At 67.1% G+C, this 223,739-nt stretch carries 213 protein-coding genes, 2 tRNA genes, 1 pseudogene and 2 riboswitches (2 of these 218 cut by a window edge); of the genes and pseudogenes, 86 read left to right on the top strand and 130 right to left on the bottom strand.

What is annotated here, in order from left to right; all coding sequences use genetic code 11:
• Positions 1–439, top strand: partial view of a hypothetical protein gene (locus RHOSA_RS0100970; RefSeq protein ID WP_027287217.1) — the 3' portion only. It extends 8 nt beyond the left edge of the window; the window shows 439 of its 447 coding nt (coding positions 9–447); the start codon falls outside the window, past its left edge; it ends in the stop codon at positions 437–439.
• A 185-nt stretch (positions 440–624) separates the two neighbouring features.
• The gene (locus RHOSA_RS0100975; protein WP_027287218.1) at positions 625–1,047 is read left to right on the top strand and encodes a hypothetical protein; all 423 of its coding nucleotides are present in this window, start codon (positions 625–627) and stop codon (positions 1,045–1,047) included.
• Positions 1,048–1,246: 199 nt separating this feature from the next.
• On the opposite strand, the gene RHOSA_RS0100980 is transcribed toward RHOSA_RS0100975, so the two are convergent.
• Positions 1,247–2,449, bottom strand: coding sequence for a phosphoglycerate kinase (locus RHOSA_RS0100980; RefSeq protein ID WP_027287219.1), 1,203 nt, complete (start codon positions 2,447–2,449; stop codon positions 1,247–1,249).
• Positions 2,450–2,721: 272 nt separating this feature from the next.
• On the opposite strand from RHOSA_RS0100980, the gene RHOSA_RS0100985 reads away from it, so the two are divergent.
• Positions 2,722–3,687, top strand: a complete 966-nt coding sequence (locus RHOSA_RS0100985) for an AMP-binding protein (protein ID WP_027287220.1) — start codon at positions 2,722–2,724, stop codon at positions 3,685–3,687.
• 22 nt (positions 3,688–3,709) lie between these two features.
• Here RHOSA_RS0100985 and RHOSA_RS0100990 read toward each other — a convergent pair whose 3' ends face one another.
• Positions 3,710–5,062: an NAD(P)H-dependent oxidoreductase gene (locus RHOSA_RS0100990; protein ID WP_027287221.1), complete on the bottom strand. Its 1,353-nt coding sequence runs from the start codon at positions 5,060–5,062 to the stop codon at positions 3,710–3,712.
• A 157-nt stretch (positions 5,063–5,219) separates the two neighbouring features.
• On the opposite strand from RHOSA_RS0100990, the gene RHOSA_RS0100995 reads away from it, so the two are divergent.
• Positions 5,220–5,426, top strand: coding sequence for a DUF6494 family protein (locus RHOSA_RS0100995; protein ID WP_027287222.1), 207 nt, complete (start codon positions 5,220–5,222; stop codon positions 5,424–5,426).
• A gap of 220 nt (positions 5,427–5,646) precedes the next feature.
• Here RHOSA_RS0100995 and RHOSA_RS19570 read toward each other — a convergent pair whose 3' ends face one another.
• The 3 genes from RHOSA_RS19570 to RHOSA_RS0101010 form a co-directional block, all read right to left on the bottom strand.
• On the bottom strand, positions 5,647–8,238 hold the full coding sequence (locus RHOSA_RS19570; protein ID WP_037255445.1) for an FtsK/SpoIIIE family DNA translocase: 2,592 nt from the start codon (positions 8,236–8,238) through the stop codon (positions 5,647–5,649).
• Between the two features lie 49 nt (positions 8,239–8,287).
• The gene (locus RHOSA_RS19575) at positions 8,288–9,550 is read right to left on the bottom strand and encodes an aminotransferase class I/II-fold pyridoxal phosphate-dependent enzyme (RefSeq protein WP_037255448.1); all 1,263 of its coding nucleotides are present in this window, start codon (positions 9,548–9,550) and stop codon (positions 8,288–8,290) included.
• 339 nt (positions 9,551–9,889) lie between these two features.
• Complete coding sequence (locus RHOSA_RS0101010) at positions 9,890–10,678, bottom strand: alpha/beta fold hydrolase (RefSeq protein WP_027287223.1); 789 nt, start codon at positions 10,676–10,678, stop codon at positions 9,890–9,892.
• Positions 10,679–10,764: 86 nt separating this feature from the next.
• Here RHOSA_RS0101010 and RHOSA_RS0101015 point away from each other — a divergent pair, with 86 nt between their 5' ends.
• Entirely contained in the window at positions 10,765–11,157 is a 393-nt protein-coding gene (locus RHOSA_RS0101015; RefSeq protein WP_027287224.1) for a MerR family transcriptional regulator, read from the top strand.
• Positions 11,158–11,443: 286 nt separating this feature from the next.
• On the opposite strand, the gene amt is transcribed toward RHOSA_RS0101015, so the two are convergent.
• Positions 11,444–12,796: an ammonium transporter gene (gene amt, locus RHOSA_RS0101020; protein WP_027287225.1), complete on the bottom strand. Its 1,353-nt coding sequence runs from the start codon at positions 12,794–12,796 to the stop codon at positions 11,444–11,446.
• 15 nt (positions 12,797–12,811) lie between these two features.
• Positions 12,812–13,150 (bottom strand): P-II family nitrogen regulator, encoded by a 339-nt coding sequence (locus RHOSA_RS0101025; protein WP_027287226.1) that lies wholly within the window; start codon positions 13,148–13,150, stop codon positions 12,812–12,814.
• A 401-nt stretch (positions 13,151–13,551) separates the two neighbouring features.
• Between RHOSA_RS0101025 and RHOSA_RS0101030 the strand changes: the two genes are divergently transcribed.
• On the top strand, positions 13,552–14,847 hold the full coding sequence (locus RHOSA_RS0101030; protein ID WP_037255451.1) for a UbiH/UbiF/VisC/COQ6 family ubiquinone biosynthesis hydroxylase: 1,296 nt from the start codon (positions 13,552–13,554) through the stop codon (positions 14,845–14,847).
• On the top strand, positions 14,844–15,548 hold the full coding sequence (locus tag RHOSA_RS0101035) for a hypothetical protein (protein ID WP_027287228.1): 705 nt from the start codon (positions 14,844–14,846) through the stop codon (positions 15,546–15,548). The genes RHOSA_RS0101030 and RHOSA_RS0101035 overlap by 4 nt, the downstream gene beginning before the upstream one ends.
• A 19-nt stretch (positions 15,549–15,567) precedes the next feature.
• Here the strand turns inward: RHOSA_RS0101035 and RHOSA_RS0101040 are convergent, their stop codons facing one another.
• Complete coding sequence (locus tag RHOSA_RS0101040; RefSeq protein WP_027287229.1) at positions 15,568–16,872, bottom strand: MFS transporter; 1,305 nt, start codon at positions 16,870–16,872, stop codon at positions 15,568–15,570.
• Between the two features lie 490 nt (positions 16,873–17,362).
• Here RHOSA_RS0101040 and ccmA point away from each other — a divergent pair, with 490 nt between their 5' ends.
• From ccmA to RHOSA_RS0101110, 14 genes are all read left to right on the top strand, one after another.
• The gene (gene ccmA, locus RHOSA_RS19580) at positions 17,363–18,061 is read left to right on the top strand and encodes a heme ABC exporter ATP-binding protein CcmA (protein ID WP_037255454.1); all 699 of its coding nucleotides are present in this window, start codon (positions 17,363–17,365) and stop codon (positions 18,059–18,061) included.
• 14 nt (positions 18,062–18,075) lie between these two features.
• The gene (gene ccmB / locus RHOSA_RS0101050) at positions 18,076–18,792 is read left to right on the top strand and encodes a heme exporter protein CcmB (protein ID WP_051431670.1); all 717 of its coding nucleotides are present in this window, start codon (positions 18,076–18,078) and stop codon (positions 18,790–18,792) included.
• A gap of 169 nt (positions 18,793–18,961) precedes the next feature.
• On the top strand, positions 18,962–19,729 hold the full coding sequence (locus tag RHOSA_RS19585; RefSeq protein ID WP_051432382.1) for a heme ABC transporter permease: 768 nt from the start codon (positions 18,962–18,964) through the stop codon (positions 19,727–19,729).
• A gap of 3 nt (positions 19,730–19,732) precedes the next feature.
• Entirely contained in the window at positions 19,733–19,939 is a 207-nt protein-coding gene (gene ccmD / locus RHOSA_RS19590) for a heme exporter protein CcmD (protein ID WP_037255457.1), read from the top strand.
• 6 nt (positions 19,940–19,945) lie between these two features.
• Positions 19,946–20,437, top strand: a complete 492-nt coding sequence (gene ccmE / locus RHOSA_RS19595) for a cytochrome c maturation protein CcmE (RefSeq protein ID WP_051431671.1) — start codon at positions 19,946–19,948, stop codon at positions 20,435–20,437.
• Entirely contained in the window at positions 20,438–21,043 is a 606-nt protein-coding gene (locus tag RHOSA_RS19600; protein ID WP_081728353.1) for a DsbE family thiol:disulfide interchange protein, read from the top strand.
• A 273-nt stretch (positions 21,044–21,316) separates the two neighbouring features.
• The gene (locus tag RHOSA_RS0101075; RefSeq protein ID WP_027287231.1) at positions 21,317–22,114 is read left to right on the top strand and encodes an ABC transporter ATP-binding protein; all 798 of its coding nucleotides are present in this window, start codon (positions 21,317–21,319) and stop codon (positions 22,112–22,114) included.
• Positions 22,115–22,176: 62 nt separating this feature from the next.
• Positions 22,177–22,968: a lysine/arginine/ornithine ABC transporter substrate-binding protein gene (locus RHOSA_RS0101080; protein ID WP_027287232.1), complete on the top strand. Its 792-nt coding sequence runs from the start codon at positions 22,177–22,179 to the stop codon at positions 22,966–22,968.
• 96 nt (positions 22,969–23,064) lie between these two features.
• Positions 23,065–23,754 (top strand): ABC transporter permease, encoded by a 690-nt coding sequence (locus RHOSA_RS0101085; RefSeq protein ID WP_027287233.1) that lies wholly within the window; start codon positions 23,065–23,067, stop codon positions 23,752–23,754.
• Between the two features lie 12 nt (positions 23,755–23,766).
• Positions 23,767–24,483, top strand: a complete 717-nt coding sequence (locus RHOSA_RS0101090) for an ABC transporter permease (RefSeq protein ID WP_027287234.1) — start codon at positions 23,767–23,769, stop codon at positions 24,481–24,483.
• Between the two features lie 21 nt (positions 24,484–24,504).
• A complete protein-coding gene (locus tag RHOSA_RS19605) occupies positions 24,505–25,281 on the top strand; it encodes a hypothetical protein (protein WP_051431672.1) in 777 nt (258 codons plus the stop codon).
• Between the two features lie 89 nt (positions 25,282–25,370).
• On the top strand, positions 25,371–25,754 hold the full coding sequence (locus RHOSA_RS19610) for a response regulator (protein ID WP_051431673.1): 384 nt from the start codon (positions 25,371–25,373) through the stop codon (positions 25,752–25,754).
• Positions 25,755–25,811: 57 nt separating this feature from the next.
• Positions 25,812–27,314, top strand: coding sequence for an RsmB/NOP family class I SAM-dependent RNA methyltransferase (locus RHOSA_RS23885; RefSeq protein ID WP_051431674.1), 1,503 nt, complete (start codon positions 25,812–25,814; stop codon positions 27,312–27,314).
• Positions 27,315–27,372: 58 nt separating this feature from the next.
• Positions 27,373–29,091 (top strand): ABC-ATPase domain-containing protein, encoded by a 1,719-nt coding sequence (locus tag RHOSA_RS0101110; RefSeq protein WP_037255460.1) that lies wholly within the window; start codon positions 27,373–27,375, stop codon positions 29,089–29,091.
• 30 nt (positions 29,092–29,121) lie between these two features.
• Here the strand turns inward: RHOSA_RS0101110 and RHOSA_RS23890 are convergent, their stop codons facing one another.
• On the bottom strand, positions 29,122–31,251 hold the full coding sequence (locus RHOSA_RS23890) for a PAS domain-containing sensor histidine kinase (RefSeq protein ID WP_169816580.1): 2,130 nt from the start codon (positions 31,249–31,251) through the stop codon (positions 29,122–29,124).
• Between the two features lie 290 nt (positions 31,252–31,541).
• On the opposite strand from RHOSA_RS23890, the gene RHOSA_RS19625 reads away from it, so the two are divergent.
• Complete coding sequence (locus RHOSA_RS19625; protein ID WP_051431676.1) at positions 31,542–32,852, top strand: tetratricopeptide repeat protein; 1,311 nt, start codon at positions 31,542–31,544, stop codon at positions 32,850–32,852.
• Between the two features lies 1 nt (position 32,853).
• On the opposite strand, the gene RHOSA_RS0101125 is transcribed toward RHOSA_RS19625, so the two are convergent.
• The 4 genes from RHOSA_RS0101125 to RHOSA_RS0101140 all read right to left on the bottom strand — a co-directional run bounded on the left by RHOSA_RS0101125 (position 32,854) and on the right by RHOSA_RS0101140 (position 36,518).
• Entirely contained in the window at positions 32,854–33,993 is a 1,140-nt protein-coding gene (locus RHOSA_RS0101125; RefSeq protein WP_051431677.1) for a lipid A deacylase LpxR family protein, read from the bottom strand.
• A gap of 153 nt (positions 33,994–34,146) precedes the next feature.
• A complete protein-coding gene (locus tag RHOSA_RS0101130) occupies positions 34,147–34,638 on the bottom strand; it encodes a hypothetical protein (protein WP_156092455.1) in 492 nt (163 codons plus the stop codon).
• A gap of 252 nt (positions 34,639–34,890) precedes the next feature.
• Entirely contained in the window at positions 34,891–35,499 is a 609-nt protein-coding gene (locus RHOSA_RS0101135; protein WP_027287238.1) for a TetR/AcrR family transcriptional regulator, read from the bottom strand.
• An 11-nt stretch (positions 35,500–35,510) separates the two neighbouring features.
• Positions 35,511–36,518, bottom strand: coding sequence for an aldo/keto reductase (locus RHOSA_RS0101140; RefSeq protein ID WP_027287239.1), 1,008 nt, complete (start codon positions 36,516–36,518; stop codon positions 35,511–35,513).
• Positions 36,519–36,989: 471 nt separating this feature from the next.
• On the opposite strand from RHOSA_RS0101140, the gene RHOSA_RS0101145 reads away from it, so the two are divergent.
• Both RHOSA_RS0101145 and RHOSA_RS0101150 read left to right on the top strand, forming a co-directional pair.
• Positions 36,990–37,238: a DUF1902 domain-containing protein gene (locus RHOSA_RS0101145; RefSeq protein WP_027287240.1), complete on the top strand. Its 249-nt coding sequence runs from the start codon at positions 36,990–36,992 to the stop codon at positions 37,236–37,238.
• Positions 37,238–37,432: a type II toxin-antitoxin system HicA family toxin gene (locus RHOSA_RS0101150; protein WP_027287241.1), complete on the top strand. Its 195-nt coding sequence runs from the start codon at positions 37,238–37,240 to the stop codon at positions 37,430–37,432. Before RHOSA_RS0101145 ends, RHOSA_RS0101150 begins: the two co-directional genes overlap by 1 nt.
• A gap of 230 nt (positions 37,433–37,662) precedes the next feature.
• Here the strand turns inward: RHOSA_RS0101150 and RHOSA_RS0101155 are convergent.
• A tRNA-Arg gene (locus tag RHOSA_RS0101155) sits at positions 37,663–37,739 on the bottom strand.
• A gap of 222 nt (positions 37,740–37,961) precedes the next feature.
• Positions 37,962–38,918 carry a prolyl aminopeptidase gene (gene pip / locus RHOSA_RS0101160; protein ID WP_027287242.1) on the bottom strand — a complete coding sequence of 319 codons (957 nt, stop codon included), beginning with the start codon at positions 38,916–38,918 and terminating at the stop codon, positions 37,962–37,964.
• 195 nt (positions 38,919–39,113) lie between these two features.
• On the opposite strand from pip, the gene RHOSA_RS0101165 reads away from it, so the two are divergent.
• Positions 39,114–39,878, top strand: coding sequence for a thermonuclease family protein (locus RHOSA_RS0101165; protein ID WP_027287243.1), 765 nt, complete (start codon positions 39,114–39,116; stop codon positions 39,876–39,878).
• A 4-nt stretch (positions 39,879–39,882) separates the two neighbouring features.
• Positions 39,883–41,400: a M48 family metalloprotease gene (locus RHOSA_RS0101170; protein ID WP_081728355.1), complete on the top strand. Its 1,518-nt coding sequence runs from the start codon at positions 39,883–39,885 to the stop codon at positions 41,398–41,400.
• 261 nt (positions 41,401–41,661) lie between these two features.
• On the opposite strand, the gene RHOSA_RS19630 is transcribed toward RHOSA_RS0101170, so the two are convergent.
• Entirely contained in the window at positions 41,662–41,919 is a 258-nt protein-coding gene (locus RHOSA_RS19630; protein ID WP_037255464.1) for a succinate dehydrogenase assembly factor 4, read from the bottom strand.
• Positions 41,920–42,050: 131 nt separating this feature from the next.
• Here RHOSA_RS19630 and htpX point away from each other — a divergent pair, with 131 nt between their 5' ends.
• The gene (gene htpX, locus RHOSA_RS19635) at positions 42,051–42,953 is read left to right on the top strand and encodes a zinc metalloprotease HtpX (RefSeq protein WP_200371987.1); all 903 of its coding nucleotides are present in this window, start codon (positions 42,051–42,053) and stop codon (positions 42,951–42,953) included.
• Between the two features lie 285 nt (positions 42,954–43,238).
• A complete protein-coding gene (rsmB, locus tag RHOSA_RS0101185) occupies positions 43,239–44,561 on the top strand; it encodes a 16S rRNA (cytosine(967)-C(5))-methyltransferase RsmB (RefSeq protein WP_027287245.1) in 1,323 nt (440 codons plus the stop codon).
• Here the strand turns inward: rsmB and RHOSA_RS0101190 are convergent.
• Positions 44,558–45,904 (bottom strand): DUF3422 family protein, encoded by a 1,347-nt coding sequence (locus RHOSA_RS0101190; RefSeq protein WP_215904970.1) that lies wholly within the window; start codon positions 45,902–45,904, stop codon positions 44,558–44,560. The genes rsmB and RHOSA_RS0101190 overlap by 4 nt on opposite strands.
• A 256-nt stretch (positions 45,905–46,160) precedes the next feature.
• Here RHOSA_RS0101190 and tldD point away from each other — a divergent pair, with 256 nt between their 5' ends.
• The gene (gene tldD / locus RHOSA_RS0101195; RefSeq protein ID WP_027287247.1) at positions 46,161–47,594 is read left to right on the top strand and encodes a metalloprotease TldD; all 1,434 of its coding nucleotides are present in this window, start codon (positions 46,161–46,163) and stop codon (positions 47,592–47,594) included.
• Between the two features lie 394 nt (positions 47,595–47,988).
• Here tldD and RHOSA_RS0101200 read toward each other — a convergent pair whose 3' ends face one another.
• On the bottom strand, positions 47,989–49,368 hold the full coding sequence (locus tag RHOSA_RS0101200) for a glutamate--cysteine ligase (RefSeq protein ID WP_027287248.1): 1,380 nt from the start codon (positions 49,366–49,368) through the stop codon (positions 47,989–47,991).
• A gap of 73 nt (positions 49,369–49,441) precedes the next feature.
• The gene (locus RHOSA_RS0101205) at positions 49,442–50,236 is read right to left on the bottom strand and encodes a 16S rRNA (uracil(1498)-N(3))-methyltransferase (protein ID WP_027287249.1); all 795 of its coding nucleotides are present in this window, start codon (positions 50,234–50,236) and stop codon (positions 49,442–49,444) included.
• Positions 50,237–50,368: 132 nt separating this feature from the next.
• Between RHOSA_RS0101205 and ubiA the strand changes: the two genes are divergently transcribed.
• Complete coding sequence (gene ubiA, locus RHOSA_RS0101210) at positions 50,369–51,364, top strand: 4-hydroxybenzoate octaprenyltransferase (protein WP_081728356.1); 996 nt, start codon at positions 50,369–50,371, stop codon at positions 51,362–51,364.
• The gene (locus tag RHOSA_RS0101215; protein WP_027287251.1) at positions 51,361–52,029 is read left to right on the top strand and encodes a class I SAM-dependent methyltransferase; all 669 of its coding nucleotides are present in this window, start codon (positions 51,361–51,363) and stop codon (positions 52,027–52,029) included. The genes ubiA and RHOSA_RS0101215 overlap by 4 nt, the downstream gene beginning before the upstream one ends.
• Positions 52,030–52,125: 96 nt before the next feature.
• Here the strand turns inward: RHOSA_RS0101215 and pnp are convergent, their stop codons facing one another.
• The 21 genes from pnp to tsaB form a co-directional block, all read right to left on the bottom strand.
• Entirely contained in the window at positions 52,126–54,246 is a 2,121-nt protein-coding gene (gene pnp, locus RHOSA_RS0101220; RefSeq protein ID WP_027287252.1) for a polyribonucleotide nucleotidyltransferase, read from the bottom strand.
• A 327-nt stretch (positions 54,247–54,573) separates the two neighbouring features.
• The gene (gene rpsO, locus RHOSA_RS0101230) at positions 54,574–54,843 is read right to left on the bottom strand and encodes a 30S ribosomal protein S15 (RefSeq protein WP_027287254.1); all 270 of its coding nucleotides are present in this window, start codon (positions 54,841–54,843) and stop codon (positions 54,574–54,576) included.
• An 87-nt stretch (positions 54,844–54,930) separates the two neighbouring features.
• The gene (gene truB / locus RHOSA_RS0101235) at positions 54,931–55,863 is read right to left on the bottom strand and encodes a tRNA pseudouridine(55) synthase TruB (RefSeq protein WP_027287255.1); all 933 of its coding nucleotides are present in this window, start codon (positions 55,861–55,863) and stop codon (positions 54,931–54,933) included.
• A 35-nt stretch (positions 55,864–55,898) separates the two neighbouring features.
• Positions 55,899–56,366, bottom strand: coding sequence for a 30S ribosome-binding factor RbfA (gene rbfA / locus RHOSA_RS0101240; RefSeq protein ID WP_027287256.1), 468 nt, complete (start codon positions 56,364–56,366; stop codon positions 55,899–55,901).
• Between the two features lie 158 nt (positions 56,367–56,524).
• Entirely contained in the window at positions 56,525–59,293 is a 2,769-nt protein-coding gene (gene infB / locus RHOSA_RS0101250; protein WP_027287257.1) for a translation initiation factor IF-2, read from the bottom strand.
• An 80-nt stretch (positions 59,294–59,373) separates the two neighbouring features.
• A complete protein-coding gene (locus RHOSA_RS19640; protein ID WP_081728358.1) occupies positions 59,374–60,153 on the bottom strand; it encodes an RNA-binding protein in 780 nt (259 codons plus the stop codon).
• A gap of 56 nt (positions 60,154–60,209) precedes the next feature.
• Positions 60,210–61,748 carry a transcription termination factor NusA gene (nusA, locus tag RHOSA_RS0101260; RefSeq protein WP_027287258.1) on the bottom strand — a complete coding sequence of 513 codons (1,539 nt, stop codon included), beginning with the start codon at positions 61,746–61,748 and terminating at the stop codon, positions 60,210–60,212.
• 87 nt (positions 61,749–61,835) lie between these two features.
• On the bottom strand, positions 61,836–62,462 hold the full coding sequence (gene rimP / locus RHOSA_RS19645) for a ribosome maturation factor RimP (RefSeq protein ID WP_081728359.1): 627 nt from the start codon (positions 62,460–62,462) through the stop codon (positions 61,836–61,838).
• Between the two features lie 334 nt (positions 62,463–62,796).
• Positions 62,797–63,516: a tRNA (guanosine(46)-N7)-methyltransferase TrmB gene (trmB, locus tag RHOSA_RS0101270; protein WP_027287259.1), complete on the bottom strand. Its 720-nt coding sequence runs from the start codon at positions 63,514–63,516 to the stop codon at positions 62,797–62,799.
• Positions 63,517–63,618: 102 nt separating this feature from the next.
• Positions 63,619–64,794 carry a methionine adenosyltransferase gene (metK, locus tag RHOSA_RS0101275; RefSeq protein ID WP_027287260.1) on the bottom strand — a complete coding sequence of 392 codons (1,176 nt, stop codon included), beginning with the start codon at positions 64,792–64,794 and terminating at the stop codon, positions 63,619–63,621.
• 214 nt (positions 64,795–65,008) lie between these two features.
• Positions 65,009–65,497 carry a helix-turn-helix domain-containing protein gene (locus RHOSA_RS0101280; RefSeq protein ID WP_037255470.1) on the bottom strand — a complete coding sequence of 163 codons (489 nt, stop codon included), beginning with the start codon at positions 65,495–65,497 and terminating at the stop codon, positions 65,009–65,011.
• Positions 65,498–65,704: 207 nt separating this feature from the next.
• On the bottom strand, positions 65,705–67,312 hold the full coding sequence (gene lnt / locus RHOSA_RS0101285; RefSeq protein WP_027287262.1) for an apolipoprotein N-acyltransferase: 1,608 nt from the start codon (positions 67,310–67,312) through the stop codon (positions 65,705–65,707).
• Between the two features lie 141 nt (positions 67,313–67,453).
• Positions 67,454–68,320, bottom strand: a complete 867-nt coding sequence (locus RHOSA_RS0101290; protein WP_051432387.1) for a hemolysin family protein — start codon at positions 68,318–68,320, stop codon at positions 67,454–67,456.
• 128 nt (positions 68,321–68,448) lie between these two features.
• Entirely contained in the window at positions 68,449–68,958 is a 510-nt protein-coding gene (gene ybeY / locus RHOSA_RS0101295; protein ID WP_051432388.1) for an rRNA maturation RNase YbeY, read from the bottom strand.
• Positions 68,959–69,200: 242 nt separating this feature from the next.
• On the bottom strand, positions 69,201–70,271 hold the full coding sequence (locus RHOSA_RS0101300; protein ID WP_037255476.1) for a PhoH family protein: 1,071 nt from the start codon (positions 70,269–70,271) through the stop codon (positions 69,201–69,203).
• Entirely contained in the window at positions 70,268–71,713 is a 1,446-nt protein-coding gene (miaB, locus tag RHOSA_RS0101305) for a tRNA (N6-isopentenyl adenosine(37)-C2)-methylthiotransferase MiaB (RefSeq protein ID WP_051431679.1), read from the bottom strand. Before miaB ends, RHOSA_RS0101300 begins: the two co-directional genes overlap by 4 nt.
• A 177-nt stretch (positions 71,714–71,890) precedes the next feature.
• Positions 71,891–72,775 (bottom strand): lysophospholipid acyltransferase family protein, encoded by an 885-nt coding sequence (locus tag RHOSA_RS19650; RefSeq protein ID WP_081728360.1) that lies wholly within the window; start codon positions 72,773–72,775, stop codon positions 71,891–71,893.
• Between the two features lie 31 nt (positions 72,776–72,806).
• On the bottom strand, positions 72,807–73,640 hold the full coding sequence (locus RHOSA_RS19655; protein WP_051431680.1) for a GNAT family N-acetyltransferase: 834 nt from the start codon (positions 73,638–73,640) through the stop codon (positions 72,807–72,809).
• Between the two features lie 366 nt (positions 73,641–74,006).
• Entirely contained in the window at positions 74,007–74,417 is a 411-nt protein-coding gene (locus RHOSA_RS0101320) for a Ros/MucR family transcriptional regulator (protein ID WP_027287267.1), read from the bottom strand.
• Positions 74,418–74,703: 286 nt separating this feature from the next.
• The gene (locus tag RHOSA_RS0101325) at positions 74,704–75,252 is read right to left on the bottom strand and encodes a GNAT family N-acetyltransferase (RefSeq protein ID WP_081728361.1); all 549 of its coding nucleotides are present in this window, start codon (positions 75,250–75,252) and stop codon (positions 74,704–74,706) included.
• Positions 75,249–75,965, bottom strand: a complete 717-nt coding sequence (gene tsaB, locus RHOSA_RS19660) for a tRNA (adenosine(37)-N6)-threonylcarbamoyltransferase complex dimerization subunit type 1 TsaB (RefSeq protein WP_051431681.1) — start codon at positions 75,963–75,965, stop codon at positions 75,249–75,251. Before tsaB ends, RHOSA_RS0101325 begins: the two co-directional genes overlap by 4 nt.
• A 110-nt stretch (positions 75,966–76,075) precedes the next feature.
• Here tsaB and ddpX point away from each other — a divergent pair, with 110 nt between their 5' ends.
• Positions 76,076–76,645 (top strand): D-alanyl-D-alanine dipeptidase, encoded by a 570-nt coding sequence (ddpX, locus tag RHOSA_RS0101335; protein ID WP_037255480.1) that lies wholly within the window; start codon positions 76,076–76,078, stop codon positions 76,643–76,645.
• A gap of 12 nt (positions 76,646–76,657) precedes the next feature.
• Here the strand turns inward: ddpX and RHOSA_RS0101340 are convergent, their stop codons facing one another.
• Positions 76,658–77,251: a malonic semialdehyde reductase gene (locus RHOSA_RS0101340; RefSeq protein WP_027287270.1), complete on the bottom strand. Its 594-nt coding sequence runs from the start codon at positions 77,249–77,251 to the stop codon at positions 76,658–76,660.
• Positions 77,252–77,475: 224 nt separating this feature from the next.
• Between RHOSA_RS0101340 and RHOSA_RS0101345 the strand changes: the two genes are divergently transcribed.
• Positions 77,476–78,552 (top strand): polysaccharide deacetylase family protein, encoded by a 1,077-nt coding sequence (locus RHOSA_RS0101345; RefSeq protein WP_051431682.1) that lies wholly within the window; start codon positions 77,476–77,478, stop codon positions 78,550–78,552.
• Positions 78,553–78,557: 5 nt separating this feature from the next.
• On the opposite strand, the gene RHOSA_RS19665 is transcribed toward RHOSA_RS0101345, so the two are convergent.
• The gene (locus RHOSA_RS19665) at positions 78,558–79,586 is read right to left on the bottom strand and encodes a L,D-transpeptidase family protein (protein ID WP_081728885.1); all 1,029 of its coding nucleotides are present in this window, start codon (positions 79,584–79,586) and stop codon (positions 78,558–78,560) included.
• 127 nt (positions 79,587–79,713) lie between these two features.
• Between RHOSA_RS19665 and RHOSA_RS19670 the strand changes: the two genes are divergently transcribed.
• The 5 genes from RHOSA_RS19670 to gcvP all read left to right on the top strand — a co-directional run bounded on the left by RHOSA_RS19670 (position 79,714) and on the right by gcvP (position 87,292).
• Positions 79,714–81,318 carry a L,D-transpeptidase family protein gene (locus tag RHOSA_RS19670; protein ID WP_169816581.1) on the top strand — a complete coding sequence of 535 codons (1,605 nt, stop codon included), beginning with the start codon at positions 79,714–79,716 and terminating at the stop codon, positions 81,316–81,318.
• 110 nt (positions 81,319–81,428) lie between these two features.
• Positions 81,429–82,058, top strand: a complete 630-nt coding sequence (mepK, locus tag RHOSA_RS0101360) for a peptidoglycan L,D-endopeptidase MepK (protein WP_081728363.1) — start codon at positions 81,429–81,431, stop codon at positions 82,056–82,058.
• 195 nt (positions 82,059–82,253) lie between these two features.
• Positions 82,254–82,377: riboswitch (glycine riboswitch) on the top strand.
• Positions 82,378–82,379: 2 nt separating this feature from the next.
• Positions 82,380–82,516, top strand: a riboswitch (glycine riboswitch).
• A gap of 112 nt (positions 82,517–82,628) precedes the next feature.
• Positions 82,629–83,828 (top strand): glycine cleavage system aminomethyltransferase GcvT, encoded by a 1,200-nt coding sequence (gene gcvT / locus RHOSA_RS19675; protein ID WP_081728364.1) that lies wholly within the window; start codon positions 82,629–82,631, stop codon positions 83,826–83,828.
• 108 nt (positions 83,829–83,936) lie between these two features.
• Positions 83,937–84,314, top strand: coding sequence for a glycine cleavage system protein GcvH (gene gcvH, locus RHOSA_RS0101370; RefSeq protein ID WP_027287273.1), 378 nt, complete (start codon positions 83,937–83,939; stop codon positions 84,312–84,314).
• Positions 84,315–84,379: 65 nt separating this feature from the next.
• A complete protein-coding gene (gene gcvP / locus RHOSA_RS0101375; RefSeq protein WP_037255483.1) occupies positions 84,380–87,292 on the top strand; it encodes an aminomethyl-transferring glycine dehydrogenase in 2,913 nt (970 codons plus the stop codon).
• Positions 87,293–87,567: 275 nt separating this feature from the next.
• Here gcvP and RHOSA_RS0101380 read toward each other — a convergent pair whose 3' ends face one another.
• The 6 genes from RHOSA_RS0101380 to RHOSA_RS0101405 all read right to left on the bottom strand — a co-directional run bounded on the left by RHOSA_RS0101380 (position 87,568) and on the right by RHOSA_RS0101405 (position 94,074).
• Complete coding sequence (locus RHOSA_RS0101380) at positions 87,568–87,990, bottom strand: hypothetical protein (protein WP_027287275.1); 423 nt, start codon at positions 87,988–87,990, stop codon at positions 87,568–87,570.
• 210 nt (positions 87,991–88,200) lie between these two features.
• Entirely contained in the window at positions 88,201–88,500 is a 300-nt protein-coding gene (locus RHOSA_RS0101385) for a hypothetical protein (protein WP_027287276.1), read from the bottom strand.
• A gap of 74 nt (positions 88,501–88,574) precedes the next feature.
• On the bottom strand, positions 88,575–90,548 hold the full coding sequence (locus tag RHOSA_RS0101390) for an acetoacetate--CoA ligase (protein WP_027287277.1): 1,974 nt from the start codon (positions 90,546–90,548) through the stop codon (positions 88,575–88,577).
• 45 nt (positions 90,549–90,593) lie between these two features.
• Positions 90,594–91,958: a TRAP transporter large permease gene (locus RHOSA_RS0101395; RefSeq protein WP_027287278.1), complete on the bottom strand. Its 1,365-nt coding sequence runs from the start codon at positions 91,956–91,958 to the stop codon at positions 90,594–90,596.
• An 80-nt stretch (positions 91,959–92,038) separates the two neighbouring features.
• On the bottom strand, positions 92,039–92,698 hold the full coding sequence (locus RHOSA_RS19680; RefSeq protein WP_081728886.1) for a TRAP transporter small permease subunit: 660 nt from the start codon (positions 92,696–92,698) through the stop codon (positions 92,039–92,041).
• A gap of 287 nt (positions 92,699–92,985) precedes the next feature.
• Positions 92,986–94,074 (bottom strand): TRAP transporter substrate-binding protein, encoded by a 1,089-nt coding sequence (locus RHOSA_RS0101405; protein WP_027287279.1) that lies wholly within the window; start codon positions 94,072–94,074, stop codon positions 92,986–92,988.
• A gap of 497 nt (positions 94,075–94,571) precedes the next feature.
• Here RHOSA_RS0101405 and RHOSA_RS0101410 point away from each other — a divergent pair, with 497 nt between their 5' ends.
• Both RHOSA_RS0101410 and RHOSA_RS0101415 read left to right on the top strand, forming a co-directional pair.
• The gene (locus RHOSA_RS0101410; protein WP_037256824.1) at positions 94,572–95,420 is read left to right on the top strand and encodes a DMT family transporter; all 849 of its coding nucleotides are present in this window, start codon (positions 94,572–94,574) and stop codon (positions 95,418–95,420) included.
• Positions 95,421–95,454: 34 nt separating this feature from the next.
• On the top strand, positions 95,455–96,096 hold the full coding sequence (locus RHOSA_RS0101415; protein WP_037255488.1) for a dimethylsulfonioproprionate lyase family protein: 642 nt from the start codon (positions 95,455–95,457) through the stop codon (positions 96,094–96,096).
• A 42-nt stretch (positions 96,097–96,138) separates the two neighbouring features.
• On the opposite strand, the gene metW is transcribed toward RHOSA_RS0101415, so the two are convergent.
• Positions 96,139–96,801 (bottom strand): methionine biosynthesis protein MetW, encoded by a 663-nt coding sequence (gene metW / locus RHOSA_RS0101420; RefSeq protein WP_051431686.1) that lies wholly within the window; start codon positions 96,799–96,801, stop codon positions 96,139–96,141.
• A 5-nt stretch (positions 96,802–96,806) separates the two neighbouring features.
• The gene (metX, locus tag RHOSA_RS0101425) at positions 96,807–97,976 is read right to left on the bottom strand and encodes a homoserine O-acetyltransferase MetX (protein ID WP_051432391.1); all 1,170 of its coding nucleotides are present in this window, start codon (positions 97,974–97,976) and stop codon (positions 96,807–96,809) included.
• A 439-nt stretch (positions 97,977–98,415) separates the two neighbouring features.
• On the opposite strand from metX, the gene RHOSA_RS0101430 reads away from it, so the two are divergent.
• From RHOSA_RS0101430 to RHOSA_RS0101440, 3 genes are all read left to right on the top strand, one after another.
• Positions 98,416–99,270 (top strand): chorismate mutase, encoded by an 855-nt coding sequence (locus RHOSA_RS0101430; RefSeq protein WP_027287284.1) that lies wholly within the window; start codon positions 98,416–98,418, stop codon positions 99,268–99,270.
• 93 nt (positions 99,271–99,363) lie between these two features.
• A complete protein-coding gene (gene hisC / locus RHOSA_RS19685) occupies positions 99,364–100,479 on the top strand; it encodes a histidinol-phosphate transaminase (protein WP_051431687.1) in 1,116 nt (371 codons plus the stop codon).
• Positions 100,476–101,468: a prephenate/arogenate dehydrogenase family protein gene (locus tag RHOSA_RS0101440; protein ID WP_027287285.1), complete on the top strand. Its 993-nt coding sequence runs from the start codon at positions 100,476–100,478 to the stop codon at positions 101,466–101,468. Before hisC ends, RHOSA_RS0101440 begins: the two co-directional genes overlap by 4 nt.
• On the opposite strand, the gene RHOSA_RS0101445 is transcribed toward RHOSA_RS0101440, so the two are convergent.
• Positions 101,392–102,417, bottom strand: a complete 1,026-nt coding sequence (locus tag RHOSA_RS0101445) for a DUF2125 domain-containing protein (protein WP_027287286.1) — start codon at positions 102,415–102,417, stop codon at positions 101,392–101,394. The two genes, RHOSA_RS0101440 and RHOSA_RS0101445, sit on opposite strands and share 77 nt — an antisense overlap.
• A 183-nt stretch (positions 102,418–102,600) precedes the next feature.
• Here RHOSA_RS0101445 and RHOSA_RS19690 point away from each other — a divergent pair, with 183 nt between their 5' ends.
• Positions 102,601–103,185 carry a gamma-glutamylcyclotransferase gene (locus RHOSA_RS19690; protein WP_051431688.1) on the top strand — a complete coding sequence of 195 codons (585 nt, stop codon included), beginning with the start codon at positions 102,601–102,603 and terminating at the stop codon, positions 103,183–103,185.
• A gap of 48 nt (positions 103,186–103,233) precedes the next feature.
• Here the strand turns inward: RHOSA_RS19690 and RHOSA_RS0101455 are convergent, their stop codons facing one another.
• Positions 103,234–103,422, bottom strand: coding sequence for a hypothetical protein (locus tag RHOSA_RS0101455; RefSeq protein WP_027287287.1), 189 nt, complete (start codon positions 103,420–103,422; stop codon positions 103,234–103,236).
• A 285-nt stretch (positions 103,423–103,707) separates the two neighbouring features.
• Between RHOSA_RS0101455 and def the strand changes: the two genes are divergently transcribed.
• The 3 genes from def (at position 103,708) to truA (ending at position 106,093) form a co-directional block, all read left to right on the top strand.
• On the top strand, positions 103,708–104,247 hold the full coding sequence (gene def, locus RHOSA_RS0101460; protein ID WP_027287288.1) for a peptide deformylase: 540 nt from the start codon (positions 103,708–103,710) through the stop codon (positions 104,245–104,247).
• A gap of 68 nt (positions 104,248–104,315) precedes the next feature.
• The gene (gene fmt / locus RHOSA_RS0101465) at positions 104,316–105,299 is read left to right on the top strand and encodes a methionyl-tRNA formyltransferase (RefSeq protein ID WP_027287289.1); all 984 of its coding nucleotides are present in this window, start codon (positions 104,316–104,318) and stop codon (positions 105,297–105,299) included.
• Between the two features lie 32 nt (positions 105,300–105,331).
• Positions 105,332–106,093, top strand: a complete 762-nt coding sequence (gene truA, locus RHOSA_RS0101470; protein ID WP_027287290.1) for a tRNA pseudouridine(38-40) synthase TruA — start codon at positions 105,332–105,334, stop codon at positions 106,091–106,093.
• 27 nt (positions 106,094–106,120) lie between these two features.
• On the opposite strand, the gene RHOSA_RS0101475 is transcribed toward truA, so the two are convergent.
• The 3 genes from RHOSA_RS0101475 to RHOSA_RS0101485 all read right to left on the bottom strand — a co-directional run bounded on the left by RHOSA_RS0101475 (position 106,121) and on the right by RHOSA_RS0101485 (position 111,451).
• Positions 106,121–106,966: an ion transporter gene (locus RHOSA_RS0101475; protein WP_051431689.1), complete on the bottom strand. Its 846-nt coding sequence runs from the start codon at positions 106,964–106,966 to the stop codon at positions 106,121–106,123.
• A gap of 151 nt (positions 106,967–107,117) precedes the next feature.
• Positions 107,118–109,637 (bottom strand): DUF3772 domain-containing protein, encoded by a 2,520-nt coding sequence (locus RHOSA_RS0101480; RefSeq protein ID WP_169816582.1) that lies wholly within the window; start codon positions 109,635–109,637, stop codon positions 107,118–107,120.
• 233 nt (positions 109,638–109,870) lie between these two features.
• Complete coding sequence (locus RHOSA_RS0101485; protein ID WP_437123660.1) at positions 109,871–111,451, bottom strand: YifB family Mg chelatase-like AAA ATPase; 1,581 nt, start codon at positions 111,449–111,451, stop codon at positions 109,871–109,873.
• 225 nt (positions 111,452–111,676) lie between these two features.
• Here RHOSA_RS0101485 and RHOSA_RS19695 point away from each other — a divergent pair, with 225 nt between their 5' ends.
• The gene (locus RHOSA_RS19695) at positions 111,677–112,396 is read left to right on the top strand and encodes a LolA family protein (protein ID WP_051431690.1); all 720 of its coding nucleotides are present in this window, start codon (positions 111,677–111,679) and stop codon (positions 112,394–112,396) included.
• Between the two features lie 51 nt (positions 112,397–112,447).
• Here RHOSA_RS19695 and RHOSA_RS0101495 read toward each other — a convergent pair whose 3' ends face one another.
• Genes RHOSA_RS0101495 through RHOSA_RS0101540 form a run of 10 tightly spaced genes read right to left on the bottom strand, consistent with a single transcriptional unit; the run spans position 112,448 to position 124,691 of the window.
• The gene (locus tag RHOSA_RS0101495) at positions 112,448–113,662 is read right to left on the bottom strand and encodes an ABC transporter permease (protein ID WP_051431691.1); all 1,215 of its coding nucleotides are present in this window, start codon (positions 113,660–113,662) and stop codon (positions 112,448–112,450) included.
• Positions 113,659–114,657 carry an ABC transporter permease gene (locus RHOSA_RS0101500; RefSeq protein WP_027287295.1) on the bottom strand — a complete coding sequence of 333 codons (999 nt, stop codon included), beginning with the start codon at positions 114,655–114,657 and terminating at the stop codon, positions 113,659–113,661. Before RHOSA_RS0101500 ends, RHOSA_RS0101495 begins: the two co-directional genes overlap by 4 nt.
• A gap of 11 nt (positions 114,658–114,668) precedes the next feature.
• A complete protein-coding gene (locus RHOSA_RS19700) occupies positions 114,669–116,663 on the bottom strand; it encodes an ABC transporter substrate-binding protein (protein WP_215904973.1) in 1,995 nt (664 codons plus the stop codon).
• Positions 116,660–118,579 (bottom strand): ABC transporter ATP-binding protein, encoded by a 1,920-nt coding sequence (locus tag RHOSA_RS0101510; protein WP_027287296.1) that lies wholly within the window; start codon positions 118,577–118,579, stop codon positions 116,660–116,662. The genes RHOSA_RS19700 and RHOSA_RS0101510 overlap by 4 nt, the downstream gene beginning before the upstream one ends.
• On the bottom strand, positions 118,576–119,175 hold the full coding sequence (locus tag RHOSA_RS0101515; RefSeq protein WP_027287297.1) for a hypothetical protein: 600 nt from the start codon (positions 119,173–119,175) through the stop codon (positions 118,576–118,578). Before RHOSA_RS0101515 ends, RHOSA_RS0101510 begins: the two co-directional genes overlap by 4 nt.
• Positions 119,172–120,371 carry a glycosyltransferase family protein gene (locus RHOSA_RS0101520; protein ID WP_027287298.1) on the bottom strand — a complete coding sequence of 400 codons (1,200 nt, stop codon included), beginning with the start codon at positions 120,369–120,371 and terminating at the stop codon, positions 119,172–119,174. Before RHOSA_RS0101520 ends, RHOSA_RS0101515 begins: the two co-directional genes overlap by 4 nt.
• 3 nt (positions 120,372–120,374) lie before the next feature.
• Entirely contained in the window at positions 120,375–120,980 is a 606-nt protein-coding gene (locus RHOSA_RS0101525; protein WP_037255491.1) for a histidine phosphatase family protein, read from the bottom strand.
• Entirely contained in the window at positions 120,977–122,107 is a 1,131-nt protein-coding gene (locus RHOSA_RS19705; protein WP_037256837.1) for a glycosyltransferase family 4 protein, read from the bottom strand. Before RHOSA_RS19705 ends, RHOSA_RS0101525 begins: the two co-directional genes overlap by 4 nt.
• Positions 122,108–122,123: 16 nt before the next feature.
• Positions 122,124–123,401, bottom strand: coding sequence for a glycosyltransferase family 4 protein (locus RHOSA_RS0101535; RefSeq protein WP_037255494.1), 1,278 nt, complete (start codon positions 123,399–123,401; stop codon positions 122,124–122,126).
• 42 nt (positions 123,402–123,443) lie between these two features.
• Positions 123,444–124,691 (bottom strand): glycosyltransferase family protein, encoded by a 1,248-nt coding sequence (locus RHOSA_RS0101540; protein WP_027287301.1) that lies wholly within the window; start codon positions 124,689–124,691, stop codon positions 123,444–123,446.
• A gap of 264 nt (positions 124,692–124,955) precedes the next feature.
• Here RHOSA_RS0101540 and RHOSA_RS0101545 point away from each other — a divergent pair, with 264 nt between their 5' ends.
• From RHOSA_RS0101545 to RHOSA_RS0101555, 3 genes are all read left to right on the top strand, one after another.
• Positions 124,956–127,673: an ATP-binding cassette domain-containing protein gene (locus RHOSA_RS0101545; RefSeq protein WP_027287302.1), complete on the top strand. Its 2,718-nt coding sequence runs from the start codon at positions 124,956–124,958 to the stop codon at positions 127,671–127,673.
• Positions 127,674–127,792: 119 nt separating this feature from the next.
• Complete coding sequence (locus tag RHOSA_RS0101550; protein WP_027287303.1) at positions 127,793–128,242, top strand: cyclic nucleotide-binding domain-containing protein; 450 nt, start codon at positions 127,793–127,795, stop codon at positions 128,240–128,242.
• Between the two features lie 38 nt (positions 128,243–128,280).
• The gene (locus RHOSA_RS0101555; protein WP_027287304.1) at positions 128,281–128,775 is read left to right on the top strand and encodes a class I SAM-dependent methyltransferase; all 495 of its coding nucleotides are present in this window, start codon (positions 128,281–128,283) and stop codon (positions 128,773–128,775) included.
• Between the two features lie 72 nt (positions 128,776–128,847).
• On the opposite strand, the gene RHOSA_RS0101560 is transcribed toward RHOSA_RS0101555, so the two are convergent.
• From RHOSA_RS0101560 to RHOSA_RS19725, 8 genes are all read right to left on the bottom strand, one after another.
• On the bottom strand, positions 128,848–130,233 hold the full coding sequence (locus RHOSA_RS0101560; RefSeq protein WP_081728369.1) for an adenylate/guanylate cyclase domain-containing protein: 1,386 nt from the start codon (positions 130,231–130,233) through the stop codon (positions 128,848–128,850).
• Positions 130,234–130,325: 92 nt separating this feature from the next.
• Positions 130,326–130,682, bottom strand: a complete 357-nt coding sequence (locus RHOSA_RS0101565; protein ID WP_027287306.1) for a hypothetical protein — start codon at positions 130,680–130,682, stop codon at positions 130,326–130,328.
• 89 nt (positions 130,683–130,771) lie between these two features.
• The gene (locus tag RHOSA_RS0101570) at positions 130,772–131,980 is read right to left on the bottom strand and encodes an argininosuccinate synthase (RefSeq protein ID WP_027287307.1); all 1,209 of its coding nucleotides are present in this window, start codon (positions 131,978–131,980) and stop codon (positions 130,772–130,774) included.
• A 140-nt stretch (positions 131,981–132,120) separates the two neighbouring features.
• The gene (locus RHOSA_RS19710; protein ID WP_037255497.1) at positions 132,121–132,342 is read right to left on the bottom strand and encodes a hypothetical protein; all 222 of its coding nucleotides are present in this window, start codon (positions 132,340–132,342) and stop codon (positions 132,121–132,123) included.
• 5 nt (positions 132,343–132,347) lie between these two features.
• A complete protein-coding gene (locus tag RHOSA_RS19715) occupies positions 132,348–132,653 on the bottom strand; it encodes a hypothetical protein (protein WP_037255500.1) in 306 nt (101 codons plus the stop codon).
• 9 nt (positions 132,654–132,662) lie between these two features.
• On the bottom strand, positions 132,663–133,847 hold the full coding sequence (gene rlmN / locus RHOSA_RS19720; protein WP_051432394.1) for a dual-specificity RNA methyltransferase RlmN: 1,185 nt from the start codon (positions 133,845–133,847) through the stop codon (positions 132,663–132,665).
• Between the two features lie 138 nt (positions 133,848–133,985).
• A complete protein-coding gene (locus RHOSA_RS0101590) occupies positions 133,986–134,525 on the bottom strand; it encodes an invasion associated locus B family protein (protein ID WP_027287308.1) in 540 nt (179 codons plus the stop codon).
• A 121-nt stretch (positions 134,526–134,646) separates the two neighbouring features.
• On the bottom strand, positions 134,647–135,297 hold the full coding sequence (locus RHOSA_RS19725) for an RNA methyltransferase (protein WP_081728889.1): 651 nt from the start codon (positions 135,295–135,297) through the stop codon (positions 134,647–134,649).
• 118 nt (positions 135,298–135,415) lie between these two features.
• Between RHOSA_RS19725 and RHOSA_RS19730 the strand changes: the two are divergent.
• From RHOSA_RS19730 to RHOSA_RS0101615, 4 genes and pseudogenes are all read left to right on the top strand, one after another.
• A pseudogene (locus RHOSA_RS19730) lies at positions 135,416–136,150 on the top strand (asparaginase); the annotation flags it as partial.
• Positions 136,151–136,241: 91 nt separating this feature from the next.
• A complete protein-coding gene (locus RHOSA_RS25855) occupies positions 136,242–136,472 on the top strand; it encodes an asparaginase (RefSeq protein ID WP_027287309.1) in 231 nt (76 codons plus the stop codon).
• 18 nt (positions 136,473–136,490) lie between these two features.
• Positions 136,491–137,477 carry an NADPH:quinone oxidoreductase family protein gene (locus RHOSA_RS0101610; RefSeq protein WP_027287310.1) on the top strand — a complete coding sequence of 329 codons (987 nt, stop codon included), beginning with the start codon at positions 136,491–136,493 and terminating at the stop codon, positions 137,475–137,477.
• A gap of 3 nt (positions 137,478–137,480) precedes the next feature.
• Entirely contained in the window at positions 137,481–138,737 is a 1,257-nt protein-coding gene (locus RHOSA_RS0101615; RefSeq protein ID WP_027287311.1) for a class I SAM-dependent methyltransferase, read from the top strand.
• A gap of 174 nt (positions 138,738–138,911) precedes the next feature.
• On the opposite strand, the gene RHOSA_RS0101620 is transcribed toward RHOSA_RS0101615, so the two are convergent.
• The 9 genes from RHOSA_RS0101620 to hisB all read right to left on the bottom strand — a co-directional run bounded on the left by RHOSA_RS0101620 (position 138,912) and on the right by hisB (position 144,975).
• On the bottom strand, positions 138,912–139,136 hold the full coding sequence (locus RHOSA_RS0101620) for a hypothetical protein (RefSeq protein ID WP_156092461.1): 225 nt from the start codon (positions 139,134–139,136) through the stop codon (positions 138,912–138,914).
• 252 nt (positions 139,137–139,388) lie between these two features.
• Positions 139,389–140,585 carry a pyridoxal phosphate-dependent aminotransferase gene (locus tag RHOSA_RS0101625; RefSeq protein WP_037255503.1) on the bottom strand — a complete coding sequence of 399 codons (1,197 nt, stop codon included), beginning with the start codon at positions 140,583–140,585 and terminating at the stop codon, positions 139,389–139,391.
• Positions 140,586–140,793: 208 nt separating this feature from the next.
• Positions 140,794–141,162, bottom strand: coding sequence for a histidine triad nucleotide-binding protein (locus RHOSA_RS0101630; RefSeq protein ID WP_027287314.1), 369 nt, complete (start codon positions 141,160–141,162; stop codon positions 140,794–140,796).
• A gap of 38 nt (positions 141,163–141,200) precedes the next feature.
• A complete protein-coding gene (locus tag RHOSA_RS0101635; RefSeq protein WP_027287315.1) occupies positions 141,201–141,539 on the bottom strand; it encodes a phosphoribosyl-ATP diphosphatase in 339 nt (112 codons plus the stop codon).
• Between the two features lie 35 nt (positions 141,540–141,574).
• Positions 141,575–142,357: an imidazole glycerol phosphate synthase subunit HisF gene (hisF, locus tag RHOSA_RS0101640; RefSeq protein ID WP_027287316.1), complete on the bottom strand. Its 783-nt coding sequence runs from the start codon at positions 142,355–142,357 to the stop codon at positions 141,575–141,577.
• 4 nt (positions 142,358–142,361) lie between these two features.
• Positions 142,362–143,096, bottom strand: a complete 735-nt coding sequence (gene hisA, locus RHOSA_RS0101645) for a 1-(5-phosphoribosyl)-5-[(5-phosphoribosylamino)methylideneamino]imidazole-4-carboxamide isomerase (protein ID WP_027287317.1) — start codon at positions 143,094–143,096, stop codon at positions 142,362–142,364.
• Complete coding sequence (locus RHOSA_RS0101650) at positions 143,096–143,671, bottom strand: GNAT family N-acetyltransferase (protein WP_027287318.1); 576 nt, start codon at positions 143,669–143,671, stop codon at positions 143,096–143,098. Before RHOSA_RS0101650 ends, hisA begins: the two co-directional genes overlap by 1 nt.
• Complete coding sequence (gene hisH / locus RHOSA_RS0101655; RefSeq protein WP_027287319.1) at positions 143,668–144,321, bottom strand: imidazole glycerol phosphate synthase subunit HisH; 654 nt, start codon at positions 144,319–144,321, stop codon at positions 143,668–143,670. The genes RHOSA_RS0101650 and hisH overlap by 4 nt, the downstream gene beginning before the upstream one ends.
• A gap of 66 nt (positions 144,322–144,387) precedes the next feature.
• Positions 144,388–144,975 carry an imidazoleglycerol-phosphate dehydratase HisB gene (gene hisB / locus RHOSA_RS0101660; RefSeq protein ID WP_027287320.1) on the bottom strand — a complete coding sequence of 196 codons (588 nt, stop codon included), beginning with the start codon at positions 144,973–144,975 and terminating at the stop codon, positions 144,388–144,390.
• A gap of 211 nt (positions 144,976–145,186) precedes the next feature.
• On the opposite strand from hisB, the gene hslV reads away from it, so the two are divergent.
• Entirely contained in the window at positions 145,187–145,756 is a 570-nt protein-coding gene (hslV, locus tag RHOSA_RS0101665) for an ATP-dependent protease subunit HslV (protein ID WP_027287321.1), read from the top strand.
• On the top strand, positions 145,746–147,152 hold the full coding sequence (hslU, locus tag RHOSA_RS0101670; protein ID WP_081728372.1) for an ATP-dependent protease ATPase subunit HslU: 1,407 nt from the start codon (positions 145,746–145,748) through the stop codon (positions 147,150–147,152). The genes hslV and hslU overlap by 11 nt, the downstream gene beginning before the upstream one ends.
• A 205-nt stretch (positions 147,153–147,357) precedes the next feature.
• On the opposite strand, the gene RHOSA_RS19735 is transcribed toward hslU, so the two are convergent.
• The 8 genes from RHOSA_RS19735 to RHOSA_RS0101710 all read right to left on the bottom strand — a co-directional run bounded on the left by RHOSA_RS19735 (position 147,358) and on the right by RHOSA_RS0101710 (position 154,376).
• The gene (locus RHOSA_RS19735; protein ID WP_081728373.1) at positions 147,358–147,783 is read right to left on the bottom strand and encodes a helix-turn-helix domain-containing protein; all 426 of its coding nucleotides are present in this window, start codon (positions 147,781–147,783) and stop codon (positions 147,358–147,360) included.
• Positions 147,784–148,010: 227 nt separating this feature from the next.
• Positions 148,011–148,502 carry a GFA family protein gene (locus tag RHOSA_RS0101680; protein ID WP_037255507.1) on the bottom strand — a complete coding sequence of 164 codons (492 nt, stop codon included), beginning with the start codon at positions 148,500–148,502 and terminating at the stop codon, positions 148,011–148,013.
• A 52-nt stretch (positions 148,503–148,554) separates the two neighbouring features.
• Positions 148,555–149,199, bottom strand: a complete 645-nt coding sequence (locus tag RHOSA_RS0101685) for a Smr/MutS family protein (protein ID WP_027287324.1) — start codon at positions 149,197–149,199, stop codon at positions 148,555–148,557.
• Positions 149,186–149,929: a LutC/YkgG family protein gene (locus tag RHOSA_RS0101690; RefSeq protein ID WP_027287325.1), complete on the bottom strand. Its 744-nt coding sequence runs from the start codon at positions 149,927–149,929 to the stop codon at positions 149,186–149,188. Before RHOSA_RS0101690 ends, RHOSA_RS0101685 begins: the two co-directional genes overlap by 14 nt.
• The gene (locus tag RHOSA_RS0101695; protein ID WP_027287326.1) at positions 149,926–151,386 is read right to left on the bottom strand and encodes a LutB/LldF family L-lactate oxidation iron-sulfur protein; all 1,461 of its coding nucleotides are present in this window, start codon (positions 151,384–151,386) and stop codon (positions 149,926–149,928) included. The genes RHOSA_RS0101690 and RHOSA_RS0101695 overlap by 4 nt, the downstream gene beginning before the upstream one ends.
• 3 nt (positions 151,387–151,389) lie before the next feature.
• Positions 151,390–152,238, bottom strand: a complete 849-nt coding sequence (locus tag RHOSA_RS19740; protein WP_051431693.1) for a (Fe-S)-binding protein — start codon at positions 152,236–152,238, stop codon at positions 151,390–151,392.
• Between the two features lie 155 nt (positions 152,239–152,393).
• Complete coding sequence (mltA, locus tag RHOSA_RS19745) at positions 152,394–153,611, bottom strand: murein transglycosylase A (RefSeq protein ID WP_037255510.1); 1,218 nt, start codon at positions 153,609–153,611, stop codon at positions 152,394–152,396.
• 45 nt (positions 153,612–153,656) lie between these two features.
• On the bottom strand, positions 153,657–154,376 hold the full coding sequence (locus RHOSA_RS0101710) for a Tim44/TimA family putative adaptor protein (RefSeq protein ID WP_027287327.1): 720 nt from the start codon (positions 154,374–154,376) through the stop codon (positions 153,657–153,659).
• 277 nt (positions 154,377–154,653) lie between these two features.
• Between RHOSA_RS0101710 and RHOSA_RS0101715 the strand changes: the two genes are divergently transcribed.
• The gene (locus RHOSA_RS0101715; RefSeq protein ID WP_027287328.1) at positions 154,654–155,187 is read left to right on the top strand and encodes an FxsA family protein; all 534 of its coding nucleotides are present in this window, start codon (positions 154,654–154,656) and stop codon (positions 155,185–155,187) included.
• Positions 155,188–155,441: 254 nt separating this feature from the next.
• A complete protein-coding gene (secB, locus tag RHOSA_RS0101720) occupies positions 155,442–155,951 on the top strand; it encodes a protein-export chaperone SecB (RefSeq protein ID WP_027287329.1) in 510 nt (169 codons plus the stop codon).
• Between the two features lie 82 nt (positions 155,952–156,033).
• Here the strand turns inward: secB and dnaQ are convergent, their stop codons facing one another.
• The 5 genes from dnaQ to RHOSA_RS0101745 form a co-directional block, all read right to left on the bottom strand.
• The gene (dnaQ, locus tag RHOSA_RS0101725) at positions 156,034–156,720 is read right to left on the bottom strand and encodes a DNA polymerase III subunit epsilon (RefSeq protein WP_027287330.1); all 687 of its coding nucleotides are present in this window, start codon (positions 156,718–156,720) and stop codon (positions 156,034–156,036) included.
• A complete protein-coding gene (gene coaE / locus RHOSA_RS0101730) occupies positions 156,713–157,357 on the bottom strand; it encodes a dephospho-CoA kinase (protein ID WP_027287331.1) in 645 nt (214 codons plus the stop codon). The genes dnaQ and coaE overlap by 8 nt, the downstream gene beginning before the upstream one ends.
• A 10-nt stretch (positions 157,358–157,367) precedes the next feature.
• Positions 157,368–158,204, bottom strand: coding sequence for a shikimate dehydrogenase (locus RHOSA_RS0101735; RefSeq protein WP_027287332.1), 837 nt, complete (start codon positions 158,202–158,204; stop codon positions 157,368–157,370).
• Positions 158,205–158,296: 92 nt separating this feature from the next.
• On the bottom strand, positions 158,297–158,908 hold the full coding sequence (locus RHOSA_RS0101740; protein WP_027287333.1) for a Maf family protein: 612 nt from the start codon (positions 158,906–158,908) through the stop codon (positions 158,297–158,299).
• Positions 158,905–159,729, bottom strand: coding sequence for a pyruvate, water dikinase regulatory protein (locus tag RHOSA_RS0101745; RefSeq protein ID WP_027287334.1), 825 nt, complete (start codon positions 159,727–159,729; stop codon positions 158,905–158,907). The genes RHOSA_RS0101740 and RHOSA_RS0101745 overlap by 4 nt, the downstream gene beginning before the upstream one ends.
• A 462-nt stretch (positions 159,730–160,191) precedes the next feature.
• Here RHOSA_RS0101745 and hemE point away from each other — a divergent pair, with 462 nt between their 5' ends.
• From hemE to rho, 3 genes are all read left to right on the top strand, one after another.
• Complete coding sequence (hemE, locus tag RHOSA_RS0101750) at positions 160,192–161,265, top strand: uroporphyrinogen decarboxylase (RefSeq protein WP_027287335.1); 1,074 nt, start codon at positions 160,192–160,194, stop codon at positions 161,263–161,265.
• Between the two features lie 118 nt (positions 161,266–161,383).
• Positions 161,384–161,827 carry a protoporphyrinogen oxidase HemJ gene (gene hemJ / locus RHOSA_RS0101755; RefSeq protein WP_037255514.1) on the top strand — a complete coding sequence of 148 codons (444 nt, stop codon included), beginning with the start codon at positions 161,384–161,386 and terminating at the stop codon, positions 161,825–161,827.
• Between the two features lie 467 nt (positions 161,828–162,294).
• Complete coding sequence (gene rho, locus RHOSA_RS0101760; protein ID WP_027287337.1) at positions 162,295–163,551, top strand: transcription termination factor Rho; 1,257 nt, start codon at positions 162,295–162,297, stop codon at positions 163,549–163,551.
• 126 nt (positions 163,552–163,677) lie between these two features.
• On the opposite strand, the gene RHOSA_RS0101765 is transcribed toward rho, so the two are convergent.
• Positions 163,678–164,658 (bottom strand): quinone oxidoreductase family protein, encoded by a 981-nt coding sequence (locus RHOSA_RS0101765; RefSeq protein WP_027287338.1) that lies wholly within the window; start codon positions 164,656–164,658, stop codon positions 163,678–163,680.
• 204 nt (positions 164,659–164,862) lie between these two features.
• On the opposite strand from RHOSA_RS0101765, the gene RHOSA_RS0101770 reads away from it, so the two are divergent.
• From RHOSA_RS0101770 to RHOSA_RS0101795, 6 genes are all read left to right on the top strand, one after another.
• Entirely contained in the window at positions 164,863–165,210 is a 348-nt protein-coding gene (locus RHOSA_RS0101770) for a (2Fe-2S) ferredoxin domain-containing protein (protein WP_027287339.1), read from the top strand.
• A gap of 43 nt (positions 165,211–165,253) precedes the next feature.
• Complete coding sequence (gene mnmE / locus RHOSA_RS0101775) at positions 165,254–166,591, top strand: tRNA uridine-5-carboxymethylaminomethyl(34) synthesis GTPase MnmE (RefSeq protein WP_027287340.1); 1,338 nt, start codon at positions 165,254–165,256, stop codon at positions 166,589–166,591.
• Positions 166,592–166,666: 75 nt separating this feature from the next.
• Positions 166,667–168,550 (top strand): tRNA uridine-5-carboxymethylaminomethyl(34) synthesis enzyme MnmG, encoded by a 1,884-nt coding sequence (gene mnmG, locus RHOSA_RS0101780; protein ID WP_027287341.1) that lies wholly within the window; start codon positions 166,667–166,669, stop codon positions 168,548–168,550.
• Positions 168,547–169,203, top strand: coding sequence for a 16S rRNA (guanine(527)-N(7))-methyltransferase RsmG (gene rsmG / locus RHOSA_RS0101785; protein ID WP_027287342.1), 657 nt, complete (start codon positions 168,547–168,549; stop codon positions 169,201–169,203). The genes mnmG and rsmG overlap by 4 nt, the downstream gene beginning before the upstream one ends.
• The gene (locus RHOSA_RS0101790) at positions 169,196–170,023 is read left to right on the top strand and encodes a ParA family protein (RefSeq protein ID WP_027287343.1); all 828 of its coding nucleotides are present in this window, start codon (positions 169,196–169,198) and stop codon (positions 170,021–170,023) included. Before rsmG ends, RHOSA_RS0101790 begins: the two co-directional genes overlap by 8 nt.
• 119 nt (positions 170,024–170,142) lie before the next feature.
• Entirely contained in the window at positions 170,143–171,054 is a 912-nt protein-coding gene (locus tag RHOSA_RS0101795) for a ParB/RepB/Spo0J family partition protein (RefSeq protein ID WP_027287344.1), read from the top strand.
• A gap of 65 nt (positions 171,055–171,119) precedes the next feature.
• On the opposite strand, the gene holA is transcribed toward RHOSA_RS0101795, so the two are convergent.
• The 5 genes from holA to RHOSA_RS0101820 all read right to left on the bottom strand — a co-directional run bounded on the left by holA (position 171,120) and on the right by RHOSA_RS0101820 (position 177,134).
• Positions 171,120–172,157, bottom strand: a complete 1,038-nt coding sequence (holA, locus tag RHOSA_RS0101800) for a DNA polymerase III subunit delta (protein ID WP_027287345.1) — start codon at positions 172,155–172,157, stop codon at positions 171,120–171,122.
• Positions 172,154–172,720 (bottom strand): LPS assembly lipoprotein LptE, encoded by a 567-nt coding sequence (gene lptE / locus RHOSA_RS23895; protein WP_051431694.1) that lies wholly within the window; start codon positions 172,718–172,720, stop codon positions 172,154–172,156. Before lptE ends, holA begins: the two co-directional genes overlap by 4 nt.
• Positions 172,707–175,277, bottom strand: coding sequence for a leucine--tRNA ligase (gene leuS / locus RHOSA_RS0101810; RefSeq protein WP_027287346.1), 2,571 nt, complete (start codon positions 175,275–175,277; stop codon positions 172,707–172,709). The genes lptE and leuS overlap by 14 nt, the downstream gene beginning before the upstream one ends.
• Before the next feature lie 92 nt (positions 175,278–175,369).
• Positions 175,370–175,918 carry a DUF3576 domain-containing protein gene (locus tag RHOSA_RS0101815; RefSeq protein ID WP_051431695.1) on the bottom strand — a complete coding sequence of 183 codons (549 nt, stop codon included), beginning with the start codon at positions 175,916–175,918 and terminating at the stop codon, positions 175,370–175,372.
• A 139-nt stretch (positions 175,919–176,057) separates the two neighbouring features.
• A complete protein-coding gene (locus RHOSA_RS0101820; RefSeq protein ID WP_027287348.1) occupies positions 176,058–177,134 on the bottom strand; it encodes a porin in 1,077 nt (358 codons plus the stop codon).
• 330 nt (positions 177,135–177,464) lie between these two features.
• On the opposite strand from RHOSA_RS0101820, the gene RHOSA_RS0101825 reads away from it, so the two are divergent.
• The gene (locus RHOSA_RS0101825) at positions 177,465–178,301 is read left to right on the top strand and encodes a sulfotransferase domain-containing protein (protein WP_027287349.1); all 837 of its coding nucleotides are present in this window, start codon (positions 177,465–177,467) and stop codon (positions 178,299–178,301) included.
• Between the two features lie 34 nt (positions 178,302–178,335).
• Positions 178,336–179,004, top strand: coding sequence for a YggS family pyridoxal phosphate-dependent enzyme (locus RHOSA_RS0101830; protein ID WP_027287350.1), 669 nt, complete (start codon positions 178,336–178,338; stop codon positions 179,002–179,004).
• Positions 179,005–179,019: 15 nt separating this feature from the next.
• Here the strand turns inward: RHOSA_RS0101830 and RHOSA_RS0101835 are convergent, their stop codons facing one another.
• The 4 genes from RHOSA_RS0101835 to ribA form a co-directional block, all read right to left on the bottom strand.
• Positions 179,020–179,598, bottom strand: a complete 579-nt coding sequence (locus tag RHOSA_RS0101835) for a hypothetical protein (RefSeq protein ID WP_027287351.1) — start codon at positions 179,596–179,598, stop codon at positions 179,020–179,022.
• Positions 179,599–179,620: 22 nt separating this feature from the next.
• Entirely contained in the window at positions 179,621–180,148 is a 528-nt protein-coding gene (locus RHOSA_RS0101840; protein ID WP_027287352.1) for a L,D-transpeptidase family protein, read from the bottom strand.
• Between the two features lie 56 nt (positions 180,149–180,204).
• Positions 180,205–181,305, bottom strand: a complete 1,101-nt coding sequence (locus RHOSA_RS23900; RefSeq protein WP_051431696.1) for a hypothetical protein — start codon at positions 181,303–181,305, stop codon at positions 180,205–180,207.
• Positions 181,306–181,490: 185 nt separating this feature from the next.
• A complete protein-coding gene (gene ribA, locus RHOSA_RS0101850; RefSeq protein ID WP_027287353.1) occupies positions 181,491–182,654 on the bottom strand; it encodes a GTP cyclohydrolase II in 1,164 nt (387 codons plus the stop codon).
• Between the two features lie 284 nt (positions 182,655–182,938).
• Here ribA and RHOSA_RS0101855 point away from each other — a divergent pair, with 284 nt between their 5' ends.
• Both RHOSA_RS0101855 and RHOSA_RS0101860 read left to right on the top strand, forming a co-directional pair.
• Positions 182,939–183,820, top strand: a complete 882-nt coding sequence (locus tag RHOSA_RS0101855; protein ID WP_027287354.1) for an alpha/beta hydrolase — start codon at positions 182,939–182,941, stop codon at positions 183,818–183,820.
• A 166-nt stretch (positions 183,821–183,986) separates the two neighbouring features.
• On the top strand, positions 183,987–184,679 hold the full coding sequence (locus tag RHOSA_RS0101860) for a response regulator transcription factor (protein ID WP_027287355.1): 693 nt from the start codon (positions 183,987–183,989) through the stop codon (positions 184,677–184,679).
• A gap of 42 nt (positions 184,680–184,721) precedes the next feature.
• Here the strand turns inward: RHOSA_RS0101860 and RHOSA_RS0101865 are convergent, their stop codons facing one another.
• The gene (locus RHOSA_RS0101865; protein ID WP_027287356.1) at positions 184,722–185,927 is read right to left on the bottom strand and encodes an MFS transporter; all 1,206 of its coding nucleotides are present in this window, start codon (positions 185,925–185,927) and stop codon (positions 184,722–184,724) included.
• Between the two features lie 146 nt (positions 185,928–186,073).
• Between RHOSA_RS0101865 and RHOSA_RS0101870 the strand changes: the two genes are divergently transcribed.
• Complete coding sequence (locus tag RHOSA_RS0101870) at positions 186,074–186,937, top strand: class I SAM-dependent methyltransferase (RefSeq protein WP_027287357.1); 864 nt, start codon at positions 186,074–186,076, stop codon at positions 186,935–186,937.
• Between the two features lie 11 nt (positions 186,938–186,948).
• Here the strand turns inward: RHOSA_RS0101870 and RHOSA_RS0101875 are convergent, their stop codons facing one another.
• A complete protein-coding gene (locus tag RHOSA_RS0101875; protein ID WP_027287358.1) occupies positions 186,949–187,656 on the bottom strand; it encodes an NnrU family protein in 708 nt (235 codons plus the stop codon).
• 151 nt (positions 187,657–187,807) lie between these two features.
• Here RHOSA_RS0101875 and RHOSA_RS19760 point away from each other — a divergent pair, with 151 nt between their 5' ends.
• Complete coding sequence (locus RHOSA_RS19760; protein WP_027287359.1) at positions 187,808–188,188, top strand: DUF3253 domain-containing protein; 381 nt, start codon at positions 187,808–187,810, stop codon at positions 188,186–188,188.
• 32 nt (positions 188,189–188,220) lie between these two features.
• Here the strand turns inward: RHOSA_RS19760 and folD are convergent, their stop codons facing one another.
• The 3 genes from folD to RHOSA_RS0101895 all read right to left on the bottom strand — a co-directional run bounded on the left by folD (position 188,221) and on the right by RHOSA_RS0101895 (position 189,949).
• Positions 188,221–189,159 carry a bifunctional methylenetetrahydrofolate dehydrogenase/methenyltetrahydrofolate cyclohydrolase FolD gene (gene folD / locus RHOSA_RS0101885; RefSeq protein WP_051431697.1) on the bottom strand — a complete coding sequence of 313 codons (939 nt, stop codon included), beginning with the start codon at positions 189,157–189,159 and terminating at the stop codon, positions 188,221–188,223.
• Positions 189,160–189,274: 115 nt separating this feature from the next.
• Entirely contained in the window at positions 189,275–189,610 is a 336-nt protein-coding gene (locus tag RHOSA_RS0101890) for a DUF167 family protein (protein ID WP_027287361.1), read from the bottom strand.
• Between the two features lie 18 nt (positions 189,611–189,628).
• Positions 189,629–189,949: a YggT family protein gene (locus RHOSA_RS0101895; protein ID WP_027287362.1), complete on the bottom strand. Its 321-nt coding sequence runs from the start codon at positions 189,947–189,949 to the stop codon at positions 189,629–189,631.
• A gap of 376 nt (positions 189,950–190,325) precedes the next feature.
• Between RHOSA_RS0101895 and RHOSA_RS0101900 the strand changes: the two genes are divergently transcribed.
• Positions 190,326–190,401: transfer RNA gene (locus RHOSA_RS0101900), tRNA-Ala, on the top strand.
• A 107-nt stretch (positions 190,402–190,508) separates the two neighbouring features.
• On the opposite strand, the gene RHOSA_RS0101905 is transcribed toward RHOSA_RS0101900, so the two are convergent.
• The 4 genes from RHOSA_RS0101905 to RHOSA_RS0101920 all read right to left on the bottom strand — a co-directional run bounded on the left by RHOSA_RS0101905 (position 190,509) and on the right by RHOSA_RS0101920 (position 195,759).
• Positions 190,509–191,033 (bottom strand): O-acetyl-ADP-ribose deacetylase, encoded by a 525-nt coding sequence (locus tag RHOSA_RS0101905; RefSeq protein ID WP_027287363.1) that lies wholly within the window; start codon positions 191,031–191,033, stop codon positions 190,509–190,511.
• Between the two features lie 48 nt (positions 191,034–191,081).
• Complete coding sequence (locus tag RHOSA_RS19765) at positions 191,082–192,509, bottom strand: AmpG family muropeptide MFS transporter (RefSeq protein ID WP_051431698.1); 1,428 nt, start codon at positions 192,507–192,509, stop codon at positions 191,082–191,084.
• Between the two features lie 295 nt (positions 192,510–192,804).
• On the bottom strand, positions 192,805–194,652 hold the full coding sequence (gene typA / locus RHOSA_RS0101915; protein WP_027287364.1) for a translational GTPase TypA: 1,848 nt from the start codon (positions 194,650–194,652) through the stop codon (positions 192,805–192,807).
• A gap of 111 nt (positions 194,653–194,763) precedes the next feature.
• Complete coding sequence (locus RHOSA_RS0101920; RefSeq protein ID WP_027287365.1) at positions 194,764–195,759, bottom strand: adenosine kinase; 996 nt, start codon at positions 195,757–195,759, stop codon at positions 194,764–194,766.
• Between the two features lie 268 nt (positions 195,760–196,027).
• On the opposite strand from RHOSA_RS0101920, the gene RHOSA_RS0101925 reads away from it, so the two are divergent.
• The 3 genes from RHOSA_RS0101925 to RHOSA_RS23910 all read left to right on the top strand — a co-directional run bounded on the left by RHOSA_RS0101925 (position 196,028) and on the right by RHOSA_RS23910 (position 198,311).
• Positions 196,028–196,762, top strand: a complete 735-nt coding sequence (locus tag RHOSA_RS0101925; RefSeq protein ID WP_027287366.1) for an EI24 domain-containing protein — start codon at positions 196,028–196,030, stop codon at positions 196,760–196,762.
• 158 nt (positions 196,763–196,920) lie between these two features.
• Positions 196,921–197,739 (top strand): bactofilin family protein, encoded by an 819-nt coding sequence (locus tag RHOSA_RS23905; protein WP_051431699.1) that lies wholly within the window; start codon positions 196,921–196,923, stop codon positions 197,737–197,739.
• Positions 197,740–197,762: 23 nt separating this feature from the next.
• Positions 197,763–198,311, top strand: a complete 549-nt coding sequence (locus RHOSA_RS23910) for a hypothetical protein (RefSeq protein ID WP_156092463.1) — start codon at positions 197,763–197,765, stop codon at positions 198,309–198,311.
• Positions 198,312–198,386: 75 nt separating this feature from the next.
• On the opposite strand, the gene nth is transcribed toward RHOSA_RS23910, so the two are convergent.
• Positions 198,387–199,046, bottom strand: a complete 660-nt coding sequence (gene nth, locus RHOSA_RS0101940; protein WP_037255525.1) for an endonuclease III — start codon at positions 199,044–199,046, stop codon at positions 198,387–198,389.
• Positions 199,047–199,146: 100 nt separating this feature from the next.
• On the opposite strand from nth, the gene RHOSA_RS19785 reads away from it, so the two are divergent.
• The 5 genes from RHOSA_RS19785 (at position 199,147) to RHOSA_RS0101965 (ending at position 203,704) form a co-directional block, all read left to right on the top strand.
• On the top strand, positions 199,147–199,737 hold the full coding sequence (locus RHOSA_RS19785) for a DUF2244 domain-containing protein (RefSeq protein ID WP_081728378.1): 591 nt from the start codon (positions 199,147–199,149) through the stop codon (positions 199,735–199,737).
• Positions 199,738–199,804: 67 nt separating this feature from the next.
• Positions 199,805–200,938: a PA0069 family radical SAM protein gene (locus tag RHOSA_RS19790; RefSeq protein WP_037255527.1), complete on the top strand. Its 1,134-nt coding sequence runs from the start codon at positions 199,805–199,807 to the stop codon at positions 200,936–200,938.
• An 87-nt stretch (positions 200,939–201,025) separates the two neighbouring features.
• On the top strand, positions 201,026–201,676 hold the full coding sequence (locus RHOSA_RS0101955; protein WP_051431701.1) for an SOUL family heme-binding protein: 651 nt from the start codon (positions 201,026–201,028) through the stop codon (positions 201,674–201,676).
• Between the two features lie 116 nt (positions 201,677–201,792).
• The gene (rnhB, locus tag RHOSA_RS0101960; RefSeq protein ID WP_027287369.1) at positions 201,793–202,434 is read left to right on the top strand and encodes a ribonuclease HII; all 642 of its coding nucleotides are present in this window, start codon (positions 201,793–201,795) and stop codon (positions 202,432–202,434) included.
• Between the two features lie 190 nt (positions 202,435–202,624).
• Positions 202,625–203,704, top strand: a complete 1,080-nt coding sequence (locus tag RHOSA_RS0101965) for a site-specific DNA-methyltransferase (RefSeq protein ID WP_027287370.1) — start codon at positions 202,625–202,627, stop codon at positions 203,702–203,704.
• A gap of 31 nt (positions 203,705–203,735) precedes the next feature.
• On the opposite strand, the gene RHOSA_RS0101970 is transcribed toward RHOSA_RS0101965, so the two are convergent.
• The gene (locus tag RHOSA_RS0101970; protein ID WP_027287371.1) at positions 203,736–204,329 is read right to left on the bottom strand and encodes a glutathione S-transferase family protein; all 594 of its coding nucleotides are present in this window, start codon (positions 204,327–204,329) and stop codon (positions 203,736–203,738) included.
• A gap of 16 nt (positions 204,330–204,345) precedes the next feature.
• Positions 204,346–205,557: a YbfB/YjiJ family MFS transporter gene (locus RHOSA_RS0101975; protein WP_051431702.1), complete on the bottom strand. Its 1,212-nt coding sequence runs from the start codon at positions 205,555–205,557 to the stop codon at positions 204,346–204,348.
• A gap of 243 nt (positions 205,558–205,800) precedes the next feature.
• Here RHOSA_RS0101975 and RHOSA_RS19795 point away from each other — a divergent pair, with 243 nt between their 5' ends.
• Entirely contained in the window at positions 205,801–206,751 is a 951-nt protein-coding gene (locus tag RHOSA_RS19795; protein ID WP_081728379.1) for a LysR substrate-binding domain-containing protein, read from the top strand.
• Between the two features lie 69 nt (positions 206,752–206,820).
• Positions 206,821–207,846 (top strand): protein-methionine-sulfoxide reductase catalytic subunit MsrP, encoded by a 1,026-nt coding sequence (msrP, locus tag RHOSA_RS0101985; RefSeq protein WP_027287373.1) that lies wholly within the window; start codon positions 206,821–206,823, stop codon positions 207,844–207,846.
• Positions 207,847–207,892: 46 nt separating this feature from the next.
• On the opposite strand, the gene xth is transcribed toward msrP, so the two are convergent.
• The 6 genes from xth to RHOSA_RS19800 all read right to left on the bottom strand — a co-directional run bounded on the left by xth (position 207,893) and on the right by RHOSA_RS19800 (position 214,870).
• Positions 207,893–208,681: an exodeoxyribonuclease III gene (gene xth, locus RHOSA_RS0101990; protein WP_027287374.1), complete on the bottom strand. Its 789-nt coding sequence runs from the start codon at positions 208,679–208,681 to the stop codon at positions 207,893–207,895.
• 324 nt (positions 208,682–209,005) lie between these two features.
• The gene (locus RHOSA_RS0101995; protein ID WP_027287375.1) at positions 209,006–209,791 is read right to left on the bottom strand and encodes a gamma-glutamyl-gamma-aminobutyrate hydrolase family protein; all 786 of its coding nucleotides are present in this window, start codon (positions 209,789–209,791) and stop codon (positions 209,006–209,008) included.
• A gap of 129 nt (positions 209,792–209,920) precedes the next feature.
• Positions 209,921–210,400 (bottom strand): RNA-binding S4 domain-containing protein, encoded by a 480-nt coding sequence (locus RHOSA_RS0102000; RefSeq protein ID WP_242468727.1) that lies wholly within the window; start codon positions 210,398–210,400, stop codon positions 209,921–209,923.
• Between the two features lie 62 nt (positions 210,401–210,462).
• Positions 210,463–213,423, bottom strand: a complete 2,961-nt coding sequence (locus RHOSA_RS0102005) for a helicase-related protein (protein WP_037255531.1) — start codon at positions 213,421–213,423, stop codon at positions 210,463–210,465.
• Positions 213,424–213,495: 72 nt separating this feature from the next.
• On the bottom strand, positions 213,496–213,912 hold the full coding sequence (locus tag RHOSA_RS25345; protein ID WP_027287378.1) for a PAS domain-containing protein: 417 nt from the start codon (positions 213,910–213,912) through the stop codon (positions 213,496–213,498).
• A gap of 187 nt (positions 213,913–214,099) precedes the next feature.
• Positions 214,100–214,870, bottom strand: coding sequence for a protein-L-isoaspartate(D-aspartate) O-methyltransferase (locus RHOSA_RS19800; RefSeq protein WP_081728381.1), 771 nt, complete (start codon positions 214,868–214,870; stop codon positions 214,100–214,102).
• Positions 214,871–215,103: 233 nt separating this feature from the next.
• On the opposite strand from RHOSA_RS19800, the gene htpG reads away from it, so the two are divergent.
• The gene (htpG, locus tag RHOSA_RS0102020; protein WP_027287379.1) at positions 215,104–217,029 is read left to right on the top strand and encodes a molecular chaperone HtpG; all 1,926 of its coding nucleotides are present in this window, start codon (positions 215,104–215,106) and stop codon (positions 217,027–217,029) included.
• Between the two features lie 120 nt (positions 217,030–217,149).
• Here htpG and RHOSA_RS19805 read toward each other — a convergent pair whose 3' ends face one another.
• The 7 genes from RHOSA_RS19805 to rdgB all read right to left on the bottom strand — a co-directional run.
• Entirely contained in the window at positions 217,150–217,887 is a 738-nt protein-coding gene (locus tag RHOSA_RS19805) for a phosphoadenylyl-sulfate reductase (protein ID WP_051431703.1), read from the bottom strand.
• 15 nt (positions 217,888–217,902) lie between these two features.
• Positions 217,903–218,406, bottom strand: coding sequence for a DUF934 domain-containing protein (locus RHOSA_RS0102030; protein WP_027287380.1), 504 nt, complete (start codon positions 218,404–218,406; stop codon positions 217,903–217,905).
• Entirely contained in the window at positions 218,393–220,048 is a 1,656-nt protein-coding gene (locus RHOSA_RS0102035) for a nitrite/sulfite reductase (protein ID WP_027287381.1), read from the bottom strand. Before RHOSA_RS0102035 ends, RHOSA_RS0102030 begins: the two co-directional genes overlap by 14 nt.
• 14 nt (positions 220,049–220,062) lie before the next feature.
• Positions 220,063–220,404, bottom strand: coding sequence for a DUF2849 domain-containing protein (locus RHOSA_RS0102040; protein ID WP_027287382.1), 342 nt, complete (start codon positions 220,402–220,404; stop codon positions 220,063–220,065).
• Between the two features lie 39 nt (positions 220,405–220,443).
• Entirely contained in the window at positions 220,444–221,871 is a 1,428-nt protein-coding gene (cysG, locus tag RHOSA_RS19810; protein WP_051432397.1) for a siroheme synthase CysG, read from the bottom strand.
• A gap of 250 nt (positions 221,872–222,121) precedes the next feature.
• Positions 222,122–223,315, bottom strand: a complete 1,194-nt coding sequence (gene hemW, locus RHOSA_RS0102050; protein ID WP_051431704.1) for a radical SAM family heme chaperone HemW — start codon at positions 223,313–223,315, stop codon at positions 222,122–222,124.
• Positions 223,312–223,739: the 3' portion of an RdgB/HAM1 family non-canonical purine NTP pyrophosphatase gene (rdgB, locus tag RHOSA_RS0102055; RefSeq protein WP_027287384.1), read on the bottom strand. Its footprint extends 181 nt past the window's final position; 428 of the gene's 609 nt are visible here — the last part of the coding sequence; its start codon lies off the right edge, out of view; it ends in the stop codon at positions 223,312–223,314. The genes hemW and rdgB overlap by 4 nt, the downstream gene beginning before the upstream one ends.

A 223,739-nucleotide genomic window follows, 5' to 3' on the forward strand; every position in this document is an offset into this window, starting at 1 on the left:
TCTCGGAAAATGGGCCGCAGGGATCATCGGCGGCGTCCTGGCGCTGGGCACTTTGTTCTACGCCGCCAACGCCACCTCCGCAGGCACCTACAACAGCGCCCTGTTCCTCTTCGTGGTGCTGATCATATTCGTCTTCCTGCAGATCAAGAGCGGCTTCGATCAGGCCTACAAGGCGCGCCACGACACCGCCGACACGACACATCAAGGCGGCGCCGGCGGCGGTCGCGGGGCAACGGCTGGCACCGCGGCGCAAGGAAACAAGGCCGCGCGCAGTGGCGGGAGCTCCCAAAAGGCCGGGATGAACGGTCAGAAGACGTCCAGCGGTGCCCCACAGAACGCCAGCGGATCCCAGCATACGCCGGGCGGAAACACAGCCACCGCCAGCCTGTCCGAGGCCACGCCGAGCGGTCCGACCAACGGTTCCGGCGCCACGCACTAGACCTCTAGGACTCGTACCCCTGCTCGCCTTTGGCCCTGCGCCGCTTTGCGCGGCCGTGCAGCGCGGTCTTCGGTCCCACCGCGCGACATCGTGTGGACTTGCTCAGGGCGGCGCGGCTGATAGGTTGGTAGCCGAAAACGGTATCCAACCTGATCGATCCAACGCGAACAAGTGAGCTCGTTTCCATGCAACCCGAGACCAAGCGCGCCCTGACGGCGCTGCTGATCGCGGTGATCGCCGTCTTCGGCCTGGCGATCGCGGCCAGCGGCGAAACCTGGCGCGGTTACTACGGTGGCCTGCTGCTGTTCATCGCAATGGCGCTGCTGGAGTTCCGGCTGATCAAGCAGCACTTCGACATCCAGGACGGCAAGCGCACCACGGTCCAGGTGCTGCCGCCGCTTGGCAAGCTGATCCCGACGCGCCCGATCGACCAATGGGTCACGGGGCTCGTCGCCGGCGGGATCGGCATCTATGCCCTGCGCATCGCCGCGCACAGCGACCCCACGGCGGCCGGCTACGACCTCGGCATTCTGGTGTTCGTGCTGTGCGTCCTCTACGTCTTCGCCCTGATCAAGAAGGGCTACGACCGGGTTTACGGCAAGCACTAGCCGCGCCAGGATCTGTCGCCTCTTGCCCTCCGCTATGGCGGGCAGACCACACGGCGGATTGCCGGTGGTGAGCCGTGGCCCCGCGGCTAGGTCTGCGCGCACCGCGATATTGTCGGGAACCGCTCACCATGCCGCCCCCCTCCCTGTCACGGCAAGGAGAGGGCCCGACAATTTACCGCCTTTCGCCAGATGACGGCGCTTAAGCGCTTTCCGCCAGCACCCGAACGCCGGGGAGGTCCTTGCCTTCCAGCCACTCCAGGAAGGCGCCCCCGGCCGCGGAGACGTAGGAGAAGTCGTCCAGCACGCCTGCGTTGGTGAGCGCGGAAACGGTGTCGCCGCCACCGGCCACCGACAACAGCTTGTTGGCGCGGGTCAGCTCGGCGGCCTTGGCGGCGACTTGATTGGTCGCCTGGTCGAACGGCGGCGTCTCGAAGGTGCCGAGCGGGCCGTTCCAGACGATCGTGGCGCAGTCTTCCAACCGGCGGCACAGGTGCTCGACTGTCTGCGGGCCCGCGTCCAGAATCATCTGGTCGCCCGGCACGCTCTTGACCGAGCAGATCTCGGTCTCGACGCCGGCCTTAAGCTCGCGCGCGACGACCGCATCGGTCGGCAGCACGATATCGCCGCCCTCATCGCGGGCCTTCTGCAGGATCGCGTTGGCGGTATCGGCCATCTCCTTCTCGCACAGCGACTTGCCGACGTCGTGGCCGAGGGCGTGCAGGAAGGTGTTGGCCATGCCACCGCCGATCACCAGCGCGTCGACCTTGGTTACCAGGTTCGACAGCAGGTCGATCTTGGTCGAGACCTTGGCCCCGCCAACCACGGCCATCATCGGCCGGCGCGGGTTTTCCAGCGCGGCTTCCAGGTGTTCCAGCTCTTCCTGCATCAGCCGGCCGGCGCCCGACGGCAGGCGCTTGGCAAGCGCGTGCACGCTGGCGTGCGCCCGGTGCGCGGCGGAGAAGGCGTCGTTCAGATAGAGATCGCCCAGCTTGGCCAGTTGGTCGGCGAAGGCGGGATCGTCCTTCTCCTCCTCCTTGTGGTAGCGCAGGTTTTCCAGCAACACGACCTGCCCGGGTTCGAGCCCGGCGACCGCCTGCTCGGCCGGCGCGCCGACGCAGTCATCGGCGAAGCCAACGGGCAGCCCGTCGAGCGCCTCCTGCAGGGGCGGTACCGTGGGCTTGAGCGACATCTCCGGGACCCGCTCGCCCTTGGGCCGGCCGAAGTGGGAGAGCAGCACCACCTTGGCCTTGCGGTCGGTCAGCTCGCGAATGGTGCGCGCGGCGCGCTGGATGCGGCTGGCATCGGTGACTTGGCCGTCCTTCATCGGCACGTTGAAGTCGACGCGCACCAGAACGGTCTTGCCGGCGACATCGAGCGTGTCCAGCGACTGGAACTGAGCCATGAGCGCGGTTCTCCCCTTGATTTGCGCACAACCGGCGACCGCCGCCGGTGCCGGGCTCCAGCGGGGCACGGCCGCAGGCCGCAGACGATCCCTGATGACGATCTCTCTAGCGTTGCGGTCCGGTCCACCAGCGTTATATCGCCGGCAGCCGACAACCTCCGGATGGCAAGTAACCCAATCCGGTTAACCGGGACAAGGGCGGCGCTATTCCTGCCCGCTACAGGACACCGCGCCTGCCCCGACCGTCCCGATTAAACGAGGACACACCGCACGTGACTTACCCCGACACACCAGCCCCGCTCACCGCCCGCATCCTGGATGCCGCGATCGCACGTGGCGACCAAACCGCGATCTCCAGCTTCGGGCGCAGTTGGAGCTACACCGACCTGACCGCGCGGGCCGGACGCATGACCGGGGCACTAGCACGCCTGGACGTCGGCCCGGACAAGCGTCTGGGCCTGATGCTGCCGCCCGTGCCCACGGCGGCGATGACCGCTCTGGCGGGCCTGCGCCTGGGCGCCACGCTCGTGCCGTGCGACCCACTGTCGCGCGGGGAAGCGCTGGCCGACCGGCTGTCGATGGTCGCGTCGGGCGTGCTGGTGTCCCTGGACCTGACCCGGCTGCAGCACCGCTGGCTGGAGCTGCTGGACGACAGCACGCTGGACGCCGTGCTGGTCGATAAGATGGCGGAGCTGCTGCCCTTCCCGCGCAACCTGCTGGCCCCGCTGCTGCGCGGCGGCGAGCTTGCGACCCTGCCGCGCCACCCGCGCACCAGCGCCCTGCCCGACTTGCTGAAGGCGGAGACCGAACGCCCGGCGGCGCTCGACGCCAGCGCGCAGGCGGGCGTGCTGCGCGCGGACGGCAGCCACGCCGATGCGCGCGCCCTGAGCGAGGCGATCGAGCGGCTGCTGGAGCTGGTCGGCGGCGCGGGCCGCTGGCTGATCGCCCAGCATCCGGAAGATGCCTGGGCAACCGCGGCCCTGCTGGCCCCGCTCACCGCTGGGCGGGAAGTCGTGCTGCTGCCGCGCCTGGACGCACGCACGGTCGCAACCGCCCTGGATCAGGCTGCACCTCGGGTCGCCGTGATCTCCCCGAAAGTGGCCGAAACTCTCGCGGACAGTCCGCCCCCCAAAGCGCAGCTCGACCTCGCCGTCGTGCCGCCGACGGTCGACGCGACGCTGCAGGACCGCTTGTCCCAAGCCGTCGGCGCGCGGGTCGCCGTGTGGGAGGGCCCTTAGCGGAGGAGACGCCTCGGCGTACCTACCGCGCGACCTGCTGCGGGGCGAAGGCCCGTTCCATTTCCGCGCGGGCGGCAACGGCGCAATCGGTCAGATCGAGCTGCACGGCCGCGCGCGGCACGGCGGTGCCCTGCGGTACATCCTGAGTCAGGGTCAGGCCGTGCGCCAGCCCGATCGGCAAAGCCCCGCTCGCCAAGCTGTCCTCCGCCGGCATCAGCCGGCCCCAGACACAATAACCGCCCTCGCCGTCCAGGCGCTCGCCCGCCTTGAGGTCGCGCTTGGCGACCGCGACGACGTCGCCGCGGAAGGTCTCGGGCGCGCCGGTCGGCTCCCCGCGCAGCGCGGCGCTCGCGACCGAGATGCCGAGTTCCAGCCCGATCAGGTGATAGGGCCGATAGAGCGCGCTGTAGGTGCCGGAAACGTCGGTCACCAGGCCATATTCGCGGAAACAGGCCCGGGTGTAGTTGCTGGGCGCGGCAAAGGTAACGTAGACGCCCCAGCGCAGGTCGCGGTCGATCGGCCGGCCGTCGCGTTCCAGCGAGGAAACCACCTCGACCTGTCCGGCATGATGCAGCCGACCGCCCACCTCCGGCGGGCGCAGCACGTGCGCGAGGTCGTCAACCGAACAGGGCGGGAAGGCAAGCCCGTCCGGCGGCACGCCCAGGTCGCAGGCGTTGGCGACCGCGGCCATCTCGATCCCGGACTTGGTGCCGTCGATGAAGGAGTTGAACATCTGCGCGTTCATGCCGGCGCGCTCGGCCGTCTCGCGCGCGATGCCATAGAGGTCCCAAACCGTGTCGGGCGTGGAGAGGTGGAAGGTCTCCAGATACTTCGTGCCCTTACCGGCCGCGATCACCGGCAGACCGCAGGCCCGCGCCCAGTCCACCAGTTCGCAGATGATCGCCGGCTGATCGCCGTAGGCCAGCGAGTACACCAAACCTGCTTGGCTGAACTCGCGCGCCAGCAGCGGCCCACACAACGCGTCGGCTTCGACGTTGACGTTGACCAGGTGCCGGCCGTGCGCCACGCAGGCGCGGGCGTGCCGAATCCCGGCTGCGGGGTTGCCGGTCGCCTCGACCACCACGTCCAGCCCGTCGGCGGCGATCAAACGGTCGGCGTCCTCGACCACCGCCGTGGTGCCGTCCCGCCGGGCGGCGTCAAAGCCATCGGCCAGCCGGTCGGGCGTAAAGCCGCCCTCGCTGAGCGCACCGTGGGCGCTTTTCGGATTCGTGTCGGCGACGCCGAGAACGTGCAGGCCCGGCGTCTGACGCGCCTGGGCCAGGAACATCGTGCCGAACTTGCCCGCCCCGATCAGGCCGACCGTCACCGGCCGGCCCGCCTGTGCGCGCTGACGCAGCATGCGATACAGATTCATCGCCGAGAGCCCTCCCCAGGGTCTGTCTTTTTTCCTTGGTGGAAGGCTAGACGGGCGTGGGAAGCGCAGCAAGCACGGGCCCTTTGACGAGGGGCGCGGGCGGGCGTACCTCCTAGCTCATTGGCAGTCATCTGGATGATCGGGAGGGCAAAGCCCCATGAACGAGGAAACCTTCAACATCGAGGTTCGGAAGTTCCTGAAGAAGGTTGGCGTGACCTCGCAGCGCGAGATCGAGAAGGCCGTGCGCGAAGCCATCGAGGACGGTCGCCTGACCGGCGACGAGACGATCAAGGCGAACGTCAAGCTGACGGTCGAGAAGCTGGACGTGGACGTCGACATCGACGGCGCGATCGAGCTGGAGTAGGCGCGCCCCTCTGACCTCTCAGCCGGGTGCAGGCCCCATTGGCATAAGTCGAGACGCGGCCCTTCGACACGCTCAGGGACCGCGTCTCGACATGCGACTGAAGTGTGCATGAAACCAAGGGTGTACGTGCCTGAAAAACACCCCAGAGAGCCCGCGATTTAGGCCGTACGCGTACACCCGTACCGGCTACGTGCCACGCCCTGGCGGGGCAGGGCGGCGGTTACACCCGCTCGCTGGCGTGTTCGTCCAGGATTTCGCGCTTGCCGACGTGGTTGGCGGGCGAAACGATGCCCTCGCTCTCCATCCGCTCGATCAGGCGGGCTGCGCGGTTGTAGCCGATCGCGAGCTGACGCTGGACGAACGAGGTCGATGCCTTCTTGTGGTGGCAGACCACCTGGACGGCCTGACGGTAGAGGTCGTTCTCGCCGCCGTCGCCGCCGGAGTCGCCGCTGCCCGGCAGCACCGACCCGCTACTCTCGTCCTCCTCCGTGACGTCCTCGACATAGTCCGGGGCGGCCTGCGCCTTCAGGTGGGCGACCACCTCCTCGACCTCGTTGTCGGCGACGAACGGCCCGTGCACGCGGGTGATCCGCCCGCCATGGGCCATGTAGAGCATGTCGCCCATGCCCAGTAGTTGCTCCGCGCCGGTTTCGCCCAGGATCGTCCGGCTGTCGATCTTGGAGGTGACGTGGAAGGATATCCGGGTTGGGAAGTTCGCCTTGATCGTGCCGGTGATCACGTCGACCGACGGGCGCTGGGTCGCCATGATGACGTGGATGCCGGCCGCACGCGCCATCTGTGCCAGGCGCTGCACGGTCTGCTCGATCTCCTTGCCGGCGACCAGCATCAGGTCTGCCATCTCGTCGACCACGACGACGATGTGCGGCAGCGGCTCCAGATCGAACGGCTGTTCCTCGTGGATCGGCTGGCCAGTGTCCGGGTCGAAACCGGTCTGCACCTTGCGGGTCAGGACCTCGCCGTTCTGGCGCGCCTGCTCGACCCGCTGGTTGTAGCCGGCGATGTTGCGCACCCCGAGCTTGGACATCGCCCGGTAGCGGTCCTCCATCTCGCGCACCGTCCACTTGAGCGCGACCACCGCCTTCTTCGGATCGGTCACCACCGGCGAGAGCAGATGCGGAATGTCATCGTAGACCGACAGCTCCAGCATCTTGGGATCGATCAGGATCATCCGGCAGCGCTCCGGCGGCAGCCGGTAGAGCAGGCTAAGCAGCATGGCGTTGACCGCCACCGACTTGCCCGAACCGGTCGTACCCGCGATCAGCAGGTGCGGCATCTTCGCCAGATCGACGATCGTGGGATTGCCGGAAATGTCCTTACCCAGCGTCAGCGGCAGCGAACCACCGTCCTTCTCGAACTCCTCGCTGGACAACAGCTCGCGCAGCCCAACCTTCTCGCGCTGCTTGTTCGGCAACTCGATGCCGATCACCGAGCTGCCGGGCACGACCGCCACGCGCACGCTGACCGCCGCCATCGAGCGGGCGATATCGTCGGCCAACCCGACCACGCGGCTGGTCTTGGTGCCGGGCGCGGGCTCCAGCTCGTAGCGGGTGACCACCGGGCCGGGGCGGACCTTCACGATCTCGCCCTTCACGCCGAAGTCCTGCAGCACCTGCTCCAGCAGACGCGCGTTCTTCTCCAGCGCGTCGCGCGACGGCCCGCCCTTGTCCTCCGGATCGACGTGACCGAGCAGCGACAGCGGCGGCAACTCGAAACCGTCCTCGCCGAAACGGAAGCGCTGCTGGTCGTCCTTCGCCGCCTTCTTGGACGGCTGCGCCTTGGGCGCGCGCGGCTCGACCTGGGTTTGCTTGCGCGGCGGCTCCGGCGCAGCGACCTCGTCATCCTCCGCGACGGGTGGCTCTGGGGTATCGTCGATCTGCGGCGCGCGACGGCCCCGCTTCGCCGGGGCCGGCTGCTCGGGTTCTGGCGCGGCCTCTGGCGCGCCGGCGCCGCCGGCGACCAGTTGCGGTTCGCGCCGGGCTGTCCGTGGGGCATCGGCCGGCGCCGCATCGTCCGATTTGAACTGGCTGATCAACGCGCTGACGCGCGCTGCCAAGCCCGGCTTGGGTTCGTCCGTTTCAGCCTCCGACTCGGCACCGGCCGCGCGGCTCGCTTTGCGCCGTTCGTTCATCGCCCGCCCGGATTGGATCGCGCCGGAAACCCGCTCGGCGCTGCGTCCGGTCAAACGGCCGAAAGCGGCGGCGACCGCCTGCCAGTCCGTCCGACGCAGGCCGCCGGTGTAATGCAGCGCCGCCAGCCCAACCAGCGCGCAAACCACCGCCGGGGTGGTCAGTCCCAGACCAGTCAGGTCGATCAGCGAGCGCATCGCGAGCACCCCCGCGAAGCCGCCGAGGCCACCCTCGACCGTCCAGCTAACGGGCGTGGGCAGCGCGGCCAGCACCGCCGCGAGCGCAAGCAGCGCCACCGGCAGCAAGGCGATACGCAGCCACCACTTGGGCAATTCGTGGTCCAGCATCAGCCGGCGCGACCAGCCGGCCAGCACCAGCACCAGTCCGAAACCGGCCAGCCCCAGCGTGCGCAGCACGACGTCCGAAACCGCCGCACCGGGCCAGCCGAGCAGGTTGGAGATCGGTCCATCTGCGGCAACGTTCGGGCTGGGATCGTTCGGGTTGTAGGTCACGAAGGCGACCAGCAGGACGAGCGCCAGGAGGCCCGGCGCAATCCGCAACAGGTCGGCGAGCCGGCGCTTCATGAAGCCGGCAACGCCGTCGCGGGCGCGCGCGGCCTGCTCGGCAGCGCTGGTCTGACGGCTGGTTCGGGTGCTCGTACTCACGCCTGTGTTCGCTTTCCCTGTCGTTGCCGCATTCGGCCCGCCGGGCTTGCTAGCCCAGACGCGCCGCCGGAGCGCCGCCCCAGATCACCTCACCAAGACGCGTGAGTGCACGTTCCGTGACCTCCGGCTCGTACACCAGAGCGACCCGGATGTAGGGCGCGCCCGGATTGTTCCCGTCCGCGTCGTCCACGGCCATGTAGGCCCCGGGCAGCACGCGCAGTCCCGCCTCTTGCCAAAGGCGCTTGGCAGCCGCCTCCCCATCGCCGACGTCGAGCCACAGGAAGAAGCCCGCCTGCGGCCGCACGTTGGCGCCGGTGGATGCCAGCGCCCGCTCCGCCGCGTCGAAGTTGGCGCGGTAGCGCGCGCGATTCGCCTCGACGTGATCGTCGTCCCGCCAAAGCGCGGCGCCGGCGCCCAGAATCGGCAGCGAGACGCCCGCCCCGCCGACGCGCAAGGTGGCATCCAGCTGATCAACCAGCCGCGGGTCGCCGACGGCGAATCCGCAGCGCAGCCCGGCTGCGCTCGAGCGCTTGGATAGCGAATGGAAGATGAGCAATTGGCTAAGATCGGGCGTGCCCGCGCTGCCTGCCAGCTTGGCAGCGGCTTCGAGCGCGCCCGGCGGCGGGGTGGTGTCGTAGATCTCCGTATAGCATTCGTCCAGCGCCAGCACGAAGCCGTGGGCCCGGGCGGTTCGAATCGCCGCGACCAGCTTGTCGGTATCCGCGACCGCGCCTTGCGGGTTCGACGGCGAATTCAGGAAGGCAAGCGCCGTGCGGTCGAGCGTGCCGGCGTCCAGGCTGGCGAAGTCGGGCATGAAGCCGGTTGCAGCCGTCGCCGGGACGAACACCGGGGTCGCCCCGGCGGCGAGCGCCGCCCCGGCATAGACGTGGTAGAAAGGATTCGCCAACAGCACGACATCGCGCCCACCGCCCACGGTGGAGAGCGCGGCGAAGAACAGGCCCTCGCGCGTTCCGGGCAGCGGCAGCGGCTGACGCGCGGGATCGACCGCCCGCCCCGGCCCGATCAGTCCGGCGGCGGCTGGGTAGCGGCGGGCCAACCAGTCGGTGCAGGCCTGCCGAAAGGCGTCGGTGCCGCGGGGCGGCGGGTACTTCTGCCACCCCTTGGCGTCCGTCAACGCCCGATCGATCAGCGCCGGCGGATCGTTCTGCGGCTCCCCCACCTGCAGGTTGATCGGCGCGCCGTCGGGCGCGGGCGAGCGCCCCGGCGCCACGCCGTCCAGCAGCCGGTTCAGCTTCAGGAAGGGGTGGAACGCCTGAACATCCCGCCGGGAACTGCTGACGGCGGCGACCATGCGCGCGTCCTCTCTCGTCAAACACTTAAAAGCCGGCGTTCACACACAGTGCCCGCCGGATTCACGGTTCGTTTCATCTGCGGCCAGTCTACCCGGGCCGGAGTCCGCCGGCAAGCTGGCCAGACACGCGACACACGCGCGTCACGTGCGCCCCCTGCCCTTTTCGCCGGTTCGCACGGAACGCCACAAAAAATACCATGCTGACGGCATAGCGCCTGAAGACTGCCAAGAAGACCTACTCGGCCGCGTTCTTCGAGCCGCAGGACAGGCGGGCAGCACTACGGACAAAGCGGCCGCCACCCTCAAGGTGCGAGGCGACAATAGCATGGCCTCAAGTGTTCAGGCAGCCAGATGAGGTCGCATGAGCTCCGCAACCGCACCTGGCTCCTCCATCAGTGCCAGGTGCGGGCCCTCGATCCAGGCGAGAGCCGCGTCGGCGATACCACTGGCGAGCACCGTTGATGCCACCGGATCGATCATCTGATCGTACCGGTTGCCGAGAACAAGCGTGGGGGCCCTGATCGCACTGAGGTCTTTGGAGACGTCGACCCTCAAATCCAACTCTGACTGTCGGGCGACACCCTCCCAATTGCTTCCCTTGACCATGTCAGAGACGACCTCCTCGATGTCTCCGATTCTGGACAGGAACTCGTGGCTGAACCCGGTCAGCAACATCATGCGGGCGAGCGCCTCTGGATCTCTGCGAGCCAAATCCGCCCAGTGCCGAAACTGCAGTTGCGAACGCGGGTCCCCACCGGTGACGAAGCCACCGATCAACACGAGCCTGTCCACCCTATGGGGGTGAAGGGCTGCAAGCCGGGTTGCAATGGCGGAGCCCAGCGAAAAGCCAGCAAGATCGAAGCGATCAAAGCCGGCATGGTCTGCCGCCGCAACCACCTGCCCGATGAGGCGGTCAAGCGTCAGTACTTCTGTCGGATCATCGGTGAGCCCAGACCCGGCATAGTCAGGCCGTAGCACGCGTCTGCCCGGCAGATGTGGCAGCAGACCCGCGAAATTGGCCTCGCCATCTCCTCCGGTCCCATGAACGAGTACGAGCGGTTGCCCGTCTCCGTCGTCCCGATAGCCAACTCGCGCGCCATCTTGCTGCAAATATTCGATTTTTGACATCGTTTCATTCTCCGACTTGATGTGTCGGCACGCTTCCTACGGCCTGACAGCGCTGTTAGGGTCAAGCCAAAACAAAGGTGCTCATCATGCGGATCGGCGAAATTTCGGATCGGAGTGGCATCAGCATCCGGATGCTGCGCTTCTATGAAGCAGAAGGGCTTCTCCGGCCGCACCGGACAGAAAAAGGCTACAGGGACTATTCCCAAGACGATCTAGAGGAGGCGCGCCTCATCCGGCAGCTGGCCGAGGCTGGGCTAACGGTCGAGGCGATGCATGATCTGTTGCCCTGCATCATCAGTCCGGAGCCGACTTTCCACCCCTGTGATCGGCTGCGCGCCCGGCTGGAGTCTGAGGTGGCTAAGCTCGACCGAAAGCTATCTGATATAGAGCGATCGCGGGCGCAGATCGCCGCCTACCTTGCCGGACTACCTCGCGGAGACCAGAGCGATACTGCGAGCCTCCAATCTGAAACCGCCTGAAGAGAATGTGGTCGAAAATCAACATGCGGCTCGCAGGTCAATGACTGGCAAGGGCTTGATACGGGCCTTTGCTGCCCATTGCACCTACGTCCGTCTAAGGCCGCATTTCCACCATTTAGGGGCGGATTGAGCCTTCGCTGCGTTGGCAGTCTCGCGTGACGGGCGCTCACAAAAAAGGCCCGGCCAGCCGGGATGGCTGAACCGGGCCCAAGTCGGGCGGAGGAAACGCCCAGGGGGATCCCGACCGGCGGCGTTGGACGCCGGCCGGGGATCGGGTGCGGCGCGGTTACACCGTCTGGGAACCGCGGCCGAACTCGGGATAGGCCTCCAGGCCAAGCTCGGCTTGGTCGAGGCCATTGACCTCGGCCTCTTCGTCGACCCGCAGTCCGATGGTGTACTTCAGCACCAGCCAGAGGATCGCGGAGGTCACGGTCATGAAGACGCCGATCGCGACGATGCCGATGATCTGAACCACCAGGTCCCCGCCGCCGAAGATGCCGACGGCCAGCGTGCCCCAGATACCGGCGACCAGGTGGGCCGAGATCGCGCCGACCACGTCGTCGATCTTGAGCTTGTCGAGCATCGGCACGGCCAGCACCACCAGAATGCCACCGATCGCCCCGACGATGATCGCCAGGAAGTGGTTCTGCAGGTCCGGGCCCGCGGTGATCGAGACCAGACCGGCGATCGCGCCGTTCAGCGCCATCGTCAGGTCGACCTTCTTGTAGAGGATCTGCGTCAGCAGCATCGCGGCGACCACGCCGGCGGCGGCAGCCAGGTTGGTGTTGACGTAGACGATCGCCATCGCGCTGGCGTCGAGCGCCGAGCCCAAGGCGAGCTGCGAGCCGCCGTTGAAACCGAACCAGCCGAGCCAGAGGATGAACGTGCCCAGCGTGGCGAGCGGCAGGTTGGCGCCCGGCATCGGGTGTACGGAACCGTCCGCGCCGTACTTACCCCGGCGCGCACCCAAGATCAGCGCCCCGGTCAACGCGGCCCAACCGCCCACGGAGTGAACGATCGTCGAACCGGCGAAGTCGGAGAAGCCCATCTCGGCGAGCCAGCCGCCGCCCCAGGTCCAGGAGCCCTGGATCGGGTACAGCACACCGGTCAGCACCACGACGAAGACCAGGAACGGCCAGAGCTTGATCCGCTCGGCGACCGTGCCGGAGACGATCGACGCGGCGGTGGCGACGAACACCATCTGGAAGAACCAGTCGGACATCACCGAGTAGCCGTTGTCGACGACCGACTGCAGCGTCTCCTCGCCGCCGGTGCCGTTGATCAGCGCCAGCTCAGCTTCCGAGGTGTTGTAGAACAGGCTGAACGAGCCGATGTACCCGGAAACGTCGACGTACATCAGCGCGTAGCCGATCAGGTAGTACATGATGCCGGCGATCGCGTAGAGCGCGATGTTCTTCAGGCAGATCGTCGCCGTGTTCTTGGAGCGCACCAGCCCCGATTCGAGCATGGCGAAGCCGGCGGCCATCCACATCACGAGGAAGCCGCTGACCAGGAAGCTGAAAGTGTTGAAGACGAATGCGGTCTCGCCGCTGACTTCTGCATGAGCCGGGACCGCGAGGCCGACGCCGCCGAGGGCGGCAAGGCCAAGCACGGCCGCGGATTTGCGCAGGACGCTCATTGCTTAGGCCCCCCTTTAAAGCGCGTCGCTATCGGTTTCGCCGGTGCGGATGCGCACGGCGTGAGACACGTCGAAAACGAAGATCTTGCCGTCCCCAATCCGGCCGGTGTTAGCGGCCTTGCTGACCGCCTCGACCGCGCTTTCCACCCGGTCATCGGGCAGCACCAGCTCGATCTTGACCTTGGGCAGGAAATTCACGGCGTACTCCGCACCGCGATAGATTTCCGTCTGGCCCTTCTGACGGCCGTAGCCCTTCACCTCGCTGACCGTCAGACCCTCGATGCCCAGACCGGTCAGGGCCTCACGGACCTCGTCGAGCTTGAAGGGCTTGATGATCGCCATAACCATTTTCATGGCGTCGTTCCCTCTATGGCGTTGGTTTCCCGGAACACGGGGCGCCGGTCCGCTGTCTTCGCCGGCAGGCCCCCTCGCGCCAGCACCGGCCACGGACCCGCGTCCGTCCCGCTCTCCCTCAATCAAGAACCGTGCCAAGCACCCCGGGACGGCTAAGACCCTCGTTCTTCAAGGAGTTATCGGGTCACGCACCCAAGACGTGCGCAGCGCTTGAGCAAAACTGCCTGCTTAATTTTTAAGCAAACCCTGGAAGCTGATCACCAAATGATCAGACTGACAGCAACCACCAGTCCTGCCGTCCAGGCCGACAGCGCAACCGCACCGAGACGCAGCACGCCACCAGCGTACAAACGCGGCGGCGCCCACTGGACAAGCCGGCCCACGCGCTAGATTTTACGGCCATGGTTCAGAGCACTTCCTCTTCGAGCACGCCCCCACGCGCGAACGAAACCGGCGCCGAGACACTGCACGCCGAGGTGCTGGTGGCCGGCGGCGGCCTGGTCGGCGCAACCCTGGCCAGCGCGCTCGCCTCCGCCGGCATCGAAACGGTCGTGGTCGACCAGGAGAGCCCGGACGACGTCCTCAAGATGGGTTTCGACGGCCGCGCCTCGGCGATCGCCGCGGGATCGCGCCACATGATGGAGGCGATCGGCCTGTGGGATCTGGTCGCCGAGCAGGCACAGCCGATCCTGGACATCATGGTGACCGACGGCCGAATCGGCCGTCCCAAATCGCCGCTGCACCTGCACTACGACCACCGCGAGGTCGGCGAGGCGATGGGCCACATCGTCGAGAACCGGGTGATGCGCCAGGGCCAGCAGCGCCTGCTGCCGAGTTTCGAGCGCCTGACCGTGCTCGCCCCGGTGGGCGTCGAGCGGGTCGTGCGCACCACCAGCCACGCCACCGCGACGCTGAGCGACGGACGCAAGGTGCGCGCGCGCTTGATCGCGGGCTGCGACGGCCGCGGCTCGCCGCTGCGCCAGTCGGCCGGCATCCGGACCGCGCGCTGGACCTACGACCAGGCAGGCATCGTCGCCACGCTGGAGCACGATGCCGATCACGCAGGCACCGCGCACGAGCACTTCCTGCCGTCTGGCCCGTTCGCCATGCTGCCGATGGTCGACGGCCCGGACGGCGCGCATCGTTCCTCCATCGTCTGGACCGAGAAGAAGCGCCTGGCCGACCACTTCTATGGCCTGGACACGGACGCGTTCGCCCGCGAAGTGCTGCGTCGCTTCGGCACCGACTACGGCGATGTCCGCGAGGCCGGCCCACGGTTCAAGTATCCGCTCTCCGGCCTGCACGCCGAACGCTACATCGACACCCGCCTGGCGCTGGTCGGCGACAGCGCGCACGCCATCCACCCGATCGCGGGCCAGGGCCTGAATCTCGGCCTGCGTGACGTGGCGGCACTGGCCGAGTGCATCGTCGACGCCCGGCGGCTGGGGCTGGATGTCGGCAATCCCGACGTGCTGCGCCGCTATCAGCGCTGGCGCCGGCCGGATAACCTGATCCTGGTCGCCGCCACGCACACGCTCGACCATCTGTTCTCCAACGACCTGGGACCGGTGCGCCTGGCCCGCGACCTGGGCCTGGCCGGGGTCAACCGGGTGGGCCCGATGAAGAAGCTGTTCATGCAGCACGCGATGGGAACCCTGGGCGACCTGCCGCGGCTAATCCGCGGCGAGCCACTGTGAGGCGGCTGACCACCCTCGCCCTGGCCCTGCTGCTGGCGGCCGGCCCGGCGCAGGCGCTGGAGCCGCTGGGCGACCGCGGGTTGGCGGTGGTGAACGGCGGCGGTGGAGAGTTTTTCCTGACCCCCGTGCCAATCACCTGGCAGATCGCCTACTCCTCGAACACCGGCCGGGTCGTGCACATGGCCTGGTTGCCGGAAGGACAGGAGACGGACAACTGGGCGGACAAGGTGTCAATCCAGCTGTTCCCAGGCGAAACCGGGATCACCGGCAAGCAACTGTTGGACCAGATCGCCCGGCGTTATGCCCAGGACTGCCGCAATCTGCTGGGCACCCAGACCGACGTGCAGCAGACGCGCGGGCGGACGGTGGCCTTCCGTCTGCTCGGCTGCACCAAGCATGCCCAGACGGGGCGCGGCGAGCTGGCGTTGTTCCGAGTCGTCGAGGGAACGGAATCGCTCTACCTGGTGCAGCGCGCCTGGCGCACCCCCACCTTCGACACCGAACACCTGCCGTTCTCCCGCGACATCCTGGGCAAGACCCGCCTGTGGCTGCAGGGCGGCCGGGTGTGCCAAGCGAACTCGCCCGAGGCCGAGTTCGCCTGCCCGCCGCGCCTGGCGGACGCGATCCAGACCACCTCGCTCGACAAGCCGGTCAACGTGATCAAGCTGGGTCAGCACGACGGCAAGGCGCAGCAGGAGTAGACGCTGCCCGACCAGAGCCCTACGCCGCCTCTCCCCGCGGCGCCGGCACACGCCAGAGCAAGGCGAAGCCGACCACGAAAAACGCCAGAATGGTCAGCATCCCCGCGCGCTGGCTGCCGGCCCAAAGGGTGATCCAGCCAACCAGCGCCGGGCCGATGAAGGCGGTCGCCTTGCCCGACAGGGCGTAGAGACCGAACATCTCGGTCTGCAGGTGCGCAGGCGCCATACGGGCCATCATCGAGCGGCTGGCCGACTGCGCCGGACCGATGAACAGGCCCAGTCCGCAGCCGGCGATGTAGAGCGCCGTCACCGACTGCACGGTCAGCGCGGCGACGCCGAAGCCGAGCAAACCGATCAGCGAGATCTGGATCGTCCGCTTGGGCCCGATCCAGTCGTCGACCCAAGCAAATGCCAACGCGCCCAGCCCGGCGGCGACGTTGAGCACGATCCCGAAAATCAGGATATCGCGGAATCCCATGCCGAAGGTGCCGGCGGCATAAACCCCGCCGAAGGTGAACAGCGTGTTCAGCCCGTCGGTGTAGATCATCCGCGCGATCAGGTAATGCGCGATCTCCCGGTGGTCCGGCCAGATGCGCCGCAACGAGGTGACCAACTGCGCCAGTCCCGCCCGCGCGGCCGCACGCAGCGACAGCCCACTGGCTGGTCTGTCGGGGACGAGCAGGAAGAACGGCACGCTGAACACGGCGAACCAGGCCGAAACGACCAGCGCGCTCGCCCGCACCGGCTCGGAGTCGCCGGCATCCAGACCGAACAGCGGCGGCTCGGGAAACACCAGCAGGACCAAGCAGCTGGTCAGGCAGGCCAATCCCCCAGCGTAGCCAAGCGCCCAGGCCCAACCCGACACGCGGCCCAGCTTCCCGGCCGGGGCGATGTCGCGCAGCATGGCGTTGTAGAACACCTGGCTCATCTCGAACGTGGCGGTGCCAAGCGCGATCAGCACGCCCGCGCGAACCAGCAGATCGGCTTCGGGCGCGATCGTCCAAAGCAAGGCCGAGACCAGCACGGTCATCGCCGTGAACACGCCGACCCATGGCTTGCGCCGGCCCGCGCGGTCCGCGATCGCGCCTAACAGCGGGCTGAGGAGCGCCACGACGATCCCAGCGATCGCCGTCGCCGTGCCCCACCAAGCCGTGCCCACCTCGGCGTTGGGCGCGACTTCGCGGGTGACGTAGGCGGCGAAGACGAAGCTGGAGACCACGGTCGGCCAGGCGTTGCTGGCCCAGTCATACAGGCACCAGGCGGCGATGACGCGGGCGCGGCGCGGCACGGCGACAGGGGACGAAGCGTCAGAAGGCTTGGACATGGGCGCAGCCTACGGCACACGCGCCCGCCGGGAAACGGACGCACGCGCATCAGCGGGCCGTCTCAGCGGGGCCGTCGGTGTGACGGTTTCCACATTTCCGCCGCATTGCCACCCAACTCCGGTCACACCAAGGCGCGAGCGTTAACCTTAACGGAGATTCCCCTCTCTGTGATGGAGGCGCCCAGCCGGCCTCCCAGGTGCCCCCACACCTTGCGAACGGCTGGCGGATCGGACGGCGGTTCTTCCCCCGGATCTGCCGTTCCTGGCGGACACCGCGTTTGCGAAGCGTGTGTGTTTCGGCCGCGGCACCCCTCCCCCAACGGTGCCGCGGCCGTTTTCGTTTCCGCGGCATGATGCTGCACGGCATCTAATAGGTCCGTGTCGGCGTGCGCGTTGACGCCAAGCGGCGGACCGTGCTTTTTCGACGGCGCGTCGTGGCCGCGCGCGACGCACTCGCCCGTTTTCACGCAGCGCTTCCCGCAGACCTGCCTTGGCCCGTTCCCATCCCAGCCCAAGTGCCGCCCCCGTCCGATTCGCCGGACGCGACCTCGGCTGCGTGCGCGGCGACCGGGCGATCTTCGCCGGGCTCGACTTCGATCTGGTAGCTGGCGGCGCGCTGGTCCTCAGCGGCCCGAACGGCAGCGGCAAGTCGTCGCTGCTGCGCGTGCTCGCCTCCCTGCTGCCCCCCGCGGCTGGCCGGTTGAGCTGGGATGGCGCCGATGTCGCCGAGGACCCGGAAGCTCACCGCGCGCGCCTGCACTATCAGGGACACCACGAGGCCCTGAAACCGGAACTCACGGCGGTGGAAAATCTGAGCTTCTGGGCCGGTCTGGAAGGCAAACTGGCCGACGCGGCGCCCCATGCCTTGGAACGCTTCGGCCTGGGCGACCTGGCGGACCAACCGGTGCGCCTGCTCTCCGCCGGGCAGCGCCGGCGCCTGTCGCTCAGCCGAATCCTGGCCTCCCCCGCGCCGCTGTGGCTGCTGGACGAACCGAGCGTCGGGCTGGACGCGCGCTCCGTGCGCACCCTGGAAGCGGAGATCGAGGCGCACCGTGCGGCGGGCGGAATGGTCGTCCTGGCGACCCACCAACCACTCGCCCTGAGCGCCGTGCAGGAACTCACCGTCGCCGACTTCCCGCCGGCCCCCGTCACCGCGGACGATGATCCCTGGGCGGGGGCACTGTGGTGAGTGGGGAGGCCCGCATGCACGAACACACGACCAGCTCCCCGGCGGCCGAGCCGGGACCCGGGCTGCTGCGCGGCTTCGTCCGTGTGGTCGCGCGCGATCTGCGCCTGGCGCTGCGCCAGCGCGGCGACGCCCTGCTGGCCGTGCTGTTTTTCGTCCTGACCGCAATGCTGTTCCCGTTCGGTATCGGGCAGGAGCCGAACCTCTTGCAGCGGATCGCCCCCGGCGTGGTCTGGGTGACCGCGCTGCTCGCCGTGCTGCTGTCGCTGGAACGGCTGTTCCTGCGCGATTACGAGGACGGCTCGCTGGAACTGATGGCGCTCTCGCCTCTGCCGCTGCCGGTGATCGTACTCGCCAAGGTCACGGCGCACTGGCTGACCACCGGCCTGCCGCTGCTGGCCGCCGCGCCGGTGATCGCGCTGATGTACGGCCTGCCAGCGGAAGGCTACGGCATCCTGTTGGCCGCGATGGCGCTTGGCACGCCGACGCTCAGCCTGATCGGCGCGGTCGGCGCGGCGTTGACGCTGGGCGCCCGGCGCGGCGGCGTGCTGATCCCGCTGCTAGTGCTGCCGCTCTATATCCCGGTGCTGATCTTCGGCGTTTCCGCCGTGGACGCCGAGATGGCGGGGATGACCGCACGTCCGCAACTCCTCTTGATGGGCGCGGGCCTGCTCGCGGCGATCGCGCTGGCGCCCTGGGCCGCAGCCGGCGCGGTGCGCCAAGCGGTCGAATAGGTCGGCACGAACGCCCGCCCGTCCACCGGTCGAGCGGTGCGCCCTTTTGTCCTAGACGCGTTTCAGCTATTGAGAAGAAAGGTCCGACCGGCCATCTCATGACACGATACGACGTAAAGGTGGATTGACGGTGAGTACCCAGGCGGCCGCCCAGCGGAAGACGCGCAGTCTGCACCGCTTCGCCAACCCGGGCCGTTTCCTGCGGCTGGCCGACATGGTTCTGCCGTGGCTATGGATCGCCTGCGCGGTGGCCCTGGCGGTCGGGCTGTTCGGCGCGTTCACGGCGCCCGTCGACTACCAGCAGGGTGCGAGCGTACGGATCATGTACGTGCACGTACCCACCGCTTGGCTTTCGATGTTCATCTACTCCACGATCGCGATCGCAAGCGCGGTTGCCCTGGTCTGGCGGCATCCGCTCGCGGATCTGGCGGCGCGCGCGGCTTCGCCGGTGGGGGCAGCATTTACCGCATTGTGCCTGGTCACGGGCTCCCTCTGGGGCAAGCCGATGTGGGGCACCTGGTGGGTCTGGGACGCGCGCCTGACCAGCGTGCTGGTGCTGTTCTTCCTCTACCTCGGCCACATGGCGATCGCCAACGCGTTCGACGATGTCGGGCGCGGCCGTCGGGCGGCGGCGATCCTGGCACTGGTCGGCTTCGTCAACGTGCCGATCATCAAGTTCTCGGTCGACTGGTGGAACACCCTGCATCAGAGCGCCAGCGTCAGCCGGATCGGCATGCCGGCCATCGCGCCCTCGATGCTCTGGCCGCTGATGGTCATGGCGCTCGGCTTCACGCTGTTCTTCGCCGCGCTGCTGCTGGTGCGGATGAAGAGCGAGCTGTACGAGCAGCGCCTGCGCAACCTGCGCGCCGCCAGCCTGCAGCGTAAGGGCACCCCGGGCGCGACCGGCACCGCCCACCCGGCGCCGGCGGAGGGCTAGGCGATGGATCTGCAGCTGGCCGGCGACTATGCAGCCTATATCTGGCCGGCCTATGGCCTGACGGTTCTGGTGATGCTCGCCTTGCTCGCGTTCAGCATCACCCGGCTGAAGCGCGTGAAGCGTGAATTGGGCGCGCTGGAGCAGGCCCAGGGTGGCCGGCGCCGCCGGCGGGGCGACGCTGCATCGGATGCCGAGGATGAGGAGACGTAAGACATCATGACGTCGCGCAAGAAAAAGCGGCTGTCCCTACTTGCCTGCGGCATGCTGGCGCTGGCCGGCGCCGCGGCGCTGACGCTCTCGGCGTTCGAGGACAACATCGTGTTCTTCTACGGCCCCAGCGAGGTGGCGCAGAAGGACATTCCGCTCGACCGCCGCTTCCGGCTGGGCGGGCTGGTTCAGTCGGGCTCCGTGCAGAAGGTCGCGGACGGCGCCACCACGACCTTCAAGGTGACCGACGGCAAGAACGCCGTGCCGGTGCGCTACCGCGGCCTCCTGCCCGACCTGTTCCGCGAGGGGCAGGGCGTGGTCACCCACGGCACGCTGAACCAGCAGGGGGTGTTCGTCGCCGACGAGGTGCTGGCCAAGCACGACGAGAACTACATGCCCCCCGAGGTCGCGCAGGCCCTGAAGGACTCCGGCCAGTGGGAGGGCGACGGCCCGATGCCCGAGGCCGCCAAATCCGGCATGGACACCAGCTACAACAACTAAATGACCAGCGACCCGGATACGCAAACCGCCCATGGTGGCGGAGAAACAGGCAGCCCGAAGGGCAAGCGCCTGCTGTTCCTGCTGCCCATGCTGATCTTCCTGGTGGTGGCAGGCTACTTCGCCTGGGGCCTGTTGTCCGACCGCGACCCGAGCGAGGTGCCTTCCGCGCTGATCGACAAGCCCGTGCCCCAATTCGACCTATCGCCGGTCGAGGGGCTGGACACGCCAGGTCTCAAGACCGCGGACCTGACCGATGCCAACGGGCCGGTGCTGCTCAACGTCTGGGCCAGTTGGTGCGTGCCCTGCCGGGCCGAGCACCCCGTCCTGATGCGCCTGGCCGAGCGGGACGACGTCACCCTCTACGGCGTCAACTACAAGGACGAGCCGGCGGATGCCCGGCAGTTCATCAACAATCTCGGCAACCCTTTCACGCGCATCGGCGCCGACCGATCCGGACGCACAGGCATCGAACTGGGCGTCTACGGTGTGCCGGAAACCTACGTGATCGGCCCGTCTGGCAAGATCCGCTACAAGCACACTGGCCCGATCGACGCCAAGGCGCTCAACGAGAATATTCTACCGCTCTTGCAGCGCCTGAGCGGGTAGAACGACGAACCTACCCTTGCCCGTTTCACGCGCGGATTATCGCAGTGGAGCCTCCCCTTTTGCGGGAGAGGAATGGGCGTAACAGCGCGGTTGTGCCGCACATTTATCGACCCGCGTTTAACGCATGCCACCCGTTTTCGCTTTGCATGGCTGGGTGTTGGGGACTAGCCTCCAACACGGATCAGGCGGGTATTTTAGGAAAGCCAAAGTTTGCAGAAGGCAGGGCGCACCGTGGCGCAGCAGCAGGCAGCCAATCCGGCAGACACGGGCGCGATGGCAGGGATGACGGTCGACGCCCCCACGGAGGCTGGCAGCGCGCTCGACATCCAAGACATTTACAAACGCTTCGGCTCGCTGGAGGTGCTCAAGGGCGTCTCCCTGACCGCGCGCAAGGGCGATGTGACCGCGCTGATCGGCTCCTCGGGCTCGGGCAAGAGCACCTTGCTGCGGTGCATCAACCTGCTCGAGGTCCCGGATTGGGGCCGGATCGTCGTCGGCCGCGAAGAGGTCAAGCTGACGACGGACAAGAAAGGCCATACGGTTCCGGCCGACTGGGCCCAGGTGAACCGCATTCGCACCCGTCTTGGCATGGTGTTCCAGAACTTCAACCTCTGGACCCACATGACCGTTCTGGAGAACCTGATCGAAGCGCCGGTCCACGTTCAGAAGCGCGATAAGGCCGAGGTAAGCGAACGCGCACACGCGCTGCTCGCCAAGGTGGGCATCCCGGAAAAAGCCAACCACTTCCCCGCCCACCTGTCCGGCGGCCAGCAGCAGCGCGCCGCGATCGCCCGCGCGCTCGCCATGGAACCGTCGGTAATGCTGTTCGACGAACCGACCAGCGCGCTCGACCCCGAACTGGTCGGGGAGGTGCTGCGCGTGATCCGTCAGCTCGCCGACGAGGGGCGGACGATGGTGATCGTCACCCACGAAATGAGCTTCGCACGAGAGGTCGCTTCCGAGGTGATCTTTCTGCACGAAGGGCGGGTCGAGGAACGGGGCCCGCCGAGCCAGGTGTTCGACGCGCCGCAGTCCGAGCGTTGTCGGCAGTTCCTGCAGTCGACCAGCTGACGCGACCACCGTTCCGCAAACCGACAGACACCCAACAAAAGCAAAGCCAGGGAGACTCACCCATGCGCACCAAGCTGACGGCGCTCGCGGCCGCTTGCGCCATGGCTTTCACCGCCGGCACCGCCAGTGCCGCGATCGAAGGCTGCCCGGATCAGATCACGATCGGGACCGAGGGCGCCTACCCCCCGTTCAACTACATCGACGAGAACGGCGAGCTGCAGGGCTTCGACATCGACATCTCCAAAGCCCTCTGCGAGGAGATCGGCGCGGAGTGCACCTTCAAGACGCAGGATTGGGCCGGCATTATCCCGGGCCTGCTGGCGAAAAAGTACGACGCCATCATCGCCTCCATGTCGATCACCGAAGAGCGCGAGAAGAAGGTCGACTTCACCGAAAAGTACTATCAGTCGCCCGTGCGTTTCGCCGGTCCGAAGGACATGGACGTCGAGATCTCCGCGGACGCTCTGGACGGCATGGTGGTCGGCGTGCAGCGCGCCACCGTCTCCGAGAACTTCCTGCGCGGTGAGTATGGCGACGTCGTCGACGTGCGCAGCTACGACACCCAGGAGGAAGCCACGCTCGACCTGACCAGCGGGCGAGTCGACCTGGTGGTCGCCGACGCGATCAAGCTGTCCGAGGGCTTCCTGTCGTCCGAGGCGGGCAGCGACTACGCCTTCAAGGGTCCATCGTTCACGCTGGAAAAGTACTTCGGCAAGGGCATCGGCATCGCCGTGCGCCCGGGCGAAGACACGCTGCGCCAGTGCTTCAACACGGCGATCGACAACATCCGCGAGAATGGCACCTACGACGAGATCAGCCAGGAAAACTTCGGCATGAATATCTACGGCGACTAAGGTCGTCCATGTTGGCCGGGCCGGCGGGGCAACATTCCGCCGGCCCGTTTTATTTTCCGAAACCTCGCACCCCACCGAAACGAAAACCGCCGCCCCGTGTTCGATCTGCAAGGCTACGGACCGCTGCTGCTGCAAGGCTTCAAGCTGACCGTGCTGGTCGGCGTGGCCGCTATGGCGCTTGCCATCCTGCTGGGGATCGGGGGCGCGTGGGCGAAAGTCACACCGCTGCGGACGGTCAACTGGCTGGCCGGGCTCTATACCACGGTCGTGCGCGGGGTGCCGGAGCTGGTCCTGATCCTGTTGGTTTATTACGGCGTTCCGACCCTGATTCAGGATGCCGCCAACGGGCTCGGCTATGACGTGCGGGTTAACCTCGACCCCTTCATCTCGGGCGTGCTGACGATCGGCTTCATCTATGGCGCGTTTGCCACCGAGGTGTTCCGCGGCGCCTACCTCGCCGTCCCGGCCGGGCAGATGGAGGCGGCACGCGCCTGCGGCATGACACAGGTGATGGCCGCCCGGCGAATCCTGCTGCCGCAGATGTGGCGCTACGCCATCCCCGGCCTCGGCAACGTCTGGATGGTGTTGATCAAGGCGACCGCACTGATCTCGGTGATCGAGCTGCAGGAACTGATGCGCGCTTCGCAAATTGCGGCGCAGGCCACCCGCTTGCCGTTCACCTTCTACGCCGGCGCCGCGGCGCTCTACCTGCTGCTCACGATCGTCTCCATGGTGCTGCAGCAGCGCCTGGAGACCTGGGCCAACCGCGGCGTCCAGCGGGCTTAAGGGGGCAGCGCGATGGATTGGCAGATCATCATCGACAGCCTGCCGGAGCTGATGGACGGCATGTGGCTGACCATCCAGATCACGGCGCTGTCGGTCATAATCGGGCTGGCGATCGCGGTGCCGCTCTCAATTCTGCGCCTGCACCCGAACCCGGCGATCTGGACGCCGGTCTATGCCTTCATCTTCTTCTTCCGCGGCACGCCGCTACTGGTTCAGCTGTTCCTGATCTACTACGGCAGCGGCCAGTTCTCCGGTGAACTCCGGTCGGTCGGCTTGTGGACCTTCTTTCGGGAAGCCTATTTCTGCGGTGTGCTGACACTGACGCTCAACACCGCCGCCTACACCGCCGAAATCCTGCGCGGTGCGATCCAGGGCGTTCCAAAGGGCGAGGTCGAAGCCGCGCGTGCCTGCGGCATGAGCGGACCGCTGCTCTACCGCCGGATCATCATGCCCAAGGCTTTCCGTCTTGCCTGGCCGGCCTACACCAACGAGGTGATCTTCCTGTTGCAGGCGACCTCGCTGGTTTCGGTGATCACGCTGATGGATATCACCGGAGTAGCCAGCAAGATCGCCGCCAGCTCCTTCGCATTCTACGAGCTGTACCTGACCGCGGCCGCACTCTACCTCGCGTTGGTGTATGGTCTGCTCGCGGTGTTCAAGCGCATCGAGTACCGCCTGTCCGGTCATCTGCGCGCCGCCAGGGACAGCCAGGGTCCGGCGTTGCGCTAGGCCAGGCCGCAGCACCCCGCCATGCCGGACACCCTGGTCATCCAGAGCCACGCGCCCAACCCGCCGGCGTGGCTGCGCGCGTGCCTGGGCAGCGTGGCGACCTGGGCCGCGACGGCTGGGTTCGCGCACCGGGTCGACGGCGATGACTTTCTGGCGCGCATCCCAGCAGAACTGCGCGCCCGTGCACACGGGCGCACCCAGGTGGTCGCGGACCTTGCCCGGCTGGACTGGATCGCCGAGTTGCTGGCCGCGGGCTGGCAGCGCGTGATCTGGCTGGACGCCGATGTGATCGTGTTCGCCCCGGACCGGCTGACGGCGGCGCTCACACTGCCGGACTCCGGCTACCTGTTCGGGCGGGAAGTCTGGATCCAGCCGGACGCGCGCGGACACCCGCGCGCGCGGCGTAACCTGCACAACGCCCTGCTCGCGTTTCAGCCTGACAATCCGGTGCTCGATTTCTACCGTCACGCAGCCCGGCGGGTACTGGCTCGACACGACGGTCCGCCGGTGCCGCAGCTGATCGGGCCAAAGCTGCTAACCGCCCTGGACAACATGATCCAACTGGACGGGACCTGGGCGGTCGGCATGGCGAGCCCCCTGGTCGTGCGCGACCTAGCCGCCGGCGGCGGACCGGCGTTGGCGTGCCTGCACGCCGCCACGCCGACACCTCCGGCAGCGATGAACCTGTGCGCCTCCTACGCCGGGCACACAGCCGACGACGTTACGCTGGCCCCGAACGTTTTGGAGGCAGCAATCGCTTTCCTACACCGAACGGGTGACCATTCCGTGGCAAAATAAGCCGAAATCGAGCCAGGAGCGCCGGTTGCCACAAGCTGTTCACGATCTCGCCTCTATTAGACCGAACTCATTCGTTTATACTTGAACTCATGAGCACACACGTCCTTCTGGTCGAAGATGACACCGACTTTTCCGAGTCGGTCTGTGCGAATCTGGAATACGCTGGCTACGGCGTTTCCGGAATCGCGCGCAGTGGACTCGAGGCGTTCCAGTTATGCGAGCAGCATAAGCCGGACGTCGCGCTGATCGACATCGGCCTGGAAGGCGCTTTCGATGGCATCTTCCTCGGCGAACAGCTGGCCGAGCGGGGAATCGCCGTGATCTACCTGACCGGTCGGTTCGACCGTGCCCTGCGCGAAGGGCGCGAACACGCGGCCGGGCTACTCGCGAAGCCATGCTCGCTCACGGACCTGACGGCGGCGATCGATGCCGCAATTCAGACCGGTTCACAAAAACAGCGCGCATCCAGCTGAACGCTTTCTGCTAGCCGCCCCTCGCATGGCGCCGGGGGCTTCGCTATAACCCGCGCCATGTCCGGCGCAGAGACGAAACACCCGAAGAATCCAGCCGCAATCAAGGCACGCGCAGAGGAATTGCTCGCGCGCTACAAACCTTTGATCAGCGACTGGGACACCTTCCTGGATGTCCTTGTCCGCCCGAAGCCGACGTGCATTGTCGCCAATGCCCCCCGGGTCAGCCGCGAGCGGCTTAGCGAGCTTCTAAGCGCGGACTCGCCGACCCTCACACCGGTGCCATGGGATTCGCAGGCCTTGCGGGTACCCAACGACGCCCGTCCGGGGACTTGGTGGGCCTTCCTGGCCGGCCTGTATCAGGTCCAGGAGGAGGCGTCACTGCTGCCCACCGCCCTGCTCGATCCGCAGCCGGGGGAGCGGATTCTCGACCTTTGTGCTGCGCCCGGCGGCAAGGCCGCACGGATCGCCATGGCGGTCGGACGCGACGGCACGGTGATCGCCAACGAGAAAGAACCGCGACGCCTGTCGGCCGTACGCGACAAGATGAAGCGCCTGGGCCTGGTCAACCTGACCTCGACCGTCCACGACGGCGGCGATTACCCGCTGGAAGCGGGCGTGTTCGACCGCGTGCTGGTCGATGCCCCCTGCACCAGCGAAGGCACCAAGTTCCGTCAGGGCGCCGGCTATCAGGGGTCGGCGCCGGCATTCCTGTCGTGGATCGCCGGTCAGCAAGCCGCCTTGCTGCGCCGCGCCGCCGAGCTGGTTAAGCCCGGCGGCCGGGTGGTCTACGCGACCTGCTCCTTCGCACCGGAAGAGAACGAGGCGGTGGTCGACCGCGTGCTGGCCGAACTGGACGGCATGCTCGTGCCCACGGCCGTGCGTCCGCCGGGGCTGCCCCCCTCCGCGCCAATCGGCAGTTGGGGCGGGCGCACGTTCGATCAGGGGGTGCAGGCTGGCATCCGTCTGTGGCCGCACACCCACGGCACCGGCGGCTTTTTCGCGATCGCCCTGGACAAGCCAGCCGACGCACCAGCGCCCACGACCGAAGCGACCCGGCACGCCGATCCCTGGTCCGGCGCCCCCGCGACCTGGATCTCACCGGTGCTGGAGAAGTTCGACCTCGCGGGCGACCCGCTGGCCGGGCTGCAGGTGATCGAACGCGGCGACGACCTGCAGCTGGTTGCGGAAACGCACAGTGCGCCCGCCCGCCCCGCACCGGTGTCCACCGGTGTGCCGGCGCGCCGGGCACGCAACCGAACACCGAAACCGTCAACCTCGCTCGCCCTGATGGTCGGCCAGCACGCCCGCCGGCGGGTCGTCGAGGTGACGGCCGAACAGCGCGACGCCTATCAACGCCGACAAGCGATCCAACCGTCGGACACGCAACTTGCAGCCTGCCGGAACGACGCCCACCTGTCGGACGGCATCGATCCCACGGGCGCCATCGAGCAGGGGTTCGTGCTGCTGCGCTACCGGGGCATCCCGCTCGGCGCCGGTTTCCTGCGCCCTGGCCCGCCCGCCGAGATCGAGAGCCAGTACCCGCGCGCCTGGAAACTCTGACGCGCGCGGCCCGACAGCCAAGACAGATACCGGCCAAGAGATAAGGACCGAGATTACGATGCGCGATCAGCGCACCTTCAAGCGTGGCGACCTGGACGCCGTGCTCAAGCGGATCGATGGGAAGGGCTACAAGGCCTACAAGGACATCGTCGGCCGCTACGCCTTCGACCGGTTTACCCTGTCGATCGATCACGTTCAGGGCGACCCGTTCGGCAGCCCCTCGCGCCTGCGCCTGTTCGTGCCCCCCGAGGTCGCCAGCTTTCCGGACGACTGTTTCGCAAGCGACAGCCGGATCGTCGCGCTACGCGACTACCTGTCCCGCGCGTTTGCCGCCCGCGCCAAGCAGTTGGCGAAGCCACGCGGCTCCGGTTCATCCGGCCTGCTGGCGATGGATTCGCCGGGCCAGGAGATCCTGGACCGCTCCGCCATATTCGCCAGTCGCGACGGCGGGATCGAGGCGCGTTTCATCGCCGGTCTACCGGCGCGCGGACGCAGCGTCCTCGGCCGCGAGGCGCAGCAGATGCTGCTCCAGGATATCCCGGAATTGGTGACGGACGCCCTGCTCGCGCGCGCGCACGATGAAAGCCAACTGCGCGACCACCTGACCTGCGCGGAAGATGCGGACGCCCTGCGTGGCCAACTGCGCAATCGCGGCCTGGTCGCCTTCGTCGCCGATGGCGCGATCCTGCCGCGGCGCTCCGGCGTTGACGACCGGCCGATGGCGAGCGGTGCCGTGCCGTTCGAGGCGCCGGATAGCCTGGCGGTCGAGCTCGACCGGCCGAACCGTGGCCCGATCCGCGGCCTGGGCGTGCCGCAAGGGATCACGCTGATCGTCGGCGGCGGCTACCACGGCAAGTCGACCCTGCTGCAGGCGATCGAGCGCGGCGTCTACAACCACCGGCCGCAGGACGGGCGCGAATGGGTGGTCGCGGACCCGGCGGCGGTCAAGGTCCGCGCCGAGGACGGCCGCGCGGTGACCGACGTCGACATCTCGCCGTTCATCCAGGGCCTGCCGGGCGGCAGCGACACACGGCACTTCGCCACGCCGAACGCCTCCGGCTCGACGTCCCAGGCGGCCAACATCGTCGAAGCGCTGGAGGCGGGCGCCAAGGTCATGATGATGGACGAGGACACCTCGGCCACCAACTTCATGATCCGCGACCGGCGGATGCAGGCGTTGATCGCCAAGGACCGCGAGCCGATCACGCCCTACATCGATAAGGTGCGCCAGCTGTACGACGACCTGGGCGTGTCGACCACGCTGGTGATCGGCGGCTCCGGCGACTACCTGGACAAGGCCGATACGGTAATCGCGATGGAGGCGTTCCGCGCCCACGACGTCACCGCGCGGGCACGCGACGTGGTGGAGGCCCATCGCACCGAGCGCGCGGAGGAAGGCGGCGAGCGCTTCGGTCAGCCGGGCGCGCGCACCTTCAAGGGCACCGGCATCACGGGCAAAGGCGACAAGCCCCCCAAGGTGAAGGTGCCGCACCGCAAGACAATTGGAATCGGCCAGGACGATCTGGACCTCGGCGCGATCGAGCAGTTGGTCGACGAAAGCCAGACCCGGGCGGTGGCGGAGGCGCTCCTGCGCCTGAGCGACGACCACCGCCTGCACGGCAAGACTCTGCCGGACATCCTGGACCAGCTTGAGCAGGACCTCGACACCCGCGGTCTCGACGCCCTGACGCGGACCCCGCGCGGCGACCTCGCCCGGCCACGCCGGTTCGAAATCGCCGCCGCGCTCAACCGCCTGCGGGCCCTCAAGACCAGCTAAGACAGGGCAAGCCGGGCAGGCGCTCTCCCCCTAAGCGCTCTTGGCAGTCGCTTGCGCCTGCTCGGCCGCGGCTTTCTCCAAGCGCTCGGCGGGTAGGGTGACACGTACACGGGTGCCCCTTTCGAGCTCGGACTCTAAATCCAACCTGCCGCCGTGCAGTTCGGCCAACTGCTTGCATAGCGCAAGCCCCAGACCGGTGCCTTCGTGCTGGCGGGTGAGCCAATTATTGGCCTGGCCGAACGGCGACATCGCCTTGTCGATGTCTTCCGAGGCGATCCCGATCCCCGTATCCGTCACCTCGATCCAGACGCCGTTACCACTGGCCTGGACGCCGACCGTGACCTCACCGCCTTCGGGGGTGAACTTGATGGCGTTGGTGAGCAGGTTCAGCAGGATCTGCTTAAGGCCCCGCTGATCGGCGAACACGCGCGGCAACTCGTCAGCCGGCAGCACATTCAGCGTCAGATTGCGGTCCACCGCCCGCTCGCGTACCAGCCGAACCGTACCTTTGATCAAGTCCGGCAGCAGCAGCCATTCCTCGTGAAGCTCCCGCCGGCCAGCCTCGATCTTGGCATGATCCAGGATGTCGTTAATCAGGTTTAACAGGTGTTGCCCGCTCTCCCGGATATCGCCGGCATAGGACTGGTACTTCGGGTTACCGAGCGGCCCCAGCAACTCCCCCTCGATCACCTCGGCAAACCCAATCACGGCGTTGAGCGGCGTGCGCAGTTCGTGGCTCATGTTCGCCAGGAACTCGGTCTTCGACTTATTGGCCAACTCCGCCCGCTCGCGGGCGGCGATCAGTTCGCGCTCCTGGCGCTTCAACTCGTCGATGTTAGACAGTATCCCGGCAATCCGAACGGCCTGGCCCTGGCCGTCACGCTCCGTCTCGGCGCGTAGCCGGAACCAGCGGAGCTCACATTTCCCCTCCGGCCAGGTGTCGGGCAGATCACCGACAGCAATCCTGACTTCGACGTCGTAGGGCGTGCCGGCCTTGATGTGCCCCCGGATCGTCTCGCGCAAGCGTTCACGGTCATGGGGATGGACCCGCTCGATGAACGTCGCGGTCTTGTCGCCCAGGACGTCTGGGGTGACGCCGAGCAACTCGTAGCAGCGCTCGGAGTAGTACAGCGTGTCGGTGCGCAGGTCGTAATCCCAGACGCCATCGCGCGAGGCCCGTACCGCCCGTTCGTAGCGGTCCTGTTGCTCGCGTAGCTTCGCCTCGGCCGTCTTCAGGCGGCTGATGTCGGTGAGCAAGCCGTTCCAGACCACCGAGCCCGACCGCTCGACGTGGGCGACCGCCTGAGCCCGGATCCACTTGACCTTACCGTCGACGACGATCCGGTACTCCAGATGGAAGTTCCGATGCGCGTGATACGCAGCCTCCATCTCCGCGCCCATCCTGTCGACATCGTCATGGTGGATATTGGCGATCAGCTTCTCAATATCGTACGCCTGCGCTTTGTCGACGCCGTACAAGCTCTCGATCCCAGCGGAGACAAAAAGTATCTGCAGGCCAGCTTCGTCGTGGCGAATCTGGACGACCGCCCCGGGAATGCTATCGGTCAGCTCGACCAGCTGGCTCTGGGCGGCGCGGGCAGCCTCCTCGGCCAGGAACTGGGCAGTGACGTCGCTGGCGACCCCGCGGTAGCCGTTAAACGCGCCACGTTCATCGACCACCGGCACGCCGCTCACGCGTACCCAAATCGGACGACCGTCAGCCCGGCGGCTCTGATAGGTGACGTCACGGAACGAATGTTGCGCGCGCAAGTCCGCCCTGTGTTGAGCGATCTCCCCGGGATCATTCTCCTCACTCATCAGAACATCGCACGTCTGGCCGATCACCCGACTGGGCGGGAAACCAAACGCGGCTTCGAACTTGGCCGAGAGATGGGTGAAGCGAAGCGCACGGTCCGTCGCCCAAGTCCAATCGGTCGAGGCAGCGGCGATATGCTCGAGCTGGGCGAGGCGGTCAGCCTGCTGACGGGCGTGCGATTGGGCGCGATAGGCAAAGGCAGCTGCCGTCCCGGCTGCGCCCAAGCATGCCAGCCCAGCTATAATCTGCCCGCTGCTGCGCGCCCCGGAAACGGCATAGACAGCCGCGAGGGCCGCGAGCGCGCTCAGGACCGGCGGCACGAATGCGCTCTGTAACGTCTTCAATGAGCCCGCTCTGAGACGATGGTGCGGCATCGGGCTTTATGTGACTCCCCCCCCTTTGGCAGCATGCCAGCTGCCGCGGGTCTTAGATAAATCGAATAGGATGAAAAACCGTTAACGAAACCGTTTCGCGCGATCCACGGCAGCCATCACCCGCTTTACGTGTTGGCCACACGGCCAGATCACACAGGACCGCCTCGCGACGGCCCCTGGCCCGCCCCAGCCTGGGCATCTAGGTTAAGGTGACCGCGCGTACCTTGGTCCCGCCCGACATCAGGAGCCCTTTGACACCCATGGCGATCACCGATCTCTGGAACCAGCCCGTCAGCACCGACAGTCCGGACGCCGTTCGGGCCTACGAGAGCGCGGTCCTGGCAACGCTGGAGTACCGGTCCAACGCCAACGATCACGTCAAGGCAACGCTCGCGGCCGATCCGGACTTCGCGCTCGGCCACTGCTTCAAGGGCTATCAGTACCTGCTGCTCGGCACCGAGGGGACGGTCGCCAAGGCTCTACAAGCGACCGAGGCCGCGAAGGCGCAGCACGACCGCTTGAACGACCGGGAACGCGGGCACGTCGCCGCGCTCGCCAGCTGGGCGGAGGGCGACGTTGCCGGCGCGGCCGCCCTGTGGCAGCGGATCGTGCGCGCCTATCCCCACGACCTGCTGGCCCTGCGGCTGCACCACCTGAACGCCTTCTGGCGCGGGCGCGACGACGAGCTGACGGAAGGTCCGGCGGAAAGCCTGCACGCCTGGACGCCGGACCTGCCGGGCTACGGCAGCGTCCTCGGCATGCTCGCCTTCGGGCTGGAGGAATCCGGCGAGCGCCGCCGGGCCGAAGACTACGCCCGGCAGGCGGTGCAGCACGCGCCCGACGACCTCTGGGCGCTGCACGCGATGGCGCACGTGCTGGAGATGGACGAACGCTTCCAGGAAGGCTGCGACCTGATCCCGCTCAACGAGCCGGCGTGGGACGACCGCAACCCGTTCAAGAACCACGTCTGGTGGCACCGTGCACTGTACGCCGTCGAGCTCGGCCGCGACGCCGAGGTGCTGCAGCTCTACGACGCCCACCTCGCGCCCGGCGCACGGCCGTTCTACCTGGATGTCCAGAACGCCGCCTCGCTGCTCACCCGGCTGCAGTTCCTTGGGATCGACGTGGGCGATCGCTGGCAGGCCCTGGTCGCCCCGGTGCAGGCGCTGGCGGACGATTTCAACGGTCCCTTCACCGAGCCGCACAAGGTGCTGGCCCTCGCCGCGGCGGGCGAGCTCGACGCGGCCGAGCGCCTGGCAGACGACGTGCTGACCCGAATGAAACGCGCCGGCCGGCGCGATCCAGCGCTGGCGCAGGTGCTGGACGGACTGTGCCGGGCGATCGTCGCCTACTACCGCAGCGACGGGGAGGACGCGCTCGAGCTGCTGAGCCCGATCCGCGGCGAGTTCTGGCGCCTGGGCGGCAGTTGGGCGCAGCGCGACCTGTTCGAGCAGCTGACCATCGAGGCCGCGCTCCAGGCCAATCCCAGCATCGACGGCCGGGCGCTATTGGCCCGGCGGGAGATCCTGCGCCCCCGCAGCCGGCTGGTGCAGCGCGCCCGCGGCGACTGATCTAGAATTTCACCGACAGGCTGACCGCGCCGAACTGCTGCGGACGCTCCTGCTCGTCGAACTGCCGGCTGCGGGTGACGAAGGTCCAGGCAAGCTGCAGGTTGTCGTACTGCATCACCAGGCCGTATTGCAGCTCGGCGACGAACGGTTTGCGCTCGACGCTGGCACTGTCCTTCCAGGTGTTGCCGTCCAGGAACAGGTTGCGCGCGACCGCCCGGCCCTCGGCGCCGACGAACAGATACCAGTTGAAGCTGGGGGTGGCCTCGAAATAGCCACTGCCGCCCATCGCGGGGCGAATCCGCGGCGGCCCGAAGTCACGCTTCAGATCGTCGCCGAAGCGCAAGGTCGCCCCCGCGCTCGCCTGCGTGCGCAGGGTGCCGAGCGCGACACCGACGTGCGGCACCACATCGAGCTGCAGCCCCAGGTACTCGCCGGCGATCAGGGCGCGCTCCTTGCGTTCATACATCAGCACGAACGCCGGCTCGTCCTCCAACTGGTTGTCCCAGCCGTTGGACTCGTCGGTGCCGATAGCTCTGTGGACGTTGTTCTGCACCCACTCGCCCCGGGCGCTTGGCCCGACCATGCCGGCCTGCAGACCGATCATGCGCAGGGAATCGTCGTCCTGGGCGTACACCGAGTACTCGCCGTAGGCCCAACCGGCGTAGGGGTGCTGGTCCGGCAGCGGCCGCCGGGCTTCGGTATTGCGCGGGGTGTACATGCTCTGCCCGATCGCCAGCCCCCAACGCACCCGATCCGCATCGTCGGCGAACAGGAGCGCACGGGCGATCGGTCCGTGCAACCCGCCCATGCCCGCCTCTGGCGAGACGTAGGATAAACGATTGCCGTTGGTGTAGTTGCGGTCGGTGCCGCCGAAGATGTCGTTTTCCCAGTTGAGGGTCCAGGTCCCGTCTTCAGAGCCCGACGGCTGCGGCGCGTCGTACAGTTCGACGCCGGCCTGCTCCTGCTGATCGGACGCCGAACGCTCCTGACCGTCACTTTCCTGCTGTGCCGCGGCTGGCGCGGCAACCGCGAGCGCGAGCCCGCCGGCCAGCAGCAGGGCGGCCGGGCGTGAGGCGGCGTACCGGAAATAGGCACGAGGAAGCACGGCCGTCGAGGCGGCGGCACGCAACGAATCAAGCATGACGGGACCAAAAGCTGTTGGTGAATAGCAATACGTGCCCCACGCCTAGCCGCCCTGGCGCGTCGGCACAAGCCCGCCCGCCGTTGCATCGCCGTGAACGTCTTTGGAACGACCGTGTCAGCCGTGACATCCGCACGGCGGCGTCGCAGATTCCTAAGCGGTCTGATCCAGCGGTGCGCGACGCATGCGGTTGGCGGCGCGTTGTTCGGAAAAGGCAACGTTGAGGTCGCGCCAGCGCTTCTCGCTCAACTGCCGCAGGGCATAGCGCTCGTCCCGGGTGAGCGCCCAGTAGACGACGTTGCGCCCGGGCTCGGAGAGGAAAAAATACTGCTCGGCCACACGCCAGGGATCGTCGGAGAACAGCTGACGCGAACGGGCCAGCCACTGCCGCCAGGCGGCCGGCGTGCGCGTGTCCTTGGCGAGCTGCTCGGCGCGCACGTCGGCGGCCGTAACCTCGTGACGGTAGACCCGGATCTCGTCGGTCTTGAGCACGTGGGTCAGCAGGTAGGTGCGCGCTTGCAGCGGCACGAGGCCCAGGAACTCGGCCACCTGGTCCAGATCGCCATAGGCCCGCACCGCCCGCAGCCGGTCGGATACCCGACGCCTGTCGTCATCGCTCAAGGGGGTCGTCGCTGGGGAGGTCATCGCACGTCGCTCGTCTCGGCCGTGAATCTCACCGTCACTCGTCAGTCGATCGGTGGTTGCCAGGGGACTCGCGACGCGGCGCCGCTGTTCCACCGGTGCAACCATCAATCTGTGAGCGATCGTTTCACGCGCCCGACGCAGCATTCCTGCGCACCGGCGACACGAACGCGACGCGTTGCGTCATGGGAGTCGGAAGACCCGGCGTGGCACCGCCGCAGCGCTAGGCGTTGGCCCCCGCGCCCGCCTTAGCCTTCACACGCGGCTGTCTGGACCGTCCGGACCGGCTCGAAGCCCGGCCAGCAGCAGCGCCACCACACTGTCGTACGCACGGTCGATGTCCGGATCGGCCCATTCGTCGCTGTGCGCCGGGTGGTGAAAGCGCTGGGTGGCATCGAACACGCCGCGCGCCGCCGCTTCGGCATCCCTGACATGGAAAACGCCCTCGCGCTGCCCGTCGGCGACGATCCGGGCCAGATCGCCCACCAGCTCGTCGACGTGCGCCCGCACCACCTCGCGCGACTCCTCGGCGATCGCGTGATAGGTGGCGAACAGTTCGGGATCGTCGCGCACCTTGTGCCGCTTCGCCTCGGCGAGCGCCCGCAGCCAGCGCTGCAGGCGCTCGGTCGCCGGACCGTCCGCTTCCGCGATCGCGCGCAGCGGCGCCGACACCCGCGCCAGCCAGCGCGACGCAACGGCGTCGCGCAACGCCGCCTTGGTCGGGAAGTGGCGGTAGACCGAGCCGTGCGAGACCCCGAGCGCACGGGCCACATCGACGACGTTCGCCTTGGCCGGGCCGTAGCGGCGCAGCACCTCCTCAGCGGCGTCGAGAATGCGTTCCGGTGTCAGGGTCTCGCTGCTCATCTCACCTCGTCTCAGCCGGACGTGCTGCGTTCGCTGTCCAGCATCGCCATCTGGTGCTCGTTGTAGCGGTTCCCGGCCACCGCGTCCGCCGGCAGCGCCGCCGCGATCGCCGCAAGGTCGCGGTCGTCGAGCGCGATGTCCAGTGCGCCAAGTGCCTCATCCAGCCGGCTGCGTCGGCGCGCGCCCACCAGCGGGATGATGTCGTCACCCTGCGCCAGCACCCAGGCGATGGCGATCTGCGCCACCGTCGCCTGCTTGGCCTCGGCGACCCGGCGCACCGCCTCCACCAGCTGGAGGTTGCGCTCCAGGTTGGCGCCCTGGAAACGCGGGCTATGGGCGCGGAAGTCGCCGGCGTTGCCGACACGTGCGCGCACCGGGCTGTCCGACAGCAGACCCCGGCTCAGCACGCCGTACGCCGTGACCGAGATGCCGAGCTCGCGGCAGGTCGGCAGAATTTCGCGCTCGATCCCGCGCGACATCAGCGAGTACTCGATCTGCAGCGCCTGGATCGGCTGTTCCGACGCGGCGCGGCGGATCGTGTCGGCGGCCATCTCGGACAGGCCGATATGGCGGACGTAGCCGGCCTGCACCATCTCGCCGATCGCGCCGACCGTCTCCTCGATCGGCACGTCGGGGTCGAGCCGGGCCGGCTGCATCAGGTCGATGTAGTCGGTGCCCAGCCGCTGCAGCGTGTAGGACAGGAAGTTCTTCACCGCCACCGGCCGCGCGTCGTAGCTGATGAACTGCCCGTCCGGCGCGCGCATGGCACCGAACTTGACGGCGATGAAAACGTCCTCGCGCCGCCGGTCTTGCAGCGCCTCGCGGAGCAGCAGCTCGTTGTGGCCGTGGCCGTAAAAGTCGCCGGTATCCAGCAGGGTGACACCGCGCGCCAGCGCGGCCTGGATCGTGGCGAGGCTCTCGTCCCGGTCGGCCGGGCCGTAGAAGTCCGACATGCCCATGCAGCCAAGGCCAAGGGCCGACAGCGCCGGACCGTTGCGTCCAAGTGTACGAGTCTCCATCGATCGCCTCCTTCGTGCAGCGCAGCAGGGTGCCGCGGGGATGCACGCCATTTTGGCGATGGGATGACAAACTTCAATATCTGTTATTCCATTTTAACAGAAACCCCATCATACCGACGCTACATGTGATCTGCGGCAACAGCATTCCGGTCACGCGCAACAGACAGACCCCGGCTTACGCACTTCGATGCGAACAGGAGAAACACCATCAGGTTAACTGCGAATGTCGCACCAGGGACCGCTTTGAAGCATGAATCCAACACATCTACGACGGCACCTGGCAGGCTCACACATATAGGAGACGCCTACGAGACACATGGTTTCGTATAATGCGACTGACAGCCAACCACAGCTGGTATGTTGCCTTTGCGGCACCCTGATGCCACTTTACAGACTGTCAATTAAGCGGGCGTAAGATCCGCTTATCCGACGAAGGCATGATACACATGCCATCTTAGCAAGGAGGGAGTCATGCCGCGCTCTGAGTTTATCGTCCGCGTTGAGTGGGACGATGAGGCAGGCGTTTGGTATGTCAGCGACAGTGATCTGCCCGGGCTTGTAGCAGAGGCAGAAACGGTGGACGCGCTACGCGAAAAGGTGATCGCGCGCGCCCCTGAATTGGCGGAGCTTAACCGCCACCTGATCGACTGGGAACCCGATGAGGATATCCCGGTGCACCTGATGGTCGAACGTCTCGATAGGATTCGCGTTCCGAGCTAATGGGCGACTACTCTAAGGAGCTCAAAAAGCTCCTAAACGACGCTGGTTGCTATTTTGTGCGCCAAGGAAAAGGCGATCACGAAATCTGGCATAGCCCACGTACGGATACCAACTTTCCTGTCGACCAGAACATCAAGTCCCGCCATACAGCCAACAAAACTCTGAAGGATGCTGGGCTGCGCAAGCAGTTCTAGCCAAAAACCCCGGCACATGTAGTGCCGGGGTTTTTGTTTTGCGCGTCGGGCACTCACGAACAATCCAAACAAATGACCCGAGGCATATGCCGTGGGTGAAAAGAAAAGGCAGAAAAGCCAGCAGCAGCCAGAAGAAATGCGCGGAAAATTTCGAATGTTCTGTGCACCATGCGACGGCGCACGAGCTCCCGCCGGAGCAAGGTCAAGTCACTGAACAGGCCGAATGAATTTGGCGTCCCCGGCAGGATTCGAACCTGCGACCTACAGCTTAGGAGGCTGTCGCTCTATCCAGCTGAGCTACGGGGACGCGGGGGCCGCTTCGGGCCGGCGCGGGTTATAGCACGGGTTTGGGCCGTGTTTCGAGACGTGTTGGCGCGGGCACGGCCTTTGCGGGCAGCACGGCCCTACACCCAAGCGAGGCGACCGCCTCGAAAGCCGTCCCAAGCCGCCGGCCGGCGGCTTCGTTGGCCCGTCGCAGCGGGGTTGCCGCCGTCAGGCGTGCTTCGACCCGATCCTTATCGGGACCGGACTACTTCACGCCCTCCATCCGTTGCGTCGCGGCGACCAGGGCGCGGCGGATGCCGGGTTCCATGGCGGAGTGGCCGGCGTCGGGCACGATGACGTGCTGGGCCTGCGGCCAGGCCTGCTTGAGTTCCCAGGCGCTTTGGGGCGGGCAGATGACGTCGTAGCGGCCCTGCACGATGGTGCCGGGGATGCCGTGCAGACGCCCGGCGTCACGCAGCAGCTGGCCTTCTTCCAGAAAGGCGTTGTGGGCGAAATAGTGCGCCTCCAGGCGCGCCAGGCCGAGGGCGGTGCGCGCGTCGCCGAAGGCGGCGACCGTTTCCGGGCTGGGCAGCAGGGTGGAGCAACTGCCCTCGTAGGTGCTCCAGGCGCGGGCGGCCGAGACGTGGATTTCCGGATCGGGATCGTCGAGGCGGGTGCAGTAGGCGCGCAGCAGGTCGCCGCGCTCGGCCTCCGGGATATAGCTGGCGAAGCGGTCCCAGGCTTCCGGGCAGAAGGCGCCCATGCCGGTCAGGAACCAGCGGATCTCGCTGCGGCGGCCGAGGAAGATGCCGCGCAGGACGAGCCCGGTGACACGTTCAGGATGCGCCTGGGCGTAGGCGAGCGCCAGCGTCGACCCCCAGGAGCCGCCGAACAGCAGCCAGCGCTCGATGCCGAGGTGCTGGCGCAGCGTTTCGATATCCTGGATCAGGTGCTGGGTGGTGTTGTCGCGCGTCTCGCCCAGCGGGGTGGAACGGCCGGCGCCGCGCTGATCGAACAGCACGGTGTAATAGTGCTCGGGATCGAAGAACCGCCGGTGATCGGCCGAGGCGCCGGCCCCGGGGCCGCCATGCAGGAACAGCGCCGGCTGGCCGTCGGGCTTGCCGGCGGTTTCCCAGTACATCGTGTGCCGGTCGTCCAGCGGCAATTGGCCCTGGTCCTGGGTGTGCACGGACGGAAAGAGGTCGCGTTGCGGCCGGGTCATCGATCCTCAGCGAAAGTGGGGGTGGGTGGGGCGCGCCGGTCTGATATCCGATATGGCGCATCTTGTCCGTTCGCGCATCCCCTCAGCCGCTCAAGGGCTGTTAGACTGACTTTCATGAGGCATCCCTGGCCCACTTGCAACCGATGGTCGACGCGACGTGGCGCGCTGCGGCTGGCGGCGGGCGGCCTGGCCGCAATGGCGCTGTCCCCCGGTCGCACGCGCGCGGCGGCGCCCCCGCAGGTGCCGGAGGCGCTGGCGGTTGGCGATCGTCGCCGCGTGACCGAGATCGTCGACGGCGACACGCTGATCCTCAGCGACGGGCGGGAGGTTCGGCTGGTCGGGCTGCAGGCGCCCAAGCTGCCGCTCGGCCGGCCGGATTTCGAGGCCTGGCCGCTGGCGGACGCGGCCAAGGCGGAACTCAGCCGGCTGACGCTTGGGCAGGCGGTCACGCTCGCCTATGGCGGCCGGCCGATCGACCGGCACGGGCGGATGCTGGCGCATCTCTACCGCGATGACGGCAGCTGGGTACAAGGCGCGATGCTGCGGGCCGGCATGGCGCGGGTCTACACCTTCGCGGACAACCGGACCCTGGCCGCGGAGATGTACGCGCGGGAAGATACCGCCCGGAGGGACGGTCGCGGCATCTGGGACCATCCCTTCTATCAGGTGCGCGGCACCAACGAGCTGGACGCCCTGATCGACACCTTCCAGGTGGTCAAGGCGCGGGTGCGCGACGTGGCGACGGTGGACGGACGGGTGTATCTGAATTTCGGGCCGGACTGGCGCAGCGACTTCACCGTCACGCTGGCCCCACGCACCGCGCGCCTGTTTGCTGAGGAAGGGATCGACGTGCGGCGCTACGATGACGCCCGCGTGCAGGTGCGCGGCTGGCTGACAAGCTATAACGGCCCTTTGATCGAGGCCACCCACCCGGAACAGATCCGCAAGCTGGATAGCTAGAACGATGCGTGTGATGCGCTGTTTCCCGACCCTGACACACCGCGTTGCCGTCTCTCCTGTGGGGAAAGCATGGGATGCGGCGCCCCGCCGGCTCGCCGCGCTCGCGCTGGCGGCGCTGTTGCCGCTGGCAAGCGCCTGCTCGACCGCGCCGGCGACCGGGGAGCGGATCTTCACCGGCGGGATGAGCCTGCAGGACGGCCAGCAGATGGGCGCCGAGCAGCACCCCAAGCTGCTCAAGCAGTTCGGCGGCGCCTACGACGACGCGGAGCTGCAGCACTACGTCAGTTCGGTCGGCACCCTGCTCGCCCAGACCTCGGAGCTGCCGCAGATCGACTGGACCTTCACGGTGCTGAACAGCCCGGTGGTCAACGCCTTCGCGCTGCCGGGCGGCTACGTCTACGTCTCCCGCGGGCTGATCGCGCTGGCGGAGGACGAGGCGCAGCTGGCGAGCGTGCTGGCGCACGAGATCGGCCACGTCACCGCCCGCCACTCCGCCCAGCGGTACGGCAGCCAGCAGTTGGCCGGGGTGGCGAGCGTGCTATCCGGCGCGCTGCTCGGCGGTCCGGCGGGGCAGGCGACCTCCGCCCTGTCGCAGGTGGCGCTCGCCAGCTATTCGCGCGAACACGAGATGCAGGCGGACACGCTCGGCATCCGCTACCTGACCCGCGCCGGCTACGACCCCGAAGCCTCCGCCGCGTTCCTCGCCAAGCTGCAGGCGGAAAGCGAACTGAAGGCCGAACTCGCCGGCAACCCCGACGCGGCGAATGAGTTCAGCCTGCTGCAGACCCACCCGCGCACGGTCGAGCGCGTGCGCGAGGCGATGGCGCGGGCGGAGACCACCCGGGTCGCCGATCCGATGACCGCGCGCGAGGTCTACCTGCCCAAGCTGGACGGCCTGCTGTACGGCCACGGGCCGGAGCAGGGCTATGTCCGGGGCCAGGCGTTCCTGCACCCCGAGCTGCGCCTGGCGTTCGAGGTGCCGGACGGCTACCGGATGCAGAACGGCCAAAGCAGCGTGAAGGCAAGCGGCCCGGATGGCCTGATGGTGTTCGCCGGCGCGCCGAAGTCCGCCGGGCGGAGCCCGGTAAGCTACCTGCGCGACGTCTGGGCGAAAGGGACGCGGCTGGACGCCCTGACCCGGATCGAGGTGAACGGCATGAGCGGCGCCACCGCACTGGCCCGCGCCCGGACGGATGGCGGCGCGCGCACGGTGCGGTTGGCAATCGTTCGTTACGACAGCAATACGACCTATCGCTTCCTGTTCGTGCCCCAGGACGCCGGCCCGCCGGAGCGGCTGGCGGACGTGACGCTGAACTCCTTCCGCAAGCTTTCGGCGACCGAAGCCGCCGCGCTCGAGCCGCGGCGCATCCGCCTCTACACGGTGCGGGCAGGCGACACCCAGGAAAGCCTGGCCCAACGCCTGCCCTACGAAGACCTCCCCCTGCGCCGCTTCCAGGTCCTCAACGCCCTGGAACCCGGCGAGGAGCTGCAGCCGGGCCGGGTGGTGAAGCTCGTGCAGTAGCTAAAGAAATGCACCACCAAGACACAGGGGGCACCAAGATGCCTCGCCACACTGGTTCCTAGTCGCCCAGACAGGCGATGAAGGGAGTCACCAGCGGCTTTGCCTGATGCGCGCGAAGCGCGCCTCCCAACCTTTGCGCGGCCGCGTATTTGTCCTTACCGCGCCGGTCCCAAAGCCAGTCAACTTGGTGTCTTCGTATCTTTGTGGTGCCCCACCTTTCAGCCATTCGACGCGGCACGGCGCCGCCCGGGGGCAACCGACCTAGAAGTCGTAGCAGATGCCGCCGCGTTCCCAGTCGCCGTAGCGGGTCGGCTCCGGGCCGTCGGGACCGCCGACTTCCTTGGTCTTGGCCGGCTGGTCGCCGCCACCGTCCGACTCTCTCTCCGCCGCCTTCTGCTGGGCGGCGCGATCCAGATCCTGGGCGTCCGGCTGCTTGGCGGCGGGCTTGCGCTCGGCGGCGGCCGGCTGGCTTTTGGCCTTCGCGGGGTTGGGTTTGCGGGCTTTGAAGATGCGTGTCATGGCCCAGACAATGGCGCGGACCCAAGCGGCTGGCAAGCGCCGCCGGGGCGCAGACGGCTATCTTGAACGCCGGATGCCGGCCGCCCACTTATCGAGACGATCGAGGCGCAACTGATCGGAGTTTCCGGGCCGTGTTCAATACCCTGCGCACCTTCACCCTACTGGCCGCGCTGACGGCGCTGTTCATGGGCGCGGGCTATCTCGTCGGCGGCACGGGCGGCATGCTGATCGCCCTCGGCCTCGCCGCGGCGATGAACCTGTTCAGCTATTGGAACGCGGACAAGATCGTCCTGCGGATGTACAACGCGCGCGAGGTCAACGCCGAAAGCGCGCCGCAGTTCTACCAGATGGTCGCGCAGTTGGCGGAGAACGCCGAGCTGCCGATGCCGCGGGTCTATATCATCGATACCGACCTACCGAACGCCTTCGCCACCGGCCGCAATCCGGACAACGCCGCCGTCGCGGCAACCATGGGCCTGCTGCGCCGCCTGAACCAGCAGGAGATCGCCGCGGTGATGGCGCACGAGTTGGCGCACGTGAAAAACCGCGACACGCTGACGATGACGATCACCGCGACGATCGCGGGCGCGATCTCGATGCTGGCCAACTTCGCGATGTTCGCGGGCATGTTCGGGGGCAACCGCGACAACCCGTTGGGTGGCTTCGGGGCGATCTTGGTCGCATTGTTGGCGCCGATCGCGGCGATGCTGGTTCAGACCTCAATCTCGCGCACCCGCGAGTACGCCGCCGACAAGGGCGGGGCGGAAATCTGCGGTCAACCGATGTGGCTCGCCTCCGCGCTGACGAAGATCGAACGGCTGGCGCACGAGGCCGAGTACCGTCAGGCGGAAAAGAACCCGGCGACCGCGCACCTGTTCATCATCAACCCGCTGAGCGGGAAAAGCGTGGGCGCCCTGTTCTCCACCCACCCGACCACCCAGGACCGCGTGCAGCGCCTGGAACAGCTCGCCCAGGACTGGGGCAAGACCAGCGGCGGTGACGCCGCCCAGGCGACGGCGCGTCCCTGGGGATGACGCTGAATAGGGTCATCCCCACCAAGACACAAAGGCACGAAGGTGGCCTGCCACTTAAAGAGCCCGTCGGACTCGAGTCCGACGGGCTGTTCTTGTTTAGCTGGGGTTGATTGCGCGCGAAGCGCGCTGAAGACCCCCGTCGTGTCGGCTGCTGAGGTGCCACGCGGAAGGTCCACGCAGCCCAGCGCTCCAGCGTCTTTGTGTCTTTGTGTCTTTGTGTCTTTGTGTCTTGCTGGTGAATCCCCTCTCCGCACAGCCCGCGCGGGCGTGCTACATGCGGCAGCCATGAACGAGAACGAGACCGAGACCCAACCCACCGCTGGCCGGGAGTCCCGGCGGGCGGCGTTCGAATTGCTGCGCGCGGTCGTGCGCAAGGGCCACACGCTGGAGGACGCATTGGCGGAGACGCCGCGTCTGGAGGCGCTGGCGCCGCGCGACCGCGCGTTCGCCCGCCACCTGACCGCGACCACGCTGCGCCGGCTGGGCCAGCTCGACGACGCGATTCGCCGCTGCCTGGACAAGCCGCTGAAAGGCAAGCTGAACGCGGTCCAGGATTTGCTGCGCCTGGGCGCCGCGCAGCTGTTGATCCTGCAGGTACCGGCGCATGCCGCCGTGGGCGAGACGGTGGGTCTCGCCACCGGCGTTCGGGTCGGCGCGCACAAGGGCCTGCTGAACGCCGTGCTGCGCCGCCTGGACCGGGAGCGCGACCAGATCCTAGGCGCGCAGGATGCCGCGCGCCTATCCACCCCCGACTGGCTGTGGCAGCGCTGGACGCACGCTTATGGCGAGGCCACCGCCCGCGCGATCGCCACCGCGCAGTTGGCCGAACCGCCGCTGGACTTGAGCGTGCAGGACGACCCGGACGGCTGGGCCGAGACGCTGGACGCCACCCGCCTGCCGACCGGCACGCTGCGCCTGACCGGCGCGCGCGGCGACGTGCGCAAGCTGCCGGGCTACGACGACGGCGCCTGGTGGGTGCAGGACGCCGCCGCCGCACTGCCGGCGCGCCTGCTGGGCGACGTGCGCGCGCAGCGGGTGTTCGACCTGTGCGCCGCCCCGGGCGGCAAGACGGCGCAACTGGCCGCGGCCGGCGCCTATGTCATGGCGGTCGACCGCTCGGAAGCCCGGCTGCGCCAGCTCGAAGGCAACCTCGCGCGCCTGTCGCTCGCCGCCGCCACGGTGGCGGCGGAGATCCAGGACTGGACCCCGCCGGACACGCCCGAAAAGATCCTCCTGGACGCGCCCTGCACCGCCACCGGCACGCTGCGCCGCCACCCCGACATCGCGTACCTGAAGCGCCCGGAGGATGCGCAGCAGATGGCCGCGTTGCAGGCCGATCTGCTGAACGCCGCCGCCGGGATGCTCGCGCCCGGCGGTACGCTGGTCTACGCCGTCTGTTCGTTGGAACCGGAAGAAGGCGTCGAACAGGTCCAGGCCCTGTTACGCAGCCGGAACGATTTCGAACGGATGCCGATCACCGCCGACGAACTCGGCGTCCCGGCCGAGGCGATTACCCCGGACGGCGACCTGCGCACCCTGCCCTGCCACTGGGCCGAGCAGGGCGGCATGGACGGCTTCTACGCCGCGCGGCTTCGCAAGCGGGCTTAACCCCCGCCTTCCGCCCGCTGGATGCGTTTGCGTACCTGTCGGACCCCGATATAGGCAGTGATCGCGATCACCGGTACGGCGACCGCCGTGATCAGCTCGACCGGGAGGCCCAGGCCGGCTTCGTCGGCGCCCTTGGTCATGTAGTTGACCAGACCGACGGCGTAGTAGGTGATCGCGGCGAGCGACAGGCCCTCGACCGTCTCCTGCAAGCGCAGTTGCAGCTTCGCGCGCCGGTCCATGGAGGCGAGCAGGTCGCGGTTCTGCCCCTCCACCTGAATGTCGACGCGGGTCCGCAGCAGCTGACCGGCGCGGGTCACGCGCCGCGACAGCGTCTCCAGCCGGTCACGCACCGCATCGCAGGTGCGCATCGCCGGCGTCAGGCGACGCTCCATGAACTCCTTGAAGGTCTGAAAGCCTTCCAGGCGCTGCTCGCGCAGTTCGTCGATCCGCCGCTCGACCAGCTCGTAATAGGCGTTCGCCGCGGAGAAGCGGTACGAGGTCTCGGCCGCCACCCGCTCCACGTCCGCGGACAGCGCGGTGATGTCGACCAGCAGCTGGCGCTCGTCTTCCAGGGCACGAATCTCGGTCATCCGCTGGGTGACGTCGGTAAGGCGGTTGCCCATACGCGTCAGCTCGCCGCCGCGCGACCGCGCCAGCGGAAAGGCGAGCAGCGCCAGCATCCGGTAGGTCTCGATCTCCATCAGCCGTTGCACCAGCCGGCCGGCCTGCCGTGGGCGCAGACTGTGGTCGCGGATGAACGCGCGCCCATAGCCCTGCGCGTCCATCGCGAAGTCCATGAACGCCGTCGCCGAGCCGCCGGAGCATTGCGCCGCGGCGAAGTTGGCGGAGGACATGAACCGGGTCGCGGTCTCGGGCGCGCGCTTGGGCGCGTTGCGCGGCTCCACGACGACCTTCACGGCGGAGAGGACCTGGCCCGGGATGCTCTCGACCCAATCGCGCGGCACCTGCTCGATCGCGGATTGCTTGAACGGATCGTCCGGCAGCGGGCCGTCGGTGAAGAAGGTATAACTGGTGAACTCGGTATGCCGCTCCCACTTCAGGCGAAAGTCGCCGAAATCGAGCAGGCAGTGGTTCTGCTCCGCCGACGGCGGGGCAATCTTGTAGCGCTCGCACAGCTTGTTGAGGTGGGCGAAATCGGTTTCCACCCCGGCTTCTCCGGTCAGGAGCGCGAGATGCGTGGCGCGCTCCGGGGCTTCCAGGTGCGCGAACGGGCGGGCGTGGACCTCCTCGTTCAGGCGCCGCCGATCGGGATGGTCGACCGGCTTGGGCGTTGCCTGCAGATCCTGCACACGCTGATCGCCTTGCTTGACGTCGCTCGACAAAGCCCGCTCCACTCTCGCTTTCAGGATGACCGTGCCTGGGGTGAACACGCCCCCATACAAGGATGTTAGGGTGCCGGACGGATGACGCGCGCCCCCGGCCGCCTTATATCAGGAATGGGTCTTCTAGGCGAACAGACCTTTCGGCCCCGAACCGGCGGCCAGCCCTGCGCCTCGCCCGCTTGAGACCCGACACGCGAGTCGTGTCCCCGCCACCGACCAAGCCCGCCACCGACCGAGTAAGACCGGAGCGCCCGCCATGTCGCACCTCGCTACCACTGACACCCTGTTCTTCGAGCGCGCCGGCCTGGATAAGCACCGGACCGAAAAGCTGGTCGACAACGCCCTGACGGGCGCGGACGACGGCGAGCTGTTCCTGGAATACACCCAAAGCGAATCGCTCGCCTTCGACGACGGCCGGCTGAAAAGCGCGTCTTACGACACGATGCAGGGCTTCGGCCTGCGCTCGGTCGCGGGCGAGGCGGCCGGCTACGCCCATTCCAACGAGCTGTCGGAGGACGCGATCAAGCGCGCGGCCGGCACCGTCGGCGCCGTGCACCAGGGGCGTTCCGGGGTGATCGCGCAACCGCCGATCGGCACCAACCGGGTGCTGTACGGCGACGACAACCCGCTCAACGACGTTGCCTTCGAGGCGAAGGTGAAGCTGCTGTCGGAGATCGACGCCTATGCCCGGGCAAAGGACAGCCGGGTGAAGCAGGTCTCCGCGTCGCTGACCGGCTCGTGGCAGGCGGTGCGGATCGTGCGCGCAGACGGCCACCACGTCGCCGACGTGCGCCCGCTGGTCCGGCTCAACGTGCAGGTCGTCTGCGGCGAGGGCGACCGGATGGAAAGCGGCATGCATGGCGCCGGCGGGCGCACCGGCTACGAGATCTACATGCAACCGGACCACTGGCAGGCGGCCGTGGACGAGGCGTTGAGGCAGGCGCTGGTCAACCTCGACTCGGTGGACGCGCCGGCCGGCACGCTGCCGGTCGTGCTTGGAGCCGGCTGGCCCGGCATCCTGCTGCACGAGGCGATCGGCCACGGCCTGGAAGGCGACTTTAACCGCAAGAAGACGTCTGCCTTCGCCGGCCTGATGGGCGAACGGATCGCGTCGCCCGGCGTGACGGTGGTCGATGACGGCACGCTGCCCGACCGGCGCGGCTCGCTCTCGGTCGATGACGAGGGCACGCCCAGCAACCGCACCACCCTGATCGAGGACGGCAAGCTGGTCGGCTACATGCAGGACCGGCAGAACGCTCGGCTGATGGGCCATACCCCGACCGGCAACGGCCGCCGGCAGTCCTACGCGCACGCGCCGATGCCGCGCATGACCAACACCGTGATGGAGAACGGCGACCGCGATCCGGGCGAGATCATCTCCTCGGTCAAGAAGGGAATCTACGCCACCTCGTTCGGCGGCGGTCAGGTCGACATCACCAGCGGCAAGTTCGTGTTCTCCTGCACCGAGGCTTACCTGATCGAGGACGGCAAGATCGGCGCGCCGGTCAAGGGCGCGACCCTGATCGGCAACGGCCCGGACGTGCTGACCAAGGTGTCGATGGTCGGCAACGACATGAAGCTCGACACCGGCATCGGCATGTGCGGCAAGGAGGGCCAGGGCGTGCCCGTGGGCGTCGGCCAGCCGACCTTGAAGGTCGACGAGATCACCGTCGGCGGCACGGCGGCCTAAACAGCCGCCGCCGGGCCCTTCCAGCAGCAAGCGCGCGACACCCACCGCTCACACGCCGACCGCGTGGCGCACACACGATTAACGCGGTAGCAACGCAAACGATTCATGCCCGCTTAGCGGTTTTTCACCTATACTCTGGTTGAGCGTTTCGACACCCATCGAAACTGCTCGTCCGACTGCCCGACTTGGCCGGCCGACGGTACCCCCCTTCCGTCTGGCCGGCCTTTTTATCTGTGCCGGGGATCGATAGAGGCGACCGCCGACAGGCGCGTTGACGGATGTCAAAACCCCGGCCGTCGCGCGCGCACATCGCCTCGATCACGTTGGCCAGACAACGCGACCTTCCATATAGCGGCCTTATCTCAGGGCTCACGGCCCTATTGCTGGCGCCTGCTCAGTACGAATAGCGCCGATAGATCGGATCGACCGACTGGTTCCACTTGCCATGGTAGTGGCGGAGCTTCTCTTCCGCCCAGGTCTCACCGGAGTCCACGATCCGCTTGAGCGGGGTCAGGAACTGACGCTCGTCCTGGCCGAAGATGCCATCGGTGTTGTTGCGGGTCGCCAGACCGTGATCGGCGATCTCCAACGTCTCGCGCGCGAGATCCAGCACGCGCGTCCCCCCGACCTGTGCCTTCAGGCCATGGCGCGGCACCTGCGCACGCAGCTCCTGCAACTCCTCGACCGTCCAGCCTTTCATCAGGTCCCAGGCAGCGTCGAGGGCGCTGCTGTTGTACAGCAACCCGACCCAGAACGCCGGCAGCGCGCATAGCACGTGCCACGGTCCGCCGTCGGCGCCGCGCATCTCGATATAGCTCTTCAGCCGGACCTCGGGGAACAGCGTGGTCAGGTGATCCGACCAGTCGGACATATGGGGAACTTCTCCCTCGAAGCCTTCCAGCTTGCCGTTCAGGAAGTCCCGGAACGACTTGCCGGCGACGTCGTGGAACACCCCGTCGCGGAAGACGAAGTACATCGGCACGTCGAGCACGTAGTCGACGTAGCGCTCGAAGCCGAAGCCCTCGTCGAACACGAACGGCAGCATGCCGCAGCGGTCGGGGTCGGTATCGGTCCAGATGTGGCTGCGATAGGACAGGAAGCCGTTCGGCTTGCCCTCGGTGAACGGCGAATTCGCGAACAGCGCCGTGGCAACCGGCTGCAGCGCGAGGCCGACGCGCATCTTCTTCACCATGTCGGCCTCGTCGGCGAAATCCAGGTTCACCTGCACGGTGCAGGTGCGCAGCATCATGTCGAGGCCGAGGGTGCCGACCTTGGGCATGTAGTTGCCCATCACCTCGTAACGCTGCTTGGGCATCCAGGGCATTTCGTCGCGCCGCCAGTCGGGCGTGAACCCCATACCCAGCATGCCCACGCCGAGCGGTTGGGCGACCTGCTTCACCTGCGACAGATGCTGGTTCACCTCACGACAGGTCTCGTGCAGCGTGCGCACCGGCGCCCCGGACAGTTCCAGCTGCCCGCCCGGTTCGAGCGAGACGTTGCAGCCGTGCCTGCCTTTGAGGGCGATCACGTGCCCGTTCTCCTCGACCCGCTGCCAGCCGTAGCGGGCGATCCCCTCGAGCAGGTTCTCGATCCCAGGCTGACCTTCCGGCGCCGCGTAGGGGACCGGGCGGTGGCCATCGACGGTATAGACGAACTTTTCGTGTTCCGTCCCGATCCGCCAGTCGCTGCGCGGTTTGCAGCCATCGGCCAGGGACTGCACCAGCTGGTCGCGACGTTCGATCGGCGCGCCCTTGGCGGTCGGGGGAGCGGACATTGGCGGTCTCTTCTTGGCGGCAGGAAACGAAGGTGGACGACGGGCGAAGCGGGGCGCGCGAACGCCCCGCAGCTCAGCTGCGAAAGGGCGGCCGGGCGTCGCCGTCACCGAGCCAGGCTTGCCAGCAGGCGATGAGCGCGATCGCGGCCGTATCGGCGCGCAGCACCCGCGGCCCCAGCCCAGCGGCGGTAACAAAGGGAAGTTTGTTAAGGGCGTCAAGTTCCGCTTCGGTGAAGCCGCCCTCGGGCCCGACGAGGACCGCCCAAGGCGCGGTGTTGGCGGCTCCTGCCGCCCGGCCCCCGGCCTGCTCGCGGGCCTGCGCCACCTGCTCGGCGACCGGCGGCGCTTCGCCCGACTCCGCGCCCAACAGCAGGTGGCGCTCAACCGGCCAGGTCTCCAGCAGCGCACGCAGGCGGATCGGCTCTGCAACCTCGGGCACGCTCAGGCGTTCGCACTGCTCCGCCGCCTCCCGGCAGTTGGCGCGCAGCCGCTCGCAGTTGACCCGGGAGACATCGGTGTTCTGCGTGAACACGGGCAGCAGGCGGGAAACGCCGAGCTCGCAGGCCTTCTCCACCATGAAGTCCAGGCGCGCGCGCTTGATCGGTGCGAACAGCAGCCAGAGGTCGGGCTCGGGCTGTTGCTCCCGGCGCTGGTCGAGCACGGCGAGCGAGGCCCAGCCCTTGCCCAAGGCGTCGATCCGGGCGCGCCATTCGCCGTCGCGCCCATTGAACAGCGCCAACTCCGCCCCGGTCGACAGCCGCAGCACCGAGCGCAGATAGTGTGCCTGCTGATGGTCCAGCCCCACCGTTTGCCCCGCGCCCAGCGCGGGGTCGACGAACAGGCGGGTAGCGATCGGGTTGGCGGTCACGGGCAGAAACTCGATTCGATCCGGCGGTAGCGCGTATGGGATGTGGCGGGTATGTAACAGGGACCGCGCTAGACGTTCGGTTACGGTGTGCCACCTTGAGCCGACGGCGTTCCAGTGAAAAGATCGCGCCCCATGACAGTCGCCGGCAACAACACCCCCCAGGCCCCGCAGCAAGGCGCGAGCCCGCAGCGCGCCTCGGCGAGCGGGCACGCCCCGGACACACGCAGCGACATCCCAACGGGCACCTGGGTCGACCGCTATCCGCCCAAGGCCTGGCGGCCGTTCCTGCGCCTGGCACGGGCGGACCGGCCGATCGGCACCTGGCTGCTGCTCTGGCCCTGCTGGTGGTCGGCCTCGATGGCCGCGGCAGCACACGGGCAGATGCCGAGCATCTACCTGTTGGTGCTGTTCGCGATCGGCGCGCTGGTGATGCGCGGGGCCGGCTGCACCTATAACGACGTGGTCGACCGGGATATCGACGGCGAGGTGGCGCGTACCGCCACGCGACCAATCGCCGCTGGACTGGTCAGCCTCAAGGAAGGCTGGGCACTGCTGGTCGGCCTGTCGCTGGTCGGGCTCGCGGTGCTCGTGCAGCTAGGCTTCCCGGCGATCTGGCTGGGGCTGATCTCGCTGGGACTGGTCGCTGCCTATCCGTTCATGAAACGGATCACCTACTGGCCGCAGGCCTGGCTCGGCCTGACCTTCAACTGGGGCGCGCTGGTCGGCTGGGCGGCGGTGGACCACGCATTGGCGCTGCCGGCGCTGCTGCTCTACCTGGGCGGGATCGCCTGGACGCTCGGCTACGACACGATCTACGCCCACCAGGACAAGGAAGACGACCTGCTGATCGGCGTGAAATCGTCAGCGCTCAGGCTCGGCAACTGGACGCATCCGGCCCTGGTCGTGTTCTTCCTGATCGCGCTCACCTTCTGGACCGCCGCCGGCTGGGTCGCCGGGCTGCCCGCCGCCTACCTGATCGGCATCGGCGCGGTCGCGCTGCACTTCGGCTGGCAGATCCTCACCCTCGACATCGACAACCACCAGGACTGCCTGACCAAGTTCAAGGCCAACCGCTACGTCGGCGCCCTGCTGCTCGCCGGCATCCTGCTGGCGGCCGGAGGGGCATGAACGATCCGCTTTCCAACGCCGCGCGCACACCCGCTGCCTTCGTGCGCGAACAGACCAGCCTGGAAAGCCCCCGCCTGATCCCGGAGATCGCGATCTACGGGGCAAACGAGCTGAACCCGCTGTGGCATGCGAGCGAGGAGGAATTGGCGGAGAACGGCGTGCCGCCCCCCTATTGGGCGTTCGCCTGGGCCGGTGGGCAGGCGCTGGCGCGCTACCTCTTGGACACGCCGGAGGTGGTGCGCGGCAAGCGGGTGCTGGACTTCGCCGCCGGTTCCGGCCTGTGCGCGATCGCGGCCCTCAAGGCCGGCGCGGCCGCGGCGACGGCGAGCGACCTCGACCCGTTCGCCTGCGCGGCGATGCAGCTTAACGCCACCGCCAACGACGTCTGGCTGGACGTCACCGACGCCGACATGATCGACGCGCCGGGCAATTGGGACGTCGTGCTGGCCGGCGACGTCTTCTACGAGCGCGAGATGGCGCAACGGGTCGCGCCCTGGCTGAAGCGGCTGGCGCGCGGCGGCGCGGCGGTGCTGGTCGGCGACCCGCACCGCCACTACCTGCCGAGCGACGGGTTCACCAGACTGGCACACTACACCGTGCCCACCACCCGCGAGCTGGAAGACCGCGAACTCTGCGCCACCAGCGTTTGGCGGGTGGCGGGGTAGCGGGTCGGCGCCTGCGCTATAGACACGAAAAAGGGCGGCACCCGGGGGTGCCGCCCTTAATCGTGCGCAGGAATGCGCTGGGAAAGTCGGAGCCGGTTAGCTCGCGACCTTCTCGCCCAGATCCTCGCCGGTCTGCTGGTCGACCTGACGCATCGACAGCTTCACGCGGCCGCGATCGTCGAACGACATGCACTTCACCTTGACCATGTCGCCTTCGTTGACGACGTCGGTCACCTTGCCGACGCGCTCGTCGGACAGTTCGGAGATGTGCACCAGGCCGTCCTTCTGGCCGAGGAAGTTCACGAAGGCGCCGAAGTCGACCACCTTCACGACCTTGCCGTCGTAGATCTTGCCCGGCTCCGGCTCGGCGACGATGCCCTTGATCCAGTTGATCGCCGCGTTGGCCGCATCGGCGTTGACGGCGGCGACCTTGACGGTGCCGTCATCCTCGATGTCGACCTTGGCGCCGGTCTCCTCGCAGATCTCGCGGATCACCTTACCGCCGGTGCCGATGATGTCGCGGATCTTGTCCTTCGGCACGTTGATCACGGTGATCTGCGGGGCACGATCGGACACGCCCTCGCGCGCGGTCGTCAGCGCCTTCTGCATCTCGCCCAGGATGTGCAGCCGGCCGTCGCGGGCCTGGTTCAGGGCGATCTGCATGATCTGCGGCGTCACACTAGTGATCTTGATGTCCATCTGCAGCGAGGTAACGCCCGCCTCGGTGCCGGCGACCTTGAAGTCCATGTCGCCCAGATGGTCCTCGTCGCCCATGATGTCGGACAGGACGGCGTAGTCGTCGCCTTCCTTGATCAGACCCATGGCGATGCCGGCCACCGAACGCGGCAGCGGCACGCCGGCGTCCATCATCGACAGCGAGGCGCCACACACCGAAGCCATCGAGGAGGAGCCGTTACTCTCCGTGATCTCCGAGAGGACGCGGACCGTGTAGGGGAAGTCCTCCTTGCTCGGCATCACCGGGTTGAGCGCGCGCCAGGCCAGCTTGCCGTGGCCGATCTCGCGCCGGCCCGGGGAGAGCATGCGGCCGGTCTCGCCCACCGAATAAGGTGGGAAGTTGTAGTGCAGCATGAACGCCTGGCGGTACTCGCCCTCCAGCGCGTCCACGATCTGCTCGTCCTGGCCGGTGCCCAGCGTGGTGGTCACCATCGCCTGGGTCTCGCCGCGGGTGAACAGCGCGGAGCCGTGGGTGCGCGGCAACACGCCGACCTCGGAGACGATCGGACGCACGCCCTCGACCCGGCGGCCGTCGATCCGGTTGCCGGTCTCGATAATCGAGCCGCGGACGATGTCGCGCTCCAGGTCCTTGATGACCGCCGGCGTGATCGCGTACTCGACCTCGTTCTCCTCGCCGATCGCCTCCAGCGCCTCGGTCCGGACAGCCTCCAGGGCCTCCTGGCGCTGCTTCTTGTCGACGATCTGATAGGCCGCGCGCAGCTTGTCGGAGACCTGCTCCTTGAGCTTGGCGTGGACCGTCTTCTTCTCTTCCGGATCCTCCGGCACGTCCCAGGGATCGTTGGCGCATTCCTCGGCCAGCTCGATGATCGCGTTGATCACCTTCTGGTACTGCTCCTGGCCGAAGTTCACGGCGCCTAGCATGGTCTCCTCGGACAGCTCCTTGGCTTCCGACTCGACCATCATCACGCCTTGCTGCGTGCCGGCGACGACCAGATCGAGATCGCCGTTCGGCAGGTCGGCCTGGGTCGGGTTCAGGACGTACTCACCGTCCTTGTAGCCGACGCGGCAGGCGCCGATCGGGCCCATGAAGGGCATGCCCGAGATCGTCAGCGCGGCGGAGGCGCCGACCATCGCCACGACGTCCGGATCATTCTCCAGATCGTGGCTCAGGACGGTGCAGATGACCTGCGTCTCGTTCTTGAAGTTCTTGGCGAACAGCGGACGGATCGGGCGGTCGATCAGGCGGGAGGTCAGGGTCTCCTTCTCGGTCGGCCGGCCCTCACGCTTGAAGAAGCCGCCCGGGATCTTGCCGGCGGCCGCCGTCTTCTCCTGGTAATTCACGGTCAGGGGGAAGAACGGCAGGTGCGGCTTCGGCGTCTTGTCGCCGACGGCCGTGCACAGCACCACCGTATCGCCGTAGCGAGCCATCACAGCGCCATCGGCCTGGCGGGCGACGCGGCCCGTCTCCAGCACCAGCGGGCGCCCGCCCCAATCAATTTCCTTGCGGTGTACGTCGAACATCTTCTCTCTCGATTCCTTATCCGGTTGACCGGCCGGTTGCGGCAGCCGGACCCGCGCAAACGGCGAAATCCCCGCAGGCAGCAGACCGCCTGCAGGGCACGCGCCGCTTACGTCGGCCCGGCTCTATCGAAGCCCGCGCGCCGACCGGTCCACGCGGGCTCCATCTTCAAGGTGTCGGGGACAATGCCATACCACGCCCCGCCCCGCACACAGCCGATCTGCCGCGTTGGCAAGAGGCCGATACGCACCGCCCGGCACGCGGCCGGGCGGAAAGTCTTCTCGATGCGGGGTCGGGCGCAGACCATGGCCGCCTGAGGCGCGCGCCGCTTAGCGGCGCAGGCCCAGCGACTGGATGGTCTTGTCGTAGCGCGACTTGTCCTTGCGCTTCAGGTAATCCAGCAGCCGCCGACGCTGACCGACCATGATCAGCAGGCCCCGGCGGGAGTGGAAGTCCTTCTTGTGGTCCTTCATGTGCTCGGTCAGGTTCTGAATCCGCTCCGTCAGGATCGCGATCTGAACCTCCGGCGAGCCGGTGTCGTTGTCGTTGGCACCGTATTCCTTCACAAGCTCCTGCTTGCGCTCGGTCGTGATCGACATCGGGTAAGTCGTCCTCTTGGGTTCGGTTGTTTTCAGTGCCGGCGCAGCCCCGCAGCGGTCCGAAGGGCTTAGTTTGCGTGACCGGCTTTAGAGGTTGAGTACGCGCACCGGGCGAAGCTCGCCCGCCTCGAACCGGGCCAGCGCGACCGGCCGGTCGTCCGTCTTGGTGAAGACGACGTCACCGTTATCCAGATCGCGCAGGCGTTCGAGATGGGACCGTTGAAGCAGCGACACGCTTTGGCCACTGCGCAACCGGTTCGCCTCGGCGTCCGACAAGGCCAGCGCCGGGATGTCGTCCAGCGCGGTCTCGATCGGAAGCAGGTACTCGAAGGCGCCGGGACTATGCCCCAACGCCTCCAGCGATTCCAGGGAAATCATGTGATCTTCCCGGAAGCCGCCCACCCGGGTCCGGCGCAGGGCCGACAGGTGGCCGAAAGTGCCGAGCGCGTCCGCGATGTCGCGGGCGAGCGCCCGGATGTAGGTGCCCTTGCCGCAGGTGCAGACCAATGTGGCGTGGTCGCGGTCGTCGATCCGCTCCAGGCTCAGGCTGTCGATCCGCGCCGCGCGCGGGGCCAGGTCCGGCTGGCCGCCATCGCGCGCGATGTCGTAGGCGCGCTGCCCATCGACCTTGATCGCGGAATAGGCCGGCGGCACCTGCTCGATGGTCCCCGTGAACGCAGGCAGCAGATCGCGCAGCGCCTGCTCATCCGGGCGGGCATCGGTTTCGGCCGTCACCTGGCCATCGGCGTCGTCGGTGTCGGTCGCCTGGCCCCAGCGCACGGTAAAGCGGTAGGTCTTAGTGCCCTCCATGGTGTAGGCGACCGTCTTGGTCGCCTCGCCCATGGCGATCGGCAACAGCCCGCTGGCCAGCGGATCCAGCGTACCGCCATGCCCGACCTTCTTGGGGTGAAGGACCTTCTTCAACCGGTTCAGCGCCTGCGTGCTGGTCAGGCCGACCGGCTTGTCCAGCGCCAGCCAGCCATCGATCCGGTTGCCCTTCGCCTTGCGCTTGTCGCTCATCTTTTCCGCGTTCGTTCGGGTCTTGGTTGGGCGCGTCAGGCGCCGCGGTCTGGGTCGTCCGGCAGATCGGAGTCCGTGTTCTCGCCGGTATCGATCGGCCCGCCGGGCGCGTCCGGATCGTCGCTCAGGTCCTGGCGGACCCGCGGCTTGCGCAGCAGCGCGTCGACCCGGGCCGCCTCGTCAAACGAGCGGTCCGGGGCGAACCGCAGTTCCGGGGTATACTTGAGATCGATCTCCCGGCCCAACTGGCCACGGAAATAGCGCGCGGCCCGGTTCAACGCGGCGGCCAGATCCTCCGGCGTCCCATCCGCGAAGGGCAGCACATAAGCGGTCGCCGCCTTCATGTCCGGGCTGACGCGGACCTCCGTCACGGTGACGTTCATGTCCGCCAGCTCCGGGTCGCGAATATCGCCGCGCGCCAGGATCTGCGAGAGGGTGTGGCGCAGCTGCTCGCCCACGCGGAGCTGGCGCTGGCTGGGAGCTTTCGCTCGCTGGCGTGCCATGGAAAACCGTACGTCTCTCGGTTCCGTGCAAACCAACGCCGCCGGCACCCGCCCCACATCAGGGGGCTGGTGCTGGCGAACGGCGTCGGTCGTGTTGAAAACTGCCTATCGGCCGTACGCGGCCGGACGTCGAGGCGAGGCGAGGCGAGCGGCCCGCGTTACAGCGTCCGCTGCACCTCCTTGACCTCGTAGCATTCGAGCACGTCGCCTTCCTGGATATCTTCCCAGTTCTCCAGCGAGATACCGCACTCGTAGCCGTCTTTGACCTCGCGCACCTCGTCCTTGAAGCGCTTCAAGGTCTTCAGGTTGCCTTCGTAGATCACCCGGTTGTCGCGCAGCAGACGCACACCGGCGCCCCGCTTGACCACACCTTCGGTGACACGGCAGCCGGCCACCTTGCCGACCTTGGTGACGCTGAACACCTGCCGGATCTCGGCGTAGCCGATGAACTCCTCGCGCGCTTCCGGCGAAAGCATGCCCTGCAGGGCCTGCTTCACGTCGTCGATCAGGTTGTAGATGACCGAGTAGTAGCGGATGTTCACGCCTTCCTGCTTGGCCATCTCGCGGGCCTTGCCGTTGGCGCGCACGTTGAAGGCGATGATCACCGCGCCGGACGCGCCGGCGAGCGTGACGTCGCTTTCGTTAATGCCACCCACGCCGTGGTGCAGGATGTTCGGCTGAACCTCGTCGTTGCCGATCTGGCCGAGCGCGCCCTGGATCGCCTCCAGCGAGCCCTGGACGTCGGCCTTGATCACGACCGGCAGCTCGCTCGCCTGGCCTTCCTTGATCTGGCTGAGCATCGTCTCCAGCGACGCCCGGCCGGAGGCGGCAACCTCCTTCTCGCGCTGACGCTCCTGGCGATACTCGGAAATCTCGCGAGCCCGCTGCTCGTTGTCGACGACGATCACCTCGTCACCGGCCTTGGGCGTGCCCTGCAGGCCCAAGAGCTCGACCGGGATCGACGGGCCGGCGCTGTTGACGTTCTCGCCGCGGTCGTTGACCAGGGCGCGCACGCGGCCCCACTCGGCGCCGGCGACGAAGTTGTCGCCCTTCTTGAGCGTGCCGCGCTGCACCAGGATGGTGGCGACCGGACCGCGGCCCTTCTCCAGCTTGGCCTCGACGACGACGCCTTCGGCGGCGCGGTCGGGGTTGGCCTTCAGCTCCAGGATTTCCGCCTGCAGCAGAATCGCCTCTTCCAGCTGATCCAGACCCTCGCGGGTGGTGGCGGACACTTCGATCGCCTGGGTTTCGCCGCCCATGTCCTCGGTGACGATCTCGTAGTTCAACAGCTCCTGGCGGACCTTGTCCGGGTTCGCCTCGGGCTTGTCGCACTTGTTGATCGCCACGACGATCGGCTTCTCGGCCGCCTTGGCGTGGTTGATCGCCTCGACCGTCTGGTCCTTCACGCTGTCGTCCGCGGCGACCACCAGTACGACGATGTCGGTGACGTCCGCCCCGCGCGAGCGCATCTGCGTGAACGCCGCGTGGCCCGGCGTATCCAGGAAGGTGATCCCGGCGCCGCCGGACAGCACGACCTGATACGCGCCGATGTGCTGGGTGATGCCGCCGGCCTCGCCCGCAACCACGTCGGTCTTGCGCAACGCGTCGAGCAGCGAGGTCTTGCCGTGGTCGACGTGGCCCATGACCGTGACCACGGGGGCCCTCGGCTTGAGGTCTTCCTCGCGGTCCTCTTCCGTGTGCAGGACGTCCTCGACATCGGCATCGGACACGCGCTTGGGCGTGTGGCCGAATTCCTGGACGATCAGCTCGGCGGTTTCGGGATCGATCGACTGGTTGATCGTCGCCATCGTGCCGAGCTGCATCAGCTGCTTGATCACGTCGCCGCTGCGCTCGGCCATACGGTTGGCCAGCTCGCCCACGGTGATGACGTCTGGAATCTGTACTTCGCGCACGACCTTCTTCGGGGGCTGCTGGCTCTGTTGCTGCTTCTGGCGTTGGCGCTGGCGCTTGAGCTGCGCCTGCGAGCGGGACCGATTCCCCTCGCCGCCTTCCAACGCCTGACTGATGGTCAAACGGCCGCGCCGACGGTCGTCGCCGCCTTTGTTACGGCCACCGCCGCCGGGCTTCTTCTCGCCGCCCTTGGCGCGCTTGACCCGACCGCCGGCTTCCTCGGCCGCGGCATCGTCCTTGTCGCGCGCTTCCTTCGCCTTGCGCTTGGCCCTGGCGTCGGCCGTCTCCTCCGACTCGGGCACGGGCGCGGCTTCGGGTTCCGCCTCCGCGGCCGGCTGAGAGTCGGCCGCGGCTGGCGCGTCCGCGCCCGTGTCCTGGGGCGTCTGCTGGGCCGCTTCCTCGGCCTCCTTCTGGCGCTGGCGCTCGGCCTCCTCGGCCTCGAGCTGCTTGCGCGCCTCCTCCTCGGCCTGGCGGCGCTTCTCTTCTTCCTCGCGGCGCTGAGCCTCTTCCTCGGCCTGGCGGCGCCGGCGCTCCTCTTCTTCCTGACGCTTGCGCTCCCGCTCCTCGCGGTCACGCTCCGCCTGTTCCAAGGCGCGCAGACGCGCTTGGCGCTCGCTCTCGGTCAGCGTGCGGCCGGTGCGCTGCTGCTCGCGCTCCAGGGTCCGGGTCGCCTGCTCTTCCGGCGTACTGCGGGACTCGGCCGGCTGCTGCGGCTGGCTCTTCGCCTGCGCGGGCTGCTGACGCTGCCCGCTGGGAGCCTGCTGGCCGGTCGGCTGCTGGAAAGCTTTCTCGGCTTCCTGCTGGCCACTGCCCTGCTGGACTTCGGTCATGCGGCCGCTTTCGCCGCGCTGATAGGTGCGCTTGCGCTTGACCTCGACCGAGACCTGCTTGGAGCGGCCGTGACTGAAGCTCTGCTTCACCTGGCCTTGCTCGACCGTCTTGGACAGCTCGAGCTTGCCGGGCTTCTTGAGCTTCAGTTTCTTGTTGTCGTCGCCGTCGTCACTGTTCGTCGTCATATCGCTCCGGCGCTCGTCTGGTGAGCTTGTTCGTGTGTCCCGCCGGCCTGGTTGCCGGCGTCTCGTGCGTGCCTGACCCGTTAAGGCCCGTTCGTCCCGCGCGCGGCTTCCACGTCCCGAGGCGCGCCCGACGGCCCGTCGCTGCCACATGCGCGATCGACGCTTGACGCCGCATCGTCAGCACGGTCCAGCGCGAACGGGGCCGGCGCGAACGCCTGGTAGCGCCAAGCGTCGAGCAGCAGCCGGTCGGCATGACCGCCCCGGCGCAAGGCCAGATGCATACTGCGCTCGCGGCCGATCATCCGGCCCAACTCGGCGGAGTCGAACCCCTCGATCACCGGCAGGTCCGGACGCACCGCCACAGCCACCCGGCGCACCTTGTCACGGCTGTCGGCGGCCGTGTCGGCCGCCTGCAGCAGCACGCCGGCCGCGTCGCGCTTCAGCAGGGTGCGCACCTTCTCGAAACCGGCCACGACATCGCCCGCCGCGCGAGCCAAACCGATCCGGTCCAGGCAGCGCCGACGCAGCAGATGCGCGACTTGGTCGGCCAAGTCGTCGGGGACGGTGACCTGGGCGCGCGCAGCGCGGGCGAACAGCCGTTTCCGGCGCGCCTTGTCTATCATATCCGGTCGCGGGCGTAACCACAAACCGCGTCCGGGCAAGTCCTCCCCGGGGTCGGGGACGATCTGCCCGTCCGGTCCCACGCCGAAGCGCAGCAGCCGGGCCTTGTCGTCGACCTCGCCGCTGGCGATACAGCGCCGCTGTGGCCCCTTTGGCTGCGGTGCCGTCGCCGAGTCCTCGGCCGCGGCACGGTCCGTCCCGTCGGTCTGCGGTCGCCCGCCCGTCGGTTGCGCGCTCACGTCGCTCGCGATCTCCCACAGACGGGTTTGTTGGCCGGCGCGCCGACGAGAGGCAGCTAGCTGCCCTCCGTCGCCGGGGCGTCTCCGCCCTCGAACCAGTGGGCGCGGGCGGCCATGATGATCTGACCGGCGTCGTCCTCGCTCGGGGCCTCGTCGCCCAGCATCTCGACCAGCTCGTCGCTGGCAAGATCGGCCAGATCGTCACGCGTCTTGATGCCGTTCTCGCCCAGCTTGACCAGCATGTTGCCGGTCAGCTGCTCCATCTCCGCCAGCGCGTCGCTGACGCCGAGCTCCCGGCGCCGGTCGGTCAGCTCACTTTCGCGCTCTTCCAGGTAGGATTGCGCGCGGTTGCGCAGCTCCTCGGCGACCTCCTCGTCGAAGCCCTCGATCTCGGTCAGGTCCTCGATCGGGACGTAGGCAACCTGGTCGATCGCCGTGAAGCCCTCAGCCACCAGGAGATGGGCGATCACGTCGTCGACGTCCAGCGCATCGATGAACATCTGGCTGCGCTGACGGAATTCCTCGGAACGCCGGCGAGACTCCTCGTCCTCGGTCAGGATGTCGATGTCCCAACCGGTCAACTGGCTGGCCAAGCGCACGTTCTGCCCGCGCCGACCGATGCCGAGCGACAGCTGGTCGTCGGGCACCACGACCTCGATCCGGCCCTGGTCCTCGTCCAGCACCACCTTGCTCACCTCAGCCGGGGCGAGCGCGTTGACGACGAAGGTCGCCGGCTCTTCCGACCAGGGGATGATGTCGATCTTCTCGCCCTGCAGCTCGCCGACCACGGCCTGCACCCGGCTGCCGCGCATGCCCACGCACGCGCCCACCGGATCGATCGAGCTGTCGTGGCTGAGCACACCGATCTTCGCCCGGGAGCCCGGATCGCGCGCCACCGACTTGATCTCAATGATGCCGTCGTAGATCTCCGGCACTTCCTGGCGGAACAGGTTCGCCATGAACTGCGGGTGGCTGCGCGACAGGAAGATCTGCGGGCCGCGCGGCTCCTCGCGCACATCGTAGATGTAGGCACGGATGCGGTCGCCGGTGCGGTAGGTTTCACGCGGCAGCGATTCATCCCGGCGCATGATCGCCTCGGCGCGGCCCAGGTCGACATAGACGTTGCCGAACTCGACCCGCTTGACGATGCCGTTGACGACCTCGCCGACGCGGTCCTTGTACTCCTCGTACTGCCGCTGGCGCTCGGCGTCGCGAACCTGCTGGACGATCACCTGCTTGGCCGTCTGTGCAGCGATCCGCCCCAAATCGATCGGCGGCAGTTCCTCGACGACGTGCTCGCCGACCTGGATGTTCGGGTCCTGCACCTTGGCGTGGTCGAGCGGCAGTTGGGTATGCTCGTCCTCGATATCCGCCGCGCTCTCTACGACCTCGCGGTACCGGCGCAGCTTGATCTCGCCGCTCCTGCGGTCGATCTCCGCGCGGATATCGTGCTCGTGGCCGTATTTGGCGCGGCCGGCCTTGGAGATGGCCGACTCCATTGCCAGCAGGACCTCTTCGCGGTCGATCCCCTTCTCCCGGGCGACCGCATCGGCCACCTGCAGCATTTCCGTCTTAAAGGCCGTTGCCGTATCCATCGTCGCTCTCGTTCTCGCCTGCTTGGCCGCCGTCGTGTGCAGGATCGGCAGCCGTCCAATTGTGGTCGTGCGGTTTTCGAGGAAGGCTCAGGACTTACCGCGCCGGGCCTTCTTCGCCTGTTTCTCTTCCTGCTTGGCGGCCTTCTGGGCCTGCTTCAGCATCTCGTCGGTCAAAACCAGCTTCGCCTTATCGATCTCGTCGAAGCCGATCCGCCATTCCAGGCCATCGACTTCCATCGACAGCTCGCCGTCAACCACGCCGAGCAGCTCGCCTTTCAGGCGGCGCCGGCCCTCGAACGGCTCGACCAGCTCGACCTTGGCGGTGAAGCCGGCGAAGCGGTCGAAGTCGCTCAATCGGGTCAACGGCCGGTCCATGCCGGGGGAGGAGACCTCCAAGTTGTAGCCGCTTGGCAACGGGTCCTCGACGTCCAGGATCGCCTCGATCGCCTGGCTGCAATCCGCGCAGTCCTCGACGTCGATGATCGAGCCGTCCGCCGGCTCGACCATGACCTGCAGGCGCGCATCGTCGCCCTGCCCGGTCAGGATGGTGCGCACCACCCGGAAGCCCATCGCCTCCAGCGTCGGCTCGACCAGCGCCTCGATCTCCGCGGCCTTGCCGGTCGCGGTCTTGCGCGGCTCGGTCTGCTGCGCGGGCTGGGCACCGACCGTCTCCGGCGGGCTCTGCGGATCCTTGGTCTGGGCGTCGTCGGCCATGCCCCCCTCGCGGGTGCGTCCTTCATGCCTGCTGGTGGCAATCGGCACGCCCAAGCCTCTCACGGCTCGGCGCGCCGACCTTGTCCGGTTGTCATGAGTCCGATGGCCGATAACAAAAAAGCGGGCCATCAGGCCCGCCCTTCGGCGGCCCGGTCGGCGGCGTCGAACGCTGCCAACCGAACTATGACAGTTTGTAAAATAGCGCGCGACCGGCCCGCTCGCAAGTCCCGTGCGGCCGGAAGTCGTCATTATCCCTTGGCTGCGCGCGCATTCGCTTTGGCGCGCGACCACGGCTGGCAGGAGCAAGCCCCGTAACGGGATATCAAGCTGGGTCTCAGGCTGTCCGGGGCCGCCGGCGATAGGACAGGAAGATCGGCTGCCGGCCGGCCTCGATCGCCTTCTGCTCGTACCGGGTGCCCGGCCAATCGTCCGGGCGCCGGCGCCAATCCGCCGCACATGCCGCGGTCCAGTCGAACGCCCCATGGCGTTCCAACTCGATCAACATCCAACGCTGATAGTCCGGATCGTCGGTCGCCAGACGCAGTTCGCCACCATCGGCCAGCACATAGGCCAACTGGTCCAGCTGCGCCTGCTGGACGAAACGACGCTTATGGTGCCTGCGCTTGGGCCAGGGGTCGGGAAACAGGACGAACGCCCGGGACAGGCTGGCTTGCGGCAGGACATCCAGCAGGTCGCGCCCGTCATCCGGATAGACCCGGAGGTTGCGCGTCAGCCCCTCGCGATCGACCTGGCGCAGCAGCCGGGCGATACCGTCGCGGAAGTGTTCCGCCCCGATCAGGCCGACCTCGGGATGGTGCGCGGCCTGCCAGGCCAGATGCTCGCCGGCGCCAAAGCCCACCTCGAGCCAGATTTCCTGGATGTCGCACGCGAACAAAGCGTGCGGGTCGAGCGGACCGCTTTTCGGCAGGTCGACCCGCAGGCGCGGCAGCAGTGCCTCCATGACCTGCTGCTGGGCCGGGCGCAGCGGCCGGCTCTTGTGCCGGCCGTGCAATTCCCGGTGCGGGCGATCATCCTGCGGCGGAGGTTGGCGCATAGCTCGCAGACGGCATCGAGGGAAGCAAACACGTGCAGCGGCGAGACCCAGGTCTTCGCCCAATGGCGAAGGGACCCCGCCGCTGGGCGGTCAGAGCGAACGCTACTTGATGTTGTAGGCGTTCTTCAGATCGTCGACGAGGTCGAGCTTCTCCCACGAGAAACCGCCATCGCCGTCCGGATGCCGACCGAAGTGGCCGTAGGCCGCGGTGCGGGCGTAGATCGGCCGGTTCAGCTTGAGGTGAGTGCGGATGCCGCGCGGCGACAGGTCCATCAGCTCCCGCAGCACGCCGGCCAGCTTGTCGGTGTCGACCTCGCCGGTGCCATGGGTGTCGATGTAGACGCTGAGCGGCTTGGCGATGCCGATGGCGTAGGACAGCTGAATCGTGCAGCGCCGCGCCAACCCGGCGGCGACCACGTTCTTCGCCAGGTAACGGCCCGCGTACGCGGCCGAGCGGTCGACCTTCGACGGATCCTTGCCGGAGAAGGCGCCGCCGCCGTGCGGCGCCGCGCCCCCATAGGTGTCGACGATGATCTTGCGTCCCGTAAGACCGGCGTCGCCGTCCGGACCGCCGATCACGAAGCGCCCGGTCGGGTTCACGTAGAACTCTTCCTCCGGGCACATCCAGCCGTCGGGCAGCACGTTGGTGACGTGCGGACGCACCAACTCACGGACCTGCTCGCTGCTCGCCGCCTCGCTGTGCTGGGTGGAGACCACCACGCTGGTCGCGCGCACCGGTTCGCCCGCGCGATATTCCAGGGTGATCTGGCTCTTCGCGTCGGGCTGCAGCTCCGGCTCGGCGCCGGAATGACGCGCCTCGGCGAGCGATTGCAGGATGTTGTGGGCGTAGTAGATCGGCGCGGGCATCAGATCCGGCGTCTCGTCGCACGCAAAACCGAACATGATACCCTGGTCGCCAGCGCCTTCGTCCTTGTCCTCACCGGCGTCAACGCCTTGGGCGATGTCGGCGGACTGCTCGTGCAGGTGGTTCTCGAAAGCAGCCGTGTTCCAGTGGAAGCCGTCCTGCTCGTAGCCGATCTCGCGGACCGCCCGGCGCGCAACCTCTTCCAGCAGATCGCCGGTGACCGATGCCGGACCGCGCGTCTCGCCGGCCAGGATGATCCGGTTGGTGGTGGCCAGCGTCTCGACCGCGCAGCGCGAATTCGCGTCGTGCGACAGGAAGGTATCGACGATGGCATCGGAAATCCGGTCGCAGACCTTGTCCGGGTGGCCTTCGGAGACGGACTCACTGGTGAAGAGGTAACTATCGCGTCGCACGCTGATACGCTCCGGAGATTGGACTGGAGGGGCGGAACCGGCCGATCGGTCGGTTAAGCGGGTCGCGGATCAGGTGAACCGCAGCGCGGCAAACAGTTGCCGCGCCATGCCCGCTGGGTCAAGCGCGTAAACGGGGAAGCGTGCGGGCCAAACGCCGGGCGCCCACGGACGCAGGTCAGCTTTCGAAATCCGGATGACGATGAGCGGAGGAGTCTCAGCCGGCGTGCTCGTCCCGCGTAGGCTCGGCCTCGTCCTCATCCTCGCCGTGCACGGCCAGGGTCTTGGTCAGGTCGAACAGGCGCTTGCGGACGTGTGGATCGGCGATGCGGTAGTAAGCACGCACGAGTTCAAGCGTCTCGCGCTTGGCCATCGGGTCCGGCTCGTAGGGCTCCGGTTCCTCGTAAAGGCCTTGGGCCAGCGCGGGGGAGCGCTCTTTCGTCTCCGGGCTCATTTCCTCGTAAAAAAAGGAAACCGGCACGTCGAGCACGCGCGCGAGATCGTACAACCGGCTGGCACCGATACGGTTTGCGCCACGCTCGTATTTCTGAACCTGCTGGAAAGTCAGACCGATCGCTTCGCCCAGCTTTTCCTGGCTCATTCCCAGAAGGGTCCGGCGCAATCGCACGCGGCTGCCCACATGCACATCGATCGGATTAGGTTGGCCAGAGCCACGCCCGTAAGTCGGTTTTTCGCCGCCGGTCATGCGTCCTTTTTCTCCCAACGCCGGGAACGGATCGTTGGGCCGTTCTTCTATTCACACACCAGTATGCGGTCAACAAAGGAATGAGGCCCCGCAATCCCCACTACACGGCGTTATAGTACGTGACGGTCTCAAGCATGTACAGGAATACGATGGTACACGTTTAGCGGGCAATCACTTGATAAACGCGAGCCTAGCGCGCGCGAAATCTCAGAAGCGACGCAAAAGCAATGCGATACCCAAAACGATCAGGACGAGAAAACCCGCAATCAAATCACCGAAACGCGCATAGAACGTTCCCCCAGCGATTGCTTGAGGCAACGGTCCGTCCAAAATACCTACTTTTTGCAGACCCAGTTGCCGCAGTGTCCGGCCCCAGGGATCGACGATCACGGAAATGCCGGTATTCGCCGCACGCACCAGCGGCAAGCCCTGCTCGATCGCGCGCAGCCGGGCACTCGCGAGGTGCTGGTAGGGGCCGGAGGAAACGCCGAACCAGGCATCATTGGTGATGTTCAGCAACCACGCCGGCTGTGTGCCCGACGTCGTCACCTCCTGCGGGAAGATCACTTCATAGCAGATCAAGGCCGAAAAGGGCGGCAGACTTGGTATGTCGAGCGTGGTCTTCCGGCGGCCCGGGGTGAAGTCGGTCGACCCTTGGGTCAGCTTCGGAAACGGCAGGTACTGGCGCAACGGCACATACTCGCCGAACGGCACCAGATGCACCTTGTCGTACGCCGCCAACTCCCGGCCATCGGCGCCAAGGGCGAGCAGGCTATTGTGGTAGACCCGACGGTCGTCCTGCTGCGTAACCCTTGGCGCGCCGGTAAGCAGCGCGCCCCCCTCCGGCGCGGCGCGGGCGAGCAGTCTGCGCAGCTCGGGCTGGCGCGACAGGAAGTAGGGCACAGCCGTTTCCGGCCAGATCACATGCGTGCGGCTGTCGAAGCCCGCGCGCCGCGACAGGTCGATGTGCTTGCGCACGTGCGCCAGGCGCAGGTCGTCCCGCCATTTCAGGTGCTGGGGAATCCCAGGCTGGACCAAGCGCAGGCGAATGCCGTCGTGGACCTGCGCCCCCGGCGGCGGTGCGGCCTGCAGGCGCAAGATCCCGCCCCCGCCGAGCAGGACGATGATCCCCAGCGCCGCCGCCACGCTGGCCCAGGCGCCCCGTCGGCCGCCGGCCCAGCCCAGCAGCGCCGGCAGGCCGGCCGCGAGCACGGTCAGCAGGCTGAGTCCCCAGGCCCCGATCAACGCGGCGGCCTGCTGCGCAGCCGGCCAGAACCCCCAGACGGTCGCCGCTAGGTTCCAAGGGAAGCCGGTCAAGAGCTGCCCGCGCAGCCATTCCGCAAGCGTCCAAACCGCCGCCAGCGCCAGGACGCGCGCGACCCCTTGCGCCGTACCCGACGGACGGTCCCACAACGGCAGGGCCCGCAAGGCGGCCAGCATCAGCCCCTTGTAGATCGCCAAGCCCGCCGCGAGCCCCAGCACGGCGAACGGCATCATCCAGGCATAGCGCGCGGCATCGACGAAAAAAGCAATGCCGATCCAGTAAAGCCCGGCGGCGAAGTGCCCCAGGCCGAACGCCCAGCCGACCCAGAAAGCCGCGCGCACGCGCGTCGTCCCGCTGGTCAGCCATAAAAGGCCAACCACCGCAGGCACCAGCAACGGAACCAGATAGACCGGCGGCAGGGCGAGCGCGGTCGAAGCCCCCAGCAGGGCCGCCAAGGCGAGTCGGCGCCAGCCGGTTAGCTGCGCCGTGCGCCCAGCCAGGCGCGCCAGCGGCGCATCGAGGGTCGGCTCCCGGGTGTCGGCAGCGGTCATGGGCGCTCTTTGATCTGCATGAATGGGGTACAGGCCTGGAATACTGTCCGTGCCCCGCCTCCATGTGAGGGAAGAGAGCTCGACAAGACAGCTTGCCGAACCGGTCGTACAGGCGGTTTAGACCATCGAGCGGTCCGTGGCCTACCCCTCCGCATCCTCGCTGGAGACATGCCAGGGCGGGAGGTTGCGCACGCGCAGGCGCTTCACACGACGCGGGTCGGCTTCCATCACCTCGAAGGAAACGCCGCTGTCGTGGACGATCAATTCGCCGCGACCAGGAACCCGCCCGGCGATGTAGAACACCAGCCCGCCCAGCGTATCGATGTCCTCCTCGCGCTCGTCATCGGTCAGCATGGCGCCGACACGCTCCTCGAACTCCTCGATCGGGGTGCGCGCGTCGGCGACCAGCGAACCGTCGGGCCGGGCGACCAGCTTGGGACCCTCGGCGACGTCGTGCTCGTCCTCGATCTCGCCGACGATCTCCTCGACCAGGTCCTCGATGGTGATCAGACCGTCGATACCGCCGAACTCGTCAACCACCAGCGCCATGTGCACGCGCGACAGCCGCATCTCCAAAAGCAGGTCGAGCACCGGCATCGATGGGGCGACGAACAGCACCTCCCGGGTGATCCGGGACAGCTTGAAGCCGGCAGCATCCTTGGCGTGCGCCAGCACGTCCTTGATGTGCACCAGCCCGATCACGTCGTCCAGGCTGTCGCGGTAGACCGGCAGGCGCGAGTGGCCGCCCTGGCTCATCACGTCGATCAGGTCGTCGAGCGAACTGTCGACGTGAACGGCGCGGATGTCGGCGCGCGGCACCATCACGTCGTAGGCGGTCAGGTGACGCAGATGCAGGATATTCGCCAGCATCACCCGCTCGTGGGTGCCGATGGCGCTGCCTTCCTGGTCCTCGCGCTCGCTCTCCTCGATGATCTCCTCGATCGTCGACCGCAGGGAAGAATGGTCGCCGCCGCGCTGACGCACCAGGTTACGCAGCCAGGTGCCCATCAGTTGCGCCAGCGTCTGCTCGCCTTCCTCGGACGCCTTGGTCTGCGCCGGACGCCCCTGGCCGTTGGCACGCACAGCCGTATTGGCCGTGCGCGGCTCGCCGGTCGGCGTGCTCCAGCCGTTGTCGCTCATTCCCCACCTCCCGTGGACGCCTCGCCCGGCTGGGCGCTTTCCGCGGCCAGTGCATAGGGATCCGCGATTCCGAGCCCGGCGAGCACGCGACGCTCCAAGGCCTCCATCGTCTCCGCCTCGGCCGCGGCCATATGGTCGTAGCCCAGCAAGTGCAGCAGGCCGTGCACACACAGATGGCTCAGGTGATCGCCCGTCGCCTTGCCCTGGTCGTCGGCCTCGCGCAATACGGTCTCGCGCGCCAGCACCACGTCGCCCAGCAGCACCGGCTCGCCGTCGGGCGAATCGGGGGCTTCGACGTCTTCCAGGTTGGCGAAGGAGAGAACGTTGGTTGGCTTGTCCTGGTCGCGGTAGTCGCGGTTCAGCGCCTGCACCGTGGCGTCGTCGGTGAGCACGACGCTCACCTCCGCCCCGTCGGGCGCGAACGCCTGGGCGCCATCGGACAAGCCTGCCCAGGCCGCTTTGGTGGCCCGCTCGGCCAGAGCGTCGGCCGCGGGCACATCATGCATCCAGGTGTCGTCCTGGATCAGGACCGCCACCTCCAGGGCGCCGGCGTTCGCGTGCGGCGCGGGCTGGATCGGCGGCCCGCCGGTACTTGAGTCGGTTTGCGTCTCTGCGCCCGGACTTGAAGCCTCCGGCCCGGGCGCGCTGGTGGGGGAGCTTCTAGGTCGTTCGCTCATCTCAGGTCGCCGGTGATTGTCCTATGCTGATCGCCGGGGCGCGCGGTACCTCCGCTCTGCCCGCGGCACGGTCACCCCGCGTTGCCGCCGCCATCGTGACGCCGGTCGCTGCGGTTCTTGTCGCGCGCTTCGTAGGCGCGGACGATCTTGGTCACAAGCGGGTGGCGCACCACGTCCGCATCGGTGAATCGGACGACGCCCACGCCCTCCATACCCGTCAAAAGCTCGCAGGCATCGCGCAAACCGGACGGCTCGCCCTTGGGCAGGTCGACCTGCGACAGGTCGCCGGTGATCGCCATCCGGCCGTTCTCGCCCAGTCGGGTCAGGAACATCTTCATCTGCACAGCCGTCGTGTTCTGCGCCTCGTCCAGGATGACGAAGGAATTCGACAGCGTGCGTCCCCGCATGAAGGCCAGCGGCGCCACTTCGATCTCGCCCGAGGACAGGCGGCGCACCACCTGCTCCGCCGGCAGCATCTCGTAGAGCGCGTCCTGCAACGGACGCAGGTAGGGATCGACCTTTTCACGCAGGTCGCCCGGCAGAAAGCCGAGCCGTTCGCCCGCCTCGACGGCCGGGCGGGAGAGTATGATCCGGTCGACCCGGCCCTGCAGCAGTTCCTCCACCGCGACCGCGACGGCCAGATAGGTCTTGCCTGTCCCCGCCGGACCCAGGCCGAACACCAAGTCGTGATCGCGCAGCGCCTGGATGTAGCTGGCCTGCCGGTTGGAGCGCGGGGTGATCGTCTTGCGCTTGGTGCGGATCGCCAGATCCTCGGCATGCACCTGCGTCGCGCCCCGCTTGGCTTGGGCCGGCTGCGCGGCCGGCGGATCGGAGGGCTTATCGGCGCTGCTGTCGGACATGCGGATCGCGGCGTCGACTTCGTTCCGATCGACGCTCATCCCTTTCTCCAGGCGGCGGTAAAGCGCATTCAGGGTCTGCTCCGCGGCCGCCGCCGCATCGGGATCGCCGGTGATGGCGATCTTGTTGCCGCGGGTGGCGATCGAGACGTTAAGCTGTTGCTCGACCCGAGCGAGATGCTGGTCGTGCTCACCAAACAGCAGTGGCAGCAGACTGTTGTCGTCGAACTGCAGCTGCAACGGCTGGTCCGGGGTGGCCTGACTGCTAAAAGACGCGGGGCTCAAACGGCCGTGCTCTCCTCGATCCGGGTCCGCGGGGTGGTCGGCATACCTGTATCACCTGCCAAGGTGGCCTCGGCGAGGCGGCCGTGCAAGCTGTTGCCGCGCACGCTCAGCACCTCGACCTCGGCGATCCGGCCGATCCGAGTGTCCGGCGCCTCGACCGCCAAGCTCTGCATGTAGGGCGTCCGCCCGACCAACTGACCTGGATGCTTGCCCTTGCGCTCCAGCAGCACGGGCAACGTGCGGCCGACCGTCCGTGCATTGGCGGCCTGCTGCTGCGCGCCCAATAGCTGCTGCACCATCTGCAGGCGTTCGTCCTTCAAGGCTTCCGGGACCGGCTGACCCATCGTGGCGGCCGGCGTGCCCGGGCGGCTGGAGTATTTGAAGGAATAGGCATGGACGAAGCCGATGTCGGCGATCAGTTGCAGCGTTGCCGCGTGGTCGTCCGCCGTCTCGCCCGGGAAACCGACGATGAAGTCACTCGCCATCGCCAGATCCGGGTTCGCCTCCCGCAAGCGGCCGACGATCCGGCGATAGTCGTCGGCGCTGTGCCGGCGGTTCATCGCCTTCAGGATGCGGTCGGAGCCGGACTGTACCGGCAGGTGCAGGAACGGCATCAGTTGCGGCACATCGCGGTGGGCCGCGATCAGCTCCTCGTCGACGTCGAGCGGATGGCTGGTGGTATAGCGGATGCGCTCGATGCCATCGATCTCCGCCAGTTCGCGCACCAGCCGACCAAGCCCCCATTCGCCACGACCGTCCAGGCTTGCGCCGTGATAGGCGTTGACGTTCTGGCCCAGGAGCGTGACTTCGCGCGTGCCCTGCGCGGCCAGCCGTTTCGCTTCCGCAATGACCTGAGACGCGGGCCGGGAGAACTCCGCGCCGCGCGTATAGGGGACGACGCAGAAGGTGCAGAACTTGTCGCACCCTTCCTGGATCGACAGGAAGGCGGACGGACCCTGCGGCGCGCTCTCCTCCGGCAGGCGGTCGAACTTGTCTTCTTCCGGGAAATCGGTGTCCATCACGCCCCGGCGCCCATTTTCGTCAGCGGCGCCCTGGCGCTCCACCTGGGCGACCATCTCCGGCAGGCGGTGATAGGTCTGCGGGCCAACCACCATGTCGACCTGCGGCGCGCGCTTGAGGATTTCCTCGCCCTCCGCCTGGGCGACGCAGCCGGCGACCGCGATCAGCTGCCGCCCGGCCTCGGCCGGACGTTCCTGCTGCAGGGCGCGCAACCGGCCCAGTTCGGAATAGACCTTTTCCGCGGCCTTCTCGCGGATGTGGCAGGTGTTCAGGATCACCATGTCCGCATCCTCGGGCGCCTGCGAGGGCGCATAGCCGAGCGGCGCCAGGACGTCCGCCATGCGGGCGGAATCGTAAACGTTCATCTGGCAGCCGTAGGTCTTGATGTAGAGCTTCTTCTTCGCGCGCGTCGTGTCGCTCATTCGGGGTCCGTTATCGACATCTGTTGCGTGCAGCGGACCCTAGCACCGCCGATCGGTGACAGGCGAGTCCGTCTCGGTGAATAGGGCCACGCCGACGGGCGCAATCGCAGCAGCAAGCCCATCCTTCTCTCGCGGAGAGGGAAGCGAGAAGGGGAAGCGCCCCAGCGTCACGAGAAATCACTCCGCCGCGCGGCGCTCGTCCTCGCTGTCGTCGTGATCGTGGTCGTGATCATCGTCGTCCGGCTCGTCGTCGTCCGACACCGCAGTGCGGCCGCGCAACAGTTCGGCGACGCCACGGGCGACCTTGTCCTGGCAAGCCTGGGCCAGGGCCTTGCGCGTGCCCAGGTCGTCGATCGTCACCGGGGGATGGAACACCACCTCCGCTGTGATCGTGCCCAGACCCAGCACTTCCCAGATGTGCGGGGCCATATCCATGTCGCCATACCAGGCGACGAACGGGCGCAGGTAGCGGCCCATCGGCTGGTCGTCCAGCTTGGTATAGGTCAACGAGACCGGTTGCACGGTCAGCGGCTGGCCGTGCGGGCGTTTCTCGGCGACGGAGAACAGCGCGCTCTTGAACGGCAGCACGCGGTTGCCGTCGTCGCTGGTACCCTCGGGAAACAGGATCAGGTCGTCGCCCGCTTCCAGCCGGCGGGTCATCTCGTCGCGCTGCTGGGTGGTCTGACGGCGCGCCTCGCGATTGACGAACACCGTGCGCTGCAGCTTGGCGAGCAGACCGAAGAACGGCCAGTCGCGCACCTCCGCCTTGGCGACGAAGGACGCGCGCGGTAGCGCCGCGCCCAGGACAGCGATGTCCAGGTAGGAGACGTGATTGGCGGCGAACAGCACCGGGTGACCCTGCACCTTCTCGCCGTGCCGACGCAGTTTCAGGCCAAGCAGGCGCAGGCAGCGCTTGTGATACCACGTCGGCAAACGCTTGGCGGTCGGCAGGTGCACCACAAGCGCAAACGCCTGCACCGGAATCAGCGCCAGGGTGAACAGCGCATAAGCGATCAGACGAGCGATCGCGCGGGTGGGCGACTGAAAGGAAACTTCGGCCATGGGCGACTCGTTCGGGACCCCGGCGTGGCGCTCAGGCGTCCTCCCCGCTCGTCCGGGGAGCGGACTCGTCGCGGGTCAGATGGCGGACATAACGCTCGGTCACCAAGTCTGTCTTGACGATGACGCAGACGTCGGTGGTGTTGAACTCGTAATCGACCACCGCGCCGTCGCCGACAAACCCGCCCAGACGCAGATAGCCCTTGATCAACGGCGGCAGCGAGGCAAGCGCGCGCTTGGCGTTGAAGGCATCCGGAGCCAAGCGGTTCATCTCGACGTAGCGGCTGGCGAGCGCAACCGGGCGCAGCGCTTCCGGGGCTCGATGGTTATGATAGAGGTAGGAGAGTTGCGGCGCCAGCTCGTCCGGATCGGTGCCGTGCATCGAGCCGCAGCCGAACATGATGCGCACGTCGTAGTGCAGCACGTATTCCGCGATGCCGCGCCAGAGCAGCTGCATGATCGCCCCGGTGCGGTAGCCGGCGGCGACACAGGAACGGCCCAACTCCATGATCTCGCCCTCGGTATTCAAGAGTGGCGAGACATCGTACTCGTCGACCGTATAGAACTGCCCTGCGGACTGCGCCTGCGGACGGCGCATCAACCGGTAGGTTCCGATCACCGCACGCGGCCCGTCGCCGATCTGCTGGTCGAACACCAGCAGATGGTCGGCATGCGCGTCGTATCCGTCGAACTCCAGGCCCGCCTGTTCCTGCTCGGGCGTCGGCTTGGCCTTCATCTCCTCGCAGAACACCTGGTAGCGCAGGCGCTGAGAGGCGCGCACCTCCTCCGCGCTTTCCGCCAGGCGGATGTGCAGGTTGCCCGAGACCGCGTCGACGGGACGGGCCTCGTTGCGTTCACTGGGCTGCATCGCAGGTGTCTCTCTCCCTAGCACCGGCCGCGTCAGGCTGGCCGGCCTGGGTCAACCGCTGGGTCGTCGGTGTCGCCGCCAGATGTTTCGCGCCGGAGCGCCGGGCCAGTAGTCTAACGCACACATCTCAGCGCGCCTACGCCCGCGCCTGTCGTATCCGCTCGCCCCCGGGGACCGCAATGGCTGATCGTGTCCGGCCGTGGGGCCCGCGGCCGCACCTAACGACGTCAGCCCCCACATGCAACAGGCGCACAGCCGATAATCGGCCGCGCGCCCGTATACCTTTGTCTGCCTGATCACGCCCGCAAGCACGTGGCCCTGAAAGCCTTCACGCAAAACGCCGGGACTTGTTCTTGCGAACGCCCCTTACCCCCGACGCGCGCGCGTGCCCAGACCGATCTCCTTGGCCAGTCGGCTGCGCTGCTTGGCATAGTTCGGCGCCACCATCGGATAGTCGGCCTGCAGCCCCCACTTCTCCCGATATTCTTCCGGCGTCATGTTGTACGCCGTCTTCAGGTGACGCTTCAGCATCTTCAGCTTCTTGCCGTCTTCCAGGCAGATCAGGTAGTCGGGTGTGATCGACTTCTTGATCGGCACTGCCGGGGTCGGTTTTTCAGGCTGGACCGCCTGGCCCTGCTCCACCTGCGCCAAAGTCTCATGTACTTCGCGGATTAGCTTGGGCAGATCGTCGACGCCGACCGCATTATTGGCGACGTGCGCAGAAACGATGGTCGTCGTGAGGTCGAGAATTTCTTTAGATTTGCTCTCGTCGGCCATGTGCTATCCTCGGCTTTTAGATTTATCTTTTTGGATTTATAAAAAAACCTTTTTACCGAAGCAACAGGAAAATATGGCGTGAACGTCGCGAAACGCTTATCAGCGACTTTTCATCACAGAAACTGGCGTTGGATTTAGGAGATCGGGATAAAGTCCAAGCGACACCCCGGTTATGACAAGGTCCGCTTTACGGGCCACTCGACAAGTTCGAGCATACAGACAACGAGTAGAATGTTAGAGCCGACAATATCCTGTTACTTGAATCCTGCCGAACGCGCGCAACGCCTCAGCGTAAATCGCGGCTCAGCAGGATCGCGTCGTCGGGCCCGTCGCCATGATCGTCGTAATAGTTCTGCCGCCGACCGACTTCGGTGAACTGCCGGTTGGCATAGAGATCACGCGCGGCGGTGTTGCGCGCGGCGACTTCCAGATGCAGGCGCTGGGCCCCTTGCGCCCGCGCCTTGTCGGCCACGGACTCGACCAGCCGGCGGCCCAACCCCTTGCGCCGGACATCCTCGAGCACGCCCAGCGTCAGGATTTCGGCTTCGTCCGCGGCGACCCGGGCAAGCACGAAGCCAAGCGGCATGACCTCGCCGAAATCGCGTCCGTTGGCCAGGAAAGCGATCGCGCCAGGCCCCTGGATCAAACTGGCCACATCGGATTCCGACCAGGGCTCGGCGGGAAAAACGTCGTTCTGCAGGGCTGCGATCACCGGTGCGTCCAGCCGGCCGGCCGGCTGGATATAGGCGTCGCTCACTTCTCGGCCGGTGTCGGCGTTGCCGTCCGCCTGGTTGCTGGCGCCCTGGTTCGTGGTGTCGTCGCTGGACGGGGTCATGCGGATCCCTTCTGCGCGTGTGCGATAGGTGCGGCAGGGCCGGCGCCGGCCGGCCAGGTGACATCCGGCGGGCGCAGGTAGACCGGGCGCGGCGGCGCATCGCGGGACGGCACCGGCTCCCAAGCAGCGAGCTGGGCCAACACCGCCGGATCGACCAGGGCCGGCGCGCCGGCACGGACCACCCTCCGCCCAGCCGCGGTCAGCGCCGCCTGCGCGCCACCGTCGCCGGCCAACAGCAGGTCACCCGGCGGTAAAGCGGCGTCGAGCGCGTCCGGTGTCTTCGCCATCGCCTCGCTTGCCGGGCTCAGGTCGGGGTGGAATGCCTGGGCATAGACGTCCGTTCGTTTGGCATCGATCAGCACCAGTAGTATCCGACCGGCACGTTCCGCCGGATCGGTGCCGGCGGCAATCGCCCGCAGACTGCCGATTCCGATCACCGGGATGCCGAGCGCGAGCGCATAGCCGCGCGCGGTCGCCAATCCGATGCGCACACCGGTGAAGGCCCCGGGCCCGGTCGTGACCGCCACGGCATCCAGGTCCGCGTGCGCCACGTCCGCACGCTGCAGCACCGATTCGATCATCGGCACCAGCCGTTCGGCCTGGCCACGCGCCATCTCCGCCTGGTCGGCGGCCAACACAGCCCCGTCGCGCCAAACGGCGGCCGAGCACCCGCGCCCGGCGGTGTCGAAGGCCAGCAGCGTACGTGCACTCATCGCCTGGCGGTCCTTCTCCCGACTGCGTTCCGTGCCTTGTCGCGCACGGCATGGTACATCGCCCCAGAGCCGACTCCGGCGACCCCCGTTATCATCCATGAGGAGCCGTCATGCCGCTCGTGCGCATCGCGCCGCCCGACTTCGACGTCGAGATCGACCTGCGCTACGCCACCGCCGACAACGTCACCGGCGCGCCGATCTACGCCAACGCCGTGGCCTACCTGCACCCGATCGCCGCCGACCTGCTGCAGCGGGCAATCGGGCTGGCCCGACCCTTGGGCTACCGTTTCAAGATCTTCGACGCGTTCCGGCCGCCGGAAGCGCAGTGGGCGCTGTGGAACGCCTATCCGAGTGACGAGTTCGTCGCCGACCCGCGCCGCGGCGGCCCGCATTCCCGCGGCGCAGCCGTCGACCTGACACTGATCGATGCGCAGGGGAACGAACTGGAAATGGGCACCGGTTTCGACGCCTTCACCGAACAGGCCCACCATGCCCGGATCGACATCCAGGCCGAGGCGCAACGCAACCGCGCCCTGCTGCTCGGCATCATGACCGCGGCCGGCTGGGACTTCTTCAAGAACGAATGGTGGCATTACCAGCTCTTCAACGCCCGACAGCGGCTGCCGGTATTCTCCGACAGCGTCTTGCCAGAGCCGATGATGGTGCCCCCACAGGGATAGGCTCACGGCCCGCTACTGGATCTCGCAGGCCTCCTCGAAGCTCAACCGCTTGTCGCGCGGCGGCAGCTTGGCCGGATCGCCATAGCCGAGGTTGCACAGGAAGTTCACCTGCCACTTGCCCTCGGGGAAGAACGCCTGGTTGACCTTATCCTTGTCGAAGCCGCTCATCGGACCGACGTCCAGGCCGAGCGACCGGGCCGCCAGCATGAAGTACCCGCCCTGCAGCGAGCCGTTACGGAAGGCGTTCTCCTGGATCGCGTCCGGCTTGCCGGCGAACCAGCTGCGTGCGTCCGCCTGGGAGAACAGCTCCGGCAGCTTCTCGTGGAACTCCAAGTCGTGCGCGACGATCGCACACACCGGGGCGGCCATCGTCTTGTCGACGTTGCCTGGCATCAGCGCGGGGCGCAGCTTTTCCTTGGCGTCCTGCGACTTGGCGAAGACCACGCGCATCGGCTGACAGTTGGCGCTGGTCGGCGGCCACTTGGCCAGATCGTAGATCGCCTGCAGCAGGACGTCGCTGACCTCGCGGTCCTGCCACCCCTTGTGCGTACGGGCTTCCCGGAACAGCAGGTCCAGGCCGTCATCGTTCAGTATCCGTTCACTCATCGCGCCTTAACGCCCTTTCGCGTGGGTAGGATCTATTGGATGTATCCTTCGGCCGCAGACGGATTCCGCACCGCCGAATAGCCGTTGCGCAATCTGGTCCGCAGGGCGCCAAGGGACAAGAGCCGGCTTTAAGGCCACCGCTATTGTCTTGTGCCCAATGGGATCGCCCGCCAGAGTCCACATCGACCAGGATACGCGCCAGAAAAAGGAGCGTCGAAAGAACCGTGGTTTCGCTGATCCGCCTGTTCCACCCCAGTGCCGTGCTGGCCGCCGCCGCACTCCTCGCCCTCGCGCCCGGCGTCGCCCGCGCGCAATCGCAGGGCGGCACCACAGCCTCAGCGCCCGCGGTCGACAACGGTGCATCCGTTATCATGTACCACCGTTTCGGCGACGGCCGATACCCGAGCACCAACATCAAGCTGGAGCAGTTCGAGCGACACATCGCCGAACTGAAGAAGGACAAGTACAACGTCCTGCCGCTGCCCGACGTCGTGGCGGCTCTCCGCCAGGAACGGCCGCTTCCGCCCTATACGGTCGCGATCACGATCGACGACGCCTATCGCTCGGTCTGGGAGGAGGCGGTGCCGCGTCTGCGCACGGCCGGCCTGCCGTTCACCCTGTTCGTCGCGACCGACCCGGTCGGCGGCAAGGAATACATGACCTGGGACCAGCTGCGCGACCTGGCGCAGATGGAGTTGGCGACGATCGGCAGCCAGACCGCCACGCACCCGCACTTGCCCTTGCTCTCGCCCCAGCAGGTACGGGAGGAGCTCGAGACCTCGCAAGCGCGCTTCAAGGCCGAGCTGGGCCGGGCGCCCGAGCTACTCGCCTATCCCTACGGCGAGTATTCCAACCCCGTGCAGCAGGCCGCGCGCGAAGTTGGCTTCATCGCCGCCTTCGGACAGCAATCGGGCGCCATCGCGCGGAGCAGCGAACGCTTTGGCCTGCCGCGCTTCGCCTTGAACGAGAGATATGGCGGCATGGACCGCTTCCGCACGGCCATCAACGCACTGCCGCTGCCGGTGCAGGATGTCGTTCCGGACGACAACTTGCTCGATCCGGACGAGAACCCGCCGATGTACGGCTTCACGGTGGACCCGGCCATCTCGTCGATCAACGGGCTGAACTGCTATGCCAGCGGCCGCGGCAAGCTCGACGTCCAGCGCCTGGGCGGCCAGCGGGTCGAGGTGCGCTTCACAAAAGCGTTCCCGAAAGGGCGGGTGCGCATCAACTGCACCCAGATGGGTCCCGACCGGCGCTGGCGCTGGTTCGGCAACCAGTTCCTGGTCGCGCAGGAGTAGGGCTTTTAGCTTTCGGCTGCCTGGCCGATCGCGACGGGGACGCCGCGGCGCTGGTTGACCGCTTGGCGGATCTTGTCCCAATCCAGCTGGGCGGCCCGCCCGCCGAGTGCGTCCTGGACGCGCTGCTTGAGATCCAGATCTGGGTCCGGTTCGAAGCTGCCGGTCTTCTCCAGCTGTCCCGCCTGCTTCGCGGTGGTGTGCGCTTCCAAGTAGAAGGTGTCGCCGTCCCAGGCGAACTTGAGCGGCTGCTCGACCACCTGCACGGGAGTTCCGTCGGGCACGGTATTGTACAGCGCCTGGATATCGTTCGGGTACATGCGGATGCATCCCCGGCTGACCCGCCGGCCGATGCCCCAGACGTTGTTGGTCCCGTGGATCAGATACAGCGGCCAGCCAAGGTCGAGGGCGTAGGCGCCGAGCGGGTTCTCGGGTCCGGCCCGGACCACCGTAGGCAGACTGGGATCGGACTTGCGCGCCTCCTGGGTCGGCCGCCAGGCCGGGTTCCGGCGCTTGCTCGCGACCCGTGTCTGGCCCGTCGGCGTATCCAGCCCCTCGCGTCCGATCCCGATCGGGAAGGTCTTCACCGTGCCCGGCTGATCCGCGGGGAAGTAATACAGCCGCGGCTCCGCAAGGTTGATGACGATCCCCTTCTTCGCGACGTTGGGGAGAATGTGGCGCGTGGGCAGGGTGATCCGCGTCCCCTTGCCAGGCAGCCAGGGGTCAACGTCCTGGTTGGCCGCAACGAGTTCGATGTAGCCGAGGTTGTGCAGATAGGCGAGGTCGGCCAGCGTCGTCTCGAAATGGGCGGTTGTCGTCTGCATCCCGCCGATGATGTCGGGCACCTGCGGCTGCGCGCCGGCCTCCTTCTCGGCCGCCAGGGCCGGCGAAAGTGGCGCGGTGAGCAGAGCTAGGGCGGTGAGCACCGCGCCCAGAAGGCGGACCGGGTCAAAGATGATCCGTTGCGAAAAACCGAAACCGTTCATTTCAAGGCGTGCCGAGGCTGTTACGCTGGAGATCGCAGATCGCTGCATCATGCTGTCTACCCGAAATCTGGGCAGGAAGTCTTTAGAAAGAATGTGTTCATTGCGTGTAGGCCTGACGGTCCTGGTTGTCGCGCTTGCGCCCGCGGTATCAGCCACGGCGGATCAGACGCCCCCAAATGTGCTCGCCCCCACGGCGCTGGAGCGCCAGTTCGAGACCGGCGCCCCCGACCTGCCGCGCGGCATCAACCCGGCGGCCTTGCGGGATTTCTACGCCGCGCGCGACTTCGAACCGTTGTGGCTCACTCCCGGCAACCCGCGCGCGCGGCTCCTGATCGATCGGCTGGACGCCGCCGCCAGCGAAGGTCTGCGTCCGGCCGATTACCGGCCAGCGGATTTGCGCGCGGATCTCTCCGCAAATGGCGATACGCAGACACGGGCCATGCTCGAACTGCGGTTGAGCGCGCAGTTCCTGCATTACGCCCGGGACCTCGCGACCGGTCGGGTTCGCCCGGGGACGATCAATCCGAACGCCCCCACCCCGGAAGCCCCTCTGGAGAGCGAGAGCCTGCTGCGCGCCCTGGCGGAAAGCGACCATCCGGCAGACGTCTTCGATTCGCTTGCTCCAGCCAACCCGGCTTACCACCGCTTGCGTCGCACCCTGGCGGATTACCGGGAAATTCAAACGGCCGGCGGTTGGCCGCAGATCGAGACCGGACGGACGTTGGAGCAAGGCATGACCAGCGCGCGGGTCGCACGTATCCGCGCGCGCCTCGCCGCCTCCCAGGATCTGACGATCGCAAGCGACACACCGGACCGCTTCGATGTCCAACTGACCCAGGCGGTCCAACGGTTCCAGGAACGCCATGGCCTGGAGGCGGACGGTATCGTCGGACCGAAGACGTTGGCCGCCATGAACCTGCCGGTCGCCAGCCGGATCGCCCAGATCGAGGTGAACATGGAACGCTGGCGCTGGATGCCGGACGATCTCGGCCAGCGCTATGTGCTGGTGAACCTGGCGGCACAGGAAGTCGAACTGATCGAGTCCGGAAGTGTGCGGCTGTCGATGCGCGCGGTCGTCGGCAAGCCCTACCGCAAGACGCCGGTGTTCTCGGACGAGATCACCTACCTGGAGTTCAACCCGGACTGGACCCTACCGCCGACCATCCTGCGCCAGGATGTCCTGCCCGAACTGCGCAAGGATCCCGGCTATCTGGCCGCGCACGAGATGACGCTCTACGCTGGCTGGTCGGCAAACGCCGAGCCGCTCGACCCGAAGGCTATCGACTGGTCGCAGGTCACCCCGAAACACTTTCCCTACAAAATCGTTCAGGCGCCAGGTCCGCGAAACCCGTTGGGGCAGATCAAGTTCATGTTCCCCAACACCCACCACATCTACCTGCACGACAGCCCGGCCAAGAGCCTGTTCAACCGGGCAAGCCGTGCCTTCTCCTCCGGCTGCATCCGGGTCGCCAAGCCGTTCGAGCTGGCGGACGCGCTGCTGGACGGCACCCCGGTCGCAGACAGGTTACGCCCCGCCCTTGGCCTGCCGGAAGTCTCCAAATATGACGCGTACAGCCCGCCGCCGGTCTGGAAGCGCACGCTCATCGATCGTCTACTCGCCCACGGTAAGACCACCTCGGTTCGGCTGAGCGAGCCCGTGCCGGTGCACCTGACCTACTCGACCGTCTGGGTCGGCGAGGGCGGCACGGTGCACTTCCGCCCCGACATCTACGACCGCAACCGCAGCCTGAGCCAGGCGCTTGCCGATCGGCCAGTCCCATAAAGCAGGCACGACGGCCGCAAGCTATTTCACATAAAAAATCTTGCAATCGTTAACCATTTGGCCACCCTGACAGAGCGACGCTGGCACCTACGATTCGCAGATGTGCGTGCATGGCTGCGAGTCGCGTTTTCTCGGCAGGGGTCGAAGGACATCGCTACGTGAGCACAGCGACCGATACAAAAGCGGACACGCCGTCTTCCGGAATTTGCCGCCGCGGCCTGTTGGCCGGCCTGGGGGCTGGCGCCGCGCTGGCGACGGTAAGTTCACCGGCCGCCGCATTTATCCGGCCGCCGCATGCGATGCGACAGCTGGCGTTCGAGAACCTGCACACCGGCGAACAGCTGGTCGCGCCTTACCTGACCCGCGGGCGGCTGGACCCTGAGGGACTGAGCCAGCTCGACTACATCCTGCGCGACTGGCGCACGGAAGAAGTGATCCGCATCGACCGGCGGCTTTACGTGCTGCTCGACGATCTGCGCCGGCGCCTTGGCAGTGACGCCCCCTACCAGATCATCTCCGGTTACCGCTCGCCCAAGACCAACGCGATGCTGCGCGCCTCGACCAGCGGTGTGGCCAAGCGCAGCTATCACACCCGGGGCATGGCGATCGACATCGTCGTCCCCAACCGGACCACGGCCGAGGTGCGCGACGCCGCCCTGTCGCTGCGCCGCGGCGGGGTTGGCTATTACCCGGAATCCGGCTTCGTCCACGTGGACGTCGGTCCGGTACGCCGCTGGTAGCCGCCAAATCGCAACTTGTACCGCGCGGCCTTGACTGGTCATGGGATGCACGCTTTGCGCTGCATTTCCGGGCGCAGCGGCAACTGTAATTGTCTATTTGCGACGGTATTTAACGGGAAACCGGCAGGGGTCGGTTGACATGCCGGGGGGTTGGGTTACCCTTTTCGCGGACACAAGCTTGGAGCCATAGCCCATATTCGCCTTGCGGGAGAGATCGGGTCAGCCTGCAGCCCACCGACACATACGTCGGTGGAAACGATCCGGCGCCGAAGGAGCAACCGCCCCGGAAACTCTCAGGCAGAAGGACCGTAAGGCGACGGGCACTCTGGAGAGCGAGCGCGCGGGCTCCTGCCCGCTCTCGCGCACCGCACCGAAGGAGTAAACCGCGGATATTCCGCCGGCGTTCGCATGACGCGACCCGGCGTTGCGGTGAATCTCTCAGGTCAGACGACAGAGGGGGCATGGCGGCGGATCGACCGGCACGGGCGGCCTCAAGGCCCGGGTTGGGGATCACACACGACCGCCGCAGCCGCCGCCTGAAACTGAACCGTCTGAGCCGGAGAGACGTTTATGGCCGATCCTTCGACCACCGGGGCTCCTGTACCGATTTTTCCCCGCAGTCCCGCCGATAGCGCCAGCGGGAGCGATACCAAGACCACGCCGCTGACCCACGTCCATCAGGACCTGGGCGCGAAGATGGTCGAATTCGCCGGCTATTCGATGCCGGTGCAGTACCCCGACGGCATCGTCGCGGAGCACCAGCACACCCGCACCCAAGCAGGGCTATTCGATATCTCCCACATGGGTCAGGCGTGGCTGGTCGATGGCAGCGGCAGCGCCGACGCGGCCTTGGAGCGTCTCGTCCCCGGGGATATCCAGGGACTGGAGCCGGGCAAGCTGCGCTACACCATGCTGCTGAACGACCAAGGCGGCATCGTCGACGATTTCATGGCTGCGCGTCCCGTGGAAGACCATCTGCAAGACCGCCTGTTCCTGGTGGTCAATGCCGCGCGCAAGCAGGTCGACTTCGAGCTGATCGAACAGACGCTGGGCGAGGCGGCCAAGCTCGAGCGGCTGCCGGACCGCGCGCTGATCGCACTGCAGGGCCCGGCAGCCGCTGCGGTGATGGACCGACTGGGCCCAGCGGTGGCCGAACTCGCGCCGATGACCATGATGCAGGGCGCGATCGCCGGCATCGACGTCCTGGTCAGCCGTTCCGGCTACACCGGCGAGGACGGCTTCGAGATTTCCGTCCCCGCAGATCAGGCCGAAACCCTTTTCCGCAAGCTGCTGGACCAGCCGGAGGTCGCGCCGGTCGGCCTGGGCGCGCGCGATTCGCTGCGCCTGGAAGCGGGCCTGTGCCTCTACGGCCACGACCTGACCGAGGAGACCACCCCGGTCGAGGCCAGCCTGACCTGGACGATCGCCAAGCGCCGGCGGGAGAGCTGCGACTTCCCGGGCGGCGAGACGATCCGCCAGCACCTGGAAAACGGCGCGCCGCGCAAACGCGTTGGCCTGCTGCCCGAAGGCCGGGCGCCGGTGCGCGAGGGCGCGGAACTGCATCTGCCCGACGGCGGCGCGGCGGTCGGAACGGTCACCAGCGGAGGCTTCGGCCCCAGCGTCGGCGGACCGGTGGCGATGGGCTATGTCACGGCCGATCACGCAAAGCCCGGCACTGAACTCGATGCGATGGTTCGCGGCAAGCCGCGCCGCTGCCGGGTGGTGAAGTTCCCCCTCGCCGGGCCGAAGGTGCGCGCGAGCCAGGGCTGAGCCACGACGACCGACGCACCCCGCGACCGGCAACTTTTTCACGTGGGTGCGCGTTTAAAATCACACAACGCCCAACAATAGCGACGAGATATCAGGGAGACTTAGGCGATGAGCGAGATACGCTATACCTCGGATCACGAATGGATCCGGATGGAGGATGACGGCACGGCGACGGTCGGCATCACCAGCCATGCCCAGGAGCAGTTGGGAGACATCGTGTTCGTCGAACTGCCGAACACTGGAACGGAAGTGTCGCAAGGCGACGAAGTCGGCGTCGTCGAATCGGTGAAGGCGGCGAGCGAGATCTATGCCCCGGTGGCAGGCGAAATTCTGGAAGCCAACGAAACGCTCAGCGACGAGCCGGCGACCGTGAACAGCGACCCGATGGGCGGTGGCTGGTTCTTCAAGATGAAGGTCGCCGACCCGAGCGAGGTCCAGGCTCTGATGGACGAGGCAGCCTACAAGGACCACTGCGGCGAGAGCTGATCAGGCCGCGATCCGCCCGCCTGGGCAGTAATAGGCCGAGCCGAGACCAAGGGAGACCCTTCACCATGGCCAAACAGCGTCAAAGCGACCGTAAGCCGTCGCTGAGCGAGCTGGCTCAGAGCGACGATTTCATCGGCCGGCACATCGGGCCCGATGCGGACGAACAGCAAGCGATGCTGAAGGCCCTCGGCGTCGAATCGCTGCAAGACCTGGTCGACCAAGCCGTCCCCAGCACCATCCGCGAGACCGAGCGGATGCCGCTGGGCGCGCCAATGGGCGAGCAGCAGGCGCTCGACGCGCTGCGCGCGCTGGCCGACCAGAACCGGCAGGCGAAGTCCCTGATCGGCCTTGGCTTCCACAATACGATCACCCCGCCGGTGATCCAGCGCAACGTGCTGGAAAACCCCGGCTGGTACACTGCCTACACGCCCTACCAGCCGGAGATCAGCCAGGGCCGTCTGGAAGCGCTGCTGAACTTTCAGCAGATGGTGATCGACCTGACCGGTATGGAGCTCGCCAACGCCTCCCTGCTCGACGAGGCGACGGCGGCGGCCGAAGCCATGTCGATGATGCAGCGCGTCTCCAAGTCGAAGTCGAAGCGCTTCCTGGTCGACGCCAACGCCCACCCCCAGACGATCGCGGTGATGCGCACCCGCGCCGAACCGCTGGGCCTGGAACTGGTCGTCGAGACGCCGGCGAACTTCCCCGGCCAGGAGGCGTTCGGCGTGCTGGTGCAGTACCCGGACACGACCGGCGAGGTGCCGGACCACCGCAAACTGGTCGAGACGTTGCACGGCGAGGGGACGCTGGTCGCGGTGGCGACGGACCTCCTGGCGCTGTGCCGCCTGCAGGCGCCCGGCACGTGGGGGGCGGACGTCGTGCTGGGCAACAGCCAGCGCTTCGGCGTGCCGCTCGGCTACGGCGGGCCGCACGCGGCCTTCTTCGCCACCCACGACAAGTACAAGCGCAACGTCCCGGGCCGGATCATCGGCGTCAGCGTCGACACCGACGGCACCCCGGCCCTGCGGATGGCCCTGCAGACGCGCGAACAGCACATCCGGCGCGACAAGGCGACCTCGAACATCTGCACCGCGCAGGTACTGCTCGCCAACATGGCCGGGCTGTACGCCTGCTGGCACGGGCCCAACGGGCTGTGGACGATCGCCGAGCGGGTGCACCGCCTGACCGGCATCCTGGCCGCCGGCTTGCAGGAATTGGGCTTCACGCGGGTCAACACGCAGTTCTTCGACACCCTCACGGTCGAGGCCGGCGACCAAGCCCAGACCATCGTCAAGCGCGCGCTGGACGATCACGAGATCAATCTACGCGTCCTGGACGGCGGGCGAATCGGCATCGCGCTGGACGAAACCTGCACGCCGGAGACAGTGGACGCGCTGCTGCAGGCGTTCGCCGGCGAGGCCGAAATCGGCATGCAGGCAGCCAAGATGGACGGCAAGGCGGTCGACGGTCTGCCGGCGGCGCTCGCGCGCGGCATCGACTACCTCGACCACGCGAACTTCAACGCCGTCCATACCGAGACGGAAATGCTGCGCTATCTGCGCCGGCTGCAGTCGAAGGACATCGCACTCGACCGCTCGATGATCCCGCTCGGCTCCTGCACCATGAAACTGAACGCGGCCGCCGAGATGCAGCCAGTGTCGTGGCCGGAGTTCGCGCAGATCCACCCCTTCGCGCCCAAGGACCAGGCGGTCGGCTATCACAAGATGGCCGATGACCTGGCCGACAAGCTGGCGAAGATGACCGGCTTCCATGCGGTTACTCTACAGCCGAACTCCGGCGCGCAGGGCGAGTACGCCGGCCTGCTCTTGATCCGCGCCTATCACGAATCGCGCGGTGAGGGGCACCGCTCGGTCGTCCTGATCCCGACCAGCGCGCACGGCACCAACCCTGCCAGCGCCAAGATGGCGGGGTATCAGGTGCAGCTGGTCGACTGCGACGACCACGGCAACGTCGACGTCGAGGACCTGAAGGCGAAGATCGACAAGCACCGCGACAAGCTCGCGGGGCTGATGGTCACCTATCCCTCGACCCACGGCGTGTTCGAATCCGCGATCAAGGACATCTGCGCGCGCGTCCACGACGCCGGCGGGCAGGTCTATATGGACGGCGCCAACCTGAACGCGCTGCTGGGCGTGGCGAACCCGGGCCGGTTCGGCGCCGACGTCGCGCACATGAACCTGCACAAGACCTTCTGCATCCCCCACGGCGGCGGCGGCCCCGGCGTCGGCCCGGTTGGCGTGGCGGAACACCTGACGCCCTTCCTGCCAGGCCACCCGCTGGATTCCGAATGCGGCGGGGACCAGGCGATCGGCCCGATCTGCGCCACCCCGCTCGGTTCCGCCGGGATCCTGCCGATCTCCTGGATGTACACCGCGATGATGGGCGCGGAGGGCCTGACCCGGGCGACCGAAACGGCGATCCTGAACGCCAACTACCTGGCCCACCGCCTCAGCGAGGGCTATCCGATCCTCTACCGCGGCGAGAACGGGCGGGTCGCGCACGAGTGCATCGTCGACACCCGGGTGCTGCGCGACGAATGCGGCATCTCGGTCGACGACGTGGCCAAGCGATTGATCGATTTCGGCTACCACGCGCCGACCATGTCCTGGCCGGTCGCCGGCGCACTGATGGTCGAGCCGACCGAAAGCGAGAGCAAGGCGGAGATCGACCGCTTCTGCGAGGCGCTCCTGACGATCGCCCGGGAGGCGCGGGAAGTCGAAAAAGGGACTTGGCCTCAGGCCGACAACCCGCTGGTCAACGCCCCGCACACCCTGGCGCAGGTCACCGCCGACAGCTGGGCGCACGCCTATTCGCGCCAGGACGCGGCCTACCCGGCCGAGCACCTGCTGCACGACAAATACTGGGCACCGGTCAGCCGCGTCGACAACGCCTACGGCGACCGGCACCTGGTGTGCACCTGCCCACCGATCGAGGCCTACCGCGAGGCCGCAGAGTAACGCGTCCCGCCATACGGCTGGATACACAAAGGGGCTCCCAGAACGGGAGCCCTTTTTTATGCGCAGAAAAAGGAACGGATCGCCGAGCTACCGCGGCCCTTCGTGCCCATAGTGGCTTACAGTGCCCCGCACGACCTGCGCCGCCCAACGTCGGTCTTTGGGGTGCGGCCCGACCGACGCCTGCAATTTCGGTTACTACCTGCGCGCAACACCGACCACAAGATTAGCTGGTTCGATGCGCACCCGTTACAGGGTTGCGCCACCCAAGCGACTGGTTAGGCCGCGCCGAGCCGGCTGGCGGCGCGTTCGCCGCCAACGATCGCTGCGGCGACCAGAGCCCCCACCGCGAGCGGCACCGTGACCGTCCAGAACGGCGCGCCAGTGTCGGCGAGATAGGCAGCGGCGAGCAGCGCCAGGACGCCCGTGGCCCCGGGCAGCGTCCGCAGGATCACGCGGGGCAGGCGGTGCACCACATGCCCGTCGGCATGCTCGCCAGCCATCGAATTGGCGAAGCTGGCGATCCCGCGGATGTAGAACCAGGCGACCAGCGGCACGGTTGCGATCAGCGCGCTGGTCCCAACCACCTTATCGAAGCCGTTCCAGGCCCCTGGGAACATGAACAGCGCCATCGGCAGCCAGATCAGAAACGGCGTCAGCATGAACGCTCCAATCAGCCAGGGGATGACGTGCAACGGCATGGGAAGCTCCTGTGCGTAAAAGTCCGAGTAGCACGCTCAGGTATACGCATTTACGCACGCACCGCCAGAGAATCCGCCTGCGACCCCTGGCCGCAGTGCGGAAATACGGCGATGCGATTGCAGCGGCGCTTCAGGGACCTGCTGAAATGGCTTTGATATACCGGTCCCACCCACGCCCATCTGTCCGGGGCTGGTAGACGCGCCGACGGCTCAGTTGCGGCGGTCGTCCGTGGAGCTGGAGCTCTGGCCGAATTCCTCGATCGCCAGCTCGCGTAGCGCCTTGACCTTGTCCTGACTGACCGTCTCGCCGCGGTTCTGCCGGCGCTTCTCGTCCATCGTGGTGCGCATGTCCGGGCCGGAGACCTCGCCCGTACTGGGCAAGGTCAGGCCGCCGCCCGTGCTGCCGCCACGCACCGCAGCCCCCTTCGGTGGGCGCACATCGCCCGCCAGCGTGGGTTGCAGCGGCGCGGCCAACAGCGCCGCCACACTCACAATCAGGATGCTCCGCATGCTGGGCCTCCGCTTCTCCGCGCCACCGCGACAGTGTGCCATGGTCGCAACGGTCGGTGCGACGGTACGATGCGCTAGTCCCGCAGCTCGTCGCGCCCCTCGAAGTGCTTGAGCGCCTCGGGGTTGGCCAGCGCTTCCTTGTTCTTCACCACGTTGCCGTGGACCACGTCGCGGACGGCAAGCTCGACGATTTTGCCCGAGCGGGTGCGCGGGATTTCCGGGACCTCGAGCACTTTGGCCGGAACGTGGCGCGGGCTGGCGCCGGACTTGATCTGCTGCTTGATCCGCGTGACCAGATCCTCGGTCAGTTGGTACCCCTCGTTCAGGTGGACGAACAGCACCACCCGCTGGTCGTCGCCGACGTTCTGCCCGATCACGATGGATTCCGCGACCTCCGGCAGCTTCTCGACCTGGCGGTAAATCTCGGCGGTGCCGATCCGCACCCCACCGGGGTTCAGCGTGGCGTCCGAGCGGCCGTAGATCACCACCCCACCGGTCACACTGCTGATCTCGGCGAAGTCGCCGTGGTGCCAGGTATTCTCGTAGGTGGCGAAGTAGGCGTTGAAGAAACGCGTGCCGTCGGGATCGTTCCAGAACTTGACCGGCATCGACGGGAACGGCTTGCGGCAGACCAGCTCGCCCTTCTGGTCGCGCACGGATTGCCCGTTCTCGTCGTAGACGTCGACGTCCAGCGCCAGACAGCGCGCCTGGATCTCGCCGCGGTAGACCGGGCCGATCGGATTGCCGGCGACGAAGCAGCCGACGATGTCGGTGCCGCCGGCGATCGAGGACAGGCAAATGTCCGACTTGATGTTGTTGTAAACGACGTCGAAGCCCTCCGCGAGCAGCGGCGACCCGGTCGACATCAGCGTCCGGACGCTGGAGAGATCGAATTCCTGACCCGGCATCGCGCCGCCGTTGCCCAGCGCGTCGATGAACTTCGCGCTGGTGCCGAACTGGGTCATGCCCTCCTCCTGCGCCATCCGGAAGAGGATGCGCCAGTCCGGGGCGAACGGCGAGCCATCGTACAGCAGCACGGTCGCCCGACTGGCCAGCGCCGAAACCAGCCAGTTCCACATCATCCAGCCGCAGGTGGTGAAGTAGAAGGTCCGATCACCCGGGCGCACGTCGGTCTGTAGCTGATGCTCCTTCAGGTGCTGCAGCAGCGTGCCGCCGGCGCCGTGGACGATGCACTTCGGCTGCCCGGTCGTGCCCGACGAGAACAGGATGTAGAGCGGGCTGTTGAATGGCATCTGCACGAAGTCGATCGGGCCGCCCGGGAAGCGCTCTTCCCAGGCATCCATTCGCTCGGCGTTATCGATGCCGCTGGGATCGCCGTCGCCAGCGTAATGCACCAGCAGGGTCTTCTGCACGCTGGGAAGCTGCTTGACCACCTCCGCGACGGTGGGCGCGGAAGGGCGGACCTTACCATTGTAGTAATAGGCATCGACCGCGAACAGCACCTTCGGCTCGATCTGGCCGAAGCGGTCGAGCACGCCCTGCGGTCCAAAGTCCGGCGAGCAGGAGGAGAAGATCGCCCCCAGGCTGGCCGTGGCCAGCATGACGATCATCGTCTCCGGCATGTTGGGCAGATAGGCGGCAACGCGGTCGCCGGGCTCCACGCCCTGCTCCTTCAGCCCCTGCGCCACCTTGGAGACGCGCTGGTAAAGCGCGTCGTGGCTGAGGCGGGTCTTCACCTTGTCCTCGCCCCAAAACACGATCGCATCGCCGCGGCCCTGCTGTTGCAGCAGGTTCTCGGCGAAATTCAGCTTGGCGTCCGGGAAGAAAGCCGCCCCCGGCATCTTCTCGAAGTCGGCCGTCACCCGGTCGCCGCGCGTCTCGGCGACCACACCGCAGAAGTCCCAGAGCGCCGACCAGAAGGTCTCCACGTTCTCGCGGCTGGCACGCGACCAGTCCCACAGCGCGGGGTAGTCCCGCACCTCCACGCCATACTGACGCTTCAGATGGTCCATGAAGCCGGACAGGCGGGTGCTGGCGATCCGCTCCTGCGACGGCTGCCAGAGCATTTCGGGCTTCTGGGCGGACATGCGGGCTCTCTCCTTCAGATGCGGGGTCGTTAAGACGGTGCCGGCCTACTGGAAGCCGACACTGGGCAGCCAGGTCACGATCTCCGGGAAGAAGAACACGACGGCCAGGCCCGTCAACTGCAGCAGAATGTAGGGCAGCACCCCTTTGTAGATGTCCACAACGCTGATCTCGGGTGGACAGACGCCTTTGACGTAGAAGATGGCGAAGCCGACCGGTGGGGTGAGGAACGAGGTCTGCAAACAGACCGCGAACATGATGGTGAACCACACCAGGTCGAAGCCCAGGTCGAGGATCACCGGCGCCACCAGCGGCAGGATGATCAGCGTGATCTCCACCCAGTCGAGGAAGAACCCGAGCAGGAAGACCACGAACAGGATCGTGAGCAATATGCCTTCCGGCGGGAACGGCAGGCCCAGCAGGGCCTCCTCGATCACCCGGTCGCCGCCCAGGCCGCGCAACACCACCGCGAAGGCGGTCGCGCCCAGGAAGATCGCGAAGATGAACGAGGTGGTGCGCGTCGTCTGCGCGATACTGTCCTTCAGGACCTGCCAGGTCAGGCGCCGGTTGGCCGCGGCCAGCAGCGTCGCGCCGACCGCACCGACGCCCGACGCTTCGGTTGGGGTCGCCAAACCGGCGAAGATCGATCCCAGCACCGCCAGGATCAGCCCAGCGGTCGGCACGACCGCAACCAACACGTCCCAGATCACCCGGGGCGTGATCTTCGGCAGATCCGCCGGCAGCGGCACCGCCTTAGGACGGAAGATACCGAGCGCCAGCACGTAGACGATGTACATCGCGCCCAACAGCAGGCCCGGGAAGAAAGCGCCCAGGAACAGATCGCCGACGCTCGCCTCCGGCCGGGCCAGACGATCGGCCATCAGCACCAGCATGATCGACGGCGGGATCAGGATGCCGAGCGTGCCGGTGGCGCAGCTGGTCCCGACCGCGAGCGACTTGGAGTAGCCGTTCTTCAGCATCACCGGGATCGACAGCATGCCGAGCAGTACCACGCTGGCGCCGATGATGCCGGTGGTGGCGGCCAGGAGCACGCCCAGCACGATCACCGTGATGGCATAGCCGCCGCGCACCGCGCCGAACAGCTTCACCATGTTGTTCATCAGCTTCTCGGCCACGCCCGACTTGTCGAGCATGATGCCCATGAAGATGAACATCGGCAGCGCGACCAGGGTGATGTTCTCGACCAGCGACCACAGCCGCTCCGGCAACAGCCCGATCGAGCTGCCCCAGTCGAACCACAGATCGGCGCCGAACTGCTCCACCGCCGTAATGCCGACGACGGTCCAGATCACCGCCGTCCCGCCCAGCACCCAGGCCACCGGAAAGCCGGTGAACAGCAGGGCGCCGAAGGTGGCGAACATGCCGATGACGAAGATTTCTTCCAGGCCCACGGTGTCTTTGCGTCCGTTATGCGCGTGTTTCGTGCCGGCAGGTTGGGCGAATTGCGGGGCGGGAGCCGCAGCGACCGGGGCTAGCCGGTCTGATCGTCGCGCTCAAGAGCTCCGACGTTGGTGGCGCGCACGATCGGGTCCGGTCCGGCCGGCTTGGGCCAACCGAACAGGAGCGCCGTGCACTTCATGAGACGCGACAGCACAGCCACGATCAGAAGCGCGAAGCTGAGCGGGAGGAAAACCTTGATCGCCCAGCGGTAGGGGAGGCCCGCCGGCGCCTGACTAACCTCGCCCTGCATCCAGGAGGAATAGAAGTAAGGCCAGCCGAGGTAGAGGCCGATCGCCGCGAACGGCAGCAGCAGGAACAGCAGGCCAAATAGCTCGATCCAGGCCTGCTTCTTCACGCTCAGGCGTTCGTGCAGCACGTCTACGCGCACATGGTCGTCGGAAACCAGGGTGTAGGACAGCCCGACCAGCCAGGCCGCGCCGGCCAGGTGCCATTCGATCTCCTCCGCCATCACCGACCCGGAGCCGAAGGCGTAGCGGCCGATCACGGCGACCAGAATCACGCCGAGCACCCCCAGCCACAGGAAGGAAAAGGCAAAGCCGATCCCGCGCACCGCCTTGTCCACCGCCAGCGACGGACGCGTGGTCGGAAGTTCGGTGTGATGGACGTAATCGGATTCCACCACGGAATGCTGCTGCACGTTCGGGTCAGGACGGGGGCTTTTGTCGACCATGGTCGCGTCCGAAGTTTCGAGTGGGCCCATATGCACACCGCCTCCAAGGCCCAGCTATCGAGGCTGAGGACCTCTCGGCGCTGGGCTTGCGCCGAAGGCGCGGCGGCGGGTCGGTCAGGGAGTCTCACGCCCGACGCGTCGCGCGCAACGCGTATTCCCGGCTACGCGGTCGGGACGGGCCTAAAAAAACGTGACGACGTCGCCAACACCCGGCACACGAGTGCACAGGTGCCGGCGACGCCAGACGTCACGTCCGCCGTGCCGAGGAGGGCACGGCCGTCAGCCGGTTACTCGGAGTCCTCGTCGCCCAGGTCCGCCGGCAGGTAAGCGCGCTTGTCCCAGACCTGGTAGGTCTCCTGGAACTTGCGTTGGCTCTCGTAGACGCGCGCGAAATCCTCGTCGTCCGCGGCCTCTTCCTCAAGCACCTCGCGGGTGACCTGCTGCAGCTCACGCAGGACACTACGCGGAATTTGGTCGGCGTTCACACCCTTCTCGCGGAATCCTTGCAGGACCTTGCCGTTCTTGTATTCACCCTCGGCAAGGCCGCGCATCGTAGCCGCGGTACAGGTGGTCTCGATCAGGGCCTTCTGCTGATCGGTGGTGGCGTCCCACTCCTCCTGGTTGATCAGCATGTACTGCGCGGTGAACGGCTGGTGCCAGCCTGGGAAGAGGTTGTATTTCACCACCTTGTTGAAGCCCAGGATCTGGTCGATCGCCGGCATCGAGAACTCGGTGGCGTCGATCGTGCCGGTCTGCAGCGCCTGGAAAAGCTCGCCACCAGGCATCATCGTGACCGAGGCGCCCAGCTTCTCCAGCACCTTGCCGCCCAGCCCGGCGAAGCGGATCTTCATGCCCTTGTAGTCGTCCAGGCTTTTCACCGGCTTGGAATACCAGCCGGCGGTCTCCGGGCCGATGATGCCACACAACTGGGCGTGCACGTTGAAGCCCTTGTTGGCGTAGACCTCCTGCAGCATCTCGTGGCCCGGGCCGTAGTAGTACCAGCCGGCGAACGCCCAGGGCTTCAGGCCGAACGGCACGGCCGCAAACAGCGGCACAGCCGGAACCTTACCCTGGTCGTAGCCGATCCAGGTGTAGCCGGCCGCGACCTTGCCATCGGACACCGCCTCCAGGATGTCGAACGCTGGGACCAGCTTGCCCGGCTCGTAGACCCGCACCTGCACGCTGCCGCCGCTGGCCGCATTCAGTTGCTCGGCAACGTACTGCGAGGGCGATCCTAGGCCCGGCAGGTTGGACGAAAAGGCGATCGGCATCTTCCAGCGGATGTCGTCCGCCTGGGCTGGCGCGGCAGCCGCGCCGGCCATGGTGCCGGCGAGCGCGAGCGCGCCGACAGCCGTCTTGAGCTTGGAAATCGGCATCGAGACGTAAACCTCCCTGTGTGTGTCCCGCCAAAACACAAGCAACAAGCGGGACATGTTCGGCGATGGATTTATCCAACGCGGATTCGCACCACGGCGTCTCACGCGGTGACTCGGGTCTTACTGCCCGTTAGGCCCACGAAGGGCCGTAAAGTGCGCCAAACGCTATCCGTTCCAGCACCATGTCACAAGCCGTGATATGTCGTTCTGCCGCGCTGCAAACAAAATCATGAGGTATCCGCTCACTTGTATCGGCCTCCCGGTGTGCCGGGCACGGACACATCGCAAAACGCGTGCACAACCCCATGGATTCGCGTGCCCGAGCGGGCACGCATAACGGCCCTGCGCGTTCGCCTTTGCAGCGAGGTTTCCTCTCCGGCTAGCCTTCAGTGGTCATGCCGCCCGCGTTGCCAGAGCCCAGCAAGCAGATTTCGCGCTCCCGCCGACTCGCCGCGTCGGCAGGCCGGATCCCGTTGCCGGTTCAGGGCGCATTGTTGATGACGGCGGCAGCGTTCGGATTTTCCTGCATGAACGCGCTGATCCGTGCCGGTTCCCTGGAGTTGGCGCCGGCGCAGATCGTCTTCTTCCGCAACGTCTTCGCGCTGGCGTTCATGCTGCCCTGGCTGGTCCGGGTCGGTCGGGCGGGGCTGACGACGCAGCGGCTGGGTATGCACGCGCTGCGCTCGGTGATCGGGCTGACGGCGATGACCTGCTGGTTCTATTCGGTCAGCCTGCTGCCGCTCGCCCAGGCGGTGTCGCTGAACTACACCGTGCCGCTGTTCGCCACAGTGGGTGCCGCGCTGGTGCTGGGGGAGACGGTGCGCGCCCGGCGCTGGACGGCCACCGTTTTGGGCTTTCTGGGGGTGCTGGTGATCGTGCGTCCAGGGGTCCAGGAGTTCAGCGCGGCAATGGCGTTGCCGATCCTGGCGGCGATGTTCATGGCGACCGCCGCGCTGCTGATCAAGTCGCTGTCGAATACCGAGAACCCGAACGCCATGGTGTTCTACATGAACCTGCTGCTGACCCCGCTCAGTCTGATCCCCGCGGCCTTCGTCTGGGTTTGGCCCAGCTGGGAGGTGCTGGGGCTGATGGCGCTGGTCGGCGGGCTTGCCACTATCTCGCACCTGCTGCTGACCCGCGCCTACGCCAAGGCCGACGCCTCGGCGGTGATCCCCTTCCACTACATGCAGCTGCCGTTCGTCGCCTTGATCGCGTTCGTCGCGTTCGGGGAAGTGCCCGCGCTCTGGACGCTGCTCGGCGCGGCGGTAATCGCCGGGGCGGCGATCTACATCACTCACCGCGAGGCCCGCGTCGCCAAGGCCGCCCGGCAGGAGGTCGCGGGCTAGCGCCGCCCCCTCCCTGACGGCTAGGCTCTCGGTCATGGACATCCTGAGCGAACAACCCGACTGGCTGTACCTGCTGCGCGAGTATCACGCGACGTTCGGCACCGGCTCTTCCGGCGGCAGCAACGCGATCCGCAGCCACCGCCGGCGGGTGCGCGAGGAAATCAACCGGCTCGTTCAAGCCGATCCGCCGATCCTGGGCCGGCAGGCGGAGGAAAAACCGGTGACCGCACATCTGGGTCGGGCATTCGACCTGGCGGCGACCGGACCGCTCAACACCATGGCGGCGACGCTGCGCCGCCTGTCCGGTTATTTCACCTGGGAATGGGGCTATGAGCGGGTGCCGCGCCCTCTCACAAAGCGCTACGCCTATTGCGAAATCGCCGGACCGAAAGGCCCGGTGCAGGCGGAGCGGATCATCCTGGGCCTGGTGCTGCTGGCACCGGGAACGACCTATCCCCAGCACAGCCATAAGCAGATCGAGGAGAGCTACGTCTCGCTCGCCGGCGCCTGGTCGGAAAACGACGCCGCCGTCTACGCCCCCGGTTCCTTGATCTTCAACCAGCCGGGCCAGGCGCACCGGATCACGGTCGGCGACCGCGCGCCCTGTCTGCTCGCCTACGCCTGGCTGGGGCCGCCGGAACGCCTGCAGGCACCGGGCATGACCTTCGGGCGGTGAGCGCCGTCGCTCTTGGCCGGTTCAGGAACTTCGCCAGCCCCGTTAAATCGGGCTCTCGTCCGCCCTGAGCAGAAACAGCGCGTGCTCGGCGCGCAGGTTGGCGCGGGTGGGCTTCGCGATTCCCTTGTCGGAGCCGTGCTCGTCGAGCGCGAGCGCGCGCTCGACCGTGATGCCGAGTTCCTCGGATAGGCTGAGGAAGTCGCGGATCGTGCACAGGTGAATGTTGGGCGTCTCGTACCAGGCGCCCGGCAGCGCCTCCGACACCGGCATAGTGCCTTGCCACAGCAGCTTCAGACGCACCCGCCAGTGGCCGAAATTCGGGAAGGAGACAATCGCCCGCCGGCCGATCCGCACCAGGTTCGAGAGCACCTCGCGCGGGTGGTAGGTGGCCTGCAGCGTCTGGCTCAGGATGACGTAGTCGAACGCCTTGGAGGGATAGTCCTGCAGATCGGTGTCGGCGTCCCCCTGCACCACCGACAGGCCGCGGCGCACGCTTTCGTTCACGCCGGCCTGCGACAGCTCGATCCCGCGGCCGATCACATTGCGGTCGGCGATCAAATAGTCAAGCAACGCGCCGGTCTCGCAGCCGACGTCGAGCACCCGGCTACCCGGCTCGACCATCTCGCCGATCAGCGCGAAGTCGGGGCGGACGTGCAGACGCTGGCCGGGAACTTCGGCCGCCTCGACGGCGCTTGGATGGTCCATGGCGGTCAAATCTTCAGCCCTCGCAACGACGCGCAGCCTTCCAGGAAGCCGTTGAGCACGGCGAAGAACTCCGGCTCGTCCAGCAGAAAGGCGTCGTGCCCCTTGTCGGTCTCGATCTCGCAGAACGAGACGTCGGCCGCCGCCGCATTCAGGCCGTGGACGATCTGCCGGCTCTCCGGGGTCGGGAACAGCCAGTCGCTGGTGAACGAGATCACGCAGTAGCGCACCGGCGTGTCCTTGAACGCCCGCGCAAGCAGGCCGCCGTGCTCCGCCGCCAGATCGAAGTAGTCCATGGCGCGGGTGATGTAGAGGTAGGAGTTGGCGTCGAACCGGTCGACGAACGCCGACCCCTGATGGCGCAGGTAGCTTTCCACCTGGAAGTCGGCGTCGAAGCCGTAGGTGACCGACTTGCGGTCCTGCAGGCGCCGGCCGAACTTGCGGTGCAGCGCCTCTTCCGACAGATAGGTGATGTGCGCGGCCATGCGCGCCACCGCGAGCCCGCGACGCGGCTTGGTGCGATGGCTGAGATAGGCGCCGTCGCACCAGTCCGGATCGGCCATGATCGCCTGCCGGCCAACCTCGTGAAACCCGATGTTTTGTGCGCTGTGCCGCGCGGCGCCCGCGATCGGCACGCAGGCGAAGGTGCGCTCGGGATACGACACGCCGAACTGCAGCGCCTGCATCGCGCCCATCGATCCGCCGATCACACAGAACAGCTTTTCGATGCCGAGATAGTCCAGCAGCATGGTCTGCGCCCGGACCATGTCGGCGATCGTGATCACCGGAAAGTCGAGGCCCCACGGCGCGCCCGTCTCGGGGTTGATCTCCTTCGGCCCCTCGGAGCCCATGCAGCCGCCCAGCACATTGGCGCAAATCACGAAATACCGGTTCGTATCGAGCACCTTGCCGGGGCCGAGCATGCGCTGCCACCAGCCCGGCCGGTCGGTGTGCGGCGGATCGGCCGGATGCTGGTCGCCGGTCAGGGCATGGCAGACCAGGATCGCGTTCGACCGGTCCGCGTTCAGCCGACCGTAGGTGCGATAGGCGATCTTGAACGGCCCCAGATCGGTCCCACTATCGAGCCTTAGCGGCCGGTCAACGCCCAGTTCCACCACCTGGCCGGCCAGTTCCTGCTGGCTGGGAATATCGGGATCGGCGTGGCTGGCGTCGTTCACGGGCAGGTCCACCTTCAAGACATCGCCAACGCCGCGCGCCGAAGACGCGGGCGGTCTGGCCTCTCTTGATCGTTCGCGACGATCGCGCGGCCGGCTGCGCTTGATCATGCTCGCGCCAAACCCTTTCGATGCGGGCACAGCCAGCCAACGACTCGGGGTAGTGCGCGGGGGCCTGTAGCTAGGAAGGTCGCAGCCACTCTGTCAACGGTTGCCGCGGAACCGGGTTTCACGACGAGCCCGATGGCATTCCGCCGGGAACCGCATACCCCTGGCGCAAAGCCGCTCACAGCCTTGGGTCGGCGGACGGTTTTATTTTGATTCGCGCCAAGCGGAAGCTTATCACTGGGATCGGTTTGACGCCATCCGCACGCCCCTCGGGCGCGTTGTCCAGGCGGAAGGCCACTCTTTCATTTCAACACGAAACCTGCGTCCCGAACCCATGCCGAACGACCCGTCCACGTTGGCCGACTTGCGCCAAGAGATCGATCAGATCGACGACGCCATTCACGACCAACTGATGCGCCGCGGCGAGCTGCAGGCGGCGATCGGGCGGGCAAAGACGGGCAGCGAGGTCTATCTGCGCCCAGGGCGCGAAGCGATCGTGCTCCGCCGGTTGATCGCCCGGCATCAGGGCGCCTTCCCCAAGGCGGTCCTGGTGCGTATCTGGCGGGAGATCTTCGCTGCGGGTCTGAGCCTGCAGAACCAGTTCTCCGTCGCCACGCTCGGCGGGCAGAAGAACGCGCCACTTGCCAACCTGGCGCGCGACCACTTCGGGTCCCTGACCGCGATCCACGCCCTGCCGTCCGCGCAGCGGGTGCTGCAACTGGTCAGCGAAGGCGAAGCCACGGTCGGCGTGCTGCCGATGCCTGAGAGCGAGGAATCGGATCCCTGGTGGCGACGGATGGCCCGCAGCGGCGAGCGCGTGCCGCGGGTGATCGCGCGCCTGCCATTCGCCCCGCCGATCTCCACCGCCGGGCAAACGGAAGGCCTTGCGGTCGGACTGTCGCAGCAGGAAGACACCGGTGACGACCGCGCCTATATCGTCGTCGAAACGGATCACACGACCAGCCGATCGGCGCTCAAGCGCGCGGTCGAGCGTGGCGGCTTCACCGTGGTCGACTGGAAATACTGCACGGGCGAGAGCGACGCAGCTCTCTATCTCGTCGAGGTCACCGGCTGCATCGCCCCGGACGACCCCCGGCTCGCCCGGCTCGCCGGCGACGACACGCCGATCGTGGCGGCCTGGTCGGTCGGCGGCTACGCCCGGCCGCTGGACGCCGACGCGCTGGTCTGATCCCGCACGCTTCCGCAAACGATCACGGCCATCACGCCCCGCGCCGCCATACCCCTGAATATAGACACACGAACGACCGATAGGACGGTTCCCATGGCGCCCACACCGCGCCCCGGTATCCTCGACATCGAGCCCTATGTCGGCGGCGAGGCCAGCCTCCCCGGCTTCGACCGCCCGGCCCGCCTAGCCTCCAACGAGAACGCGCTGGGCCCCAGCGACAAGGCGCGCCAGGCCTATCTGCAGATGGCCGACGATCTGCCGCGCTATCCAGACGGCAGCGCCAGCGCCCTGCGTGCGGCGATCGCCTCGGCCCACGGGCTGGATGCCGACCGGATCGTCTGCGGCGCAGGCTCCGACGAGCTGATTGCACTGCTGGTGCGCGCCTATGCGGGGCCGGGTGACGAGGTCTTGTACAGCCGCCACGGCTTCCTGATGTACCCGATCGCCGCCACCACCGCCGGCGCGACCCCGGTTGCCGCTCCGGAAACCACGGAGTTGAAGGCCGATGTCGACGCGCTGCTCGCGCGTGTCACCGAACGCACCAAGCTCGTGTTCCTGGCGAACCCGAACAACCCGACCGGCACCTATCTGGACAAGGCGGAGCTGGAGCGCCTGCACAACGGCCTGCCCGAAGGTACGCTGCTGGTGATCGACGCGGCCTACGCCGAATACGTCGACGAGCCTGCCTATTCGCCGGGCGCGGATCTCGTGGACGCCGGCGGACAGGTCGTGATGACCCGCACCTTCTCCAAGATTCACGCCCTGGCGGCGCTGCGTCTGGGCTGGCTATACGGGCCGCGCGAGGTGGTCGACGTCATGAACCGGGTACGCGGTCCCTTCAACGTCGCCAAGCCGGCGCTGGCCGCAGGCGAGGCCGCTGTGCTGGACCGCGAACACGTCGCCCGGTCGCTTGAGCATAACAACCGCTGGCGCGACTGGTTTCGCCAGCAAGTCGGCGGCGCGGGCCTGGAGGTGCTGCCCTCGGCGGCGAACTTCGTGCTGGTGCGCTTCGCCGACCCCGAGATGGCGGAAGCCGCCGTGGCCCACTGCAAACGCCATGGCGTCCTGACCCGGCAAATGGCGAAGTACGGCCTGCCCGACTGCCTGCGGGTGTCGATCGGCGCGGAGTGGGAGATGCGCCAAGCCGCGGATGTGTTCGCCGAATTCGCCCGTCAGCAGGGCCTGGGCGGCGCGGAACACACGGCATGAGTGGCCCCCTGTTCGAGCGCATGGCGCTGATCGGCGTAGGGCTGATCGGCGCGTCGCTATCGTTGGCAGCCCAACGCCACGGTCTGGTCGGCGAAATCGTCGGCTGCGCCCGCAAGCCAGAGACGCGGGCGAAAGCCGAGGAACTCGGCATCTGCGCGCGCACCACCGACGATCCGGCCGAAGCCGTGCGCGAGGCAGACCTGGTGATGATCTGCACGCCCGTGGGCGCTTACGCCGAGGTCGCCGAGCGGATCGCGCCCGCCCTGGCCAAGGGCACGGTCGTCTCCGACGTCGGCTCGGTCAAGCAGGCGACGATCCGCGACGTCGGCCCCTATCTGCCCGAGGGCGTGCACTTCGTACCGGGCCACCCGGTCGCGGGCACGGAGAAGTCCGGTCCGGAGGCAGGCTTCGCCGAGCTGTTCGAGCGGCGCTGGACCATCCTGACCCCACCGCCCGGCACCGACACCCAGGCGGTCGAACGGGTCACGCGGCTGTGGACCAGCTGCGGGGCGATGGTCGAGGAGATGGAGGCGGCACACCATGACCGCGTGCTGGCGGTGACCAGCCACCTGCCGCACCTGATCGCCTACACGATCGTCTCCACCGCTGCCGATCTGGAGCCCGGGGAGATGCGCGAAGTGGTGAAATTCTCCGCCGGCGGCTTCCGCGACTTCACCCGCATCGCCGCGTCCGATCCGATCATGTGGCGGGATATCTTCCTGAACAACCGCGACGCGGTCCTGGAAGTCCTGCAACGGTTCAACGAGGACATCACCGCCCTGCAACGCGCCATCCGCTGGGGCGAAGGCGGGTTCCTGGAAGATCACTTCCGGCGCACGCGCGACCTGCGCCAGGAGGTGGTGCAGGCCCACCAGGCCGGTTCGTTCGACCCGCGGGAACCGGATGCCACGCCTAAGACGCCGGGAGAACGGGCCTTAGCCGACCAAGCGGCACCGGGCCCAGGTACACACGACCCGCACGGAAGCTGAGCGGGACGTCGACGCGCGTCTCACCGGTTGCGGAATCGTGGCGGCCCAGCGCGGCGAGCGCCAGTTTGGCATAATTGACCGCGCTGCGGTCGATCCGGCCGGCCGCCGCCAGCTTGTCCAACGCCGGCCCTAGGCCGCTCACGGCGACGTCCAGCGTGCCGCTCGGGCGCAAACGGTCGTCCAGGCTAAGCACCCCGTCCCCTTGCAGACTGAGCGGCGCCCAGGTCAACTCTAGGTGATCGACCGCGATTGCGCCGCCGCGCTGGCGCCAGGCCTGCAACTCAGCGCGCGTCCACTGTCGCGGCGCCCGGCCCTTGAGCGTCCCGCGGACGGCCAGCCGATCGATCCGGTTGCCGAACGCCGTTTCCAGGTGCGCCGGCAGTTCCAAACCGTCCGTCTCAAACGTGACATCGAGTTCGTGCGGCCCGTCAGGCGGCCGGCGCTCCGGACCCAGGGCGACGAACAGTGCCGCCGCCCGCGTGACTCCCGCCGGCAACCCATCGAGCGTGACCTGTTCGAGCGTGATCTGCCCGCTCCGCATCCCACCGGACGGCTGCAACAGCAAACGACCGTGGGCGTTTTCCGCGTCCGCCTTGAGCCGACGGCCGTCGGTCGTCCGCAAGATGTGCGTGCCGGGCGCCGTCACCCGCACGGTGAACGGACTGAGCACGTCCGCCTGCCCGGTCACCACCGGGCCTTCCCAACGCCAGCCTTGGGGCGCCGCCACAACCGGCTGGCGTAGGGTCGCACGCACGGCCGTGGGGAAACCTTCAACCTGCGGGTCTGCGTTCTGGAAGCTGTAGCCCTCCGCCATGCGCTCGGCCCGCCAGGTCTCATAGCCCGTACGCACCGCGTTCGACGCCCAGACCCACGTCCCCGCCAGGGCCCCGCCGGCCAGAAGCAGCAGAAGCAGCGGGACGATTACGAAAACCTTGGTACGCCGGCGCATCAGCGGGTCGATCCCTCCCGGTATAAAAAGACGACGGACGAGGCTAGAACCATAGGCCTGCAGCGGCAAAGCGTCATCCGCAACCCCGGCTGCTGGTTTCCAGTAGGCTTGGCGGGACCGATCCCGATGCCTATGCTTCGCGCCTGCAAAAGAAATCACGCCCATGCAACCACAGGATCGCCCATGACCGTCCAGGAACTGCCCGGAAAGCCACGTCTCAATCCGCCGGGCGGCGACTTCTGGGTGTTCGGCTACGGCTCACTGATCTGGCGGCCCGGGTTCCCGCACAAGGAAGCCCGTCCGGCGATGCTGCATGGCTTCCACCGGCGATTTTGCGTTTATTCCCACCGTTACCGCGGCACGCCGGAAACGCCCGGGCTGGTGCTGGGGCTGGCGCGCGGCGGCTCGTGTCGCGGCCTGGCCTACAAGGTGCCGGAAGCCGAGGGCGAAGCGGTGATGGACTACTTGTATGAACGCGAGATGGTGCTGGGCGTCTACGACCCCCACTGGCTCAAGCTGACACTCGACACGGGGGCGCAGGTGCGCGCGGCCGGCTTCGTGGTCGATCCGACGCACGCGCAATACGCCGGGCGCCTGAGCTACGACGAAATGGCACAACTGATCCTACAGGGCGAGGGCAAGGGCGGCACCTGCCTGGAGTATCTCCGCAACACCGTTCAGCACCTGGAAGCGCTGGACATGCACGACCAAGCGCTGCACCGCCTACTGCGGGAGGTCGAGGCCCGCCGACCCACAGCGGCGGAATAGCTAGGCACCCACGTTCCGGTGGCCAGACCCCGGTCGCCGAAGCCTAAGCTAAGCGTGGTCTTCCTCGGCGTCGTCGCCCTGAATACCGAAGCCGGTGCACATCGCAATGATCAGCGGGAACCATAGGATCGCAAGGGCCAGCGCGGCGTAATACAGGATACCGGGCCAAAAGAACGCGATGGCGATCAGCGCCACGATGGCCAGCGCGCCCAGCGCCATGACGATGTTGAAGCCCATGATCCGCTCCGCTTGGTCCGTTTATCCGCCGGTGGTGTGCCGACTATAATTCTAAGCCGCAAGATGCCGCGCGCATCGGTCGCAAGGCAAGGGTCTCTTTATCGCAAGGTGCAAATGGGGGTGCGGATGGTCGCGATCCGTCTGCCTTGACCCCTTGCGCGCTGCCCCATACCTAGACGAGTGTCATCCGATAGGCCGCCCGTCACCGGATATCGCGTGAATCTGCATGCGCGCCCCGGCGGTCATCTACACTCGCAACGCGACTTCGCATCATCTAGAGCAGCCATGGCCGTCCTGCCCATCCTGATCGCGCCGCACCCAACCTTGAAACGGCGCGCCGACCCGGTCCAAGAGGTGGACGACGAGATCCGCCAGCTGACCGAGGACATGCTGGAAACGATGTACGATGCCCCCGGCGTCGGTTTGGCGGCGCCCCAGGTCGACATCTCCAAACGGGTCATCGTGCTTGACTGCGCGAACGAGGGGGAAGCGCCGCAGCCCTACCGGATGATCAACCCGGAACTGCTCTGGACCTCGGAGCAGCCGGACACCCGCGAGGAAGGCTGCCTGTCGCTGCCCGAGATCTACGCCGACGTCACCCGGCCAGCGGCCTGCAAGGTCGCCTACCTGGACGAACAGGGACAGCGCCAGGAACTCGAAGCCGAGGGCCTGCTCGCGGTCTGCATCCAGCATGAGATCGATCATCTCGACGGCGTGCTGTTCGTCGATCATCTAAGCGCGCTCAAGCGCAACATGCTGATGCGCAAGCTCGCCAAGCAGCAAGCCGGCAAAAAGCCGAACAAGAAGGCGTCCGTGAACGCCTAGCCCCCGCCTCCTGTCGAACCCCCGCCCACTGGCCTCGGGCCAGCGGGCCCGACGCACAACCGGATATCATGGCCGACAAACTCCGCCTTGCCTTCATGGGAACGCCGGACTTCGCGTTGCCGACGCTGCGCGCGCTCGTGGACGCCGGCCACGAGGTCGTGTGTGTCTACACCCAACCCCCGGCCCCGGCCGGTCGTGGCCACAAGGTCCAGCCCAGCCCGGTGCAGCAGGAAGCGGAAGCGCGCGGCATCGAGGTGCGCACGCCGGCCTCGCTCAAGGACGCCGACGCCCAGCAGGCGTTCGCGGATCTGAAGCTCGACGCCGCAGTGGTCGTCGCCTACGGCCTGATCCTGCCCCAACCGATCCTGGAAGCGCCGCGCCTGGGCTGCATCAATGTCCACGCCAGCCTGCTGCCGCGCTGGCGCGGCGCGGCCCCGATCCAACGCGCCATCCTGGCCGGCGACAGCGCCAGCGGCATATCGATCATGCAGATGGATAGCGGCCTCGACACCGGCCCGGTGCTGGCCCGCGAGCGCACGGAGATCACCCATGACACCGATGCGGGGCAGCTGCACGACACGCTGGCGGAAATGGGCGCTAAACTGATTGTGCCGACCCTGGAGAAGCTGGCGGCGGGCGAGCTCACACCCGAGCCGCAGCCGGAAAAGGGCGCCACCTACGCGGCGAAGCTGTCGAAGGATGACCGCAAACTGCACTGGCACCGCCCGGCGATCGAGCTGGAGCGGCTTATCCGGGCCTTTGCGCCGATCCCGGGCGCGGTCGCCAAGCTACCGGCGCCCAAGGATGCCGAGCCGAACGCGGAGGGGGGCCAGCCCGACGGCGAGACCCTGAAGGTGCTGCGCGCGCGCATCGCCGGGGCGGCCCCGACCGGCACGCCGCCCGGCACGGTCATGAACGCCCGGGACTTCACCGTGGCGACCGGGCTTGGCTGCCTGAAGCTGGTCCGCGTGCAGCGCGGCGGCAAGAACCCGATGGACGCCGAGGAATTCCTGCGTGGGACGCCGCTGAAGCAGGGCACCGTGCTGCCATGATCCGGCGCTGAGCCCACGACCGACGGCATGCGATGACACCGCAGACGCCAACGCGCTGGAAACTGGTGCTGGAGTACGACGGCGGCGGCTTCGTCGGCTGGCAACGCCAGGATAGCGGGCGCGGCGTGCAGCAGGCGGTCGAGGAGGCGGTGCGCGCCCTAAGCGGCGAAGACACGCAGGTGCAGGCCGCCGGACGCACCGACTCCGGCGTGCATGCGCTGGCGCAGGTGGCGCACGTCGACCTGCTGAAGCCGCTCGACGGCGATACCTTGCGCGACGCGCTGAACCACTTCCTGCGGACCGAGTCCGTCGTGGTCCTTTCCGCCGAAGCGGCGGCCGAGGGCTTTCATGCCCGTTTTTCCGCGAGCGAGCGCGCCTATCTCTACCGCATCCTGAACCGACGGCCGCCACCGACGCTGGAGGCCGGACGCGTCTGGTGGGTGCCCACGCCCCTCGACGCTGCGGCGATGCACGCCGGCGCACAGCGCTTGGTCGGCCACCACGACTTCACCTCCTTCCGGGCGAGCGAATGCCAGGCGGCGTCGCCGGTGAAAACGCTGGACGCCCTCGATGTCATCCGCGATGGCACGGAGATCCGGATCACCGCCCGCGCGCGCTCATTCCTGCACCATCAGATGCGCAACATCGCGGGCACCTTGCGTCTGGTCGGCGAAGGCAAGTGGACGCCGGACGATGTTACGCGCGCGTTGGACGCCCGCTGCCGGAGCGCGGCCGGGCCGACGGCACCGCCCGAAGGTTTGTACCTGACGCACGTACGCTACGACGACGCCTGATACTGGGTGTACGCGTACGCCCGCGCCTCAACGCTCCCCGCGCCGCTCGACGGCCTGACGCAAGGCCTGCAGCTCCTCGCGAAGGCCCCGCATCTCCTCGTCCAAACGCTCGTGACGCTGCTGGCGTACGGCCTCGCGCTGGGCTTCCTCGTCCGCGACCTCGGCGCGATGGTGAGCCTCCATCGCGTTGACGATGATCGCGATGAACAGGTTCAAAACGGCGAAGCTGGTCAGCAGGATGAACGGTACGAAGAACGCCCAGGCCCAGGGGTGGACCTCCATCACCGGGCGGACGATGCCCATCGACCAGCTTTCCAGCGTCATGATCTGGAACAGCGAATACATCGACGCCCCGATCGACCCGAACCACTCCGGGAAGGCGGCACCGAACAGCTTGGTCGCCATCACCCCGCAGACGTAATAGATCAGGCCCAGCAGCAGCACGATCGAGCCCATACCGGGAATCGCCGACAACAGCGCCTGCACCACCCGGCGCATCGACGGCACCACCGACACCAGGCGCAGCACCCTGAGCACCCGCAGCGCCCGCAGCACGGAAAAGCTGTGGGTCGCCGGGATCAGGCCGATGCCGACCACGACGAAGTCGAAGACGTTCCAGGGGTCGCGCGGAAACCGTCGGCCGTAGGCGACGATCTTGGCCCCCACCTCCGCGACGAACACCGAAAGGATCGCGGTATCGATCGCCACCAGCCAACCGCCGGCCACACGTGTCGCATCGTCCCAGGTCTCCAGCCCGAGCGTCACCGCATTCAGGCAGATCAGCGCGGTGATCACCTGGCGCGTACGTGCGTGCTCGACCAACTGCGTCAGGCGCGCCCGCCAGGCGCTTTGGGTCAGGGCGTCAAGGGTCATGGGCGCGTGCGAAGCTCAACTCTTCAGGTGTCAACAACCGCCCTTAGATGCGCCTTCTCATCCACGATATCCAGGGCAGCCCGACGCGAACCGATACGGCATCAACCGCAAGGCCCTCTCTACGCGGGATAGGGCATCTTGCAGCCATGTCCTAGTCCCCATCCGGCCCGCCGCTGGCCGGGGTGGTGCCCTGTTCGGGGATATCGGTTTCCGGCCGGTCGATCCGGGCACGGCCGCGGTCCATCGTGCCGGTGCGGATATGCAGGTCGCGCTGCGGGTAGGGAATGACGATATTGCTCTCGCGGAACTTCTGGTCGATCGCAAAGCGCAGTTCGCTGGCCAGCGACAGGAAATAGTCGGTGTCCCGCGCGAACACGCGCAACTCGAAGTGCAGCGCGCTTTCGCCGAAGTCCATGAACAAGACGTGCGCCTCGGGCATGCGCAGCACATGCGGATGCTCGCGCGCCACCTGCAGCAGCAGGTCGTGGACCTCCTGTGTATCGGTGCCGTGGGCCACGCGCACCGGCACGATCACGCGGCAGACCCGGTTGGTATGGGTCCAGTTGATGATCGACTGGCTGATGAAATCGCTGTTCGGCACGATCACGGACGACTGGTCGAACGTCTCGATCTCGGTCGAGCGCACGCGAATCCGCTTGATATAGCCCTGGTGCTGGCCGATCACGACCCAGTCGCCCACCTTGATCGGCCGCTCGAACAGCAGGATCAGACCGGAGACGAAGTTGTTGACGATCGCCTGCAGCCCAAAACCGATACCCACCGACAGCGCACCGGCAACGATCGCCAGGTTGGAGAGATTGAGCCCCGCGGTCGACAGCGCGATCAGCCCGGCCACGATCAGGCCGAGGTAGCCGGTGAAGGTGCGCAAGCTCTCGCGCACCCCGATGTCGAGCCGGGTCTGCGGCAGCACACGGGTATCGAGCGTGCGCTGAATCACCCGGGTGATCGACAACACCACCACGAACAGCGCGATCGCAAGCGCCAGGTCGAACGGCGAAATCGTCACTCCGCCGAGCGTGAAGCCCATCAGCGCGTCCCGCAGCCAGGCCCAGAGGTCGTTCCACTCGACCCCCCAAAGCGGCAAGGCCAGCAGCACACCCAGGGCCAGCACCAGCACATCGACACCGGCACCGATCCAGAACTGCAGGATCGGCGTGGTGCTGTCCTCCTGCCGTCGACCCGTCGTGCGCAGCCGGGTCATCTGGAAGATCGTGGTGATGCCCTCGCGCGCGACCGCGTGCAGCAACAGCAGCAGACCGATCAGCACCCCGGTCAGGATGGTGCGCGTAATGATGTAGCGGGACAGCTCGTAGTAGCCGAACACGATCGAGCCGAGCACACTGAGGGCGAGCGCCAGCACCCCGATTGCCGCCCAGGTGCGGGCTTTGCGGCGGGCGGCCTTGAGCGCCTCGTCCGTACTCTCGTCCAGTTCCGGGGGCTGCCAGATGTCGCGCCGGGTGAGCGCCAGCAGCAGCGCCGAGACGATCAGGCCGAACAGCAGATGATGGACGACCGCGATCGCCTCGCCCGCCTGCAATACCCGCCCCATGCGCACGATCAGGATGTCGGCGCCGAACACGATCGCGCCGACCCGCGCGATCCAGCCCACCCGAACCGCGCAGGGATCGGATACCGGCAGGATGCGCCAGGCGCTTGCCTCCGGCGCGGTGACGGCCCGCGCCAGGCCATCGATCAGGAAGGCGAAAGCCACCGCCAGGGCCGCATTCAGCGCTAACTGGTCGAGCAGCCCCTGCATCAGCCCGACTGCCTCAAGATAGGCGTACAGGGCCGACATCGCGAGCCCGGGGACCAGCAGGTAAAACAGCGTGTGCAGCAACGCGCCGGTGAGGCGTACCAGGGTGGGCGGCGGCTCGGCCTGCGGCGTTCTGCCGAAGCGCTGCAACAGAATCCGGCGCAGCAGCCACGCGATCACCAGGCTGACCAGGACGATCGCCAGCGCGCCACCAGCGATATTCAGCCAGTCGTCATGCGTGCGCTTCAAATGGTCGGCGCTCGCGATCACGGTGACCAGCTGGGACAACGAGCTGGTCAACTGCTCGCCGGCAAACACCCAGGTCTGCGGCGTCAACGGCGAGGGCCCCCGCACCAGCAGACGGCTGGTGAAGCGCTCCCGGCTGGCGCTCTGCACCTGGCCCAGCAGTTCGTCGGCGCGCGCGATCGCCAGCTGCGCCTGCTTGAGGCGCGCCCGCTCGTTGTTCAGCTGCTGCTGCAGGCGGTCACGCTCCGTTGCCACCGGGCGCGGTTCGTGCCCGTCCTCCGGCGGCGGTCCCAGGGCGTCCAGCAAACGCTGGGTCGAATCGACCTGTCCACGGGCCTCGGCCTCGATCGCCGCGGCTCGCTGGCGCAGTTGGGGGAGACGTTGACGCCAGTAGGTCAGGCGACTGTCGGACAGCAGCAGACCGCTGCCAAGCTCATCCGACGCCTGCTGGGTCTGCTGCAGAACCTCCGACAGCTCAAGCGGCTCGGACTGGGCCTGTTCCGTACTCTCGGCCTGCTCGCCACTGCCGCCGCTCTGCGCCACGACCGGGGCCGGTCCCAGAACGAGCAGCGCCAGCAGGCATGCCAACACCAGCCCACCCCAGCGGACGCGGGGGAAGCAGAAGGGGAAAACGCGGCGCAAAGGAGTCACGGAAACGCGCACCGTCAATGAAGCTGGACATCTCCGCCTCGAACGCCTGACCGCGACCGAGACGACAGCCGCCAAGGTAACGGCCAACGCGCCCATGTCACGCCCTGGATGGGCATAGGTGCGATGTCAACGCGCGGACACGTCTCGAACAGGACTCCAGGCGCCCGGTCGTCACGGGGCCGATCAGGGAGACGATGACCTCAAGTACGCTGTAGAATTGCGGGGAGAACTGATTATCGTCTCCCCGGCGCCGCGCGGCGGTAGGAGAGCGCCTCGGCGACGTGGATGCGGCGTACTTGCGCGTGCCCCTCGAGGTCGGCCAGCGTGCGGGCGACGCGCAGCACGCGGTGGTAGCCCCGCGCGGTCAGGCGGATGCGCTCGACCGCCTGGCCCAGCAGGGTGCGGCCGGCCTCGTCCGGCGCGGCGACCCGTTCCAAGAGGGTGCCGTCGGCCTCCGCGTTCGAGCGGATCTTCTGAGCGCCTGTTTCACTTGCGTAACGACTGACCTGCACGGCGCGGGCGGCCGCCACGCGGGCGGCGACCTCCACACTGCCCTCGGCGGGCGGTGGCAGGGTCAGGTCGCCCGCGCTCACCGACGGCACCTCGACGTGCAGGTCGATCCGGTCGAACAGCGGACCGGAAATGCGGGCCTGGTAATCGACCGCGCACTTCGGCGCCCGCGCGCAGGCCAAGCCGGCATCGTCCAGGTAGCCGCAGCGGCACGGGTTCATCGCCGCCACCAGCTGCACGCGGGCCGGGTAGGTAACGTGCGCGTTGGCCCGAGCGATCGACACCCGACCGGTCTCCAGCGGCTGCCGTAGCGCTTCCAGCGTCTGCCGGCTGAACTCCGGCAGCTCGTCCAGGAACAGCACACCGAGGTGGGCGAGCGACACCTCCCCTGGGCGGGCACGCAGGCCGCCACCGGTCAGCGCGGGCAGCGAGGCCGAATGGTGCGGGTCGCGGTAGGGCCGCCGGCGCAGCAGCTTGCCCTCGTCGAGCGCGCCCGCGACCGAGTGGATCATCGACACCTCCAGCGCCTCGGAAGCGTCGAGCGGCGGCAACAGGCCCGGCAGGCGGGCGGCCAGCATCGACTTTCCGGCCCCCGGCGGCCCGACCATCAGCAGATTGTGCCCGCCAGCCGCCGCGACCTCGAGCGCGCGCTTGGCGCTCTCCTGCCCCTTGATGTCGCGCAGGTCGGGCGCGGCGGCATCCGCCTCCGCGATCCGCGGCACGGGCGCCGGCAGCAGCTGGCTGCCCTTGAAGTGGTTGATCAGCGCAAGCAGGGAATCCGGCGCCAACACCTCCAGCCCATCCGCCCACGCGGCCTCCCCACCCTGCGCGGCCGGGCAGATCAGCCCGCGGTCGCGGGCGAGGGCGTGGATCGCCGCCGGCAGCACCCCCGCCACCGGCGCCAGCCGGCCGTCCAGGCTGAGCTCGCCCAGCGCGGCGTAGCCGGCCAATTCCTCCCCCGGCAGCACGCCGAGCGCGATCAGCAGCGCCAGCGCGATCGGCAGGTCGAAATGGCTGCCTTCCTTCTGCAGGTCGGCCGGGGCGAGATTGACCGTGATCCGCTTGGGCGGAAGCGCGAGACCGAGTGCGCCGAGCGCCGAACGCACCCGCTCCCGGCTTTCCGCTACCGCCTTGTCGGCCAAGCCGACGACCTGGAAGCTGGGCAAGCCGCCGCCGGTGGTCACCTGGACGTCGACGTCGACCACCTCGATGCCCTGGAACGCGACCGTGCCCACCCGCGCGACCTGCCCGCGCGCGGTGCCGATCCCCGGCCCGCCGGCTGCTTCCTGCCCCGTCTGCGTCACTGTCGTCTCACCCCCGCGCGACGACGATACTATGCGTTCTTACACCGATTACGCGATTCCCCTGATGGGGTCACGCGTTTTCGTGCGCAAAGGATCGCCGCGGTCCGCCGGTGGTCCGCCGGCTGTCACGCAATGGCCGCACGCCGGCCCTCTTGTCGCCGGGTGCAGGGCATCCCGATATGGGGATGAGCCGAGATGCCGTGCCCTGCCGACGAAAGGTTCGCCATGCGCCGCAGCCCCACCGCCCTGACCGCCGTCTTCCTGGCCGCCACCCTCGCGACGACCGTGGGCCTGAGCGCGCCCGCCGCGATGGCTAACAACCCCGACGCCCCGGATAGAACGCAGCAGGCGGCCGCGACCAGCGGACTGCAGGGGGAAGATCAGCAGACGATCGACCGGATCGAGGCCTATCTGACCGGGATCGAAACGCTGCACGGCCGGTTCGTCCAGGCCGCCTCCAGCGGCGGGCAGGCAACCGGGGAGGTCTGGCTGAAGCGCCCCGGCAAGCTGCGCTTCGAATACGACGCGCCGGCCAATATTCTGATCGTGTCCAACGGCAACATGCTGCTCTACTTCGACCGCGAGCTGGAGCAGACCAGCTACGTCCCGCTGTCAGAAACGCCGCTCGCCTTCCTGGTCAAGGACGAGGTCGACCTGCAGAACAGCGAGGATTACCACGTTGCCGGCCTGGAACGCGGCGAGGACGAGATCGCCGTCTGGGTCGCGCAGGAAGGCGTCGAGGCCGGCCAGCCGGGCTCCCTGCGCCTGGTGCTGGACGCCGATCCGCTCGCGCTCAAACGCTGGCGGGTGGTGGATCAGCAGGGCACGGTCACCCGCGTCTCGCTGAACGATGTGCGCACCGACATCGCGCTCGACGACGACCTGTTCGACTTCGGCGAGATCGAGGGCCGGCCGGTCTTTAACAACGACCGTCGAGGCCGGTAGCGACCCGACAGGCCTGTCGGAAGATGTCCCACGGATGTGTGCGCCGCGTCCCTACCCGTACGGATCGGCGGCATCGCGCAGGCCATCGCCCAGGAAATTGAACGCCAGCACCACCACGATCACCGGCACCACCGGCAGCATCAGCCAGGGATAGAGCGCCACCACGTTGATGTTCTGCGCCTCGCTCAGCAGGACCCCCCAACTGGTGATCGGCGGGCGCAGGCCGAGGCCGAGGAACGACAGCGCCGTTTCGCCCAGGATCATGGTCGGGATCGACAGGGTGGCGGACGCAATCAGGTGGCTGGCGAAGCTGGGCAGCAGGTGGCGGAAGATGATCCGGGGCGGGCGCGCGCCCATCAGCTGGGCGGCGGTGGCGAAGTCCTCCTCGCGCAGGCTGAGCAGCTTGGCGCGCACCGCGCGCGCTAGACCGGGCCAGTCCAGCAGGCCCAGAATCACCGTGATCCCGAAGTAAACCCAGAGCGGACTCCAGGTTACCGGCAGGGCCGCCGAAAGGGCGAGCCACAACGGGATTTCCGGGAACGCGCGGATAATCTCGATCCCACGCTGTGCGCCGACGTCGACCCAGCCGCCGTAGTAGCCGGCTGCCCCACCGATCCCGATCCCCAGCAGGAAGGAGATCGCGATCCCGACCAGGCCGATCGTGAGCGAGATCCGTGCGCCATAGATGATGCGCGAGAACATGTCCCGGCCCAGCCGGTCGGTGCCGAGCAGAAACAGCGTCCCGCCCTTGGCCGGACAGACCAGGTGGACGTCGGTCTCGACCAATCCCCAGAAGCGGTAGGAATCGCCGGAGCAGAAGAAGCGCAGCGGCTGCACGTCGCTGGTGTCGGGCGTGTAGACCCGCTGCAGGTTCTCCATGTTCAGCTTGTAGTCGTAGCCGTAGACGAACGGCCCGACGAACGCGCCCTCGTGGAACAGATGGACGCTCTGCGGCGGGGCATAGATGTGGTCGGTAAAGCGGCTGTGCAGGTCGTAGGGGGCAATGACTTCCGAGATCAGGGTGGAGGCATAGAGCAGCAGCAGCAGGATGCCGGAGGCGACCGCCAGCTTGTGACGCTTCAGCTTCCACCACATCATCCGCCATTGCGAGGCGCGGTAGAGCCGCTCCTGCGCCGGCGTCATCGGCGTTTCCTCGGCCGGCTGGAAGGGCGCGTCGTCGACCTGGTGCGGGATCTCTCCACGCGCCGCGCCACCCAGGCGCTGACCCGGCCGGCCGCCGTTACCGTTGCCGGTCGTGCGGCTCATCGCGCGGCCTTCCCTTCCAGCCGGATCCGCGGGTCGAGCGCGGCCAGCGCCAGATCGCTCAGCAACATCCCGATCACCGTCAGGAACGCCAGGAACATCAGGAACGAGCCGGCCAGGTACATATCCTGACTCTTCAGGGCGCCGATCAGCATCTGCCCGGTGGTCGGCAGGTCGAGCACGACAGAGACGATCGCCGCGCCCGAGACGACCTGCGGCAGCAGGTTGCCGATGTCCGCGATGAACGGGTTGATCGCCAGCCGCAGCGGATATTTCAGCAACAGCTTGCCCGGCGACAGGCCCTTGGCCCGGCCGGTCACGACGTACTGCTTCTGCAACTCATCCAGCAGGTTGGCGCGCAGCCGGCGGATCATCGCGGCAGTGCCGCTGGTGCCGATCACCACCACCGGCACCCAGAGGTGTGCCAGCACCGAGCCGACCTTGGCCCAGGACCAGGGTTGGCCGATGTATTGCGGGTCCATCAGCCCGCCGATCGAGGTGCCGAACCAGATGTTGGCGGCGTAGAGCAGCAGCAGTGCCAGCAGGAAGTTCGGTGTCGCCAGGCCCAGGAATCCGATGAAGCTCAGCGTGTAGTCGCCGATCGAGTACTGCCGCACGGCGGTGTAGATGCCGATCGGGAAAGCGACCGCGTAGGTGAACAGGATCGTCACCACCGAGATCACGAAAGTCAGCAGCAGCCGGTCGCCAATCAGTTGCGAGACCGGCAGCTGGTACTCGAAGCTGTAGCCGAGGTCGCCCTGCAGCAGCCCCCCGGCCCACATCAGGTACTGCTGCCACAAGGGCTCGTCCAAACCGTACTTCTCGCGCAGGAAGGCGATCCGCGCGTCGTTCACGCCCTCGCCTTGGGCAGCCAGCTCGGCGACGTAGGTCGTCAGGTAGTCGCCCGGCGGCAGCTGGATGATGACGAAGATGATCACGCTGATCGCGATCAGCGTGGGCACCATGGTGATCAGGCGGCGGACGGTATAGGCGAACATACGGCTAAACGTTACCCCGGTTGCGTACGCGTACGGGCGTACGCGTTCTCGTCCCCGGCGTCAGCCGCCGCGTGATCTTCGGCCCACCAAAAGGTGTCCGGGCGATAGATGCCGAAAAAGGAACCAGGATCCCAGTTGTACAGCCCCTCCTGCGGAACGCCGCGCAAGCGGGTGTGCACCACGACCGGCTGCGGCACGTCGGCAACCAAGCCGAGGGTGTACTGCTGCTCGGCGTTGATCCGCAGCATCTCGTGCCAGATCGCCCGGCGACGGTCGGACTCGCGGGTGACGTACCACTCTTCGTAAAGCTCCAGCAGGCGCTTGGGTGCCGCCATGTCGACCGGTTCGCCGGAACGCCCCCCGGTCTGGTAATACTGCCCCCACTTCGACCACTGGTAGCTGTACTGATCGACCGGCGCGAGTTCGCTCGGGCTCATATCCGCCGTCGGGACGCCGTTCTCTAGCCCCTTCCAAATACCCATCACACTGGAGCCGGCGAAGGTCCGCCGGCGAAAGACGGATCGCTGCGTCGCATTGGTGTGCAGGCCGATTCCCACCTTCTTCCAGCTGTCCGTGATCAGCTGCAGCAGGTCGCTTTCTTCGGTGCTGTCGCCGGCGCTTTCGATCACGATCTCGCAGCGCCGTCCATCGGGCAGCAGCCGATAGCCACGGTCGTCGCGGTCGGTCAGCCCGATCGCGTCCAGCAGCCGGTTGGCGCGCGCGATCGAAAAATCCGCCCAGACATCCCGGTAGTATGCCTTGTAGAGCGGGCTGCGCGGCAGGATCGTGTTGTTCCCCTCCAGCGCCAGGCCGTAATAGATCACCTGGTTCAGTTCATGGCGATGGATCGCCAGCGAGAGCGCCCGACGAAACCGCACGTCGCGAATCAACGCCCGCCAGACGTCGTCGTTCGCGTTCAGGTTGGGGTAGAGCGCGTGCTTGGAGCCGTAGGCCGGCTTCCACAAGCGTACCTCCAGCGGGAAGCGATCCTCGGCCGCCTGCAGGAAGGTGTAGTTGTCGAAGCGCAGGTAGCGCGCCTGCAGATCGCTCTCCCCCGCCCCGGTCTTGGCGGGGATGATCCCGGGCGCGGCGATCTTGACCACCAGCCGGTCGATGTAGGGCAGCTGCCGGCCCTGCGGGTCGACACGGTGGTAGAAGGGATTGCGCGTAAAGATGAAGCGCTGGGACGGCGGCCGGGTGGTGTTCACCCACGGCTGCAGGGTGGGCAGGTCCGGGTTGTCGTGGTCGTACAGGTTGTCCAGATGGGTGTGCAGATCTCCCCAGTCGCGCTGATTGTACTTGGCGACCCGCGCCTGGAGCTTGTGCTTGGGCGCGTAGTCGGCGTGGAACTGCTTCATGTAATGGCTGGGACGATACAGATAGAGCGGCAGCGCGCCCGCCAGGTCGTGCAGGAAGGTCGGGTTCGGCTTCGACCAGGCGTAGACGACCGTGCGGTCGTCAGGAAAACTGACCTGCGGCAGTTCGCCGTCGACCCGCAGCTTCTGCGGCGGCCCGGCGGGGAACAGTTCCGGGTGGTTGGCCACGTCTTCCCACCAATAGCGGAAATCCTCGCTGGTGAAGGGGTGGCCATCCGACCAGCGATGCCCCCGGCGCAGGCGGATGGTGAAGATCCGCTCCGCTTCGACCTCGACCGCCTGGGCGATGTCGGGCTGCAGCTCCAGGTCGGGGCTGTAGCCGACCAGCCGGCCATAGCCGTAAACCGTAATCTGGCTGAGGTCGCCCTGCTTGCCCATCAACAGCCGCAGGTCGCCGCCGTACCGGCCGGGCGATTGCCAGGGCAACGCCAGCGTCTCCACCTTGGGCGTTGCGGGCACGCGCGCAGCCATCGCAGGCAGCTCCCCGGCGGCGACGCGCTGGCGCAGGATCGGCGGCTCCTCGCCATTGGCTCCCGCACGCACCGGCAGGCCGGGCATCAGCCGCAACGCCGCCAGCGCCGCCGCGCCGCCGAGCAACAACTGCCGTCGGGAGAAGCGCGGCGAGGTCACGGCGTGGCCTCCACCGGCTGCGGCACGTGGGTGGCGCGGACGAAGTGCCCCCGGCCCAGATCGATCAGCTGCGGCGGCGTCTTGCCGCGACCGTCATGACCGAACGGCGCGGGCCAGTGCGCCGGATCGGACACCCGTTCGCTGAGCAGCGCGCCCAGGTCGAGCCGGCGGTTGGGGTCGGGAGCCGGCACCGCCTGCAGCAGCGCGCGGGTATAGGGGTGGCGCGGATCGCGGAAGAGCATTTCGCGCGGGGCCAACTCAACCAGCTCACCCTTGCACATCACCGCGATCCGGTCGGCCAGATAGTCCACGACCGCCAGGTTATGGCTGATGAACAGATAGGTCAGGCCCAGCTCCTGCTGCAGATCGCGCAACAGGTTCAGGATCTGGGCCTGGATCGACACGTCGAGCGCGCTAACCGGCTCGTCGCAGATCAGCAGGTCCGGCTTGAGCGCGAGCGCGCGGGCGATGCCGATGCGCTGGCGTTGCCCGCCCGAGAAGGAATGCGGGTAGCGTTGCAGGTGTTTGGGCTCCAGGCCGACCACCTGCATCAGCTCCGCGATCATCTCCCGCCGCCAGGCCTTGTCGCCGATACCGTGAATGGCGAACGGCTCGCCCAGGATATCGGCGACCGTCATACGCGGATTGAGCGCCGAGAAAGGGTCCTGGAAGATGTACTGCACCTTGCGCCGGTAGGCGTCGAGCTGCGCGCCCTCAAGCGCCAGTACGTCGCGCTCTTCCCCCCGGTCGTTGAACACGATGCGCCCCGAATCCGGCGTGATCGCGCGCATGATCGCCTTGGACACGGTCGACTTGCCACAGCCGCTTTCCCCGACCAGACCCAGGCATTCCCCCCGTCGGATCGTGAAGCTGACATCGTCAACCGCGGTGATCCGCTGCTCGGACTGAGCGAACCAGCCACTCTTGCGCAGGCCGAAGGTCTTGGTCAGCCCCGCGACCGTCAGCAGCGGCCGGCGACCATCGACCGGCTGGCCGTCCCGCTCGGTCGCGTCGCGGGCCCACAGCCGGCTGCTCGACCGGTGCGGAACCTCGCGCAACGGCCGCAGCCGCTCACCGGGGCCCATGTCGAAACGTGGAACCGCCCCCATCAGCGCCTTCAGGTAAGGGTGACGCGGGGCGTCGAAGATCGCCCCGCGCGGACCGCTTTCCACCACCCGGCCGCGGTACATCACCACCACCTCCTCGGCGACATTGGCGACCACACCCAGATCGTGGGTGATCATCAGCACCGCCATGCCGAGTTCGCTCTGCAAATCGCGGATCAGCTTGAGGATCTGCGCCTGGATGGTGACGTCGAGCGCCGTGGTCGGCTCGTCCGCGACCAGCAGCGACGGCCGGCAGATCAGCGCCATCGCGATCATCGCGCGCTGGCGCAGGCCGCCCGACAATTCGAAGGGATAGGTCGTGAGCGCGCGCTGCGGGTCGGGGAAGCCGACCAGGCGCAGCATGTCGCGGGTGATCTCGGTCGCTTCCGTCCGGGTCACGTCGCGGTGCAAACGCAGCGCTTCGCCCACCTGGTCACCCACCGTGTGCACGGGGGAGAGCGAGGTCATCGGCTCCTGGAAGATGATCGAGATGCGGTCGCCGCGCAGCGCCCGCATCTCCGGCGACCGCGGCGACAGGGCCGCGATATCGACCGGCGCGCTCCCGTCACTGCCGGGCGCGGAAACCTTCGGATCGTCGAACAGGATCTTGCCGCCGTCGATCCGGGCGGCGCGCGGCAGGATGCCCATGATCGCCTGCCCGGTCACCGACTTGCCGGAGCCGGATTCGCCGACCAGCGCCACTGTGCCGCCGACTGGCACACGGAAGGAGACGCCGCGCACCGCGTCGATCCGGCCGGCCATCAGACCGAAGGAGACGTGCAGACCCTCCACGCGCAGCAGATCGCTCATCCCCGCTCCCCCGAACAGGCGTTTGCGTCGTGCGCAGGGGCGGACGTCCGCGCGATCTCGCGCGCGCGGGCCGCGATGGCGGGCGGCGGCGCAAGCGTCCCATCGGGGTCAATGCCGAAGGCCTGCATGTTGTGCACCGTCGACGTATCGAGCGGCCGACCGTTGGCCCGCGCGGCCTCCCCAGCGCGCCAGACCAGGTAGTCGAAGCCGGTCAGGCCACTCTCGAAGCTAAAGCGTGCGCCAGGGGCCTGCAGCTTCAACTGGTAGAAGCCGCCTTCTGCCTTACGCTCGCGCTTGCTGCCGTAATAGCGCAGCCGGACGGCCGTAACCGCCTGCCAAGTGAGTGGGCGAGCAGTCAGCGTATGGACTATCAGCCCATCCGCCTGCACCTCAACGCGGGTCATCTGTCTCATGGCCGTGCGGACGCCAAACCCGGCGAACAACAACATCAGTCCGCCAACCGGCACGCCCAGGCCCCAGCCGATCGGGTTGAGCGCAAGGACGCAGGCCCCGACCGCGACGCCAAAGGCAGCCCGCAAGTAATCGCCGATCAACGTGCCCGGGGGATAGCGCAGCGTCCGTGTCGTCTCGCTCACCACGCCTCCGTTGGCCCCGTCGCAGTCCTTCCAGTCCCCCCGGTCGGCACCATAGCAACCAATTCACGCAGAATCTGCGATGAGTTTCGAATGCCGGCGAGGTCGACGGTAGCCTCGTCGATTTGGCGTACCGGCGGCCCGGCGAGTGCGCGATCAATGGCCTGTGCCAGGCGTTGGGGCGTCAGCCCGACTTCGCGGACGCTGACAAGGCGGCCGCGCGCAGCCAGCCGCTCGGCCCGCAAGGCCTGCTCGCGCTCGCCACCATCGCCTTCGAACGGGACGACCACACTCGCCACCCCGGCGGCCAGCACCTCGGTCACCGTGTTGTAGCCGGCCTGACTGACCGACAGACGGCACCCAGCGAGCAGAAGCGGGAAATCGGCCCGGTTGCGCTCGACCACCGTATTGGGATCAGCTGCCGCCTGGATCGCATCGAACATGCTTTGGGGCAGGTTACCGCCGAGCAGCACCCGCCAGGGTGCCGTACCGGCCTGGTGGCTCAGCGCCCGTGCGCGGACCGCGGCGTGGCCAAGCGCGCCGCCCACGGCCCCGCCGCCGGTCGAGACCAGTACCTCCCCGCTCGACGGCACATCCCGCGGCATCTCCGGGACGACATAGCCGGTGTAGACGAGCTTGTCGGCTATTCGTTGCGCTTCCGGAATAGTTTCTTCCAGCCGTGCCACCTGCGGATCGCCGTGGACCAGCACCCGGTCGACATACCGGTCCACGATATCAATCGCCCAGTCGGCCTTCTCGGGGCCCGGCGGATTGAGCAGGTCGCGCAGCGAGACCACGACCCAGGGACGCGGCCGGCGCGCATGCGCGGCTTCCAGCAGCGGCAGCAACTCGAAGCGCAGGCTACGCCGGCCGAACGGGAACAGTTCGAGCAGCAGCACGCGCGGCCATTCACGTTCGAACAGCGCCAGCGTCGCATCCCGACGCGCCGTCTTCCAGGCGTCGTCGACCGACCGGCCGTCGGCATCCGCCAAGTGGGAAAAGCTGGCGTCGCCGGCGCGCGCGGCCGGCAATTGTTCGAGCCGTGCGGCCCCGGGTTGGAGATCCGGCACCGGCAGCCCGCCGCTCGCCAGCACGGTCTCCAAGCCGGCCGCCGCGCAGCCGGCGGCGATTCGGCTGGCGCGCTGCAAATGCCCGATGCCGAGCAGATGCTGCACGTGAATCAGCACGTCGGCCGCCACTACCTAGCTTCCTTCTGCGCGCGCGCCGTCGCCCAGCGGACGGTTAAGCGCGGACACCACCGGCAGGCCATCGCCCGTCAGCTCGAATAGCTGCAAACAGCCGTCGTGCAACGCCTCCGGCGGCTTGTCGCGCATGTCCCAGCCAGTCGCCAGCGCGTAGATCGCCCGGATGACACCACGATGGGTCACCGCCAGCGTGTCCGTCGCGTCAGCTGCCAAACGAACCAGCAGCGGCATCAAGCGCGCCTGCAGATCGCGCGAACTTTCCCCTTGGGGGGCCCGGAAGTCGAGACCACGCGCCTCCCAGTTTTTCATATCGCTTCCGTAACGACTTCGCAGCTCAGGCAACCGCTCGCCCTCCCAGCTGCCCCAGGAACGCTCCGCCAGCGCCGGTTCGATCCGCGTCCCCCTCAAACCGAGCAGTTCCGCGGTTTCCCGCGCCCGGGTCAGGGGGCTCACAAGTACTTGATATGCCTTAACATCTATTGGCACCCGCCATTGCGCGACCGTCGCGCGGCCAGCCTGCGACAGCGGCACATCAGTGCGGCCCTGAATGCGCTTCTCGGCGTTCCAGGCGGTGGGGCCGTGGCGAATCAGGGCCAGTTTCATGCCGATCTCCCTGCAACCTCATCCAGCAGCGCCCCTATTCGTTGCGATACCGTATTGATTGAATGCTGCCGGGCGATCTTCCGCCGCGCCGCCGCCCCCATACGCGCCCGGGTGTCTGGATCATCGAGCAGGTCAGCAACGGCCCAGGCGAACGCATCCGGGTCATGCGGCGGGACCAAGCGGCCGGTCTCGCGATCGGCCAGGATCGCGGAAACCCCGCCAAAATCGCCGCAAACGGCGGGACATCCGACGGCCTGCGCCTCCAGCAGGGCCATGCCATAGGCCTCGTTCACCGCCGGCCAGACGAACAGATCGGCGCTTGCCAAAGCGCACAGAGTCTCACCCGAATTTGTTACGCTTGCGTACCGAATATGCTCGGCGACCGGGACGAAAGCCGCTTCCACCTCCGCCCGCACCGGCCCATCGCCCAACACCAACATCTGCCAGCGTCGGTCGCCCAGGCGGCCCAGCGCGTCCGCCAGTTCGCGGTAGGAGGCCAGCTTGTCCCCAGCGCGCATCATCGCCACCGCGATTATCCAGGGCACCTCCGGGTTCAGACCATAGACCGCGGCCAGCGTGGTGCGGTCGGGGCGCGCCGCATCGATCTCGGTCGTGTCCAGGAAAGGCGGCAACGCCACCTGCCGCACGCTGGCCGGCAAGCAGTCCGCATCAACCGGATTTATCGTCAGCACCGCCGCCGCTTGGCGCAGTGCGGCCGCGACCTGCCGGTGCCCGGCGTCCCAAGGGCCGCCAGCGCGCTTGGGGGCGTGGGAGGCCTCCACCACCAAGTAGGGAATCCCCAGCATTTCCGCAGCCGTGGGGCCGATCCAGTCAGGCGCCTTGTAGTATAGATGATAGGTCAGCCAGACCTGCGGCCGTTGCGCCGGCGGCCGGGTCCGAACGCGGCGCACATACCGCGCCGCCAGCCGTCGGCCGAGGGCGGCGAGCCGTGCCTGACGCGCGGGATCGCCCTTGGGATCGCGGCTGCGCAGCCGGCTGGCGAGCTCAACTGAACAGCCCGCCCGCTCCAACGCCTGCCACAGCAACTGCGCCATTCGCCGGTCGCCGGACGGAACCGGATGGTCCGGCGGCTTCAGCGGGGCATAGAAGGCGACCTGCGTCATCATTTTGTATGCGTAACGATCATTCAGCTGCCCGTCGCGGAACATCCGCAACGTCGCCGCGCAGCAGGTTGGCCAGCGCGTCGATCTGACCTTCGGCGTCGAACGCCGCGCGGACCCTTGCCGCGCCCGCCTGCCCCAGCGCCTGCCGGGTCGCGGCATCGCGAATCAACGACGCGAGCGCCGCCGCCAATGCGTCCGCGTCGCCCGGCGGCACCAGCCGACCGGTCTCCCCCTCGCGGATCAGCTCGGGAATCGCGGAGACGTCGGTGGCGAGACACGCCAGCCCCTGGCTCTGCGCTTCCATCAGCACGTTGGGCAGACCATCGCGATCGCCATCGGGCGCGATCCGGCTGGCCAGCACGAACAGGTCGCTGTCCCGGTAGGCGGACAGCACGTCCGCCTGCGCCTGCGCGCCGCGCCAGTCGATCCGCTCCGCCAGGCCCAGCCGGCCGGCCTGCGCACGCAGTTCCTCGCGCAGCTCCCCACCGCCGATATGGGTCAGGCGCCAGTGCAGCTCCGCCGGCAATCGAGCCAACGCCTCTAGCAGCACGTCGTAGCCCTTCTTGCGCACCGCCCGGCCGACGCTGATCAGCCGCACCGGGTTTTCGGGATCGCGACCATCGCGCGCGCCGGCAGGCGCCGGCGTCGCCGGAAAGCGGTCGAGGTCGAGGCCGTGATAGACCAGCCGTACCTTGGCCGGCTCGTCGGCCAAGCTCGCCAGATGATCCCGACCGACGGCGGTGCAGGTCGTGAGCCAGTCCATCTCCTTGAGCTTCTCGCGGATATCCCAGTCGGGCGTGGTCCAGATATCCTTGGCGTGGGCTGAACAGCACCAGGGCAGCCCGCGCATCAAGGCGGCATAGCGTGCGACCGACGCCGGCGTGTGCAGGAAATGGACATACAGCCGGTCAACGTCGGCCGGCAGCTCTGCGGCCAAGACGCAGGCCTGGCCGAAGCGGCGTACGCGATTGCGCGTGGGATCGCGCCGCAGGTCTGCCAGGAACGCCCGGCGGGCGCGGCCGTAGCCCGGCAATCGACGTGCCGTCCGCCAGCCGCGCAGCACGCGGCCCGGGGCCTTGTGGAGGTATTCCGGTAGATAGCTGACCGGCGCCTGGATCTCGTCGTGGATTGGGTGTGTCTTGGCATCGTACGGCCGGCGCAACGAAACCAGCCGCAGGTCGAAACCTCGCTGCTCCAGGGCATGCAGTTCCTGGGCGATGAAGGTCTCGGACAGGCGTGGGTAGCCCTTGAGCACCACCGCAAGGCGCGGCGGGTTGGTCGGCGCGTGGGTCGGCATGACGGACGACAGCTCGGATCAGGGGATGGGGTAGGAACCGGCTTAGCGCCCGGCGCGCCAGGCTTCCGGCACGGCATCGTCCGCGCTGGCGGCGAGGTCGAGGCCAGTGGTCGGCGCATCGAGCCATTGGCGCACCAACTTGGCGACGTTGCGCCGGCCTTCCAGCAGACCGGGGATCACGCCGCTGGAGGGCAGCGGCTGCTGCGGCAGGCCGCGCAGCGCGGTGGCCATCTTGCGCGCCGGGCGCACGGCATCGTCTTCCAGCATGCGCACAAGCCCGAGCTGCGCAGCGTGACTGGCCCGGATATACTGCTCCCGCCGCGGGACGGTGCGCGGCACGATCAAGGCGCGCTTGTCGAACGACAGGATCTCGCAGAAGGTGTTGTAGCCACCCATACCGACGACCCCGACCGCCTGGGCCAGCAACCCTTCGATATGCGCATCGAAGGTGATCGCCTCCACCTTGTCGAGCTTTTGCGCGCGGTCGAGAAAGTCGTTCTGGTGCTCGCTGCCCATGAACGGGCCAAGCACCAACAGCACGGGATACGGCAAGTCCGGTTCGGCCTCGTAGGCGCGCAGGACCCAGTCGATGATCGCCTCACCGTCGCCACCGCCGCCCACGGTGACCAGGATGTAGGGCGCCCGGATCTTCTCCAGCCGGACCTTGGGCGCGTTTGCCGCGCCCTCGCGTGGCAGATAGCCGGTGTAGACCATCCGCCGCATGAGCGAAGCCGGGAGATCAAGCCCGTCGAGCGGCCGGCAGATCTGCGGCAGGCCGTAAACCCAGATGGCGTCGTAATGGTCGACCAGCGCGGGCACCGCCTGCTTGCGCCGCCACTCCTCCGTCAGCGCGTCGGGATCGTCCATGACGTCGCGCAGGCCCAGAACGCACGGCACGCCGCGCGCGTTCAGGTAGGCCAGCGTCTCGCGCACCTCGCCGCGCAGGCCAAGCGGCTCCTTGTCGACCAGGAACAGATCAGGCTGGAAGGCTTCGGCGGTATGGCGGATGATCGCCGCGCGCATCGCCATCGTCTGCTCGATCGCCAGCGGCAGCTTGAGCGAGGTGTACTCGCCGTTGCGCAGCTTGATCACGCCCGGGATGCGCACGAAATCGACCCGGCTGCGGAAGTCGAAATTGCCGATGATCGGCGAGCCGGAGAGGATCAGCACCGAAGCATTCGGATTGTCGTCGACGATCGCATGCGCGATCTCACGGCATCGCCGCAGATGACCGAGCCCGAAGCTATCGTGGCTATAGATCAGAATTCGGGCCGGTTTATCGTTGGCCATGGGTGCCCCCTCGTCACGAAGCTGCCGCCAGCGTTCACCGCACGGTTCTGGCAGCAATTCCCCCAGCCGGAAAGTGACCGCGGTCACTTTTGCACACCTGCGCTGATGCGAAAACTCACAATACAGGGACCACCGTTCAGGTGCGCCCGGCTTGCACGGCCGCCCAGTGCATGCGAGACGACACAGTTGGATAGATAACAGAGGATCCAGCCCCAACGGCCACGCCGCAACGCCGCTGGACTCCCGGCCTGGGCTCAAGTGGGCATGGAAAGCAACCTTTTCCGGTACATCTGGCGGCACAGCCGGCGCGAGCAGTTGGGTATCCTGTTCCTGGTCGCGCTGTCCCTGCCGTTCTATTTCCTGTCCCTCAACCTGCCCAAGGACATCGTCAACCGGGGCATCCAGGGCCAGGGGTTCGCCGGGCCCACGGACACGCAGACCTTCCTGCGCACACCGGTGCCGCTGTCCGAAACGCTGAGCGGCGAGCAGCTATATTTCTACGACGGCATGCAGCTCGACCAGACCTCGCTGCTGCTGTCGCTCAGCTTCGTGTTCCTGGGCCTGGTGATCGCCAACGGCCTGTTCAAATTCGTCATCAACACCTCCAAGGGGCGGATGGGCGAACGGGTGCTGCGCCGGCTGCGCTATCAGCTGGTCGACCGCATCCTGCGATTCCCGCTGCCGCATCTGCGCCGGGTCAAGCAGGCCGAGGCGGCCACCATGGTGAAGGACGAGGTGGAACCGCTCGGCGGCTTTATCGGCGACGCCTTCATCTCACCCGCTTTCCTGGGCGGCCAAGCGTTGACCGCCATGGTGTTCATCATGGCGCAAAGCTTCTGGCTGGGCGGGATCGCGCTGGTGATCGTGCTGGTCCAGGCCGGCCTGATCCCCAAGCTGCGCATTCCAATTCTGCGGCTTGGCAAGCGTCGCCAGCTGACCGCACGTGAGCTTGCCGGTCGGGTCGGCGAGCTGGTCGACGGGGGGCTGGAAATCCACGCCCACGATACTTCCAATCTGGAACGGGCGGACATTTCCGACCGGCTGGGGAAGATCTTCGAGATCCGTTACGAGATCTTCCGGCGTAAATTCTTCGTGAAGTTCCTGAACAACTTCCTGAGCCAGTTGACGCCGTTCATCTTCTACGCGGTGGGCGGCGTGCTGGCGATCCAGGGTCAGCTGGACATCGGCGCACTGGTCGCGGTGATCGCGGCCTATAAGGATCTGCCCGGACCGGTGAAGGAATTGATCGACTGGGAGCAGCGCCGGCAGGACGTGCAGATCAAGTACGACACCGTGATCGAGCAGTTCCAGCCACCGGTGATCCTGGAGTCCGAGCGCCAGAACCCGGACGCCGATCCCGGCCCGCCGCTCCGCCAGTCGGTCGATCTGCGCAACGTCACGGTGAACGACGACGGCGACACGCCGATCCTGAAGAACGTCGACCTGTCCCTCCCGATCCCGGCGCGCACGGCCATTGTCGGCGCCGGCGCCAGCGGCAAGAGCCAATTGGCCCAAGTGGCCACCGGCCTGTTCCTGCCGGCGGGTGGGACGGTGCTGCTGGACGGGCGCGACACCACGAATTTGCCAGAAGCGGTAACCGGCCGGCGCACCGCCTACGTCGGGCCGGAGTCCTACCTGTTTCCGGGCAGCGTGGGCGACACACTGCTCTACGCCCTGAAGCACCGCCCGATCCGCGCGGCCGAGCGCGCGGCCGCGGACGACCAGGCCAAGGACGCCGCCGACCGGGAAACGGCAGCCGCCGGCAACACCCTGCTGGACCCCGAAGCGGACTGGATCGACTACGATGCCGCCGGGGTGGACGGGGCGGCGGCGATCCGCCAACGCATGGTCGCGGTACTGGAGACGGTGGACATGGGAACCGACGTGTACCGCTTCGGCCTGTCCGGCACGATCGATCCGAACCTGCGCCCGCAGACGGCCCAGGCGCTGCTCGAAGCGCGGAACGCCCTGGCGGTGCGCCTGCAAGCACAAGACCTGCAAGGCCTGGTCGAGCCGTTCGATACCGACCGTTACAACAGCAACGCCACACTCGGCGAGAATCTGCTGTTCGGCACGCCGATCGATCCGGCGTTCGCCCCGGACCAGCTGGCCGACAACCGGATCGCGCGGGAAGCCATGCAGACGACCGGCCTGGAAGCGTCGCTGGTCGCCATGGGCCTGCAAATCGCGCGCACAATGGTCGAGATTTTCGCCGACCTGGAACCGGGCCACCCCTTCTTCGAGCAGTTCTCCTTCATCGATGCCGAGGAGCTGCCACGTTACAAGAGCCTGGTGGCACAGGCCGACAAGGTCGGCCTCGACGCGCTTCCGGACGGCCAGCGCCGACAGTTGAAGCGCCTGCCGCTCGACTATGTCGAAGCCCGCCATCGCCTGGAGCTGGTGGGCCCCGAGATCGAACGGCTGGTGGTGGCCACCCGGCACGAGCTGGACCGGCGGATCGTCCGGGAGCGCCCGGAAGCCGTCGAGGTCTTCGACCCCGAGCGCTACAACGCCGCCGCGTCCTTGCAGGACAACATCCTGTTCGGCCGCATCGCCCATGGCCGGGCGAACGCCGTGACCCGGATCGCGGCTGCGATCGCCGAGGTGCTCGACCGTCTGGACCTGCGGGCCAGCGTGATCGACGTTGGGCTGGAGTATCAGGTCGGCGTGGCTGGTAAGCGCCTATCGGCGGTCCAACGGCAGAAGCTGGCGCTCGGCCGGGCGCTGATGAAGCGCCCGGACCTGTTGGTGATCGACCAGGCGACCGCGATCATGGACGGCCAGACCGAAATGCGAATCATGGACAACGTGCTGCGAGAACGCGCCGAAGGCGGCGTGATCTGGGTGCTACACCGCGCCCAACAGGCCAGTCGGTTCGATCGGGTGGTCGCGGTCGAGGCGGGCCAGATCGCCGAACACGGCCGCTATGACGAGTTGGCCGGCGCAAACGGTGCGCTCGACCGGCTGATTGCCGATGACTAGCCGCTTGACCAAGCTGCCAGAATCGAAGCTGTCATCAAGCGGCAACGAACTGCGTGCGAAACGCGGGTGTGACAAACTGGTCGGGACGTGCCTGGCGGGCGCGCGCAAAGGAGGCGGCGATGGGTCTTGAACAAGAGGTCGATATCCTGCGGCGGATTCCGCTGTTCCAGAACATCGAGCCCTCCAAGCTCAAACTGATGGCGTTCGCGAGCGAACGCGTGACCTTCGCCGACGGCGCCGCCCTATTCGAACAGGGCGAGGAGGGGGATGCCGCCTACATCGTGCTCGACGGCACGGCGGACGTGCAGGTGACCGCCGACGGGGGATCGGCGATCACGATCGCCCAGGTCGCCAGTAACGACATCGTGGGCGAGATCGCCATTCTGTGCGACGTTCCCCGCACCGCCAGCGTGGTGGCGACCAGCGAGCTGACCACGCTGAAGATCACCAAGGAATTGTTCTTTCGTCTGGTGCACGACTTCCCCCAGATCGGCGTGGAGGTGATGCGCGTGCTCGCCCACCGCCTGGAAACCACCACCCGCCAACTCCGCGAGGCGCGCGGCGGCTGAGGCCGCGCTGCGCACGCCATTTGCCAAAGAAGGAACCGATGAGCCGTCTCGACAGCGCGATCCGACGCCTGCAGGCCCAGCGCGCCTGCCTGAACGCCGCCGCCGAGGCGGTCGCCGACCGGCCCGGCGTGGTATTCGAGCTGGGCTTGGGCAACGGGCGCACCTACGACCACCTGCGCGAGAGCTGCGCCGGACGCGAGATCTTCGTGTTCGAGCGCCAGGTCGCCGCCCACCCCGATTGCGTGCCCGACGACGCCCACCTCTATCTGGGCGACGTGCTGGAGACGCTGCCGCAGGCGGCTGAGCGCTTCGCGGGGCAGGTCGCGCTGCTGCACGCCGACATCGGCACCGGCGACGCGGCGCGCAACGCTCGTCTGGCCGGGGCCATCCAACCGTTCCTGCCCCATCTGCTTGTCCCCGGCGGGATCGCCGTGACCGACCAGGAGATGCCCTGGCCCGACGCCGAGCAGGTCGCCTTGCCCGACGGCGTGGCGCCAGGGCGGTATTTCCTGTACCGGCGGGTTAGCGATTAGGCAGTCCGGGCGGTCTCAGGGTCACTTCCAGCAAGGCATTACTGGACGTGTAGTGAATTCCCGGATGCCCGCTTACGCCAGCCGCACGACGTCGACCGGCTGGCCCACCCCCTCGATCCTGGCGCCTGGCAGCTCCTGGATCGGCGCGGCCGGGCGGTAGCCCTGCTGACAAGCGGTGTCGTAGGCGTGGCGGGTCACAAGCGCCCGGCTGCCAAGCGCTGCGTTGTGTTTCTCCAGCTTGGCGGACAGGTTCACCGCCTCCCCGATCACGGTGTACTCCAGACGGTCCGTCTCCCCGACCGCGCCGAACACCACACGCCCGCAGGCCACCGCCGCGTTGACCGGCACGCAGGGGCGCCCCCCGGCCGCCAACCGCGCTTGCCAGGCGCGCGCCGCAACCATGATCTCCTCGACCGCACGCAGGGCATCGGCGGCGTAGCTGTCGGTGCTCGCGGAGGCGCCGAAGGTCGCCATGATGCCATCGCCCAGGAACTTGTCGATCGAGCCGCCGTGCTTGCGCACGATCGGCACCATTTCCGCCTGATAGTCCGCCAGCAGGCGCATCACCGCATCCGGCGCGACCTGCTGGGCCAGCGGGGTAAAGCCCCGCAGGTCAAGGTTCAGGATCGCGGCATCGCGCGATTCGCCCGCCCCGACGCCGATCTCCTCGGATTGTACGATCCGATCGGCGACCTCCGGCGAGAAGAAGCGGGACAGGTCGTTCGCCGCCGTGCTTTCGGCGACGCTGGAGACCAGCAGCTTACGCGCGCGCACGATGGCGAGCGCCAGAATACCGGTCACCGTCAAGATCGAGATGATCTTGTCGAACTCCGCGCCCAGCAGCACCGCGTTGGAGGTCAGGTAGGTCACGTAGTTCCGGGTGATCATCGGGTCTTCCGGATTGACCGTGACCACATAGATCACCAGCACCGCCCATCCGGCCGCCGCCGCCAGCCCGGCGGTCAGCACGAACCGCGCCTCGAACCGAAGCGCGCGCAAGGCGATGAAGATGAAGACGTAGAGCAGCGTCGGCGACTTCAGATAGAAGCTCGCCGGCTGTTCGTACTGCAGGTGGAACGACCAGATCAGGACGAACAGCAAGGCCATGTCGATCACGATCGACAGGTAGAGGAACCAGTCGCCAAGATGCGTGCGGTAGGAGGCGGCCAGCCGGATCAACGTGAAGCCGAGGTAGGCCGCCAGCGCGTAGGGCACCGGCTGGAAGGTATCGTGCGCTTCGAACGTTTTCGGCGACAGCCAGTAGAGCGCACCGAACACGGCGACCACAGCGAGCTGTACCCAGCCGACCAGCCGCTCGGTCGCATCCTGCTGCCGGGTAACCTGGCGGCGCACGCGTTCGGGCAGCCGGCCCCGCGTGGTGGTGTCGGCCACCAGCAGTTGACCCATCAGCCCAGGCCAACGTTCGACTGAGTGTGGCAATGGCGTCAGGTCGCTCATGCCCGCCAAAATACGCGTTCCCACGCCTCCTGGCGCGTCAGAACCGCGTGAGCCGGCCGTGAACAGCCTGAGTTGGCCGCCAGAGCCGTGCTCTACGCGGCACGCTGGGCCAACGCGCGGCGCATGATTCTTTGATAATAAGGCTGTGGGGCCAGGTATTTGGCGACGACGCGTCCACCGGCCACCTGCAGGACGGTGCCACTGGTGGGCACTTCGACCTCCTCGCCATCGACCTCCAGGCAGAAGGCGAAATGAAAGCGCTGTCGCGGCACCATGTCGCCGGTGAAGCCGTCGATCGTCACCGTCGTGTGGTCGAGCTGGACGACCGGATAGACTCTGCTGTCGATCCGCGCTCGGGCAACCGTGCCGGGTGCCGCGGCGTCTGCGCGGCCACCCGCATTCCGCGGCCGACTGGCGGATTTCGGCTTGAACAGGTTAAACGGCCACACGGCACACGCCTTCCCGCAATCCCATTGCGATAGCTTCCGGTGCGAAGCGTATGAGATTGTAGGTTAACGGTGGCTTAGCGCGCGAAGCGTTACTTCTGCCGGCCCGAAAGACGCAGGCGCAAGGCGTTCAGCTTGATGAAGCCCTCGGCGTCACGCTGGTCGTAGACCGTGTCCTCCTCGAAGGTCACGTGCTCTTGGCTGTACAGCGACTCCGGCGACCGGCGACCCTCGACGATGACGTTGCCTTTGTAGAGCTTGAGCCGGACCTGACCGGTGACGTGTTCCTGGCTCTTATCGATCAGGGCCTGCAGCATTTCGCGCTCCGGCGCCCACCAGAAACCATTGTAGATCAGCTTGGCGTAGCGCGGCATCAGCTCGTCCTTGAGGTGCGCGGCCTCGCGGTCGAGCGTGATCGATTCCATCGCCCGGTGGGCCGCCAGCAGGATCGTGCCGCCCGGCGTCTCGTAGACACCGCGCGACTTCATGCCGACGAAGCGGTTCTCCACGATATCCAGCCGACCGATGCCATTGTCCCCGGCCAGCTGGTTCAGCTTCGCCAGCAGATCGGCCGGCGACAGCTTCTGCCCATCGATCGCGACCGGGTCACCGCGCTCGAAGTCGATGGTGACGCGGGTCGGCTGGTCGGGCGCGTCTTCCGGGGCGGTCGTGCGGGTGTGCACGTATTCCGGCGCGGTCTCCCACGGGTCCTCCAGCACCTTGCCCTCGGCGGAGATGTGCAGAAGGTTGGCGTCGACCGAGAAGGGGGCCTCGCCGCGGTTGTCCTTGGCGATCGGGATCTGGTGCTTCTCGGCGAAGTCGAGCAGCTTGGTGCGGGAGTTCAGGTCCCACTCGCGCCAGGGGGCGATCACCTTGATGCCGGGCTCGAGCGCGTAGTAGCCGAGCTCGAAGCGGACCTGATCGTTGCCCTTGCCGGTCGCGCCGTGACAGACGGCGTCCGCCCCGGTCTCCCGCGCGATCTCGATCTGGCGCTTGGCGATCAGCGGCCGGGCGATCGAGGTGCCGAGCAAGTACTCGCCTTCGTAGACGGCGTTGGCGCGGAACATCGGGAAGACGAAGTCGCGCACGAACTCCTCGCGCAGATCGTCGACGTAGATGTTCTCGGGCTTGATGCCGAGCATCTCCGCCTTCCGGCGCGCGGGCTCCAGCTCCTCGCCCTGGCCCAGGTCGGCGGTGAAGGTCACCACCTCGCAGCCATAGGTCTCCTGCAGCCACTTCAGGATCACCGAGGTATCCAGGCCGCCGGAATAGGCCAGCACGACCTTCTTCACGTCGCTCATCGCCGCTTCTCGCGCTTGTCTTGGGTATGGCATCCGCCCGAGCGATCCGGGCGCGCGCGGAGTATAGGGATCAAGCGGTGTGGAGCAAGGAGCGTGGACAGAAGCATATCAGGATATGCCGTCGGGGGATGCGGAGGCACTCAGCCCTCTTCCGAACCGTCCATTCCGGCATCGGTCGGCGATTCGTCGTCCCGTGGCCAACGGATGAATGCCAGGAACCAGGCAGCCACCAGATAGGCCGGTGGGATCAGCGCGGTCAGCGCCCACAGCGGCGAGAAGCCGGTTTTGATCGCGATGCGCGCGTGCAACCAGACCAGTAGAACCGCGATCGCGATTTCCAGAATAAAGCTGCCGAACCCCATGGCGCTCAGGACTCCTGGGAGGGAAATACACCCTTGCCGGCGCGCCTGCTTTCGCCGTTTGGCCATTTCTGGAACGCCAGGATCGCCGCCGCAGCCGGCAGGCCAATGTAAGGCAGGAACACCAGCAGGCTGAACCAGGGACTGAGCCCGGCACGCCGATAGATCCGCCAGAACGGGTAGACCAGCAGTAGCGAAAAACCAAACGTGATGGCGATGCTGACAGTGGGGTCCATGCCCGGTGGACCCATCGGACCCTGGCCGGGGCCGCCCATGCCGCTGCCGGCACCGCTCTCCTGCGCCAGCGCTTCCATCGCGGTTATCTACTCAGCCGCCGGGGCGGATGCGGCGGTCCGCGCCGCGGCGTCGCGGACCGACTTCTTCTGCCGCTGGCTTTCCGAGCGCAGCTGGCCGCAGGCAGCCATGATGTCCTGACCGCGCGGGGTGCGCACGGGAGCGGACAGGTTCGCCTCGTACAGGATGTCGGAGAAGCGTTCGATCGCCTCCGGACTGGAGCACTCGAACTCCGTACCCGGCCAGGGATTGAACGGGATCAGGTTGACCTTGGCCGGGATGCCGTCGAGCAGCCGGACCAGTTGGCGCGCGTCCGCCGGGCTGTCGTTGACGCCATCGATCATGACGTACTCGAAGGTGATCCGGCGGGCGTTGTTCAGCCCGGGATAGGCCCGGCACGCCGCCATCAGCTGGTCGAGCGGGTACTTCTTGTTGAGCGGCACCAGGTAATCGCGCGTGGCATCGTCGACCGCGTGCAGCGAGACCGCCAGGTTCACCCCCAACTCCTCGCCGCATTTCTGCATCATCGGCACCACGCCGCTGGTCGACAGCGTGATCCGCCGGCGCGAAAAGCCCAGGCCGTCGCCATCCATCGCCATGCGGGTCATTTTGGCGACCGACTGATAATTGTACAGCGGTTCGCCCATGCCCATCAGCACGATGTTGGTCAGGCGCCGACCCTCCTTGGGCGTCGGCCACTCCTCCAACTCGTCGCGGGCCAGCATGATCTGACCCAGCATCTCGCCAGCGGAGAGGTTGCGCACCAACCGCTGGGTGCCGGTATGGCAGAAACGGCAGGTCAACGTACAGCCGACCTGGGAGGAGATGCACAGCGTGCCGCGATCCGCCTCGGGGATGAAGACCGCCTCGACCTCTTGCAGATCGGACAGGCGCAGCAGCCACTTGATCGTGCCGTCGTAGCTGACCTGCTTGTCCTTGACCATTGGCCGGTCCAGCGTCGCCACCTCCGGCAGCCGCGCGCGCAGACCCTTCGCCAGGGTGGTCATCTGGGCAAACTCGGTCGCCCCGCGGTGGTGGATCCAGTGGTAGAGCTGCTTAGCGCGGAACTTCGGCTCGCCCAGTTCTTGGACAAACGCCGCCAGCTCGTCGCGATCCATCTCGACGAGGTGCCGGCGTCGCGCCGCCGGCGTGCGGGGACCGGCCTGGAACGGGCCTTCGGTGGGCGGCTGATAGGCCGCATTGTGCGCCTGCATGTTCATGGCCGGTTAGATAACCTCGCAGCCCGCGCGGGACAAGGAAAAGGCCGGTCACGACACACGCAAGGGGCCGGGATTGCGGTAGGTCGGGTTGCTGACGCCCCGCCTTACCGCCCGCTCGCCAAACCGTCGCCGTCAGTTGGCGTTACAGGACTTGTTGACCGTGTTGTGCGCGGCCGTAAAGCCGAGCAGGGAGTAGGTGTCCGTCGTCTCGGTACCGCGCGTGGACACGCCCTTGACGATCATCGTGCGTCCGGCACGCATCGCCTGCACCAGGGCCCGGTCGGTCTCCTTGTCCGGCGCCCACGCCGTGTCCTTGTGCGTGAACAGGGTGAAGCCTTTGCCGTCGATCGAGACGTTGACCCGGCTATCCTCCTTGAAGGGGTAGCCGATCACGAAGCTGACCACGTTGAAGGTATTCTGGCCCGGGCGGTGCGTCACCATGGCGTAGACTTCGCCACGCTGGGTGTAGTCGCCTTCTTCTTCCTGCGGCTGACTGGCCATATAGCAGACCTTGTTGCCGTCCTCCTGGAAGGTGAAGGCGCGCCAATCCTCGAACTGGCCCAGGCTCTTGATGTCCTGCGCCTGGGCGGGACCGGCGGCGAACAGCGGCAGGGCAACGGCCACCGCCGCAGCGGCGGTCGCGAGACAGGTCATCAACCGATGGAGGTTCATCCCGTTCCTCTGTGGCGTTGTCATCTTAAAGCGTGCTTGTCGAGTACGCTGGCCCTCGACCCCCGGCCAGCGCGTATTCTGGTGTCGTCGCCCGGGCGCCCGCGCCGCCCAGCCGTGCGTATCATCCCTGATAGCCCCCGGCCCCGCCGGGCCGTGATCCCGCCCCGCCGGGATCGCTCGAAGCGTGCGCCGGTTGGGCGGGGCGTGTCGAGTCGTCGTTGTCGCCAGGCGCGTGATCGGCAGACCCGCGCTGGCCGATCGGCGGTGCGTGGCCACCGGACTGGGCCATCTGCTCGGGCATCCCGCGCAGGCTGACCGGCCGGCGCGCATAGCGCCCCAGCGAGATCACCCGGTCGTACATCACGATCGCCCCCGCGGTCCCGACGTTCACGCAGAACTTTGTCGGAATCTTGACCACGGCATCACACCGTTCCTGCATCTCCGGGCTCAGGCTGCCACGCTCGCGTCCCAGGACGTAAGCGGCCATCGACGGATGCTTGAAGCTCGGCAGCTCGACCGACTCCTCCGTGAACTCAATCCCGATCAGCCGGCAGCCGCGCGGCAGCAGCAGCGCATCCGGCTGATCGAACACGTACAGCGGCACGTGCTCGGTCGACGCCGAAGTGTCGGACTGCGCGACCTCGCGGGCGTTGAAGGCGGCGTTGACGGTGAAAAAGAACGACGCGCCGAAGGCGTGCGCGGAACGCATCAGGTTGCCCAGGTTCATGGGCTTGCTGATCCCTTCGACGCCGATCCCGAAATACCCTCGCATGGCGTCGGCACCTTGCATGCCCCCACCCCCCAAGGCAAGGTGATTCGCGGTTTGCTGCCGAGTCTTCCGGTATCGCCGGATCGCCCGTTCTCCCATCCATTTCGGGGCTACCGCTCCCATGCCGCTCGACGCGTCCGTTTCGCCCGAAGCCAACCCGGTGCTGGTGGAAGTCACCCGGGGCGGCGTGGTGGAAAGCCGGCATCGCGGCGCGTTCGCGGTCGTCGACACGCACGGTCACGTGGTGCTGTCCGCCGGGCAGGTCGACGCGCCGGTCTTCCCGCGCTCCACGATCAAGCCGATCCAGGCGCTGGCGCTGCTCGAAAGCGGCGCGGCCAACGCCTATGGACTGAGCGAGGCGGAGCTCGCGCTCGCCTGCGCCAGTCACAACGGCGAGCGGGATCACGTGGACACCGTAACCGCCTGGCTGGCTCGCCTGGGACTGGGCGCGGGCGACCTGGAATGCGGCGGCCATGCGCCCAAGCACACCGCAAGCGCACAGACGTTGAGCCGGGCCGGGCAAGGCTGGGACGCCCGACACGACAACTGCTCCGGCAAGCACGCGGGCTTCCTTACCCTCGCCAAGCATCTGGGGGCGCCGACACGCGGCTACATCGACTTCACCCACCCGGTGCAGCAGCGTGTGCTCGGGGTGCTGGAACAGATGACGGGCCTGGACGACCTGACCGGGCAGCCGCGCGGGATCGACGGTTGCGGCATCCCCACGATCGCCCTGCCGCTCGGCAACCTGGCGCTCGCGCTCGCCCGGTTCGGCGACCCGGACGACCAACCGGACCGTCGGCAGGCCGCCTGCCGACGGCTGCTGCAAGCGGTCGCGGCGCAGCCGCGGATGATCGCTGGCACCGATCGAGTTGACAGCGCGACCGCCGCGGCGTTGGGAAGACGCTGCCTGGCGAAGACGGGAGCGGAAGGCGTGTGCGGAAGGCGTGTACGGTGCAGCGCTGCCGGAACTGGGCCTCGGCCTGGCGCTCAAGATCGACGACGGCGCCGGCCGCGCGGCAGAGGTCGCGCTGCTACGCCTGCTCCAGCGACTGCAGCTGCTCGACGGGCCGGCGGGGGAAGCGCTGGCCGACTACGCCCAGCCGGTCATCACCGCCCGCGATGGCCGCCCGGTCGGCCAGATCCGACCGGTCGCCGAATTTCCCGGGATTAGCTAACCAGAGGAACCGCATGCCATGCGCCGGATCGCGTGCCACGAACACGGGCAGCTCGACCGCCTGACGCTCGAGACCGACGCCCCGGTGCCCGAGCCGGGAGCGAACGAGGTGGCAATCGACGTCGCCGCCGCGGGCTTGAACTATGCCGACACGCTGATGGTCGCCGGCAGCTACCAGGCCACGCCGGAGCTGCCGTTCGCGCCGGGCCTGGAGGTGGCTGGCACCGTACGCGCGCTCGGCCAAGGGGTCACGGGGCTTGCGGTCGGGCAGCGGGTGCTCGCGATCCTGGATTCCGGCGGCTTCACCGAGGTGGCGATTGCGCAGGCAACCGACGTCTTCCCGATCCCCGACACGATGGACATGGCGACCGCCGCCGGCTTTCCGATCGCTTACGGTACCGCCCACGGGGCGCTGGTCTGGCGCGCGCAGCTCAAGCGCGGGGAGACGCTGCTGGTGCACGGGGCGGCCGGGGGCGCCGGCCTGGCGGCGGTCGAGGTCGGCAAGGCGCTGGGCGCGCAGGTGATCGCGACCGCCGGCGGACCGGAGAAAACGGCGATCGCCGCCGAGCACGGCGCGGACGCCACGATCGACTACCGCAGCCAGGACATCCGCGCGACGGTCAAGGAGCTGACGGACGGGCAGGGGGCCGACGTCGTGTTCGACCCGGTCGGCGGCGAGGTGTTCGAGGCCTCGATGCGCTGCATCGCCTGGTGCGGGCGGATCGTGGTGATTGGATTCGCCAGCGGAACGGTGCCGCAGCCCAAGGCCAACCACCTGCTGGTCAAAAACGTCAGCGTCATGGGCTTCTACTGGGGCAGCTACCGCACCCGCGCACCCGAACTGATGCGCCGACAGTTCGAGGACCTGTTCGCCTGGGCCGGCTCGGGGTCTCTGCACCCGCTGATCTCGCGGAGCTACCCGCTGGCGGAGGCGGGGCAGGCGCTAAGCGACCTCAAGGCCCGCAAGGCGACCGGCAAGCTGGTGCTGCAGGTCGGCGAAAGCTGAGCGATGGCCGACCACTCCGACGACCCCGTGCAGCTTCAATACGAGCAGTTCCCCTATCCCCACCGTGATCCCGCCGACGAAGCGACCCGGCTGGTCACTGGCTCGCCCAGCCATCTGGCAGAGATCCGACACTACCTCTACGCCGGCCAATTGGATGTCACACGCGGCTTCCGGGCGCTGATCGCGGGCGGCGGGACCGGCGACGCCGCGATCATGCTGGCCCAGCAGTTGGCCGATGCCGGCGGCGGGGAGGTCGTCTACCTCGACATGTCCACGGCCGCGCGGGCCATCGCGGAGGCGCGGGCGCAGGCACGCGGACTGACCAACATCACCTTCGTCACCGGCAGCCTGACGGACGTCGCGGCGCTCGATCTCGGTCGGTTCGACTACATCGACTGCTGCGGCGTGCTGCATCACCTGGAGGACCCGCCAGCGGGCATGCGGGCGCTGGCGCAGGCGTTGCGCGCCGACGTGGCGACGGTCGGCGGCGGGATGGGCGTGATGGTCTACGCGCCCTATGGGCGCACCGGCGTCTACCCGATGCAGCAGATGCTGGCGCAACTGGCCGGCGACCGTCCGCTCACCGACCAGATCGCGACCGTCCGACGGCTGTGGGACCAACTTCCGGCGAGCAACTGGCTGCGCCGCAACCCGTTCGTCGGGGATCACAAACGCAGCGACGCGGAGCTGGTCGACCTGCTGCTGCATGCCCGCGACCGCAGCTACACGGTGCCCGAGTTCGCCGAACTGCTAAGCACCGGCGGCCTGCGCCCGGCGGCGTTCCTGGAGCCGGCGCGCTACGATCCGGCGACCTACCTGAACGATCCCAAGTTGCTGCAGCCGCTAGGCACGGCTGGATTGGTCGACCGCGCAGCCTTCGCCGAGCGGCTGACGGGCGCGATGAAGAAGCACATCGCCTACGTCGTGCCGGCAGACGCCAGCGATCCCGTCGCCCAACTCGACGACGGCGCGGTCCCGATGATGCCGGGCAGCGATCCGGCCGCACTCGTCGGCCAACTGGGCGGCGCATCGCCGAAGCTGACGATCACGCTGGATGGACAGAAACGCAGTTTCCCGCTGCCGCGCCTGACCGCGCCAATCCTGCGCCAGGCCGATGGCACGCGGGCCGTGGGCGAGATCGTCGACAGGCTATGCAATGCCGACCGGGGCCTGAACCCGGAAACCGCCCGCCGGCAGATCGGCGAACTGTACGCGGTCCTGAACGGGTTGAACCTGATGCTTTTATCACGTTCCATCTAAGCCCTGAGCGAATGGCAGCCAGCTATCGCTCAATAAAAAAACACCGCCGGAAGGCCCGGAAAGGGGGGATAATTCCGGGCACCGGCGGTGTAGAGGCCCAACAGGGAGGACTGAATGGCAGGGCTCGTGTAGCCCTGAAGGACGGGTCGTGTGGCGCGCCCGCCCAGGCGCTGGTTAGCCGCGACGGCTGGTCGCCATCGTCCGCAGCACGTTGTCCACCGCGCTGCCGACGGTGCCGCCGAAGGCCACGTCGTGCAGCACCGTGTTGGTTTGCCGTGCCGCCGTCGTGCGGCGCTCGAACCGCTTGCCGCCGGCCAGGCTGTTGCGCAGGCGCTTGAATGCGCCTGTGTGGCTGGACTGTTTCAGGTGATCGCGTGTGATTGCTGTCCGGGTCGTCATCTTTGCGCTGCCCATATCGCCGAGGGTTGAACGAAACGTCGTCCACGGCTGGCGGCGCTTGCCTTGCGTCGTCGCCGTTCACCCAAATATTTGGAGGCGGATGTTTCACACGTCCAATGTCCGGTGACTCCCGCCGCCATGCGCACTGTGCATGCGTTGGAAACCGCAGTTTTCTTAGGGTTCTACAAGCTTTGGGATCGTTGCACAGGCTCAGCGCAACAGCCTACGCATAGCATGTTTCACGGCCGACGCCTAATCGTCCAAAAGCGACGCCAAGCGGTCCATCGCGGCCGAAAGACGGTCGGTCGAGGAGGCGAAGCACAGGCGCAGATGCCCTTCGCCCGCCGCCCCGAACGCGCTGCCGGGGGCAAGGCCGACACCGGTGCGCTCCAGCACCTCCTGCGCGTAGGCCAGGCTGTCGGTGACGCCTTCCACCTTGAAGAAGGCGTAGAACGCGCCTTCGGGCCGCGCCAACATCACCCGGCGCATCGCACCGAGGCGCTGCACGACGAGTTCGCGTCCCGCGGCACAGCGCTGGATCATTTCGTTCGCGAAATCTTCCCCGTCGCGGAGTGCGGTGAGCGCACCGGCCTGCAGGAACGCCGGCGCGCCGGACGTGTTGAACTCGATCAGCGAATCGAACACGGGCGCGAGCGATGGGGGATGCACCAGCCAGGCCAGCCGCCAGCCCGTCATCGCCCAGGTCTTGGAGAAGGAATTGACCACGATCACCGGGTCTTCGGGATCGATCAGCGGCAGCACGCTGGGCGCGCTCGCCGGCTGCGGCCGGTCGTAGACGAAGCGGTGATAGACCTCGTCGGCGATCAGCCAGACGCCGTGCTTGCGGCACAGGTCGATCACCGCACGCAGATCGTCTTCCCGGGCGGTCCAGCCGGTCGGGTTGGATGGGCTCGCCATGAAGATCGCGCGCGTCTTCGGCCCGATCGCCGCCTGCAGGGCCTCGATATCGAGCGTGAAGCCGCCATCCGCGCGCTTGGCGAGCGGCACGTCGCGGATCACCCCGCCGTGGATCTGGGCCGCCGACAACGCGTTCGGCCAGACCGGGGTCAGGGCGATCATCTCGTCGCCCGCGCGCAGGATCGCCTGCAGGATCAGCTGGATGCCGTTCATGCCGGCACTGGTGAGCGACAGGCGGTCATGCCCGGGCCGCACGCCGTGCAATCGGCCGTGATAGGCGTCGAGCGCGTCCAGCAGCTCCGGCCAACCGCGCTTGTGGGTATAGAAGGTGTGGCCATCGCGCAGCGCCCTCGCGGCGGCGTCGCAGATGACCTGCGGGGTGGTCAGGTCGCCCTCGCCAACCCACAGCGGGATCAGGTCATCGCGCCCAAAGCCCTGCTGCCACAAGGCAATGATCTTCGACGGCTCCAGCTCGGCTACTTCCGGACGCAGCGGCAGGGGCGGCTGGGGCAGGGCGGACTCGCTCGACATGGCAGACAGGGCTCCCTTCAGACGGTGTCACGGACAACGCGCGGGAGCATCGATGGCCCTGCGGGCGATGGCAAGCATGGGCTGCGTGGAAACCGATAGCCGCCGGACATCCTTCGACCCCGCTGGCTCGGCTGCCGGTCGGTAGCACACACGTAGACGCGGCACGTCAAAGAACGCCCACGAGGTATCGTAAATGCGTGGAACGAACCTAGCGGTTCGGCCGGATCATCACGCCTAGGTCGCAGCCAGCGAAGATGTGCAGGTGGAAGTGCGGCACTTCCTGGTGGGCGTCGCGCCCGCAGTTGGCGAGGATGCGGTAACCGTCCTGGGGCAGGCCCTTGTCGCGGGCGATCTTGCCGGCCGCGCGGAACAGTGCGGCGATCTCCGCGTCGCTGGCCTCACTGAAAAAGTCGTCGCTGGAGACGTACTGCCCCTTCGGGATCACCAGCACGTGGGTCGGCGTCTGCGGGTTGATGTCGTTGAAGGCCAGAACGTGGTCGTCCTCGTAGACCTTGTCGCAGGGAATCTCGCCGCGCAGGATTTTGGCGAACACGTTGTTGTCGTCGTAGCCGGCCATCGTCGTCGCTCCCTCGTCCGCTTCAGGTTTCCTGCGTTCTACGCCTGCTTCTTGCGCGCCATCTTTTCGGCGATACCGCTGGTGCCGAGGCGCGCCTCCAACGCCTGCCAGACCCGGTCGGGGTCGAGGCCACGCGCGGTCCAGAGCACCAGCAGGTGGTACAGCAGGTCGGCACTTTCGTTGGCGAGCGCGTCATTGTCGCCGCGCACGCCCTCGATCACCGTCTCGACCGCCTCCTCGCCAAGCTTCTTGGAGATCTTGTCCGGCCCGGCGTTGAGCAGCTTGGCCGTATAGGACCCCTCCGGGTCCGCACCCTGACGGCTCTGGACCACCTGGTAGAGCTCGTCCAGGACGTGGGTGTTGGCGCGTTCGGTCATCTGGGTGTTCGGCTCGCTTGGCCTGGGGTGAGTGGCTAGAAGACGTGCGGCGGACGCGCGGGCAGGCCAGCGTCCAGCAGTGCCTGTTTCGCTTCCGCAATGGTATGCTCGCCAAAGTGGAAGATCGAGGCTGCCAGAACGGCCGAGGCGCCGCCTTCCCGGATGCCCTGCACCAGGTGGTCGAGGCTGCCGACGCCGCCCGAGGCGATCACCGGGATGCCGACCGCATCCACGATCGCGCGGGTCAGGGGAATGTCGTAGCCCACCCGCGTCCCGTCGCGGTCCATCGAGGTCAGCAGCAGTTCGCCCGCACCCAGATCCTCCATCTTCTTAGCCCACGCCACCGCATCCAGGCCGGTTGCGTTGCGCCCGCCGTGGGTGAAGATCTCGAAACCGCTTGCGATCTCCGGATTGTCGGTCGCCTTGGCGTCGAGCGCGACCACGATGCACTGGTCGCCGAACTTCTCCGCCGCCTCGCGCACGAACTCCGGCGTCTTCACCGCGGCGGTGTTGATCGACACCTTATCCGCGCCGGCCAGCAGCAGTTGGCGGATGTCATCCAACGTACGCACGCCACCCCCGACGGTGAGCGGCATGAAGCAGGCCTCCGCCGTGCGTCGGACGGCATCCAGCAGAATGCCGCGATCCTCGTGGCTGGCGGTGATGTCCAGGAAGGTTAGCTCGTCCGCGCCAGCGGCATCGTAAATCTTGGCCTGCTCGACCGGATCGCCGGCGTCACGCAGACCGACGAAGTTCACGCCCTTGACCACGCGGCCGTCCTTCACGTCCAGGCAGGGGATGATGCGGGCCTTCAGCATCGCCTCACGCCTCCTGCCGCGTCAGCTCGAGCGCGGCGCGCGGATCGATCCGCCCGTCGTAGAGCGCCCGGCCCAGGATCGCGCCCTGAACTCCGTCATTCTCCACCGCCATCAGCCGGCGGATATCCTCCAGGCCGGAAACGCCGCCGGACGCGATCACGGGGATGTCGACCGCGCGCGCCAGCTCGGCCGTTGCCGCGACGTTGACGCCCTCAAGCGCGCCGTCGCGCTCAATGTCGGTGTAGACGATGGCAGCCACGCCCGCGTCCTCGAACCGCTTCGCCAGCTCCGTGGCGGCGAGCTCGCTGGTTTCCGCCCAGCCCTCGGTCGCCACGCGACCGGCGCGCGCGTCAATCCCGACCACGATGCGACCCGGGAACGCGCGGCACGCTTCGGCCACCAAGTCCGGATTCTTGACCGCCACGGTGCCCAGGATCACCCGGGTGACGCCGCGCGCCAGCCAACGCTCGACCGTCGCCAGATCGCGGATACCGCCGCCGAGTTGCACCGGCAGGTCGTCAACCGCATCGACGATCCGCTCGACCGCGTCGGCGTTGACCGGCCGACCGGCGAACGCACCGTCCAGGTCGACCAGGTGCAGCCAGCGGAAACCGGCTGCCTTGAAGTCGGCCGCCTGGGCGCTCGGGTCCTCGTTGAACACGGTGGCCTGCGCCATATCGCCGCGCAGCAGCCTGACCGCCTGACCGCCCTTAAGGTCGATCGCCGGGAAGAGGTGCATCAGCCGATCCCCCCACTGCGGGGTGGGCGCCACTCTTCCAGCGGCTTGACGTAGTAATGGCCGCCGACCCACTGACCGTCGACCAGGGCGTAATAGGGGTTACTGCCCCAGCGGCGGTAGCCCATCGCCTCGTAAAGCTGGATCGCGCGGGTCTGGGTGTCACGCACGTCGAGCTGGACCGCCTTCAGACCGTGCTCGACGGCGCGCGCCTCGACCGCCTCGACCAGCCGGCGGGCCAGGCCATGGCCACGCGACCAGGGGGCCAGGAAGAAGGTGGTCAACTGACCGACGTAAGCCTGCGCCTCGTTGTTGCGCGGCGCCCGCTGCAGTTGGGCGGATCCGGCGATCACGCCGTCCAGCCGGGCGACGAACAGCTCGCGTTCCGGCACCAGCAGTACGCCGCGCCAATAGGACTCCATGACGTGGCGCTCCGGCGGATACAGCCAGCCAAAGCCGCCGCCGTGTTCGATTGCCGCCTCGGCCGCATCGCACAGGTCGTGCAAATCCGCGCCGATCAATTCGGTCATCAGCTCCACGGCCGTTGCCGGCGCGTGGGTTTCGGGCTTCTGGGTCATGGCATCCAGGTGAGGAAGTTCGTTAGCAGGCGCAAGCCGGTGGATTGTGACTTCTCGGGGTGGAACTGGGTGCCCACCAGATTGTCGCGGCCGATCACCGCGGTAACCGGTCCGCCGTAGTCGGTCGTCGCCAACACATGCGCGCGCTGGGATGCCTTGAAGGCGTAGGAGTGCACGAAATAGGCGTGCGCCTGCGCGCTTAGCCCGTCCAGCACGGGATGGCGCGGCTCCACGGGCTCCAGCGCATTCCAGCCCATGTGCGGGATCTTGAGCGCCGGGTCGGTCGGGCGCAGGGCATCGACCTCGCCCGGAATCCAGCCAAGACCCGGGGTCTCGCCATACTCCAACCCGCGGGTCGCCATCAGCTGCATGCCGACACAGATTCCCAGAAACGGCCGCCCCTGGTCGATCACGCGTTGATCAAGCGCTTCGACCACGCCATCGAGCGCGTTCAGCCCGCGCCAGCAGTCGCCGAACGCGCCGACGCCGGGCAGCACGATCCGGTCGGCCGCGGCGACGACCTCAGCCCGGTCGGTGACCTGGACGTCGGCACACAGACCGGCCTCGACGGCTGCGCGTTCCAGCGCCTTGGCGGCCGAACGCAGGTTGCCTGAGCCGTAATCGATCACGGCAAGGGTGGTGCGAGTCATCAGTTTCGCCTACGCAACAATATCCCACGCGCCCGCCCGCGAGCGGCGCATCGTTCGGGTCGGGCGCTACAACGCGCCCTTGGTGGAGGGCACCTGATCGGCCTTGCGCGGGTCGATCTCGACGGCCGCGCGCAGCGCCCGGGCCAGCGCCTTGAACGCGGATTCGGCGATATGATGGTTGTTGTCGCCGTACAGCGTCTCGACGTGCAGCGTGATCCCGGCGTTCTGGGCGAATGCCTGGAAGAACTCGCGGAACAGCTCGGTGTCGAAGTCGCCGACCTTGTCGCGGGAGAACACGACCTTCCAGACCAAATAGGCCCGGTTGGACAGATCGAGGGCGACGCGCGTTAACGTCTCGTCCATCGGTACCAGCGCATCGCCGTAACGCTGGATACCCTTGCGCTCGCCCAGCGCCTGCGCGACCGCCTGGCCGAGCGCGATGCCCGTATCCTCGGTGGTGTGGTGCGCGTCGATGTGCAAATCGCCCGTGGCCGCGATCTCTAGGTCGATCAGCGAATGGCGGGCCAACTGAGCCAGCATGTGGTCAAGGAAGCCCACGCCCGTCTCAACCTTGTAGTCGCCCTGGCCATCCAGGTTCACGCGGACCGCGACATTGGTCTCGCTGGTCTTCCGCTCGACGCGCCCTTCGCGCATGGCGTTCACGTCCTTCGTGGTGTGTTCCTGCTCTCCCCGCAAAGCGAGGGGAGAGGCCCCGCCGGCATAACGCGGTAGCGATGGCCCACGCCGATCTGCTGCGGGTTTTTCGAAAACGGCATTCAACCGCGCGGACTTGTAGCAGGAACGCTATGGGCTCGCCAGCATGGCGCGTCTTGAACGCGTCCAGGCGGTTCCTCATTTGTGGGGCATGACACAGGACGCGCAGGATTCCCAACAGCCCTGGCACGGCACGACGATCCTGTCGGTGCGCAAGGGCGACCAGGTGGTGATCGCCGGCGACGGGCAGGTCACCTTCGGCAACACGGTGATGAAGGCGAACGCCACCAAGGTGCGACCGCTCGGCTCGAAGGGCGATGTGATCGCCGGCTTCGCCGGGGCGACGGCGGACGCCTTCACCCTGTTCGAGCGGCTGGAAGCCAAGCTCGAGCAGCATCCAGGCCAGCTCAAGCGGGCCTGCGTCGAGCTTGCCAAGGATTGGCGCACCGACCGCTATCTGCGCCGGCTGGAGGCGATGATGGCCGTGGCCGACCCGCAGCATTCGCTGGTGCTGACCGGCACCGGTGATGTGCTCGACCCGCAGGATGGCCTGATCGGTATCGGCTCCGGCGGCCCCTATGCACTGGCGGCTGCGCGCGGCTTGCTCGACGTCGACGGCTATTCGGCCGAGGACATCGCGCGCAAGGCGATGAAGATCGCCGGCGACATCTGCATCTACACCAACGACGCCATTACGATCGAGAAGCTCGATGCCCGCTGACAGCGACACACAACCCAACACCCACGGCGGCGACGGCACCCAGGCGAGCGGCCCGAAAGCCGCCCAGCAGGCCAAGCGCAAGACCGGCGACGCCGCCTTCACCCCGCGCGAGATCGTTTCCGAACTGGACCGCTATATCGTCGGTCAGGCGGAGGCCAAGCGGTCGGTGTCGATCGCCCTGCGCAACCGCTGGCGCCGTCAGCAGCTCCCCGACGAGCTGCGCGAGGAGGTGCTGCCCAAGAACATCCTGATGATCGGCCCGACCGGCGTGGGCAAGACCGAGATCGCCCGCCGGCTGGCCAAGCTGGCGCGCGCGCCCTTCCTGAAGGTGGAGGCGACCAAGTTCACCGAAGTCGGCTACGTCGGCCGCGACGTCGAGCAGATCATCCGCGATCTGGTCGAAATCTCGATTTCGATGACCCGCGAGCGCCTGCGCAAGGAGGTTCAGGCGTCGGCCGAGCTGAACGCCGAGGAACGCGTGCTCGACGCCCTGGTCGGCCAGAACGCCCAGGGCGAGACGCGCACCAAGTTCCGCCGGATGCTGCGCGGCGGCGAACTGGACGACCGCGAGATCGACATCAGCGTCTCGGATTCCGGCGGCGGCATGCCGATGATGGACATCCCCGGCATGCAGGGCGGCCAGATGGGGATGATGAACCTGAACGATCTGTTCGGGAAAGCCTTCGGCCAGGGCAAGCAAAAGACCCGCAAGATGCGCGTCGCCGACGCGCTTGCCCAGGTGACCGAGGAGGAGGCGGACAACCTGCTGGATCAGGACAAGCTGTCTAGTCAGGCGATCCGCACGGTCGAGAACAACGGCATCGTCTTCCTGGACGAGATCGACAAGATCACCGCCGCGAGCCAGACCTCGGGCGACGTCAGCCGCGAGGGCGTGCAGCGCGACCTCCTGCCGTTGATCGAGGGCACGCAGGTCGCCACCAAGCACGGCACGGTGAAGACCGACCACATCCTGTTCATCGCCTCCGGCGCGTTCCATTACGCCAAGCCAAGCGACCTGCTGCCGGAGCTGCAGGGCCGCCTGCCGATCCGCGTCGAGCTGCAGGCGCTGCAGCGCGACGACTTCAAACGAATCCTGATGGAGCCGGAGAACAGCCTGATCCGGCAGTACCGCGCACTGCTGGAAACCGAGAACGTCACCCTGACTTTCCGGGAGGACGCGATCGACGCACTGGCCGACCTGGCGGCGGAGATCAACGCCAGCGTCGAGAACATCGGCGCGCGGCGCCTGCACACCGTGATGGAGCGGCTGCTGGACGAAGTCTCCTATACCGCCAGCGAGCGCAGCGGCGAGGAAGTCGTGATCGACGCCGACTACGTCCAGAAGCAGGTCGCCGGCCTGGCCAAGGACACCGACCTGTCGAAGTTCATCCTGTAGGGATCGGTTTGTCGACCGGCTACAGGCTGGGTTCGGTCAGGGGTGAAACACCCGGCAGCGTGGTTCGAGAAGCGGCGCCTCGATAAATTCGGGGCCGCTTCTCGCCATGCCGGTGCCATAACGACGACCCTTGCCCGAGGGCCCGTCTCACAAAGGCCACCGTAGCATCATCGTTCGCCTCGAATCCGGTTAGGCGAATAGAAGCTCACGCCGAGCGGCGGTCCTGGTCTAATTCCTCGGTATCGGCCGTCGTGGCCGCAACCCCGACACCGTCATTTGCGCGCGCCTGAAGCTCGGCCAGCATGCGATTGACCGTGACCTGATCCAAGCCGTGGATCTGCTCGGCCAAACGGTTGGCCAACTCGGTTGCCTCCGGGCTGAGGCCGCTGGTGTCGACTGTCACGCGCGGATGCGACAGATCGGCGAGGCGCTGCAGCTCCTCGGCATCGTCCCAGATGATGTTGAGCGCCTGACACACACGATGCACGAAGCGCCGGTTGGGCCGACCCCGATGGCCATGCTCCAGCGCCGAAAGATAGGCGGGCGAAACACTAAGATCGGCAGCCATTTGCTTCAGGGTCAGGCCGCGTTCGCCGCGGAGATCGCGCAAGCGCTGGCCAAATGGGGTCATGAGACCTCCCGTGGCATTTCCTTCGCGAGGTCAGGCGATGGAGATGCGAGTCGATCCCCGAAGCTCGCGTGGAGCGCCTTTCCCCGGCTCTATATACAAACGTGACCCGAGGAAAGCCGGCGATCAACCGCCTGATGCTAGGGCCATTTTGTGGACCGGTGGCGTCACACCCGCGGGCTCGGTACCTCCCGGAAACGCTGCCCCGGGACGACGTATTGGCGGTGTCGTCAGTCCTCTTGATAGAGGCCGCTGCGCCGGTGCCATTCCTCGATCGACAGGTCGGGATAGTCGCCGTAGAGCATGTCCTCCGGCGTATCCTCGACCTCCACCCACACGGCCTTGTCCATCAAGCGGATGTGCGTGCGGGCCGGCGGGGTCGGCAGCGGCGTGTCGATCGCGCTGGCGAAGGGGTGTACGAGGCGCGGCTCGCTCGGCTCATAAACAAATAGATAGCTGGCGCAGTGCCGACAGAAATGCCGTTCGGTCGTGCTCGGCTGGTCGCCATGCGGTTCGGTACCGCGAGCGTGGTAGACCTGGACGTGTTCACGCCCCTCGATCTCCAGCGTATGCGCGTCAGCCGCCAGGTTGATGGCATACCCCCCGCCGCCCTGGGTCTTGCGGCAGATCGAGCAGTAGCAGCGCTGGTAGGGTTGCGGCGTGTGCGAGACGACGCTGAAGCGCACCGCCTGGCAGTGGCACGAACCTTCAAGCTTGGGCATGGATTGATCTCCTGTGATCCCAAGACGAACCAAACAAAGAAGAGCGCGTTGTCTACCCCCGCTTGCGCTTGAGCAGAACGTACAGCGCGCCGCCACCGCCGTGTTTGGGTTGGGCCTCGTTGACCGCCACGATCCGTTCGCGCAACGGCGACATGTTGAGCCACTTGGGCACTTCCTGCTTGAGCACACCAACCCCGCCGGAAAAGGTGCCCTTGCCGGTGATCACCAGCACGCACCGCTGGCCCCGGTCGGCGGCGGAGAGCACGAAATTGGTGAGCGCATCCTGCGCGGCCGCGCGGGTCATGCCGTGCAGGTCGATCCGCCCGTCGATCTCCAGCCGGCCGCGTTTCAGGCGGTCGGCGGTACGCCGGTCGACGCCGTGCAGACGGCCCGGCGTAACACCGGGATCGGCCGGTTTCTTCGGCTGGATCGGCGGTGTCGGCTGCGGGCGGGGTGGAGCAGGTTTCGGTTGGCCCGACGACCCTGGAGCGGCCTTGTTGGCACGATGCTTCGACGGGTCGGTCTGGGGATCGCTTGGACCCGAGTCAGGTTCGGGCACGTCCACCGGCGCGCGCTTGCTATGGCGCAACGGCGTGGCATCGCGCATCACCTGCTGCCAGAGGTCACGCTCCGCCCGGCTGGCGACGCGTTCGCGCCGCTTGCGCCCGCGCCCGTGAGCTCCATCATCCCCGCTCATCGCCTCCGAACTCCGCGTCCGCCGCACCGACGACCAGCACATGCAGGTTCATCGGCCCGTGCGCGCCCAGTTGCAGCGTTTGTTCGATGTCGGCGGTGCGCGAGGGACCCGTGATCAGGTTGACCGTACGCGGCCAATGATCGGCCCAGGCCCCGTTGCCCTGTCTGCCCAGCCGCGCGCGCAGGCGATCCCAGGCGTCCTCGAAGGTGCCCAGTACTTCCGCCGCCCGGACCACGACGACGTGCGTGGCGGGCAGGAAGTTCAGGGTGGTCGGGCTGGTTTCGCGGGAATAGAGCAACAGCGTGCCGGTTTCCGCCACCCCAGCGAAGCTGCGGGAGACACCCATGTCAGTATCGCTTTCACCACGGCCCTGGTCGACCTGCAGCAGCGGGGCCGAGCCCTGCCAGTCCAACCCGGTCAGGTCGGGATGCGGCGCCAGCCGGGCCTGCGCAGCCTCGTTGCGCCCCTGCAGGTACGACAGCACGGCCGACGGCACCTCGGCCATCGTTTCCAGGCGCTGGGTCGTGGCCGCGGCTTCCTCCGCCATCTGCTGGAACAGCTGAACGATCTCTTCCCGGCCCAGTTGACCACGCGCCGGGACGGGCCCGCGCGGTGGGCTGGCGGTGCGCCGCTGCACGGCGTCCAGCCGTTCGCCGGTCAAGGGACCGCGCTTGAGCGACCGCCGGATCGCGGTGAGCACACGCGCGCGCTGGTCGTTGGTCGCGGTCATGCGCTCGGCCGTCCCTTTGCCACGGGCTGGTCCTTGGCCTGCGCGCGCTGGCGTTCCGCCCAGAGCTGCTGAAAGGTCTTGCCCTCGGGGGTGGGGAAGTCCCGGTGCCGGGTCCAGCCGCCGGCCAGCGGCAGCCAGCCGAAGCGACCCTTCTTCCGCCCGATCAGATGCAGCGTCTTCGCCTGCAAGCGCGTGGCGAGCTGATACAACGTCGGCCGGCGCGCCAATCCTGCCCACAGCTTCAAGCCAGTGCGCGCGGGTAGCGGCTGCAGGTGGCGCTCGTACTCCCGCTCGCGCCAGTGGCGCATCATCTTGGGCAGCGGGATGTGCATCGGACAGACCGACTGGCAGCGCCCGCAGAAGGTGGAGGCGTTGGGCAGATGCCCGGCCTCGTTCACCCCGATCAGGCTGGGCGTCAGCACCGCGCCCATCGGCCCCGGATAGGTCCAGCCGTACGCGTGGCCGCCGACCGCGTGATAGACCGGACAGTGGTTCATGCAGGCCCCGCAACGGATGCAGCGCAGCATGTCCTGGAACTCGGTACCCAGCATCGCCGAACGGCCGTTGTCGAGCAGGATGACGTGGAATTCCTCCGGCCCGTCGAGATCCCCCGTGCGCTTCGGTCCGGCGGAAAAGGTGGTGTAGACCGTCTGCTCCTGACCGGTCGCCGAGCGGGCGAGGACGCGCATGATCGTGGTCGCGTCCTCCAGCGTCGGGACGATCTTCTCCAGGCTGGCGATCACCACGTGCACGCGCGGCAGAGCCTGGGTCAGGTCGCCGTTGCCCTCGTTGGTGACGATCACGCTCGCACCCGTCTCGGCGACCAGGAAGTTCGCACCGGTGATGCCGAGATCGGCGTCCAGGTAGCGCTGGCGCAGCACCGCGCGCGCCTCGTTCACCAGCTGGCGCGCCTCCGACAGGGCGCGGTCGGGCGGGAATTGCAGATGGTACTTGCGGAAGTCCGCCTCGACCTGATCGCGGTTCAGGTGCACGGCCGGGGCGATGATGTGGCTGGGCGGCTCGCCGCGCAGTTGGATGATGTATTCGCCCAGATCCGTCTCGACCGGCACGATCTCGTGGCTTTCCAGGAAGTCGTTGAGGCCGATCTCCTCGGCCACCATCGACTTGCCCTTGGTCACCGTCTTCGCGCCCCGCCGGCGGCAGATGTCGAGCACATGCTGGCGCGCGTCCGCCGCCGTCGGCGCCCAGTGCACCTGGCCGCCTTGGGCGGTCACGCGCTCCTCGAACGTCTCCAGGTAGAAGTCCAGGTGCTCGAGCGTGTGGTCCTTGATCTCCTTGGCGTGATCGCGCAGCTGGTCGAACTCCGGCAACCGGTCGACCGCCTTCTGACGCTTGACGATGAAGCCCTGCTTCATGTTGCCGAGCGCACGCTGCAGCTGTGCGTTGTCGAGCGCGCGCGTCGCGTTCTCCTTGAACGCGTGGGAGGTCGGCTGCATCGCTCAGCCCTCCTTTTGGGCGGCCGCGGAGTCGAGTTCGGCCGGGCTTTCGCCCGGCGCTTCGCCGATCGGCGGGGTGTCATCGGCCATGTCGGCCAGCACCTCGGCGACGTGGCGCACATGCACATCCGCACCGCGTCGCTGCAGCTTGCCGGCAATGTTCATCAGACAGCCCAGTTCGCCCGCCAGCAGCGTGTCCGCACCGGTCGCCTCGACCGACTGTGCCTTGCTGTCGACCATCTGGTTGGAAATCTCGGGATACTTGACGCAGAAGGTGCCGCCGAAGCCGCAGCAGACCTCCGGGTCGCCCAGCTCCGCGATCTCCAGTCCGGCGACCGAGGACAAGAGCGTGCGCGCCTGACCCTTCAGCCCCAGTTCGCGCAGGCCGGCGCAGGCGTCGTGGTAGGTGACCTTGCCCTCGAAGTTGGCGTCGACCGCGTCGACGCCCATCACGTCGACCAGGAACTGCAGCAGCTCGTAGGTGCGCGAGGCGAGATCCTCGGCATCCCGCGCCAGATCGGGGTCCGCCTCGAACAGCTCGCCGTAGTGGGTGGCGATCATGCCACCGCAGGACCCCGAGGGAACGACCACGTAATCGTAGCCGCGGAACGCCTCGATGACCTGCCGGGCGATCAGCTTAGCGTCCTGGCGATCGCCGGCGTTGAACGCCGGCTGACCGCAGCAGGTCTGCGCCTTCGGTACCTCGACGGTGCAGCCCGCGTCCTCCAGCAGCTTCACGGACGCGAAGCCGACGCTGGGCCGGACGACATCCACCAGACAGGTGACGAACAGCCCGACCCGCGGGTTCTGCACCGGCGCGTCCGCGCCGTTCCCGGATGCCTGCACGGCCATGCACTTCCTCCCCATAGACCGGCGACAAAATGGCCTTGGCGCCGGGATAAGGCAAGCCGCGCGGCCAGCAGCTACTACGAGCGCATGTTTCACGTTAAACACCGGGGGGGGCGTAGCGGGGCGGCACCGCGAGCCCCCATTGGCGTGGTCCGGCGCTAACTCTCCGCCCGCCGCGCGGCCACGCTCTCCGGCAACAGCAGGTAATAGCGTCCGCGCTGCTTCATCCGGCCGGCCTTGGCCAGCGCCGGCTCGCCGGAGCCCCAGAAGAAGTCCCCGCGGACCGGCCCCTTGATCGCGCTGCCAATGTCCTGAGCCACCATCAGCCGCTGCAGCGGCTGCTTGCTGACCGGGTGCGTGGTGTCCAGGAACACCGGCGCCCCCAGCGGCATGAACGCGGGATCGACCGCGAGCGAGCGTTCGGGCGTGAGCGGCACCCCCTGGGCGCCGATCGGGCCGGGGGCGTCGACCTTGCGGAAGAAGATGAAGCGCGGGTTCTTGCGCATCAGCGCCTCGGCCTTGTCGGGATGCGCGCGCAGCCAGTCGCGGATGCCCTGCATCGACATATCCTGGCCCTCCATCTCGCCCGAGCGGATCAGCGCGCGGCCGATGGCGAAGAAATCATGGCCGTTGTTGGCCGCGTAGCCGACGCGCTGTGTCGTGCCGTCGGGCAGCTTGACCACGCCGGAGCCCTGGACATGCAGGAAGAAGACGTCGACCGGGTCGTCGGCGTAGAACAAGGGCAAGCCGTTGCGCTTCCGGAACGCACCGTCCCAGATCTCCGCCCGGGTGTAGTAGGGAACCAGGCGCTGATCCGCGACCCGGCCGACGATCCGGGTCGGCTTCAGATCGGCGCGGAACTTGGCGATGTCGGCGGTAATCAGATCATCCGGCTTGGCATAGATCGGGTGCTGGTAAGGTCCGCGCTGTTCCCGCGCGGCGTCCAGGCTGGCCTCGTAATAGCCGGTAAACAGCCCCTCGGGTCCGTCCGCACCCTCCGCGGCGAAGGGAACGAAGTGGCGTTCCAAGACCGCGCGGACGGCCGTGCTGTCGTGCGCGGAGACATCGTCGAGCGCTGCGCAGGGCGCCTGCCAGTCGGCCACGGTGCCGGCACGCCCCTCCGGCCCCACCGGCGCGTCGTCCGAGCGCTGCAACAGTTTGTCGCAGGAACGCTTCAGCGCGGGCAGGGCCGCGGCCATGCGGTCGTCCTGCCAACCGGGCAGGTCGGCGAAGGTGACCCGGGCGAGCAGCAACCGCTGCGCAGTCGCTTTTTCCGGGGCTTCCTTGGGCGCTTCACCACAGGCCGCAAGCGTGGCGGCACATAATACGAGCGCGGCCGTGGTTCGGACCGCGCTCGTTAAAAGCTGGAGTCGCATGATCTTAAGACGTCCCGTCGCCGCTGTCCTCGACGGGGACGCAGCCTACTCCGGACTGCGGGTGGCGACCAGGGTCCAGTTCGGGTCGCGGGACCGGGTGTTGCGCGCGAAAGTCCAGATATCTGTCACATCCAGGACCTGTTCGACGTCACCGTCGACCACGTTGCCTTCGGCATCCTTGAGGATGTTGATCTGCTCGGAGACGAACTTGACCGTCACGAAGGCCGTACGGTTCTGCAGCTCGGCCTCGATGATCTCCGCCTCGCGGATGTTGACCAGCGTGGTTTCGAGCGTCTGCCCGGCCTGCTCGCGTTCGTCCAGCGCCTGCTCGAAGTCGCCGTATACATCGTTGGCGAGCAGTTGGCGCAGCGTCTTGCGGTCGCCCTCGGCGTAGGCGTTGACCACCATCTCGAAGGCGCCCCGCGCGCCCTGGACGAAGCCGTCCTCGTCGAAGTCGCGGTCGGCCAGCTTGATCTGCGTCAGGCCAGCGGACAGCGGCGTTTCCGCCTTGTCGGCAGCTTTCTTCAGCTCCTCGTCGGTCACGCCGGCATCTTCGTTGCGTCCGGGCATCGGCACGACCTTGTCACGGTCGGCGCCGTTGTTGCCCTGCTGTTGCTGACGCTGCTGCGAGGATTGGAACGGGTCCTGGCCCGGCCGGTTCTCATGGCCGGTGCGCTTGCCCAGTACGCTGCGCAGACGCAGCACGAGGAACGCCGCGATCGCGGCGAACAGGATGATGTCGAAAAACTGGAAGCCTTCACCCATGAAAGCAGGCCTATGTCCTGGCGTTGGTGCGGTCGACCCGGCGACCGGCTCACGCCGAAGTGTCAGGCGTCCGCCTCGACGACGACAAGCCGCATCGGCACGTGGTTGTCACTCGCGTCACACTCGGTTCCGGAGGCATGTCGAAGGCCCGGAACCGCCCGGCGACGCGGGCTTGCGGTGATGCGTCTTGCGCGCGCATTCGAGACAACCCGGATCCGCCCGCTTGCGCATTGCCTCCGTCCTCAACACATAGGAGTTAAGCTGCGAAAGGGCAAGTATGGGTCTCCTTCTCCTCATCCTCTTCATCGCCGTGCCGATCATCGAAATCGCCGTCCTGATCCAGGTCGGCGGGGTGATCGGCCTGTGGCCGACCTTGGGCCTCGTCATCCTCACCGCGATCGTCGGCTCGATGGAGCTGCGCGCGCAGGGACTGGCAACGGTCAACAAGCTGCGCCAACAGCTCGACCAGGGGCAAATTCCCACTCAGACGCTGTTCGACGGCGTGTGTCTGCTGTTCGCCGGCGCGTTGCTGCTCACCCCCGGGTTCGTCACCGACATCACCGGTATGCTGCTGTTCCTGGCACCCTTCCGCCGGTTCCTGCTGAAGGTCATCGGGCCTTACGTGCGCCGGCATGCGGAAGCGCGGGTCTATACCCAGCACAGCGGTCATCCAGGTGCCGGCGGGCCGTTCGGCAGGGGCTCCAGAGCGGACGACGGGGTGATCGATGCGGATTACCAGGACGTCACCCGCGAGGGCCGCGACGACGGTGCGGACGACGACCGCGACCCGAACAATCGGCTGCGCCACTGAGTGTTCTGGCTGCCGATCCTGGGCCACTGGTGTCGGGCTGCTGATCTCGGGCTGATGGTTTTGGACCACCGGTCTCGGGGCGTCCGGTTGTGAGCCCAGGACGTTCGTGCTAGCCAACGCCCGGTTCGCGCAGCCGACAGCGTATCCGGCGCGATTGGCGGCTGCAGCCTTTTACGCCGCAGCGGTCCGCATGCAGGGTCCGCGGCAACTGGGCGATCCCTTTTCACAGACCCCCGATCCAGCAGGCGAGAAACATGGCACAGGACGACGGCAATCAGGGCGCACAGCAGCAGCCCGAGCAGCGCGGCATCACGATCCACACGCAGTACGTGAAGGACCTGTCGTTCGAGAACCCGAACGCTCCGCAGGTCTACGTCAATATGAAGGAAAGCCCGAGCGCGCAGGTCGCGATCGACGTTCAGGGCATCCGGCTGCAGGAAAACACCTACGAGGTGGTGCTGAATGCCGAGATAAAGGCGACCGTGCAGGATCAGACCGCCTTCGTCATCGAGCTCAAATACGGCGGGCTGGTCACGCTGTCGGGCGAAATCTCCGACGAGCAGCGCGAGACCGTCCTTCTGATCGAGGTGCCGCGCTACCTCTTCCCGTTCGCGCGCAACGTCATTTCCGACGCGACCCGCGAAGGCGGCTTCCCGCCGCTGCTGATCAACCCGGTGGACTTCACGCGCCTCTACCGCGATCAGAAGGCCCGTCAGACCGACGCGACCCAACAGCAGGCCAACGGTAACGGCCAACAGGCCTAACCCATCCGTCTTTGACCACGGAAATCAGAAACGCCGGGCTGCGCCGTACGGCAAGCCCGGCGTTTTTTCGTGAACGGATCAGCTACTGCTGCCAGAGCGGGTTCGAGAGTTTGGCGAGCATCGCCTGATGGGCCTGCTCTTCGGCCTCGGACGGGGCGTGTGGGCGAGGCTCGCGGGGAGTGCGTTCGCGCTTGACGAACTGCGGGCCCGAACTCGTGCCTTGTGTCCGGCCAGACTCACTCGCAAGCGCGAGACCCGGCTGACGGCCGCCACGCAGTTCCAGGTAGACCTCGGCCAGGAGCTGACAGTCCAACAGCGCGCCGTGAAAGTCACGCGCGCTGTTGTCGATCTCGAAGCGCTTGCAAAGCGCATCCAGGTTGACCTGCGCGCCGGGGAAGCGCTTGCGCGCCATCTCCACCGTATCGACGCTGTCGTTGGTCAGGCGCGGCCGGCCGGTCCACTCCAGTTCGGCATTCAGGAAGCCGAGGTCGAACTTGGCATTGTGGATCACCAGGCGCGCGTCTTGGATGAAGTCCAGAAACGTCTGCGCCTGCTCGGCGAAGGTCGGAAATGTCTTCAGGTAATCCAGGCCAAGGCCGTGGACGCGGTAGGCCTCTTCCGGGACCTCGCGCTCGGGGTTGATGTAGAGCTGCTGGGTTTCGCCGGTGGCCACGTGGTTGATCAGCTCCACGCCCGCGATCTCGACGATGCGATGCCCGGCCTGCGGATCCAGGCCGGTCGTTTCCGTATCCAGAACGATTTCACGCACTTGGCCGCCGCCTCCCAGATCGTGGGCTCTTGGGTGGATTGTCCCACAATATTTTGACGATTCGGCGCAACGTCCGCAAGGTGTGCAACCGTCCCAATCCGGTTTGCACGATGAAGTCGGCGCGCTTGCGTTTAACCTGATCCGGTAGTTGCTGGGCGCGGATCGCCGCCAGTTTGTCCCGGCTCATGCCGGGGCGGGTCAGAACCCGCGCCTCCTGGACAAACCGCGGGGCGGAAACGACCGCGACCGCGTCGCACAGCCGCTCCCCACCGGTCTCGAACAACAGCGGGATATCCAGAACGACTAAGCTATCGCCGCGGTATCGCCTGGCCTCGATGAAGCGATGCGCCTCGTGGCGGACCTTGGGATGCAAAATCGCTTCCAGGCGCTTGAGCGCATGCGCGTCCTGGAACACCCTCGCGCCGAGCGCCCGCCGGTCAACCGCCCCCTCGACCACCGCTTCCGGGAAGGCCGCAGCGATTTCCGGGACCGCGCGCCCCCCCGGCGCCATCAGCCGGTGCACAGCAGCGTCGGCATCGTGCACGGCCAGACCCATCGCCCGCAGCATGCTGGCGGCCGTCGACTTGCCCATACCGATCGACCCGGTCAGCCCAAGGACGACCGGCCGCCGGCGCAGGGCACGTGGGCTAGTCCTGCAACACGAAGTCACGCAACGTCTCCGTGACTTCCGGGCGCACGCCGAACCAGGCCGCGAACCCCGGCACGGCCTGGTGCAGCAGCATGCCAATCCCGTCCACCACCGGATTGCCGCGCGCCCGGGCCCGGGCCAACAGGTCTGTCTCCAGCGGTTGATAGACGATGTCGTTGACCAGGGCGTGCGGGGGCAGAGGGGTGAGATCGATCTCTAGCGCACCATGGCCGATCATGCCCAGGCTGGTGGTGTTGACCAGCAGGTTGGCGCCCTCGAGCGCCGCCGTCTTCTCGTCCCAATCGATCACGGTCACCGGACCGTCCAACTGAGCGGCCAACGTGTCCGCCTTGGTTCGGGTACGGTTCGCGAGGCGAATTTCGGGCACGCCAGCGTCGGCTAACGCAATCACGACCGCCCGCGCCGCGCCGCCGGCGCCGAGCACGACCGCAGGACCCGCTGCAGGGCCCCAATTGGGGGCGCGCTGGTACAGGTTGTTCAGGAAGCCAACGCCGTCCGTGTTCCGCCCCTCGATGGTTGGGCCATCGAACACCAGCGTGTTGACAGCCCCCAGCCGACGGGCATGGTCGTCCAACCGGTCGCAGGCCGCGAGCACGCCCTGTTTGTGCGGGACGGTGACGTTGGCCCCCATGAACCCCAGTCGGGGCAGGGCACGCACACAGTCCACTAGGTCTTCCGGCGCAGTCGGCAGCGGCACATAGGCACCGTCGATGGCATGCTGATCCAGCCAGTAGCCGTGCAGACGCGGCGAGCGGGAGTGTGCCACCGGCCAACCGAGCACACCTGCCAGTCGGCTTCGACCCGTGAGAATCATAAGGTGGTCGAGCTCCAAATCCGGAAGGAGAAATTCAGATGTGAGCAAACATCCGTTGACGCAGATCGGAACGCGAACCTGCCGATGCCAGCTCAGTTCGGCAATACGCGGTGTTCGCGCAGGAAAGCCATCAGCGGCAGCAGGGGGAGGCCAAGGACGGTGAAATAGTCACCTTCCACCCGGCTGAACAGCTGCGCCCCGACACCTTCAAGCTGATAGGCTCCGACGCTGTCGTAAACGGCGTCACCGACTTTATCCAGATAGTCCTGAATGAAGTCCTCGCTGAGCGAGCGAACGGTAAGACGGGCACTGTCGCTTTGATGCCAAATCCGACCCCCATCCTTTACCACGACGGCGCAGGCGATCAGGCGATGCGTCTTGCCCGAGAGGAGACGCAGCGTTTCTGCGGCCTGCTCCCGGTTCTGTGGTTTGTCGAGCCAGGTGCCATCGATATCCAGCATCTGATCGGCAGCCATGACCAAGCAACCGCCGTGTCGGCTGGCGACGCGGTGCGCCTTCATTTCAGCCAGCGCCTCGGCGACGTCGTCGACCCCGGCGCCATCGGCGCGAAACGCGGCCTTGACCTCATCCTCATCGACGCCAGGGCGGTCAGTTAGGTGTACCGGGACGCCAGCGGCTTCCAGCATGCGCCGGCGGGTCGGACTCTGCGAAGCCAGGACGAATGGCGGGACGTCGTCGGTCATCCAGCCTCCTGCGCGCGGTGGCGGCTGTAGTAGGTCATGATGGTCGCGGCCGTTTCCTCAATCGAACGGCGGGTGACATCGATGCTTGGCCAGCCCTTCCGAGCGAACAGACGCCGGGCCTCCTGTACCTCGTCGCGGACTTTCTCGGGATCGACGTAATCGGTGTGGCCAGCGTGTTCGTCCAGCATGTTGAGACGCTGCCGGCGCACCTGAACCAAGCTCTGCGGCTCCTTGGTCAGGCCGATGACGAGCGGGCCGTCAATCCGGAACAGGTCCTGGGGCAGGGGGATCCCAGGAACGTAGGGAATGTTCGCCGCCTTGATCCCCCGGTTGGCCAGATAGATGCAGGTCGGCGTTTTCGAGGTTCGCGAAACTCCGACCAGAATGACATCGGCATCCTTCAACTGGGCCGTCGATTGCCCGTCGTCGTGGCTCAGGGTGTAATTCATCGCTTCGATGCGCTCGAAGTACTCCGTGTCCATGACGTGCTGCAGCCCCGGCTTGCCGGAGATCGGCAGTCCGAAATAGGCGGCGAGCGCGTGGATCACACCGTCCAAAACCGGGATCGTCGGAATGCCGAGTTCGCGGGTTTCCTCGACCAGCTTCGTGCGCAGATCCTCATTGACCAGGGTGAACAGCACCGGCCCGGGATATTTCTGAATCCCCGCGATGACGCGATCCATCTGACTGCGCGTCCGAACCAGCGACCAAACGTGCTCGACCGGCTCGATCCCCGAGAACTGCACGAGACAGGCACGGGTCACTGAACTGATCGTCTCGCCAGTCGCATCGGAGACGAGGTGCAGGTGATAGCTGGTCATATCTCCCCAAAACGCTGATCGTTCAAAGCGCGCAGCCAAACCCTGCTACGCCGGCTGCGTTATGCACAGACGTCCGTCTGCGCCTGTTGATGATCCGGGAGGACTCCAAGCTCACCGCATGGCAAGAGAATTCCACACAGGCTCGCCCGAAATCCATGAGTCGGGTTGTCCGCAAAGCCTACTTGAGCTCCACAGGCTGGGAAAACTGGTATGCGACCATCGTCGCTGACAAGGTTATCCACGTTTTCCACAACCCCTCGGTGGATAGATCGACTCGGCACGGGTCGGACGAGTCAACGCAGGTACGCATGCGAGTCTTGCACATCAATGCAGCTTGCCCGCACAACCCATATTCAGTGTCCGGACAGCCTGGGGACAAACATTTGATCCCCAGGTTCCACCGGCCAGCAACCACAACCGACTCTCTTAAATAAACTCTTCCCAGAGTTTGAAGGACAGGACATGGCCATCGACCACGCCTCCAGGCGACCCGCCGCGACGGGCAAGCCCCTCCTCGACACCTTGAATGGTCATCAGCAGGATGTGCCGCCAATCTGGCTGATGCGACAGGCAGGCCGGTACCTGCCGGAATATCGGGAAATCCGGGCAACAGCCGAGGGGTTCCTCGACCTCTGCTTCACGCCCGAAAAGGCGATCGAGGTTACGCTGCAGCCGATCCGCCGGTATCAGATGGATGGCGCGATTTTGTTCTCCGACATCCTGGTGATCCCCTACGCACTGGGGCAGAAGCTCTGGTTCACCGAAGGCGTCGGGCCGCAGCTGGAAGCGCTTGAGAACCCGGCCGATGCCGCACAGCGCCTATCGATCGAAGGCATGCACGACACGCTGGCCCCGGTGTACGAGACCTTGGCAGGCGTGAAGGCGAAACTGCCGAAGGAAACGACCCTGCTTGGCTTCGCCGGCGCGCCCTGGACGGTCGGCTCGTACATGATCGAGGGCGGCTCCTCGCGCGATTTCTTCAAGGCCAAGCAGTGGATGTTCCAGCAGCCGGAGGCTTTCCAGGCGCTGATCGATCTATTGGTCGAAGCCACGGCCGACTATCTCTGCGCACAGATCGATGCCGGGGCGGATGCCGTTCAGCTGTTCGATTCCTGGGCCGCCAGCCTGGCACCGGATGATGTGATGCGCTGGTCCCTCAAGCCGCTGCAGCAGATCGTGCAGAAGGTGAAGGCGCGTCATCCCAACACCCCGGTGATCGTGTTCCCGCGCGGGGTTGGCCCGATCTACGCGACCTTCGCCGAACAGGGCATTGGCGATGCGCTTGGACTCGACACCGGGCTGCCAGCGGCTTGGGCACGCGAGCATCTTCAAGACAAGGTCGCGGTCCAAGGCAATCTGGACCCGCTACGCGTTGTCGCAGGCGGGGAGGGGATGCGCCAGGCGACCCGCGAGCTGCTGGATACGCTCGCCGGCGGGCGATACATCTTCAACCTGGGTCATGGCGTAGTGCCGCAAACCCCACCCGAGCACGTCGGTGAGTTGGTGGAACTTGTCCGCAGCCACGGCCGGCGTTAGGCGGGATGTGATATCTCCGGCCGTGCGGTCGGCGCATGGCCGGATGAGAGTCTGCGGTGTTGCACGTGAAACATTCCGGTCCGGCAACAGTCGGCCGTAAAACTAAAGAGGGGATCGCATGACCGGATTTCTGGGTCAGGCGTACATCTGGTTCCTGATTATCCACATCCTGTCGATCATCACCTGGATGGCGGGCCTGTTCTATCTGCCCCGCTTGTTTGTCTATCACGCGCAAGCGAACGCCACGGGCGAGCCGGCAGAGACCTTCAAGGTCATGGAACGCCGGTTGCTCAAGGCGATCATGAACCCGTCAATGATCATCGCTTGGGTGTTTGGGATCGCGCTGGCACTCCATATCGGCGCGTTCGCCCAAGGGTGGTTTCATGTCAAGTTGCTGCTGGTGATCGTCATGAGCGCGCTACATATGGCGATGGGCAAGTGGCGCAAGGACTTCGAGGCCAACCAGAACAAGCATGGCCACAAGTTCTACCGGGTGATCAACGAGATCCCGACCGCCATCCTGGTCGTGATCGTGATTCTGGTGAAGCTGAAGCCGTTCTGATTCTTCTCCCTGACGGTAGCGAGCCGGGGCAGGTGGTTTGCGGCGCGAATGCTGTGCGATTTCCATCTCCCCGGACCTCGCGCTCTCAGGAGAAGCACCGGCGGCCACCCGTCTTTGCGAGACTGCGGGCGATGTTGTTATGCCTGTATTATATCGCTAGCGTACACCTGAAACGCGTATCGCGCTGTCACTTGACTTTGCGTCGCGACACGATTAGCTAGCATGGTAGGCGCCCTCCTGTCCTCTCGAGGCGCCGGACATCATTTTCCAGCAAGCGCTTTTCTCTCCGACGCATCTGGTGGATTCGATCCGCTTGCCGCGCTCATGACCATCCCTGGTCACGCGCGTTGGCAACAACCGGCTCACTCCGCCTAACTCGTCGGGAGACCGCGGCTCACGGGACTTGTGCCGCGTGCCCTGTCCCTGCGCCTTCCTCCGCCGCTCAGCCTGACCACCACGAAGTCGACATGCATCTTCAAGACCTCAAGGACAAATCGCCCCAGGACCTACTGGCCTACGCCGAGGAACTGGACATCGACAACGCGAGTTCGCTGCGCAAGCAGGACATGATGTTCGCCATCCTGAAGGAGTTGGCGGACCAGGATGTGGTGATCCAAGGGGGTGGCGTCCTCGAGGTGATGCCGGACGGCTTTGGGTTCCTCCGCTCGCCGGAAGCGAACTATCTGGCCGGGCCAGACGACATTTATGTCTCGCCGAGCCAGGTGAAGCGCTATCAGCTGCGTACCGGCGATACGGTCGATGGCCAGATTCGCGCACCGCGGAAGGGCGAGCGGTACTTCGCCCTCAGTCGCGTTGAGAAGGTGAATTTCGAAGATCCGGAGCGGCTGCGCCACCGGATCAACTTCGATAATCTCACCCCGCTGTACCCGGATCAGAAGATCCAACTGGAACTGCCGGATCCGTCGCGGAAGGACCTGACCCCGCGGGTGATCGACCTGGTCGCGCCGCTCGGCAAGGGCCAGCGCGCGCTGATCGTGTCGCCGCCGCGTACCGGCAAGACGATGATCCTGCAGAACCTTGCCCGGTCGTTCGAGCAGAACCACCCGGAATGCTATCTGATCGTGCTGTTGATCGATGAGCGGCCGGAAGAGGTCACCGACATGGACCGGACGGTGAACGGCGAGGTGATCTCCTCGACCTTCGACGAGCCGGCGCAGCGCCACGTCCAGGTGACCGAAATGGTGCTGGAGAAGGCGAAGCGTTTGGTCGAAGGCGGCAAGGACGTGGTCGTCCTGCTGGACTCGATCACCCGTCTGGCCCGTGCCTACAACACCACTGTGCCATCGTCCGGCAAGGTGCTGACCGGCGGTGTCGACGCCAACGCCCTGCAGCGGCCCAAGCGTTTCTTCGGCGCGGCCCGCAACATCGAGGAAGGCGGTTCCCTGACCATTATCGGTACCGCGTTGGTCGATACCGGCAGCCGGATGGACGAGGTGATCTTCGAGGAGTTCAAGGGCACCGGTAACTGCGAGATCGTGCTCGACCGCAAGCTGGCGGACAAGCGGACCTTCCCGGCGATCGACGCTGCCAAGTCCGGGACGCGGAAGGAAGAGCTGCTGGTCGACCAAAACACGCTGTCACGGATGTGGGTGCTGCGTCGGATCCTCAATCCGATGGGCACGACGGACGCTATGGAATTCCTGACCGACAAGCTTCGCCGGACCAAGGACAACGCTGAATTCTTCGCCAGCATGAACCAGTGACCGCCGTTTCACGGGAAACGTTCCCATAAAGACGGTTTGATCGGATTGAGGCGCGATCCACCTGGGATCGCGCCTCAAACGTTTCCGCGAATGCTGCTTCCCTTCCCAGAGGAGAGAGGGCAGGGGTTATTCCGGTAGCAGGATGGTTGAACCCGTCGTCTTACGCGCTTCCAGATCCTTGTGCGCCCGAGCGGCGTCCTGCAACGGGTAGGTCTGGTTCACCTCGATCTTCACGTCGCCGTCCAGGACCTTTTCGAACAGCGCGTTGGCGCTCTCGGTGAGGTCCTTTCGCGTCGCGGTGTAGTCCATCAAAGTCGGGCGGGTCAGGAACAAGGAGCCACGCTTGGCGAGCTCGCCCGGATTGAACTGGCTGACCACGCCGGATGCATTGCCGAAGCTGACCAGCATGCCGCGGCGCGCAAGCGAGGACAGCGAGGCTTCCCAGGTCGCCTGACCGACGCCGTCGTAGACCACCGGAACGCCGCGGCCATCGGTGAGTTCCTTGACGCGTTCGCCGACGTCTTCCTGGTTATAGAAGATCGTGTGATGGCAGCCGTGGGCCTTGGCCAGTTCGGCTTTGGCTTCGCTGCCGACAGTGCCGATTACGGTCGCCCCGATCGCGTGCAGCCATTGGCAGGCGATCAGACCGACCCCGCCGGCGGCGGCGTGGAACAGAACGGTCATTCCCTTTTTCACGGGAAAGGTTCGGCGCACGAGATACTCGACCGTCATACCCTGCAGCATCATCGCTGCGGCTGTTTGTGTATCGATGCTCTCGGGCAGGCGAACCAGCCGGTCGGCGGGCATGTTGCGGACTGCTTGGTAGGCGCCCAGCGGCGGGGAGGCATAGGCAACCCGATCGCCGATCCGAAGATCGCTGACGCCGTCGCCCAGCGCCTCGACCACGCCCGCGCCTTCGAGGCCGATCGGTGCGGGAAGTTGGGGAACGGGATAGAGTCCGGTGCGATGGTACACATCGATGTAGTTGAGGCCGATCGCCTCCTGGCGTAGCCGAACTTCGCCAGCGGCGGGATTGGGGACCTCCACCTCTTCGGGGGTCAGCACATCAGGGCCGCCGTGTTCATGGATGCGCACGGACAGGGTCATGAGCGTGGTGCCTTTTTTAGTTCCGTTGAGCCGCCCAGCAGCCGTTACCAGCGTGGACGGCGGGCACGAAGGGTAATCCCGTTGCGGTAAAGCTGTCACGGCCTGCCGATCTCATCCGACTGACACGGCCTAGCCCCAGCCGGGGCGATGCGATATATCGCCGAGTACCTGCGCCACCCCTTAAGCCGTTGTAAGGCTGCCTGCATGACCGATCCCGAGTCCTATTTCACCTGCCACATTTTCTGTTGCGAGAATCAGCGCCCGCCGGGTCATGAACGTGGCTGTTGCAAGGAGAAGGATGCCACACGGCTGCGCAATTATCTGAAAGCCCGGGTGAAGGAGTTGGGAGTCCCGGGCGTGCGGGTGAACTCGGCTGGCTGCCTGGATCGCTGTGAGCTGGGACCGGTCATGGTCATCTACCCGGACGGCGTTTGGTACCACTACCGCACGTTGGAAGACGCGGAAGAGATCCTGCAGCGGCATATCGTGGAAGGAGGGCGCGTGCCGCGGTTGATGCTGCAGCCTGGCGATCAGACACCGCCGGTGGGGTAGGGAACGTGGCGATCTGCGTCATCGAAATGTTCCACGTGAAACAATGACGGCTCGGACGATCTTCGCGCTTTCCACGGCGCCTGGGCGGGCCGGCGTGGCGGTGATCCGGATTTCCGGTCCCGATGCTGCGGCCGTGCTCAAGGCTCTGGCTGGCGATCTGCCGGCGCCGCGCCATGCCGTCCTGCGCACCTTGACGGATACCGAAAAGGAGCCGATCGATCGCAGCCTCGTACTGTGGTTCCCCGGGCCGAAATCCTTCACCGGCGAGGACCTGGCGGAACTGCACGTTCATGGCGGCCGCGCGATCATCCAAATGCTGACGGATGTGCTTGCTGCACAACAGGGTTTGCGCCCGGCAGAGGCGGGAGAGTTCACGCGTCGGGCGTTCGACGCCGGAAAGCTCGACCTGACGGAGGTCGAAGGACTCGCCGATCTGATCGATGCGGAGACGCGCGCCCAAGCCCGACAGGCATTACGCCAGATGGAGGGCGCGCTGGGCCAGCGCATCACCGATTGGCGGGACCGATTACTTCGCGCGCGTGCACACATGGAAGCCGCGATCGATTTCGCCGACGAGGAGCTGCCGGAAGGGCTGGACGCGGAAGTTCGTGTGCAGATTATGCAGTTGGCTGGCGAAATCGATGCCACCTTGCAGGATGCCGCACGGGGCGAACGACTGCGTGAGGGTCTGACGGTGGCTATCGTGGGGGCGCCGAACGCCGGCAAGTCTTCGCTGCTCAACGCCGTGGCGGCGCGCGACGCCGCGATTGTGGCGGAGACGGCGGGCACCACGCGGGACATTGTGGAAGTGCACCTGGATCTGGGCGGCTATCCGGTCACGCTTGCCGATACGGCCGGCCTGCGCGCGCTTGACCCTGCGGATGCCGATCCAATCGAGGCGGAAGGCATCCGCCGCGCCCGCGCCAAGGCCGAGCAGGCGGATCTGCGCCTGGTGGTGTTCGACGCGACCCAGGGCATTGATGCGGCCACCGCGGATTTATTGAACGATGACAGCTTGATCGCCTGGAACAAGCAGGATTTGCCGGGTGGAACTCCCCCAGTGGAGGTGGCTAGTCGGCCGGTTTATCCGGTGTCGGCCCGGACTCACGCGGGTCTTCCGGAATTGCTGGATCGGCTGCAAGCCAAGGTGACGGAGCAATTAGGCGTTGCAGGTGCTGCGCCGGCGATTACACGGGCCCGCCACCGCAGTGCGCTGCAAGCTGCCTCCGAGGCTTTGGATCGGGCAGGTTCGGCGGATGCCGCCGAACTGGCAGCTGAAGACCTGCGCTATGCCACGCACGCCCTTGGCCGCGTGACCGGCGAGGTCGACGTCGAAGACCTGCTCGACGTGATCTTTCGGGACTTCTGCATCGGGAAGTGAGCAGCTTGGCAAGGCCCCGTTTCATATGAAACACGGCACTTTGACTTGGGCCCAGGGCTAAGCCATAACCCGGGTATGGTGCAGGAAACGCAATACGATGTGATCGTGGTGGGCGGTGGCCACGCCGGCTGTGAAGCGGCCGCCGCTGCCGCTCGGCTGGGTGCCCGGACGCTGTTGATCACGCATAAGATGAGCACGATCGGTGCAATGTCCTGCAATCCCGCGATCGGCGGGCTCGGCAAAGGGCATCTTGTGCGCGAGATCGATGCTCTCGACGGTATCATGGGCCGGGCGGCGGACGCTGCCGGCATCCAGTTCCGGGTACTCAACCGGTCGAAAGGTCCCGCGGTCCGCGGTCCGCGGTGCCAAGCGGATCGCAAGCTTTATCGCGAGGCCGTGCAGGAACTGCTGGCTGAGCTCGAGACGCTGGAGATTCTGGAGCAGCCGGTCGAGGACCTAACGCTGGATGACGCGGGACGCTGCACCGGCGCGGTGACAGCGGATGGGACCGAGATTGCCGCCGGACGGGTCGTGCTGACGACCGGGACGTTCCTACGCGGGATGATCCACTTGGGCGAGGAGCGTATCCCCGCAGGCCGGGTGGGCGACGAGCCGGCCGTTGGCTTGGCCGCAACGCTGGAGCGTGCGGGTTTCCAACTCGGCCGTCTGAAGACCGGCACCCCGCCGCGTCTGGACGGGCGTACGATCGACTGGTCCGCCACTGCGTCACAGCCTGGTGACGATCCGCCGGAACCTTTCTCGGCCCTGACTGACCGGATCACGACGCCGCAAATTGCTTGCCATATCACCACAACGACGCCAGCTGGCCACGCGCTGATCCGCGAGAATCTGCATCGTGCGCCGATGTATAGCGGGCAGATCGACAGTACCGGGCCGCGGTATTGCCCGTCGATCGAAGACAAGGTGGTGCGGTTCGCCGACAAGGGAGGCCACCAGATCTTTCTTGAGCCCGAGGGCTTGGACGACGACACCGTCTATCCGAACGGCATCTCGACCTCGCTGCCCCGTGAGGTGCAAGCCGACCTGATCAAGACCATTCCGGGCCTGGAACAAGCCGTCATCACCCAGCCGGGCTATGCGATCGAGTACGATTACGTCGATCCGCGGGAACTCCAGGCCTGCCTGGAAACCCGCCGGATTCCGGGCCTTTTTCTGGCCGGGCAGATCAACGGTACCACTGGCTACGAGGAAGCCGGGGCCCAAGGGTTGATCGCCGGGGCCAACGCCGCCCTTCAAGCCGGCGGGACGCAGATGCCGTTCCTGGTCGACCGCACGGAAGGGTATATCGGGGTGCTGGTCGACGACCTGACCACGCGGGGTGTGAGCGAACCGTATCGGATGTTCACCAGCCGGGCGGAATATCGCCTGCGTCTGCGTGCTGACAACGCGGACGAGCGCTTGACCGACAAAGGCGCCGCGACGGGATTGGTGGGATCGGGACGCCATGCGGTCTGGCAGGCGAAGGCTGCGCGGTTACAGGAAGGTCGTGCGCGACTGCAGGAGTTGAACGCGACGCCGGCTGACCTGGCCAAGGCTGGGTTTCACGTGAAACAAGATGGCGTGCGCCGGAGCGCGTGGGATCTCCTACGCGGTGGTGACGCGAGCCTGGTGCGGGTGGCGCAGTATTGGCCCGAATTGGCGGCTTATGAAGACGATGTGGCGCAACGCCTCGAAGTCGATGCGCGCTATGATGCGTATCTGGCACGCCAGGAGCAGGACGTTGCTGCGTTCCGCCGGGATGAACAGCTCGCGCTTCCAGCGGACTTGGATTATGACAAGGTGCCGAGCTTGACGACCGAGGTCCGCGAGAAGCTCGCGACGGCCCGACCGGCGACGCTGGGGCAGGCGGCACGCATTCCCGGGATTACACCCGCAGCGCTGATCGCGCTTTTGACCTACGTTCGGCGGCATCATGACCGGCCGCGCGATGCCGCATGAGTGGTGGACAGCGGCAACCGACCTACACTGCCGAGGATTTTCAGCAGGACACCGGCGTTTCACGTGAAACGCTGGCGCGGCTGACGAGCTATGCCAACTTGCTGACGAAATGGAACAAGGCGGTCAATCTCGTCAGTCGTTCGACGGTGCCGGATCTTTGGTGGCGCCACATGCTGGATTCGGCGCAGCTGGCTGAGCTGCTTCCGGAGGCGCCGCAGTCTCGATACCGGCGCGTCGTGGACTTGGGCAGCGGCGCCGGCTTTCCGGGTCTGGTTCTGGCGATCATGGGCGTGGGCGAGGTCCATCTCGTTGAATCCGACGCGCGGAAAGCAGCCTTTCTGCGCGAAGCCGCCCGGGCCACTGGAACCGAAGTCGCGTTTCACGTGAAACGGGCTGAGACGCTGGAACCGCTCGATGCCGACGTCGTGACGGCGCGTGCCTTTGCACCGTTGGTCGAGCTGCTGAATTATGCGGAACCGTTGATGCGACCTGGTGCAATCGGCCTCTTTCCCAAAGGAAAAGGCGTCGAGAGCGAATTGACGGTCGCGCGGAAAGCGTGGAATATGGCTGTGGACCCTGTTCCCAGCCGGACGGACCCGGCAGCATCCATACTAAGGATAGAGGCTCTTGTCCGAAAAGACGCAAATGGTTGAGGAAGCAACGGCGCGGCGCGGACGGAACGCACGCGTTTTCGCGATCGCCAACCAAAAGGGTGGGGTCGGCAAGACGACGACCGCCATCAATCTCGGCACCGCGCTCGCGGCGTGCGACCTGAAGGTCTTGGTGGTCGATCTCGACCCGCAGGGCAACGCCTCGACCGGCTTCGGCCTGACCCGCGGCGACCGCAAGCGCAACATCTACAAGCCCCTGATCGAAGGCGGGGCGGTCAAGGAATGTGTCGTGCCGACCCATGTGCCCGGCCTGAGTCTGGTGCCATCGGCCGTCGACCTGTCGGGTGCCGAGGTCGAGCTGGCGCAGGCCGAGGAGCGGGAGACGCGGCTGCGCAGCGCCCTGGCGCCCTTGTTGGGCGACTACGATTACATCCTGGTCGATTGTCCGCCGGCGCTTGGCTTCCTGACCCTCAATGCCTTTGTCGCTTCCGATAGCGTACTCGTTCCGTTGCAGGCGGAATTTTACGCGCTCGAGGGCTTGAGCCATCTGATGCGGACGATCGAGCGTGTCCGCCGGGCTTTCAATCCGAACCTGGAAATCCAAGGGGTTGTGCTGACCATGTACGACAAGCGCAACAACTTGTGCGACATGGTGGCGAGCGACGTGCGCGAATATCTCGGCGACGTGGTCTATGACACGGTCATTCCGCGTAACGTCCGGATTTCCGAAGCGCCGTCGCACGGGAAGCCCGTTCTGCTGTACGATATGAAGTCGACGGGGGCGCAAGCCTACATCAAACTGGCCGGCGAAATGCTACGCCGGTTGCGCGGGCAGGCTGATGCGCCCGCCATGGCGTCCTAAGCGCCGCGAAAGCCTTACCGTCTCGCCTCAGGCCGCGAAAGTCTCTACCCATGCCGCCTGCCGCCGCCAACCGAAAGCCCGCGACGTCCGAGTCCGGTACCGAGGACGATACTGCCCAGATGACTGACAACAAGCGCAAGAACCTTGGTCGCGGCCTCGCCGCGCTTCTGGGCGATGAAGAGGATGACGAGCAGGATTACGCGTCGCTCGACAAGGTCCGCGCGAGCCGGACCGTGCCGATCGAGCAGCTGCAGGCGAACCGCTTTCAGCCGCGCCGGGTGTTTGACGAAGAAGCGCTGCAAGCGCTGACCGATTCCATCCAGGCGCAGGGATTGTTGCAGCCGATCCTGGTCCGTCGGCGCGAGGACGATCCGAACAGTTACGAGATCATCGCCGGCGAGCGACGTTGGCGGGCAGCGCAGAAAGCGCAGCTGCATGAGGTTCCGGTGGTGGTCCGCGATATGGCGGACCGCGAGGCCCTCGAAATCGCGATCGTCGAGAACGTTCAACGCCGCGATCTCACGCCGCTGGAGGAATCGGAAGGCTATCAGCGACTGATGGACGAGTTCCAGCATACCCAGGAAGACTTGGCCCGGGTCGTTGGTAAGTCGCGCAGCCACATCGCCAACATGCTGCGTCTGCTGCAATTGCCGGATTCGGTCAAGCAGCTGGTGCAGGGTGGTGAAATCTCGGCCGGACACGCCCGCGCGCTCTTGAACGCGGACGACAGTGAGGCGCTGGCCAAGGAAGTCGCCAAGAAAGGCCTTTCGGTTCGCGAGACCGAGAAATTGGCCCAGCAGGTCAAGCAGGCCGCGAAGGGGCAGGGCAGCCAGAAGACGAAATCGAAGGCTCCCCAAAAGGATCCGGATACCCGGCAGCTGGAAGACGATCTTTCAAGCCTGCTCGGCCTCAAGGTCAATATCGAGTTCCACGGTCAGGGCGGAACCTTGACCGTGCAGTATAAGACGCTCGATCAGTTGGACGATGTGCTCAACCGTCTAAACCAACAGCCGCGCGCGACCCAGCATTAGACCTTCTGCTGAGGATCGCCTAGCTTGGACGATCCTCCAGCCAGTACCGTCGTTTCATGTGAAACCTACCGCCCGCCGGCGGTTTGTTTGCGCCGTTGGCGCAGCGGGGAGCGGCTTGCAATCCGCATGAGTTCGCGTGCGGCAACAGCCTCCACCGGCATGCCGGTGGACTTGCAGCGCGCTTCGGCGTCCAGCAGCCCATCCAGCACCTGGCCAACAAGGGCCGGGCTCCAGGCTTTGGCTTGTGCGGTGAACCGCGGCTTCGCCTTCCAGAAAACGGGTGGCCGCAGTTTGTCGACCGCTTGCTCGACATCGCGCGCGCCAGCCACTTGGTGTAGACGCTTGAAATGGTTTGCCGTCGCGCGTAGCGGCTGAATGGCGTTGGCGCCTTCGGCGAGTGCGCGATCGAACGCCCGTTCCAAACCCGCGAGATCGCCGTCCGCCACCGCGTTCGCGACATCGTCGAGCGACAGGGCAGCGCTATCACCAACACAAGATGTCGCGTCTTCTAGCTGGACTTCACCACTTCCCTTGTAGAGAGCAAGTTTTTCCAGCTCGCTCCGGGTGATTCCCCGATCCGCGCCCAGATGCTGACTCAAATAGCCGAGCGCTTCCCGGCTCACCGATAGGCCGTAGCCTTTCAGCGTCTCCTGAATCAGTCCGCTCAGATCGCGCCCTTCGTCCCGATAGCAGGGCAGGGCGGCGCCCCGGTCCGCCTTCTCGAAGGCGGCACGCAACTTCGAGCGCCCGTCGAGATCGCCCGCTTCGACCACCACGAGTGCGTCGCCCGCCGGATCGGCCAGGAAATCGCGAAAGGTATTGGCCGTATCTTCAGTCGGTGCGCGGACGATCACGACCCGTTGCCCGCCGCCGAAGGCCATCGCGGCTGCTTCATCGGCGAGGGCTGCCGGCGTTTTCTTCACCTGGTCGCCGGTCAACTCGGCAACCCGGAAAGGATCCTCGGGATCCGTCACCACGGAACGGATCAGTTTGCCGGCGCGTTCACGTACGAGCCCGCGGTCCGGTCCGTAAACGAGTACGGCGCGAATATTTGCGTCCGGCTTAGCGGCGAAGCGGTCCGCGTTCGCCGGCTTGACCTTCATTGGTCGCTGCGGACCTTTTTTTCTGGTGATGCGGCCAGAACCGCGTTCGCGCGGGTTGCGATCAGTCGGGCGACCTGGTCGACGACGCGTTCCTGCGCATCCTCGAACGCCGTGACCGTGGCATAGGGCTGATCCCCGACGTTGTAGCTGGTTGCCGCTTCGGCGCTGGAGCTAAACAGCGATTCGGAACTGTCGTAGGATTCAAGCTGCCAGGTTGCGCGCAATTGAAAGCGGCGACGGGTGGCCGTTCCGTCACTGCGCAGGGTACTCGGCTCCGAAACCGAGGAAATCTGGACGGCAAGCCGATATTTCGGGTCACTTGGCTGTCCGCGTGGGTTCAGCTGATCGCGTAGGGCATTATGCAGCTGCTGACCCAATCGATCGGACAGCGGAACGATCGCCACGCTGTTCATCACGCTGGGCGAAACCTGGCCGCTCTGCGGGGTTGCGCGCTCGCCATACATCGGCTGAAAGCCGCAGCCGGCAAGGGCCAGCAGCAGCGCGGCAGCCGCGACCGACGGGCCAATCCGTCGGCGGCCGGGACGGTCGTTACGCAACCACATTGACGATCTTGTTCGGCACAACGATCACCTTGCGCGGTTCCTTTTCCCCAAGCGCGCGTTGCACGGCTGATTCGCCGAGGGCCGCGGCGCGCGCGGTCGGCTCGTCGGCGTCGCGGGGCAGCTCGATCGTGCTGCGTACCTTGCCATTGACCTGCACGGCCATCTTCACCGTGTCGGCGACCAGCAGCTGCGGGTCGGCTTCCGGCCAGGGCTGATCGACCAGCATGGTGGTATGACCCAGGCGTTGCCACAACTCTTCGGTCACGTGCGGCATCATCGGCGCGACCATGCGCACCAACAGTTCGGCCGTTTCCCGCCGTGCCCACTGGTCTGCCGCGCCTTCCGGCTGGAAACTGCCGAGCGCGTTCGCCAATTCGTAAAGCCGCGCGACCGCTCGGTTCAGGCGAAAGTGGTCGATATCGTCGCCGACCGCCTGAACTGTCCGGTGGGCGTTGCGGCGCAGTTCCATGGCCGTCTTCGAAAAGGCATCGGCGGCCAGCTTCGGCGCATCGGCGGCTGGAATATCGCCCAACGCGCCGATCACCATGCGCCACAGCCGTTGCAGGAACCGGTAGGCACCCTCGACACCCGATTCGGTCCACTCCATGTCGCGTTCGGGCGGCGAATCCGACAGCATGAACCAACGCGCGGTATCGGCGCCATAGGCGTCGATCGTCTCGGTCGGGTCGACCGTGTTGCGCTTGGACTTACTCATCTTCTCGACCCGGCCGGCGGTCACGGGCCGGTCGTCGGAATCGACCAGCTTGCCCTCGGAATCGCGCATGACCTCCTGCGGCGACAGCCATTTGCCGTCGACGTTCTTGTAGGTCTCGTGCGCGATCATGCCCTGGGTGAACAGGCCGTCGAACGGCTCCGCCACGTCCAGATAGCCGCAATGCTGCAGCGCCCGGGTGAAGAAACGGGCGTAGAGCAGGTGCAATACCGCGTGTTCGACGCCGCCGATATATTGATCGACCGGCAGCCAGTAATCGACGTCTTCCCGCTCGAACGCCTTGTCGCTGCGCGGGGAGCAGAAGCGCGCGAAATACCAGGCCGATTCCATGAAGGTGTCGAAGGTATCGGTCTCGCGCGTCGCGGCCGCGCCGCATTCGGGGCAATCGACCTGCTTCCAGCTCGGGTGGCGGTCCAGCGGATTGCCCGGCTTGGAGAGATCGACGTCCTGGGGCAGCTCGACCGGCAGGTCGGCCTCGGGAACCGGCACCACGCCGCAGGACGGGCAGTGGATCATCGGGATCGGTGCGCCCCAATAGCGTTGCCGGCTGACGCCCCAGTCGCGCAGGCGGTACTGCGTCGTGCCTTCGCCGTGGCCGAGGTCCTGCAGCTTTTCGACCGCCTTCTGTTTCGCCGTCTCGACATCCAGGCCGTTCAGGAAGTCGGAATTGATCAGCGTGCCGTCGCCGGCGAAGGCGGTGTCGTCGATGCTGAAGCTGCTCGCATCGCCGTCTTCCGGCAGCACCACCGGGGTGACGGGGAGGCCGTAGCGCCGGGCGAAGTCCAGATCGCGCTGGTCATGGGCCGGCACGCCAAAGATCGCGCCGGTGCCGTAGTCCATCAGCACGAAGTTGGCGACGTAGACCGGCAGCTCGACCTCCGGCATAAACGGATGTCGTGCCTTCAGGCCGGTGTCATAGCCGCGCTTTTCCGCCCGTTCGATCGCTTCTTCCGAGGTGCCGAGCTGCTCGCACTCCTGGCGGAAGCGGCGCAGGTCGGGATCCTTCTGGGCGAGCTCTTCGCTCAACGGATGGTGTGGCGACAGGGCGCAGAAACTGGCGCCGAACAGCGTGTCCGGGCGGGTCGAGAACATCTCCAGCCGATCCGTGCGCCCGTCGACCTCGAAGAACACCCGTGCGCCTTGCGACCGCCCGATCCAGTTCTGCTGCATCAGCCGGACCTTGTCCGGCCAGCGCTCCAGATCGCCGATCGCCGCCAAAAGCTCGTCGGCGAAGGCGGTGATCTTGAACATCCATTGTGGCAGCTTGCGCTGCTCCACGGGCGCGCCGGACCGCCAGCCCTTGCCGTCCTGCACCTGCTCGTTCGCGAGCACCGTCTGGTCGACCGGGTCCCAGTTGACCCAGGATTCCTTTCGGTAGGCTAGGCCCTGGCGGTAGAACTCCAGGAACATCGCCTGTTCGTGGCGATAGTACTCGGGATGGCAGGTGGCGATCTCGCGCGACCAGTCGATCGACAAGCCCATCGATTTGAGCTGGTCGCGCATCGCGTCGATGTTCTGGTAGGTCCATTCGCCCGGATGCACGCCGCGGTCGATCGCCGCGTTCTCCGCCGGCAGGCCGAAGGCGTCCCAGCCCATCGGGTGCAGCACGTTGAAGCCGCGCGCCCGCTTATAGCGCGCCACTACATCGCCGATGGTGTAGTTGCGCAGATGGCCCATGTGGATGCGCCCCGAGGGGTAGGGGAACATCTCCAGCACGTAGCATTTTTGCCGGCTGGGATCGCGGGTGACCTCAAAGGCGCGCGCCTGATCCCAGGCGCGCTGCCATTTGGCTTCGGTTTCCTTGACGTTGTAGCGACTCGTCATCGGGCTGTTCGACACTCGGGTGTTGGGCGAAAACCGCCGCGCCTTGCGGCGCGCCCCGGTGGGTCGCCGCGGCGCGTGCGATCCAGGGGCGGTTATTGGGTGCTGGCGATGCGCATTTCGCGGGCGCGGGCCAGGATAGCGTTCTCCAGCTCGGTGGCGGTCTGCCCCTGGACTTCGACATCGCGCCAGGTGCCATCGGGGCCGCGCTCCTGCCGGAAGACGGAAACCCGCAGGCCATCGGCGCGCAGTTGCCGGCCCAGGATGTACAGATTGACCTTGAAGCGCTCGTTCGGCGTCTCCGGCGGCGAATACCAGTCGGTCAGGACCACGCCCCCGAACGGATCGGCCGAGTCCACGGGCATGAACGAGAGCGTATCCAACGACGCGCGCCAGAGGTAGGCATTGACGCCGATACCGGTCCCGCCCTGGGGCGCTTCTTCGTCGGTTCCCAGCAGTTCGACACCGCCGTCGCCGCCGAGGACCGAACCATCCCGGTTTCGGGCGTTGCCGCCGTCGCCGCCGATCCGGCCCGGATAGTCACTCTCGCCGCCGCCCGCGCACGCGGTCAGCGCCAGCAACAGGGCGACCGCGGGGACGATCCGGGGGGTCCAGGGCGAACGCGCATTTCGAAGGCGTGTCACAGATGATCTCCAAACATGACTTCAGGCGGCCGATAGGCGGGGTATAAACCACAAAAAGAGGGGGCAGCAAGATGGCCTTGCTGCCCCCTCGATCTCAGATCTCAGCGCGGTGCGTTAGGCACCGCAGCGATGCCGAGATTTAGAACGACACGCCCACGCCCGCGAGCAGGGTGGTGTAGTCGTTGTCATCCACGTTTTCGCTCTCGAGCTGACCGTACACACCGGTGGTGTAGACGTTGACGCCGGAGCCGAGCGCGTAGTTGAGGCCCAGCTGACCCTCGGTGCGCTCGTCTTCGCCGCCGCCGGCCAGGTCCTGGGAGGCATAATAGCCGGTCAGGCTGATCGACCACGGGCCGGTGGAGTACGCCACGCCCAGGTCGCCGGCCATGGTATCCTCGTCATCGGTCTCACCGAAGCCATAGGCGCCGCCGAACTCGAAGCCGGCGAAGCCGAGCACGGCACCACCGGTGATGCCCCAGGTGTCACCCTGGTTCGCGACGTTCTTCGTGGCACCGGTCAGCGAGGCGGCTAGATCGAAGCTGCCGAAGCTGTTGACGTAGTTCGCGCCACCTTCCCACAGATCCGTGGTCTCCGTCGCGTCACGGCTCGGGAACACCGCGTCGGCGTTGCCGTCCGGCGCGTGGGTCACGCCCAGCTGGAAGCCGGCGAAGCGCGGGGTGTAGTAGTTGATCTTGGTGGAGTCGCCGCTGTCGTTGAAGTTGACAGTGATCGGCGCCGCGTTGCCGGACAGGTTGTAGAACGCACCGGTGGTGTTGTTGTAACCGCCCGGATAGACCGCCTTGATCGAGGTCGCGCCGTACTTCATCGTGTCGTGCGCGCCGTCCTCGTGGCCCAACTCGACGCGGCCGAACGACCCCTCGAGGTAGACGATGTTCTCGTCGATGTTGTCACGTTCGCCGTTGCCGTCGTTGTTGTCGGCCTCGACCTGGACGCTCATGCCGGCGGTGATGCCGTTGTCGAGCGTGATCTCACCGTTGAACAGCAGCTCGGTGTTCGTGGAGAAGTCGTAGTCGCTCTCGTGGTAGCCATCGCCGGCGGTATACGCACTAGTGCCCGGGTTATCCTGGTCAACCCAAGTGGCATAGAAGTCGCTGAAGCCGCCGACGGTGAAGCTGGCATCCTGCGCCTGCGCCGCGGTGGCGCCCATGCCGAACGCGGCGACGAGCGCCGTCGTTGCGAAAAGGCTCTTCTTCATAGGGATCCCCCCTTTAGAAAGTCGTTGACTGCCACGAACTGGGCTCGCTTGAGATCACCCATTTCCGAGCCCGCGTTCATGAGCTTTGATAACGAGACGCCTGAGCGATTGCAAAGCCTGTTCGATCGATGCTGAGCGATTTTTGCGACACTGTGTCCCTAATGCCACAGTGCGCAAAGTCAGCGACTTAGAGCCCTTCGTTGACTCGATGCGGCCCTTGGTTGGGCTTGGCCGTTCACACCGGTGCGGATTATCGTAGCGCCGCCGCGGCTGCGCCAAAGTCTCCGCGCGAAAACCAAACCTAGTCCTCAAGACGGAGATACCGCCGTTTTGCCTAAGATTTTCTGGGTCGCGTCCTATCCCAAATCCGGCAACACCTGGATGCGGGCGTTCCTGGCAAACCTGCTGATGGCCAAGGAGCATCCGCTTTCGCTGAACGAGATCGGCGAAGCCTGCGCCAGCGAAGCCAACATCGCGTGGTATCTGCCGCTGCTGAAAGGGCATCAGAGCTCGCTCGAAGATCTGTCCCACCCGGAGATCATGGAGCTGCGGCCCAAGGCGCAGAAACGGATCACCGAGGTCAACAAAAACGACGTCTTCATCAAGACGCACAACCTGCACGGCTTGCTCCACGACAAGCCGCTGATCCGGGACGATCTGACGCTTGGTTTCCTCTACATCATCCGCGATCCGCGCGATGTGGTGATTTCCGGCGCCGACCACTGGGGCGTGACGATCGACGAAATGCTGGATTGCATGGCGGAACCGACCGCGGAAACCGCCCCCATGCCCGGTCGCCAGGTGTTCGAAAAGCTCGGCACCTGGTCGATGCACGTCGATTCCTGGATGTCGGGGGAGACCCGCAAGCGGCTTTCGGTACGCTACGAGGACCTGTTGCGCGACCCGATCAAGTACTTCACGAAAATCGGCATGGGCCTGGGCCTGTCCAAGGATCGCGCACGGATTCAACAGGTGGTCGAGTGGACCAGCTTCTCGAAGCTGCGCGAGATGGAGAGCCAGGAAGACTTCGTCGAGCGTTCGGTCAATTCGGAACGCTTCTTCCGTTCCGGCAAGGCGGGAGGTTGGCGCAAACAGCTTTCCCCCAAACAGGTTGCCCGCATCGAACGCGACCACGGCGAGGTGATGCGCAGGTTCGGCTACCTGTGACGCCCGCTCGTCTCAAACCGAAGGGAGCGCTCCGGTGAGCGAAGTTGCCGCCCGCCTCGCTGAAACCCGCGACAAGATCGCCGCCGCGGCGCGCGGCATCGGCCGCGATCCCGCGGACGTGTCGCTGATCGCGGTCAGCAAGAAACAGCCCGACGAGCGGGTTCAGGCCGCGCTCAACGCCGGCCAGCGTGTGTTCGGCGAGAACCGTGTGCAGGAAGCGCAGCAGCGTTGGACCGAGCGGCGCGCTGCGCTTGCGGACCTGGAGCTGCACCTCGTCGGCGCATTACAGTCGAACAAGGCGAAGGATGCGGTCGAGCTGTTCGACGCCATCCACAGCGTCGACCGGGAGAGTGTCGCCAAGGCCCTGGCCAAGGAAATCGCCAAGCAGGGCCGCCGACCCCAGATGTTCGTTCAGATCAATACCGGCGAGGAACCGCAAAAGGCCGGTATCGCGCCCGGCGACGCCGATGCCTTCATCGCCTGGTGCCGGGACGAGCTCGATCTGCCCATCGTGGGTGCGATGTGCCTTCCCCCGGCCGAGGAAGAGCCGGCGCCGCATTTCGCCCTGTTGGCCAAGATCGCCGCGCGCAACGGCCTGCCCAAGCTATCGATGGGCATGTCCGGCGATTACGAGACCGCCGTTCAGTTGGGCGCGACGCATGTGCGCGTCGGCTCGGCCCTGTTCGGCGCGCGGGCGGGCTGAGGCCCGTTACCGGTTTCAGGGCCAGGCGTCGTCGCCCCGGTCGTCCCGCTTGCTCTCGTTCTGTCGCGGATAAAGCTGCTGGCCGATCTGGCGGAACAGCTGGTCGACCTTGGGATCGTCCGGGCCGTTGACGTCGATGGCGCGGCCGGTCATCCGGGTCACCGCCTTGTCCCCGCGGCACAGCGCTGCCGTCACGGCAAGCGTGTCGCCCGCCTCGACAGCCGAGCCGGACACGTTCGCGGTACAGGCGTTTGCCGGAGTCACCGTCGCATCCGGATTGGCGACGATCACGGTACGTACCGGCCCCTCGGGGGCATCCGCCGGAGTCGCGAAGACGGTGAACTCGGGCCCCGGATGCGATTCGCTCAACGCCTCAGCCGCAACCTCGGCGAAGCGTGTTTCCGCCCCGGGGAAGGGCTGTCCCTTGATCTCGAGCGCCATGCCGCCGCGGCTGGCGGCATCGGCGATCAGGGACGGATCGTAGCCTGACTGGCGCGAATCGTTCACCACCACGCCTGTGCCGGCACAAGCGGCAAGGCTCAAGAGGGGCAGGGCGAGGGCGAGCGCGCGCGGCGCGAAACGGGTCGATCTCATTCTCATCTCTGCAATGGCGTATCTACGGGTGCGAGGGGGCAGGGCGGATGTCCAGCCTGCTCGCGGGGGTTAATGCGCTGATCACAATATGGAGTGCCTCTCGGGGCAGCGCAACACACCCTTCCGTCGGCGCCAACCCGGGCCGCGCAACATGCAGGAAGATCGCGCTGCCGGCGCCCGCGACCGGCGGGTCATCGTTGAATCCCAAGATCACCAGCAGATCGTACAGCGGATCGTCGCGCCACATGTCCTCGTGGCTGCCGGGATAGGGCTTGGTCACCGGGCGGTTATAGTGTGCGGGATCGTTCGGATCGTCGCACCAGCCATCGGTGGGATCGATCGCGGAGATCGGCAGGGACGTCGAGGGCGGCGCGATGCGATCTGGGCGATAGAGCACCCGGCGTACCGGCCAACGGCCGACCGGGGTCATGCCATCCCCCTCGCCCCGCTTGGTTCCAACACCCCCGCGGCCAACGGCACAGGCAAACGCGCGTCCATCCGGCAGGCGAACCTGCCAGCCCTGGGCGGTCGGTTCGACGATCACATCCATGATGCCCACGCTAGCGGGCGATTGCTATCTGTGCCAGGGGGGCGGCTCAGTGCGTTTTATTGCGCCTCGCGCATCGTTTCGTATTTCTCCAGCGCGCGCATCATCCGCTCCGCCAGATCGCCATGCGCCGCGGCAGCGGCCGGGTTCGGCTGCGATGCCTGCGTCTGGGACGTTTGTGTCTGGGACGTTTGCGCCTGGGATGACGCTGACGTCGCCTCCGACGGGCGGCTCTCGCCCCCGGTCGAGCCCGTGCCGGCGCTGGTGTGGGCCGGTGTCGGCACCGCGCGCGGATCGCCTTGCAAACGCCGGTCGCCGAGTGGGTCCGTCTGGGCGGCCAGGGCGGCAGTGCTCGTCCGTGCCCGCATGTTGGTCAACGCGGCCCGGTCGCCCAGCGGCATGAAACTGCTCGGGGCAGTGCGGTTGGAAGCCGGGCGGCTTTCGGAGTCGGCCTGCGGCATGCTGTCGCGTCCCGGCGTCGCCCGCGCCTCTTGGCGGCTTTGCAGCTCGGCTCGGCTGCGGGTGGCGGCTGCTTGATCCGCCTGGGCGGCCGTGGCCGCCGCGCCGGTATCTCGGGCGAAGGCGCGCAGCGCGGCCATACCCGTGAGTGCCCCACCGCCCGCGATGGCGGCGTCATCGGCGGCCGGGCGGGCTTCTTGTGCCGCGGTGTCCTGAGTCTTGGTGGGTGTTTGAGCGGCCGTCTGCGTGGGGGACGCCGGCGGGACAGCCGACTCCTCGGCCTTGGACTCCTGCGCCTTGGGCTGAGGCTGGGCCTGGGCGACCTGAACCTCCTCAGCGGGCGTCTCGCCCTCGCTCATGCCCAGTGCGACCATGACATGTTCGCCCAGGTCGCTGCCGGTAGCTTCCTCCGCGATCGCGTTCACCAGCCCGCCGACGAAGCCGCCGACGCCGCCGTACAGCCCGCCGCCGACGACCCGTGCCGCACCCTGGATCGTATCTCCGGTGATCTCGCGATAGATCGTCGAGACGACCGGCAGATGCTGCAACGGGTTGATGACGTCCAGCAGGTCGTCGAACGAGGCTTCCGGCGCGGTGCCGTTGGCTTTCGCCTGCTCGTAGCGGCGCAGGTCGCCCCACGGGTCGCTGTGCTCGGAGCGGACGTCCGACTGCGCGTGATTGACGGGGAAGGAAATCGGCATGGGCGCGCTGGGCTCGGCCTCGAGGTCACAGGGATCGGCGATCGTGTGACCTCATGTAAGCAAACCGCGTGCCAGCAGGCGGAATCCCCGAATCCCGGTGTGTCGACCAGGCGTGCGTCGCCACTGTGCGCCGCTACCCGGTAGAAACTGCCGTGTCGGCCCGGCAAAGAGCGACGTGGCGTGGTCTAGTCGAAGCGGTGGCCGAACCGCTCGGCCTTGGTCGCCAGGTAGCGTTCGTTGTGGCCGTTTGACGGGAAGGCATGCGGCACCCGATCGCGTACCTGGATGCCGGACCCCGTTAGGGCTTCGACCTTTCTTGGGTTGTTGGTCAACAACCGGACTTCGCCGATGTCGAGCTGGCGCAGCATCTCGGCGGCCGGTCCGAAGACCCGCTCGTCGGCGTCGAAGCCGAGCGCGTTGTTCGCATCGAGCGTGTCGATGCCGGCGTCCTGTAGGCGATAGGCGCGCAGCTTGTTGACCAGGCCGATGCCCCGACCCTCCTGAGCCAAGTACAGCAGGACGCCGCCGCCGGCTTCTGAGATCGCGTGGATCGCGCCGCGCAGCTGATCGCCGCAGTCGCAGCGCAGGCTGCCCAGCAGGTCGCCGGTGAAGCACTCCGAATGCAGCCGGACCAGCACGGGCTGTCTGGTGTCCGGCTGGCCGATCACGATCGCCAGATGCTCCGGTCCGCCGTCGCGTGGACGGAAAGCGTGGACCCGGGCATCTTCCGCGCCGGCCAATGGGATCCGGGCGTCCGCTACCGCGTGCAGGTCCGCCGCGGCGCTCGCCAGTTCCCTCGGTAGGTCGTCGGCTGCGACCCGGAGCAGATCGTGCGCGCTGGCCCAGGTGTCCGGATCCTGTCCGTTCAACGGGGCCGGCACCGCCAGCACGGCGGGCAGCAGCCGGCCTAGCTTGGTCAGGGTGAGCGCATGCGTCGCCAACAGATCCGCCGTGGCGATTCGATCGACGGTCGGCAGGCTGCGTTCGGCCGGGGCCGTTGGATCGGCGAGGGAAAGCAGCGCGGCCGCCGTCCGTTCCGGGGTGTCGCTGGCGATCTGCAGGTCGACCGCTTGGGCGCCTTCGGGCGCGTTCAAACCCAGGGCGGCGGCACGCCAGGCGGTGACGGTCAGTGCCGGCAGTATGCCTGCGAAGGCTCGCAAGCGTTGCGCGCCGTCGGGGCCGGCCTCTTCCGCTGCCAGGGCCAGCAACGCTTCGCCACTTTCGAGGGTCAGGAGCACCGGGTCGCCGCGGCGCAGTTCCCCGATAGCCCGGTCGACTCGCCGGCGGGTGGCGGCATCCAGGGGCTGCGTCGGGACGGGGTCGGTTGGTTGGGCGGGCTGCTGGCTCATGCGGGTCGGGTGATGCTGTGCGGCGATCTGTTGGGAAAGGGAACGATAGCCAAGGCAGCTTAGCCGCCGGTGCACCGGCCTGTCATCCGGGCCTGTGTTGCGGGCAGGCTGTCATGGACACGGCCTGCCTCTCAGGTAGGGCTTCGCGCCAGATGCGCAAAGGTGTAGCACGGTCCAAAGCACGCGCTTGGCCGGCAACGCAGCGTCGCCGCAAGCGCGACAATGCGCGGAAGGCTGTCCAGAACAAACGGCCGCGAAGCAACCGGATCAGGCAGGAGACCGACATGATGGCCGAGATCATCTACCGCGACTGGGATCAGGAGCGTTTGGATGCGGAGGTGAATCTGCGCGCCCGTTGGCCGGATCATGCCGACTTCATCGAACGCTGGGCGCGGGACAGCTCGGCCGTGCGCGGTCGGCGCCATGGACTGATCGATCTTGCCTACGGTGCCTCGCCGGGGGAGCGGCTGGACCTCTTCCCGGTTTCGGGGGCGACGGCTGCCCCCGTACTGGCGTTCATCCACGGCGGCTATTGGCAGGCCCTCGACAAGGGTCACCACAGCGACCTCGCACCTGCGTTTGTCGATCAGGGCATCGCTTTCGCGTCGCTCAATTACGATCTCGCGCCCAAGGCCAAGATCGGCGACATGATCGAGCAGGTGCGCGCCGCGCTTGCCTATCTGCACGATCATGCCGGTCGGCTGGGCCTGGATCCCGAGCGTATTTTCGTCGCCGGCCATTCCGCCGGCGGGCACTTGGCGGTGAGCGCGCTGGATCGGGACTGGCCGGCGCAGCGGGGCCTGCCGCGCGATCTGGTCAAGGGCGCGTTGTCGCTGTCTGGTGTCTACGATCTGGAGCCGATCCGGCTCAGCTATCATCAGGCGGTATTGGGGTTGGATGCGGATGAGGTCGCCGCCTGGTCGCCGCGCCGCAGCTTGCCGACGGATGCGGGGCCGTTGCTGCTCGCCGTGGGGGGCGCGGAAACCAACGAATTCCTGCTGCAGCAGGAGGAGTTCCTGGCCGCTTGGCGCGGCGCCGGCCTGCGGGCGGGTGCGGTGGATCTGCCGGGCCGCCACCACTTCGATGTGGTCGAGACGCTGGGCGCTCCGGATCACCCGTTGCATCAGGCCCTTGCCGGGCTGATCGCGCGCGGCGACCTGGAGTAGCTTTCCTGCCAGCCGATCACCCGCCGGACACGGTCGCGTGATCCCCACCAAGCGGCGGCTGGGGCCAGCTTGCGCACCCGGAGCCGTGGTGGTAATGCCGAATTCGGCGGGCGCGCAGATCCACGACCCCGCAATTCCGGGCCAGGACAGTCGCAAGGAACCAGGCATGACCGCCGCGACGGGCAAGAAGATCCTGCTGGTGGACGACGACGATACGCTGCGTGAATCGCTCGGCGAACAGCTGCGCCTGCACGAAGAGTTCGTCACCGAGGAAGCCGAAACCGGCGCCAAGGCGATCGACCTTGCCAAGGCGGCGCATTTCGACGCCATCCTGCTCGACGTCGGTTTGCCGGACATGGATGGCCGCGAGGTCTGTCGCATCCTGCGGCGCAACCAAGTCTCGTGCCCGATCGTGATGCTGACGGCGGCGGAAAGCGACGCCGACACCATCCTTGGGCTCGATTCCGGCGCCAACGACTACATTACCAAGCCGTTCCGCCTGGGCGTGCTGCTGGCCCGACTACGTGCGCAACTGCGCCAGCACGAGCAGAGCGAGGACGCCGTCTTCACGATCGGCCCCTATACCTTCAAGCCGGCGGCGAAGCTGCTGCTCGATACCCAGGAACGCAAGATCCGCCTGACCGAGAAGGAAACGGCGATCCTGAAATATCTCTACCGCAGCGGCGACAAGACGGTCGGCCGCGACACCTTATTGGGCGAGGTCTGGGGCTACAACGCGGCTGTCACCACGCATACGCTGGAAACCCACGTCTATCGCCTGCGTCAGAAGATCGAGGCCGACCCCGCCAACGCCGAAATCCTGGTGACCGAAATCGGGGGCTATCGGCTGGTGCCGTAGGCGGCCTTTCGCAGCACGCCTACGGTGGCTACCGTTCCCCCGTTATGCCGGTGCCGTCCGTGACAGCCGCAGGCTGAGCAACAGGCTTAGGGCGAGCGCGGCGGCGGTGATCGTGCCCAGGATCGGGGCGGCCAAAGTCCATCCGCCGGTCAGCTCGAATGCTTCGGCCAGCAGGATCGGGCCGGCCAGAACGCCGGTATTGCGCCCGGTCATCAGGATGCCGAAGGCACGCGCGTTCGCCTGGCCCCGCCCGGCGATCCGGCTGGGGGCGGCGAACAGGCAGGTCGGCACGATGCCGGCCCCGATGCCGTAGAGCCCGAGGGTCAGCGCCCCGAACGCGTCCGCGCCGGCGAATGGCACCAGCCCCCAGGTTGCTGCCTGTAGGCCAAGCCCGATCACCAGCAGCCGGCCGATCGGGATGCCTCGCTGCAACAGCCGTCCGGTCGCCAGGATCGACGGCAGCATGATGGCGATCGGCACGGCATAGCCGAGCAGGGCGCTGTCCATATCAAGACCGAAATCGACCAGGGCCTGCGGCAGCCAGGTCATGTAGGCGAAATACTGCCCCGACCAGAGCATAAAAACGGCCGCCGCGAGGGCGAGAGACAGACCCTGCGTGCGCTCCAGCCGTTGATCGCTTCGTGTCGGTTTATCAGTCTCTCCTTGCTGGCCGCCCAGGTCGATACCGCCACGCAGACGCAAGGCCAGCAGCCACAGGGCCAAGGCCCCGGTCAGCAGCAGACCGAGCCACCACAGGCCGGACCAGCCGGTCAGATGGAAAGCCGGGCCTGCGGCTCCGACCGCGACCAGCTGACCGACCGGAATCCAGGCCGCGGTCGCAGCGACCACGAGCGGCAGCGCCTTTTCACTGGCGTTGGCGTTGGCCAGCACGGGCCCGGCAATGGCCAGCACGGTGAACGCGACCCCTTCGATCAGCCGGCCCGCCAGCACGCTCGCCCCCGATTGCGGCAGGACCAGTGTGAGGGCAACGCCCGCTGTCATCAGCGCCAGCGCGGCTGCGACCGGCATGCCCGCGCCGCGGCGCGCAATCGTCCGTCCGAGCAACAGCGAGAGCAGCAATCCGGCGACCGCGTAGGCGGACATGAACCCGCCAGCCAGCCGCGAATCATAGCTGTAAGCCTCCAGCATCAAGGGCAGGGCGGGGGGCATCTTGAACTGCTGGAACGCGGCGTAGCAGGCGATGGTCAGGCCAAAGGCGATGCCGGTCCAGTTGCTGCGTTCGGTCATTGCATATCCGGAACGGAAACGGGCTGGGAGCACGTGGCTCCGCGAGACATACATGCCCGTCGCGGGATCGTCACTGCCGCGACCGCCGGTCGGCATGGCAGGATGGCGTGCGCGATCTCCTGATGAAGTCCGCCCCGAGAGGTTCCATGACCGCTGCCCGCCCTACCTTGCGCCGCCTGATTTTCGGCCTGTCCACCGTGCTTGGCCTGAAGGCGCGTGGGATTTTCATCCCCTATCGCCATGCCGACCGCCTGCCTGAGCCTGGACGCCGCGACGCCTATCCCCAGCAAGGCGAGCTGTTGCGCGGGCGAGAGCCGGCGATGCGCGGCTGGCTGGATACGCTGGATGGGCTCGACACCGAACTGCGCGCGATTCCCGAGACGGGCGGTCCGCCCGAGCCACGCTGGCGCCAGGGCTGGTTCGCGCCACTGGATGCGGCGATGGCCTACACGGTCGTGCGCACGCGCAAGCCCCGGCGGATCGTCGAGGTCGGGTCTGGCCATTCAACCCGCTTCCTGGCGCGGGCGGCGCGCGATGGCGGGCTGGAAACGCAGATCACCTGCATCGACCCGGCGCCCCGCGCGACCCTGGAAGGACAACCGGTTCACTTCCGTCAGGAAACGCTGCAGGAGGCCGGGTTGGCGGCCGTCGCGGAGCTGCTGCCGGGCGATCTGCTGTTTATCGATTCCAGCCACGTGCTGGCGCCAGGCAGCGACGTCGATCTGGTGCTGACCCAACTGCTGGCGCACCTGCCGCAAGGCGCGCTGGTGCATCTGCACGACATCTTCCTGCCGGACGACTATCCAGCCGATTGGGCCTGGCGCGGCTACAACGAGCAGTCCGGGATTGCGCCGATCCTTACATCCGGCTGGCGTGTGCTGTTCGCCAGCCACTACGCGGCCACCCGGATGACGGACCGGGTTCAGGCCGGCACGGTTGGCCGCTTGCCGACGGAGTCCGAGGCGATTCCCAGCAGCCTGTGGCTGGAGAAGACAGCGGGCCGGCTGTAGCGGTCTTGTTCTCAGTGCGGCGGCAGGGCGCTGACCCCGATCAGCCAGGGGTGCAGATGCATCACCGCGGCATAGACCGCCAAGCCCAGGACCGGTCGCCACAGCCCCAGACCCTTCCAGTCCATGCGGGTCCGCCGGGCGATCAGGGCGGCGAACGGGACCAGGCTGGTGGTGAGCTGGATCGGCCCCCAGCCGGCGCCCATCTGGCGCTGGCGCTTGAGGTCGATGTGCACCATCCCGCCCACCGACAGGATCAGCAGGCCGGCGAACACCACCATCGATGCCGCGTCGCCGTTCACGCACAGATGGGAGAAGGCCCACAGCGTCGTGCCCCACAGGAAGGGGTGGCGGGTGATCCGCAGGATGCCGGGCGCCGGATCTTCCGGCCCCAGATCGGCCGCGCGCTGGTCGCCGCCGACCAGGGTCGGGCTGCGCGTGGTCACGCCCGCGACCACCAGGATTGCCGCGAGCGCGTTCAGCACCGTCGGAATCCAATAAAGCTCGATCGGCGGATACCAGACCGGGATTGCCGGGGCGGTGCCGTAGGCCAGGACCAGCCACAACAGCGCACCGGTCATCGCCAGCGAATAGACGGTGGTGAACCCCTGCGCGCCCAGGAAGCGCACCGCGGGATCCCGCAGCGCCTGGCTGGACAGCAGGAAGTGACCGCCGACGAAGAACACCGTGGCGGCGAACAGGGCGTCGAGGGTTCCGAACATCGTGGCGGTAGGGCTTTCCGAAGTGGATCCTGGGCGATGGCGCGGCGCGCGGGCAGGGGCGCGCCCGGTCTTGTGGCGCCGGGCGGAACCGTGCGACAAGCCGGGCCGCCGCCGCAAGCCCGGCGACCCTTGATCAGGACCTTTTGCCGCGATGACCGACCAAAACGACCCTTCCAACGAGCCCAGCGCCGCGCCCGGCGCGGAGGACCCAAACCGCCCGAAACGTACCGAGGATAGCGATCCCCTGGCGGGCGAGATCCTGCGCCTGATCGAGCAGCGCGGGCCCGGCAAGTCGATCTGCCCCAGCGAGGTCGCGCGGTCGTTCGCGGAGGAACGCCGCAAGCCGACCGATCCGCCGGACCTCTGGCGCAAGTACCTGCCGGCGGTGCGTCAGCAGGCCAAGAACCTCGCCCGCCAGGGGCGCATCTCGATCCTGCGCAAAGGCAAGCCGGTCGATCCGACGGTGCCGGTCAAGGGTGTGGTCCGGCTTAGCCTGCCGGTCGAGGCGGAGGAGCGCGGCGACGACAGCTGATCTGCCGCGCCGCGTCTATATGAGGGTGGCTGTTAAACCGTCGGCTCGGCGATACCGTGGGCGCGGCAGCAGGCGGTGACGGTGTTGGCGAGCAGCACGGCGATCGTCATCGGGCCGACACCGCCCGGCACGGGTGTGATCGCCCCCGCGACCTGCTTGGCGCTGTCGAAGTCGACGTCGCCCACCAGCGGGCCCTTCTCGCCCTCGCGCTCGGGTGGCAGGCGGTTGATGCCGACGTCGATCACCGTCGCGCCCGGCTTGATCCAGTCGCCCGGAACCATGCGCGTGCGCCCGACCGCGGCGACCAGGATATCCGCGTTCCGGCAGACGGCCGCGAGGTCCTTGGTCTTGGAGTGCGCGATCGTGACCGTGCAGTTGCGCGCCAGCAGCAACTGGCTCATCGGCTTGCCGACGATGTTGGAACGGCCGAGCACCACCGCGTTCAGTCCGGTCAGGTCGCCTAACTGATCTTCCAGCAGCATCAGGCAGCCCATCGGCGTGCAGGGGACCAGCGCGCGGTCGAGTTGGCCGCGGCTCAGCAACCCGGCATTGACGACATGGAAGCCGTCGACGTCTTTCGCCGGATCGATCGCCGCCAGCACCTTTTCGGAATCGATCTGATCGGGCAGGGGGAGCTGCACCAGGATGCCGTGGACGTTCGGGTCGGCGTTTAGCTGATGCACGAGGTCCAGCAGGGTCTGCTCGTCGGTGTCGATCGGCAGGCGATGCTGGAACGACTGCATGCCGACCTCGCCGGTCTTCTTCGCCTTCATGTTGACGTAGACCTGACTGGCCGCGTCCTCGCCCACCAGCACGACCGCAAGGCCCGGCTGGATGCCGTGCTGGTCACGCAGCTGTTCGACTTGCCGGCCGACGCGGGCCCGCACGTCGGCGGCATAGGCCTTGCCGTCGATCAGTTGGGCGCTCTCGCCTTGGGACTGCGCCGTCTCGGACGCGCGTGCCTGGGTCATGAGATGATCTCTCCACTGCCCGTTATCGGTTTGCTGATGCGGAACTGTGCCGGCGCGACGGGTCGCCGCACCCGCCCGAAACCGCCATCGAACCCTTTCGGACCGACGTTGGCGCTCACCCGTCTTGTCCCCCGGGCGGCAGCTCCGCCGCCAGGCGCGCGGCCAGGGTATCCGGATCGCCGGCCAGATGCAGGCGCTTGCGCCGCGCGCCCGCGCCGGCCGTGAGCGTCACGGCCGACTTGGCCAGCCCCCAGCGTTTGGCGAGCAGCTTGATCAGCGCTTGGTTGGCCTTGCCGTCGGCGGGTGGCGCCTTGATCCGCACCCGCAGCACAGGCGCCCCGTCGGCCTGCTGTTCGATCCCATCGACCCGATCGGCCTTGGCGCCTGGGGTAACCTGCAGGTCAACGCTCAGGCCGTCGGCGACCACGCGCCAGGGGTGGGGATCGGCCATCTTGCGTGCGGGGGCGACCTACATGCCGCCCATGCCGCCGCCGGCCATCATTTCGTAGCGCAGATTGGCCAGCACCCGCTGCACGAAGAACAGGCCCAGGATCAGGATGATCGGTGAGATGTCGATGCCGCCCAGGTTGGGCATGATGTTGCGGATCGGCCGCAACGCGGGTTCCGTGACCCGGCCCAGGAAATCCAGGACGGTGTAGACGAAGCGGTTGGTCGTGTTGATCACGTCGAAGGCGATCAGCCAGCTCAGGATGGCGGAGATGATGATCGCCCAGATGTAGAGATCGATCGCGACGATGATGATCTCGATCAGCGGGCCCAGGATGACCATGAAGGGGCTGCCTCTCGGGAGCTTGGGAATGGAGAGCCGGACGGCTCTAGCGGCGGTGTTGCGCGGGGTGCGCCGCACGCCCGGCGTGCGACCAACCCAAAAGCCGGCGACAATCTAGTCGCCGCCGAAAGGCGAGACAAGCGCGGGCTCGATGCCGTGGCGATGCCGAAATGTACGGCGATTGATGTTGCGGGAGCGGTCAGCGCAAATCGCCCCTTGATCCGCCGGGGCCGGATTTGCATGCTCCGCGCCCGACAGCCCGCCGTCCCAGCATCGGTGGGCGTTATCCGACCCTTGTGTCCAAGCCCAACGCAGGCTACATGGGGGTGCGCCGAAGATGGTGGGCGGTTTTTCGCCCTACACGGCGCGACAGCGTGGGGCCGTAGCTCAGCTGGGAGAGCGCTAGAATCGCACTCTAGAGGTCGCGGGTTCGAGTCCCGCCGGCTCCACCAATTTCCCCGCTTCCGTTTACCCGAAAAGCTGCTTTGAGTGCGTGAGACGGCGGGACGGCCGATCCTCCTTAGGTATGGATGCGATCCGGCTCAAATTCGCGCGCGGGTCAGTTGCGCTCGAGCGCTTGCGCGTACGCGCCCTTCGTTTCGGCATCGAAACAGCAGAAAATCACCTTTTCCGGCTGCTCCATTTCGCCAAGCACGCTGCGCACCGTGTCGACCGCGATCTGGGTGGCGCGCTCCAGTGGGAAGCCGTAGGCGCCGGTCGAGATCGCCGGGAAGGCGACGGTGCGGGCGTCGTGCTCCGCCGCGCGCTTGAGCGAACTGCGGTAGGCCTGGGCGAGCGTTTCGTCCTCGCCCGCGGTGCCGCCGGACCAGACCGGGCCTACGGTATGTACGATGTGCTTGGCGGGCAACTTGAAGCCGGGCGTGACCACCGCCTGGCCGGGGGCGCAGCCGCCGATCTTCCGGCAGGCGTCCTTCAGCTCGGGGCCGGCGGCGCGGTGGATCGCGCCATCGACCCCACCGCCGCCGGCGAGCTGCTTGTTCGCCGCGTTGACGATGGCGTCGACTTCAAGCTGCGTGATGTCGCCCTGAGTGACCTCGATGCGCGCATCCACGCTGTCGCTCATGATTGCTGCCTCCGCTTTCGACCTTGCGGTCAGGGACGGAAGCCGCGCTCACCGCGGGACGTTGGACGCGGTTCCCTGGCCGGTTGGTTCTTCTGCTTCTGTCGGGCTCGCCGCCTGGCCGTGCGGGCTGCGGTGAATCACCCAGAGCGCGAGTGCGATCGCCGGCAGGCCGATCGCAGCCGCGATCAGGAAGAAGTCGACATACCCATGGGTGTCCACCACGATGCCGCCGAAGCCGCCCATGAACTTCCCCGGCAGGGTCATCAGCGAGGAAAACAGGGCGTACTGCGTGGCCGTGTAGGCGGTCGATGTCAGGGACGAGAGGTACGCGACGAACACCGCCCCGGCAAGTCCACCAGCCAGGTTGTCCGCGCTGATCGTCAGGGTCAGCAGCCGGATGTCGGGGCCGAGCTGGGCCATCAGCGCGAACAGCAGGTTGGTGAGCGCGACCAGCGTGGCGCCGATCACCAGCGGCCGCAGCACGCCCAGCCGCGCCACCAGGATGCCGCCCAGGAAGGCGCCCACAATCGTCATGGCGAAGCCGAACACCTTGGTGATGCTCGCGATCTCGGTCTTGGTGAAGCCAAGGTCGATGTAGAAGGGGTTCGCCATCACCGCCATGGTGAGGTCGGACAAGCGATAGAGCGCGACGAACGCCAGGATCATCAGCGCCGCCTTGCCGTAGCGGCCGAAGAAGTCGAGGAACGGACAGGCAACCGCACTGTAGAGCCAGGCAAGCGCACGCCGGAGCGTTTCCGGCAGGCGCGCCGCCATCAGCCGGTCGGGCAGGCGTTCGCCGAGTTCGGCGGCGCGGTCGGTCCGCTTCTCCGGCTCCCGGATCACCAGCACGGTTGCGATGCCGACCCCCATGCAGGCGGCCATCGCGGTATAGGCGGCCGGCCAGGAGACGAACTCCGCGAGGTAGAGCGCGCCCGCGCCGGCGACCAGGAGCGCCAGGCGGTAGCCTAGGACGTAGGCCGCGGCCATCGCACCCTGCACCGCGCGCTGCACCGCCTCGATCCGGTAGGCGTCGATCGCGACGTCCTGGGTGGCGGAGAAGAAGGCGATCAGCACCGCAACGACCGCCAGTCGCGGAATGTCGGTGCTGGGATCGCTCGCCGCCACCGCAAGGAGTCCGGCGGCCACGCCCATTTGCCCCAGCAGCATCCAGCTGCGCCGCGGGCCCAACAGTCGGGTCAGAAGCGGCAACCGCATCCGGTCGACCACCGGCGCCCAGATCACCTTCACCGAGAACATGATCCCGGTCCAGGAGAAGAAGCCGATCGTGGTCGCGGCCACCCCGGCCTCACGCAGCCAGGTGGACAGGGTGGCGAAGATCAAGAGGTACGGCAGCCCGGCGGAAAAGCCCAGGAACAGCAGTCCGGCGACGCGCGGGTGCAGATAGACCCGGGCGGCCTGAATCCAGCTTCCCAGACGGCTGGGCGTGTCCGTCGGCGACCCGCCGGGCGCACTCATCGACCGCGATCCCTTCCTCGGTAGCGCGGCTGGTATACCCCTTCCGGCGCCACCTAGGCCATTGCCAGCGTTGTGACGGTATTAAGGCGCGCAGTCTGTGCCGAAGAGGGCCCGGTTGGTCCCCTGCGTCTTCTGTTGGCGCAGAGACGATTCGCAATCACGGCTGGACCGCTTGAACGAAAAGAAGGGGCATGAAAGCGCCGCCGTAGAACGGTCGCCTTCATGCCCCTTCGCGTTTTTCATGCCTGCTTTTGTGATGCGGATCCGCATCACCAGCAGCATGGAAAAGCCGCAGCTACCCGGCCTTGCTCACCTTCTGCTCGCGCTTGCGCTGGTTGGGATCCAGCGTGCGCTTGCGCAGACGGATCGCGGTCGGGGTCACTTCCACGAGCTCGTCGTCGGCGATGTAGGACATCGCCTGCTCGAGCGCCATGCGCACCGGCGGGGTCAGTTTGATCGCCTCGTCCTTGCCGCTGGCGCGCACGTTGGTGAGCTGCTTGGCCTTCACCGGGTTGACCTCGAGGTCGCTCGGCCGGGCGTGCTCGCCGATCACCATGCCCTCGTAAACGGTGTCGCCCGGATCGATGAACAGCGTGCCGCGATCCTCGAAGTTGTTCAGCGAGTAGGAGGTCGCCTGGCCCTGTGCCTGCGAGATGATCGCGCCGTTGCGCCGCGCCGGCACCGAGCCCTTGAACGGCGCGTAGCCGTCAAACACCCGGTGCATCAGGCCGGTGCCGCGGGTGTCGGTCATGAACTCGCCCATGTAGCCGATCAGCCCGCGCGCCGGCACGCGGAAGGCGATCCGCGTCTTGCCGCCGCCGGACGGCTTCATGTCGACCATCTCGCCGCGGCGCTGCTGCAGCTTCTCCATCACCGTGCCGGAGTGCTCGTCGTCGACGTCGATCTGGACGTACTCGATCGGCTCCAGCGTTTCGCCGGTGTTCGGATCCTGCTGGAAGATCACCTTGGGCCGGGAGATCGACAGTTCGTAGCCTTCCCGGCGCATGCTCTCGATCAGCACGCCCAGCTGCAGTTCGCCGCGGCCGGCGACCTCGAAGGACTCCTTGTCCGCGCTTTCCTTGATGTCGAGCGCGACGTTGCCCTCCGCCTCGCGCAGCAGGCGCGTGCGGATCAGCCGGCTGGTGACCTTGTCGCCCTCCTTGCCGGCAAGCGGGCTGTCGTTGATCGAGAAGGTCATCGACAGGGTCGGCGGGTCGATCGGGTCGGCCGGGATCGGCTCGGTGACCTCGGGCGAACAGATCGTATCCGCGACGGTGGCTTCGCTCAGGCCGGCGATGCAGACGATGTCGCCCGCCTGGGCCTCCTCGACCGGTACGCGCTGCAGGCCGCGGAAGGCGAGCAGCTTGGTCAGGCGGCCGCTTTCCAGCACCTTGGAGCCGTCGCGCGCGATCGCCTTGACCTGCATGTTCTGCTTGGCCGTGCCCTCGAGCACGCGACCGGTCAGGATCCGGCCCAGGTAGGGGTCGGCCTCGAGCACGGTGGCGAGCAGCTTAAACGGCTTGGTCTCGTCGCCGTGGGCCTGGGGCACGCGCTCCAGGATGCTCTCGAACAGCGGGGCCATGTCCTGGCGCTCGCCGTCCGGCTCCAGCGCCGACCAGCCTTCCTTGGCGCTGGCGAACACGGTCGGGAAGTCGAGCTGCTCCTCGTTCGCTTCCAGCGCGGTGAACAGGTCGAACACCTCTTCCTGGACCTCCCAGGCGCGGGCATCCGGCCGGTCGGCCTTGTTGACCACCACGATCGGCTTCAGGCCCTTGGCCAGCGCCTTCATGGTGACGAACTTGGTCTGTGGCATCGGGCCTTCGGCCGCATCGACCAGCAGCAGCACGCCATCGACCATGTTCAGGATGCGCTCGACCTCGCCGCCGAAGTCGGCGTGGCCCGGCGTGTCGACGATGTTGATCTGGTTGCCGTTCCACATCAGCGAGGTGCACTTGGCCAGGATGGTGATGCCACGCTCACGCTCCTGGTCGTTCGTGTCCATCGCCCGGTCGGCGATCTGCTGATTCTCGCGGAAGGTGCCGCTTTGACGCAGCAGCTGGTCGACCAGGGTGGTCTTGCCGTGGTCAACGTGGGCGATGATGGCGAGGTTGCGGGGCGCGCCCTCGCGGATCGGTTCGCTCATGAATGGTGTCCTTACAACGTCTCTTGCGACGTTCCTACGTGTACGTGTGTGCGTTGGTTTGGGTCGCGCGGCTTCCGGTTTTTCTGGACTGGAAGGGCGCGGGTGCTTGGGTCAGTCCCGCATAGCCTGCGCGATCAGGTCCTTCAGCGGCATCTCCGGCCGGGCGCCGACGTGGGAGATCGCCTCCGCCGCTGCGACCGCGCCGATCCGGCCGCAGTCGGGCAGGCTGTAGCCCTGGGTAAAGCCGTAGAGAAAACCGGCGGCATAAAGATCGCCGGCACCGGTGGTATCGACCAGGCGCGTCGGCGTCGCCGCATCCACCACGTGGACATCCTCACCCGAAAGCACAAGCGACCCCTTCTCGCTGCGGGTCAAAGCGGCGACCTCGCAGTGGCCGCGGACGTGCTGCAGGGCGTCGTCGAAGTGATCGACCTGATACAGCTTGGTGATCTCGCTTTCGTTGGCAAACAGGATGTCGACGTGGTTCTCAACCAGGTCGAGGAAACTCTCGCGGTGACGGTCGACGCAGAAACCGTCGGACAGCGACAGGGCGACCCGGTTGCCGGCGGCGTGCGCGGCCTTGGCCGCTTCGACGAACGCTTGCTTGGCGGCCGGGGCGTCCCACAGATAGCCTTCCAGGTAGGTTATCTTCGCGTCTGCGATCTGTTGGTGATCCAGGTCGTCCGGGCCCAGCTCGGTGCTGGCGCCAAGGAAGGTCGCCATCGTGCGCTGGGCATCCTCGGTCACGAACACCAGGCAGCGCGCGGTCGGCAGCCCGCTGTTCGCCGATGGGGTTTCGAACTCCACGCCGGTTGCCTGGATGTCGTGGCGGAAGATACCGCCCAGCTGATCGTTGCGCACCTTGCCAACGAAGGCACCGCGCCCGCCCAGGCTGGCTAGGCCCGCCATGGTGTTGGCGACCGAGCCGCCGGACATTTCGGTGGCCGGGCCCATCGCTTCGTACAGGCGATGCGCCTGATCGCTGTCGATCAGCGTCATGCCGCCTTTGGGCAGCTCGTGTTGATTCAAAAAGGCCTCGTCGGACCGCGCGATCACGTCGACGATCGCGTTGCCGATGCCCAGCACGTCGATGCGCAGTTCGCTCATCCTATTGGTTCCGCTGCCCGTGTCGCCGGTGATCCGTGGTGCAACCGCGCCCGGTGCTCTCCGCCGGGGCGCTTACGAAACGCGCGCCGCCGATCGGGATCGGTGACGCGCGTGCAGGCGCGAGTATACGCGCGGTTTCGCCTGGAACAACCGCAGTGCACAATCCCCCGACATGCACTGGGCGCGGAGCCGCGCAACCGGCAGCCATTCCGCGCGGGTCGCCAGCGCCCCTTGCGGGTGCGTCGACAGGGGGTTATCAGCCGAAGCCATGATTCAGGGCGTTATCAAAGCGATCGGCCAGTTGAGCGATGCCGATCTGCGCAAGATCGTCTGGCGCGCGCTTGCGCTGGCGGTGGTCGTGTTCGCGGGACTGTGGGGTCTGTCGTGGTGGCTGCTCGACTGGGCCGGCGGCGGTCTGGTGGCCTATATCGGAACCGACGGCTTCTGGGGCGGTTTGATCGAGACGCTGGTCGAGTTGGGTGGCTTGGCTGCCGTGCTGATCGCGTCGTTCCTGCTGTTCCCGGCCGTGATGGGAATGACCCAGGGCTTTTTCCTGGAGGACGCCGCTGGCGTGGTCGAGCGCAAGCACTACCGCGACCTGCCCGAGGCCCATGATCAACCGATCCTGGAAGGCGTGCGCGATGCCGTCTCGCTTGCATTCACGACGATCATTCTTAACGTCGTGATTCTGCCTGTTTACCTTATCTTATCCTTTATACCCCCATTGAATGTTATCGTGTTTTACGCGCTCAACGGATACCTGCTGGGGCGTGAGTATTTCGAGGTCGTGGCGGTGCGCCGCCTGACTCATGACCATGTCCGCACGCTGCGCCGCCGCCATCGCGGCCGGCTGACGGCGGCGGGGGTGATCATCACGGTGATGCTCACGATCCCCTTGGTGAACCTGCTGGCGCCGGTGGTGGCGACAGCGTTCATGGTCCACGTCTTCGAGCGCCTGCGCCGTAACGCCGGGCTGCCGGCGACGCGCGCTGCCGCTGCCTGACGCCACCGGGCGGCGGGGGCGCGTCGCCGACAAAGGATGAGGGGCCTGTAGACGGGCCTCGCCGGAACAAAAGGCCCCGCATCGTGGGGCTGGGGAACAGGCCCGCAACCGGTCACGTGCGGCAACGGGCGCGCAGCGAGAAGTTTGGAAGGTCCGCGATGTTCAACAAGCGTAAGAATCAGGCCAATCGCCCGGCGCAGCCGAGCTGGGAGGAGCCTAAGGTCGACCCGTCGGCCGGCGAGGGGCCCTCGGGATCGGCTGGACCGGCCGCCGCACCGCAGGACCAGCGCGCGAGCGCGCCCTCGGGCCTCGGCGGTGCCGGAGCGCAGGCCGGACACCCGCAACCCGGCGCGGCCAAGCAGGGGCCGTCGCGTCCCGATGCTTCCGCCGTGTTGAACCGCCAGCCGACCCCGCCGGTGCGACCGGAGACCGGCCGGCGTGCGCAGACCGCTGCCGCCGCCGCGGCGTCGTCCAGCCCGGCTACCGGCTCGGCCGCGACCAGTCAGGCGCGCACGAGCGAGCCGGCGGATGCCAAGCGCCTTCTGGTGGGCAAGGAGATCTCCCTGTCCGGGGAGATTTACGCGTGCGACACGCTGGTCGTAGAAGGCACGGTCGAGGCGGAACTGAACGGCACGCAGATGCTGGATATCCAGGAGTCCGGTCTGTTCAAGGGCTCGGCCACGGTCGACAGCGCGGAGATCGCCGGGCGGTTCGAAGGCAAGCTCACCGTGCGCGAGCGTCTGCACGTCCACGCCACCGGCCATATCCATGGCGAGATCAAGTACAAGAACCTGGAAATCGATAGCGGTGGGCGGATCGGCGGCACGCTGATGGAGTTGAGCGAGCAGGAAGCCGAAACCGCGCATCACACCAACAGCGTATCGACTGGTGATGACAGTGCGGCCCCAACGGCGGGTGGTGCTACCGCTGGCGGCTATGCCAACGGCGCCGGCGCGCCGGCTCGCGGCGAGCACTGAGGCGTCGCTTAAGGGGGCGCGTCGTGGCGTACACACGGTTGATCCGCCCGGTGGCGGCCCTGCTGCTGGCGATCGCGCTGTCCGGCTGCGCGTCGCTGCAGATGCCATCCGACATACAGACGCACGTGGATCGGGTGATGGCCAGCTTTGCCGAACTTGGGCGGAGCGAGAGCGATGCGCGGGAGGACGCCCCCGAGGAGGCTGTGACGCCATCCACCTTGGACGCGGCGGCCGAGCGGCCGGAAATGCCGGTTCCGCAGACGGCGGCCTTGCCCGAAGCCGACAGCTGGCCATCCATGGTCGATGCGCGGCCGGAACGGTTTATCGCGTTGTCGGCCGCGGACGTCGATGCGGAGCTTGGCGCTCCGGCCCGGATCCGGCAGGAAGGGCCCGCGCGCGTCTGGCAGTACCGCACCCGGACCTGCGTGCTCGACCTTGTGCTCTATTCCGATCCGGACGGCGAGGTCGTGCGGCATCTGGAAGCCCGTGATCCCGTGGACGCGACCCCGCAGGACACACAGGCTTGCCTGCGTACCTTGCTGCAACGCCGGGCTTTGGCGGTAACCGGGTAGCAGGCGGACGACCGGCGAACCTGTTGCGCGCGGCGGCGGAGAGCGCTTTAGCGAGGTTACGGCTGTGCCGTGGGTTCACCCTGCCGGTGCTGGCGTCTTTTCCTTGAACTTGCACAGATCGGCGATCCGGCAGCTGGGGCAGTCGGGCTTGCGCGCCTTGCAGGTATAGCGGCCGTGCAGGATCAGCCAGTGGTGGGCGTCGCGGGCGAACTCGGACGGCACGACCCGGACCAGCTCGTCCTCGACCTCGCGCACCGTCTTGCCAGGGGCCAGACCGGTGCGGTTGGACACGCGGAAGATATGTGTGTCGACCGCGATGGTCGGCTCCCCGAAGGCGGTGTTGAGCACGACGTTGGCGGTCTTGCGCCCCACCCCCGGCAGCTTCTCCAATGCGGCGCGGTCGCGTGGCAGTTCGCCGCCGTGCTCTTGCGACAGCGCGCGCGATAGCTCGACGACGTTCTTGGCCTTGGAGTTGAACAGGCCGAGCGTCTTGATGTGCCGTTTCACCCCTTCTTCGCCCAGGGCGGCCATCGCCTCGGGCGTGTCGGCTTCGGCGAACAGGGTGCGGGTGGCCTTGTTGACCCCGACATCGGTCGACTGCGCCGAGAGCACCACGGCCACCAGCAGGGTGAACGGGTCCTTGTAGTCGAGTTCCGTGGTCGGCTCCGGCAAAGCTTCCGCCAGCCGGGCGAACAGCGCGTGGATTTCGGCCTTTTTCAGCTTCGTGCGTGCCATGGCTGCGCTTGTCAGCAATCCTCGTGCAGCCGTCAAGAGCCATGCGCGGGTATGGCGATGGGTTTACCGGGCCGGTGGGTGGGCCATATCTTTCCGCGCCATGCGTGTTCGCGACACCCCGGCCGACGAGCATTTCGGCCCCCGCCCGGCGCCCGGGCAGGAGGGGGTGACCGCGCATGCCCATCCGGATGACGACGCGCTGGTGTTCGATGCCATCCTGACTCCGCATCGCTCGCTGTCGAAGCGGGGCTTCACGCTGTTGATGACGTCCGTCTGCATCGTCTCCTTCACCGCCGGCCTGGGCTTTTTCCTGATGGGCGCCTGGCCAGTCGTCGGCTTCATGGGCCTGGACGTCCTGCTGATCTACGGTGCCTTCAAGCTGAACTTCCGCGCCGCCCGCCTGTACGAGACCGTGACCCTGACGCGGGACGATCTGACGGTGCGCCGGGTGTCGCCGCGCGGGGATTCGCAGATCTGGCGCTTCCAGCCGGCCTGGCTGCAGGTGCGCATGGACGATCCGCCCGAGCACGACAGCCAGCTCATCCTGCGTTCGCACGGTCGGCAGCTCGCGATCGGCAGCTTCCTGACCGCCGAGGAACGCCTGGACCTCGCCAAGACCTTGCAGGACGCCGTCGTCCAGGCCAACGCGCCCGGCCCGCCGACCGGGCCGGAAGTGGGCGACGGGTCTTAGCCCGGCGGATCGGCTGCCAGACCAAAGTTCTTGTTATGTTCTCGTTCGGGCGTTATCCTGCACGGCTATGGACACGCCCATTCCCGAGCGCGCACGCAAAGGCCGCGGTGCGGTTTCCAACGCCCGCAGCACGCGCTTCACCGCCCTGCAGCGCGAACGCACCGACGATGGCTGGGCCGGTGCGCGGACGCCGTCCTCGGCCGCTCCTGATACCGCGGACGCGCCGGCGGATGCGGACCACGACGGTCCCGGCCCGCAGACGGTGATCGGTACCGACCGGTCGAAGTCGGCGCTGTCCTGGAACCGTTCGCCGGATATACCGTTCGACCGTTCGCTCAATCCCTACAAGGGCTGCGAACACGGCTGCGTCTACTGCTTCGCCCGGCCGACCCACGCCTATCTCGATCTGTCGCCGGGTCTGGATTTCGAGACGTGGATCTTCGCCAAGCCGAACGCACCGGACCTGCTGCGCCAGGAGCTGGCCAAGCCCGGCTACAAGCCCGCAACGATCACGCTTGGCGCCAACACCGACCCCTATCAGCCGGTCGAACGCGACCTGCGGATCTCCCGTGGCTTGCTGGAGGTGCTGGAGGAAGCGCGCCATCCGGTCTGTATCATCACCAAGGGGGTGGCGGTCACGCGCGATACCGACATCCTGGCTCGTATGGCCGAGCGTCGGCTGGTGCGGGTGATGGTCTCGGTGACCACGCTCGACCGCGAGCTGTGCCGCACGCTGGAGCCGCGCGCGCCGCAGCCGGCCCGGCGGCTGGCGAGCGTGCGCACGCTGGTCGACGCCGGTGTGCCGACCGGCGTGATGGCGGCGCCGATGATCCCGGCGCTGAACGACTGGGAATTGGAGCGGATCGTCGAAGCGGCCGCGGCGGCCGGCGCGGATGCTGCCGGCTACGTGCTGCTGCGCCTGCCCTACGAGATCAAGCACCTGATGGAGGAATGGCTGGACGCTCATGCGCCTGGCAAGAAGGAACACGTACTCTCGCTGGTCCGTCAGGCGCGCGACGGCGCGTTGAACCAGTCCGACTGGGGGGTGCGGATGCGGGGCACCGGTGAATACGCCGACCTGCTCGCCCGCCGTTTCCGGCTTGCCGTCAGGCGCCACGGCCTGTCCGGCGAGCGCCCAGAGCTCGACACGAGCCAGTTCACCCCGCCCGCCAAGGACCCCCGGCAGGGATCGCTGTTCTAATCCGGCGCCGCACCACCTTGCCAGACGTCCGGCAGCGCCCGATTTTTAAATCGGGCGGCGATCTTTGGCGAAAACCGCGAGGTGGCAATGATTCTGAGACTGGCCGCGACGATGGCGGCATCCGCCGTGTTGGCGGGCTGTTCGGTGGTCGGCGTGCGCTCCGGCACCGAGACGCTGGAGTACGAGGTGGTGGCCGACCTGGGCGAGGACCTGGAGGTCCGGGAATATCCCGCGCGCCTGGCCGCAGAGGCGCGGTTGCCCGGCCGGGACAAGAGCTCCGAGGCGTTCGGCCTGTTGTTCGACTACATCAAGGGCGCGAACGAAGGGAACCAGGAGGTCGCGATGACGACCCCGGTGCAAAGCGATGCGGGCGCCCAGAAGATCGCCATGACCACGCCGGTTCAGACCGACACGGCTGAAACCGACGATGGCCGTCCGGTCACGGTCATGCGGTTTTTCCTGCCGCGCAAATACACCGCCGAGACTGCTCCCGTGCCGACCGACGACCGGCTGAGCCTGATCCAGCTTGGGCCGGAGCAGGTGGCCGTATTGCGTTTCTCCGGCTTCGGCTTCGAGTCCAGCGTGCGGGAAGAGAAGCGGCGGCTGATGGAACGCCTGCGGGCGACCGTCTGGCAGCCAGCCGGTCCGGCCACGGCGTTGTTCTACGACCCGCCGTGGACGCTACCGTTCTTCCGCCGTAACGAAGTCGCGGTGCCGGTGACGCGCGCGGGGTCGTAGGGCCGGCCCTCTCGCGCCCACACGCGTTGATCCCGTGGTCTCTACGTGGGAAGTATCGGCTCCGCCGATCCGCTCTGTCCAAGACACGGACAGCCACCTCTGGGATGACCCCGCCCATGCCCGCCAAGCCCGCCCCCACCTTCGCGTTCGAGACGGCCGCCGGCGCCTCGCCGGAACGGCTGGTCGTGGGCGTCGACGAGGTTGGGCGCGGACCACTGGCGGGGCCGGTGGTGGCCTGCGCGCTGGCGCTCGATCCCACGCGCGTGCCGGAGGTGCTGATCGCCCGGCTGCGCGATTCCAAGGCGCTGAGCGCCAAGGCGCGCACCGAGATCGCCGAGGGGCTGCGTGTCCACGCCGTTCACGCCCTGGGCCGGGCGGAGGTCGACGAGATCGATCGGCTGAACATTCTGCATGCGGCGATGTTGGCGATGACGCGGGCCGTTGCCGCGCTGCCGCAGGTTCCCGCGCACGCGCTGATCGACGGCAATAAAGTGCCGGACGGCCTGCCGTGCCCGGCCGAGGCGGTGGTCGGCGGCGATGGCCGCGTGCTGTCGATCGCCGGCGCCTCGATCGTCGCCAAGGTCGCCCGCGACCGGGAAATGGCCGAGTTGGACGCCCGCCACCCGGGCTATGGCTGGGCCGCCAACGCCGGCTACGGCACCCGGCAGCACCGCGATGCGCTCGTCCGTTTGGGCGCCACCATGCACCATCGCCGATCGTTCAAGCCGGTCCAGGAGGTTCTTAAAAACGCCTCCTAACCTCTTGAGTCCGCCAACACTCTTGACCGCGACTCCGGCGTGACTCAGGATCGTTGCTTCGCGCGGCCCGGTTCGCGGGCATCGCAGCGAATCGCTTCGGGGGAATGACGTTTTGAGTATGGGATCGGTGGTCAGGCCGGCGTTCGGCGCCAAGCAGCCCGCGGCGACCACACAGCCGGCGGCGCAGCAGATGCAGCCGCCGGAAAACCGCATTCTGGAACAGAACTGCATCGACGGGCTGAACGCCCTGCCGGCCGGCTCGGTGGATCTGGTGTTCGCCGATCCGCCGTATAACCTGCAGCTCGGCGGCGAACTGCATCGGCCGAACAACAGCCGGGTCGACGGCGTCGACGACGCCTGGGATCAGTTCGACGACCTGGCCGCCTACGACGCCTTCTGCCGCAAGTGGCTGACGGCCGCGCGCCACGCGTTGAAGGATGACGGCTCGATCTGGGTGATCGGCAGCTATCACAACATCTTCCGCCTCGGCGCGCTGCTTCAGGACATGGGGTTCTGGATCCTGAACGACGTGGTCTGGCACAAGACCAACCCGATGCCGAACTTCCGCGGCCGGCGCTTCACCAACGCGCACGAGACGCTGATCTGGGCGGCCAAGTCGCCGAAGTCGAAGTACACCTTCAATTATCAGTCGATGAAGGCGCTGAACGACGACCTGCAGATGCGCTCCGACTGGACCATGCCGATCTGCTCGGGGCAGGAGCGTCTGAAGGACGCCAGCGGCCGCAAGGCGCACCCGACGCAGAAGCCGGAAGCGTTGCTGCACCGGGTAATCCTGGCGTCAACCAAGCCGAACGAGCTTGTGGTCGACCCGTTCATGGGCTCCGGCACCACCGGCGCGGTCGCCAAGCGTCTGCGCCGGCGCTGGCTGGGGTTCGAGATGGACGCCGACTACGCCGCCGTGGCCCGGCAGCGGATCGACGGCATCGTGCCGGTCGACGATCCCACGCTGGTGGCGATCGAAAGCAAGCGCGAGGCGCCGCGCGTCCCGTTCGGTTGGCTGGTCGAGCGCGGCGAGCTGAAGGCCGGCGACCTGCTCTATGCCGGCGGTCAGCGGCAGTTTTCCGCCAAGGTGCGCGCCGACGGCACGATCGTGAGCGCCGATCACAAGGGCTCGATCCACCAGGTCGGCGCGGCCGTGCAGGGCGCGCCCAGCTGCAACGGCTGGACCTTCTGGCACGTCGTCCAGAACGACGGCTCCCTGGTCGCCCTCGACGTGCTGCGCCAGAAGCTGCGCGCGGAGATGACCTGAGCCCTTGCGGCGATCGCCGTGGGCGACAGGGTCAGCTGAACGCGGTCTCCTGGAAGCTCGGGCGCTCGGCGATCCGGGCGCGCCAACGCCCTAGATTCGGCTGCAGGTCGGCCAGCGGGTATTCCGGAAGCCGGAACGCCAGATAGTCCAGGGCGACCGCTACGGTGAGCGTCCCGATGTCGATCTTGTCGCCGGCCTCGCCGGTATCGACCGCCAGGCGCTCCAGACACCGCCGGATCGCACGGTGGCGTCGCGCGCCCAGCAGGCCGCGGTCGCTTTCGCTGCCCTGGTGCTTGCGGGCGATTACGGTCGCGAAGGCGGCGTCCATCAACCCGATCCCGATGCCCGCCCGGGCCAGGGCGCTGCCGTCGTCTGCCGGAAACAGGTCCGGGCCCGTGCCGTGGGCGTTGAAGTGCAGGGCGATCAGCAGGGCCTCGGCCAGGCCCTGACCGTCGTCTGTGATGAGTGCCGGCACCCGTCCCGCCGGATTGACCGCCAGCAGGGCCGAATCGTCAGCCCAGGGATCGACCCAGCGGAGCCGTAGGCGCCCGGCTAGCCCGCGTTCAATGGCACAGATCCGGCAAACGCGGGCGTAGGGAGAGGTGGCGTTCAGCAGCAGTTCCATGGGTTCGCGATTTCCGTCAGGTGTCGTGTCCGGCATGCGTCGCTGTCTTGTCGGTGGATAGCAGGGTGGGTGCGAGGGCCAGAATGACTGACCCCACCAGCAGGGCGCCGCTGCCGACGGCGAACAGGGGGAGGTAGCTGCCGGACGCGGCGTACAGAGCCGCCATGGCATAGGCCGCAACCGCCTGGGCGGCGGCGAAGACGGCGGTGGCAAAGCCCCAGGTGTGGCGGTGGCGCTCGGGGCCGACCAGTTCGGCAAGCCGGCCCGAGGTCAGGGCGACGACCCCGGGTACGAGCGCCCCTACCAGCACCGATGACACGACCGCCGCCGGTAGGCTCACACTGACCAGCGGCAGCGCAACCGCGAGCGTCTTCAGCAGCAGGCCGGCGGTCAGCGCGCCGTGCCAGCCGAGGACTCGGGCGGCGTAGCCGGCCAGGAACGGACCCGCCACCGCCCCGACGCCGAACAGCGCCCAGACGACATTGGCCGCCGCTATGCCGTGGCCTGCCTGCCGGGCCAGCAAGTCCACCCAGAAGACCGTGTGCGGCACGAACCCGATGGCGTCGAGTGCGTAGGCGGTCGTCACCGCCGCGATGACGCCCCGCGGCATTGCCGCCGGCCGGTCCGCGCTGCCGTCTCCAGACGGCTTTGAGTCCGCGCCTGGGTCCAGCCGCCGCCATAGGGGCCAGTTCCAGACGCTCAGAACCGCGATGCCGGCTGCCAGGGCAAGCCAGGACGCGGTCAGATCCAGGGTTGCCAGCGCCGGCACGAGCGTGGCCGACATCAATACGCCGAGCCCGATCCCTGCGAACACGAAGGACGCGCCGGTTTTCCGGTCCTCCGGCACCAGGCCGGCCAGGACCGCGGATGGAGCCACGACCATCAGCACGGCGCCGCCCACGCCGGCCAACAGGCGCCAGGCCAGGAACCAGGCGAACGGCGTCGGCACCGCACACAGGGCGAAGCTCAGCAGCACAGCGCTGACGCTGAGTCGGACCACCATCGATGGCCCCAGGCGCGTGGCTGCGTGGGAGGCGGTAACGGCGCCGAGGAAATAGCCCAGCAGGTTGGCCGCCCCCAGATAGGCCGCCTGGGTATCGGTGAACCAGCCGGCCTCGACGATTTCGGGCAGCAGGGCGGCGTAGGCGAAGCGCCCCAGCCCGATCCCGATCAGCGTCGCGCTCGCCCCGCAGGCGATGAGGTGAACGGATCGAGACGTCGGCATCATGATCAGCTTTCCGGACCCTTTGCGTTTCCAGCGCGTGGCTCCAGACAGGGGGTCGCCGCCGCAACCTCTTGAACCTGTCGCATCCGTCTTTCCCGAAACCCGCTGCAAACGCCGGTTCAAGAAGGCAAAGACCCACTGCAAATGGAAATGGTTTGTCATGATCTCCAGGATCGCGAAAAGTGATCGGGCGCTGCGATCGTCGGTTCACGTTTGGTTGGCCCGCTTTCGGTTGGGAGATCCGGTGTGCAGTTGAAGGCTTTGCGGCTGTTTATGGCCGTCGCGCGAACGCGCAGTTTCGTCGCCGCCGCCGAAGCTGAGAACACCGTCCAGTCCAACGTCACCGCGCATGTGAAAAAGCTGGAAACGGAATTGGGCGTTCGGCTGCTACGCCGTCAGCCGGGCGACGTGCAGTTGACCTCGGCGGGCCGACGGTTGCTCGAGCACGCCGAAGCGATCTGCCAGCGGCACGACGCGGCCATCGACGAGTTCGTGACCGGCGGGACCCAAGTGCGCGGCCGGCTGCGGATCGGCGCCATGGAAACGACGGCCGCGATGCGCCTGCCGCCGATGCTGACGGCGTTCCAGCAGGCCAACCCGACCGTCGACGTGGTGCTATCCACGGGCCCGAGCGCGCAGTTGCTTGACCGGTTACAGACGGGCGAGCTCGACGCGGCGTTCGTCGCGGCGACCCTGCCCGGCTCGGAGTTCGAGCAGAAAGTCGTGTTCCGGGAACGGCTGGTGCTGGTCTCCGGCCGGCCGCTTATGGGTCTGTCCGATCGGGAGACGCTGTTGCGCGCGCGCTTCTACGCCTTTCCCCAGGGCTGCAGCTATCGCCGACAGATCGACCGGCTGTTGAACCGACTGGGGCTGCCACCGGCGCGCGTGTCGGAAATGGGCAGCCTTGACGCGATCCTCGGCAGCGTCGCCGCCGGCCTCGGCTTCGCCGTGCTGCCCGCGGGTGTCGTCGAGACGTTCCGGGAGCGCTATCCGGTCTACGCGATCGACTTCGGGCAGCCGGACGAGGCCGAGATGGACACCTATCTGATCGCCCCTAGGGTTGAGGTGGCCAGCCCGGCGGTGCGCAGCTTCGTCGAGTTCTTTGGCACACAATCGCAAGGCGGGGCGGAGACGCAGCGCGCACATGCGCTGGACGATGAGGGCGCATCGCTAATTCGCGCGGTCACGAAATCCTGAGTTGGCCGCGACCTATGGTTCGCGCCATGTAGAGGGGGTCATTCGCAAGTTACCCACGAGGGGACGATCATGCTGATCAAGCGCAAGCGCGCCTGGGACCTGCCGGAAGCCGCGGCGACGGACGAGGCGGCCTTCCTCAATCGGCGCGCGTTCGCCAAGCTGTTCGCCGCCGGCAGCATCGCCGCAGCGACCAGCAGTGTCCCGTTTGCTGGCCCTGCCGAGGCGGCGGAGGCGGTCGGCCCGCCGGCGGGCGACCCGAGTGCCGGGATGTACCCGTTCGAGCGCAACGGCGCCTACGCCCTGGAGCGGCCGCTGTCGCAGGAGCGGCTCGTCTCTACCTACAACAACTATTACGAGTTCGGCTCGTCCAAGACGATCTGGCGTAAGGCGCGCGAGATGCCGGTGCGCCCCTGGCAGGTCCAGATCGACGGCATGGTGGAAAAAGAGCAGACGGTCGACATCGACGATCTCCTGAATCGGATGCCGCTGGAGGAACGCCTTTACCGGCACCGCTGCGTCGAGGCCTGGTCGATCAACGTCCCCTGGAGCGGCTTCCCGATGGCCGCGCTGGTCGATTTCGCCCGGCCGCTGTCGGGGGCGAAGTACGTGCGGATGGAAACCTTCGTCGATCGCGACGTCGCCTCCGGTCAGCGGGCGAGTTGGTATCCCTGGCCTTATGTCGAGGGGCTGACGATCGAGGAGGCGACCAACGAGCTCGCCTTCCTGGCGACCGGAATGTACGGCCATCCGTTGCCGCAGCAGAACGGCGGACCGCTACGTTTGGCGGTGCCGTGGAAGTACGGCTTCAAGTCGGTCAAAGGCTTGGTACGTTTCACCTTCACCGATCAGAAGCCGCTCACCTTCTGGCACGAGGTGCAGGGTAGTGAGTATGGCTTCTGGGCCAACGTGAACCCGGAGGTCGACCACCCCCGCTGGTCGCAGGCCTCCGAGAAGTTCCTGCAGTCGACCGATGACATCGGTTTCGCCGCCAGCCCGAAAGAGGTGCCGACCCAGAAGTTCAACGGCTACGGCGAACAGGTCGCCCACCTCTACACGGGTCTGGAGAAGGAGTACGGCGTTAAGCTGTGGCGGTGACCCCGAATTCTGTAACGCCGCTTCCTAGCCGTCGGCGGAGCTGCGGCTATTCGAGGTCTACCAGCACGGGCACGTGATCGCTCGGACGTTCCCAGGCGCGCGCCTGGGACAGCACCTGGTGGCGCTGCAGATGGGCGGCGAGCGGCTGCGTGACCCAGAAGTGATCCAGGCGCCAGCCGTAGTTCTTCTGGAAGGACTGCGGGTGGCGGTAGCCCCACCAGGTGAACAGGAGCTCCTCCGGCGGGACGAAATGGCGGCCGACGTCGACGAAGCCGCCGGCGTCCAGCAGGGTCGCCATCTTCTCGGATTCCAGCGGCGTGTGCCCGACCTGCCGCTTGATCTTCTTGTGGTTCCAGACGTCCGTTTCCAGCGGCGCGACATTGAAGTCGCCCAGGATCGCGATCTTGCGCCCGGAGGCTTGCGCGTCGCGTGCCCAGGCGGTCATCTCGTCCAGGAAGCCCAGCTTGTGGGCGAACTTCGGGTTCTTCTCCGGGTCCGGGTCGGGACCGCCGGAGGGGACGTAGAAGCAGTGCAGCTCGAAGGCGTCGGGAAACTGTACCTTCAGGTGGCGGCTGTCGCTTTGCCCCCACCAGTCCCAGCGCTCCTCCGCCTCGAAGGGGTGGCGGGATAGGATGGCCACGCCGTTATAGCTCTTCTCCCCACGCACGGCGACGTGCGGGTAGCCGAGTTCGGCCGCGTGGTCGAACGGGAAGGCGTCGTCCGTGACCTTGGTTTCCTGCAGGCAGATGACGTCCGGTTTGGCCTCCTGCACCAACTGGTCCAGGCAGTGCAGGCGGATCCGGATGGAATTGACGTTGTAGGTGGCGATACGCATGGCCGGCGCAAGCTAGCCGGCATGGCCGCCGGGCTCAACGCATCGCTGGGGGTGCAGGCGAATAAAGGCCCCGGAACGGAGGAACGCCCGGTCGGGGGGAGGCCGGGCGTTCCAAGCTCCGATCGGAGCCGCGGCGCGGTCGGCAGGGGAACACGTCCGCACCGCTGTGGCCGGCCGTTGCGGATCCGGCCGTTAGGACAAGAGATGGTTTAGCTGACGCCCGGATCAATGGACGGACCATGCACGGACAAGGCCGGTCGAACGCTCCTGCGGGAGCCAGATCGGCGGGCACACGCGATTCCAGAGGTTTGCTCAGAAGACCGCTTATGCGCCTGCGACATTTTGACGCAGGCGTGCGCGCGTCCGGGCCGCTTCGGCGAAGGCGCCGAACACCTTCTTCGACACCGCGTTGTCGGCGGCGCGGTATTCCGGATGCCATTGCACGGCCAACAGAAAGCCTGGGGAGCCGGGGCGGGACAGGGCTTCCACCGTGCCATCGGGCGCCCAGGCCTCAAGCTTCAGCGACGGCGCGATCTCCCGGACCGCTTGGTGATGCAGGGAGTTCACCTCGACCGGCCCCGGGCCGAGTACATTGCGCAGCGGGCCGTCTGGCGAGAGTTCAACTGGATGCCGTGGGCCGTATTGCGTTTCCAGGTCGTCGACCTGCGGCCGGCGGTGGTCATCGCGGCCTTCGACCTCGTGGACCTTGGGATAGAGGGTTCCTCCGAAGGCGACGTTCAGCTCCTGCAGGCCGCGGCAGATCGCCAGCAAAGGCAGGCCGGCCTCGGCCGCCTTGCGGATCAGCGGTAGCGTGACGGCGTCGCGCCAAAGGTCGTATGGCTCCGCCTTTTCGTTGGGGGCCTCGCCGTAGCGTTCCGGGTGGACGTTGGACGGGCTGCCGGTCAGCACCAGTCCGTCCAGCTTGCCGATCAGGTCGTTCAGGTCGAGGGAATCGCCCAGGCTTGGCAGCATCATCGGCAGGCAGCCGGCGGTTTCCGCCACCGCACGCACGTACTTGTCGCCGATCGTATGGTAGCTCTGTCCGTCCTTTTCCCAGCGGCAGGCGGGCAGGGCGACGAGCGGAATCGGGTGCGGCGATGTGTCGGTCATGGCGGCAGAGCTAGGCGACCGCACGTCAAAGGGCAAGCGGCGGCATTTCGGCTGAGCGCGCGAGACGCGGTGCGCAGTGCTTGCCTCTCCCGTTTCCAGGGAGAGGGATCTTGCGATCCGGCCGTTTTATTACAGCACGTCGTCGGTCCCGTGCAGCTTGTCGATCTGACGGCGCTCGCGCTTGGTGGGGCGGCCGGCCCCCTTGGGACGTTCGGCGCCGGGCGGTGGGGCTTTCTCACCCTTGGGCTTGGGCTGCGGCGGGTCGAGGTCGGTGAACAGCGTGCGCGCTTCCGGCGCGGGACCGCGTCGGGTGCCGAGCGCCTCCACCCGGATCACCCGGATCTGGCGGCCCTGCTGAAAGGTCAGGACGTCGCCCACGCGCACCGATCGGTTAGGCTTGTCGGTCTTGTCGCCCGACAGCCGGATGCCGCCCTGGATCGCCTTGGCCGCCAGGGTGCGGCTTTTGAAGAAGCGCGCTTGCCACAGCCACTTGTCCGCCCGGATGCCGGGGGCGTTCGGGTCCGGCTTGGGCTGCGACGGGCCGTCCGGCAACGCGGCTTCCGCGGCGTCGGTCATCGACTGCGATGTCTGTGGCGCCTCGTCCGTCATGGGGTCTCTTGGGTATCGGTCATGCCCGGGCGGTTGTTTCGGGCCGGGTCACTTGGCAGCGGTCATTTGGCGAAGGTGATGTCCTTCAGCTTGGCGAACGGGTGGTTCGGATCGACCTTCGCCGAACGCTGCTTGTTTTTGTTTGGTCCCTGTGCAGGCTGCTTGCCGGGTTTTCGTCCCGTCCGCTTGGCCTGATGGGGCGGGCGCTGGTCAGGTTTACCGCTGCCCGTGGTCGCCTGGTTGGCTTGGGCGCTCTGGGGCTCGGCTGTCGTGTTTACGGCTTCCGATTGCGCGGCAACCGGCTGCCCGCTGGCTGTCTTGGGCTTGCGCCGTCGACGCTTCTTCGCCGGTTTAGCCTCGGCTGCTGCATTGCCGTCGGGGCCGGTCTGTTGCGGGGCTTCGGCGCTGGCTGCGTTCGCTGCGGGTGTCTTCGCCTTGCGCCGGCGCGGGCGACGTTTCTTGGCGGGTGCCTGCGCAACTGACTCAGTTGCCGTCGCCGGGTCTTCCGAGGGGCCGGCGGCGGGTTGCCTGCGCGCTGCCGGCTTGCGCTGCTCGCCCTTTGGCTTGCCTTTGGGCCGGAAAGCGGGCGCTGCGCCGTCGCGGCCATAGGGATGGTAGTCCAACAGCGGCAGCGCGAGCTCCAGGGCCGCGCGGTCGTCGTCCAGGATCTGCGCGAGCGCGCCCACCGGCGTGAACGGGCCCGACGGGTTCAGCTTATGCAACGCCCCGGCCAAGCGCTCCAGCGCGTCGACGCGCACGGCCACGGCGGCCTCCTGGGTGCGCGCGCGCGAGCGACCCCGGCGCGGCGGTTCGATCCGGCGATAGCCGAGTGCCCGGCAGGCGGCGTCGTCCAGTTGGGTGCCCGGACGGATCACCGCGGCGCGGCTGGTCGGCAGCGTGTCCAGCGGCTGACCACGGTACAGGCTGGTCAACAGCGCCTTCATCTTGAGCGCGCGGGGGTGCAGCAGGGCGGGCAGCCACAGGCTCTGCCGCCCGATCCGCACGCCCAGCTGGCTCAGCTGCTTGCGCTCCTCCTTGGTCAACTCGCGGACATGCGTGGCGACCTCCGCGCGATCGACCACGCCCAGCGCCTCCACGAGCTGGAAGGCGAGGCCCCGGGCGCGTGCCGGCAGCTCCGCGTCGGCGAGCGTGAACAGCTGGTCCAGCTTGTTGCGCCGGTGTCGGTCGAACCAGTCGGCGAGGCGCTTCCGCACGCGCTCCCGCTGGGCGCTGTCCAGGAAGTCGCTGTCGACTGCGACGACCTTGGGTTTCAGTGCCGTCTCGCCAGCTTCCAGCCGACCCACGACCTCGCCGCGCCAGGTCAGATGGCCGTCCTCGGTGAGCGCGATCGCACCGTCGTTGTCGCTCTCCAGCTGCTTGATCCGGCGCGGAATCTCGGTCGACAGCGCCCGCCGGGCGGCGGCTTGCAGCGGGCGCTTGTCCTCGCCCTTGGCTTCGGCGTCCAGCTCGAAGGTCAGGCCGTGCAGCCGGCCGACGTACTCGCCCTCGACCAGCACCTCGCCGCCGCGCCGGACGGCCCCGATCAGATCGGAGCCGTCCTTCAGCCGCTTCATCAGCGTGGCCGAACGGCGGTCGACGAACCGGTTGGTCAGGGTGTCGTGCAGCGCGTCCGACAGGCTGTCCTCGATCTGCCGGGCGCGCGCTTGCCAGTGCGCGCTGTCGTGCAACCAGTCACCGCGGTGGGTGATGTAGGTCCAGGTCCGCACGTAGGCGATTCGTTGCACTAGCGTATCGATATCGCCTTCGGTCTTGTCCAGCTGGTCCAGCTGCTTGGCGACCCAATCCTCCGGCAGCGCGCCGTCGGGGCGCATCAGGTAGCGATAGATCTGCGCCAGCAGGCGGGTGTGCTGATCGGACAGCACCTTGCGGAAGTCCGGGATCTGGCAGACTTCCCACAGCAGCCGCACCGCGCCCTGGTTGCCGGCCATGTCGGCGATCTCCGGATCGCGGGCCAGTTGGCAGAGGACGTTGTAGTCCTCCGCGTCGCGCGCCCTGGTCAGGGCGTCGGACGGCGGCGCGGCTTCCAGGCTCTTGATCAGTGCCTGCGGCGACTTGAAGTCGAGTTCCCGGTTGCGCCAGCACAGCGATTGGATCGGCTCGAAGGCGTGGTGTTCCACCGCCTCCACGATTTCGGGATCGATCTCGCCGATGTTGTTGGTGGTGCCGAAGGTGCCGTCGGACATGTGCCGGCCCGCGCGTCCGGCGATCTGGCCAACCTCGGGGGCGGTCAGGGGGCGGGGCATGCGTCCGTCGAACTTGTTCAGCCGGGCGAACGCGACGTGGTCGAGGTTCAGGTTGAGGCCCATGCCGATCGCGTCGGTGGCGACCAGGTAATCGACCTCGCCCTCCTCGAACATCTGCACCTGGGCATTGCGCGTGCGCGGGGACAGCGCGCCCAGGACGACGGCGGTGCCGCCGCGGTTGCGGCGCATCAATTCGGCGGTGGCGTAGACGTCGGAGGCGGAGAAGGCGACCACGGCCGAGCGGGCGGGCAGCTTGGTCAGCTTGCGCGCGCCACTATAGGACAGCACCGACAGGCGCGGCCTCGCGGAGATCTCCGCGCGGGGCACCAGCTCCCTGATCATCGCGCGCATCGTATCGGAGCCCATGAACATCGTCTCCGACAGGCCGCGCGCGTGCAGCAACCGGTCGGTAAAGACATGCCCGCGCTCGGGGTCGGCGCACAGCTGGATTTCGTCGACGCCCAGGAACTCCACCGGTCGGTCGACCGGCATGGATTCAACCGTGCACAGGAAATAGCGCGGGTTGGGCGGCAGGATCTTCTCCTCGCCGGTTACCAGCGCGACCTGCCCGCGGCCCTTCTTCTGGACGACCTTGTCGTAATTCTCGCGCGCCAGGAGGCGCAGCGGGAACCCGATCATGCCGGAGGTATGCCCCAGCATGCGCTCGATCGCGAGGTGCGTCTTGCCGGTGTTGGTCGGGCCCAGCACGGCCTTGACCGTTCCGGGCCCGGCGTCGGGGCGCGGCGTGTGGGTCAGCATGATAGGGTCAGGATCGGATACGCGGGCGCCACGTGCAAGGATGGGTCGCGTGTGACCCCGTGATCGGTGGACTCAGCCCGTCGTGCTGTCGAACTGGAAGCAGGACAGGATGTAGCTCACCGTTCCATTCGCGTCGGTAAACGGCAGGGCGAGGCGCTCGTAGGAGATGAACTCCTTGCCCACGGATTCCAGCGTGCCGTGATAAAGATCCGGAACCAGCTGCGTGGCGACCCGGCGGTAGCCATCGGCCATGCCGTCCGGCTCGTGGCGGCTGATGAATTTGCTCAAGGCGTCGCCCGTAAAATCGCGGCCCACCGCCTGAACCACGTCGGTCCCGACCACGCGATAGCGAAAGTCCCGCCCGCCATCGAGCACATCCAGGAGCACGAGGTGCGGCAACAGTTCCCGTGGCACCTTGACGACGTCGAAAGCGCGATACGGGGGAACCGTGCCCTCGGGCGTCAGGCTACGCCAGAAGCGGTAAAACACGTTTAACCGGGGGGAGGCCGGGTTTACCGGCTGTATGATGTTTTTCGTCACGTTCGTAGGCACGGAAACCACCGGTTTCGTGAGCGGAAGGCCCGTTTTCGGGACAGATCGGGCAGTGGGAGCTAACATACGGTAAGATGCAAACACGCCGCAATCTGTCCGGACCAATTTAACACCATTTTTGAGCTTAACCCGTGCTTGTGCCGCCCACCAGGGGAACAAACGCGACGGGAAGGACGCTGCGGGTGTGCACCCGACCGTCGGCATCCTTGATCACCTGGCACAGAGTCTGCGCGCCCTGTAGACCCAAGAGGCCCTGACGCGTCGCCAGTTCCACCGGCACGACCAGCCGGCCCCGTGGGGCGAGTTGTTTGGCCAAGGCGTCGCGCACGTCTTCCGGCGCGGCGGCGGTCACCGCGATGGCGTCGAACGGTGCTTCTGCTGGGAGGCCGCTGGACCCGTCCGCCGTCATCACGCGGATATTGTCGTAGCCCAGGTCGGCAAGTCGGGTGCGGGCCGTGTCAGCCAACTCGGGCACGGCTTCGATGCTGATAACGTCGCCGGCAAGCTCCGCCAGCATGGCGGCCTGATAACCGCAGCCGGTGCCGATCTCCAGCACCCGGCTGTCCGGGCCCGGTCGGCACAGCTGGGTGGTGATCGCAACGATGTAGGGCTGACTGATCGTCTGCCCATGGCCGATCGGCAGCGGCCGATTGGCATAGGCATCGGCGCGCAACGCCTCCGGCACGAACAGGTGCCGCGGCACGCGTTCCAGAGCGGCGCGTACATCGTCGTCCAGCCGATCAAAGCCGAGTTCTTCGGCGGTGGCCGCCACCTCTCGGGCGACCGTGTCGGCGAGCTGTTGGCGTGCCTCGGCGTACGGCCAGCGTTGGTCGGGGGTATTGGGGGCTGTTCCGCCCGGGCGTTTGGGGGCGTCGCCGCCATTCGTTCTGGCCATCGTGTACGGCCTCGTCGTCGCATGCCCTAAAGGGATTTATTTGGGTGCCGTTTGCGATCTTGTAAGGCAGGGGCCCGCGACCACATATGCCAGCTAGCCCGGTCCGCCCGTCCGCTTGTGCGGATAGCGGCTGGCGCAGTCTAGCACAGCGCGGCGCGCGGACCGCCATCGGTCCCGATCCGAATCCCGCCGAGCGACCACAAAGAACACGCATGAAGGATGGGTGAGCCCTCATGGCGAAGGAGACGCATAGCTTCCAGGCCGAAGTCAGCCGGCTGCTGGATATCGTTGCGAACTCGCTCTACTCCAACAAGGAGGTGTTCCTGCGCGAACTGATCTCGAACGCCTCCGACGCCTGCGACAAGCTGCGCTACCAGGCGATTACCGAGCCCGAACTGATCCAGGACGATCCGGACTTCCGGATCAACATCGTTCCCACCAAGGAAGCGCGGACGGTCGCCGTGATCGACAACGGTCTCGGCATGAACCGCGAGGACTTGGTGCAGAACCTGGGCACGATCGCCAGCTCGGGCACGCTCAAGTTCGTCGAGCAGCTGCAGCAGTCCGGCGACAGCGACAAGGCGAGCCTGATCGGCCAGTTTGGCGTCGGCTTCTACGCCGCCTTCGTGGTCGCCGACAAGGTCGAGGTCGAGACCCGCAAGGCTGGCGAAAGCCAGGGCTGGCGCTGGATTTCCGACGGCCGCGGCGAGTTCACCATCGAGGAGACCGATGAGGCGCCTGCCCGCGGCACGCGCGTCCGGCTCTATCTGAAGGAAGGCGAGGAGGAGTTCCTGGAGGATCAGCGCATCCGCCGGATCGTCCAGACCTATTCCGACCATATCGCCATCCCGATCCTGCTGGGCGAGCGGCCGGACGACGAGGGCAACGGCCCGGATCAGCTGAACACCGCCTCCGCGCTGTGGACCCGGCCGAAGTCGGAGATCACCGAGCAGCAGTACACCGAGTTCTACCACCACGTCGCCCACGCGATGGACGAGCCGTGGCTGCGGCTGCACTTCAAGGCCGAGGGGAAGCTCGAATACAGCTGTCTGCTGTTCGTGCCCACCCAGCAGCCCTACAACCTGTTCCATCCGGATCGGCAGCACGGCGTGAAGCTGTACGTCCGGCGGGTGTTCGTCACCGACCAGTGCGAGGAGCTGGTGCCGGCCTACCTGCGCTTCCTGCGCGGCGTGGTCGACAGTGAGGACCTGCCGCTGAACATCTCTCGCGAGATGCTGCAGAACAATCCAACGGTGGCGAAGATCCGTCAGACGCTGGTCAATCGCGTGCTGAACGAGCTGAAGAAGAAGGCCGACAACGCGCCGGAGGACTACAAGAGCTTCTGGGAGAATTTCGGCGCGGTCCTGAAGGAAGGCCTGTACGAGGACCAGGAGCACAAGGACCAGCTGCTCGAGCTGGCGCGCTTCCAGAGCAGTGAGCGCGAGGGCTTGATCTCGCTGGACGAATACGTCCAGAACATGAAGGAAGGCCAGCAGTCGATCTACATCATCACCGGCGACGACCTGGAAACGCTGAAAAAGTCTCCGCAGCTGGAAGGCTTCAGGGCCAAGGGTGTCGAGGTGCTGCTGCTGGCGGATGCGATCGACGACTTCTGGACCTGGATGATCGGCGAGTACCAGGGGCACCAGATCAAGTCGGTGACGCGCGGCGCGGCCGAGCTGGACGACATCAAGTCCGGCAAGGACGACGACAGCTCGGACAGCGAGGACGACAAGCAGGAGGATCAGCCGGACGACAGCCAGGTCGGCACGCTGGTCGCCTTCCTGAAGACCGCGCTGGAGGACGAAGTGAAGGACGTCCGTTCGACGCAGCGGCTGACCGACAGCGCCTGCTGCCTGGTCGCCGACGAGGGCGACATGGACATCCACTTGGAGCGCATGCTGCGCCAGCACGGGCAGACGGTGCCGACCAACAAGCGCATCTTGGAAATCAACCCGAAGCACCCGCTGATCCAGCGCCTGGCCGAACGGGCCAGCGATGGGAGCAAGCAGGGCGCCAACGGCAGCGGCGATCCGATGACCGACGCCGCCTGGCTGCTGTTGGATCAGGCCCGGATCGTCGAGGGCGAGACCCCCAGCGACCCGGCCGCCTTCGCCCGCCGTATGAGCCAGCTGGTCGCCAAGGGCCTGGCGGCGTAGCGACCTCGCATCGGCTTCAGGCGAACTAATAAAGGGCGGTTCCCCAGCGGGAGCCGCCCTTTATTATGTATGTGTCTCGTCGGTCATCGCCTGCCAACCGGCTCCGACTAACGTGGCCGGCTAAATCCCGCTACCCGACCCCTGCTGCGCCCACCAGGCGTTGTGGATGCCGCATTCGGTCTTTTCCATGCCCGACCAGCGGCCGGCGCGGGCGTTCTCGCCCTCGGCGACGCGGCGGGTGCAGGGCAGGCAGCCGATCGAGGGGTAGCCCTGGTCGACCAGTGGGTGACGCGGCAGCCCGCGCGCGTTGAAGGCGGCGTCGACGTCGTTCTGGGTCCAGTCGGCGAGCGGGTTCACCTTGACCCGGCCGTCGACCAGCTCGACGCGCGGCAGCCCCTCCCGGGTCGCGGTCTGGAAGCGCTTGCGGCCGGTGATCCAGGCATCGAAACCGGTGAGCGCGCGTTCCAGCGGTCGGACCTTGCGCAAGGCGCAGCACCGATCAGGATTGACCGACCAGAGGTGACCGTCCGGGTCGGTCTGCTTGCGGTCGGCTTCGTCCGGTTGCTCGTTGCGCACGCCCGTCAGGCCGAGCTTGGCGATCAGCCGGTCGCGGTAGCGCAGCGTCTCTGGGAAGTGCTTGCCCGTCTCCAGAAAGATCACCGGGGTCGCCGGGTCGATCCGCGAGATCATGTCGAGCAGTAGGGCCGCCTCGGCGCCGAACGAGGACACGGCCGTGATCGTGCCCGGAAAGTGCCGGGTGATCGCTAGCGCCAGCAGTTCCTCGCCGGTTAGTCCTTCGGCGTCGCGTTCCAGCGCCCGCTGGCGGTCCAGCGGGGTGATCGGGGTGCTTCCGTCCATGGCAGCGATTCTCGCTTACTCCGCAGCCCGGGGCGCGTGGCGGCGCCAGGGTGCGGGTTGGGTCCCGTCGGCGGCCTTCTGGTAGACGACCGAGATGCGCTGCAGCGCGCGCTGCCACGCCTCGGCCGTCTGGTCGTCGACCTCGAAACAGTCGAACCCGCAGCGCACCAGGAAGATCGCCTGGTCCTGCAGCACGTCGCCGGTCGCGCGGATTTCGCCGGTGAAGCCGTAGCGCTGGCGCAGCAGGCGCGCCTGAGAGTAGGCCCGGCCGTCCTTGAACGCCGGAAACTCCAGCACGACAGCGTCGAGCTTGGGCAAATCGTCGGCGATGTCCGCGACCGGCTGGTCGTTCTTCAGGCGCACGCCCAGCGCGGCGTTGCGTCCCTCCAGCGCGTGACGGTTCTCCTGGAACACTTCGGCCGGAAGGATCGTCGCCTGGCCATCGGGCAACGCGTCCAGCGTCTCGACCTCGACCCAGGGATCGGTGAGGCGCGCGCCGGTACGGTCAATCAGCGGCATAGAGCTTCTCCCGGAAGGGCTCGGCACCGACGCGGCGATAGGTCTGCAGAAAGGCCTCGCCGTCCCGGCGGTTCTCCAGATAGGCGTCGACCAGCGTTTCGACGGCGTCGACCACCTCGTCGTAGGCGAAGCCCTTGCCGACGATTTCGCCCAGGCTGGCGGTCTCGTCCGCGCTGCCGCCGATCGTCAGCTGATAGAACTCCTCACCCTTCTTATCGACACCCAGGATGCCGATGTGGCCAACGTGGTGGTGGCCGCAGGCATTGATGCAGCCGGAAATCTTGACCTTCAGTTCGCCAATATCGTGCTGCCGGTCGAGGTCCTGGAAGCGCTCCTGAATCCGCTGGGCGACCGGAATCGACCGGGCGTTGGCGAGCGAGCAGTAGTCCAGACCCGGGCAGGCGATGATGTCGGAGATCAGGCCGACGTTCGCCGTTGCCAGGCCGTGGTGCTTGAGCTCCTGCCACAGCTGATAGAGATCTTCTTGGCGCACGTCGGGCAGGGTCAGGTTCTGCTCGTGGGTCACGCGGATCTCGCCCAGCGCGAAGCGGTCGGCGAGCTCGGCGACCGCCTCCATCTCCTCCGCGCTGGCGTCGCCGGGGGCGCCGCCATGCGGCTTCAGGGAGACGTTCACGATCGCGTAGCCCGGCTGCTTGTGCGCGGCCACGTTGGCCTGTACCCAGCGCGCGAAAGCGGGATCGTGCTGGCGCCAAGCAGCGTAGGCCGGCGGGTCGTCCGGCAGGTCCGCGTACTGCGGCGGGGCAAAGTAGGCCTGGATGCGCTCCAGCTCGCCGTCCGGCAGGTCGAGTTCCTGGTCTGGCATCGCCTGCCATTCTTCCTCGACCCGACGGGCGAACTCCTCCGCGCCGACCGCATTGACCAGGATCTTGATGCGCGCTTTGAAGGCGTTGTCGCGCCGGCCGAGCTGGTTATAGACGCGCAGCACCGCCTCCAGATAGCTGAGCAGGTGACGCTTGGGCAGGAAGTTCCGGATCGTTTTGGCGATCACCGGGGTCCGGCCCTGTCCGCCGCCGACCAGCACCTCGAAGCCGGGCTCGCCGTTCGCATCCCGGGTTATGCGCAGGCCGACGTCGTGTACCGCGATCGCCGCACGGTCCTCCTGGCAACCGGTAACGGCCACCTTGAACTTGCGCGGCAGGAACGAGAATTCCGGGTGCAGCGTCGACCACTGCCGGATGACCTCGGCGTAGATACGCGGGTCTTCGATCTCGCCCGCCGCCACGCCGGCGTACTGGTCCGCGGTGGTGTTGCGGATGCAGTTGCCGGACGTCTGGATGGCGTGCATCTCGACCTCCGCCAGCTCGGCCAAGAGGTCCGGGATATCCTTCAGCGCCGGCCAGTTGAACTGGATGTTCTGGCGGGTGGTGAAGTGGCCGTAGCCCTTGTCGTAGACGCGTGCGACGTGGGCCAGCTTGCGCATCTGGGTCGACGACAGCGTGCCGTAGGGGATGGCGATGCGCAGCATGTAAGCGTGCAGCTGCAGATACACCCCGTTCATCAGCCGCAGCGGCTTGAACTGGTCTTCGCTCAGCGCGCCGGACAGGCGGCGGTTCACCTGTTCGCGGAACTGTTCGACACGGTCGTTGACCAGGGCCTGATCGAATTCGTCGTAGCGGTACATCGCTCTTACGTTCCCTAAGCGCTGCGACCCGTGGACCCCGCGCCCGCCAGCTCGGCCTGCTTGCCGAGATCGGGGCGCACGCTCGGTCCCTTGGCGCGCATCACTTCCTTCATGTGACTGGGCTTCACCGTCCCGTCCGCCTGCGGTTGAACCGCGAACAGATAGGGCGCGACCACGGAGGTTCCGGCGAACGCCTCGGCGCGTTCCAGCAGCGCCTCCTGCGCCTGCGGATCTTCCGCCCAGTCGGTCTGTTCGGGCGTTTCCGCCCAAACGTCCTCAGGCGTCAGATAGACCACGACGCCGTCGCTCAGGCGGTTCGCGGTCACGGCCTTGGGTCCCTTGGCCTTGGCTGCCATGGCGTTTCGTCTCTCGTTGCGGTGTCGGGGCGCGGCGGCTCAGCCCTGCAGGGCAAGCGCGCGCGGTTGGACGTGGACGGGTGCGGCGGCAGCGGTCTGCCGCGCGCCCTCGGCGAACGCGGCGACCTGGCCGATGATCAGCATCGCCGGCCCGCGCACGCCCTGCGCCGCGACCGTCTGGCCGAGTGCGGCCAGCTGGGTCGGCAGGACGCGCTCGTCCGCCGTGGTGCCGTTCTCGACGATCGCCGCTGGCGTATCCGGGCTCAGCCCATGGGCGATCAGCCGCTCCGCCACGCGTTCGGCGGTGGCCACGCCCATGTAGATCGCCAGCGTGTGGTTGGCGCGCGCGAGCGCGGCCCAGTCCGGCTCCTGATCACGGCTCGCCGCGTGCCCGGTGACGAAGGTGACGGCGTGGGCATGGTCGCGGTGGGTGAGCGGGATGCCGGCCGCCGCCGCGCAGCCGGTCGCCGCGGTGATGCCGGGGACCAGCTCGACCTGGACGCCGGCGGCGCGCAGGGCCGCGACCTCTTCCCCGCCACGGCCGAACACGAAAGGGTCGCCGCCCTTGAGACGGACCACCTTGGCACCGGCGCGTGCGTGGCGGATCAGCAGGTCGTTGATCTCGTCCTGCGTCTTGGCGTGCGCTCCCGGGGCCTTGCCGACATCGATCCGCTCGGCGTCGCGGCGTGCGTAGTCGACGATTTCCGCGGGCACCAGGCGGTCGTGGACCACGACGTCGGCGCGCTGCAGGAAGCGCACGGCCTTGAAGGTCAGGAGATCCGGATCTCCCGGCCCAGCGCCGACGATCGCCACCTGACCGGTCTCTGCCTCCGTGGCTTCGCCATTGACCAGGCGCATCATGCCTTCGCGGGCCTTCGCCTCGCGGCCGGCCAATACGTCGTCGGCAACGGCCGAATCGAAGAATCTCTCCCAAAAGCGCAGGCGCTGCGGGCCCGGCGGCAGGCGATTGGCGACCGCTTCGCGGAAGCTCTCGGCAAAGCCGGTTAGCTCGCCGATGCGCGCAGGCAGCATCGCTTCCAGCTTTTCCCGGATACGCCGGGCCAGGACCGGCGCGGCGCCGGCGCTGGAGATGCCGATCGTCAGCGGATCGCGGTCGACAATCGCGGGCGTGATGAAGGTGCAGGCCCAGGGGCGGTCGACTACATTGACCGGCACGTCGCGCGGACGGGTGACCTTGGCCACCGCCTCGTCGACATCGCCGCGGCCGGTGGCGGCGATCACCGCCGCCTTGCCCGGCACGTCATAATACTTAAAGCAGCGGGCGATATGCTCGATCCCGCCGTCGCGCGCGAGCGCCGCCAGCTCGTCGTCCAGCCGCCGGGCGACCACGACCACCCGGGCGTGCGCCTTGCGCAGCAGACGGACCTTGCGCGCGGCATTTTCCATGCCGCCGACGACCAGCACGGGCCGATCGCGGATGTCGAGGAAGGCCGGGAAGTAGCGCATCGCGAACCCCTTTGCCGCGGCCCGGCGCGCCATGCTGCTGAGGCGAGGCGGCCACCGGTTAATTTCCGCGCTACGGCGTGTGTTTTTTGGATTTGCCGCAAAACGCTTCGTAGAATTTGAAATAGGCTGTCGGCCAGTCCGTGTCAAGTAATCCCACATTCTCAGTGTCGTTATAGGATTATAACACATCTAAGAATGTGGGAATTAACCGACCCCGACAGTACGCTTTCGGGTCACCCTAGGCCAAGCGTCAGCCTAACAGGTGGTCGATCACAGCATTCAGCCGCAACCGACCTTCCGCCGTCGCCGCCAGACTCTGCGCGTTCAGGGTCAGATAGCCCGCTTCCTGCAGTGCCTCCAGCCGGTCGGCGTCGAACAGTGCCTCCGGCTGCGCCCCCAGCTCGCGCTGGAACGCGTCGCGGTGGATGCCCTCGGCCAGACGCAGGCCCATCAGGGTCATCTCCTGGCGTTTCTGGGCCGCGTCCAGGGGATCGCGGGCGCGGGTGGCGTGGCCGGTGCGGCCGACCGCCTCCAGCCAGGCTTCCGGCGCGGAATGCTGGCGGGTGGCGTGCTTGGTGCCCTGCACCGTCACCCGGCCGTGCGCGCCGGGCCCGATGCCGAGATAGTCGCCGTAGCGCCAGTAGGTCAGGTTGTGCCGGCTTTCCTGCCCCGGCATCGCGTGATTGGACACCTCGTACGCGTTCAACCCGCGTGCGCCCAGCGTCTCGTCGGTTGCCTGGAAAATCGCGGACTGCGTGGCGTCGTCCGGCAGGGCGAGCTCGCCGCGCCGCCAGGAGGCGTGAAACGGCGTACCGGGCTCGATCGTCAACTGGTAGATCGAGAGGTGCGCCGGCCCTTCTTCGAGCGCGCGGGCGAGTTCGTCCGCCCAGCTCTCCGGCGTCATGCCGGGGCGCGCGGTGATCAGGTCGAACGACATCCGCGGAAACGCCCGACGCGCCAGGTCGACCGCCGCCAGCGCCTCGTCGGCCGAGTGCTGCCGCCCCAGGAACGCGAGGGCGCGGTCGTCCAGCGCCTGCACGCCAAGCGACACGCGGTTGACCCCGGCGGCACGGAAGCGGGCGAACGCCTCCGCTTCCACACTCGTGGGATTGGCCTCCAGCGTGATCTCGGCGTCGTCGGCCAGATCGAACCGTTCGGCAACCCGGTCGATCAACGCCTCCGCCGTTTTGGGATCCATCAACGAGGGCGTACCCCCGCCGAAAAAGATCGAGGTGACGCGGCGCCCAGCCATTTCGTTGGCGTAATGGTCTAGTTCGGCCAGCAGCGAGCGGCGCCAGAGGTCGTGGTCGACCGCGCCGCGCACGTGGCTATTGAAATCGCAATAGGGGCATTTCTTCAGGCAGAAGGGCCAGTGGACGTAGACGCCGAAGCCAGGATCGGGCGCCCGGTCTGCCCGCGTCTGCAGCGCGGGCGCGCCCGTCATGTCCGGAACACCGCGTCGACCAGCTGGCGGAAGGCCCGCGCTCGATGGCTCATGGCGTGCTTGGCCGCCGGCTCCATCTCGCCAAACGTGATCGCGTGACCGTCCGGCACGAACACCGGATCGTACCCGAAGCCACGCGTGCCGCGTGGCGGATAGGTGAGCGTGCCATCGACCTGGCCTTGGAAGGTACGTGTTGTCCCTTCCGGCCAGGCGAGCGTGAGCGCGCAGACGAAACAGGCCGAGCGGTCGCCGCCTGTGCCGGCGTTGACCTCCCGCAACTCCTGTTCGACCCGATCCATCGCGGCGTGGAAATCCTTGTCCGGTCCTGCCCAGCGGGCGGAGTAGATTCCGGGCTTGCCGCCCAGCGCGGTCACCGCCAGACCGCTGTCATCCGCCAGCGCCGGCAGATTTGCGCCTTTGGCCG

The organism is Rhodovibrio salinarum DSM 9154 (genome assembly GCF_000515255.1).
Classification (GTDB): Bacteria; Pseudomonadota; Alphaproteobacteria; order Kiloniellales; family Rhodovibrionaceae; genus Rhodovibrio; species Rhodovibrio salinarum.

Bases quoted from the DNA above. Each gene is read 5' to 3' on its own strand.
- RHOSA_RS0101540 (WP_027287301.1), bottom strand. From the start codon at position 124,691: ATGGCCAACGATAAACCGGCCCGAATTCTGATCTATAGCCACGATAGC.
- RHOSA_RS19650 (WP_081728360.1), bottom strand. From the start codon at position 72,775: ATGGCCGAAGTTTCCTTTCAGTCGCCCACCCGCGCGATCGCTCGTCTG.
- RHOSA_RS0101895 (WP_027287362.1), bottom strand. From the start codon at position 189,949: ATGGTCATCCTGGGCCCGCTGATCGAGATCATCATCGTCGCGATCGAT.
- RHOSA_RS19600 (WP_081728353.1), top strand. From the start codon at position 20,438: ATGACCAGCGACCCGGATACGCAAACCGCCCATGGTGGCGGAGAAACA.
- RHOSA_RS19715 (WP_037255500.1), bottom strand. From the start codon at position 132,653: ATGGAAGCGCTGGCGCAGGAGAGCGGTGCCGGCAGCGGCATGGGCGGC.
- RHOSA_RS19695 (WP_051431690.1), top strand. From the start codon at position 111,677: ATGCGCCGCAGCCCCACCGCCCTGACCGCCGTCTTCCTGGCCGCCACC.
- RHOSA_RS19680 (WP_081728886.1), bottom strand. From the start codon at position 92,698: ATGGTCGACAAAAGCCCCCGTCCTGACCCGAACGTGCAGCAGCATTCC.
- ybeY (WP_051432388.1), bottom strand. From the start codon at position 68,958: ATGCATGATGTGCCCGCGGCCGACGCTCTGGCCGAGCGGGCCACCAAA.
- RHOSA_RS0101625 (WP_037255503.1), bottom strand. From the start codon at position 140,585: ATGTCGAGCGAGTCCGCCCTGCCCCAGCCGCCCCTGCCGCTGCGTCCG.
- RHOSA_RS0101410 (WP_037256824.1), top strand. From the start codon at position 94,572: ATGACGGCGGCAGCGTTCGGATTTTCCTGCATGAACGCGCTGATCCGT.
- RHOSA_RS0102035 (WP_027287381.1), bottom strand. From the start codon at position 220,048: ATGTACCGCTACGACGAATTCGATCAGGCCCTGGTCAACGACCGTGTC.
- rho (WP_027287337.1), top strand. From the start codon at position 162,295: ATGCATCTTCAAGACCTCAAGGACAAATCGCCCCAGGACCTACTGGCC.
- RHOSA_RS0101390 (WP_027287277.1), bottom strand. From the start codon at position 90,548: ATGTCCGCCCAGAAGCCCGAAATGCTCTGGCAGCCGTCGCAGGAGCGG.
- def (WP_027287288.1), top strand. From the start codon at position 103,708: ATGGCCGTCCTGCCCATCCTGATCGCGCCGCACCCAACCTTGAAACGG.
- RHOSA_RS19665 (WP_081728885.1), bottom strand. From the start codon at position 79,586: ATGATGCAGCGATCTGCGATCTCCAGCGTAACAGCCTCGGCACGCCTT.
- RHOSA_RS0101125 (WP_051431677.1), bottom strand. From the start codon at position 33,993: ATGCTTGATTCGTTGCGTGCCGCCGCCTCGACGGCCGTGCTTCCTCGT.
- RHOSA_RS19740 (WP_051431693.1), bottom strand. From the start codon at position 152,238: ATGGCCGTGCAGGCATCCGGGAACGGCGCGGACGCGCCGGTGCAGAAC.
- mnmE (WP_027287340.1), top strand. From the start codon at position 165,254: ATGACGGCTCGGACGATCTTCGCGCTTTCCACGGCGCCTGGGCGGGCC.
- secB (WP_027287329.1), top strand. From the start codon at position 155,442: ATGGCACAGGACGACGGCAATCAGGGCGCACAGCAGCAGCCCGAGCAG.
- RHOSA_RS0101555 (WP_027287304.1), top strand. From the start codon at position 128,281: ATGAGCCGTCTCGACAGCGCGATCCGACGCCTGCAGGCCCAGCGCGCC.
- RHOSA_RS0100980 (WP_027287219.1), bottom strand. From the start codon at position 2,449: ATGGCTCAGTTCCAGTCGCTGGACACGCTCGATGTCGCCGGCAAGACC.
- RHOSA_RS19790 (WP_037255527.1), top strand. From the start codon at position 199,805: ATGGACACGCCCATTCCCGAGCGCGCACGCAAAGGCCGCGGTGCGGTT.
- RHOSA_RS0101735 (WP_027287332.1), bottom strand. From the start codon at position 158,204: ATGATTCTCACGGGTCGAAGCCGACTGGCAGGTGTGCTCGGTTGGCCG.
- RHOSA_RS0101970 (WP_027287371.1), bottom strand. From the start codon at position 204,329: ATGGAACTGCTGCTGAACGCCACCTCTCCCTACGCCCGCGTTTGCCGG.
- RHOSA_RS0101875 (WP_027287358.1), bottom strand. From the start codon at position 187,656: ATGTTCGGAACCCTCGACGCCCTGTTCGCCGCCACGGTGTTCTTCGTC.
- RHOSA_RS0101030 (WP_037255451.1), top strand. From the start codon at position 13,552: ATGGTTCAGAGCACTTCCTCTTCGAGCACGCCCCCACGCGCGAACGAA.
- RHOSA_RS19785 (WP_081728378.1), top strand. From the start codon at position 199,147: ATGCGTGTTCGCGACACCCCGGCCGACGAGCATTTCGGCCCCCGCCCG.
- RHOSA_RS0101680 (WP_037255507.1), bottom strand. From the start codon at position 148,502: ATGCCCAAGCTTGAAGGTTCGTGCCACTGCCAGGCGGTGCGCTTCAGC.
- RHOSA_RS0101795 (WP_027287344.1), top strand. From the start codon at position 170,143: ATGACTGACAACAAGCGCAAGAACCTTGGTCGCGGCCTCGCCGCGCTT.
- RHOSA_RS0101835 (WP_027287351.1), bottom strand. From the start codon at position 179,598: ATGAGATCGACCCGTTTCGCGCCGCGCGCGCTCGCCCTCGCCCTGCCC.
- tldD (WP_027287247.1), top strand. From the start codon at position 46,161: ATGTCGCACCTCGCTACCACTGACACCCTGTTCTTCGAGCGCGCCGGC.
- RHOSA_RS19605 (WP_051431672.1), top strand. From the start codon at position 24,505: ATGCCGGACACCCTGGTCATCCAGAGCCACGCGCCCAACCCGCCGGCG.
- RHOSA_RS0101080 (WP_027287232.1), top strand. From the start codon at position 22,177: ATGCGCACCAAGCTGACGGCGCTCGCGGCCGCTTGCGCCATGGCTTTC.
- RHOSA_RS0101040 (WP_027287229.1), bottom strand. From the start codon at position 16,872: ATGTCCAAGCCTTCTGACGCTTCGTCCCCTGTCGCCGTGCCGCGCCGC.
- miaB (WP_051431679.1), bottom strand. From the start codon at position 71,713: ATGAGCGACACGACGCGCGCGAAGAAGAAGCTCTACATCAAGACCTAC.
- RHOSA_RS0101135 (WP_027287238.1), bottom strand. From the start codon at position 35,499: ATGAGCAGCGAGACCCTGACACCGGAACGCATTCTCGACGCCGCTGAG.
- RHOSA_RS0100975 (WP_027287218.1), top strand. From the start codon at position 625: ATGCAACCCGAGACCAAGCGCGCCCTGACGGCGCTGCTGATCGCGGTG.
- mnmG (WP_027287341.1), top strand. From the start codon at position 166,667: ATGGTGCAGGAAACGCAATACGATGTGATCGTGGTGGGCGGTGGCCAC.
- rpsO (WP_027287254.1), bottom strand. From the start codon at position 54,843: ATGTCGATCACGACCGAGCGCAAGCAGGAGCTTGTGAAGGAATACGGT.
- RHOSA_RS0101150 (WP_027287241.1), top strand. From the start codon at position 37,238: ATGGGCGACTACTCTAAGGAGCTCAAAAAGCTCCTAAACGACGCTGGT.
- RHOSA_RS0101855 (WP_027287354.1), top strand. From the start codon at position 182,939: ATGATGGCCGAGATCATCTACCGCGACTGGGATCAGGAGCGTTTGGAT.
- RHOSA_RS0101455 (WP_027287287.1), bottom strand. From the start codon at position 103,422: ATGGGCTTCAACATCGTCATGGCGCTGGGCGCGCTGGCCATCGTGGCG.
- hemE (WP_027287335.1), top strand. From the start codon at position 160,192: ATGGCCATCGACCACGCCTCCAGGCGACCCGCCGCGACGGGCAAGCCC.
- trmB (WP_027287259.1), bottom strand. From the start codon at position 63,516: ATGCGCCAACCTCCGCCGCAGGATGATCGCCCGCACCGGGAATTGCAC.
- RHOSA_RS0102030 (WP_027287380.1), bottom strand. From the start codon at position 218,406: ATGCCGCTGATTGACCGTACCGGCGCGCGCCTCACCGATCCCTGGGTC.
- RHOSA_RS0101920 (WP_027287365.1), bottom strand. From the start codon at position 195,759: ATGAGCGAACTGCGCATCGACGTGCTGGGCATCGGCAACGCGATCGTC.
- RHOSA_RS0101170 (WP_081728355.1), top strand. From the start codon at position 39,883: ATGCGTGTGATGCGCTGTTTCCCGACCCTGACACACCGCGTTGCCGTC.
- RHOSA_RS19575 (WP_037255448.1), bottom strand. From the start codon at position 9,550: ATGGTCGCCGCCGTCAGCAGTTCCCGGCGGGATGTTCAGGCGTTCCAC.
- RHOSA_RS0101380 (WP_027287275.1), bottom strand. From the start codon at position 87,990: ATGCCGTTGCACGTCATCCCCTGGCTGATTGGAGCGTTCATGCTGACG.
- RHOSA_RS0101495 (WP_051431691.1), bottom strand. From the start codon at position 113,662: ATGAGCCGCACGACCGGCAACGGTAACGGCGGCCGGCCGGGTCAGCGC.
- RHOSA_RS19690 (WP_051431688.1), top strand. From the start codon at position 102,601: ATGACCGTCCAGGAACTGCCCGGAAAGCCACGTCTCAATCCGCCGGGC.
- RHOSA_RS0101535 (WP_037255494.1), bottom strand. From the start codon at position 123,401: ATGCCGACCCACGCGCCGACCAACCCGCCGCGCCTTGCGGTGGTGCTC.
- lnt (WP_027287262.1), bottom strand. From the start codon at position 67,312: ATGACCGCTGCCGACACCCGGGAGCCGACCCTCGATGCGCCGCTGGCG.
- RHOSA_RS0101925 (WP_027287366.1), top strand. From the start codon at position 196,028: ATGATTCAGGGCGTTATCAAAGCGATCGGCCAGTTGAGCGATGCCGAT.
- hisH (WP_027287319.1), bottom strand. From the start codon at position 144,321: ATGACTCGCACCACCCTTGCCGTGATCGATTACGGCTCAGGCAACCTG.
- truA (WP_027287290.1), top strand. From the start codon at position 105,332: ATGACACCGCAGACGCCAACGCGCTGGAAACTGGTGCTGGAGTACGAC.
- hisC (WP_051431687.1), top strand. From the start codon at position 99,364: ATGGCGCCCACACCGCGCCCCGGTATCCTCGACATCGAGCCCTATGTC.
- rimP (WP_081728359.1), bottom strand. From the start codon at position 62,462: ATGGCCGACGACGCCCAGACCAAGGATCCGCAGAGCCCGCCGGAGACG.
- RHOSA_RS0101615 (WP_027287311.1), top strand. From the start codon at position 137,481: ATGGCCGACCACTCCGACGACCCCGTGCAGCTTCAATACGAGCAGTTC.
- RHOSA_RS0101570 (WP_027287307.1), bottom strand. From the start codon at position 131,980: ATGAGCGACGTGAAGAAGGTCGTGCTGGCCTATTCCGGCGGCCTGGAT.
- RHOSA_RS19625 (WP_051431676.1), top strand. From the start codon at position 31,542: ATGGCGATCACCGATCTCTGGAACCAGCCCGTCAGCACCGACAGTCCG.
- RHOSA_RS19735 (WP_081728373.1), bottom strand. From the start codon at position 147,783: ATGACCCCATTTGGCCAGCGCTTGCGCGATCTCCGCGGCGAACGCGGC.
- RHOSA_RS0101905 (WP_027287363.1), bottom strand. From the start codon at position 191,033: ATGAGCGACAGCGTGGATGCGCGCATCGAGGTCACTCAGGGCGACATC.
- RHOSA_RS0101840 (WP_027287352.1), bottom strand. From the start codon at position 180,148: ATGGATGTGATCGTCGAACCGACCGCCCAGGGCTGGCAGGTTCGCCTG.
- RHOSA_RS19610 (WP_051431673.1), top strand. From the start codon at position 25,371: ATGAGCACACACGTCCTTCTGGTCGAAGATGACACCGACTTTTCCGAG.
- RHOSA_RS0101890 (WP_027287361.1), bottom strand. From the start codon at position 189,610: ATGGCCGATCCCCACCCCTGGCGCGTGGTCGCCGACGGCCTGAGCGTT.
- RHOSA_RS0101710 (WP_027287327.1), bottom strand. From the start codon at position 154,376: ATGGGTGAAGGCTTCCAGTTTTTCGACATCATCCTGTTCGCCGCGATC.
- RHOSA_RS0101865 (WP_027287356.1), bottom strand. From the start codon at position 185,927: ATGACCGAACGCAGCAACTGGACCGGCATCGCCTTTGGCCTGACCATC.
- RHOSA_RS0101215 (WP_027287251.1), top strand. From the start codon at position 51,361: ATGAACGATCCGCTTTCCAACGCCGCGCGCACACCCGCTGCCTTCGTG.
- RHOSA_RS0101200 (WP_027287248.1), bottom strand. From the start codon at position 49,368: ATGTCCGCTCCCCCGACCGCCAAGGGCGCGCCGATCGAACGTCGCGAC.
- amt (WP_027287225.1), bottom strand. From the start codon at position 12,796: ATGAGCGTCCTGCGCAAATCCGCGGCCGTGCTTGGCCTTGCCGCCCTC.
- RHOSA_RS19800 (WP_081728381.1), bottom strand. From the start codon at position 214,870: ATGGCCAGAACGAATGGCGGCGACGCCCCCAAACGCCCGGGCGGAACA.
- RHOSA_RS19710 (WP_037255497.1), bottom strand. From the start codon at position 132,342: ATGGGGTTCGGCAGCTTTATTCTGGAAATCGCGATCGCGGTTCTACTG.
- RHOSA_RS0101955 (WP_051431701.1), top strand. From the start codon at position 201,026: ATGATTCTGAGACTGGCCGCGACGATGGCGGCATCCGCCGTGTTGGCG.
- RHOSA_RS0101445 (WP_027287286.1), bottom strand. From the start codon at position 102,417: ATGCGCCGGCGTACCAAGGTTTTCGTAATCGTCCCGCTGCTTCTGCTG.
- infB (WP_027287257.1), bottom strand. From the start codon at position 59,293: ATGACGACGAACAGTGACGACGGCGACGACAACAAGAAACTGAAGCTC.
- hemJ (WP_037255514.1), top strand. From the start codon at position 161,384: ATGACCGGATTTCTGGGTCAGGCGTACATCTGGTTCCTGATTATCCAC.
- RHOSA_RS0101340 (WP_027287270.1), bottom strand. From the start codon at position 77,251: ATGAGTGAACGGATACTGAACGATGACGGCCTGGACCTGCTGTTCCGG.
- RHOSA_RS0102005 (WP_037255531.1), bottom strand. From the start codon at position 213,423: ATGCTGACCCACACGCCGCGCCCCGACGCCGGGCCCGGAACGGTCAAG.
- hisF (WP_027287316.1), bottom strand. From the start codon at position 142,357: ATGCTGAAGGCCCGCATCATCCCCTGCCTGGACGTGAAGGACGGCCGC.
- RHOSA_RS0101630 (WP_027287314.1), bottom strand. From the start codon at position 141,162: ATGGCCGGCTACGACGACAACAACGTGTTCGCCAAAATCCTGCGCGGC.
- rsmB (WP_027287245.1), top strand. From the start codon at position 43,239: ATGAACGAGAACGAGACCGAGACCCAACCCACCGCTGGCCGGGAGTCC.
- RHOSA_RS0101075 (WP_027287231.1), top strand. From the start codon at position 21,317: ATGGCAGGGATGACGGTCGACGCCCCCACGGAGGCTGGCAGCGCGCTC.
- RHOSA_RS0100995 (WP_027287222.1), top strand. From the start codon at position 5,220: ATGAACGAGGAAACCTTCAACATCGAGGTTCGGAAGTTCCTGAAGAAG.
- RHOSA_RS0101820 (WP_027287348.1), bottom strand. From the start codon at position 177,134: ATGAAGAAGAGCCTTTTCGCAACGACGGCGCTCGTCGCCGCGTTCGGC.
- RHOSA_RS0101415 (WP_037255488.1), top strand. From the start codon at position 95,455: ATGGACATCCTGAGCGAACAACCCGACTGGCTGTACCTGCTGCGCGAG.
- RHOSA_RS0101860 (WP_027287355.1), top strand. From the start codon at position 183,987: ATGACCGCCGCGACGGGCAAGAAGATCCTGCTGGTGGACGACGACGAT.
- htpG (WP_027287379.1), top strand. From the start codon at position 215,104: ATGGCGAAGGAGACGCATAGCTTCCAGGCCGAAGTCAGCCGGCTGCTG.
- pnp (WP_027287252.1), bottom strand. From the start codon at position 54,246: ATGTTCGACGTACACCGCAAGGAAATTGATTGGGGCGGGCGCCCGCTG.
- RHOSA_RS23905 (WP_051431699.1), top strand. From the start codon at position 196,921: ATGTTCAACAAGCGTAAGAATCAGGCCAATCGCCCGGCGCAGCCGAGC.
- typA (WP_027287364.1), bottom strand. From the start codon at position 194,652: ATGAGCGAACCGATCCGCGAGGGCGCGCCCCGCAACCTCGCCATCATC.
- RHOSA_RS0101610 (WP_027287310.1), top strand. From the start codon at position 136,491: ATGCGCCGGATCGCGTGCCACGAACACGGGCAGCTCGACCGCCTGACG.
- lptE (WP_051431694.1), bottom strand. From the start codon at position 172,720: ATGTGGTTGCGTAACGACCGTCCCGGCCGCCGACGGATTGGCCCGTCG.
- RHOSA_RS0101620 (WP_156092461.1), bottom strand. From the start codon at position 139,136: ATGACGACCCGGACAGCAATCACACGCGATCACCTGAAACAGTCCAGC.
- nusA (WP_027287258.1), bottom strand. From the start codon at position 61,748: ATGGATACGGCAACGGCCTTTAAGACGGAAATGCTGCAGGTGGCCGAT.
- RHOSA_RS0102040 (WP_027287382.1), bottom strand. From the start codon at position 220,404: ATGGCAGCCAAGGCCAAGGGACCCAAGGCCGTGACCGCGAACCGCCTG.
- hisB (WP_027287320.1), bottom strand. From the start codon at position 144,975: ATGCGCGAAGGGCGCGTCGAGCGGAAGACCAGCGAGACCAATGTCGCG.
- ribA (WP_027287353.1), bottom strand. From the start codon at position 182,654: ATGAGCCAGCAGCCCGCCCAACCAACCGACCCCGTCCCGACGCAGCCC.
- rlmN (WP_051432394.1), bottom strand. From the start codon at position 133,847: ATGCAGGCGCACAATGCGGCCTATCAGCCGCCCACCGAAGGCCCGTTC.
- hslV (WP_027287321.1), top strand. From the start codon at position 145,187: ATGACACAGGACGCGCAGGATTCCCAACAGCCCTGGCACGGCACGACG.
- RHOSA_RS0101440 (WP_027287285.1), top strand. From the start codon at position 100,476: ATGAGTGGCCCCCTGTTCGAGCGCATGGCGCTGATCGGCGTAGGGCTG.
- RHOSA_RS0101870 (WP_027287357.1), top strand. From the start codon at position 186,074: ATGACCGCTGCCCGCCCTACCTTGCGCCGCCTGATTTTCGGCCTGTCC.
- mepK (WP_081728363.1), top strand. From the start codon at position 81,429: ATGGCTGCGAGTCGCGTTTTCTCGGCAGGGGTCGAAGGACATCGCTAC.
- RHOSA_RS0101385 (WP_027287276.1), bottom strand. From the start codon at position 88,500: ATGCGGAGCATCCTGATTGTGAGTGTGGCGGCGCTGTTGGCCGCGCCG.
- RHOSA_RS0101995 (WP_027287375.1), bottom strand. From the start codon at position 209,791: ATGACCGACACATCGCCGCACCCGATTCCGCTCGTCGCCCTGCCCGCC.
- RHOSA_RS0101545 (WP_027287302.1), top strand. From the start codon at position 124,956: ATGGAAAGCAACCTTTTCCGGTACATCTGGCGGCACAGCCGGCGCGAG.
- mltA (WP_037255510.1), bottom strand. From the start codon at position 153,611: ATGCGACTCCAGCTTTTAACGAGCGCGGTCCGAACCACGGCCGCGCTC.
- RHOSA_RS19705 (WP_037256837.1), bottom strand. From the start codon at position 122,107: ATGATGACGCAGGTCGCCTTCTATGCCCCGCTGAAGCCGCCGGACCAT.
- RHOSA_RS0101635 (WP_027287315.1), bottom strand. From the start codon at position 141,539: ATGACCGAACGCGCCAACACCCACGTCCTGGACGAGCTCTACCAGGTG.
- RHOSA_RS19805 (WP_051431703.1), bottom strand. From the start codon at position 217,887: ATGGACGGAAGCACCCCGATCACCCCGCTGGACCGCCAGCGGGCGCTG.
- RHOSA_RS0101765 (WP_027287338.1), bottom strand. From the start codon at position 164,658: ATGACCCTGTCCGTGCGCATCCATGAACACGGCGGCCCTGATGTGCTG.
- folD (WP_051431697.1), bottom strand. From the start codon at position 189,159: ATGACCCAGGCACGCGCGTCCGAGACGGCGCAGTCCCAAGGCGAGAGC.
- RHOSA_RS0101405 (WP_027287279.1), bottom strand. From the start codon at position 94,074: ATGCCGATTTCCAAGCTCAAGACGGCTGTCGGCGCGCTCGCGCTCGCC.
- RHOSA_RS0101715 (WP_027287328.1), top strand. From the start codon at position 154,654: ATGGGTCTCCTTCTCCTCATCCTCTTCATCGCCGTGCCGATCATCGAA.
- RHOSA_RS0101140 (WP_027287239.1), bottom strand. From the start codon at position 36,518: ATGGAGACTCGTACACTTGGACGCAACGGTCCGGCGCTGTCGGCCCTT.
- RHOSA_RS0101745 (WP_027287334.1), bottom strand. From the start codon at position 159,729: ATGACCAGCTATCACCTGCACCTCGTCTCCGATGCGACTGGCGAGACG.
- RHOSA_RS0101290 (WP_051432387.1), bottom strand. From the start codon at position 68,320: ATGGGCACCTGGCTGCGTAACCTGGTGCGTCAGCGCGGCGGCGACCAT.
- RHOSA_RS0101965 (WP_027287370.1), top strand. From the start codon at position 202,625: ATGCAGCCGCCGGAAAACCGCATTCTGGAACAGAACTGCATCGACGGG.
- ubiA (WP_081728356.1), top strand. From the start codon at position 50,369: ATGACAGTCGCCGGCAACAACACCCCCCAGGCCCCGCAGCAAGGCGCG.
- RHOSA_RS0101650 (WP_027287318.1), bottom strand. From the start codon at position 143,671: ATGACCCAGAAGCCCGAAACCCACGCGCCGGCAACGGCCGTGGAGCTG.
- RHOSA_RS0101430 (WP_027287284.1), top strand. From the start codon at position 98,416: ATGCCGAACGACCCGTCCACGTTGGCCGACTTGCGCCAAGAGATCGAT.
- metW (WP_051431686.1), bottom strand. From the start codon at position 96,801: ATGGACCATCCAAGCGCCGTCGAGGCGGCCGAAGTTCCCGGCCAGCGT.
- RHOSA_RS19655 (WP_051431680.1), bottom strand. From the start codon at position 73,640: ATGCAGCCCAGTGAACGCAACGAGGCCCGTCCCGTCGACGCGGTCTCG.
- ccmB (WP_051431670.1), top strand. From the start codon at position 18,076: ATGCACGAACACACGACCAGCTCCCCGGCGGCCGAGCCGGGACCCGGG.
- gcvP (WP_037255483.1), top strand. From the start codon at position 84,380: ATGGCCAAACAGCGTCAAAGCGACCGTAAGCCGTCGCTGAGCGAGCTG.
- RHOSA_RS0101110 (WP_037255460.1), top strand. From the start codon at position 27,373: ATGCGCGATCAGCGCACCTTCAAGCGTGGCGACCTGGACGCCGTGCTC.
- tsaB (WP_051431681.1), bottom strand. From the start codon at position 75,965: ATGAGTGCACGTACGCTGCTGGCCTTCGACACCGCCGGGCGCGGGTGC.
- rbfA (WP_027287256.1), bottom strand. From the start codon at position 56,366: ATGGCACGCCAGCGAGCGAAAGCTCCCAGCCAGCGCCAGCTCCGCGTG.
- RHOSA_RS0101975 (WP_051431702.1), bottom strand. From the start codon at position 205,557: ATGATGCCGACGTCTCGATCCGTTCACCTCATCGCCTGCGGGGCGAGC.
- RHOSA_RS0101145 (WP_027287240.1), top strand. From the start codon at position 36,990: ATGCCGCGCTCTGAGTTTATCGTCCGCGTTGAGTGGGACGATGAGGCA.
- RHOSA_RS0101025 (WP_027287226.1), bottom strand. From the start codon at position 13,150: ATGAAAATGGTTATGGCGATCATCAAGCCCTTCAAGCTCGACGAGGTC.
- RHOSA_RS0101320 (WP_027287267.1), bottom strand. From the start codon at position 74,417: ATGGCCGACGAGAGCAAATCTAAAGAAATTCTCGACCTCACGACGACC.
- RHOSA_RS0101090 (WP_027287234.1), top strand. From the start codon at position 23,767: ATGGATTGGCAGATCATCATCGACAGCCTGCCGGAGCTGATGGACGGC.
- RHOSA_RS0101475 (WP_051431689.1), bottom strand. From the start codon at position 106,966: ATGACCCTTGACGCCCTGACCCAAAGCGCCTGGCGGGCGCGCCTGACG.
- ddpX (WP_037255480.1), top strand. From the start codon at position 76,076: ATGCCGCTCGTGCGCATCGCGCCGCCCGACTTCGACGTCGAGATCGAC.
- hemW (WP_051431704.1), bottom strand. From the start codon at position 223,315: ATGACGGGCGCGCCCGCGCTGCAGACGCGGGCAGACCGGGCGCCCGAT.
- RHOSA_RS19630 (WP_037255464.1), bottom strand. From the start codon at position 41,919: ATGACACGCATCTTCAAAGCCCGCAAACCCAACCCCGCGAAGGCCAAA.
- RHOSA_RS0101500 (WP_027287295.1), bottom strand. From the start codon at position 114,657: ATGTTCGCCTATACCGTCCGCCGCCTGATCACCATGGTGCCCACGCTG.
- RHOSA_RS0101550 (WP_027287303.1), top strand. From the start codon at position 127,793: ATGGGTCTTGAACAAGAGGTCGATATCCTGCGGCGGATTCCGCTGTTC.
- RHOSA_RS0101325 (WP_081728361.1), bottom strand. From the start codon at position 75,252: ATGACCCCGTCCAGCGACGACACCACGAACCAGGGCGCCAGCAACCAG.
- RHOSA_RS0101165 (WP_027287243.1), top strand. From the start codon at position 39,114: ATGGCGCTGTCCCCCGGTCGCACGCGCGCGGCGGCGCCCCCGCAGGTG.
- RHOSA_RS0101590 (WP_027287308.1), bottom strand. From the start codon at position 134,525: ATGAACCTCCATCGGTTGATGACCTGTCTCGCGACCGCCGCTGCGGCG.
- hisA (WP_027287317.1), bottom strand. From the start codon at position 143,096: ATGCACCTCTTCCCGGCGATCGACCTTAAGGGCGGTCAGGCGGTCAGG.
- RHOSA_RS0102000 (WP_242468727.1), bottom strand. From the start codon at position 210,400: ATGACGGACGAGGCGCCACAGACATCGCAGTCGATGACCGACGCCGCG.
- gcvT (WP_081728364.1), top strand. From the start codon at position 82,629: ATGGCCGATCCTTCGACCACCGGGGCTCCTGTACCGATTTTTCCCCGC.
- RHOSA_RS0101010 (WP_027287223.1), bottom strand. From the start codon at position 10,678: ATGTCAAAAATCGAATATTTGCAGCAAGATGGCGCGCGAGTTGGCTAT.
- nth (WP_037255525.1), bottom strand. From the start codon at position 199,046: ATGGCACGCACGAAGCTGAAAAAGGCCGAAATCCACGCGCTGTTCGCC.
- RHOSA_RS0101790 (WP_027287343.1), top strand. From the start codon at position 169,196: ATGGTTGAGGAAGCAACGGCGCGGCGCGGACGGAACGCACGCGTTTTC.
- RHOSA_RS0101560 (WP_081728369.1), bottom strand. From the start codon at position 130,233: ATGAGCGACCTGACGCCATTGCCACACTCAGTCGAACGTTGGCCTGGG.
- RHOSA_RS0101770 (WP_027287339.1), top strand. From the start codon at position 164,863: ATGACCGATCCCGAGTCCTATTTCACCTGCCACATTTTCTGTTGCGAG.
- holA (WP_027287345.1), bottom strand. From the start codon at position 172,157: ATGAAGGTCAAGCCGGCGAACGCGGACCGCTTCGCCGCTAAGCCGGAC.
- RHOSA_RS0101525 (WP_037255491.1), bottom strand. From the start codon at position 120,980: ATGAAACTGGCCCTGATTCGCCACGGCCCCACCGCCTGGAACGCCGAG.
- RHOSA_RS0101740 (WP_027287333.1), bottom strand. From the start codon at position 158,908: ATGACCGACGACGTCCCGCCATTCGTCCTGGCTTCGCAGAGTCCGACC.
- RHOSA_RS0100990 (WP_027287221.1), bottom strand. From the start codon at position 5,062: ATGAATCTGTATCGCATGCTGCGTCAGCGCGCACAGGCGGGCCGGCCG.
- RHOSA_RS0101015 (WP_027287224.1), top strand. From the start codon at position 10,765: ATGCGGATCGGCGAAATTTCGGATCGGAGTGGCATCAGCATCCGGATG.
- RHOSA_RS23900 (WP_051431696.1), bottom strand. From the start codon at position 181,305: ATGCCGATTTCCTTCCCCGTCAATCACGCGCAGTCGGACGTCCGCTCC.
- RHOSA_RS19765 (WP_051431698.1), bottom strand. From the start codon at position 192,509: ATGAGTGCGCCCGGCGGGTCGCCGACGGACACGCCCAGCCGTCTGGGA.
- rnhB (WP_027287369.1), top strand. From the start codon at position 201,793: ATGCCCGCCAAGCCCGCCCCCACCTTCGCGTTCGAGACGGCCGCCGGC.
- RHOSA_RS0101695 (WP_027287326.1), bottom strand. From the start codon at position 151,386: ATGCAGCCGACCTCCCACGCGTTCAAGGAGAACGCGACGCGCGCGCTC.
- RHOSA_RS23885 (WP_051431674.1), top strand. From the start codon at position 25,812: ATGTCCGGCGCAGAGACGAAACACCCGAAGAATCCAGCCGCAATCAAG.
- fmt (WP_027287289.1), top strand. From the start codon at position 104,316: ATGGCCGACAAACTCCGCCTTGCCTTCATGGGAACGCCGGACTTCGCG.
- msrP (WP_027287373.1), top strand. From the start codon at position 206,821: ATGCTGATCAAGCGCAAGCGCGCCTGGGACCTGCCGGAAGCCGCGGCG.
- ccmE (WP_051431671.1), top strand. From the start codon at position 19,946: ATGACGTCGCGCAAGAAAAAGCGGCTGTCCCTACTTGCCTGCGGCATG.
- xth (WP_027287374.1), bottom strand. From the start codon at position 208,681: ATGCGTATCGCCACCTACAACGTCAATTCCATCCGGATCCGCCTGCAC.
- leuS (WP_027287346.1), bottom strand. From the start codon at position 175,277: ATGACGAGTCGCTACAACGTCAAGGAAACCGAAGCCAAATGGCAGCGC.
- RHOSA_RS19725 (WP_081728889.1), bottom strand. From the start codon at position 135,297: ATGCGAGGGTATTTCGGGATCGGCGTCGAAGGGATCAGCAAGCCCATG.
- pip (WP_027287242.1), bottom strand. From the start codon at position 38,918: ATGACCCGGCCGCAACGCGACCTCTTTCCGTCCGTGCACACCCAGGAC.
- RHOSA_RS0101130 (WP_156092455.1), bottom strand. From the start codon at position 34,638: ATGACCTCCCCAGCGACGACCCCCTTGAGCGATGACGACAGGCGTCGG.
- cysG (WP_051432397.1), bottom strand. From the start codon at position 221,871: ATGCGCTACTTCCCGGCCTTCCTCGACATCCGCGATCGGCCCGTGCTG.
- RHOSA_RS0101685 (WP_027287324.1), bottom strand. From the start codon at position 149,199: ATGAGCGGGGATGATGGAGCTCACGGGCGCGGGCGCAAGCGGCGCGAA.
- hslU (WP_081728372.1), top strand. From the start codon at position 145,746: ATGCCCGCTGACAGCGACACACAACCCAACACCCACGGCGGCGACGGC.
- RHOSA_RS0101280 (WP_037255470.1), bottom strand. From the start codon at position 65,497: ATGACCGGCGGCGAAAAACCGACTTACGGGCGTGGCTCTGGCCAACCT.
- truB (WP_027287255.1), bottom strand. From the start codon at position 55,863: ATGAGCGACAAGCGCAAGGCGAAGGGCAACCGGATCGATGGCTGGCTG.
- RHOSA_RS19760 (WP_027287359.1), top strand. From the start codon at position 187,808: ATGACCGACCAAAACGACCCTTCCAACGAGCCCAGCGCCGCGCCCGGC.
- RHOSA_RS0101510 (WP_027287296.1), bottom strand. From the start codon at position 118,579: ATGAGCGATCTGCTGCGCGTGGAGGGTCTGCACGTCTCCTTCGGTCTG.
- rsmG (WP_027287342.1), top strand. From the start codon at position 168,547: ATGAGTGGTGGACAGCGGCAACCGACCTACACTGCCGAGGATTTTCAG.
- RHOSA_RS0101690 (WP_027287325.1), bottom strand. From the start codon at position 149,929: ATGACCGCGACCAACGACCAGCGCGCGCGTGTGCTCACCGCGATCCGG.
- gcvH (WP_027287273.1), top strand. From the start codon at position 83,937: ATGAGCGAGATACGCTATACCTCGGATCACGAATGGATCCGGATGGAG.
- ccmD (WP_037255457.1), top strand. From the start codon at position 19,733: ATGGATCTGCAGCTGGCCGGCGACTATGCAGCCTATATCTGGCCGGCC.